General features: G+C 66.7%; 217 protein-coding genes, 7 tRNA genes, 1 other RNA gene and 1 pseudogene (1 of these 226 running past the window's edge). 154 read left to right on the top strand and 72 right to left on the bottom strand.

What is annotated here, in order from left to right; all coding sequences use genetic code 11:
* From atpA to GRI99_RS13210, 3 genes are all read right to left on the bottom strand, one after another.
* A protein-coding gene (gene atpA / locus GRI99_RS13220) for a F0F1 ATP synthase subunit alpha (RefSeq protein WP_160772515.1) crosses the window boundary here: on the bottom strand, nt 1-1,420 show its 5' portion. Its footprint begins 110 nt before the window's first position; only the first 1,420 of its 1,530 coding nucleotides appear in the window; the start codon lies at nt 1,418-1,420; the stop codon falls past the left edge of the window.
* Between the two features lie 22 nt (nt 1,421-1,442).
* Nucleotides 1,443-2,000, bottom strand: a complete 558-nt coding sequence (locus GRI99_RS13215) for a F0F1 ATP synthase subunit delta (RefSeq protein WP_160772624.1) — start codon at nt 1,998-2,000, stop codon at nt 1,443-1,445.
* A 146-nt stretch (nt 2,001-2,146) separates the two neighbouring features.
* Nucleotides 2,147-3,703: a S1 family peptidase gene (locus GRI99_RS13210; RefSeq protein WP_160772514.1), complete on the bottom strand. Its 1,557-nt coding sequence runs from the start codon at nt 3,701-3,703 to the stop codon at nt 2,147-2,149.
* Nucleotides 3,704-3,782: 79 nt separating this feature from the next.
* Here GRI99_RS13210 and GRI99_RS18885 point away from each other — a divergent pair, with 79 nt between their 5' ends.
* Nucleotides 3,783-4,595 carry a bifunctional transcriptional activator/DNA repair enzyme AdaA gene (locus tag GRI99_RS18885; protein ID WP_202393090.1) on the top strand — a complete coding sequence of 271 codons (813 nt, stop codon included), beginning with the start codon at nt 3,783-3,785 and terminating at the stop codon, nt 4,593-4,595.
* A gap of 1 nt (nt 4,596) precedes the next feature.
* Here the strand turns inward: GRI99_RS18885 and GRI99_RS13200 are convergent, their stop codons facing one another.
* Nucleotides 4,597-6,153, bottom strand: coding sequence for a cryptochrome/photolyase family protein (locus GRI99_RS13200; protein ID WP_160772512.1), 1,557 nt, complete (start codon nt 6,151-6,153; stop codon nt 4,597-4,599).
* 21 nt (nt 6,154-6,174) lie between these two features.
* Nucleotides 6,175-8,340, bottom strand: a complete 2,166-nt coding sequence (locus GRI99_RS13195) for a primosomal protein N' (RefSeq protein WP_160772511.1) — start codon at nt 8,338-8,340, stop codon at nt 6,175-6,177.
* Between the two features lie 76 nt (nt 8,341-8,416).
* Between GRI99_RS13195 and GRI99_RS13190 the strand changes: the two genes are divergently transcribed.
* Complete coding sequence (locus tag GRI99_RS13190) at nt 8,417-9,112, top strand: DUF4197 domain-containing protein (protein WP_160772510.1); 696 nt, start codon at nt 8,417-8,419, stop codon at nt 9,110-9,112.
* A gap of 7 nt (nt 9,113-9,119) precedes the next feature.
* Here the strand turns inward: GRI99_RS13190 and GRI99_RS13185 are convergent, their stop codons facing one another.
* Entirely contained in the window at nt 9,120-9,758 is a 639-nt protein-coding gene (locus GRI99_RS13185) for a DUF2490 domain-containing protein (protein WP_160772509.1), read from the bottom strand.
* 150 nt (nt 9,759-9,908) lie between these two features.
* Between GRI99_RS13185 and GRI99_RS13180 the strand changes: the two genes are divergently transcribed.
* From GRI99_RS13180 to GRI99_RS13160, 5 genes are all read left to right on the top strand, one after another.
* A complete protein-coding gene (locus tag GRI99_RS13180) occupies nt 9,909-10,493 on the top strand; it encodes an invasion associated locus B family protein (protein WP_160772508.1) in 585 nt (194 codons plus the stop codon).
* A 92-nt stretch (nt 10,494-10,585) separates the two neighbouring features.
* Nucleotides 10,586-12,403 carry a cobaltochelatase subunit CobT gene (cobT, locus tag GRI99_RS13175; protein ID WP_160772507.1) on the top strand — a complete coding sequence of 606 codons (1,818 nt, stop codon included), beginning with the start codon at nt 10,586-10,588 and terminating at the stop codon, nt 12,401-12,403.
* Nucleotides 12,404-12,425: 22 nt separating this feature from the next.
* Entirely contained in the window at nt 12,426-13,097 is a 672-nt protein-coding gene (locus tag GRI99_RS13170; protein ID WP_160772506.1) for a hypothetical protein, read from the top strand.
* On the top strand, nt 13,097-13,561 hold the full coding sequence (locus GRI99_RS13165) for a DUF2939 domain-containing protein (protein ID WP_160772505.1): 465 nt from the start codon (nt 13,097-13,099) through the stop codon (nt 13,559-13,561). The genes GRI99_RS13170 and GRI99_RS13165 overlap by 1 nt, the downstream gene beginning before the upstream one ends.
* Before the next feature lie 58 nt (nt 13,562-13,619).
* Nucleotides 13,620-14,954, top strand: coding sequence for an ABC1 kinase family protein (locus tag GRI99_RS13160; RefSeq protein WP_160772504.1), 1,335 nt, complete (start codon nt 13,620-13,622; stop codon nt 14,952-14,954).
* 9 nt (nt 14,955-14,963) lie between these two features.
* On the opposite strand, the gene GRI99_RS13155 is transcribed toward GRI99_RS13160, so the two are convergent.
* On the bottom strand, nt 14,964-15,830 hold the full coding sequence (locus GRI99_RS13155) for a hypothetical protein (protein ID WP_160772503.1): 867 nt from the start codon (nt 15,828-15,830) through the stop codon (nt 14,964-14,966).
* A gap of 121 nt (nt 15,831-15,951) precedes the next feature.
* Here GRI99_RS13155 and cysS point away from each other — a divergent pair, with 121 nt between their 5' ends.
* From cysS to GRI99_RS13135, 4 genes are all read left to right on the top strand, one after another.
* Nucleotides 15,952-17,442: a cysteine--tRNA ligase gene (cysS, locus tag GRI99_RS13150; protein ID WP_160772502.1), complete on the top strand. Its 1,491-nt coding sequence runs from the start codon at nt 15,952-15,954 to the stop codon at nt 17,440-17,442.
* Nucleotides 17,435-18,397, top strand: coding sequence for a D-2-hydroxyacid dehydrogenase (locus tag GRI99_RS13145; RefSeq protein WP_237438339.1), 963 nt, complete (start codon nt 17,435-17,437; stop codon nt 18,395-18,397). The genes cysS and GRI99_RS13145 overlap by 8 nt, the downstream gene beginning before the upstream one ends.
* Before the next feature lie 113 nt (nt 18,398-18,510).
* Nucleotides 18,511-20,184, top strand: coding sequence for an acetolactate synthase large subunit (locus GRI99_RS13140; RefSeq protein ID WP_160772501.1), 1,674 nt, complete (start codon nt 18,511-18,513; stop codon nt 20,182-20,184).
* A 79-nt stretch (nt 20,185-20,263) separates the two neighbouring features.
* Nucleotides 20,264-21,697, top strand: a complete 1,434-nt coding sequence (locus GRI99_RS13135) for an aldehyde dehydrogenase family protein (protein WP_160772500.1) — start codon at nt 20,264-20,266, stop codon at nt 21,695-21,697.
* Nucleotides 21,698-21,821: 124 nt separating this feature from the next.
* Here GRI99_RS13135 and GRI99_RS13130 read toward each other — a convergent pair whose 3' ends face one another.
* Both GRI99_RS13130 and GRI99_RS13125 read right to left on the bottom strand, forming a co-directional pair.
* Nucleotides 21,822-22,229: a hypothetical protein gene (locus GRI99_RS13130; RefSeq protein WP_237438338.1), complete on the bottom strand. Its 408-nt coding sequence runs from the start codon at nt 22,227-22,229 to the stop codon at nt 21,822-21,824.
* Nucleotides 22,219-22,407, bottom strand: a complete 189-nt coding sequence (locus GRI99_RS13125) for a hypothetical protein (protein WP_160772499.1) — start codon at nt 22,405-22,407, stop codon at nt 22,219-22,221. Before GRI99_RS13125 ends, GRI99_RS13130 begins: the two co-directional genes overlap by 11 nt.
* Nucleotides 22,408-22,561: 154 nt before the next feature.
* Here GRI99_RS13125 and GRI99_RS13120 point away from each other — a divergent pair, with 154 nt between their 5' ends.
* Together GRI99_RS13120 and GRI99_RS13115 are read left to right on the top strand one after the other, a co-directional pair.
* The gene (locus tag GRI99_RS13120) at nt 22,562-23,191 is read left to right on the top strand and encodes a S24 family peptidase (protein WP_160772498.1); all 630 of its coding nucleotides are present in this window, start codon (nt 22,562-22,564) and stop codon (nt 23,189-23,191) included.
* 29 nt (nt 23,192-23,220) lie between these two features.
* Nucleotides 23,221-23,892 carry an MBL fold metallo-hydrolase gene (locus tag GRI99_RS13115; RefSeq protein WP_272917410.1) on the top strand — a complete coding sequence of 224 codons (672 nt, stop codon included), beginning with the start codon at nt 23,221-23,223 and terminating at the stop codon, nt 23,890-23,892.
* Here GRI99_RS13115 and GRI99_RS13110 read toward each other — a convergent pair.
* Nucleotides 23,889-24,284, bottom strand: a complete 396-nt coding sequence (locus tag GRI99_RS13110) for an MAPEG family protein (protein WP_160772497.1) — start codon at nt 24,282-24,284, stop codon at nt 23,889-23,891. The two genes, GRI99_RS13115 and GRI99_RS13110, sit on opposite strands and share 4 nt — an antisense overlap.
* A 190-nt stretch (nt 24,285-24,474) precedes the next feature.
* Here GRI99_RS13110 and rpmF point away from each other — a divergent pair, with 190 nt between their 5' ends.
* The 5 genes from rpmF to GRI99_RS13085 all read left to right on the top strand — a co-directional run bounded on the left by rpmF (nt 24,475) and on the right by GRI99_RS13085 (nt 27,506).
* The gene (gene rpmF, locus GRI99_RS13105) at nt 24,475-24,657 is read left to right on the top strand and encodes a 50S ribosomal protein L32 (RefSeq protein ID WP_160772496.1); all 183 of its coding nucleotides are present in this window, start codon (nt 24,475-24,477) and stop codon (nt 24,655-24,657) included.
* Between the two features lie 27 nt (nt 24,658-24,684).
* Nucleotides 24,685-25,737, top strand: a complete 1,053-nt coding sequence (plsX, locus tag GRI99_RS13100) for a phosphate acyltransferase PlsX (RefSeq protein ID WP_160772495.1) — start codon at nt 24,685-24,687, stop codon at nt 25,735-25,737.
* Nucleotides 25,734-26,699: a beta-ketoacyl-ACP synthase 3 gene (locus GRI99_RS13095; RefSeq protein WP_160772494.1), complete on the top strand. Its 966-nt coding sequence runs from the start codon at nt 25,734-25,736 to the stop codon at nt 26,697-26,699. Before plsX ends, GRI99_RS13095 begins: the two co-directional genes overlap by 4 nt.
* Before the next feature lie 119 nt (nt 26,700-26,818).
* The gene (locus GRI99_RS13090; RefSeq protein ID WP_160772620.1) at nt 26,819-27,115 is read left to right on the top strand and encodes an integration host factor subunit alpha; all 297 of its coding nucleotides are present in this window, start codon (nt 26,819-26,821) and stop codon (nt 27,113-27,115) included.
* A gap of 4 nt (nt 27,116-27,119) precedes the next feature.
* Nucleotides 27,120-27,506 carry a MerR family transcriptional regulator gene (locus GRI99_RS13085; RefSeq protein ID WP_160772493.1) on the top strand — a complete coding sequence of 129 codons (387 nt, stop codon included), beginning with the start codon at nt 27,120-27,122 and terminating at the stop codon, nt 27,504-27,506.
* Nucleotides 27,507-28,004: 498 nt separating this feature from the next.
* Here the strand turns inward: GRI99_RS13085 and GRI99_RS13080 are convergent, their stop codons facing one another.
* Nucleotides 28,005-28,538, bottom strand: a complete 534-nt coding sequence (locus tag GRI99_RS13080) for a histidine phosphatase family protein (protein ID WP_160772492.1) — start codon at nt 28,536-28,538, stop codon at nt 28,005-28,007.
* Nucleotides 28,535-31,282, bottom strand: coding sequence for an ATP-dependent DNA helicase (locus GRI99_RS13075; protein WP_160772491.1), 2,748 nt, complete (start codon nt 31,280-31,282; stop codon nt 28,535-28,537). The genes GRI99_RS13080 and GRI99_RS13075 overlap by 4 nt, the downstream gene beginning before the upstream one ends.
* A gap of 213 nt (nt 31,283-31,495) precedes the next feature.
* On the opposite strand from GRI99_RS13075, the gene GRI99_RS18880 reads away from it, so the two are divergent.
* The gene (locus GRI99_RS18880) at nt 31,496-32,704 is read left to right on the top strand and encodes a hypothetical protein (protein WP_160772490.1); all 1,209 of its coding nucleotides are present in this window, start codon (nt 31,496-31,498) and stop codon (nt 32,702-32,704) included.
* A 93-nt stretch (nt 32,705-32,797) separates the two neighbouring features.
* Here GRI99_RS18880 and GRI99_RS13065 read toward each other — a convergent pair whose 3' ends face one another.
* Nucleotides 32,798-34,324 carry a tannase/feruloyl esterase family alpha/beta hydrolase gene (locus GRI99_RS13065; protein WP_160772489.1) on the bottom strand — a complete coding sequence of 509 codons (1,527 nt, stop codon included), beginning with the start codon at nt 34,322-34,324 and terminating at the stop codon, nt 32,798-32,800.
* Between the two features lie 76 nt (nt 34,325-34,400).
* Nucleotides 34,401-35,228 carry a mechanosensitive ion channel family protein gene (locus GRI99_RS13060; RefSeq protein ID WP_237438337.1) on the bottom strand — a complete coding sequence of 276 codons (828 nt, stop codon included), beginning with the start codon at nt 35,226-35,228 and terminating at the stop codon, nt 34,401-34,403.
* A gap of 106 nt (nt 35,229-35,334) precedes the next feature.
* Here GRI99_RS13060 and GRI99_RS13055 point away from each other — a divergent pair, with 106 nt between their 5' ends.
* Nucleotides 35,335-36,945, top strand: coding sequence for a lysine--tRNA ligase (locus GRI99_RS13055; protein ID WP_160772487.1), 1,611 nt, complete (start codon nt 35,335-35,337; stop codon nt 36,943-36,945).
* Between the two features lie 10 nt (nt 36,946-36,955).
* On the top strand, nt 36,956-37,486 hold the full coding sequence (locus GRI99_RS13050; RefSeq protein ID WP_160772486.1) for a DUF1003 domain-containing protein: 531 nt from the start codon (nt 36,956-36,958) through the stop codon (nt 37,484-37,486).
* Between the two features lie 15 nt (nt 37,487-37,501).
* Here the strand turns inward: GRI99_RS13050 and GRI99_RS13045 are convergent, their stop codons facing one another.
* The 3 genes from GRI99_RS13045 to ettA all read right to left on the bottom strand — a co-directional run bounded on the left by GRI99_RS13045 (nt 37,502) and on the right by ettA (nt 41,297).
* Nucleotides 37,502-38,179 (bottom strand): prolyl hydroxylase family protein, encoded by a 678-nt coding sequence (locus GRI99_RS13045; RefSeq protein WP_160772485.1) that lies wholly within the window; start codon nt 38,177-38,179, stop codon nt 37,502-37,504.
* A 130-nt stretch (nt 38,180-38,309) separates the two neighbouring features.
* Nucleotides 38,310-39,383, bottom strand: a complete 1,074-nt coding sequence (locus GRI99_RS13040; RefSeq protein ID WP_337192925.1) for an RcnB family protein — start codon at nt 39,381-39,383, stop codon at nt 38,310-38,312.
* A gap of 240 nt (nt 39,384-39,623) precedes the next feature.
* On the bottom strand, nt 39,624-41,297 hold the full coding sequence (gene ettA, locus GRI99_RS13035; protein WP_160772484.1) for an energy-dependent translational throttle protein EttA: 1,674 nt from the start codon (nt 41,295-41,297) through the stop codon (nt 39,624-39,626).
* A 113-nt stretch (nt 41,298-41,410) separates the two neighbouring features.
* Here ettA and GRI99_RS13030 point away from each other — a divergent pair, with 113 nt between their 5' ends.
* On the top strand, nt 41,411-42,046 hold the full coding sequence (locus GRI99_RS13030; RefSeq protein WP_160772483.1) for a DUF6198 family protein: 636 nt from the start codon (nt 41,411-41,413) through the stop codon (nt 42,044-42,046).
* A 92-nt stretch (nt 42,047-42,138) separates the two neighbouring features.
* Here GRI99_RS13030 and GRI99_RS13025 read toward each other — a convergent pair.
* The 4 genes from GRI99_RS13025 to GRI99_RS13010 all read right to left on the bottom strand — a co-directional run bounded on the left by GRI99_RS13025 (nt 42,139) and on the right by GRI99_RS13010 (nt 45,148).
* Nucleotides 42,139-42,215: transfer RNA gene (locus tag GRI99_RS13025), tRNA-Pro, on the bottom strand.
* A 30-nt stretch (nt 42,216-42,245) separates the two neighbouring features.
* Nucleotides 42,246-42,321: transfer RNA gene (locus GRI99_RS13020), tRNA-Ile, on the bottom strand.
* A gap of 61 nt (nt 42,322-42,382) precedes the next feature.
* Nucleotides 42,383-43,405 (bottom strand): polysaccharide deacetylase family protein, encoded by a 1,023-nt coding sequence (locus GRI99_RS13015; RefSeq protein ID WP_160772482.1) that lies wholly within the window; start codon nt 43,403-43,405, stop codon nt 42,383-42,385.
* Nucleotides 43,406-43,465: 60 nt separating this feature from the next.
* Entirely contained in the window at nt 43,466-45,148 is a 1,683-nt protein-coding gene (locus tag GRI99_RS13010; protein WP_337192924.1) for a histidine kinase dimerization/phospho-acceptor domain-containing protein, read from the bottom strand.
* 213 nt (nt 45,149-45,361) lie between these two features.
* Here GRI99_RS13010 and GRI99_RS13005 point away from each other — a divergent pair, with 213 nt between their 5' ends.
* From GRI99_RS13005 to GRI99_RS12995, 3 genes are all read left to right on the top strand, one after another.
* Nucleotides 45,362-45,826: an Lrp/AsnC family transcriptional regulator gene (locus GRI99_RS13005; protein ID WP_160772481.1), complete on the top strand. Its 465-nt coding sequence runs from the start codon at nt 45,362-45,364 to the stop codon at nt 45,824-45,826.
* Nucleotides 45,827-45,910: 84 nt separating this feature from the next.
* Entirely contained in the window at nt 45,911-46,312 is a 402-nt protein-coding gene (locus tag GRI99_RS13000; RefSeq protein WP_160772480.1) for a DUF6152 family protein, read from the top strand.
* A 1-nt stretch (nt 46,313) separates the two neighbouring features.
* Nucleotides 46,314-47,069: a hypothetical protein gene (locus GRI99_RS12995; RefSeq protein ID WP_160772479.1), complete on the top strand. Its 756-nt coding sequence runs from the start codon at nt 46,314-46,316 to the stop codon at nt 47,067-47,069.
* Nucleotides 47,070-47,247: 178 nt separating this feature from the next.
* Here the strand turns inward: GRI99_RS12995 and accC are convergent, their stop codons facing one another.
* From accC to GRI99_RS12980, 3 genes are all read right to left on the bottom strand, one after another.
* On the bottom strand, nt 47,248-48,600 hold the full coding sequence (gene accC / locus GRI99_RS12990) for an acetyl-CoA carboxylase biotin carboxylase subunit (protein WP_160772478.1): 1,353 nt from the start codon (nt 48,598-48,600) through the stop codon (nt 47,248-47,250).
* A gap of 15 nt (nt 48,601-48,615) precedes the next feature.
* Nucleotides 48,616-49,107, bottom strand: coding sequence for an acetyl-CoA carboxylase biotin carboxyl carrier protein (accB, locus tag GRI99_RS12985; protein ID WP_160772477.1), 492 nt, complete (start codon nt 49,105-49,107; stop codon nt 48,616-48,618).
* Between the two features lie 77 nt (nt 49,108-49,184).
* The gene (locus GRI99_RS12980) at nt 49,185-49,619 is read right to left on the bottom strand and encodes a type II 3-dehydroquinate dehydratase (RefSeq protein ID WP_160772476.1); all 435 of its coding nucleotides are present in this window, start codon (nt 49,617-49,619) and stop codon (nt 49,185-49,187) included.
* A 95-nt stretch (nt 49,620-49,714) separates the two neighbouring features.
* On the opposite strand from GRI99_RS12980, the gene GRI99_RS12975 reads away from it, so the two are divergent.
* Nucleotides 49,715-50,767, top strand: a complete 1,053-nt coding sequence (locus GRI99_RS12975; protein WP_160772475.1) for an alpha-1,2-fucosyltransferase — start codon at nt 49,715-49,717, stop codon at nt 50,765-50,767.
* On the opposite strand, the gene GRI99_RS12970 is transcribed toward GRI99_RS12975, so the two are convergent.
* Nucleotides 50,748-51,161, bottom strand: coding sequence for a holin family protein (locus GRI99_RS12970; RefSeq protein ID WP_160772474.1), 414 nt, complete (start codon nt 51,159-51,161; stop codon nt 50,748-50,750). The two genes, GRI99_RS12975 and GRI99_RS12970, sit on opposite strands and share 20 nt — an antisense overlap.
* A gap of 238 nt (nt 51,162-51,399) precedes the next feature.
* Between GRI99_RS12970 and GRI99_RS12965 the strand changes: the two genes are divergently transcribed.
* The 8 genes from GRI99_RS12965 to GRI99_RS12930 all read left to right on the top strand — a co-directional run bounded on the left by GRI99_RS12965 (nt 51,400) and on the right by GRI99_RS12930 (nt 59,939).
* The gene (locus GRI99_RS12965) at nt 51,400-53,898 is read left to right on the top strand and encodes a TonB-dependent receptor (protein ID WP_160772473.1); all 2,499 of its coding nucleotides are present in this window, start codon (nt 51,400-51,402) and stop codon (nt 53,896-53,898) included.
* A gap of 100 nt (nt 53,899-53,998) precedes the next feature.
* Nucleotides 53,999-54,931, top strand: a complete 933-nt coding sequence (locus tag GRI99_RS12960) for a hypothetical protein (RefSeq protein ID WP_160772472.1) — start codon at nt 53,999-54,001, stop codon at nt 54,929-54,931.
* Nucleotides 54,924-55,343, top strand: a complete 420-nt coding sequence (locus GRI99_RS12955) for a DUF6152 family protein (RefSeq protein WP_160772471.1) — start codon at nt 54,924-54,926, stop codon at nt 55,341-55,343. The genes GRI99_RS12960 and GRI99_RS12955 overlap by 8 nt, the downstream gene beginning before the upstream one ends.
* A gap of 17 nt (nt 55,344-55,360) precedes the next feature.
* Nucleotides 55,361-55,753 carry a DUF6152 family protein gene (locus GRI99_RS12950; RefSeq protein ID WP_160772470.1) on the top strand — a complete coding sequence of 131 codons (393 nt, stop codon included), beginning with the start codon at nt 55,361-55,363 and terminating at the stop codon, nt 55,751-55,753.
* 30 nt (nt 55,754-55,783) lie between these two features.
* Entirely contained in the window at nt 55,784-56,614 is an 831-nt protein-coding gene (locus GRI99_RS12945; RefSeq protein ID WP_160772469.1) for a hypothetical protein, read from the top strand.
* Between the two features lie 97 nt (nt 56,615-56,711).
* Nucleotides 56,712-58,052 carry an MFS transporter gene (locus GRI99_RS12940; protein ID WP_160772468.1) on the top strand — a complete coding sequence of 447 codons (1,341 nt, stop codon included), beginning with the start codon at nt 56,712-56,714 and terminating at the stop codon, nt 58,050-58,052.
* 59 nt (nt 58,053-58,111) lie between these two features.
* A complete protein-coding gene (locus GRI99_RS12935) occupies nt 58,112-58,666 on the top strand; it encodes a MarR family winged helix-turn-helix transcriptional regulator (RefSeq protein WP_160772467.1) in 555 nt (184 codons plus the stop codon).
* Between the two features lie 22 nt (nt 58,667-58,688).
* Nucleotides 58,689-59,939, top strand: a complete 1,251-nt coding sequence (locus GRI99_RS12930; protein WP_237438334.1) for a YceI family protein — start codon at nt 58,689-58,691, stop codon at nt 59,937-59,939.
* 42 nt (nt 59,940-59,981) lie between these two features.
* Here GRI99_RS12930 and GRI99_RS12925 read toward each other — a convergent pair.
* Nucleotides 59,982-60,058, bottom strand: a tRNA-Pro gene (locus tag GRI99_RS12925).
* 223 nt (nt 60,059-60,281) lie between these two features.
* Here GRI99_RS12925 and yajC point away from each other — a divergent pair.
* From yajC to secF, 3 genes are read left to right on the top strand one after another with little or no spacing between them, the layout of a single operon-like run.
* Complete coding sequence (gene yajC, locus GRI99_RS12920) at nt 60,282-60,599, top strand: preprotein translocase subunit YajC (protein WP_160772466.1); 318 nt, start codon at nt 60,282-60,284, stop codon at nt 60,597-60,599.
* Nucleotides 60,600-60,621: 22 nt separating this feature from the next.
* The gene (gene secD, locus GRI99_RS12915) at nt 60,622-62,226 is read left to right on the top strand and encodes a protein translocase subunit SecD (RefSeq protein WP_160772465.1); all 1,605 of its coding nucleotides are present in this window, start codon (nt 60,622-60,624) and stop codon (nt 62,224-62,226) included.
* A gap of 14 nt (nt 62,227-62,240) precedes the next feature.
* Complete coding sequence (secF, locus tag GRI99_RS12910; protein WP_160772464.1) at nt 62,241-63,218, top strand: protein translocase subunit SecF; 978 nt, start codon at nt 62,241-62,243, stop codon at nt 63,216-63,218.
* A gap of 3 nt (nt 63,219-63,221) precedes the next feature.
* On the opposite strand, the gene GRI99_RS12905 is transcribed toward secF, so the two are convergent.
* Nucleotides 63,222-64,397, bottom strand: coding sequence for a glycosyltransferase (locus GRI99_RS12905; protein ID WP_160772463.1), 1,176 nt, complete (start codon nt 64,395-64,397; stop codon nt 63,222-63,224).
* A 17-nt stretch (nt 64,398-64,414) separates the two neighbouring features.
* On the bottom strand, nt 64,415-64,999 hold the full coding sequence (locus GRI99_RS12900; protein ID WP_160772462.1) for a helix-turn-helix domain-containing protein: 585 nt from the start codon (nt 64,997-64,999) through the stop codon (nt 64,415-64,417).
* Nucleotides 65,000-65,097: 98 nt separating this feature from the next.
* On the opposite strand from GRI99_RS12900, the gene GRI99_RS12895 reads away from it, so the two are divergent.
* Nucleotides 65,098-65,568: a DUF6456 domain-containing protein gene (locus GRI99_RS12895; RefSeq protein WP_160772461.1), complete on the top strand. Its 471-nt coding sequence runs from the start codon at nt 65,098-65,100 to the stop codon at nt 65,566-65,568.
* A gap of 124 nt (nt 65,569-65,692) precedes the next feature.
* Nucleotides 65,693-67,513, top strand: coding sequence for a DUF885 domain-containing protein (locus tag GRI99_RS12890; RefSeq protein ID WP_202393088.1), 1,821 nt, complete (start codon nt 65,693-65,695; stop codon nt 67,511-67,513).
* Between the two features lie 34 nt (nt 67,514-67,547).
* Here GRI99_RS12890 and GRI99_RS12885 read toward each other — a convergent pair whose 3' ends face one another.
* Nucleotides 67,548-69,371: an ABC-F family ATP-binding cassette domain-containing protein gene (locus GRI99_RS12885; protein WP_160772460.1), complete on the bottom strand. Its 1,824-nt coding sequence runs from the start codon at nt 69,369-69,371 to the stop codon at nt 67,548-67,550.
* Between the two features lie 113 nt (nt 69,372-69,484).
* On the opposite strand from GRI99_RS12885, the gene GRI99_RS12880 reads away from it, so the two are divergent.
* The 8 genes from GRI99_RS12880 (at nt 69,485) to GRI99_RS12845 (ending at nt 75,918) form a co-directional block, all read left to right on the top strand.
* A complete protein-coding gene (locus GRI99_RS12880) occupies nt 69,485-70,207 on the top strand; it encodes an SIMPL domain-containing protein (protein WP_160772459.1) in 723 nt (240 codons plus the stop codon).
* A gap of 79 nt (nt 70,208-70,286) precedes the next feature.
* Nucleotides 70,287-70,613 carry a hypothetical protein gene (locus GRI99_RS12875; protein WP_160772458.1) on the top strand — a complete coding sequence of 109 codons (327 nt, stop codon included), beginning with the start codon at nt 70,287-70,289 and terminating at the stop codon, nt 70,611-70,613.
* Between the two features lie 92 nt (nt 70,614-70,705).
* Nucleotides 70,706-71,383 carry a response regulator transcription factor gene (locus GRI99_RS12870; RefSeq protein ID WP_160772457.1) on the top strand — a complete coding sequence of 226 codons (678 nt, stop codon included), beginning with the start codon at nt 70,706-70,708 and terminating at the stop codon, nt 71,381-71,383.
* Entirely contained in the window at nt 71,340-72,824 is a 1,485-nt protein-coding gene (locus GRI99_RS12865; protein WP_439098437.1) for a sensor histidine kinase, read from the top strand. The genes GRI99_RS12870 and GRI99_RS12865 overlap by 44 nt, the downstream gene beginning before the upstream one ends.
* A gap of 114 nt (nt 72,825-72,938) precedes the next feature.
* On the top strand, nt 72,939-73,766 hold the full coding sequence (locus tag GRI99_RS12860) for an outer membrane protein (protein ID WP_160772456.1): 828 nt from the start codon (nt 72,939-72,941) through the stop codon (nt 73,764-73,766).
* A 169-nt stretch (nt 73,767-73,935) separates the two neighbouring features.
* Entirely contained in the window at nt 73,936-74,523 is a 588-nt protein-coding gene (locus GRI99_RS12855) for a sigma-70 family RNA polymerase sigma factor (protein WP_160772455.1), read from the top strand.
* On the top strand, nt 74,520-75,344 hold the full coding sequence (locus GRI99_RS12850) for a hypothetical protein (protein WP_160772454.1): 825 nt from the start codon (nt 74,520-74,522) through the stop codon (nt 75,342-75,344). Before GRI99_RS12855 ends, GRI99_RS12850 begins: the two co-directional genes overlap by 4 nt.
* Nucleotides 75,345-75,423: 79 nt before the next feature.
* Nucleotides 75,424-75,918: a hypothetical protein gene (locus tag GRI99_RS12845; protein ID WP_160772453.1), complete on the top strand. Its 495-nt coding sequence runs from the start codon at nt 75,424-75,426 to the stop codon at nt 75,916-75,918.
* A gap of 8 nt (nt 75,919-75,926) precedes the next feature.
* On the opposite strand, the gene GRI99_RS12840 is transcribed toward GRI99_RS12845, so the two are convergent.
* Together GRI99_RS12840 and GRI99_RS12835 are read right to left on the bottom strand one after the other, a co-directional pair.
* On the bottom strand, nt 75,927-76,364 hold the full coding sequence (locus GRI99_RS12840; RefSeq protein ID WP_160772452.1) for a GFA family protein: 438 nt from the start codon (nt 76,362-76,364) through the stop codon (nt 75,927-75,929).
* A gap of 1 nt (nt 76,365) precedes the next feature.
* The gene (locus tag GRI99_RS12835) at nt 76,366-76,665 is read right to left on the bottom strand and encodes a chorismate mutase (protein WP_160772451.1); all 300 of its coding nucleotides are present in this window, start codon (nt 76,663-76,665) and stop codon (nt 76,366-76,368) included.
* A 67-nt stretch (nt 76,666-76,732) separates the two neighbouring features.
* Between GRI99_RS12835 and GRI99_RS12830 the strand changes: the two genes are divergently transcribed.
* From GRI99_RS12830 to GRI99_RS12820, 3 genes are all read left to right on the top strand, one after another.
* Entirely contained in the window at nt 76,733-77,755 is a 1,023-nt protein-coding gene (locus GRI99_RS12830; protein ID WP_160772450.1) for a polyprenyl synthetase family protein, read from the top strand.
* Between the two features lie 104 nt (nt 77,756-77,859).
* Nucleotides 77,860-80,298, top strand: coding sequence for an ATP-dependent helicase HrpB (gene hrpB / locus GRI99_RS12825; protein ID WP_160772449.1), 2,439 nt, complete (start codon nt 77,860-77,862; stop codon nt 80,296-80,298).
* Nucleotides 80,299-80,331: 33 nt separating this feature from the next.
* Nucleotides 80,332-80,610: an ETC complex I subunit gene (locus tag GRI99_RS12820; RefSeq protein ID WP_160772448.1), complete on the top strand. Its 279-nt coding sequence runs from the start codon at nt 80,332-80,334 to the stop codon at nt 80,608-80,610.
* A gap of 15 nt (nt 80,611-80,625) precedes the next feature.
* Here GRI99_RS12820 and GRI99_RS12815 read toward each other — a convergent pair whose 3' ends face one another.
* Nucleotides 80,626-81,150, bottom strand: a complete 525-nt coding sequence (locus GRI99_RS12815; protein ID WP_160772447.1) for a hypothetical protein — start codon at nt 81,148-81,150, stop codon at nt 80,626-80,628.
* 120 nt (nt 81,151-81,270) lie between these two features.
* Between GRI99_RS12815 and ffs the strand changes: the two genes are divergently transcribed.
* The 5 genes from ffs to GRI99_RS12790 all read left to right on the top strand — a co-directional run bounded on the left by ffs (nt 81,271) and on the right by GRI99_RS12790 (nt 86,774).
* Nucleotides 81,271-81,365, top strand: an RNA gene (gene ffs / locus GRI99_RS12810) — signal recognition particle sRNA small type.
* A gap of 51 nt (nt 81,366-81,416) precedes the next feature.
* Nucleotides 81,417-83,231 carry a DNA polymerase III subunit gamma/tau gene (locus GRI99_RS12805; RefSeq protein ID WP_160772446.1) on the top strand — a complete coding sequence of 605 codons (1,815 nt, stop codon included), beginning with the start codon at nt 81,417-81,419 and terminating at the stop codon, nt 83,229-83,231.
* A gap of 5 nt (nt 83,232-83,236) precedes the next feature.
* Nucleotides 83,237-83,575, top strand: a complete 339-nt coding sequence (locus GRI99_RS12800) for a YbaB/EbfC family nucleoid-associated protein (RefSeq protein WP_160772445.1) — start codon at nt 83,237-83,239, stop codon at nt 83,573-83,575.
* A 323-nt stretch (nt 83,576-83,898) separates the two neighbouring features.
* Nucleotides 83,899-86,295 (top strand): endopeptidase La, encoded by a 2,397-nt coding sequence (gene lon / locus GRI99_RS12795; protein ID WP_160772444.1) that lies wholly within the window; start codon nt 83,899-83,901, stop codon nt 86,293-86,295.
* Between the two features lie 206 nt (nt 86,296-86,501).
* Nucleotides 86,502-86,774, top strand: a complete 273-nt coding sequence (locus GRI99_RS12790; protein WP_160772443.1) for an HU family DNA-binding protein — start codon at nt 86,502-86,504, stop codon at nt 86,772-86,774.
* Between the two features lie 84 nt (nt 86,775-86,858).
* Here GRI99_RS12790 and rlmB read toward each other — a convergent pair whose 3' ends face one another.
* The gene (rlmB, locus tag GRI99_RS12785; RefSeq protein WP_160772442.1) at nt 86,859-87,656 is read right to left on the bottom strand and encodes a 23S rRNA (guanosine(2251)-2'-O)-methyltransferase RlmB; all 798 of its coding nucleotides are present in this window, start codon (nt 87,654-87,656) and stop codon (nt 86,859-86,861) included.
* A 144-nt stretch (nt 87,657-87,800) separates the two neighbouring features.
* Between rlmB and GRI99_RS12780 the strand changes: the two genes are divergently transcribed.
* The 6 genes from GRI99_RS12780 to tsf all read left to right on the top strand — a co-directional run bounded on the left by GRI99_RS12780 (nt 87,801) and on the right by tsf (nt 91,920).
* Nucleotides 87,801-87,885 (top strand) — tRNA-Tyr (locus tag GRI99_RS12780).
* A gap of 80 nt (nt 87,886-87,965) precedes the next feature.
* Nucleotides 87,966-88,715, top strand: a complete 750-nt coding sequence (locus GRI99_RS12775) for a phosphatidylserine decarboxylase (protein ID WP_160772441.1) — start codon at nt 87,966-87,968, stop codon at nt 88,713-88,715.
* Nucleotides 88,712-89,584: a CDP-alcohol phosphatidyltransferase family protein gene (locus GRI99_RS12770; RefSeq protein ID WP_160772440.1), complete on the top strand. Its 873-nt coding sequence runs from the start codon at nt 88,712-88,714 to the stop codon at nt 89,582-89,584. Before GRI99_RS12775 ends, GRI99_RS12770 begins: the two co-directional genes overlap by 4 nt.
* Nucleotides 89,585-89,630: 46 nt before the next feature.
* Nucleotides 89,631-90,017, top strand: coding sequence for a hypothetical protein (locus tag GRI99_RS12765; RefSeq protein WP_160772439.1), 387 nt, complete (start codon nt 89,631-89,633; stop codon nt 90,015-90,017).
* A gap of 100 nt (nt 90,018-90,117) precedes the next feature.
* Nucleotides 90,118-90,906, top strand: a complete 789-nt coding sequence (rpsB, locus tag GRI99_RS12760) for a 30S ribosomal protein S2 (RefSeq protein ID WP_160772438.1) — start codon at nt 90,118-90,120, stop codon at nt 90,904-90,906.
* A gap of 87 nt (nt 90,907-90,993) precedes the next feature.
* Entirely contained in the window at nt 90,994-91,920 is a 927-nt protein-coding gene (gene tsf, locus GRI99_RS12755; protein ID WP_160772437.1) for a translation elongation factor Ts, read from the top strand.
* A gap of 280 nt (nt 91,921-92,200) precedes the next feature.
* Here tsf and GRI99_RS12750 read toward each other — a convergent pair whose 3' ends face one another.
* A complete protein-coding gene (locus GRI99_RS12750) occupies nt 92,201-92,371 on the bottom strand; it encodes a hypothetical protein (RefSeq protein WP_160772436.1) in 171 nt (56 codons plus the stop codon).
* A 579-nt stretch (nt 92,372-92,950) separates the two neighbouring features.
* Between GRI99_RS12750 and GRI99_RS12745 the strand changes: the two genes are divergently transcribed.
* Nucleotides 92,951-94,516 (top strand): hypothetical protein, encoded by a 1,566-nt coding sequence (locus tag GRI99_RS12745; protein ID WP_160772435.1) that lies wholly within the window; start codon nt 92,951-92,953, stop codon nt 94,514-94,516.
* A gap of 15 nt (nt 94,517-94,531) precedes the next feature.
* On the opposite strand, the gene GRI99_RS12740 is transcribed toward GRI99_RS12745, so the two are convergent.
* Nucleotides 94,532-95,380, bottom strand: coding sequence for an FkbM family methyltransferase (locus GRI99_RS12740; protein ID WP_160772434.1), 849 nt, complete (start codon nt 95,378-95,380; stop codon nt 94,532-94,534).
* 177 nt (nt 95,381-95,557) lie between these two features.
* Between GRI99_RS12740 and pyrH the strand changes: the two genes are divergently transcribed.
* From pyrH to rpmE, 10 genes are all read left to right on the top strand, one after another.
* Nucleotides 95,558-96,277: a UMP kinase gene (gene pyrH, locus GRI99_RS12735; RefSeq protein WP_160772433.1), complete on the top strand. Its 720-nt coding sequence runs from the start codon at nt 95,558-95,560 to the stop codon at nt 96,275-96,277.
* Nucleotides 96,278-96,281: 4 nt separating this feature from the next.
* Nucleotides 96,282-96,839 (top strand): ribosome recycling factor, encoded by a 558-nt coding sequence (gene frr, locus GRI99_RS12730; protein ID WP_160772432.1) that lies wholly within the window; start codon nt 96,282-96,284, stop codon nt 96,837-96,839.
* 15 nt (nt 96,840-96,854) lie between these two features.
* On the top strand, nt 96,855-97,535 hold the full coding sequence (uppS, locus tag GRI99_RS12725) for a polyprenyl diphosphate synthase (protein ID WP_160772431.1): 681 nt from the start codon (nt 96,855-96,857) through the stop codon (nt 97,533-97,535).
* Nucleotides 97,522-98,223: a phosphatidate cytidylyltransferase gene (locus GRI99_RS12720; RefSeq protein WP_160772430.1), complete on the top strand. Its 702-nt coding sequence runs from the start codon at nt 97,522-97,524 to the stop codon at nt 98,221-98,223. Before uppS ends, GRI99_RS12720 begins: the two co-directional genes overlap by 14 nt.
* Entirely contained in the window at nt 98,220-99,374 is a 1,155-nt protein-coding gene (dxr, locus tag GRI99_RS12715) for a 1-deoxy-D-xylulose-5-phosphate reductoisomerase (protein ID WP_160772429.1), read from the top strand. The genes GRI99_RS12720 and dxr overlap by 4 nt, the downstream gene beginning before the upstream one ends.
* A gap of 22 nt (nt 99,375-99,396) precedes the next feature.
* Nucleotides 99,397-100,521, top strand: a complete 1,125-nt coding sequence (gene rseP, locus GRI99_RS12710) for an RIP metalloprotease RseP (RefSeq protein WP_160772428.1) — start codon at nt 99,397-99,399, stop codon at nt 100,519-100,521.
* Nucleotides 100,522-100,694: 173 nt separating this feature from the next.
* Nucleotides 100,695-103,436 carry an outer membrane protein assembly factor BamA gene (gene bamA / locus GRI99_RS12705; RefSeq protein ID WP_237438333.1) on the top strand — a complete coding sequence of 914 codons (2,742 nt, stop codon included), beginning with the start codon at nt 100,695-100,697 and terminating at the stop codon, nt 103,434-103,436.
* Entirely contained in the window at nt 103,436-104,125 is a 690-nt protein-coding gene (locus GRI99_RS12700) for an OmpH family outer membrane protein (protein WP_160772426.1), read from the top strand. Before bamA ends, GRI99_RS12700 begins: the two co-directional genes overlap by 1 nt.
* Nucleotides 104,122-104,583: a 3-hydroxyacyl-ACP dehydratase FabZ gene (gene fabZ / locus GRI99_RS12695; RefSeq protein ID WP_160772425.1), complete on the top strand. Its 462-nt coding sequence runs from the start codon at nt 104,122-104,124 to the stop codon at nt 104,581-104,583. The genes GRI99_RS12700 and fabZ overlap by 4 nt, the downstream gene beginning before the upstream one ends.
* A gap of 257 nt (nt 104,584-104,840) precedes the next feature.
* A complete protein-coding gene (gene rpmE / locus GRI99_RS12690; protein ID WP_160772424.1) occupies nt 104,841-105,065 on the top strand; it encodes a 50S ribosomal protein L31 in 225 nt (74 codons plus the stop codon).
* A 145-nt stretch (nt 105,066-105,210) separates the two neighbouring features.
* Here rpmE and GRI99_RS12685 read toward each other — a convergent pair whose 3' ends face one another.
* A complete protein-coding gene (locus GRI99_RS12685; RefSeq protein ID WP_202393086.1) occupies nt 105,211-105,654 on the bottom strand; it encodes a GFA family protein in 444 nt (147 codons plus the stop codon).
* Entirely contained in the window at nt 105,651-106,283 is a 633-nt protein-coding gene (locus GRI99_RS12680; RefSeq protein WP_160772423.1) for a prolyl hydroxylase family protein, read from the bottom strand. Before GRI99_RS12680 ends, GRI99_RS12685 begins: the two co-directional genes overlap by 4 nt.
* A 159-nt stretch (nt 106,284-106,442) precedes the next feature.
* Here GRI99_RS12680 and GRI99_RS12675 point away from each other — a divergent pair.
* The 9 genes from GRI99_RS12675 to GRI99_RS12640 all read left to right on the top strand — a co-directional run bounded on the left by GRI99_RS12675 (nt 106,443) and on the right by GRI99_RS12640 (nt 113,625).
* Nucleotides 106,443-106,519 (top strand) — tRNA-His (locus GRI99_RS12675).
* Nucleotides 106,520-106,644: 125 nt separating this feature from the next.
* A complete protein-coding gene (gene ccmC / locus GRI99_RS12670; protein ID WP_160772422.1) occupies nt 106,645-107,382 on the top strand; it encodes a heme ABC transporter permease CcmC in 738 nt (245 codons plus the stop codon).
* The gene (locus GRI99_RS18510) at nt 107,382-107,522 is read left to right on the top strand and encodes a hypothetical protein (protein ID WP_202393085.1); all 141 of its coding nucleotides are present in this window, start codon (nt 107,382-107,384) and stop codon (nt 107,520-107,522) included. Before ccmC ends, GRI99_RS18510 begins: the two co-directional genes overlap by 1 nt.
* The gene (gene ccmE, locus GRI99_RS12665) at nt 107,519-107,980 is read left to right on the top strand and encodes a cytochrome c maturation protein CcmE (protein ID WP_160772421.1); all 462 of its coding nucleotides are present in this window, start codon (nt 107,519-107,521) and stop codon (nt 107,978-107,980) included. The genes GRI99_RS18510 and ccmE overlap by 4 nt, the downstream gene beginning before the upstream one ends.
* Nucleotides 107,977-109,929: a heme lyase CcmF/NrfE family subunit gene (locus GRI99_RS12660; RefSeq protein WP_160772420.1), complete on the top strand. Its 1,953-nt coding sequence runs from the start codon at nt 107,977-107,979 to the stop codon at nt 109,927-109,929. Before ccmE ends, GRI99_RS12660 begins: the two co-directional genes overlap by 4 nt.
* Nucleotides 109,926-110,462 (top strand): redoxin family protein, encoded by a 537-nt coding sequence (locus GRI99_RS12655; RefSeq protein WP_160772419.1) that lies wholly within the window; start codon nt 109,926-109,928, stop codon nt 110,460-110,462. Before GRI99_RS12660 ends, GRI99_RS12655 begins: the two co-directional genes overlap by 4 nt.
* A complete protein-coding gene (locus tag GRI99_RS12650; RefSeq protein ID WP_160772418.1) occupies nt 110,459-110,902 on the top strand; it encodes a cytochrome c-type biogenesis protein in 444 nt (147 codons plus the stop codon). Before GRI99_RS12655 ends, GRI99_RS12650 begins: the two co-directional genes overlap by 4 nt.
* Nucleotides 110,899-111,627 carry a tetratricopeptide repeat protein gene (locus GRI99_RS12645; protein ID WP_160772417.1) on the top strand — a complete coding sequence of 243 codons (729 nt, stop codon included), beginning with the start codon at nt 110,899-110,901 and terminating at the stop codon, nt 111,625-111,627. The genes GRI99_RS12650 and GRI99_RS12645 overlap by 4 nt, the downstream gene beginning before the upstream one ends.
* 90 nt (nt 111,628-111,717) lie before the next feature.
* Nucleotides 111,718-113,625 (top strand): potassium transporter Kup, encoded by a 1,908-nt coding sequence (locus tag GRI99_RS12640; RefSeq protein WP_160772416.1) that lies wholly within the window; start codon nt 111,718-111,720, stop codon nt 113,623-113,625.
* Here the strand turns inward: GRI99_RS12640 and GRI99_RS12635 are convergent.
* The 7 genes from GRI99_RS12635 to GRI99_RS12605 all read right to left on the bottom strand — a co-directional run bounded on the left by GRI99_RS12635 (nt 113,622) and on the right by GRI99_RS12605 (nt 120,975).
* Entirely contained in the window at nt 113,622-114,908 is a 1,287-nt protein-coding gene (locus tag GRI99_RS12635; protein WP_160772415.1) for an MgtC/SapB family protein, read from the bottom strand. The two genes, GRI99_RS12640 and GRI99_RS12635, sit on opposite strands and share 4 nt — an antisense overlap.
* Before the next feature lie 104 nt (nt 114,909-115,012).
* Nucleotides 115,013-115,597 carry a urate hydroxylase PuuD gene (locus GRI99_RS12630; RefSeq protein ID WP_160772414.1) on the bottom strand — a complete coding sequence of 195 codons (585 nt, stop codon included), beginning with the start codon at nt 115,595-115,597 and terminating at the stop codon, nt 115,013-115,015.
* A gap of 81 nt (nt 115,598-115,678) precedes the next feature.
* The gene (locus GRI99_RS12625) at nt 115,679-116,338 is read right to left on the bottom strand and encodes an inner membrane-spanning protein YciB (protein ID WP_160772413.1); all 660 of its coding nucleotides are present in this window, start codon (nt 116,336-116,338) and stop codon (nt 115,679-115,681) included.
* Nucleotides 116,338-117,261, bottom strand: a complete 924-nt coding sequence (ftsY, locus tag GRI99_RS12620) for a signal recognition particle-docking protein FtsY (protein ID WP_160772412.1) — start codon at nt 117,259-117,261, stop codon at nt 116,338-116,340. The genes GRI99_RS12625 and ftsY overlap by 1 nt, the downstream gene beginning before the upstream one ends.
* Nucleotides 117,258-118,424, bottom strand: a complete 1,167-nt coding sequence (locus GRI99_RS12615; RefSeq protein ID WP_160772411.1) for a MiaB/RimO family radical SAM methylthiotransferase — start codon at nt 118,422-118,424, stop codon at nt 117,258-117,260. The genes ftsY and GRI99_RS12615 overlap by 4 nt, the downstream gene beginning before the upstream one ends.
* Entirely contained in the window at nt 118,421-119,239 is an 819-nt protein-coding gene (gene dapF / locus GRI99_RS12610; protein WP_160772410.1) for a diaminopimelate epimerase, read from the bottom strand. Before dapF ends, GRI99_RS12615 begins: the two co-directional genes overlap by 4 nt.
* Before the next feature lie 47 nt (nt 119,240-119,286).
* A complete protein-coding gene (locus GRI99_RS12605; RefSeq protein ID WP_337192923.1) occupies nt 119,287-120,975 on the bottom strand; it encodes a putative bifunctional diguanylate cyclase/phosphodiesterase in 1,689 nt (562 codons plus the stop codon).
* A gap of 118 nt (nt 120,976-121,093) precedes the next feature.
* Here GRI99_RS12605 and GRI99_RS12600 point away from each other — a divergent pair, with 118 nt between their 5' ends.
* Together GRI99_RS12600 and GRI99_RS12595 are read left to right on the top strand one after the other, a co-directional pair.
* Nucleotides 121,094-121,486: an EVE domain-containing protein gene (locus GRI99_RS12600; protein ID WP_439098436.1), complete on the top strand. Its 393-nt coding sequence runs from the start codon at nt 121,094-121,096 to the stop codon at nt 121,484-121,486.
* Between the two features lie 81 nt (nt 121,487-121,567).
* Nucleotides 121,568-121,738, top strand: coding sequence for a CsbD family protein (locus GRI99_RS12595; RefSeq protein ID WP_160772408.1), 171 nt, complete (start codon nt 121,568-121,570; stop codon nt 121,736-121,738).
* Nucleotides 121,739-121,797: 59 nt separating this feature from the next.
* Here the strand turns inward: GRI99_RS12595 and GRI99_RS12590 are convergent, their stop codons facing one another.
* Entirely contained in the window at nt 121,798-123,450 is a 1,653-nt protein-coding gene (locus GRI99_RS12590) for a thiamine pyrophosphate-binding protein (RefSeq protein ID WP_160772407.1), read from the bottom strand.
* Nucleotides 123,451-123,607: 157 nt separating this feature from the next.
* Between GRI99_RS12590 and GRI99_RS12585 the strand changes: the two genes are divergently transcribed.
* Nucleotides 123,608-123,808 (top strand): hypothetical protein, encoded by a 201-nt coding sequence (locus tag GRI99_RS12585; protein ID WP_160772406.1) that lies wholly within the window; start codon nt 123,608-123,610, stop codon nt 123,806-123,808.
* A gap of 1 nt (nt 123,809) precedes the next feature.
* Here the strand turns inward: GRI99_RS12585 and GRI99_RS12580 are convergent, their stop codons facing one another.
* Nucleotides 123,810-125,135 carry an MFS transporter gene (locus GRI99_RS12580; protein WP_160772405.1) on the bottom strand — a complete coding sequence of 442 codons (1,326 nt, stop codon included), beginning with the start codon at nt 125,133-125,135 and terminating at the stop codon, nt 123,810-123,812.
* Nucleotides 125,136-125,250: 115 nt separating this feature from the next.
* Here GRI99_RS12580 and pgsA point away from each other — a divergent pair, with 115 nt between their 5' ends.
* The gene (gene pgsA, locus GRI99_RS12575) at nt 125,251-125,844 is read left to right on the top strand and encodes a CDP-diacylglycerol--glycerol-3-phosphate 3-phosphatidyltransferase (protein WP_160772404.1); all 594 of its coding nucleotides are present in this window, start codon (nt 125,251-125,253) and stop codon (nt 125,842-125,844) included.
* Nucleotides 125,845-126,158: 314 nt separating this feature from the next.
* Here the strand turns inward: pgsA and GRI99_RS12570 are convergent, their stop codons facing one another.
* From GRI99_RS12570 to rnd, 3 genes are all read right to left on the bottom strand, one after another.
* Nucleotides 126,159-127,055 carry a hydrogen peroxide-inducible genes activator gene (locus GRI99_RS12570; RefSeq protein WP_160772403.1) on the bottom strand — a complete coding sequence of 299 codons (897 nt, stop codon included), beginning with the start codon at nt 127,053-127,055 and terminating at the stop codon, nt 126,159-126,161.
* Between the two features lie 56 nt (nt 127,056-127,111).
* Nucleotides 127,112-128,065: a hypothetical protein gene (locus GRI99_RS12565; RefSeq protein WP_160772402.1), complete on the bottom strand. Its 954-nt coding sequence runs from the start codon at nt 128,063-128,065 to the stop codon at nt 127,112-127,114.
* A 108-nt stretch (nt 128,066-128,173) separates the two neighbouring features.
* Entirely contained in the window at nt 128,174-129,391 is a 1,218-nt protein-coding gene (rnd, locus tag GRI99_RS12560; RefSeq protein WP_160772401.1) for a ribonuclease D, read from the bottom strand.
* Nucleotides 129,392-129,677: 286 nt separating this feature from the next.
* On the opposite strand from rnd, the gene aspS reads away from it, so the two are divergent.
* From aspS to GRI99_RS12515, 9 genes are all read left to right on the top strand, one after another.
* On the top strand, nt 129,678-131,459 hold the full coding sequence (gene aspS / locus GRI99_RS12555) for an aspartate--tRNA ligase (RefSeq protein WP_160772612.1): 1,782 nt from the start codon (nt 129,678-129,680) through the stop codon (nt 131,457-131,459).
* A gap of 103 nt (nt 131,460-131,562) precedes the next feature.
* A complete protein-coding gene (locus GRI99_RS12550; RefSeq protein ID WP_160772400.1) occupies nt 131,563-132,489 on the top strand; it encodes a hypothetical protein in 927 nt (308 codons plus the stop codon).
* 120 nt (nt 132,490-132,609) lie between these two features.
* On the top strand, nt 132,610-132,846 hold the full coding sequence (locus GRI99_RS12545) for an acyl carrier protein (protein ID WP_160772399.1): 237 nt from the start codon (nt 132,610-132,612) through the stop codon (nt 132,844-132,846).
* Nucleotides 132,847-132,966: 120 nt separating this feature from the next.
* A complete protein-coding gene (fabF, locus tag GRI99_RS12540) occupies nt 132,967-134,226 on the top strand; it encodes a beta-ketoacyl-ACP synthase II (protein WP_160772611.1) in 1,260 nt (419 codons plus the stop codon).
* A gap of 3 nt (nt 134,227-134,229) precedes the next feature.
* Nucleotides 134,230-135,201 (top strand): endolytic transglycosylase MltG, encoded by a 972-nt coding sequence (mltG, locus tag GRI99_RS12535; RefSeq protein WP_160772398.1) that lies wholly within the window; start codon nt 134,230-134,232, stop codon nt 135,199-135,201.
* Nucleotides 135,198-135,725, top strand: a complete 528-nt coding sequence (locus GRI99_RS12530; RefSeq protein ID WP_160772397.1) for a 2'-5' RNA ligase family protein — start codon at nt 135,198-135,200, stop codon at nt 135,723-135,725. The genes mltG and GRI99_RS12530 overlap by 4 nt, the downstream gene beginning before the upstream one ends.
* A gap of 3 nt (nt 135,726-135,728) precedes the next feature.
* Nucleotides 135,729-136,418 carry a Crp/Fnr family transcriptional regulator gene (locus GRI99_RS12525; RefSeq protein WP_160772396.1) on the top strand — a complete coding sequence of 230 codons (690 nt, stop codon included), beginning with the start codon at nt 135,729-135,731 and terminating at the stop codon, nt 136,416-136,418.
* Nucleotides 136,419-136,498: 80 nt separating this feature from the next.
* Nucleotides 136,499-136,575 (top strand) — tRNA-Met (locus GRI99_RS12520).
* Between the two features lie 74 nt (nt 136,576-136,649).
* Nucleotides 136,650-137,348 carry a Crp/Fnr family transcriptional regulator gene (locus GRI99_RS12515; protein ID WP_160772395.1) on the top strand — a complete coding sequence of 233 codons (699 nt, stop codon included), beginning with the start codon at nt 136,650-136,652 and terminating at the stop codon, nt 137,346-137,348.
* A gap of 32 nt (nt 137,349-137,380) precedes the next feature.
* Here the strand turns inward: GRI99_RS12515 and GRI99_RS12510 are convergent, their stop codons facing one another.
* Nucleotides 137,381-138,067, bottom strand: a complete 687-nt coding sequence (locus GRI99_RS12510; protein ID WP_160772394.1) for an OmpW/AlkL family protein — start codon at nt 138,065-138,067, stop codon at nt 137,381-137,383.
* Between the two features lie 214 nt (nt 138,068-138,281).
* Here GRI99_RS12510 and ccoN point away from each other — a divergent pair, with 214 nt between their 5' ends.
* From ccoN to GRI99_RS12460, 10 genes are read left to right on the top strand one after another with little or no spacing between them, the layout of a single operon-like run.
* Nucleotides 138,282-139,934: a cytochrome-c oxidase, cbb3-type subunit I gene (gene ccoN, locus GRI99_RS12505; protein WP_160772393.1), complete on the top strand. Its 1,653-nt coding sequence runs from the start codon at nt 138,282-138,284 to the stop codon at nt 139,932-139,934.
* Between the two features lie 14 nt (nt 139,935-139,948).
* Nucleotides 139,949-140,713, top strand: coding sequence for a cytochrome-c oxidase, cbb3-type subunit II (gene ccoO / locus GRI99_RS12500; protein ID WP_160772392.1), 765 nt, complete (start codon nt 139,949-139,951; stop codon nt 140,711-140,713).
* A complete protein-coding gene (locus GRI99_RS12495) occupies nt 140,710-140,883 on the top strand; it encodes a cbb3-type cytochrome c oxidase subunit 3 (protein ID WP_160772391.1) in 174 nt (57 codons plus the stop codon). The genes ccoO and GRI99_RS12495 overlap by 4 nt, the downstream gene beginning before the upstream one ends.
* Nucleotides 140,873-141,814, top strand: coding sequence for a cytochrome-c oxidase, cbb3-type subunit III (gene ccoP / locus GRI99_RS12490; RefSeq protein ID WP_160772390.1), 942 nt, complete (start codon nt 140,873-140,875; stop codon nt 141,812-141,814). Before GRI99_RS12495 ends, ccoP begins: the two co-directional genes overlap by 11 nt.
* On the top strand, nt 141,801-143,255 hold the full coding sequence (gene ccoG, locus GRI99_RS12485; RefSeq protein ID WP_160772389.1) for a cytochrome c oxidase accessory protein CcoG: 1,455 nt from the start codon (nt 141,801-141,803) through the stop codon (nt 143,253-143,255). The genes ccoP and ccoG overlap by 14 nt, the downstream gene beginning before the upstream one ends.
* Entirely contained in the window at nt 143,255-143,722 is a 468-nt protein-coding gene (locus GRI99_RS12480; RefSeq protein ID WP_160772388.1) for a FixH family protein, read from the top strand. Before ccoG ends, GRI99_RS12480 begins: the two co-directional genes overlap by 1 nt.
* Nucleotides 143,719-145,839: a heavy metal translocating P-type ATPase gene (locus tag GRI99_RS12475; RefSeq protein WP_160772387.1), complete on the top strand. Its 2,121-nt coding sequence runs from the start codon at nt 143,719-143,721 to the stop codon at nt 145,837-145,839. The genes GRI99_RS12480 and GRI99_RS12475 overlap by 4 nt, the downstream gene beginning before the upstream one ends.
* Nucleotides 145,836-145,991, top strand: a complete 156-nt coding sequence (ccoS, locus tag GRI99_RS12470; protein WP_160772386.1) for a cbb3-type cytochrome oxidase assembly protein CcoS — start codon at nt 145,836-145,838, stop codon at nt 145,989-145,991. The genes GRI99_RS12475 and ccoS overlap by 4 nt, the downstream gene beginning before the upstream one ends.
* Nucleotides 145,988-146,218: a hypothetical protein gene (locus tag GRI99_RS12465; protein WP_160772385.1), complete on the top strand. Its 231-nt coding sequence runs from the start codon at nt 145,988-145,990 to the stop codon at nt 146,216-146,218. Before ccoS ends, GRI99_RS12465 begins: the two co-directional genes overlap by 4 nt.
* A gap of 31 nt (nt 146,219-146,249) precedes the next feature.
* On the top strand, nt 146,250-147,566 hold the full coding sequence (locus tag GRI99_RS12460) for a radical SAM protein (protein ID WP_160772384.1): 1,317 nt from the start codon (nt 146,250-146,252) through the stop codon (nt 147,564-147,566).
* A 192-nt stretch (nt 147,567-147,758) separates the two neighbouring features.
* On the opposite strand, the gene GRI99_RS12455 is transcribed toward GRI99_RS12460, so the two are convergent.
* The 5 genes from GRI99_RS12455 to GRI99_RS12435 all read right to left on the bottom strand — a co-directional run bounded on the left by GRI99_RS12455 (nt 147,759) and on the right by GRI99_RS12435 (nt 152,194).
* A complete protein-coding gene (locus GRI99_RS12455) occupies nt 147,759-149,219 on the bottom strand; it encodes a carotenoid oxygenase family protein (protein WP_160772383.1) in 1,461 nt (486 codons plus the stop codon).
* A gap of 172 nt (nt 149,220-149,391) precedes the next feature.
* A complete protein-coding gene (locus GRI99_RS12450) occupies nt 149,392-150,246 on the bottom strand; it encodes a class III extradiol dioxygenase family protein (protein ID WP_160772382.1) in 855 nt (284 codons plus the stop codon).
* Nucleotides 150,243-150,650 carry a protocatechuate 4,5-dioxygenase subunit alpha gene (locus GRI99_RS12445; RefSeq protein ID WP_202393084.1) on the bottom strand — a complete coding sequence of 136 codons (408 nt, stop codon included), beginning with the start codon at nt 150,648-150,650 and terminating at the stop codon, nt 150,243-150,245. The genes GRI99_RS12450 and GRI99_RS12445 overlap by 4 nt, the downstream gene beginning before the upstream one ends.
* Nucleotides 150,651-150,740: 90 nt before the next feature.
* The gene (locus tag GRI99_RS12440) at nt 150,741-151,163 is read right to left on the bottom strand and encodes an MAPEG family protein (RefSeq protein ID WP_160772381.1); all 423 of its coding nucleotides are present in this window, start codon (nt 151,161-151,163) and stop codon (nt 150,741-150,743) included.
* A 68-nt stretch (nt 151,164-151,231) separates the two neighbouring features.
* A complete protein-coding gene (locus GRI99_RS12435) occupies nt 151,232-152,194 on the bottom strand; it encodes a threonine ammonia-lyase (RefSeq protein WP_160772380.1) in 963 nt (320 codons plus the stop codon).
* Nucleotides 152,195-152,313: 119 nt separating this feature from the next.
* On the opposite strand from GRI99_RS12435, the gene GRI99_RS12430 reads away from it, so the two are divergent.
* The gene (locus GRI99_RS12430) at nt 152,314-153,366 is read left to right on the top strand and encodes a 1,9-bis(guanidino)-5-aza-nonane synthase (RefSeq protein WP_160772379.1); all 1,053 of its coding nucleotides are present in this window, start codon (nt 152,314-152,316) and stop codon (nt 153,364-153,366) included.
* Nucleotides 153,367-153,559: 193 nt separating this feature from the next.
* Here the strand turns inward: GRI99_RS12430 and GRI99_RS12425 are convergent, their stop codons facing one another.
* Nucleotides 153,560-154,501: a DUF3137 domain-containing protein gene (locus GRI99_RS12425; protein WP_160772378.1), complete on the bottom strand. Its 942-nt coding sequence runs from the start codon at nt 154,499-154,501 to the stop codon at nt 153,560-153,562.
* A 79-nt stretch (nt 154,502-154,580) separates the two neighbouring features.
* Here GRI99_RS12425 and GRI99_RS12420 point away from each other — a divergent pair, with 79 nt between their 5' ends.
* The 3 genes from GRI99_RS12420 to GRI99_RS12410 all read left to right on the top strand — a co-directional run bounded on the left by GRI99_RS12420 (nt 154,581) and on the right by GRI99_RS12410 (nt 156,939).
* Nucleotides 154,581-155,129 (top strand): LemA family protein, encoded by a 549-nt coding sequence (locus GRI99_RS12420; RefSeq protein WP_160772377.1) that lies wholly within the window; start codon nt 154,581-154,583, stop codon nt 155,127-155,129.
* A gap of 185 nt (nt 155,130-155,314) precedes the next feature.
* Complete coding sequence (locus GRI99_RS12415; protein ID WP_160772376.1) at nt 155,315-156,520, top strand: type III PLP-dependent enzyme; 1,206 nt, start codon at nt 155,315-155,317, stop codon at nt 156,518-156,520.
* Between the two features lie 41 nt (nt 156,521-156,561).
* Entirely contained in the window at nt 156,562-156,939 is a 378-nt protein-coding gene (locus GRI99_RS12410) for a hypothetical protein (protein WP_160772375.1), read from the top strand.
* Nucleotides 156,940-156,954: 15 nt separating this feature from the next.
* Here the strand turns inward: GRI99_RS12410 and GRI99_RS12405 are convergent, their stop codons facing one another.
* From GRI99_RS12405 to murI, 3 genes are all read right to left on the bottom strand, one after another.
* On the bottom strand, nt 156,955-157,563 hold the full coding sequence (locus tag GRI99_RS12405) for an NAD(P)-dependent oxidoreductase (protein ID WP_160772374.1): 609 nt from the start codon (nt 157,561-157,563) through the stop codon (nt 156,955-156,957).
* A 59-nt stretch (nt 157,564-157,622) separates the two neighbouring features.
* Nucleotides 157,623-158,843: a 5-aminolevulinate synthase gene (gene hemA / locus GRI99_RS12400; protein ID WP_160772609.1), complete on the bottom strand. Its 1,221-nt coding sequence runs from the start codon at nt 158,841-158,843 to the stop codon at nt 157,623-157,625.
* Nucleotides 158,844-158,949: 106 nt separating this feature from the next.
* On the bottom strand, nt 158,950-159,744 hold the full coding sequence (gene murI / locus GRI99_RS12395) for a glutamate racemase (RefSeq protein WP_439098435.1): 795 nt from the start codon (nt 159,742-159,744) through the stop codon (nt 158,950-158,952).
* Between the two features lie 114 nt (nt 159,745-159,858).
* Here murI and plsY point away from each other — a divergent pair, with 114 nt between their 5' ends.
* From plsY to GRI99_RS12360, 7 genes are all read left to right on the top strand, one after another.
* Complete coding sequence (gene plsY / locus GRI99_RS12390; RefSeq protein ID WP_160772372.1) at nt 159,859-160,470, top strand: glycerol-3-phosphate 1-O-acyltransferase PlsY; 612 nt, start codon at nt 159,859-159,861, stop codon at nt 160,468-160,470.
* Nucleotides 160,471-161,589 (top strand): DNA-processing protein DprA, encoded by a 1,119-nt coding sequence (gene dprA / locus GRI99_RS12385; protein WP_160772371.1) that lies wholly within the window; start codon nt 160,471-160,473, stop codon nt 161,587-161,589.
* A gap of 92 nt (nt 161,590-161,681) precedes the next feature.
* Nucleotides 161,682-162,416 (top strand): hypothetical protein, encoded by a 735-nt coding sequence (locus GRI99_RS12380; RefSeq protein WP_160772370.1) that lies wholly within the window; start codon nt 161,682-161,684, stop codon nt 162,414-162,416.
* Nucleotides 162,417-162,510: 94 nt separating this feature from the next.
* Nucleotides 162,511-165,096 (top strand): type I DNA topoisomerase, encoded by a 2,586-nt coding sequence (topA, locus tag GRI99_RS12375; protein WP_160772369.1) that lies wholly within the window; start codon nt 162,511-162,513, stop codon nt 165,094-165,096.
* Nucleotides 165,096-165,275: a hypothetical protein gene (locus tag GRI99_RS12370; RefSeq protein ID WP_439098434.1), complete on the top strand. Its 180-nt coding sequence runs from the start codon at nt 165,096-165,098 to the stop codon at nt 165,273-165,275. The genes topA and GRI99_RS12370 overlap by 1 nt, the downstream gene beginning before the upstream one ends.
* Before the next feature lie 79 nt (nt 165,276-165,354).
* Nucleotides 165,355-165,495, top strand: coding sequence for a hypothetical protein (locus GRI99_RS12365; protein ID WP_160772368.1), 141 nt, complete (start codon nt 165,355-165,357; stop codon nt 165,493-165,495).
* A gap of 60 nt (nt 165,496-165,555) precedes the next feature.
* The gene (locus GRI99_RS12360; protein ID WP_160772367.1) at nt 165,556-166,953 is read left to right on the top strand and encodes an MFS transporter; all 1,398 of its coding nucleotides are present in this window, start codon (nt 165,556-165,558) and stop codon (nt 166,951-166,953) included.
* 194 nt (nt 166,954-167,147) lie between these two features.
* Here GRI99_RS12360 and GRI99_RS12355 read toward each other — a convergent pair whose 3' ends face one another.
* Genes GRI99_RS12355 through lepB form a run of 4 tightly spaced genes read right to left on the bottom strand, consistent with a single transcriptional unit; the run spans nt 167,148 to nt 170,416 of the window.
* Entirely contained in the window at nt 167,148-168,017 is an 870-nt protein-coding gene (locus GRI99_RS12355) for an SGNH/GDSL hydrolase family protein (protein WP_160772366.1), read from the bottom strand.
* Nucleotides 168,005-168,898 carry a GTPase Era gene (gene era, locus GRI99_RS12350; RefSeq protein ID WP_160772365.1) on the bottom strand — a complete coding sequence of 298 codons (894 nt, stop codon included), beginning with the start codon at nt 168,896-168,898 and terminating at the stop codon, nt 168,005-168,007. The genes GRI99_RS12355 and era overlap by 13 nt, the downstream gene beginning before the upstream one ends.
* Nucleotides 168,895-169,575, bottom strand: a complete 681-nt coding sequence (gene rnc / locus GRI99_RS12345) for a ribonuclease III (protein ID WP_337192922.1) — start codon at nt 169,573-169,575, stop codon at nt 168,895-168,897. Before rnc ends, era begins: the two co-directional genes overlap by 4 nt.
* A complete protein-coding gene (lepB, locus tag GRI99_RS12340; RefSeq protein WP_160772363.1) occupies nt 169,565-170,416 on the bottom strand; it encodes a signal peptidase I in 852 nt (283 codons plus the stop codon). Before lepB ends, rnc begins: the two co-directional genes overlap by 11 nt.
* 115 nt (nt 170,417-170,531) lie before the next feature.
* Between lepB and pgi the strand changes: the two genes are divergently transcribed.
* From pgi to GRI99_RS12320, 4 genes are all read left to right on the top strand, one after another.
* Nucleotides 170,532-172,064: a glucose-6-phosphate isomerase gene (gene pgi, locus GRI99_RS12335; protein WP_160772362.1), complete on the top strand. Its 1,533-nt coding sequence runs from the start codon at nt 170,532-170,534 to the stop codon at nt 172,062-172,064.
* Between the two features lie 87 nt (nt 172,065-172,151).
* Nucleotides 172,152-173,180, top strand: a complete 1,029-nt coding sequence (locus GRI99_RS12330) for a hypothetical protein (protein ID WP_160772361.1) — start codon at nt 172,152-172,154, stop codon at nt 173,178-173,180.
* 75 nt (nt 173,181-173,255) lie between these two features.
* Nucleotides 173,256-174,632, top strand: a complete 1,377-nt coding sequence (gene gorA / locus GRI99_RS12325; protein ID WP_160772360.1) for a glutathione-disulfide reductase — start codon at nt 173,256-173,258, stop codon at nt 174,630-174,632.
* 58 nt (nt 174,633-174,690) lie between these two features.
* Nucleotides 174,691-175,545, top strand: a complete 855-nt coding sequence (locus GRI99_RS12320) for a hypothetical protein (protein WP_160772359.1) — start codon at nt 174,691-174,693, stop codon at nt 175,543-175,545.
* A gap of 3 nt (nt 175,546-175,548) precedes the next feature.
* Here the strand turns inward: GRI99_RS12320 and GRI99_RS12315 are convergent, their stop codons facing one another.
* The 4 genes from GRI99_RS12315 to GRI99_RS12300 all read right to left on the bottom strand — a co-directional run bounded on the left by GRI99_RS12315 (nt 175,549) and on the right by GRI99_RS12300 (nt 181,406).
* Entirely contained in the window at nt 175,549-178,239 is a 2,691-nt protein-coding gene (locus GRI99_RS12315) for a pre-peptidase C-terminal domain-containing protein (protein WP_160772358.1), read from the bottom strand.
* 97 nt (nt 178,240-178,336) lie between these two features.
* Nucleotides 178,337-179,725, bottom strand: a complete 1,389-nt coding sequence (locus tag GRI99_RS12310; protein ID WP_160772357.1) for a peptide MFS transporter — start codon at nt 179,723-179,725, stop codon at nt 178,337-178,339.
* On the bottom strand, nt 179,722-180,825 hold the full coding sequence (gene aroB, locus GRI99_RS12305; protein ID WP_160772356.1) for a 3-dehydroquinate synthase: 1,104 nt from the start codon (nt 180,823-180,825) through the stop codon (nt 179,722-179,724). The genes GRI99_RS12310 and aroB overlap by 4 nt, the downstream gene beginning before the upstream one ends.
* On the bottom strand, nt 180,816-181,406 hold the full coding sequence (locus tag GRI99_RS12300; protein ID WP_160772355.1) for a shikimate kinase: 591 nt from the start codon (nt 181,404-181,406) through the stop codon (nt 180,816-180,818). Before GRI99_RS12300 ends, aroB begins: the two co-directional genes overlap by 10 nt.
* Nucleotides 181,407-181,466: 60 nt before the next feature.
* Between GRI99_RS12300 and GRI99_RS12295 the strand changes: the two genes are divergently transcribed.
* From GRI99_RS12295 to GRI99_RS12275, 5 genes are all read left to right on the top strand, one after another.
* The gene (locus tag GRI99_RS12295) at nt 181,467-181,619 is read left to right on the top strand and encodes a hypothetical protein (RefSeq protein ID WP_160772354.1); all 153 of its coding nucleotides are present in this window, start codon (nt 181,467-181,469) and stop codon (nt 181,617-181,619) included.
* Entirely contained in the window at nt 181,616-183,481 is a 1,866-nt protein-coding gene (locus tag GRI99_RS12290; protein ID WP_160772353.1) for a hypothetical protein, read from the top strand. The genes GRI99_RS12295 and GRI99_RS12290 overlap by 4 nt, the downstream gene beginning before the upstream one ends.
* 13 nt (nt 183,482-183,494) lie before the next feature.
* Nucleotides 183,495-184,379 (top strand): tyrosine recombinase, encoded by an 885-nt coding sequence (locus GRI99_RS12285; protein WP_160772352.1) that lies wholly within the window; start codon nt 183,495-183,497, stop codon nt 184,377-184,379.
* Between the two features lie 11 nt (nt 184,380-184,390).
* A complete protein-coding gene (locus GRI99_RS12280; protein ID WP_160772351.1) occupies nt 184,391-185,344 on the top strand; it encodes an acetyl-CoA carboxylase carboxyltransferase subunit alpha in 954 nt (317 codons plus the stop codon).
* A 98-nt stretch (nt 185,345-185,442) separates the two neighbouring features.
* A complete protein-coding gene (locus GRI99_RS12275) occupies nt 185,443-186,930 on the top strand; it encodes a M48 family metalloprotease (protein ID WP_237438332.1) in 1,488 nt (495 codons plus the stop codon).
* 79 nt (nt 186,931-187,009) lie between these two features.
* Here GRI99_RS12275 and GRI99_RS12270 read toward each other — a convergent pair whose 3' ends face one another.
* Nucleotides 187,010-187,198: a Flp family type IVb pilin gene (locus tag GRI99_RS12270; RefSeq protein WP_160772350.1), complete on the bottom strand. Its 189-nt coding sequence runs from the start codon at nt 187,196-187,198 to the stop codon at nt 187,010-187,012.
* An 80-nt stretch (nt 187,199-187,278) separates the two neighbouring features.
* Between GRI99_RS12270 and GRI99_RS12265 the strand changes: the two genes are divergently transcribed.
* From GRI99_RS12265 to GRI99_RS12240, 6 genes are all read left to right on the top strand, one after another.
* Nucleotides 187,279-187,680, top strand: a complete 402-nt coding sequence (locus tag GRI99_RS12265; protein ID WP_160772349.1) for a (deoxy)nucleoside triphosphate pyrophosphohydrolase — start codon at nt 187,279-187,281, stop codon at nt 187,678-187,680.
* A gap of 47 nt (nt 187,681-187,727) precedes the next feature.
* Nucleotides 187,728-187,804 (top strand) — tRNA-Arg (locus GRI99_RS12260).
* Nucleotides 187,805-188,010: 206 nt separating this feature from the next.
* Nucleotides 188,011-188,496, top strand: coding sequence for a hemerythrin domain-containing protein (locus GRI99_RS12255; protein WP_160772348.1), 486 nt, complete (start codon nt 188,011-188,013; stop codon nt 188,494-188,496).
* A 31-nt stretch (nt 188,497-188,527) separates the two neighbouring features.
* Nucleotides 188,528-190,111, top strand: coding sequence for a phospholipase D-like domain-containing protein (locus GRI99_RS12250; protein ID WP_160772347.1), 1,584 nt, complete (start codon nt 188,528-188,530; stop codon nt 190,109-190,111).
* On the top strand, nt 190,108-190,722 hold the full coding sequence (gene folE / locus GRI99_RS12245) for a GTP cyclohydrolase I FolE (RefSeq protein WP_160772346.1): 615 nt from the start codon (nt 190,108-190,110) through the stop codon (nt 190,720-190,722). The genes GRI99_RS12250 and folE overlap by 4 nt, the downstream gene beginning before the upstream one ends.
* Nucleotides 190,723-190,800: 78 nt before the next feature.
* Nucleotides 190,801-192,093 carry a UDP-N-acetylglucosamine 1-carboxyvinyltransferase gene (locus tag GRI99_RS12240; protein WP_160772345.1) on the top strand — a complete coding sequence of 431 codons (1,293 nt, stop codon included), beginning with the start codon at nt 190,801-190,803 and terminating at the stop codon, nt 192,091-192,093.
* A gap of 438 nt (nt 192,094-192,531) precedes the next feature.
* Here the strand turns inward: GRI99_RS12240 and GRI99_RS12235 are convergent, their stop codons facing one another.
* Nucleotides 192,532-193,011, bottom strand: a complete 480-nt coding sequence (locus GRI99_RS12235) for a peroxiredoxin (protein ID WP_160772344.1) — start codon at nt 193,009-193,011, stop codon at nt 192,532-192,534.
* A 186-nt stretch (nt 193,012-193,197) separates the two neighbouring features.
* On the opposite strand from GRI99_RS12235, the gene ahcY reads away from it, so the two are divergent.
* The 8 genes from ahcY (at nt 193,198) to trxA (ending at nt 206,027) form a co-directional block, all read left to right on the top strand.
* Nucleotides 193,198-194,604, top strand: coding sequence for an adenosylhomocysteinase (ahcY, locus tag GRI99_RS12230; protein ID WP_337192921.1), 1,407 nt, complete (start codon nt 193,198-193,200; stop codon nt 194,602-194,604).
* A gap of 110 nt (nt 194,605-194,714) precedes the next feature.
* Entirely contained in the window at nt 194,715-197,069 is a 2,355-nt protein-coding gene (locus GRI99_RS12225; protein ID WP_160772342.1) for a PAS domain-containing sensor histidine kinase, read from the top strand.
* Nucleotides 197,066-197,503, top strand: coding sequence for a tRNA (adenosine(37)-N6)-threonylcarbamoyltransferase complex ATPase subunit type 1 TsaE (tsaE, locus tag GRI99_RS12220; RefSeq protein ID WP_160772606.1), 438 nt, complete (start codon nt 197,066-197,068; stop codon nt 197,501-197,503). The genes GRI99_RS12225 and tsaE overlap by 4 nt, the downstream gene beginning before the upstream one ends.
* A complete protein-coding gene (locus tag GRI99_RS12215) occupies nt 197,500-198,486 on the top strand; it encodes an aminoglycoside phosphotransferase family protein (protein ID WP_160772341.1) in 987 nt (328 codons plus the stop codon). Before tsaE ends, GRI99_RS12215 begins: the two co-directional genes overlap by 4 nt.
* Nucleotides 198,483-199,202: a nucleotidyltransferase family protein gene (locus GRI99_RS12210; RefSeq protein WP_160772340.1), complete on the top strand. Its 720-nt coding sequence runs from the start codon at nt 198,483-198,485 to the stop codon at nt 199,200-199,202. Before GRI99_RS12215 ends, GRI99_RS12210 begins: the two co-directional genes overlap by 4 nt.
* A 1-nt stretch (nt 199,203) precedes the next feature.
* Complete coding sequence (locus tag GRI99_RS12205; RefSeq protein ID WP_337192920.1) at nt 199,204-202,170, top strand: PD-(D/E)XK nuclease family protein; 2,967 nt, start codon at nt 199,204-199,206, stop codon at nt 202,168-202,170.
* The gene (addA, locus tag GRI99_RS12200) at nt 202,140-205,637 is read left to right on the top strand and encodes a double-strand break repair helicase AddA (RefSeq protein WP_202393082.1); all 3,498 of its coding nucleotides are present in this window, start codon (nt 202,140-202,142) and stop codon (nt 205,635-205,637) included. The genes GRI99_RS12205 and addA overlap by 31 nt, the downstream gene beginning before the upstream one ends.
* 69 nt (nt 205,638-205,706) lie before the next feature.
* Nucleotides 205,707-206,027 carry a thioredoxin gene (gene trxA / locus GRI99_RS12195; protein ID WP_160772338.1) on the top strand — a complete coding sequence of 107 codons (321 nt, stop codon included), beginning with the start codon at nt 205,707-205,709 and terminating at the stop codon, nt 206,025-206,027.
* Here the strand turns inward: trxA and GRI99_RS12190 are convergent.
* Nucleotides 206,024-206,818, bottom strand: a complete 795-nt coding sequence (locus GRI99_RS12190) for an inositol monophosphatase family protein (RefSeq protein ID WP_160772604.1) — start codon at nt 206,816-206,818, stop codon at nt 206,024-206,026. The genes trxA and GRI99_RS12190 overlap by 4 nt on opposite strands.
* Before the next feature lie 8 nt (nt 206,819-206,826).
* Nucleotides 206,827-208,053: a bifunctional glutamate N-acetyltransferase/amino-acid acetyltransferase ArgJ gene (gene argJ / locus GRI99_RS12185; protein ID WP_160772337.1), complete on the bottom strand. Its 1,227-nt coding sequence runs from the start codon at nt 208,051-208,053 to the stop codon at nt 206,827-206,829.
* 109 nt (nt 208,054-208,162) lie between these two features.
* Between argJ and GRI99_RS12180 the strand changes: the two genes are divergently transcribed.
* The 6 genes from GRI99_RS12180 (at nt 208,163) to GRI99_RS12155 (ending at nt 215,335) form a co-directional block, all read left to right on the top strand.
* A complete protein-coding gene (locus GRI99_RS12180; protein WP_160772336.1) occupies nt 208,163-208,426 on the top strand; it encodes a hypothetical protein in 264 nt (87 codons plus the stop codon).
* Nucleotides 208,427-208,514: 88 nt separating this feature from the next.
* Nucleotides 208,515-211,253, top strand: coding sequence for a preprotein translocase subunit SecA (gene secA / locus GRI99_RS12175; protein WP_160772335.1), 2,739 nt, complete (start codon nt 208,515-208,517; stop codon nt 211,251-211,253).
* Between the two features lie 72 nt (nt 211,254-211,325).
* A complete protein-coding gene (locus GRI99_RS12170) occupies nt 211,326-212,189 on the top strand; it encodes an SMP-30/gluconolactonase/LRE family protein (protein WP_160772334.1) in 864 nt (287 codons plus the stop codon).
* Complete coding sequence (locus GRI99_RS12165) at nt 212,182-213,378, top strand: MFS transporter (protein WP_160772333.1); 1,197 nt, start codon at nt 212,182-212,184, stop codon at nt 213,376-213,378. The genes GRI99_RS12170 and GRI99_RS12165 overlap by 8 nt, the downstream gene beginning before the upstream one ends.
* Nucleotides 213,379-213,434: 56 nt before the next feature.
* On the top strand, nt 213,435-214,172 hold the full coding sequence (locus GRI99_RS12160; RefSeq protein ID WP_160772332.1) for a class I SAM-dependent methyltransferase: 738 nt from the start codon (nt 213,435-213,437) through the stop codon (nt 214,170-214,172).
* Complete coding sequence (locus tag GRI99_RS12155; RefSeq protein WP_160772331.1) at nt 214,169-215,335, top strand: M24 family metallopeptidase; 1,167 nt, start codon at nt 214,169-214,171, stop codon at nt 215,333-215,335. Before GRI99_RS12160 ends, GRI99_RS12155 begins: the two co-directional genes overlap by 4 nt.
* Here GRI99_RS12155 and GRI99_RS12150 read toward each other — a convergent pair.
* Complete coding sequence (locus GRI99_RS12150; RefSeq protein WP_160772330.1) at nt 215,332-215,862, bottom strand: YkgJ family cysteine cluster protein; 531 nt, start codon at nt 215,860-215,862, stop codon at nt 215,332-215,334. The two genes, GRI99_RS12155 and GRI99_RS12150, sit on opposite strands and share 4 nt — an antisense overlap.
* A gap of 184 nt (nt 215,863-216,046) precedes the next feature.
* Here GRI99_RS12150 and GRI99_RS12145 point away from each other — a divergent pair, with 184 nt between their 5' ends.
* From GRI99_RS12145 to GRI99_RS12100, 10 genes and pseudogenes are all read left to right on the top strand, one after another.
* Complete coding sequence (locus GRI99_RS12145) at nt 216,047-217,225, top strand: integrase arm-type DNA-binding domain-containing protein (RefSeq protein ID WP_160772329.1); 1,179 nt, start codon at nt 216,047-216,049, stop codon at nt 217,223-217,225.
* A gap of 96 nt (nt 217,226-217,321) precedes the next feature.
* Nucleotides 217,322-218,575: a hypothetical protein gene (locus tag GRI99_RS12140; RefSeq protein ID WP_160772328.1), complete on the top strand. Its 1,254-nt coding sequence runs from the start codon at nt 217,322-217,324 to the stop codon at nt 218,573-218,575.
* An 84-nt stretch (nt 218,576-218,659) separates the two neighbouring features.
* On the top strand, nt 218,660-218,872 hold the full coding sequence (locus tag GRI99_RS12135) for a helix-turn-helix domain-containing protein (RefSeq protein WP_160772327.1): 213 nt from the start codon (nt 218,660-218,662) through the stop codon (nt 218,870-218,872).
* Nucleotides 218,873-218,875: 3 nt separating this feature from the next.
* Nucleotides 218,876-219,202, top strand: a complete 327-nt coding sequence (locus tag GRI99_RS12130) for a hypothetical protein (protein ID WP_160772326.1) — start codon at nt 218,876-218,878, stop codon at nt 219,200-219,202.
* The gene (locus GRI99_RS12125) at nt 219,199-219,393 is read left to right on the top strand and encodes a hypothetical protein (RefSeq protein WP_160772325.1); all 195 of its coding nucleotides are present in this window, start codon (nt 219,199-219,201) and stop codon (nt 219,391-219,393) included. The genes GRI99_RS12130 and GRI99_RS12125 overlap by 4 nt, the downstream gene beginning before the upstream one ends.
* A gap of 3 nt (nt 219,394-219,396) precedes the next feature.
* Nucleotides 219,397-219,753 (top strand): hypothetical protein, encoded by a 357-nt coding sequence (locus GRI99_RS12120; protein WP_160772324.1) that lies wholly within the window; start codon nt 219,397-219,399, stop codon nt 219,751-219,753.
* Entirely contained in the window at nt 219,750-219,977 is a 228-nt protein-coding gene (locus GRI99_RS12115) for a hypothetical protein (protein WP_160772323.1), read from the top strand. Before GRI99_RS12120 ends, GRI99_RS12115 begins: the two co-directional genes overlap by 4 nt.
* Nucleotides 219,974-220,183 (top strand): hypothetical protein, encoded by a 210-nt coding sequence (locus GRI99_RS12110; RefSeq protein WP_160772322.1) that lies wholly within the window; start codon nt 219,974-219,976, stop codon nt 220,181-220,183. Before GRI99_RS12115 ends, GRI99_RS12110 begins: the two co-directional genes overlap by 4 nt.
* Entirely contained in the window at nt 220,180-222,195 is a 2,016-nt protein-coding gene (locus tag GRI99_RS12105; RefSeq protein ID WP_237438330.1) for a bifunctional DNA primase/polymerase, read from the top strand. The genes GRI99_RS12110 and GRI99_RS12105 overlap by 4 nt, the downstream gene beginning before the upstream one ends.
* A gap of 192 nt (nt 222,196-222,387) precedes the next feature.
* Nucleotides 222,388-223,118, top strand: a pseudogene (locus GRI99_RS12100) (hypothetical protein); the annotation flags it as partial.

Below are 223,118 nucleotides of genomic sequence, written 5' to 3'. Positions count from 1 at the left end.
TGCGCATGTAGCTGAGCATGGCCGCCTCGTACTCGTTCACCCGGTTGACCGGCACGGCGTCCAGGAAGCCGTTGGTGCCGGCATAGATCGACACGGTCTGTTCTTCGAACGGCATCGGGCTGAACTGCGGCTGCTTGAGCAGCTCGGTCAGGCGCGCGCCGCGATTGAGCAGCTTCTGCGTGGCGGCGTCGAGGTCCGAGCCGAACTGCGCGAATGCCGCCATTTCGCGGTACTGCGCCAGCTCCAGCTTGATCGAGCCGGACACCTTCTTCATCGCCTTGGTCTGCGCGGCACCGCCCACGCGGGACACCGAGAGGCCCACGTTGATGGCCGGGCGCACGCCCTGGTAGAACAGGCCGGTTTCGAGGAAGATCTGGCCGTCGGTGATCGAAATCACGTTGGTCGGGATGTAGGCCGACACGTCGCCCGCCTGGGTTTCGATAATCGGCAGCGCGGTGAGCGAGCCCGAGCCGTTCTCGTCGTTCAGCTTGGCGGCGCGCTCCAGCAGGCGGCTGTGCAGATAGAACACGTCACCCGGATAGGCTTCGCGGCCCGGCGGGCGGCGCAGCAGCAGCGACATCTGGCGATAGGCCACGGCCTGCTTGGAAAGGTCATCGTACACGATCACGGCGTGCATGCCGTTGTCGCGGAAGAACTCGCCCATCGCGGCGCCGGTGTAGGGCGCGAGATACTGCAGCGGAGCGGGCTCCGACGCGGTGGCGGCGACCACGATGGAATATTCCATCGCGCCGTTCTCTTCCAGCTGGCGCACGATCTGCGCCACGGTGGAGCGCTTCTGGCCCACGGCGACATAGATACAGTAGAGCTTCTTGCTCTCGTCGGTGCCGGCGTTGGCTTCCTTCTGGTTGATGAAGGTGTCGATCGCCACGGCGGTCTTGCCGGTCTGGCGGTCACCGATGATCAGTTCGCGCTGGCCACGGCCAACCGGCACCAGGGCGTCGATCGCCTTCAGGCCGGTCTGCACGGGCTCGGAGACCGACTGCCGCGGGATGATGCCCGGGGCCTTCTTTTCCACGCGGGTGCGGACCACGTCGGTCAGCGGGCCCTTGCCGTCGATCGGGTTGCCCAGCGCGTCGACCACGCGGCCCAGCAGGCCCTTGCCCACGGGCACGTCCACGATGGTGCCGGTGCGCTTTACGCTGTCGCCTTCCTTGATCTCGGCGTCGGAGCCGAAGATCACCACGCCGACGTTGTCGGCTTCCAGGTTCAGGGCCATGCCCTGCACACCGTTGGCGAATTCCACCATCTCGCCGGCCTGCACGCTGTCGAGGCCGTGGATACGGGCGATACCGTCACCCACCGACAGCACGGAGCCGACTTCGCTGACTTCGGCTTCGGTGCCGAAGTTGGCGATCTGGTCCTTGATGACCTTGGAGATTTCTGCGGCGCGGATTTCCATGTTCAGCCTTTCGGTTGCGCCCTCAGGCGCTCTTCATCGCTTGAGAGAGGGAATTGAGGCGGGTGCGGATCGAGCTGTCGATCCGCTTGGAGCCGATGGTGACGACCAGACCACCCAGCAGGGCGGGGTCCACCTTCGACTTGAGCTTGACGGTGCGGCCTTCGCGGGCGCGCAGGCGGGCTTCCAGATCGGTCATCTGCTGGGCGCTGAGCGGATGGGCGCTGGTCACCTCGGCAGCCACTTCACCGCGCTGGCCGGCGGCGATCATGGCGAATGCCCGGATGATCGCGGGCAGATCGCCCACGCGGCGGTTCTGCGCCAGCACGCCCAGGAAATTGCCGGTGAGCGGCGACAGCTTGAGGTGCGCGGCCAAGCCGGCCACCACGCGGCCCAGCTGGCTGCGCTTCACTTCCGGGTTGCGGATCAGCGCCCGCAGTTCAGCCGATTCGCGCAGCGCGGCTTCGAGATTCTCGAGATCGCCCTCCACGGCCGACACGGTGCCCGCCTCGCTTGCGAGGTCGAACAGGGCAGAGGCATAACGCCCTGCCAGACTTGCCTTGATACCGGCGGAAAGCTCCACGCGCGAAAGTCCCCTGGAAGGTTCGAAGACGATTGATGTCACTTGCCGACAATCGGACTCAAACGGGTTGGTCCGGGCAAGGTTGGCGCGCGCCTAGCAGGGTCATTCGCCGCTTGCAACCCGCCCGCAGGCCTTGAGCCGTGGACTCATTCGCCAGTGGCGGCAGAATCCTCGCTGCAGGTGTAGACCAGCCGTTCGTTGGGCCGGTCGGGCAGCATGGTCAGGATGGCCTGCTGCCGGTCACCCAGGTCGGTCGCGGCCGTGCCACCCGCATTGCAGGCCGGGGCCTGGAACTCGGCGCGCACTGAGCGCAATTCGTCCATTGCCGTGCGGTCCAGCAGGTAGCGCTCCACCACATATTCGCGCGCCTGCGGGTCATAGCGGTTAACCGAGACGGTATCCTCGTCTCCCGGCACGAACACCCGGCTCCATTCCCCGCCGGTGGCGCCATACTGGGTGCGGCCGTTGACGCAGCCGGCCTCGGTCCAGCGCAGGGGGAATTCCGCCACCGGTTCACCGATGATGCGGCTGCGGCCGGTATCGAGCGTGCAGGTGAGATTGCCCGCCGTGCTGGCGGGCTGGGGCAGCGGGCCGGTCTGCGGGCTGTCCATCTGTTCGCGCAGCCGTTCCTCCACCCGCTCCTGAATGTCGGCATAGGCGGGGCGGGTGAACCAGGCGATCAGCGCGGCGGCCAGCGCCATCAGGGCCACCGAACCGGCAAGCGCGCGGTGGCGCAGGTTCTGCTGGCGGTGGGCGTGGGCGGCATAGGCTCCGGCTGCCCCGGCGATCAGCAGCAGGATGAAAGCCGCGAACAGGCCGGCGGCCCGCTCGTCCAGCACCTCGAAGGCGACCTGCGCGCGGAGGTCGTCGCTCTGGCGGGCGGCTTCCTGCTCGGCCGCCTGCGCCTCGCGCTGGGCGGTGAGCATCTGCCGCTCGGCCCGCTGGCGCTCGGCTTCCTCCAGCTCGTCTAGGCTGCGGCAGGGGAGTGAATTCATCTGCGGGGTGATGCCGTTGGCGCGCAGGAAGGGCAGCAGTTCGCGCATGGTCACGGCAAAGAAGAACTCCGCCTCGGTCGCGTTGCTCTCTGCCCCGAACGAATTGACGCCCACCACCCGGCCGCACTGGTCCACCAGCGGGCCGCCGCTGTTGCCGCGCGCGATGGGGGCGGTGTGCAGCAGGGTGTCGAAATCGCGGCTGGGGCGGCGGCCGGACAGGAAGCCCTGGCTGGTCACCGGCGGTTGGGCGCGGAACAGGTCCTCCTCGCCCAGGCCCTGCGCCTGGTCCACGTTCATCGGATAGCCGATGGCGAGCACGGCGGTGGAGTTGGCCGGGGCATTGCCGGCAATGGTCAGCGGTGGCAGGCGCATGGGGTGCGTGGTGCGGACCAGCGCCAGGTCGTTACGCGGGGACACGGCGATTACCCGGCCATAGACCGCGTTGCCGCCGCTGGAGGGGACCAGGCCGATGGCAAGGTCAGGATCGTTCACGGCCTCGCTGACCACGTGGGCATTGGTGACGATGGTCTCGGCATCCACGGCAAAGCCCGATCCGTGGCTGACGGGATAGACCTCCTCGCCCTCGCCGCCGACCACGATCACCCGCACCACCCCGCGCGAGGCGGCGTCGATGTCACCCGGGTCGGCCAGGGCCGGGCCGCCGAGCAGGGCCAGCAGCAGGATTACAAGGCGCAGGAATGGCTTCATCGGGGGGCTTCTCCCAATTGCACCACGATTGTGCAAGATTCGAGAAGCAATCATGTTCCGCTTGCCTATGGATAAGGCCATGACCCAGGCATCTACCGATCTTGTCGCCCGCGCCGCCCGTCTGCTCGATGGCGAGGGCAAGGCCCCGTCCCTGGCCGAGCTGGCCGCCGCGCTCGGCTGTTCGCCCTTTCACCTGCAACGCCAGTTCACGCGCATAACGGGAATGTCGCCCGCCGCCTTTGCCCGCGCGCTGCGCGAGGAGCGGGCCGAGCGGGCGCTGGCCGGGGGCGGGCGGATCACCGATGCCATCTATGAGGCCGGCTATGAAAGCGCCGCGCGTTTCTATGCCGCCATGCGCAACCGCCTAGGCATGGCCCCGGCGGCCTGGCGCAAGGGCGGGGCAGGCGTCACCATCGGCTGGGACGTGGTGAGCAGTTCGCTGGGAAGTGTCCTGCTGGCGGCGACCGACAAGGGCCTGTGCCGCCTGGCTTTCAACGAGGACGAGGCCGGGCTGGCCGCCCGCTTCCCCCGGGCCCGGCTGGTGCGCGGCGGCCTGCCCGATGGCCTGGCGGACAAGGTGCTGGCGCGGATCGAGCAGGGGCCGGACGCGGCGGACATCCCGCTCGATACCGGCGGCACCCCGTTCCAGCATCGGGTGTGGGCGCAGCTCCGCGCCATCCCCCGGGGGGAGACCCGATCCTATGCCCAGATCGCCGCCGCCATCGGGCAGCCCACGGCCACGCGCGCGGTGGGCGGGGCCAACGGGGCCAACCCGGTGGCGGTAATCGTGCCCTGCCACCGCGTGATCGCGGCCGATGGCACGCTGGGCGGCTATGCCTGGGGCGAGGCGATCAAGCGCGAACTGCTGCGGCGCGAGGCGAATCCTTCCTGATTCATTCCCGCGCCCAGCCAGGCGCTGCAGGTTCCAGCCGGGCCAAGAGTGCTTCCGCGCTGGCGAGGTATTCGGCCTGCCTTTCCTCGCCCATCCGGTCCCAGGTGGCAAAGATCCGGCCGATCCGGGGATTGGCTTCCAGCAGGCGGCGGTTGGCCTGCATGAAGTGCCAGTAGAGCGCGTTAAAAGGGCAGGCATCCGGTCCTGTCTTCTGCGCCACGGAATAGCGGCACTTGCCGCAGTAATCGGACATGCGGTGGATATAGGCCCCGCTGGCGGCATAGGGCTTGGACGCCAGCGCGCCGCCATCGGCATAGAGCGCCATCGCCGCCACGTTGGGCAGTTCCACCCACTCGATGGCATCGGCATAGACGGTCAGGAACCAGTCCTGCACCGCGCGGGGGTCAATCCCGGCCAGCAGGGCGAAATTGCCCAGCACCATAAGCCGCTGGATGTGGTGGGCATGGGCATTGTCGCGGGTGGAGCGCACGCAATCGGCCAGGCAGCGCATGTCCGTATTGCCCGTCCACCAGAAGTCCGGCAGCGGGCGGGTGGCGTGCAGCTTGTTGGCATCGGCCAGGCCGGGCATGAAAGTCCAGTAGAAGCCGCGCACGTATTCGCGCCAGCCGATGATCTGGCGGATGAATCCCTCCACCGAGTTGAGCGGCGCGCGCCCGGCGTGGTATTCGGCCTGCGCCCGGCGGCACAGGTCCAGCGGGTCGAGCAGGCCAAGGTTCAGACTGGTGGACAGCAGCGAGTGGAACAGGTCGTCCTCGCCCGCCACCATGGCATCCTGATACTTGCCGAAATCGGGCAGGCGTTGTTCGAAGAAGGCGGCGGCGGCTGCCTCGGCCTCACCGCGCGTGACGGGCCAGGCAAAGCTGTCCAGCGTGCCGAAATGGCCGCCGAAGCGATCGCGAACCAGGGCGATCACCTCCTGCGTTACGGCATCGGGTGCAAAGTGCGGGCGGGGCGGGGCCTTCAGGCCCCTGGGCGGGCCGGCGCGGTTGTCATGGTCGAAGTTCCATTGCCCGCCGACCGGTTCGGCCCCGTCCATCAGCAGCCCGGTCTTGCGGCGCATTTCGCGATAGAAGAACTCCATCCGCAACTGCTTGCGCCCGTCCGCCCAGGCGCGGAATTCGGCCAGCGAGCAGACGAAGCGGTCGTCGGGCAGGATCTCCGCCGGGCAGGCGAGCTTGTCGCCCCATTCCTGCATCGCGGTGAGGACGCGCCACTCACCCGGCTCGACCACGCGGATCGCTCGCGGACAATGGCGCTCCACCGCGCGGGCCACCTCGCCGCTGAAGGTGCCGGCGTTGGCGGGATCGTCCAGCCGCACATAGTCGACCTGCCAGCCGTCCGCCGCCAGTTCTGCCGCGAAATGGCGCATGGCGGAGAAGAACAGCACCAGCTTCTGCTGATGATGGCGCACGTAGGTGGCTTCCTCAGCCACCTCCATCATCAGGACGATCGTGGTCCCCTTGTCGCACCCGCGCAGACTGGCGAGGGTGGGGGTGAGCTGGTCACCCAGTACAGGCACAAGGACAGGCGCGGTCATCCCCCGCTGTCCGCCTAACACTCAAACGAAGCTATACGGATCAATGTCCACCCCCACGCGCACGCCGCTGGGGAAGGTGAGGGGTTCCAGCCAGTCACGGATTACATCCTGCACCTTCGCGCTGCGCCGCGCGTTGAGCAGCAGGCGATAGCGATAGCGCCCGCGCAGCAGGCTCAGCGGGGCGGGGGCCGGGCCGATCACCTGCACATCGGCCAGCATCGGGCGGGTGGCGCCGATGCGGTTGGCTGCCTCGCGCGCCTCGGCATCGTCCTCGCTGGAGACGATGATCGCCGCCCACCGCCCGAACGGTGGCGCCCCGGCATCGCGGCGGGCTTCCGTCTCCGCAGTATAGAAGGCATCGCGATCCCCGGCGGCAAGTGCGGCGATTACCGGCTCTTGCGGATGGCGCGTCTGGATCAGCACCTCGCCCGGCTTGGCCCCGCGCCCGGCGCGCCCGGCCACCTGGGCCACCTGCTGGTAGGTCCGCTCCGCCGCGCGCAGGTCGCCGCCTTCCAGGCCAAGGTCCGCATCGACCACGCCCACCAGCGTCAGCTCCGGGAAATGGAAGCCCTTGGTGACCAGCTGGGTGCCCACGATCACGTCGATCGCGCCGCTTTCCGCCTCGGCAATGAACTGCGCCGCCTTGTCGGGCGAATTGACGGTGTCGGACGTGACCAGGGCCACCCGCGCATCGGGCATGATCGCCGCCACCTCGTCGGCAATCCGCTCCACCCCCGGGCCGCAGGCGACCAGGCAATCTTCCTCGTGGCATTCGGGGCAGGCACTGGGCGGCCGGGTTTCCAGCCCGCAGTGGTGGCAGGCGAGGCGCTGCGACAGGCGGTGCTCCACCAGCCAGGCGCTGCAATTGGGGCACTTGAAGCGATAGCCGCAGTGGCGGCACAGCGTCAGCGGGGCATAGCCGCGGCGGTTGAGGAACAGCAGGCTCTGCTCGCCCTTCGCCAGCCGGTCCTTCAGCGCGGCCACCAGTGGCGGGGCCAGCCAGTGCTGGCTGGGCGGCTTTTCCTGCGTCAGGTCCACGGTGCGGATGGCAGGCATCTGCGCGCCGCCGAAGCGGGCGGGCAGGTCCAGCTTGCGATAGACCCCCTGGTCGGCCATCGCCAGGCTTTCCAGCGCGGGTGTGGCGCTGGCCAGCACCACCGGGATGCCTTCGAACCGGGCGCGCATCACGGCCACGTCGCGCGCGTTGTAGCGCACCCCGTCGCCCTGCTTGAAACTCACCTCGTGCGCCTCGTCGACCACGATCAGGCCAAGGTTCGCATAGGGCAGGAACAGGGCGGAGCGCGCGCCCACCACCACCTGTGCCTCCCCGCTGGCAATGGCGCGAAAGGCGCGGCGGCGCTCGGTGCTTTTCAGGGCGGAATGCCACAGGATCGGGGCTGCGCCGAAGCGGTCGGCAAAGCGCTTCAGGAATGCCTCGGTCAGGGCGATTTCGGGCAGTAGCACCAGCACCTGGCGGCCCAGCCGCAACGCTTCGGCAATCGCCTCGCCGTAGACCTCGGTCTTGCCCGATCCGGTCACCCCGTCGAGCAGGAAGGGGGCATAGGCCGCCGCGCGCACCGCTGCCACCAGTTCGTCGACCACGGCGCGCTGCTCGGGGTTCAGGTTCGGAACGGCGAAATCGGGGCGGGCGGGGGGATAGGGCCGGTCGCAATCGACCTCAACCGGCTCCAGCACGCCCTGGTTCAAGAGGCCGCGCAGCACCCCTTCGGACACGCCGGCAATTCCCGCCAGTTCGCGGATCGTCGCCTGCTCGCCCTCCAGCGCCTCCATCGCGGCCTGGCGCTGCGCGGTCAAGCGTTCGGGCAGGCCGCCGGACAGGCGGTATTCGGTGATGGTGGAAGGACCACGCAGCGCGCCGCCGCTGGCGATCACCATGCGGGCAATGGCGGCCAGCGGGGCCACGTAATAGTCCGCCGTCCACTCAATCAACCGGCGCAGTTCGGCCTTCAGCGGCGGCACCGGCAGCACGCCCAGCAGCGGGCGCAACCGCTCATCGGGCACCGAAGTGCCGGGCAGGCGTTCCTCCTCCCAGACGATGCCGACCACCTGGCGCGGGCCCAGCGGGGCCAGCACCACGGAACCCGCGACCACTTCCATCCCTGCGGGGACGCGGTAGTCTAGCGGGCCGAGGGCGGCATTGAGGACAAGCAGGCGGACGCGGTTCATGGTCTGGCCAGATATGGGCGGCCACACCCCGTAGCTGCAACCCTGCCTGACGATTGATGTGGGGAAGGAGACGAGAATGACTGCTTTGCATGAGCGCGCACTTGATCGCCGCAAGCTGATTGGCACCATGCTGGTGGGCGGCGCGGTGCTGACCCTGCCGGCTTGCGCCACCACCGGGCGCTGGAGCCTGGTCGATGCCATCCGCGAACTGCTGTACCTGTCTTCCACTCGCGCCTTTGCCCGCCTGACCGCCGATGGCGGCTATTGGGACCAGAGTGTGGGCGTGCTGGGGCTGGAAGGCTTCCTGGGTAGCCGCGGCGGGGTGCTGGCCAATATCCTCACCTCGCAACTGATGAAGGGGCGGCTGGAACGGGCGTTCGCCGACGTGGCCGAGGACGCATCGGACCGCGCTGCGCCGCTGGTGGCCGATGCCGTACGGGTGATCGGCTTCCAGAACGCCATTGACCTGGTGCGCGGCGGACCCACGGCGGCCACCGCCTTCCTGCGCCAGGAAATGGGCAATGCCCTGGTCGAAGCCATGGTCCCCGAGGTGGGCGAGGCCATGCGGCTGGCGCAGGACCCGCTGATCGGCCAGCTCCTGTCGGCCCTGACCGGGGTGGACGTGGGTTTCGTGGCCAACAGCTTCTCCACCAGGGTCAACGACGTGATCTGGCAGGAGATCGGCTTCGAGGAAGCGGCCATCCGCCGCGATCCGCGCAGCACCAACGATCCGTTGCTGATCGGCGTGTTCGGAGCGGCGGCGCAGCTTTAGGCCGGCTTCACCGCAAGGTCAGGCGAATCTGCGGCACGTGGCTCAGCCGGTCACGCGCCCCGGCGCGCGGGCTGTAAATCGCCAGGTAGGCCAGGCCGATCTCGGCCCGGGGTGACAGGCGATAGTTCGCGCCTGCGGTGGCCCGCCAGCTATCGACGCGCACCGATCCGGTGCGGCTTTCGGCCCGGGCGATGTACAGCAATTCGCCGTTGGCGACGCCGTTCAGGCCTTGCGCCAGCGGCACGGTCAGCTGCACGCGCTGGCGCAGCCTGATCTGCGCGCGGTCGGCCCCGGCGAAGAAGCGTTCCTCAACCCGGCTGCGCAACTGCAGCGGTCCGTGGGAGAACTGGAGCTGCTGGTGCGGGCGAAACTCGTGCCCGCCGGCCTGTTCTACCCAGCTTGCCCCGCCGCCAAGCTGCACACCTTGGGCAACCTGCCAGTCGACCGATCCGCGCGCCAGCACCTGGTCCGCGCCCTCGCGCAGGCGCGGCGAAAGCTCCAGCGTGGCGGTAACGTCTTCTGCCATGGGGACCACGCCGTTGAGGAACAGCCAAACCTGCGTGTCCTCGGCCGCGGCGCGGGCCGGGGCAGGGAGCATAAGCAGGCTGGCCAGCGCGGCGAGGGCGCTCGGGAAATGCGGGTTCATCGGTTGTCCGGTAGAATTGCGGGGCCGCCCTAAAGGAATGCGCCTGGCGACGGAAGCCCGCGTGACAAATGCCGTCATCTGCGCCCGTCGGCTTTACGTCGGGGCGGCGGGTGGAATAGACAGTTCGCGATCCTTTGGGGTGATTTTGCCATGAAGCGCCTGCCAGCCACGATTGCCGTTGCCGCAACCCTGCTGGGCGCCACGCCTGCCCTGGCGCAGGACGCGACCGCCGCGCCCATTGCTGCCGACTTCAAGCTTGAGTCGGTTGAAGAAGATGACGGCGACTGGGGCATCACCGAATTCCTGGTGACACAGCAGGCGGCCCAGCAGGAGGCTTGCGGATCTGCCAGCGACCTGCTGGCTGCCCAATCGACGACGCAGCCCCGTTATGACGAGAACGGGGCGCTTGTCCGCCAGGAGCCCTCGGCAGCCTGCGCGCCCTCGGGCAGCCGCTATGGCAGCCTGGCCCGGTGGGCAGCGGCAGAGCAGGAGCGGCGGGCCGCGCAACAGCGCAATTCCGCCACCGGCTTCCTGCGCGAACCGGAGTGCACCGAAAGCGCCACTGGCTATACCTGCGCCTCGTCCGGCCAGTCAGGACGGACCACCTACCAGCGCGAGGTCCGCTGCGAGGAGACACCGACCGGCCGCACCTGTTCCAGCAGCGGCAGCATCGGCACCTCGTCCGGCGCTGCCAATGCCGCGCGCGAGGCGGTGGAGCGCATGTTGGACGACTGATTGTCGCCGGGCCTAAGGAAGGGGTTGGAAAAGCGGCGCGGCGCTCTCTATGGATCGCTGACCGGTCCCCCTGAAGTCTGCAAAGCCATTCCATGTCCGTTGAAAGCCCCCTCGACCGTTTCAAGCTGGCCCTGACCGGGGCCGCGCGCGCCATCGGCCGCGATGCCGAGAGCGAAGTGGTGTGGACGTCCGACGCGCCGGTGCTGGCGGGCAAGACCCTGCGCGTGCCCATGCCGCCGCGCACCCTTCCGGCCGACCAGGTGGCCGAAGCGCGCGGCTTTGCCGACAGCTTTGCCCTGCGCCAGCGGCATCACAACCTGGCGCTGCACACCCGCAATGCGCCTGCCGAACCCTCGGCCCGCGCCTGTTATGACGCGGTGGAGCAGGTCCGCTACGAGGCGCTGGGGGCCAACAGCTACGGCGGGATGCGCGCCAACCTGTCCGCTGCCCACAACGTGCGGGTGGCTTCCGATCCGATCACCCGCGCGGCCAATGCCGAGGACGTGCCGCTGCAATCGGCCCTGGCCCTGCTGTTGCGTGAAAAGCTGACCGGCCAGCCGATTCCCGCCAATGCCGCCGCCGGGGTGGACTTGGTGCGCGGCTGGATCGAGGACAAGGCGGCGGGCGACTTCGAGCGGCTGGCCCAGTCGCTGGATGACCAGAAGGCGTTCCAGTCCCTCAGCCTCGACATGCTGCGCCACCTGGAACTGGTCCAGGCCGAGGAAGCCCCCGACGACGAGCCTGAAAGCGGCGAGGACGAGGACGGCAAGGACGAGACGCCCGACGACGACAGCGACGACAAGACCGGCGACGACGGCAACCAGATGCAGGTGGCCGCCGACGCGCAGGACGGCGAGGGCGAGGACGGCGAGCAGCAGGAAATCGGCTCCGAACAGGAAGCTGCCGATGGCGAACCGGGCGACGAGGGCGAGGAGGGCATGATGCCCGTGCGCCCCAACCGCCCGTGGACCGACCTGCCCGATACCTTCGACTACAAGGTGTTCACCACCGCGTTCGACGAAGTGGTCGAAGCGCAGGACCTGTGCGACTACGAGGAACTGGACCGGCTGCGGGCCTATCTCGACAGCCAGCTGGCGGGGCTGGCCGGGATCGTCACCCGGCTGGCCAACCGCCTGCAACGCCGCCTGATGGCGCAGCAGAACCGCAGCTGGGACTTCGACCAGGAGGAAGGCCTGCTGGATGCCGCGCGCCTCGCCCGGGTGATCGTCAGCCCCGGCCACTCGCTGTCCTACAAGGTGGAGCACGAGCAGGAGTTCAAGGACACCGTCGTCACCCTGTTGATCGACAATTCCGGATCGATGCGGGGCCGCCCCATCTCCATCGCCGCAATCAGTGCCGATATCCTGGCACGCACGCTGGAGCGGTGCGGGGTGAAGGTGGAGATCCTGGGCTTCACCACCCGCGCGTGGAAGGGCGGGCAAAGCCGCGAACGGTGGCTGGCCGATGGCAAGCAGCCCAACCCCGGCCGACTGAACGACCTGCGCCACATCATCTACAAGAAGGCCGACGAGCCGATGCGCCGCGCGCGCAAGAACCTGGGCCTGATGATGCGCGAGGGGCTGCTGAAGGAGAACATCGACGGTGAGGCCCTGCTGTGGGCCCACGAACGCCTGCTGATGCGGCCAGAGGACCGGCGCATCCTGATGGTCATCTCAGACGGCGCGCCGGTGGACGATTCTACCCTGTCCGTGAACAATGCCGGCTACCTGGAAACGCACCTGAGGAAGGTGATCGACTGGATCGAGCGGCAGAGCCCAGTGCAACTCGTCGCCATCGGCATCGGCCATGACGTGACCCGTTACTATAAGCGCGCAGTAACGATTATGGACGTAGAGCAACTGGGCGGCACGATCATCGAGCAGCTTGCCGACCTGTTCGAGGTGGATTGACCGCTCCGAGGAGCTTTGGCCGATGAAGGTTGCGCGCAGAATACCCCAGGACGATCTCCTTCCCAGGGTGCTGGCCACCTACGGGATTCATGACCAGCCGTCGGACGATGCCCGCTCGCGCTTCATTTCGCGGCACATTGCCGATCTCGAAGCCTCCCCCAATGAGGCGATTTCCCGCCGCGGCTACGTGCTCAAGCGGGCCAACGAAGGGTTCGGACTGGGATACAAGGTGCCGCTGGGCGTTATCGCGGCCGGCCAAGTCATGCTTGGCATCGATCTGGCCGTGGCGGCACCATTCCTGGCCAGCAATCCGGCTGCCTTCACCACGGCGGCGATGGGGGCGATCTATTACGGCTACCAAGCGCTAGACGATCAAGAGCGCGAGGAGCTTCACCGCCAGATCGGCGCGGCGCTGGATTTCGGTGCCGAACTCGTCAAGACTCTGATCCGGTTCGTGATCGACATGATGTCTTCGCTGCTGGATTCGCAGGCGCTGGCGCAAGTGAAGGATTATCTGGCGCAAACGGCCGCCACGCTTGGGCTGACCCTGTATGACATTACCGGCAGGATGTATGATCGCATAACCGGCCTTGCCGCCGGAGTGGGTTCAGCGGCAGCAAGCGTCGGAGAGACGGCAGGTACGGCCCTGGCAAGGGGGAAAGAATTGCTTTGGCGCGCGGATCACAAGGACTGATGCGACTTCCATTTAAGCTGCTGCTGCCGGTTGCGATTGTGGCGGGTGGCTGGGCCTTTGCCAGCCCTTGGTACGCCATGTGGCGCGTGGTCACCGCTGCCGACGATGGCAACAGCGAAGAACTGCGCGAGCGGGTGGAGTTCGAGCGGGTGCGCGAAGGAATGCATGCCGATCTTCGCGCCAGCCGCGACGATGGTGATAGCGACCTGCTCGACCGGATCGGCGACGGCATCGTCACCGCAGTGGCCGGGGCGGCGATCGAAACAGCCGTGACGCCGCAGGGCCTGGCCGTGCTGCTGGACGCCAGCACCGTGATGCCGGGCGAGGACTGGTCATGGGATGTCAACCGCACCGGCCTTGACAGCTTTACCGCCGAAGCCAGCCTTCCCGATGGCCGCCCGGGGCCGCGCCTGGATTTCGAGCGTGATGGGCTGGGCTGGGTGATGGTGGGCGTGCGGCTCTGACCCACCCCGCCCAAGGTCCCTGTCGCAAGCGGCGGGTGGCCTTCCTATCTGCCATGGCATGACCGACAAGCCAGCCGCGCCCGTTACCCGAGCCATCCCGCGTGGCCGGGCGGCCCGCTTCGGCCAGTTCGGCCGGCTGGCGGGCGGCGTGGCGGGCGGGATGCTGGCCGAAGGCGCACGCCGGCTGGCCGCTGGCGAGCGCCCACAGATGCGCGACCTGATCCTGACCCCCGGCAATGTCGCGCGCGTGACCGAGCGCCTGTCGCACCTGCGCGGCGCGGCGATGAAGCTGGGGCAGATGGTTTCGATGGATGCGGGTGACGTGCTGCCGCCAGAACTGTCGCAGATCATGGCGCGCCTGCGCGACCAGGCCTACCACATGCCCCCGGCGCAGTTGCAGCAGGTGCTCAACGCCGAATGGGGCGAGGGCTGGCGCAGGCATTTCCTGCTGTTCAACCCGCGCCCCGTGGCGGCCGCCTCGATCGGGCAGGTGCACCGCGCGCAGACCCGCGACGGGCGCGACCTGGCGATCAAGGTGCAATACCCCGGCATCCGCGACAGTATCGCGGCCGATGTCGACAACGTGGCTACGCTGCTGAAGGTATCGGGCCTGCTGCCGCCAGCGCTGGACATCGCGCCGCTGCTGGAAGAGGCCAAGCGCCAGTTGGCCGAGGAGGCGGACTACCTGCGCGAGGCGGCCCAGTTGGACCACTACAGCACGCTGCTGGCAGGGGAGGAGGGCTACCTGGTCCCGGCGCTGGACCCGCAGTTCACCACCCTGAACGTGCTGGCGATGGAATTCGTGGAAGGCCGCCCGATCGAGACGCTGGCCGAAGCGCCGCAGGAGACGCGCGACGCCATGATGGCCAGCCTGTTCGCGCTGGTGCTGCGCGAACTGTTCGACCTGGGCGTGATGCAGACCGATCCCAACTTCGCGAACTATCGCTGGGATCCGGCGGGCCAGCGGCTGGTGCTGCTGGACTTCGGTGCCTGCCGCCCGGTGACGGACGAGGTGCGCGCGCGCTATCGTCGGCTGCTGGGCGCGGGGCTGGCGGAGGACCGTGATGCCATCCGCCAGGCGGCGGTGGCGGCAGGCTTCCTGTCACAGGCGGCGGCAGAGGCGCACCAGCCAGCGGTGGACCGGATGATCGATACCATCATCAATCACCTGGGCACGCCGGGGCCGCTGGATTTTGCTGACCGCAGCTTCGTGGCAGCCCTCCAGGCCGACGGGGCGACCATTGTGGCCGACCGTGCCGCCTGGCACCTGCCGCCAGCGGAGATGCTGCTGGCGCAGCGCAAGATCAGCGGCACGGCCCTGCTGGCGGCGCGGCTGAAGGCCCGGGTGGATATTCGCGCGATGGTAGCGGCGAAGCTCTCCACCATGGCGTAAACCGCCCGATCAGCGCCGCACGCGGGCGCGGGTTTCAAGGTCAGTCAAGCGCGCGTCCAGATAGGCCCGCTCCTCAGCCGTGGTGGTCAGGCGGGCATAGGCCGCCGCCAGCCGCGACAAATCGCCATGTTCCGTGCGGATCTGCGCCTGCGCCTGCGCGGTTACCGGCAGGTTGCGCAGCGCGCTCTCGATCGCGTCCAGCCGCTGCTGCGGGGTTTGCGGAGCGGGGGTGTAGGCCACATCGCCCACCCGCACGTCCAGCGCATCGAGCCGGGTGTCGAGATCCTCGCGCTCGGCATCGGTGATGACGCCATCGGCCAGATAGCCAGCCTCTACCCGCACCAGCGCGGTGTAATCGGTCTTCAGGCGGCTGCCCTGCGTGCGGCTGAGGCGGCGGGCGGAAACCTGCGCGTCCACCCGGCGGTTGAATTCGGCCTGCCCGTCGGCCACCACCGGGGTGGCCACCGCCTCGTCGGCATAGCGGCCAGCGGCAACCACGGCGGCCAGCGCGTTGTAGCGCTGCACCAGGTCGGCCCGCTCGGTAGTGTTGAAGCGGCGGTCGGCACCGTAGCGCGCCTCGAGCTGGACCAGCGCCAGGTAATCGGCCTTCAGCCGCGTGCCGGTGGCCTGGGTGATGCGCCGTTCGCGCACGGCGGTATCCACCTGCGTTTCGAACTGCACCCGGTCGGTCGCCAGCGGCGTCTGCCCGGCGGCCCACTGCGCGTCCACCGAAGCTGCGGCACCGGCCTCTACCGGCCGACCCAGCAACTGGCCCAGGATCTGGCCGATCCGGTCGCGGGTCGAGGTCTGCGCCTGCGCGGGAACGGCGGCAAGGGCAATGGCGCTGGCGGCCAGCAAGGTGGTAACAGTTCTCATGGGATATGCCCTTTATCGGGAAATTGATCGTACCCCAACAACGGACTGTCGGCACTTCCGGTTCCATGCCCATGTTGCCCGGCCTTGACCCGCGCCCCGCATCCGGCCCAAAGGCAGGCCCATGACCATGCCGCTTCGCCTGTTCAACTCGCTGACCCGCCAGATCGACGTGTTCCATCCTGTGCACCCGCACGAGGCGCGCGTCTATACCTGCGGACCCACGGTCTATAACTATCCGCACATCGGCAACATGCGCGCCTATGTCTTTGCCGACCTGCTGGGCCGCACGCTGAGCTGGAAGGGCTATCGGCTCACCCACGTGATCAACATCACCGACGTGGGCCACCTGACCGACGATGCCGACGCGGGCGAGGACAAGATGGAGAAGATGGCGGCGGAGCGCGCCCAGTCCATCTGGGATATCGCCCGCCATTATACCGAGGCCTACTGGGCCGATATCAAGGGGCTCAACATCCGCCAGCCCGCCCACTGGTCGATCGCCACCGACTATGTGCCGGACATGATCGCCTTTGCCGAGAGCATTGCAGAAAGGCATTGCTATCAACTGGATAGCGGCCTTTATTTCGACGTTTCCACGGTTGCGGACTATGGCAAGCTGGCCCGCGCGCGCACCGAGGAGGGCGAGAGCCGGATCGAGGCGGTGGCAGGCAAGCGCAACGCGGCAGACTTCGCCATCTGGCGCACCACTCCTCCGGGAGAGACGCGGCAGATGGAGTGGGACAGCCCCTGGGGCCGCGGCGCGCCGGGCTGGCACCTTGAATGCAGCGTGATGAGCGGCAAGCTGCTGGGCTTCCCCTTCGATATCCACACCGGCGGCATCGACCACCGCGAAATCCACCACCCCAACGAGATCGCCCAGAACCAGGCCTTCTGCGGCTGCGGGGGGCTCAACGAGCCCGCCAACAGCGGTGCGAACCTGTGGATGCATAACAACTTCCTGGTCGAACGTTCTGGCAAGATGAGTAAATCTTCCGGCGAGTTCCTGCGACTGCAACTGCTGATCGACAAGGGCTATGCCCCGCTGGCTTACCGCCTGATGTGCCTGCAGGCGCACTATCGCAGCGAGCTGGAGTTCAGTTGGGAAGGGCTGGAAGCCGCGCTCACCCGCCTGAAGCGCATCCTGATCGCGGTGGAACAGACCCGCGCCCGGGTGGAGGTAATGCCTCCCGCGCCCGAAGGCGGCTGGACGCTGGACGAGGCCCACGGGCATGTCGGCGGCGCGCTGCTGCCGCTGCTGGCGCGGTTCGACGAGGCGATGGCGGAAGACCTCAACAGCCCGCTGGCGCTGACCGTGTTCGAGGAAGTGCTGGGGCTGAAGAAGCTGGACCCGGAGCACAAGTTGCAGTTGATCGCGGCGATGGATGCCGTGTTGGGGCTTGGCGTGCTGCAAACCAGCCGCGCCGCGCTGCGCCTGCGACCCAGGGCGGCGACCATCACCGAACCCGAAGTGGAAGCGGTGATTGCCCAGCGCAAGCAAGCGCGGGCCGACAAGGACTTTGCCCGGTCCGACGCGCTGCGTGACGAGCTGGCCGCCAGGGGCGTGCTGGTGATGGACGGCGATCCGCTGGGCTGGGAATGGGCGCTTGGCTGAGGCAGGAATGGCGATGAAGGCCCTGCTCCCCACTTCGGTCCGCCCCATGCTGGAAGGCCGCCTGCCGGCCGGGATCGAGCCGTTGTGGTGGCGCGATGGCGACGAACTGGTGGCGCTATCCCCGCAGGCGGAAATCGGCTGGTTCGACATGTTCGACAAGACCGCGCCCAAGCAGGCTGTGGCCGGGGCCAAGGGCTTGAAGTGGCTCAACACGATCTTTTCCGGCGTGGACTGGATGCCGCTGCCTGACCTCCAGCAGCGGGGGGTGAAGCTGACCAACGGATCGGGGCTTACCGCCAACCTGGTGGCGGAATTTGCCCTCACCGCCATGCTGGGTTTCGCGCGCGGTTACCCGCAGATCGTGCGCGCCGCCGACCGTCATGAGTGGCTGCCCCCCACCCATCCGCTGGCCACCCGCGAACTGGCCGGATCGCGCGTGCTGATCCTGGGCTATGGCGCCATCGGGCAGGCGGTGGAGCGGATGCTGCACGGCTTCAGGGCGCAGGTGACCGTGGTCCGCCGCAAGGGCGGCGAGGGCGCGCTTGGGCCGGACGAGTGGCGCGAGCAGTTGCAAACGTTCGACTGGGTGGTGCTGGCCCTGCCGGGCACGCCGGAAACCAAGGGGCTGTTCGATGCCGCCACGCTGGCACGGCTGCGCAGCGATGCCGTGCTGATCAACGTGGCGCGAGCCGATGTGCTTGACCAGCAGGCCCTGATCGCCGCGCTGCATGCCGGCAAGCTGGGCGGGGCAGTGCTCGACCTGACCGACCCGGAGCCGTTGCCGGCCGATCACCCGCTATGGTCCGCTCCCAATTGCCTTGTCACCATGCACCAGGCCGGCCTGCCGACGCCGGCCACGCGGCAGGCGGCGGCGGACCGGTTCGTGGCCAACTGCACCCGCTTCCTGGCGGGCGAGGCGCTGGTATCCGAGGTCGATCTCGGCCTCGGCTATTAGGGCCTGACTCTCCCCATCCGCTCTGATAGCATCGCGCCAGGGCAACAGCCCGTGGTCGCATAATCCGGTTCGTGCCTGGCAACGGGCGCGGCCAAGCGGGGGGATTTGGGATCATGGCAGACAGTGCGGCCGCCAGCGGCAAACAGAAAGCATCGGACCTTTTCATTCAATGCCTTGAGGAAGAAGGCTGCGAATATATCTTCGGCGTGCCGGGCGAGGAGAACCTTGATTTCCTCGACTCGCTATCCCGCTCGAAAAAGATCAGGCTGATCCTCACCCGGCATGAGCAGGGCGCCGGCTTCATGGCCGCCACCTATGGCCGCCACACCGGCAAGACCGGGGTGTGCATCGCCACGCTGGGGCCGGGGGCCACCAACTTCGTTACCGCCGCTGCCTATGCCCAGTTGGGCGGGATGCCGATGATGATGATCACCGGCCAGAAGCCGATCAAGAAGAGCAAGCAGGGCCGCTTCCAGATCCTTGACGTGGTGGCCATGATGGGGCCGATCACCAAGTATACCCACCAGCTTGCAGCGGGGGACAACATCCCCAGCCGCGTGCGCGAGGCCTATCGTCTGGCCGAGGAGGAAAAGCCCGGCGCGGTCCACCTGGAGTTCCCCGAGGACATTGCCGAGGAACTGACCGACAGCCGCCCCATCCAGCGCTCGGTAGCGCGCCGCCCCTCGGCCGAGGAAAAGGCCGTGCGCCACGCGGTGAAGGAGATCGAGGCGGCCAAGGCCCCGGTGCTGGTGATCGGCGCGGGCGCCAACCGCAAGCTGTGCGGGCGGATGCTGCTGCAGTTCGTCGAGAAGACCGGCATCCCCTTCCTGACCACCCAGATGGGCAAGGGCGTGATTGACGAGCGGCACCCCAAGTTCCTGGGCTGCGCGGCGCTCTCCGCCGGGGATTTCGTCCACCGCGCGGTGGAGGATGCCGACCTGATCATCAACGTGGGCCACGACGTGATCGAGAAGCCGCCGTTCTTCATGCGTGCCGGCGGGCCCAAGGTGATCCACGTCTCCACCCGCACGGCGGAGGTGGACCCGGTCTATTTCCCGCAGATCGAGGTGATCGGCGATATCGCCAACGCCATCTGGCAGATGAAGGAGGATATCTCTCCCAACCTTAGCTGGAACTTCGATCACATGCTGGCCTATCACAGGGCCGAGCTGGAGCACACCAACCGCCTGGCGGCGGACACCCGCTTCCCGATCTTCCCGCCGCACCTGGTGCAGCAGATCCGCGATTGCCAGCCACACGACGGCATCATCTGCCTGGATAACGGGGTCTACAAGATCTGGTTCGCGCGCGGCTATTGCGCCTACCTGCCCAACACCGTGCTGCTGGATAACGCGCTGGCGACGATGGGGGCAGGGCTGCCATCCGCAATGATGAGCGCCATGCTCTATCCCGATCGCAACGTGATCGCGGTGTGCGGCGATGGCGGCTTCATGATGAACGACCAGGAGATGGAAACGGCGGTGCGCCTGGGCCTGCACCTGACCATCGTGATCCTGCGCGACGATGCCTATGGCATGATCCGCTGGAAGCAGGCCAACATGGGCTTTGCCGATTTCGGCCTCACCTATGGCAACCCGGACTTCGTCAAATTTGCGGAAAGCTTCGGGGCCAAGGGGCACCGGGTTGAGAGCAGCGATCACTTGCGCGAACTGCTGGCCCACTGCCGCGATACGCCGGGCGTGCACCTGATCGATTGCCCGGTCGATTACTCGGAGAACGACCAGATCCTGAACAAGGACATCAAGGAGCTGTCGAAGGCGTTGTGAAGCCCTTCGTCACCCCGGCGCAGGCCGGGGTCCAGATCAACGGTCGGGGCTGGATCCCGGCCTGCGCCGGGATGACGACATGCAGTTGAAGGACACCTACCCGCTCTACCTCAACAACAAGGCGGTGCAGCCGAACACCGATCTTGAGGTGACCGACAAGTACACCGGCAAGGTGGCCTTCCGCACGGCCCTCGCCACGCCCGACGTGATCGAGGAAGCCATCGCCGGGGCCGTCCGTGCGGCAGAACCGATGGCGCGACTGGCCAGCTATGAAAAGCAGGACGTGCTGATTCACTGCGTCGCCCGTTTCAGGGAGCGGTTCGACGAGCTGGCCTATGCCCTGTGCATCGAGGCGGGCAAGCCGATCAAGGATGCGGAAGGCGAGGTGGGCCGGCTGATCGATACCTTCCGCATCGGCGCGGAAGAGGCGGTGCGCAATTATGGCGAGGTCCAGCCGCTCGACATTTCGCCACGAGCCAAGGGCTATATGGGTATGTGGAAGCGGGTGCCGATCGGGCCGTGCAGCTTCATCTCGCCGTTCAACTTCCCGCTCAACCTGGCGGCGCACAAGATCGCGCCGGCCATAGCCATGGGTTGCCCCTTCGTGATGAAGCCCGCCAGCATGACCCCGCTGGGCGCGATCATCATGGGCGAGGTGCTGGCCGAGTGCGACGTGCTGCCGGAAGGCGCTTTCTCCATCTTGCCGGCCAGCCGCGCGGGTGCGGACCTGTTCACCACCGATGAGCGGCTGAAGCTGCTGTCCTTCACCGGCAGTCCCGGCGTGGGCTGGGACCTGAAGGCCAAGGCCGGCAAGAAAAAAGTGGTGCTGGAACTGGGCGGCAACGCGGCGGTGATCGTGGACCGGGATGCCGACCTGAACCACGCGCTGGAGCGGATCATCTTCGGTGCCTTTTACCAGAGCGGGCAAAGCTGCATCGGCGTGCAGCGCATCCTGATCCACGCCGACATCTATGACGAGTTCAAGGCCATGCTGGTGGCCAAGACTGCCACGCTGGTGGCGGGTGATCCCAAGGACCGTAACACCTTCATCGGGCCGATGATCTCGGCCAAGGAAGCCCAGCGGCTGAAAGGCTGGATCGACGAGGCGGTGTCTGCCGGGGCCACCCTGCTGTGCGGCGGCAAGCTGGACGGCGCGATGCTGGAGGCGACCCTGCTGGAGAATGTGCCGCAATTCTGCGCCGCAATGACCGAGGAAGCCTTCGGCCCGCTCGCCAACCTGCAGAAGTTCACCGACTGGGACGAGGCACTGGCCGAGGTCAACAACTCCAAGTTCGGCCTGCAGGCAGGCATTTTTACGCGCGACATCCACAAGGTGCTGGAAGCCTGGGACGTGCTGGACGTGGGCGGCGTGGTGGTGAACGATGTCTCCAGCTACCGCGTGGACAATATGCCTTATGGCGGGGTCAAGGATTCCGGTCTCGGCCGTGAAGGCGTGCGCTTTGCCATGGAGGACATGAGCGAGATCAGGAACCTGGTGATCCGGAGAATTTGAGGTTTGGTGAGGCCCATCCGGGCCTCACACACTCGGTGCAGTTCCCTCCGGCTGCGCCCGCGGGGCACCTGCGGGCGGACAGTCGCCTTGCGGGCTGCCTTCGCAGCCCGATGGCGTCTTCGATCTAGCCCTCTTCCAGCAGCAGCAGCTCGGTCGTCACCCGCAGTACGGGCGGCTCAAGCTGGTGATCAACCTCCACCACGGCGGCATCGGCCACAAGCTGGCCGGGCAGGGTAAATTCGTGCTCCGGCAGGAAGGCGATGAAGCATTCGCCCGCCTCCACGCCTTCCGCCCCGCGGAATTCCAGCACCACCCGGTGGCGCGTGCCGGCAAAGGTGACGCTGGCCCAGGCGCTCTCCGTGTGGGAGAGCACGGTCGCCTTGCCCTGCGCCAGGTCGGCCAGCGCTTCCAGCAGCCGCTCGCCGGGAGAGCGGCGACGGCGCAGGCCCAGCCGGGCGCGCGGGCGGGCCGGGGCCTGGCGCAGCAGCGGGGCAGTGGCACGGCTTTCGGCAGACTTGAATTCAATACGCATGAGTGCGCTCCGCAAAAGTGTTCATGAAATGTTCCACCCGTGCTTCCATTGCGGCACGGGGGGTGCGGCCCGACCTCAGGTCGAGCACCAGCCGGGGATCGCGCGCGGCCATGCGGCCGAACTTGGTGGCGGGCATGCCTGTGCGGCGCAGGAATACCTCGATCTTACGGATGAGCACGGGCTGTTCTCCTTTCCCCCATCGTTGTGGTCCGTCCCGGCGACTCCGGCTTTGCGGGAGAATCGCCGTTGCCCTGTTGGTGATCGGCGAAATCCTACTTGTCTAGGAAAAATACATCATGTATCCCGCAATCACGCGACGAAGGTGAATTGGCATGATGCAGGCACGGCTTAAACTGGGCGAACTGGCTCGTGAACGAGGTGCCAGCCTGGCATCACTGTCCCGCATGCTGGGTCGTAATACTACCTATTTACAGCAGTATATTTCCAAGGGCAGCCCGCGGAAGCTGGAGGAGGAAGATCGGCGCAAGCTGGCCCGCTATTTCGGCGTGGCCGAGACGGAACTCGGTGCATCGCAGGAAATTTCCTACGATGCGAATCGGGAGTGGGTCGATGTGCCGCGCCTGCCGGTGGAAGCCTCTGCCGGGCCGGGGGCAGCTCCGGAAGGTGACCAGCCGTTTGACAGCTTCCGCTTCTCGCAGCGCTGGCTGCGCGAGCAGGGGCTGGAACCGGGCAAGCTGTCCGCCGTGCGCGTAGTGGGCGATTCGATGGAGCCGCTGCTGCGCGAGGGAGATGACCTGCTGGTCGACATGGCCGAGCGCCCGTTCCGCGACGGGATCTACGTGCTGCGGCTGGACGAGAACCTGTTGGTGAAGCGCGTCACCAGCCAGGGCGGCGGGCGCTTCTCGCTGCTCAGCCAGAACCTGTCGTACCCCCCGCTGTCGGTGATGGCGGAAGACATGCAGCTTCTCGGCCGCGTGGTGTGGAAGAGCGGGCGGTTGTAATTGCCGCGCAGCAGCGCCACTAACCACGCATGACCGACAAGCCCGAGCCGCCTTTGCGCGCCGCGATCATTCCCGTTACCGCGTTCGAGCAGAACTGCACCCTGATCTGGTGTTCGGCCACGATGAAGGGCGCGCTGGTCGATCCCGGCGGCGACCTGGACAAGCTGAAGGCGGCGGTGGCCCATTATGGTGTGGAGCTGGAAAAGATCCTGCTGACCCACGGCCACGCCGACCATTGCGGCCAGTCCGGAATGCTGGCGAAGGAGCTGGGCCTGCCGATCGAGGGCCCACACGAGGCGGACCGGTTCTGGATCGCCCGGCTGGAAGACGATGGCCCGCGCTTCGGCATGCATTGCGAGATCTTCGAGCCCGACCGCTGGCTGGTGGATGGCGACACGGTGAGCGTGGGCAATCTCACGCTGGAGGTGATCCACTGCCCCGGCCACACCCCCGGTCACGTGGTCTTCTTTCATCGCCCCACCAACCTGGCGCTGGTGGGGGACGTGCTGTTTGCCGGCTCCATCGGCCGCACCGATTTTCCCATGGGCAACCACCAGGACCTGATCGACGCGATCACCGGCAAGCTGTGGCCGCTGGGCCATGACGTGGTCTTTGTGCCCGGCCACGGGGCACGCAGCACCTTTGGCCAGGAGCGGCTGACCAATTCCTTCGTGGCCGACCGGGTGCTGGTGGGCGGTTAAACCACGCGAAACGCCACCAGCGCCGCCCACACGGCCCACAGCAGCAGCAGGGGCAAGGTTAGCAGCATCCCGATCATGCGCGGCCTGGTGGGGCCTTCGCCGTCCATACCCAGCGCGTGCAGCACGCGGCCCAGCATGAAGGCGAGGGCAGAAAGGCCCAGCAGCCAGCCATCCTGGCCGGCCAGGTCCAGCAGCAGGATCAGCACCAGGGCGATGGGGGTGTATTCGGTGAAATTGCTCTGCGCCCGCATCCGGCGATAGAGCAGCCCGTTGCCGCCATCGCCGTGGAGGATCTTGTCCTTGACGCGGATCGATCCGCAGCGCCAGCCCAGCCAGCCGGTGATCAGCCCCGCCAATGCGGCTGCGAGCAGCGAAATATGCAGGTCTTCCATAGGTGATCCCCCCTTGTCCGGTGCCGCAGGTTAGGGCCGGACATCATGGGTTGCAACGCGGGACAATTGCTCTATAGCGCGCGCCTTCGTTGCTTCCCGGATCAGGTCGAACGCCGTGCTTGCGCGGTCCCGCTGCCTGCCCTAGGGGCGACTGCAACATATTCTGCAAATTCAAGGAACAGGTGCCGAGATGGCCGTCCCTAAGAGAAAAACTTCGCCGCACCGTCGTGGCAACCGCCGGTCCCACGATTCGCTGAAGGTGGAAGCCTTCCATGAATGCGGCAACTGCGGCGAACTGAAGCGCCCGCACAACCTGTGCCCGGCCTGCGGCCACTACAACGGCCGCCAGATTCTCGAGCCCAAGGGCCTCTAAGGCCTTATATTCGGGGGTATTGCGCACATGAGCCTTCCGCGTATCGCGATTGATGCGATGGGCGGCGATGAGGGCGTGCGCGTGATGGTTTCCGGCGCGGCCCTGGCCCGCCGGCGGCACGAGCAGTTCAAGTTCCTGCTGGTGGGGGACGAGGCGCGGATCAAGGCCGCGCTGGACAATCACCCCAACATGCGCGGGGCATCCGAAATCCTGCATTGCGACGATGTGGTGGCGGGCGACGAGAAGCCCACCGCCGCGCTGCGCCGTGCCAAGACCACCAGCATGGGCCTGGCTATCGCCGCCGTCAAAAGCGGGGATTGCGGGGCGGCGGTCAGCGGCGGGAACACCGGCGCACTGATGGCCATGAGCAAGCTGGCCCTGCGCACCATGCCGGGGATTGACCGGCCCGCGCTGGCCGGCCTGATGCCCACGCTTGGCGATGATGACGTGGTCATGCTGGACCTCGGCGCCAACACCGAGTGCGATGCCCGCAACCTGGTGCAGTTCGCCGTGATGGGCGCGGCCTATTCGCGCATCGTCACCGGCAAGTCTGCCCCCAGCGTGCGCCTGCTGAACATCGGTACCGAAGAGATCAAGGGCACCGACCGGTTGCAGGAAGCCGCCGCCATGCTGCGCGCGGCATCGGGGCTGTCGCTCGATTTCCAGGGCTTCATCGAAGCCGACAAGATCAACCGCGGCCTGGTGGACGTGGTGGTGACCGACGGCTTTTCCGGCAATATCGCCCTGAAGGCCATCGAAGGCTCCGCCCGCTTCGTGACCGACCTGCTGAAGACGGCGTTCCGTTCCTCGATCCGCTCGAAGTTCGGCTTCCTCGTCTCGCGCCCGGCGACAGAGCTACTGCGCCACCATCTCGATCCCAACAACCACAACGGCGGCGTCTTCCTGGGCCTCAATGGCGTGGTGGTGAAAAGCCACGGCAGCGCCAACGTGAACGGCGTGGCCAATGCGGTGAACGTCACCGCGCGACTGCTGGAGGAAAGCCTGACCGAGCGTATCCTGGCCGACCTGGCCGAACTGGGCGAAGCGCGCCTGCGCGACAACGGGAGCACAGCCAAGTGAGGCGGGCCGTTTTCCTGGGCTGCGGCTCGGCCCTGCCCAAGCGCGTGCTGACCAACGACGAACTGGCCAAGCAGGTCGACACCAGCGACGAGTGGATTCGCGAGCGGACCGGCATAACCCAGCGCTATGTCGCAGGCGAGGGCGAGACCACCGCCACGCTGGCCACTGAAGCCGCGCGCAAGGCGCTGGCCGATGCCGGCCTGACCATTGCCGATATCGACCTGATCGTGCTGGGGACGACCACGCCGGACTATACCTTCCCCTCCACCGCCACTGTGGTGCAGGCGGCGCTGGGCGGCCACGGCTTCCCGGCGTTTGACGTGGCGGCGGTGTGCACCGGCTTCATCTATGCGCTGGGCACGGCGGAAGCGATGATCCGCACGGGCCTGGCCAACAAGGCGCTGGTGATCGGCGCCGAGACGCTGACCCGGCTTATCGACTGGGAAGACCGCACCACCTGCGTGCTGTTCGGCGACGGGGCGGGGGCCTTCGTGATCGGTGCGGGCGCGGAGGGTGATGACACAACCGGCTTCCTGGCCACCCAGCTTCATGCCGATGGGGCGCAGCGCGAGCTGCTCTACACCGATGGCGGCCCCTCCACCACGGGCACCGTGGGCAAGATGCGGATGAAGGGGCGCGAGGTGTTCCGCCATGCCGTCACCAACCTGGCCCAGGTGCTGGAGGACGTGCTGGTAAAGGCCGGCTATACCGCGCAGGATATCGACTGGGTGGTGCCGCACCAGGCCAATGCCCGCATCCTCGATGCCACCGCGCGCAAGCTGGGCCTGCCGATGAGCCAGGTGGTGGTGACCGTGGACCAGCACGCCAACACCTCGGCCGCATCGGTGCCGCTGGCCTTCGATGCCGCGTGGCGCGATGGCCGCATCAAGCGCGGGCAACTGGTGATGCTGGAAGCGATGGGTGGCGGCTTCACCTGGGGTGCCAGCCTGCTGCGCGTCTGACCGCGACGTCCGGAGTCCAATCCGGGGACAGTTTGTGTGCTAACCTTGCCAAGCGGCGGGGATGTCTGCATTAATGTATGCGGTCGCGTTATTTCAGGGAGTTTCCATAGATGGATTCCATGCGCTCTGTCGGGACGCTGACCCGTGCCGATCTGGCTGAAACGATCAACCGCAAGATGGGCTTCTCGCGCGCCGAGAGCCTGGACCTGGTGGAATCGATCCTGGCCAAGATGTGCGGCGCCATGGCCGATGGCGAGAATGTGAAGATTTCCGGTTTCGGCACCTTCATCCTGCGCGACAAGAAGCAGCGCATCGGCCGCAATCCCAAGACGGGCGTGGAAGTGCCGATCACCCCGCGCCGCGTGCTCACCTTCCGTGCCAGCCAGAAGCTGAAGGACCGGGTCCTCAAGGGCTGAGCAGATGCCGGATACGCCTTTCCTCTTCAACGATGGCAAGGCCCCCGACGCCATGCGGACGATCGGGGAAGTGGCCGAAGGGCTGGGCATCCGGCAACACATCCTGCGCTATTGGGAACAGCAGTTCCCCATGCTCCAGCCACTGAAGCGCAGCGGCGGGCGGCGCCTCTATCGCCCGCAGGACGTGGCCCTGGTGGCCACGATCGACCGGCTGGTGAACCGGGAAGGCTATACCTTGAAAGGCGCGCGCGCCGTGCTGGCGGGCGGGGGCGTGGCGGCCCCGGCTGAGCGCTCTGCTGCCGCGCAGGCGGGCAGCGCCTCGCTGGCCGAAGTGCGCCAGCGGCTGGATGCCATCCGCCACCGGCTGGCAGGGGCCCTGCAGGCGGGGTAAGTGCTTGCTCCATCCCCCCTCTGGGCGGGGGGCGTTTGTGGACGGGTGAGAAGCAGCGAGCGCCGTTTGCGTTGGCACACCCTCACCCAACCCTCTGCCAAGGGGAGAGGGTTATTGCGCAGAAAACACTTTCCTACAGCACTCGGAATAGTGCAGCCCGATTCGCGTCCGATGCGTCTGGCCAGAGCAGCGGATGGGCCATCCTCCGGTTCTTCGGAACGCGGAGGAAATGACCGGCGCGGGCGTCCCGGTGTTCAGCCGAACGTTCGCACCAGGCATGGCCGCCACGCGAGTGCTGGCTCCCGTCGCATCTGAAGCTGGGGGTTGGCCGCGGGCCGGCGGCAACAAATCTCGACGCGATTACAAGTAACCTAGCTACCCAAAGCGTCGTCGAGTCCGGGCACAGAATGCGGCAACCCCGCGCCGGTCATTTGCTCTCCCCCATACTTTCTTGGGGTCCACCCCGGCAGCCCCAAGGCTGGCCGGGCCAGCGGCGCATCAGCCAACCCCCACGGGCCCCAGCGCGGGATCGAGGTCGCGCGGGCGGGCGAAGTGGGTCAGCCGGCCGCAGCCGGGCCGCGCGTCGCGCCAGTCGGCAATGTCCAGTTCCAGCACGGCGAAGGCGGCGGTGGGGAATTTCTCCAGCAGGTCCCCGAACTGGTCGTTTTCCGCCTCGGCCGGGACCAGTTGCAGCACCAGTTCCTGCAGGCCGGGGTTGTGGCCCGCCAGCAGCACGGCGCGCGCATCGCCGCCATGCTCGCGCAGCAGGCCCAGCAGCGTGGCCGCATCACCCAGGTAGGCCTCGTCCGCAAAGGTGATGGGCTGGGGCAGTTCGCTGGCGGCGAGGGTGGCCTTCACCCGCGCGGCCGGGCTGGCAATGATCTTGTCCCACTGTTCGCCGTGGGCGACGATGTGCGCGCCCATCAGCGCGGCGCCCTTCTTGCCCCGCTTGTTCAGCCCGCGATCGAAATCGCGCAGCGTCAGGTCATCCCAGTCCGACTTGGCGTGGCGCAGCAGGCCCAGCAGTTTCACCGCGCATCATCCTTTGCCGTCGCGTCCTGAGGGGGGGATCCTAGCAGGACAGGGCGCTGAAGGCGATGCAAAGTCTCCTCCAGCGTCAGCCGCAGCACCGGTGTGCCAGGTGGAAAGGCGCTGGCCAGGCGGCTGGGGAAGGCGGGCGAGAGGACGATGAAATGGCCCCTGTCGTCCTTGCTGCGGATCAGCCGCCCGAAGGCCTGCGCCAGCCGCGCGCGGATGATCCGGTCATCGTGGGCCGAGCCCCCTTGCGCGGCGCGGCGGGCGCGGTGGAGGATCGACGGCTTGGGCCAGGGCACCTGTTCCAGCACCACGCAGCGCAAGCTCTCGCCCGGCACGTCCACCCCGTCACGCAGGGCATCGGTGCCCAGCAGGCTGGCCTTGGGATCGTCGCGGAAGATGTCCACCAGCGTGCCGGTGTCGATCGGGTCGACATGCTGGGCATAGAGCGGCAGGCCGGCGCGGGCGAGCCGGTCGGCGATCCGGCCGTGGACCGCGCGCAGGCGTCGGATGGCGGTGAACAGGCCCAGCACACCGCCGCCGCTGGCCTCGATGATGCGGGCATAGGCCCCGGCCAGCGCCGCCAGGTCCCCCTTGGGCACATCGGTGATGATCAGCACCTCGGCGCGGCTTGCATAGTCGAACGGGCTTTCCGCCTCGGTCTGCATCGGCACCAGGTCCAGCCACGGCGCGCCGGAGCGAGCCACCGCGCTGGCCCAGCCATCGCCTTCGCCACCGCGATCGGTCAGGGTGGCGCTGGTCAGCATCACCCCGTGCGTGCCGGCCAGCACGGTGCGCGCGAAAGGGCGCATGGGATCGAGGTAGCGGCGGTGCAGGCCCACATCGTATTCGCGCGCGTCCGAGCGGTCGACCGCCAGCCAGTCCACGAAATCGGGGTCCGTGGGGCCGCCCAGCCGGTCCAGCATGGCTTCCCACGCCGCCAGCATGTCGATCCGCCAGGTGAGCGAATGGCGCGCCCCTTCGATCCGCGCGCGGCCCTGGCCGTCCAGCCAGTCGGGCGCTTCGGCCATGATCGCCTCCAGCCGCAGGCCCAGGCGGATCAGCGGCTGGCGAATGGCGGCCAGCGCCGCCGCGGCTTCCCCGGCAAGCTGGACCACCGGCCCATCAAGCTGCGCGGCCTCGGTCTCGATGCCATAACCGGCATCCTGGCCGCCACTCTCATCACGCGCGTATGTCGTGGCTCGCAGGGCCGCGAACAGGTGTTCCAGCGGGCCGCTGGGCTGGCCTTCCGCCAGCCGTTGCAGCCAGCCGGAGGCGGGCAGGGCCTCGGCCGCATCGCAGGCGGCGGCCACGGCGCGCCCGCCCGCCTCGTCATAGCTGGCAACGTCTGCCAGTCGCGCGGCAAGACCCCGGCGGCGGCCCTTCAATCCGCGCTCCGGCCCCAGCAGCCAGCGCTTCAGTTCCATCGTCTCCATGCCGGTCAGCGCGGCGGCGAAGGTGGAATCGGCGGCATCGAACACGTGATGCCCTTCATCGAACACGATGCGGGTGGGGCGCTGGGCATGGTCGCGCCCGCGCGCGGCGTTGACCATCACCAGGGCGTGGTTGGCGATCACCAGGTCCGCCTGGACGCTGGCCCGCGCGGCGCGCTCGATAAAGCACTTCCGGTAGTGCGGGCAGCCGGCATAGATGCACTCGCCGCGCTGGTCGGTGAGGCTGCGGATCGCGCGGTTGCGGAATAGCGTGCCCAGCCAGCCGGGCAGGTCACCGCCGATCATGTCGCCATCGCGGCTGTAGGCGGCCCAGCGCGCCACCAGTTGCGCCAGCACCGCTGCCCGCCCGCCGAAGCCGCCCTGCAGGGCATCTTCCAGGTTGAGCAGGCAGAGGTAGTTCTCGCGCCCCTTGCGGATCACCACCGGGCGGCTGCCATCGGCCCGCCGTTCCGGCCAGGCGCGGGCGCTTTCGGTGCGGAGCTGGCGCTGGAGGTTCTTGGTATAGGTGGACACCCAGACGGTGCCGCCCGTCTGTTCCGCCCACAGCGAGGCGGGGGCGAGGTAGCCCAGCGTCTTGCCGATGCCGGTGCCGGCCTGGGCCAGCAGCATGTGCGGGGCATCGGCGCGAGGGCGGGGGGCGAACACGCGCGCGGCCTCGCGGGTATAGGCGCGCTGCCCGGGGCGCTGTTCCGCGCCGCTACCGGTGAGGCTCTCCAGCCGCTGCTCGACCGCTGCGGGATCCAGCGTCACCTGCGCGGGCTGGGGCCGTTCGGGCGCTTCCTCCCACTCGGGCAGGCGGGCGAACAGCCAGCGCTCCGCCCGTTCCGGCTGGCGCAAGTGCGGGGCGATCACCGGGGCCCAGGGCCAGCGCAGGCGGGCGAGCGATTGCAGGCTGGACCAGGCGCCTTCGCGCTCGGCCCAGTCATCGCTCTCGCACCGGGCGAGCAGGGCACCGGCAGCCTGCTGCAACAGGCGCGACACATCGGCATCGTCCCCCGGTTGCGGCAGGCCCAGCGCATCGGCCAGGCCGTGCGGGGTGGGCACGCAGAAACGGGCCGGGTGGACGAAGGCGAACAGCTCCAGCAGGTCCAGCCCGGAAAGATCCGGATAGCCCAGCCGCGTGGCCACCAGCGGGGCGTTCAGCAGCAGCAGCGGGGTATCGGCGGCAGCCATCACCGCCTCCCCCTTGCCCAGGCCGCGGGTCTGCGCGCCCGTTGGCCCTGGGGCAGAGCGCAGCCAGCATCCGGCATGGCTGGCATGAAGCGCGGGGAGAGGCACGGAATCCATTGCCCCCGGTGCATGCCGCTGGCGGAACGAAAAGTAAACGCAAGGGTGCCCGGATTGGCGGGGATTTGTGCGTAATGGCCCTCCGGTCATCGTGCAGCAACGGCGGCCTGCCGCGCCACACTCCAGAAATTCGTAGGTATTTCAGAATTCTATCAGCTTGCTGAACGCCGGTTCACGGAACCCGGCGCGGGGACGGCGCATTGATTCCGTACTATGCAGACCAACCCTCACCTCGCTCGTTCGGCCTCGACAGCGATTGCCGCTGTTCTGGTCCTGGCTTCAACTTCCGCCCTGGCTCCCGCTGCCTTCGCACAGGTCGCCGATCCGGCTACCCCGATCGGGCAGGCCAGTCCGGCGACGGTGCCGGCCCCGGCCGCTCCGGTGGGGACGATCCCCATTCCGACAGTGCCGGTGATGCAATCGCCGGTCCAGGCTCCTGCCGGGACTACCGCTTCACCGACGACAGGCGCACCCACGGTAAGCCGTCCGGTGGTGCAGGCCGTGCCGGTTGCCCCGACTTCGGCTGCCGCCTCTGGTGCGGCCGATGCCGATGCCGCCCCGGCCAACACCGCCACGACCACCCGCCAGCCAGCCGCCGCGCGCCAGGCACCTGCGAACGAAGCCGCCCGCGCCGCCGCCCCGCTTACTGCCGCTCCCCTTGCTGCGCCCGCGGCCGATCCGGTCGCACCCGTGACTACGACGGTGGTTCCGGTCCCCGAACCTCTGCCGCTCCCCGCCGCCAGCCAGCCCGCCGCGCAGACCGATGGCGACGCGGGAGAGGCTGCAATGTGGATCGGCGCGCTGCTTTCCGCGCTGGCGCTGGCAGGTCTTGCCGGTGTGGCCGGCGTTGCCATCAGTCGCCGCCGCAAGGTGCATGACCTGCGCGACGTTCGCATCGAGAGGCCTACGGTCGATGCCGATGGTCGCCCGCTGAATACCGCACCCGTGCGCGCTGCCGCTCCGTTGACCGTGGTGACGCCCACCACGCCGCCCGCCCGCGACGTGTCGCTGACCGAAGCCAGGGGCACCTTCGCGCCGGCGCCGGTCCAGGCGCGGGTGGTCGATGCCACTCCGGTCGCAGCGGGCGCGGCACCGGCCATGGCGCGCAACTTCCCCGAGCCCACGACCACCCGTGGTCCCTCGCGTGCCGATGCCCTGCTGGCCAATTCCGGTGCCGCCGTGGCGTTGCCCCGTGAGCGCCTGGCCACGCCGCAGGAACGCCGCGCGCTGATCGAGCGGCTGGCTGCCGCCCGGCCGGACCGGGCGAACCCATTCCGCAGCCACAAGGCCCGCCTGCACCGCGCCAAGCTGATCGAGCAGTCGATCGGCCGCAGCTTCCCGGGTGGCAAGTCGCGGATCGACCTCAGCCAGTATCCGATGAATTGGCCGGAGCTCGCTCCGCGCCGTCCCGCCGCAGCCTAAAGGGTTATTGAACTTCCCCTTCAGGGTCGCACGGTGGGGAAGGGGCGGACCTCCGAAAGGAGGCCGCCCCTTCACTGTATCCAGGATCCGCCTTTACGCTCCCCGCGCAACGCAGGTCCAGTTGGCCGGATCGTTGGCGTCGCCGCTGCCGCTGAACCGCGCCACGCCGGGATAGGCGCAGTGCGGGCGCACTATGCCGCTTTGCCCGTTGCGCCCCACCAGCGTGGCGGGCGGGGTGTCGGTTTCCACCCAGGCATCCATCGCCGCCAGGTAATCGACCGCATCGGCCCCCGGGCCGCCGCGACAGTGGCCCACACCGGGCAGGGTGTAATAGCGCATCTGCTGCGCCGCGCGCGGGTTGCGCGCCTGCACCGCCTGCACATAGTCCAGCGTGGCCACCGGGCTGGGGCCGGGATCGCTTTCGCCATGCCACAGCATCAGCTTGCCGCCGCGCGCGAAGAAGGCGCTGAGGTCCGGGTTCTTCGCCTCGTACAGTGCCGCAAAGGGGCTGGAGCGGACGCGCAGGTAATCGGCATCCGTCATGCCCAGCATGTTCCATTCCACGCCGGGGTTGGCGATGGGGTAGACCCCGCCCAGGCCGCCGCCACGCGACGGATCGGCCCCGGAACCGTTGGTGCCCACGAAGAACGACCAGCTTGCCTCGCCCCCGCGGTGCATCGGCAGCATCATCCAGCTTCCATCGCTGGCCCGGCGGCCGGAATAGACGGCTTGCAGCGCGGTGACCTGTGCCGGGGCCAGGCAGGTGGCGGTCTTTCCCCCGGTGCACTGCAGGCTGCGGGGCTGGAAGTCGCACGAGGCGGGATCGTTCACGATGCCATCGGCCACCCCGTCCTTCGCATCGCAGCGGGCAAGCACCGCGCTCTGCACCAGTTGCAGGTCTTCGGGCGTGAAGGCCCCGGCCCCGTTCTGTGCGGCAAAGGCCTGATTGCGGAACACCGCGCTGGTCTGCGTCTGCAGGGTATAGACCGGCGCGCCCGCGATGATCGCGTCATAATCCGCCGGATAGCGCTGGGCTTCCATCAGCCCCATGCGCCCGCCGGTGGAACAGCCGTTGTAATAGGCGCGGCTGTGCGGGCGGCCATAGAATGATGCGGCCACCCGCTTGCCGCGATCGGTCATCAGGTGGATGGCGCGGTGGCTGAAGTCGATCGCGCTTTCGGGCCGCTCGGCCACCCAGGAATTGGCCCACACATCGGTGCCGGCATTGCCGCCGTCGGTCTGCATGGTGGCATAGCCCTTGGCCAGCCCCTCGCTGGCGGCGGCAAGGGTGACGTTGCCCGCCCAGCCGCCGCCGCCAATGCCCAGCACCTTGCCGTTCCACTGCGCCGGCAGGCGATAGACCACGCCGATGGTGGAGCCGGCCACCGGGGTCAGCGTGCCCGATACCTCGCAGAAGGCGGGCAGGTTGGCCGCGGCCGGCACCCAGCTGGTGGTGGCATTGGCCGCGCCCAGCACGGAGGCATCGAAGGCGGCGCACTGCTGCGCCGTGGCGGTGAGGCTGGCGGTCTCGCTGCCCTGCGTGGTGGAGCACGAGGCAAGCGCCAGCGCGCCAAGGCTGACCAGGCCCGCTTTCGCCAGGCCGGAACGGTGGACCATCATGCTATCTCTCCCCTTTTCTCGCCAGCTTGCTGCCACAGCGGGGGAAGGTCGCCAACCGGCTAAATGTCGCAGATTGTCATGCCGCCTCGGCCACGGTGCGCAGCGGCACGGCATCGGCAAAGGTCTGGGTGACGTGGGGATAGGGGATGCCGATACCGGCGGCGTCCAGTTCGCGCTTGATGCCCTTCATCACTTCGGTGCGGACCACGCGCATGTCATGGCTGCCGGACAGCACCCACCACTGGGCCAGGATGTCGATCGAACTGGCCCCGAATTCGCGCACATAGGCCGCCGGTTCGCGGGCCGGATCGAGCCCTTCCACCTTGGCCATGCCGCGCTTCACTGCGGCCAGCGCGGCATCGAAATCCGCCTCGTAATCGACCCCGACCAGCACCTCGTCGCGCCGCACGATGGCATCGGTCAGCACGGTCACGCGGTTCTTGAAAAGCTGGGAATTGGGCACGATCACCAGCTCGTTGGAAAACTGCCGCACGTGGGTTTCGCGCAGGGTTATCTTCTCCACCGTGCCCGATATGCCATCAGCCTCGATCGCATCGCCGATGTTCATCTTGTCGCGCACCATGATCAGCACGCCGGCCAGGAAGTTCTCGAAGATATCCTGGAAGGCAAAGCCGATTGCCAGCGCGCCGATGCCCAGGCCGGCGATCATGCTGCCGGGGGTAAAGCCGGGAATGGCCACGGTGGCGGCCAGCAGCAGGCCCACCACCCAGATGCCCACGCGCACCACGGTCTCGATCAGGTTCTGCAGGTCGGCCCTGAGGGTGGATTTGCCGGTCAGCCAGTCAGCAATGCGCACGGCATACCGGGCGACGAACCAGGTGAGCAGGACCACTACCAGCGCCATGGTGATATTGGGCAGGCTGGCCACGATTCCGCGGGTCATGGCAAGCCACTGGTTGTTCAGGGTATCGAGATAGGGCAATCGGCTACTCCGGGTGCTGCGGGCTTCTCGCTTGCGCAACGCGTGTCTTTGCGCAAAGGCGCTGGCCATGTTCGAAGAAGCGCTGATCTCCGCCGCCCGCGTGTCCAGGGCATGGCCATTCCAGGAAGCCATGAAACTCGCCAAGCGGTTCAATGGTTCCAAGCCGGGCGGCGCGCCGGTGCTGTTCGAGACCGGCTACGGTCCTTCTGGCCTGCCGCACATCGGCACCTTCCAGGAAGTGCTGCGCACCACGCTGGTCCGCCGTGCCTACGAGATCGTGGCGGCGGAGGGCGGAGCGCCCGCACCCACGCGGCTGGTGGCTTTCAGCGACGATATGGACGGCCTGCGCAAGGTGCCGGACAACGTGCCCAACCGGGACCTGCTGGCCAGCCACCTGGGCAAGCCGCTGACGCGCATTCCCGATCCCTTTGGCACGCACGAGAGCTTTGCCCACCACAACAACGCCCGCCTGCGCGCCTTCCTCGACAGTTTCGGCTTCGAGTACGAGTTCGTTTCCGCCAGTGACCGGTACAATTCCGGCGCCTTCGACGAGGCGCTCAAGCAGGTGCTGCGCAAGTACGATGCCATCATGGACATCATGCTGCCCACCCTGCGGGCGGAGCGGCAGGCGACCTATTCCCCCGTCCTGCCCGTCAGCCCCACCAGCGGCGTGGTGTTGCAGGTGCCGGTTGAGGTGGTCGATGCCGAAGCCGGTCTGGTCCGCTTTACCGATGAAACCGGCGAAGTGGTCGAACAGTCGATCCTGGGCGGCAATGCCAAACTGCAATGGAAGGTGGACTGGGCCATGCGCTGGTATGCGCTGGGCGTGGACTACGAGATGTGCGGCAAGGACCTGACCGACAGCGTCACCCAGTCGGGCCGCATCGTGCAGGTGCTGGGCGGCCGCAAGCCCGAAGGCATGATCTACGAGCTGTTCCTGGATGCCAACGGCGAGAAGATCTCCAAGTCCAAGGGCAACGGCCTCAGCATCGAGGAATGGCTGACCTATGGCAGCGAGGAGAGCCTGGGCCACTACATCTATGCCAATCCCAAGAGCGCCAAGTCGCTCCACGTCGGCGTGATCCCGCGCGCGGTGGACGAATACTGGCAGTTCCGCGCGGCGATCCCCGGGCAGGAGTGGGACAAGCGGCTGGGCAACCCCGCCTGGCACCTGCTGCACGCGATGGGCAACGATGATGGCGCGGGTGACAGCCTTCCGGTCAGCTTCGGCCTGCTGCTCAACCTGGTGGGCGTGCTGGGGGCGGGGGCAACGCACCAGCAGGTCTGGAACTATCTCGGCAACTACATCGGCGATGCCGTGCCCGACGATCACCCGGACCTGTTCCGGCTGGTGGAAAAGGCGCTGGCCTACAACCGCGATTTCGTGGCCCCGCACCTGAAGCGCCGCGCGCCCACGGCGGGCGAGGCGGCGGCCCTGCGTGCGCTCGACGCGCACCTCGCCACCGTGGCCGAGGACACCCCGGCGGAAGACCTGCAGAACGCGGTCTATGAAATCGGCAAGAATCCGGATTACGGCTTCGAGACGCTGCGCGACTGGTTCAAGGCGCTATACGAGACGCTGCTGGGCAGCGAGCAGGGCCCGCGCATGGGCAGCTTCATCGCGCTATACGGTGTAGCCAACAGCCGCCGCCTGATTGCCGAGGCGCTGGCCCAATGAGGAGTATGGCATGACGCAGGAGACCGACGCGCACCAGTTGGCGCTGGACCTGCTCGGCCGCGAATACGACGAGCTGGAGGCCGACGAGCAGCGCGTGCTGGAGCGGGTGGCCACCGGCACCTATACCCAGCCCGATGCCGACGAACTGGTGCAACTGCACAACACCTTCGGTGACCGGATGGCCGACCGGGTGGCGGCCGTGGGCGGTAGCTGGGCCTTCATCATCGCCTTTGCCGTGGTGCTGCTGGGCTGGATGCTGCTCAACAGCCGGGTGCTGGAGGCGGTGGGGCTGCGGCCCTTCGATGCCTATCCCTACATCTTCCTCAACCTGATGCTGTCCACGCTGGCGGCGGTGCAGGCACCGATCATCCTGATGAGCCAGAACCGCCAGGCCACGAAGGACCGCATCACCGCGCGCCACGATTACGAGGTGAACCTTCGCACCCAGCTGGAAATCCTGCGGCTGGCCCGCAAGATCGACCGGATGGCGGCTGAAGTGCGGATGGCGGCGAAGCAATTGCCATTCGAGGGGGAAAGTTAGGCTATATCCACGGCCCTATAGCCATGGTCTTGCGCGGTACCACTTGGTGGCGACGTATTTCACCCCGCTGACCACCGGCGTTCCCGCATGCAGCGTGGCCCGGTTGGGCAGCCCGTTTTCGTCCACGTTGTTCCACAGCAGCAGCACGCCCTGCTTGGGCTCGATCGACATGTTCAGCTCGTTGAAGTCGGTGGTGCCGCCGGCTTCAACGTTGTTGAGGTAGATCATCGCCGTCCAGGCCCGCTGGCCGCCCTTTTCGGTCTCGCGGTCCCAATAGCTGGTGTTGGGATGGAACCAGTCGTGATGGGCCTTGAACTGCTGGCCGGGGGCATAGCGCTGGCCCTGCACGGTCTCGCCCCAGCTCGGCTCCACGCCCAGCAGGTCATCCAGCCGCCGCTCGATCTTTTTCACGAAAGGGTCGTGCGGATCGACATCGCCCGAAAAGCTGGTGCGGTAGCCATCGGCATAGGTCATGTCGAACACGGTGGAGGGCTTCGCCACCTCGTCGATCATGGCGATCAGGCGGGCGCATTCATCCGCGCTGATGAAGTCGGCCACGGCGTAAAGTTCGGCCTTGTCGGTGGGCGCGCGCCACACGGCGGGGTTGGCCGCCAGCCGCTCGCGCACGCGCTGGCCCATGGCGCGCAGGATCGGCTGGTCCTTGCGGAATTCGGTGGCGACTTCGGGTGTCATGCGCGCGCACCATAAATGGCCGCGCGGGGCATAGGCAAGCCACAGACGCGGGAAAGCCCCCGCCCTCAGGGAAGGGCGGGGACTCCCAAGTTGCCGGCCACTCTTCCGGCAACCCGAGCCGAAAGGCTGGTTACCAGAAGAAGTCGTAGATCACGTCGACCACTTCGCCGCTGTACATGTCTACCAGCAGCACGTCGTCGTAGTAGCGGACCCAGCGATAGTCGCCGTAGACCGGGGGCAGGCGATACTGCCACGGGTCGTTGATCCAGTAGCGGCTGCCGAAGAACAGGTTGTCGAGGTAGAACCCGATGCTCAGGCGGCGATAGCTGTAGTTGCGATAGGGCGCGTAATACCGGCCCGGCGTATAGATGTGCCGGTTGGAATAGCGGTAGCTGTTCCAGTTGTACCGGTTGTTGTCGCGCCAGCGACGGTCCCACTGGCGATGGTCGCGGCGCGCATCACGATAGCCGTCGCGGTAGGAACCGTTGCGGTCCCGGTCGCGATAGTCGCGGTTGCGGTCGTTGTCGCGATAGTCGCGGTCGCGGTTGCCCTGCCAGTTGCGGTCACGGTTCCAGTCGCGGTTGTTGTTGCCGGACCAGTTGCGATCACGCCCGTCACGGTTCCAGTCGCGGCCATCGCGGTTGGTGTCGCGATTGCCATCGCGGTTCCAGTCGCGCTGCTGCGGCGGGTTGGTGCCGACCACGCGCTCGCCCGAACGGTCGCGGTTGCGGTCGATTTGGCGGTTGTAGACGCCTTCGGAGCGGTCCGGCCGGTTCTGTTGGGCGCGGTTCTGTTCGGCGCGGTTCTGGCCCTGCCAGCGCTGGCCGTTATTGTCGCCGCCGCGGTTCCAGTCACCCCGCCGGCCCTGGTCGCCGCCACGCTGCCAGCCACCCTGCGGGGCCTGCGCCTGCTGCGGAGCCTGCTGTTGCGGAGCGCGCTGCTGGGGCACCTGCCGCTGCTGCTGCTGGACCTGGCGTTGTTCCTGGCGCTGCTCCTGCCGCGCCTGACGCTGTTCCTGCCGGTGTTCGCGCATCGCCTGCCGGGCGCCGCCGCCCTGCTGCTGGGCCTGGGCATTATCGCCCCCGCGCCAGTTGCCGCGCTGCGGACGCTCCTGCGCCGCGACTTCGACGGAAAGGGCGGGAGCCGCCATGGCAATCGCCAGAGCAGCCAGTCCACCCGACTTGAGCAAAGATTTGAACGTCACTGTAGTCACCCTCCAAGTGCCCCGCCGAGTGGTGCGGTGCGTTGTGTGTGGAGTGCGTCTAGGCGATTCGGGCTGTCCGTTAACTGAATAGGCCTGCTGGCTTAACGTTCAGGTTTGGAACGGGCCGGGTGAATGGAACCACCTCATCCCGTGCCAAACCCGCAGTCCCGCAGGTTCCTTGCAATCTTGCGAAGGAAACTGGACCCCGGATCAAGTCCGGGGTGACGAGGATGTTCGATATTACCGCGTCAGCTTCTTGTAAGCCAACCGCGTCGGCCGGTCAGCCGCATCGCCCAGGCGGCGGCGCTTGTCTTCCTCGTAGGCCGCGAAGTTGCCTTCGAACCACTCCACGTGGCTGTCGCCCTCGAAGGCCAGGATGTGGGTGGCCAGGCGATCCAGGAAGAAGCGGTCGTGGCTGATGACCACGGCGCAGCCGGCGAAGTTCTCGATGGCGTCTTCCAGCGCGGCCAGGGTTTCCACGTCAAGGTCGTTGGTCGGTTCGTCCAGCAGCAGCACGTTGCCGCCCTGCTTCAGCATCTTGGCCATGTGCACGCGGTTGCGCTCACCGCCTGACAGCTTGCCCACGTTCTTCTGCTGGTCCTGGCCCTTGAAGTTGAACGCGCCGACGTAAGCGCGCGTGCTCATGTCCTGGCCGTTGACCTTCATGTAATCCAGCCCGTCGCTGATTTCCTGCCACACGTTGTTGGCGGGGTTCAGGTGGTCGCGGCTCTGGTCGACATAGCCCAGGTGGACTGTGGAGCCGATCTCGATGGTGCCGCTGTCGGGCTGCTCCTTGCCCGTAATGATCTTGAACAGGGTGGACTTGCCCGCGCCGTTCGGCCCGATCACGCCCACGATGCCGCCCGGCGGCAGCATGAACGAGAGGTTCTCGAACAGCAGCTTGTCGCCATAGGCCTTGGAGATGTTCTTGGCCTCGATCACCTTGCCGCCCAGCCGCTCGGGCACCTGGATGACGATCTGCGCCTTGCCCACCTGGCGGTTGTCCTGGCTGTTCTGCAGCTCCTCGAACTTGCGGATACGCGCCTTGCTCTTGGTCTGGCGGGCGGCCGGGGTCTGCCGGATCCATTCCAGCTCGCGCTGCAGGGCCTTCTGCTTGCCGCTCTCCTCGCGGCTTTCCTGCTCCAGCCGCTTGGCCTTCTTTTCCAGGTAGGTAGAGTAGTTGCCCTCATACGGATAGTAGGACCCGCGATCGAGCTCCAGGATCCATTCCACCACGTTATCCAGGAAATAGCGGTCGTGGGTGATCATCAGCACCGCGCCGGCATATTCCTTCAGGTGGTTCTCCAGCCACTGGACTGACTCGGCGTCAAGGTGGTTGGTCGGTTCGTCCAGCAGCAGGATGGAGGGCTTCTGGATCAGCAGGCGGGTGAGGGCCACGCGGCGCTTTTCACCGCCGGACAGGCTTTCCACGCCCATGTCGCCCGGCGGGCAGCGCAGGGCTTCCATCGCCACTTCCAGCTGGTTGTCCAGCGTCCAGCCATCAACCGCGTCGATCTTGTCCTGCAGTTCGCTCATCTCGGCGCCCAGCTTGTCGAAGTCGGCGTCTTCCTCGGCCATTTCCATGCCGATGGCGTTGAACCGGTCGACCATGTCGGCGATGTGGCGCGCGCCGTCCTTGACGTTTTCCAGCACGGTCTTGCTGGGGTCCAGTTCCGGCTCCTGCTCAAGGTAGCCCACGGTGATGTTCTCGCCCGGCCAGGCTTCACCGGTGAAGTCCTTGTCGATCCCGGCCATGATCTTGATCAGGGTGGACTTGCCCGCGCCGTTGGGGCCGACGATGCCGATCTTGGCGCCCTGGTAGAACTGCAGGTTGATGTTCGACAGCACCGGCTTGTTCGCGCCGGGGAAAGTCTTGGTCATGCCTTTCATGACATAGGCGTACTGGGCGGCCATGCTGCGTCCTTCGTGGGTATCTGGAGAGATTGGATTTGCCCGCGCAGATAGGGGAGCGGGCGGGGCAGGGCAAGGTTCTTGCGGGGCGGCGGGCTTGCGCCTACCCGTTACACATGAAACCTGTTGCGCCGTCCCCGCGCCATCCCTTGCGCGATCCGTCCGAGCATACGTTGCTGGAGGATGTCTACGCCATGCTGTCGGGCTGCACCCTGCTTGCGCTGGGCCTGCTGCTGATGAAGAGCGCGGGGATCGTGACGGCCGGTATTGCCGGGGTGGCGCTGCTCATCTCCTACCACGTGCCGCTGGGGGTGGGGCTGCTGTTCTTTGCGCTGAACGTGCCTTTCCTGCTGCTGGCTATGGCCACGCTGGGGCGGGGCTTTGCGATCAGGACCACGCTGGCGATCGGGCTGATCTTCGCGCTGACCGCGCTGGCGCAAGTGTCGGTGGCTATCACCTTCGTCCACCCCGCCTTTGCCGCACTGGCGGGGGGCACGGCCATGGGCGTGGGCATCCTGGCGCTGATCCGCCACAACACCGGGGTGGGCGGGGTCAACATCGTGGCCCTGTGGGTGGAAAAGCGCCGCGGCGGCAGCGTGGGCCGGCTGCACATGGTGCTGGACGGGGCCGTGCTGCTGGCCGCCTGGTTTACGCTGAGTTGGGCGCAATGGGGGTGGTCGGTGCTGAGCACGCTGGCGATCAACCTGGTGCTGGTCGCCTATCACAAGCCGGGGCGGTATATGGGGCATTGAAAGGGCGGGGTGCGTAAACCGGACCCCTCCCGCGCTCCGCTTGGGAGTTTTCCGGCCAGGACCATCCCCCGGATGGTGCTGTCACGGAAAACTGGTCGGGGAGACAGGATTCGAACCTGCGACCCTCTGCTCCCAAAGCAGATGCGCTACCAGGCTGCGCTACTCCCCGACCCTGATGGCCGAACCCTGGACCAGTGCGTGGTGGGCCCGGCAGGATTCGAACCCGCGACCTAGCCGTTATGAGCGGCCAGCTCTAACCGCTGAGCTACAGGCCCCGCCCCGCGCGGGCGGACCTAGCCGCCGCCGCCATTTCTGGCAAGGGAGGCCGCAGGAGTTTCAGGCGCGCACGACGTTGTTCATCACGCCGGAGACAGTGGTTGGCTGCACGCCGCGCCGTTCCAGGTAGGCGAAGACCCGCCGGAACCAGTCGTACAGGGCATCCAGGTCCCGCTCGTCGCGCACATAGGGGGTGTGTCCCGGGTGCAGCGAGGGCGAGTGGAACGAGAACATCAGCAGCGGCAGGCCATCGTCCAGCGCCATGTCGATCCCGCGGATCGCCTCGTCCACGCTGATCCCCTCGGGCGTCAGCGGGATGCGTTCCAGCAGGCCCAGCCGGGCCAGCACGCCGCGCATCATGGGCATCCGCCACAGGCGCGGGAAGATTGCATCGCCCTGCCGCCGCAACATGCCCCAGTAACTGGTCGTCAGCGGCAGTTCCAGCAGGGTCTGCGCATCATCCAGCCAATAGGGATGCAGCGGGAAGCCGCGATAGTCCGGCCCGCCGCCGCTGGCATAGTCGAACAGCGGACGCACCGAGGTGTCGATCGCCACCCCCTGTTCGTGCAGGATCCGGGCCGTGTTGGGCCCCAGGCCATAGCGGCCCGCGCGGTAGATCACCGGGTGGGTGCCGAAGGCAGTCTCGATCTGGGCGCTGAGCGCGGCCAGCTTGGCGGCTTCCAGCTCGGGCGGCAGGTTGCCGACGAACGAGTTGTGCGGTGTCACCTCCTCGTCGAACGGGGGGTTGACCCAGGGGTGCAGTTGCAGGCCGACCTCGGCCCTGCCGGCCGTAACCGCCGGGCGCAGGATTTCCGCCGCCAGGGTGGCCTTCGCGACCGGCCAGTCGACCAGCCACAGCGGCACCACGCCTTCGCCTTCGCAGAACTGTTGGAAGCGGGCGATGCTGGTCAGGTGCGCCAGCCCCTGGTTCTCGCGCGCAAGGGGAGCGGTCCAGTCGAACTCTTCCTCGGCGTCGATGGACACGATGAAGCGCGTGCCGAAACCATCGGCAAAACGCGCCCGTGCAGAAGACGGGGGAGGAGCAATCAGGCTGCGCAAGGGAGTGGATCCAGGCTCCGGCATGGCCGGCAGACACCCCCTGTCCTGCCGGCTTCATAACCAAGCCTCTTTGCTATGGTTGGCTTAACAACCGGTCAAGAGCGGCAGGCGCAAGGTCACCGTATCATCCGCGAAGGCCAGGGTGCCGCCAGCCGCCTCGGCCTCGGCGCGGGCCAGCCGGAAGGTGAAGCCGGGGCCGAACATGCCCGCAGACAGCACCGGGCGCTGCTCCGCCAGGGGCAGGGCAAAGGGGTCTGCCGCGCGGGCGATCGAGCCGGGCAGGTCCACCGCCAGCGAGGCCTGGCTATCGTCGATGGATAGCTCCGCGCCCAGCACTTCCGACGGGGCCAGCGCCCCTGCCAGGCTGGCCAGCACGCGCCATACCAGCACCATCAGCTCGGGGCGGTCGAGGGTCGTTGGCAGGCGCTCCTCCGCGCCCTGCACGGCAAAGCCCGCCCCGCGCGAGCGCAGCACGCCTTCCATCCGGCGCACGGTCAGCTCCACCACCTCGCGCAGGTCCGCCTCGCCCTGGTCCAGCTCGAGCGCGCCCGCTTCCAGCTTCGACAGACGGTCGATCTCGTCGAACCCTGCCAGCAGCTTGGCGGCATCCACCGCGATGGCGGCGGCGTGGGCACGGTATTCGTTGGGCGCGGGGCCGAACAGTTGCTGCTGGATGATCTCGGCAAAGCCCTGGATGGCGTTCACCGGCGTGCGCAACTCGTGCAGCACCTGGCGCATCCGGTCCTGCGGGGTATCGGTGGGAGCAGGGGGCGCTTCGGGGGCGGGCAGGAACACGGGCCGCCGCAAGCGCCCGCGCCATCCGGTGAAGGCACCGCCAGGGGCAAAGACGGGCTCGGCATCCACCCGCCAGTCACCCGTAATGGCCGGGGCGGCATCGATCGCCAGCGCGGCCCCATGCAGCGGCTGGCGGCCCTGCATGGCCCGCACGGCGCGGTCCTCTAGCGCTGCGACCGATCCGGGACCAGCGGGGCCGAGCCGCAGGCCGCACAGCAAGGGAGCCACGGCATCGTCCGTCCAGCCGATGCGGCCCGTTTCGTCGGCAGTAAAGGCGAATTGGGCGGGCGGCGCGGGGGCGGCCTCGTCCTCGGCCACGTCACCCAGCGGCAGGCGCGGATCGAGCGGACCGGCGGCGGCATCGGGGCGGCGGCCTTCGCGGAAGGCCTCGATCCGGCGCAGCAGCGCGCGGATGGAGTCGCGCTCGGGAACGGTGCCCGGCGGAGGCGGAGCCGGAGCGAGAGGGGAAGGGGCGGTCGCTCCCTCCGGCTGCGGCAGCAGCATGTCGCCCGCGCCAAGGTGGCGCAGCAATTCGCGCGTGCCTTGCGGCAGGTCGCGCCGGTGACGCAGGAAGCCGCGGGCCATCACCGGCAGGGTGGGGATCAGTGTGCGCCACTGCGCCTCGTCCAGCCGGGCGACCGCCATTGCCGCGGCGGCCGGCTTGGCATCGCCCGCCGCCAGCACGCCGATCAGGCGCGGATCGCGCAGCCGCAGACCGGGATCGCGCAGGATGCGGCTGCGCTCCTCGGCCGGGATCAGCTCGCCCAGTTCGGCCAGCCGTGCCCAGGCGCGCGCTTCCAGCGGACTATCGGTGTTGCGGCCCGGGGTGCCCAGCAGGTCGACCAACTGCCGGAACTGCGTGCGCGCCGCCGTCTCCCCGCCAACGGGGGATCCCAGCACAGTGGCAAGGCGGTCATCGAACATCATCGGCAGGCGGCGAATCCGGGTCCCCTGGGCGTGGCGCGCGGGCACAGCTGCCCGCCAGCATTCCATAGCCATTGCAGCCGCACGCGACATGGCCGGCGCAGGCGGCGCACCAAAGCGGGACAGTGGCGCGGCAAACCCATAATTCGCTGCCTGCGTGGATAACATTGTTGCGGAAAAAGCTTGCATTGTGTGCAAATCGTTTCACAAAATGCTGCATTGAACCACGGCGCATCCAAAGGGGCGTGCCAAGGGGGACTCATGGCGACGCTGGACCGGATTGACAGGCTGCTGCTGGCCGAATTGCAGAACGAGGGGCGCGTGACCAACGTGGACCTGGCCAAGCGCGTGGGCCTGACCGCGCCGCCCTGCCTGCGCCGCGTCCGCACGCTGGAGGAAGAGGGGGTGATCCGCGGCTATCACGCCGATCTCGACCCGTCCAAGCTGGGCTTCGCCATCACCGTCTTTGCCATGGTATCGCTGCGCAGCCAGGCGGAGGAAGACCTGCGGGCCTTCGAAAACCACATCAAGGGCCTGCCCGAAGTGCGCGAGTGCCACATGCTCAACGGCGAGATCGACTTCATCCTGAAGATCGTCAGCCGCGACTTGCAGAGTTTCCAGGAATTCCTGACCAGCAAGCTGACCCCGGCACCCAACGTTGCCAGCGTGAAAACCAGCCTGACGATCCGCACGGCCAAGCACGAACCCGGCGTGCCGCTCGATTGACGATTGATTGATCAACCATTCAGCTTGCAGTCATGGCAGCGGGTTGATAATTTGTCCGACAAACAGTCTCGGGAGAGAGTCGTCGTGAAAACCAAGGTTCTGGCCGCTGCGGCAGCCCTGTCGGCCATTGCTGCCGGTGGCGCGGCATGGGCGCACCATTCGTTCGCCGTGTTCTTCGATGAAACCCGCACCGTGCGGGTGGAAGGCACCGTCACCTCTTTCCGCTTCACCAACCCGCATGCGCTGGTGGTGATGAACGTGACCCAGCCTAACGGGCAGACCGTGGAATGGCGGGCCGAGACCAATGCCCCCGTGGTGCTGCAACGCCGCGGCTGGAACCGCAGCAGCCTGCACGCCGGCGATCGCATCATCATGGATGGCTGGCCCAGCCGCGACGGGCGCAACTACATGCGCCTGCGCAGCGCCCGCTCTGCGGCAGACAACCGCCTGATCGGTTCTGCTCCCTTCAGCACGGGTGACGAATAAGATGCGGCGCCTGCTGCTGGCGCCGCTGGCGCTGTTGATGGCCGTGCCTGCGCTTGCGCAGGATGCCGTGCCCGATTTCACCGGCTTCTGGGGCCCGGATTTCAACGCCGACACGACGATCCGCATACCCGACATGATCGAGGCCATCCCAGATGGCGCGGTGATGATCGAGGACGTGGGCGCGGCGGAATTCCCGCGCGGCGAATTCGGCGGCCTGGTGCTGACCCCGTCGATGGCGGAACACGCCGCCAACTGGGATGCCAGCCAGGAAATGACGATCAACCGCGTCTGCCTGCCGCCCTCCATCGTCTATGCCGTGCAGGGCCCGTTCCCGTTCGAGGTCTACCAGACTGACGAGTTGATCGTGTTCCGCTATGAATACTTCGACCAGGACCGGCTGATCTTCATGGATGGTCGTCCGGTGCCGGAGAATGCCCCGCACACCAAGATGGGCTTTTCGCGCGGGCACTGGGAAGGCCAGGACCTGGTGATCGAGACCACCAACATCGCCGCCAGCACGATTACCAACAACGGTCTCGACCATACCGACGAGATCGTGATGGTGGAACGCTATCGCCTGGCCGAGGACGGCGCGCGCCTGCACGCCACCCAGTGGTTCAGCGACCACAACGTGCTGGAAACCGATGGTTCGCGCTACATCACCTGGACCAAGCGGCCTGGGCAGTACGTTTATCCGTACGAGTGCGATCCCAGCTTTGCGCTGGAGTATGGGCAGATCAGCGGGGGCGGGCAGTAAGGTCGCAGACCTTTTCCCGTCATCCTGAACTTATTTCATGATCAATCGCGGAGCCTAAACCATTGCTTTCAAGGGAAGCCAACCGGGAGGTTGGCACCCGGCCTTCGCTCGCTGCTTCGAACGAGAAATGGATCCTGAAGCAAGTTCAGGATGACGAACAATGGCGAAATGACGAGCTCTACTCCGCGTTCCGCTTAGCCAGATAATCCTCCAGCCACTTGATCGAATAGTCGCCGCTGAGGATATCCGGCTGGCGGATCAGTTCCGCGTGCAGCGGGATCGAGGTTTTCACCCCCTCAACCACCATCTCCTCCAGCGCGCGCTTCAGGCGCATGATGCAGCCTTCGCGGGTGCGACCGTAGACGATCAGCTTGGCGATCATCGAATCGTAGTACGGCGGGATCGAGTAACCCGCGTATAGCCCGCTATCCACGCGCACGTGCATGCCGCCTGCCGGGTGATAGGCGGTGACCTTGCCGGGGCTGGGGGCGAAGGTGAACGGGTCTTCCGCGTTGATGCGGCATTCGATCGCGTGGCCGGTGAAGCGCAGGTCTTCCTGCGTCACGCTCAGCGGCTTGCCGTCGGCAATGCGGATCTGTTCGCGCACCAGGTCCATGCCGGTGATCGCTTCGGTAACGGGATGCTCCACCTGCAGGCGGGTGTTCATCTCGATGAAGTAGAACTTGCCGTCTTCCCACAGGAATTCGATCGTGCCCGCCCCGCGATAACCCATGTCGGCCATGGCCTTGGCCACGATGCCGCCCATCCGGTCACGCTCTTCGGGGGTGATGACGGGGCTGGGGGCTTCTTCCAGCACCTTCTGGTGGCGGCGTTGCAAGGAACAGTCACGCTCGCCCAGGTGGATGGCGTTGCCGTTGCCATCGCCGAATACCTGGAATTCGATGTGGCGCGGATTGCCGAGGTACTTTTCCAGGTACATCGTATCGTCGCCGAAGGCAGCCTTGGCTTCCGACATGGCCTGCTTCACCAGCGGTTCCATCTGGTCCTCGGATGGAATCACCTTCATCCCGCGCCCGCCCCCACCGGCAGCAGCCTTGGCCAGCACCGGATAGCCGATCTCGGCTGCCACGCGCTTCATCTCGTCGAAGTCGCTCACCGCGCCGTCGGAACCGGGCACCAGCGGCAGGCCCAGGGCACCGGCGGTCTTCTTGGCCTGCACCTTGTCACCCATGGTGCGGATGTGTTCGGGCTTGGGGCCGATCCAGGTGATGCCGTGGGCTTCCACGATCTCGGCGAACTGGGCGTTCTCCGACATGAAGCCATAGCCGGGGTGGATCGCATCCGCGCCGGTCACCTCGGCGGCGGAAATGATCGCGGCGGTGTTGAGGTAGCTGTCAGCCGCGGCCGGCGGGCCGATGCACACGGCATGGTCGGCCAGGCGCACATGCATGGCCTCGGCATCGGCGGTGGAATGAACCGCCACCGTCTCGATGCCCATTTCGTGCGCCGCGCGGTGGATGCGCAAGGCGATCTCGCCGCGATTGGCGATGAGGATGCGGTTGATGGCCATGAGTGGTAGCCCGCCTTAACCGATGACGACCAGCGGCTGGTCGTATTCGACCGGCTGGCCGTTCTCGATCAGCACCTGCTTGATCACGCCATCGCGCGGAGCGGTGATCGGGTTCATCACCTTCATCGCTTCCACGATCAGCAGGGTCTGGCCACTCTTCACGTTATCGCCAACCGAGACGAACGGCGCGGCGCCGGGTTCGGGCAGCAGGTAGGCGGTGCCGACCATCGGGCTCTTCACCGCATTGGCCAGGTCCACCGCCGGTTCGGCTGCGGGGGCCGGGGCGGCAGCAGCAGCAGCGGCAGGCGCGGCGGCCACCGGTGCGGCAAGCGCCACGGGAGCGGCAGCGGCGGCCACGGCCCCGCGCGAAACGCGGATCTTGCGATCCCCGTCCTCGACCTCAATCTCGGTCAGGCCGGTTTCGGCCAGCATGTCGGCCAGCTCGCGCACCAGCTTGGCATCGATGTTCATGGCGCTGCGACCGGCGGAACCCTTGGTATCGGCCATCAAACCCTCTTGGCTCGTTTATCTGTAATCGCCCCCGCTAGATGCATGGGGGGCGCAAGGCAAGTGTCACGCAAACGTCAAAGCGTAGCGGCGTGCTCCAGCGCCAGCACATAGCTTTGCGGACCGTGCCCGCGAAACTCCGCCACGCAGGCCATGCCGATGTACGACACATGGCGGAAGGGCTCGCGCGTCAGCGGGTCGGACAGGTGCACCTCGATGCACGGCACCGTGATCGCCTTGGCTGCGTCATGCAGGGCGATCGAGGTGTGGGTATAGGCTCCGGCGTTGATCAGCACTGCCCTGGCGCCAACGGCCTGGGCTTCGTGCATCCAGTCGATCAGGTGGCCTTCATGGTTCGACTGGCGCATGTCGATCACCAGGCCCAGCTCGCGCCCGCGATCTTCCAGCATACCGGCAATGTCGTCTAGCGTGGCCGAGCCGTAGATCGCCGGCTCGCGCGTGCCCAGGAGGTTCAGGTTAGGTCCGTTGAGGACGAATACAGTGGCTGTCATGGCGGCGGCGAATAGACCGCCGGGCCGCCCTTGCCAAGGCGGTGGGCATATTGCACTCGAGTTCCGCTCGGGCGGCGGAGCGGGGAAGTCGGGAATTGCGGTATCTGCTGTTCGTGCTGCGCATGGTGCTGGTGGTTGCCATCGACACGGAAGCAGGCGCGGTGCGCCGGGTGGCCGGCCGACAGGTATCGCACCACCGCTATCGCCGTCTGCTGGCGCAGCATTGGCCGCATCTGCTGCGCCTGCGTCCGGTTCGGCAGGTTACGGTGGGAGACTTCGCCCCGCGCGCGGGGGCCGGATCGCGCGCCCTGATGACGATCTACGCCATCGCCTGGTGCCGCCGCCATGGCTATCGCTATCGCCACACGCCCAAGACCCGCGTGGCCCATGCCGATCGCGCGGCGGGCGATTACGATGCGGCCTGGGAGCGTGAACTTGACCTGGGGGCGGGCGAGGTGCCGGTGGGGAGAAAGGCCGACCCCGCCGTGTTCGGCCTGTGGGAACTGCTGCTCGACGATGCGGCGCCCGGCCTTTCGCTGCTGGAAGTGGCGGGGTTACCGCTGGCAGGCGAATTCGCGCCCTACTATACCTTCATTGATCGAGCCGCGACCGAGGCCGAGCGGGACCGGCAGGCGGCAGCGTTTCTTGCCTTGATGAAGGACGTGTTGCCCGAGGTGCGCGCCCGCTATCGCTCACGCGAGGCAGCCACGGCCACTAGTGGCTTGACCGTTGCGGTCCATGTGCGGCGCGGAGACGTGTCGACCGACAGGCCCGACATGTGGACCGATGGGGAGGCTTTTGCCCGCGCGCTGGAGCAGGTGCTTGGCGAACTGGCGGCGCGCGGGATCAGGCCGCAAGTTCACGTCTATTCACAGGGTGAGCCGGAAGACCTGGCGGCGCTGGCCCCCCTGGCCGATGCGATCACCTGCGACGGGAACCCGATAGCCACGTTCCGCGCGCTGGTGCAGGCGGACGTGCTGGTGATGTCGAAAAGCTGCTTCAGCCACCTGGCGGCCCTGCTGTCCGAAGGGATCGTGATCTATGAACCCTGGCGCGTGCCGCCGCAGCCGGGATGGGTGGTGCGCGGCGCGGACGGCATGTTCGACCGCGCCGGGCTGGCCGCGCGGCTTACAGGTCCACGCCCCTGACCTTGCCCCACTGGCGCGCGGCCGTATAGCCGAGGTAGCCCGTGCCGAAGAGGGCATAGAGCGGCTCGGGCAGGCCATTGAGATAGCCGTTGATTCCCGCCGCAATGTCCAGCGCTGCCTGCGGGCGGAAGGCGGAGAGGATGCCCATGGGCAGCGCGAACAGCAGCATGGTGTACATCACATAGTGGAAACTGGGCCGTGCGCGGCTGGTCCATGGATCGCGGCTGTTGGCCTCGGCAATGATGGCGGACATCTGGGTCTGGATCTGTTCCAGTTCCTGGGTGCCCTGCAGTTGCAGCAGTTCCAGCTTGGCGCGGTCGCGTGCCTCGCGGTCGGGGATGACCTTGTCGATGATCGAGGTGAGGGGGCCGATAAGGGCTTCGAGAAGGGCCATGGCAACACTCCTTGGCAGTTGAGTCGCTGCGGGCATGGAGTGTTTGCGTCCCTGTAGGACAGCAGGAAATGCGCTCAACCGTTGCGAAATCAACACATGGGAGCGTTATCACCTATTTGTCGGACACAATTCGCTTGCGTTTGTGAAAGTCAAAAATATCATCGCCCCACCAAGACCGCCGACGAAGCTTGAGAGGGCTTTCGACAACAGGGGGCGGGAAGGGATGAGGGAGGATACAATGGCTGGAATCTGGAACCGCCGCCGGGCGGCATTCGTCACGTCATGCGCGATCATGGCGCTGTCGGCACCCGCGTTTGCCCAGGACACCGAAGAGGATAGCGAAGAGAGCCGCCTTGGCGGAACCATCGTGGTGACCGCAGAGCGCCGCGCCACCGACCTGCAGGAAACGCCGCTGTCGATCGTGGCCATGACCGGCGAGATGATCGAGGCCAAGGGCATCGAGGATCTCCAGGACTTGGCGCGCTATACTCCCAACCTGTCGATCACGCCCACGCGCGGTGGCGGCAACAACTCGTCCAACTTCGTGATCCGCGGCATCGGCGGCGGCGGCGGTGCCACCGGCGAGCGCGGCGTGGGCCTGTATATCGACGGCGTGTTCATGCCGCGTACGGCAGGCGCCGTGCTGCGGGTAATGGACGTGGAGCGGGTGGAAGTGCTGCGCGGGCCGCAGGGCACCCTGTTCGGCCGCAACTCCACCGGCGGCGCGATCCGCGTGTTCAGCCAGCAGCCGACCAACGAGTTCGAGGGCTATGCCAAGCTGACGCTGGGCAACAACGGTCGGCATGACCTGATCGGCATGCTCAACTTCCCGCTGACCGATACGCTGTCGGTGCGGATGCAGGGCGCTTACCTGAACCAGGAAGGTTATGTCACTCGCGGCACCGAGGACCTGGGGGCCAGCAGCGATACCATTGGCCGCTTCCAGGCGAAGTGGGAGCCGTCCGATGCCTTCACCGCCACGCTGGGCATGTTCTACAACGAATCGCGCGCCAACGGCACGCCCTACGTGATGACCGAGTTCGACATGCGCCCGGGCATCGAAGGCGTGATCCAGGGCAACTATGCCGACTGGATCAACGACGCCTTCAAGAAGGCCGGGCAGGCGCCACTGGCCGCTTATAACGATCCGCGCATCGTGACCGGCGATCCCTATACCGCCTCCAGCCTGTGTTTCATCGATGACTTCAACCCGGACTACGATGCGGCCTGTAACCAGTTCAGCAACGACGATTTCTTTCAGGCTGACCTGAACATGTCGTATGACCTGAGCGACACGCTTACGCTGTCCTCGGTCACCGGCTATTCGCACCTCAAGCACACCGGCCTGACCGACTTCCAGGTGCTGGGCACCGAGAGCCGGACCGACAACGTGAGTTCCGAGGTGCTGTACCAGGAAGTGCAGCTCAACGCCGAGTTGTTCGACGGCATGTTCGACCTCGTGACCGGCGGCAGCTATTTCTGGGAGGATTCCTTCTCGCCCGGTGAGAACCTCACCCGGCGCGGCACCAGCACCTTCACGCCGCAGAGCCCCGGCCCTGCGTCCAACCCCAACGGTGATGCCGGCCTGTTCCGCACCGCTGTTTCCGACATCGGCCAGGTCAGCAAGTCCTACGGCCTGTTTGCCAGCGGCACGCTGCACTTCGGTGACCTGGTGAATCTGACCGGCGGCGTGCGCCGGGCGTGGGACAGCAAGAGCTATGAGCAGGAGCGTTTCCCCGGCGGCAACCCCGGCACCCCGGACTTCACACCGGTACCGGGCACCGCCAGCACCCATGTCTCGAGCTCGGCCAACTTCTCGGCCTGGGACTGGCGCGGCACGGTCGACATTACCCCGGCTGACGGGATCATGGCCTACGCCACGGTGTCCAAGGCCTACAAGGCGGGGTCGTTCAGCTACTCGATCACTTCGTACAACGCTGCCAATGCCACAAGGCCGAACAATCCCATCGACTATAGCGGTGCGGCGCAAAGCCTGCTCATCAACCCGATCCCCAACGAAAAGGTGATCAATTACGAAGCGGGCCTGCGTCTCGAGCTGTTCGACGGCGTGCTGCGCCTGAACCCGACCATTTTCCGGATGGATTTCACCAATCGCCAGGCCGCCGTGCAGGTAACCTGCGGCACCGGTGCTCTGGCCAACATCCCGGCGGGCGGTGCCCAGTGTCCCGTGGGCTTCCTGATCCAGGTACAGAACCAGGGTGACGTGAAGCTGGAAGGCGTGGAACTGGACGCCCAGATCCAGATGTCGGACAACTTCCTGATCGATGGCAGCTTTGCCGCCTTCAAGCCCACACTGATCAACGCCCCGGCGGGCACGGTGAACCTGTTCCCGGATGCGCCTTCGCCCACCTTCAACGTTGGCGCGACCTATATTGCCGATACGCCGGACGGTGAGCTGACGCTGAACGCCAGCTATGCCTACCTGGGCAAGATGGAGACACATCCTTCGTTGGGTACCGATTCGTCTTACACCCTGCCGTCGTACGGGCTGCTCAACGCACGTATCCAGTATGCGCTGAACGACTATCCGGTCACCTTCACGCTGGCGGGCACCAACCTGGCGAACAAGGCCTATGCCACCTATGGCCAGCGGTTTGGTGGCGGGTTCTGGGACTCGGGTGCCGGCACGGGCCTGGCCGCCCCGCTGCGCAGCGCGCTGGCGGTGGTGCGGGGCCGTCCGCGGGAAGTCAGCCTGACCTTCCGCTACGACTTCTGATAATTTCCGGAACGGCGCGCCCGCTCGCGTGGCGGGCGCGCCGTTCAGGCTGGCTTCACCTTATTTGACATAATCAAAAAGGTATGGGATAGGAACGGCAATGGTCAATCGCTTGTGCTCTGGATCGATGGCGCGCTGTGGCGCAATGCTGGCAGGGGCGGCGCTTGTGGCGACCGTGGCCGGCGGCGCGGCAGCGCAGGATGAAACACCGCAGCAGCCCGAGGTCGTTCGCACATATACCCCGCTGAGCGCCGAGCGGCTCAACGACATGGTGCCCAAGCATCCAGGCTACCTTGGCGCGCTGGCTCCGGCCAACCTCAACGCCGCACGGCCCGAAGCGCCGTTCAGCGTGACCGGCACCTGGTTCATCGACCTGTCGCAGGGCTTCAACCACTACCTGTTCGGCCCGCCCTATCCGCGCTTCGGCCCGGAAGGCATCCAGGCGCTGATCGAGGCACCGCAGGCCCAGGCGCGGGGCGAGACCTATCGCGATGCGATCGGCCAGTGCTATCCGCCGGGCATGCCCATGCTGATGACGCGCGTGTGGCCGCACGCCTTCATCCAGTTGCCCACCGCGATCTACGTAATCAGCGGGTTCAACAACTCGGTCCGCACGATCTTCCTGGACGGGCGCGGCCATTCGGATTCGAACCTGATCGTTCCCAGCTACAACGGCGAGAGCATCGGCCGCTGGGAAGGCGATACGCTGGTGGTCCACACTACCTATTTCGAGGCCGACAACCACTGGATCGACCACGGCATCCCGATCAGCTTCGACACGGTGATCGAGGAGCGCATCCGGTTGCTGGAAAACGGCACCGTGATGGAGGTGGAATACACCATGACCGATCCCACGCTGTGGGAAGGGGAGTGGAAGTCCACCAAGCGGTTCAACCGGCAGGACTATACCGACATCAACGAAAGCAACTGCATCCTGGCCTACAACGCCAACCTGCCCGGCACCGATCTGGGCCGCGCGGAAGCGGAGGAGCGGGGGCAGAGCAATGTGGAAGGGATTCCCCAGCATGACTAGGATTTTGGCGGCGGCGCTGGCTGTGGCCGGTGCCGGCACGGCGGCCATACTGGCGGCACCCGTGGTGGCGCACCACAGTTTTGCGATGTTCAACCAGCGCGAGATCATGACGGTGGAAGGCACGGTTCGCGAGTTCCAGTGGACCAACCCCCACGCTTTCATCGAGCTGGAGGAGCGGCACGGCAACTCCACCCGTACCTGGAGCATCGAGCTCAACAGTCCCAACAACCTGACCCGCCAGGGCTGGCGCCGCACCTCGCTGCGCCCGGGTGACCGCATTTCGCTGCGCATGAACCCGTTGCGCAATGGCGAGCATGGCGGCCTGTTCCTGGACCTGCGCAAGGCCGATGGCACTGTGCTGGATTCGGGCCTGCCCAAGAACGGGCAGCCTATCAACGTTCCGAACTTCTAGGCTGAGGAGAGATGGCCATGACACTGATCGGCAAGGCGGCCCTGGCTGCACTGGCACTGTCCCCGCTGGCGATGACCGCTTCGGCTCCCGCCTCGGCACATCACAGCTATTCGATGTTCGACATGCAGCGCACCGTGCTGCTGCAGGCCACGGTCACCCAGTTCCGCTGGCAGAACCCGCACGCCTTCATCCGCGTGACGGTGCCGGCCGGCGGGCAGACCGAGGAATGGTCGATCGAGATGACCAGCCCCAACAACCTGACCCAGGAAGGCTGGACCCGCACCAGCCTGCGCCAGGGCGACCGGGTGCAGTTGTGGGTCCACCCCTTGCGCAGCGGTGCGCGCGGCGGCAGCTATGTCGGCGTCCGCAAGGCCGATGGCACCACGCTGGGCACCGTGCCGCAACAGTAAGCCGGTCACGGGTTGGGGAGAGGATCACAGATGACACGCATCAATCGCGCGCTGGCGGGTATCGTCGCGCTGGGCCTGGTCACGGTCGTGGGCGCAGCCCAGGCGCAGAACGCCCCGCCGGTGGGGGCGGCCACGCAATCGCCGCCGCCGGAGGGCATTGCCCCGGAACAGAGCGCCGGGTTCACCCGGGGCCGCTATCACGAATTGGACGCGCTGCCCGACTGGGGCGGCATCTGGTTCCTCAATCGCGGCGGCGATCCGGCCATGGGCGGACGGCCCAACCATCCGCCGCTGCAAGGCGAATACCTGCGGAACTGGGAAGCCTGGCGCGCCCAGGTACAGGCCAACGATGGCGTGGAACTGCGCAGCCGGTCCAATTGCTCGCCCCCCGGCCTGCCGCGCATCATGATGCTGGCGCAGTATCCGTACGAGTTCCTGTTCACCCCTGGCCGGATCACGATCAACCAGGAAGCCTGGATGCAGACCCGCACGATCTGGACCGACGGGCGCGGCCATCCGCCGCTGGAGGATATCACCCCCAGCTTCATGGGCCATTCCATCGGCCACTGGGAAGGCGATACGCTGGTGGTGGATACCATCGGCATTTCCGACCGGCTGGAAGTGGGCGAGGGCGGCAAGCATTCCGACCAGTTCCGGCTGGTCGAGCGAATCCGCCTGTCGCCCGACAACCCCGATGTGCTGCTGAACGAACTGACCATGACCGACCCGGTGGCCTTTTCCCGCCCCTATGTTGTCAACGTCAGCTATCGCCGTGACCGCCACGGCTCGCTGATCGAGTTCCAGTGCGCGGAGAATGACCGCAATCCGGTGGACGAGACAGGCAACACGCAGTTCCTGTAGGGCGATGCCAAGGGGCCCGGCTTGCCAAGCGGCGGCCGGTCCCTAAACCTTTTCCCGAACGCCGTGCGATCGACGTGGCGGGCGAACGGGGGTGGGAGTGCCGCAAGCAGACGCAGGACAGGGCGAGGCCGCACCGCCAGCGGCCTATCCGCCCGAGCGCGAGGGTTGGTACGCCGTAGGCGTTCTGGCGCTGACCACCACTTTTGCCATGCTGGACCAGGGCATCCTCAACCTGCTGATCCAGGATATCATCGTCGATTTCCAGCTTACCGACACCCAGGCCAGCCTGCTGCTGGGGCCGGCCTTTGCCGTGGCCTACCTGATCTTCGGCGTGCCGCTGTCCCCGCTGATCGACCGCTGGGTGAGGAAGCGCATGATCGCGGTCGCCATCATCGTATGGAGCCTGGCCACCGCCGCCTGCGGCCTGGCCAGCAGCTTTGCCCAGTTGTTCGCCGCGCGCATGGCTGTGGGAGCGGGGGAAGCCATCAACAGCCCGGCATCCTACTCGCTGGTATCGGACTTCTTCCCGCGCGAACGGCTGCCGCGCGCGATCTACACCCTGCAACTGGGATCGGTGGCGGGCAACGGCCTCTCGCTGCTGCTGGGCGGGGTTATCATCTACGTGATCGGGTTCGTCGGTTCGCCCACCCTGCCGCTGGTGGGTGAACTGCGGCCTTGGCAGGCCGTGCTGCTTGCTGTGGGCCTGCCCGGCCTGCTGATCGCAGCCCTGCTGCTGACCATCCGCGAGCCGCTGCGCAAGCCGCCCAGCACGCCGGTTTCCCCGGTCCCGTTCTGGGGGGCGCTGCAGTTCATGGGCCGGCACGCGGCGATTTACGGCCCACTGTTCCTGGCGCTGACGCTGGGCGCGCTCGACAACGGCAGCCGGGCCTGGGGCGCAGCCTTCTTCCAGCGCACCCACGGCTGGTCGCCAGCCACCTATGGCATGGTTGCCGGGATCGCGGCCATTGCGATCATGCTGCTGGGCCTGTGGCTGGGCGCGCGCTGGGTGGAGCGGATGCAGGCCCGCGGCCTGGTGGACGCGCCATACCGCGTGGTGGTCTATACTCGCGCTCTGAACATTCCCTTTGCCGTGGCCATGCCGCTGATGCCCACGCCCGAACTGGCGATGGCCTGCAACGCGGTTGCCTACCTGGTGCTGGGGCTGAGCGGACCGATGCTCAACGCGGTCATGCTGATCATCACCCCGGCGCAGGTGCGCGGGCAGGTGATGGCGCTGTACCTGTTCATCTTCACCGTGGTGGGGCAGGGCCTCTCGCCCGTGGTGACGGGCCTGACCACCGATTTCGTCTCGGGCGACCTGGGGCTGTCGATCATGCTGCTGCATGCGGTTTTCCTGCCGCTGGCGCTGCTGGTTACGCTGCTGGGCTGGCGGCCCTACCGGCGCGAGGTGGAACGCCAGGTCGCGGCCGGTTTTTGACAGGGGCAAGAGGGATGGCCAAAGAGAGTGAGACGGGGAATCGCAGGGAAGGGCGCGCCATGACCGAAGCAGAGGCAGAAGCGCGCAGGGCACGCGAGGAAGGGGGCGCCATGGCCAACCTGAGGCGCAACCCGGCCAGTCCTCTGGGCGGGCTGGTGTCGATGCGCATGGTCATCCTCAACACCCTGATGCGACGCAGCATGATCATTGCCCAGCGCCGCCTGTTCGGCCTATCGGAGATCGAATGGCGCATAATGACGCAGGTGAGCGAGGGCGTGTCGCTCTCTCTCAACAACCTCGCCGACGTGCTGGTGCAGGACCGGGGGCAGTTGAGCCGCGCGGTCAAGGCCATGGTGGAGCGCGGCCTGCTCACCCGCACCCGCAAGCCCGGCGGGCCGGAGATCGAGATCGGCCTGGCCCCCGAGGGACTTGAGCTGCGCGCCCGCATGACCACGCGGGCCAAGGAACGTGATGCCTTCCTCACGGCGGGCATCCCTGAAGAGGATCTGGCCGTGGTGCGCCGGGTGATCGAAACGATGATCGGCCGGGCAGAAGAGCTGCTGGACCAGGCGATGGCCCTGCCGGATGGCAGTGCCGCCGAGGGCCGGGACTGATAGTGCAAGCGGGGATAGCGAGATGACCATGACGCGAATGGATGCAACCAGGTACAGCACCGGGGCAATCTGGCTCCACTGGCTGATTGCCTTTGCCCTGGCGGCAGAACTGGCGCTGGGCTTCGGGATGCCGAAGGATGCCAGCGGCTTTACCCTCTACCAATTGCACAAGAGCCTGGGGATCACCATCCTGCTGCTCACCCTGGTGCGGATCGGCTGGCGCTTTGCCCGGCCTGCGCCGGAAACGCTGGTAGGCGGGTTCCAGGGCCTGCTGGTCAAGGCGGGCCACCTGGGACTCTACGCCTTCATGCTGGCCGCGCCGCTGACCGGCTGGGCGGTGGTCTCGACCGCGCCGATCGACGTGCCGACCCTGTTGTGGGGCGTGGTCCCCTGGCCGCACCTGCCGCTGGCAGATGGCCTCAACCACACGCTGGAGGAAGCGCACGAGCTGATCGCCTTTGCCGGCATGGCGCTGTTCGTGGGCCACGTGCTGGCGGCGCTCTATCACCACTTCCTGTTGAAGGACGCCACGATGGCGCGCATGTCGCCCAAGGGTGCGGCGGGCCTGGGCCTGGCCATGCTGGCGGGCGTGCTGGTGCTGCATTTCGGCCTGGTGGCCGCACTGCCGGGACATGAGGAAGGCGAAGCCGAGGAAGCCGCCGAAGACGCGGCTCCCGCTCCCGCAGCATCTGCCAGCGCCATGGCAGAAGACCCGCTGGCCGAGGAAAGCCCCGCACCCGAGGCCAGCGCCTCTGCCGCTGCCGAGGACGAAGCTGCCGGCCCGCCGCCAAGCTGGGCCATCCAGCCCGGCGGTACGCTGCGCTTCACCGCCGACAATGGCGGCACCGCGATCAGCGGCTCCTTCAGCCGCTGGCAGGGCACCATCGCCATGGATCCGGAGAATCCAGCCGGCGCTGACATTGCCATCCGCATCGACCTGGCCAGCGCCAGCATCGGCGATGCCACGCAGGACGAGATGCTGCAGGGCGGCGATTTCTTCAACACCGGGGCCAACCCCACGGCCACCTTCCGCTCCACCAGCGTGGAGAAGACCGGGTCCAATTCCTATCGCGCGCGCGGCACGCTGTCGTTGCGCGGGGCCAGCCGACCGCAGACCATCACCTTCACGCTGGGCGGCAGCGGCGCACGGCGGCAGGTGAGCGGCAGCGCCACGGTGGACCGTAACGCCTTTGGCGTGGGCACCGGAGAAAGCGCGGCGGGCATTGCGCCCAATGTGCGGGTGGAATTCAGCTTCGGCGCCACGTCGCAATGACGGGCGCGGGGCGTTGGGGGTGATGGGAAGGGGTAAGTCCACTGGTCGGGACGACAGGATTCGAACCTGCGACCCCCACACCCCCAGTGTGATGCGCTACCAGGCTGCGCTACGTCCCGAGGCCAGTGGAAGCGCGCCTATAGGCAGGACATGCGGGCATGGCAAGCGGCCAGTAGCGCCTTGTTCCACCCCTTGCGCGGTCCCCGCTTGATTGCCCTGCCGGTTTATTGCTGCTAGGCGCACCGCGCATCCCGCAATGGGGGTTGAATGCGTGGCCTGAGCGGCCATTTACGCCTTCGACAACCCGTGGGGAGCGGGATTTAACCATGATGGGCCAGAACTATGCTTGATTACCTCGCCGCCGCCGGCGCTTCCGGAACGGAGTCCCTGCTCGGCTTCGTGCCGATCATCGGCATGATCGCGATTTTCTGGTTCCTGATCATCCGCCCGCAGATGCGCCAGCAGAAGCAGCACCGCGAAAAGGTGGCATCCGTGAAGCCGCGGGATCAGGTTGTCACCACCAGCGGCATCGTGGGCAAGGTCACCAAGGTCGATGACGATTACATCGAAGTGGAAATTGCCAAGGGCGTGGTGGTCAAGGTCGTCAAGTCGATGATCGGTGATGTGACCAGCCCCACCGCCAAACCCGCCAACGACTGATCACGCGAAGGCGGTTTTCCCGATGCTCGATTTCCCCCGCTGGAAACGCTTCTTCCTTTGGGCCGTGACGGCGCTGTGCATTGTTGCCGCGATCCCGTCTCTGCTTTCGTTCACCACCATCCGCTGGCCCGATGGCGTCTACAAGCCGATGGTCAACCTGGGGCTGGACCTTGCGGGCGGCAGCCACATCCTGCTGGAGGCCGACCAGCGCCAGCTTGCGGTGCAGCGGCTGGAGAACATCGAGGAAGGCGTGCGGCAGGCGTTTGATGCCGCCAATCCGGAAATTGGCTATTCCGAAGTCTCCACCGCCAACAACCGTCTCACCATCACGCTGGAGAACCCCTCGCAGGTGGATGCCGCGCGCGAGGCGATCCTGCCGCTGGTCAACGGTACCGGCCTGACGCGGGAATGGGACCTCGACGTGCTCGATGGCGGCCAGCGCATGGTGCTGACCCCCACCAGCAGCGGCTTCCAGAACGCGGTCACCACCGCAATGGACAGCGCCACCGACGTTGTCCGCCGCCGCATCGACGCGCTGGGCACGCGCGAGCCGACCATCATCCGCCAGGGCGATGACCGGATCGTGGTGCAGGTGCCCGGCCTGCAGGATCCCGATGCCCTGAAGGAACTGCTGGGCCAGACCGCCCGGCTGGAGTTCAAGCTGTTGGATGACAGCCCCGATGCCGCTGCCCTGGTGCAGCAGGGCATTGCCCCGGCGGGCAGCCAGATCGTCCCCGGTGCGCGCGGCTCGGACTATGACGGTGCCGTGATTGCAGTACGCCGCCTGGGCGGTGTGCGCGGCGACTCGCTGACGGCCGCCGTTGCCACACGCGACCCCACTAACAACGAACCTGCCGTGTCGATTACCTTCGATTCCGCCGGGGCCGAACGCTTTGCGCGGCTTACCCGCGAGAACGTGGGTAAGCAGTTCGCCATCATCCTCGATGGCGAGGTGATCTCTGCCCCGGTGATCCGCGAGCCGATCCTGGGCGGCACCTCGCAGATTTCGGGCGGTTTCACCGTCGCCCAGTCCACCCAGCTGGCCATTGCGCTCGGCTCCGGCGCGCTGCCGGTGGAGCTGACCGTGGTGGAAGAGCGCACCGTGGGGCCTGACCTGGGCGCTGAATCGATCGAGGCCGGCGGCATCGCCATGGGCGTTGGCACGCTCGTGCTGATCGCCTTCATGCTGCTGACCTATGGCCGCTTCGGCATCTACACCAATGCCGCGCTGATCCTGAACGCGCTGATGATCCTGGGGATCATGGCGGTGATGGGGGCCACGCTGACCCTGCCGGGCATCGCCGGTTTCGTGCTGACGATCGGCGCGGCGGTGGACGCCAACGTGCTGATCAACGAGCGCATCCGGGAAGAGCGGGCACGCGGGCGCCGCGTGGTGCAGGCGGTTGAGGCAGGCTACCGCGAAGCGAGCCGCGCCATTTTCGATGCCAACATCACCAACGTGATCGCCGCGCTGCTGATGTTCTTCATCGGCTCCGGCCCGGTCAAGGGCTTCGCCGTCGTGCTGATCATCGGCATCGGCACCTCGGTCTTCACCGCCGTCTGGCTCACCCGCATGTGGGTCGCCATGTGGCTGCGCAGGGCGCGGCCGGCCGACATCGTGTTGTAAGGGACGCAGCGACAATGAAACTTCTCAAGCTGGTACCCGACAACACCAACATCCGCTTCCTGCGGTGGCGGGTGCCGTTCTATGTCGTCAGCCTGCTGCTGATGGCCGCATCAGTGGGCTTGGTGATGACCAAGGGCCTGAACTTGGGCGTGGACTTCGTGGGCGGGCAGATGATCCGCGCCACCTTCACCCAGAGCGCCACGGCGCCGGTGGAGGAGCTGCGCGAAAGCGTGGGCAGCCTGGGCTATGGTGAGCCGATCATCCAGCAGTTCGGCGCGGACAACGAGATTTCCATCCGCATGCGCCTGCCCGAAGGGGCGGACGAGGATCCGGGCTTGGCCGACCAGATGGCCCGCACCATCACCGACCGGATCGAGGCGGACCATCCCGATGTCCGCATCGATGGCGTGGATTCGGTATCCGGCAAAGTCTCTGGCGAGCTGTTCCAGGATGGCATGATGGCCCTCGGTCTGGCGATGCTGGCGATCTCGGTCTACATCTGGATCAGGTTCGAATGGCAGTTCGGCGTGGGCGCGCTGTTCGCGCTGCTGCATGACGTGACGCTGACGCTGGGCATGTTCGCGCTGACCCAGATGGAGTTCGACCTCAACATCGTAGCCGCCATCCTGACGCTGATCGGCTACTCGCTGAACGATACCATCGTGGTCTACGACCGCATCCGCGAGAACCTGAAGAAGTATCGCAAGATGCCGATTGCCGAGCTGCTCGACCTGTCGGTGAACGAAACGCTGAGCCGCACCGTCGTCACCTCGCTGTCGGTGCTGATCACTCTGCTTGCCCTGCTGCTGCTGGGCCCGCCGGTGATCTTCGGGTTTACCGCCGCAATCACGCTGGGCATCTTCGTGGGTACCTACAGCTCGGTCTACATGTCCGCGCCGATCCTGATCTGGCTGGGGGTAAGCGGCAACAGCTTCGTCCCCACCGAGACTGCGGTGGACGTGCAGGAACGCAAGGCCCGCGGCGAGGCGTAAGCCTCAGGTTTCGATGAAACCGGAGTAGAGCTCAGCCAGCCGGGCCGCGTTGGCTTCCCAGCTGAACGCGGCAGCGGCGCGGGCTACCGCGTCGCGCGGTGGCGGACTGGCCAGCAGGTCAGCCACGGCTGCGGCGATTGCGGCCGCATCGCGCGCCACGATCCGGCCTGCATCGGCATCCCGCACCAGCTCGCGCGCGCCTCCGGCATCGGTAATGACCAACGGGGCGCCGCAGGCGAGCGCCTCCACCCAGGCATTGGCCAGTCCCTCGCTGGCAGAAGGCAGGACCATCGCCGTGCTGGCTGACAGAACCAGCGGCAGGTCCGCATGGTCGAGCGAACCAAGGAAGTGCACCCGCCCGGCCACGCCCAGCCGGTCTGCCAGGGCGCGCAGCGTGGGCTCGTCCGGGCCCTTGCCGACCAGCGCCAGGCGCGCATCAGGCAGACCTGCCAGCGCCTCGATCACGTAGCTTTGCCCCTTGCGCGGGATCAGCGCGCCAACCGTGGCGAGCAGAGTGCCATCAGGCGGCACGCCCAGCCGCGTGGCGAGCGCGGCGCGACTTTCCTCGCGCGGTAGCGGGCGGAACAGCGCGTGATCGAGCCCGGTGTAGTGCACGGCGATCTTTTCACGCGGCAGCCCGATGGCGGCCATATCGTCCGCCAGCGCCTCGCTTACCGCCAGCAGGCCCGCCGCCTGTTCAGCCGCGGCTCGCATCATGCGGTTGGCATAGGGCTTGTGGCCCCACAGCGAGATATCCGCCCCGCGCGCCTTGATTGCCAGCGGCAGGCCCAGATCGCGCGCCACGGCGGCAGCGGCGGGGCCATCAGGATAGAAGAACTGCGCGTCCACCAGGTCGAACGGCTGCCCAGCGTGCAAACGCCGGGCCAGCGGCAGCACCGCGCGGCAGATCATGCGCGGGTTGAACGGCCCGCCCACCGCCGGGATGAGGGTGAAGCGCGGCCGCAGCACCTGCACGCCGCCTTCCATCCCGTTCACCGCCGCGCGCGCCACGGCAGCATAGCGGCCGGGTGCGAAGGGCGGGGTGCCCACCGGGTTGATTACCGTTACCTCCCAGTCCCCGCGCGCGGCCAGCGCCTCCATCTGCCGCGCCACGAAAGTGCCGAAGCGCGGGGCATGGGCGTTGGGATAGAGCGTGGCGATGGACAGCAGGCGCTTCATGGCATTGGCGATCCGGCCTAGAGCTTGCGCACCAGCATCTCTGCCACCGCCAGCCAGGAAGGCCGGTCGATCACGATCTGCCGCTGGCCCATGCCCGGGGGCAGCAGGCCGACCATCGTTCCTTGGCGGTCGATCAGGCGACCAAAGGCGAAGCGGCCACCGCTGCGCGGGGCCAGCACGTCGCGGTTGATGATCGATGCCGTCTGCTCCAACCCCACCTGGCGCATCCATAGCTGGTCACCGGCGCGATATTCGCCCTGCGGTGTCTCGATCACCAGGCAGACCAGCGGGCCGGTGTCCTTCTGCCCCTCGGTCAACTGCGTAGGCAGGATTGCATCGCGCGGGCGGGTGAGGGGTTCGGCACCCTGATCGGTGAGGCGCGCAATCACCTGGGGCACGGCCTCGTCCTCGCCCTTTACCAGCAGTTCCGGATCCACCCCAAGCGCGGTGCCGATGCGGTTCATCCATACGAGCGACAGGTTGCGCATGCCCGTTTCCAGCCGCCCGATGGTCTGCGCCGTGGTTGGCGGAGAGCAGGCGGCTGCCACTTCGGCCAGGGTCATGTTCTTCTGCTTACGGATATCGCGGATACGGTTGATCACGGTGCGGCTCCAGATAACCAGATTGGTTTTTTCTTTCCTACACAATGTTCCATGTGTCAACCGCGCCGCTTCACGCAGCAAAGGGGAGAATCGCCGCCATGAAGCAGCACCTGGTCGAACGGACGCTGACGCCCGAAGGTCCCCGCAGCAGGGGCGGGGCGCCGCGCCGGGGCCGCAGCGTCACGGTCAACATTGCCGAGAGTCCGCTCAGCTGGCTGCACGCCCACGGCCACATCGATGACCGGCTGCACGCCGCCGGCGAACTGCTGCGGCGGGACTACGAGCGGGCGCAACTGGGGCCCAACGTCACCATGAGGTGGGACCCGGTGCGGGTGCGCGGCGGCGAGCAGGGCCTGAATGCAACCGAACGCTGCCTGGCCGCGCGCGACCGGTTCCACGGCGCGCTGGACCGGGCTGGCAGCGGCCTGCAGGACATCCTCTGGCGGGTGGTCTGCGCGGGCGAAAGCCTGCCCACGGCGGAAAAGGGCCTGCAATGGCCCGCGCGCAGCGGCAAGCTGGTGCTGAAGCTGGCGCTGGACCGGGTGGCGGACTTCTACCGCATCGCCTGAACCAAGCCGCCGGTCGGGCGGGCAACCCCCTTGGTCGAAGGCACAAGGGAAATCCGGTTGCCCGCGCCGCACAATTCGGGGAATGACTGGTTCCGCACGCAACCATCTGCGTAAGGGACCGACCATGTATCTTGCCCCGATCGATCGCCGCGCCTTCATGGCCGGCACCAGCGCCGCCGCCTTGGGTGCGGCCTTCACGTCTGTCCCCGTATTGGCCCAGACTGCCGGAGATGCAGCAGTGGCGACCGAGATGGAGCAGGTGTTCAACTGGCAGATGCAGTTGAGCCCGCTGTCGATGACCTCGCTTGGCATCGACACCGGCCCCTTTGCCGACAAGCGCAGCCAACTCGACCAGACCGGCCCTGCGGTGGAGGAAGCCTCTGCCCGGCTGGCGCGCCAGTCGCTCGCCCGGCTGGCGGCCATTGACGAGGCCGGCCTCAGCGAGACCTGGCGCCTGCGCCGCGCGGTGACGCAATACATGCTGGACCAGTCGCTGGTGTCCGAACCGTTGCGGGTGCAACACGTGGGTGCGCCCTACCGCCTCAGCCAGCAGGGTGGGGCCTATTTCTCGATTCCCGATTTCCTCAACTCGCAGCACCCGGTGGATACGGCTGCCGATGCCGATGCCTATCTGGCGCGGCTGGCGGCTTTTCCCTTCCTGATCGATGACGAGAGCACCGCCCAGGCGGCCGATGCGGCGCGCGGTGTGGCGGCACCGGGCTGGTCGCTGGACCTGGTGGACGCGCAGATCGGGGCCCTGCTGGCTCCGGCACCCGGGGAGAGTGGCATGGTCACCTCGCTGGCCACCCGCGCGGGCGAGAAGGGCCTGGCGGGCGACTGGGCGGGCCGGGCGGAGCGGATCGTGCGCGATGGTGTCTATCCCGCACTGGAGCGGCAGCGGGCGCTGGTGCGCCGCATGCGCCGCACCACGCGAGCAGGTGACGGCGTGTGGCGCATTCCGCACGGGGACGAGATCTACGCCAAGGCGCTGGCCTACTACACCACCACCAGTATGAGCCCTGACGAAGTGCACCGCACCGGCCTGGCGCAGGTGGCGGAAATCAGCGCAGAGCTGGACACGATCCTGAAGGGTGCCGGCCTGACCCGGGGCAGCGTGGGCGAGCGGCTGAACGCACTCAACACGCGGCCAGACCAGCTTTACCCGAATACCGACGCAGGCCGCGCAGAACTGCTGGAAAGCCTCAACACCGGCATGGCCCGCATCACCGCGCTGCTGCCGCAGGCTTTCGACAGCCTGCCCACCCAGCCGTTGGAAATCCGCCGTGTGCCGGTGGACATCCAGGACGGCGCGCCAAACGGCTATTACAGCACCGCCACCCTCGATGGTTCGCGACCGGCGATCTACTGGATCAACCTGAAGAGCACGGGTGACTGGCCGAAGTATACCCTGCCGTCGCTGACCTATCACGAAGGCAATCCCGGCCATCACCTGCATCTGTCGCTGCTGCAGGAACAAGCGGACTTGCCGCTGCTGCTGAAGAACTACTGGCTGAGCGCCTATGGCGAGGGCTGGGCGCTCTATGCCGAGCAGGTGGCCGAGGAACTGGGGGCCTACAGCGGGCTGGAGAAGGCCGGCGCGCTGCAAAGCTGGCTGTTCCGCGCCGCGCGGCTTGTGGTCGATACCGGGGTCCACCACCAGCGCTGGAGCCGCGAGCGCGCGACGCAGTATTTCGTGGATACCGTGGCCTTCACCCGCGAGCGCAGCCAGCGCGAAATCGAGCGCTATTGCGTCTCGCCCGGGCAGGCGTGCAGCTACAAGGTGGGCCAGAACGTGTGGGTAGCGCTACGCGAGCGGGCCGAACGCGAGCTGGGTGACCGGTTCCGCCTGGGCGCTTTCCACGAGCTCATCAAGCTGGGCGTGATGCCGCTCGACATGCTGGGCGAGCAGGTGGATACGTGGATTGCGCGGGAAAAGGGGCGATAAGGCCCACCTCCGCTCGCAATGACGAGAGAGGACTTTAGCCCTCCACCAGCTCCGCCAGTTCCAGCCAGCGCAGTTCTGCCGCGTCCTTCTCCTCGCGCGCCAGTTCCAGCGATTTCATGATGCGGGCGAACTTGTCCGGATCGCGGGTGTACAGGTCGGGGTCGGCCAGCGCCGCCTCGCCGCGGGCGATCAGGCTTTCCAGTTCCTCGATCCGCGCAGGCAGCAGTTCGTAATCGCGCTGGTCCTTGTACGACAGCTTCTTGCTGGGCGGGGGCAGGGGAGCGGCTTGCGCGGCCTTGTCGGCAGCGGGGGCCGAAGCCGCCCTGGCCTTGCTGGCCCGCTCCTTGCGCTGCTTCTCCCAGTCCTCGTAGCCACCGGCGACGATATCCACGGTCCCGCTGCCGTCCAGGCCTAGGGTGATGGTAACCGTGCGATCCAGGAAGTCGCGGTCGTGGCTGACGATCAGTACCGTGCCTTCGTAATCGGCGATCACTTCCTGCAGCAGGTCGAGAGTTTCGAGGTCGAGATCGTTGGTCGGCTCGTCCAGCACCAGCAGGTTCGATGTGCGGGCAAATTCGCGCGCCAGCAGCAGGCGGCTGCGCTCGCCGCCGCTGAAGGTGCCGACCTTGGCATCGACCACCGAGGGATCGAACAGGAAGTCCTTCAGGTAGCCCTGCACGTGCTTGCGCACGCCGCGCACGTCGATCCAGTCGCCGCCCTCGGCCAGCACCTGGCGCACGGTCTTCTGCGGGTCCATCAGCTTGCGTTGTTGGTCGATGGTCACGCCGCTGAGGGTGCGGGCGTGGGTTACCGTGCCGCTATCGGGAGCCAGTTCGCCGGTGAGAAGCTTCAGCAGCGTGGTCTTGCCCGCGCCGTTGCCGCCCACCAGGCCGATCCGGTCGCCGCGCTGGATGCGCAGCGAGAATGGCTTGATGATCGTGCGGTCACCGAAGGACTTGGTGATGCTGTCGGCCACGATCACCGACTTGCTCTTGAAGTCGTCATCGCTCGACAGAGTCAGCTTGGCTGCACCTGCCGGGTTGATCATGGCCGCACGGACCGCGCGCATCTGGTGCAGCTTGTCCAGCCGGCCCATGTTGCGCTTGCGGCGAGCGGTGACGCCACGGGCCAGCCAGTGGGCCTCCAGCTTCAGCTTCGCGTCCAGCTTCTCGGCGGCGCGGGCTTCCTCGGCATAGACCTGTTCTTCCCACGCCTCGTAACCGCCGAAGCCCACGTCCTTGCGGCGCAGGTTGCCCCGGTCGAGCCACAGGGTGGCGTTGGTCAGCCGCTTCAGGAACGTGCGGTCATGGCTGATGACCATGAAAGCGCCCTTGAAGCGGCTCAGCCAGCCTTCCAGCCAGTCGATCGCCGCCAGGTCCAGGTGGTTGGTCGGCTCGTCCAGCAGCAACAGGTCAGGGTCCAGCGCCAGCGCGCGGGCAAGCGCGGCCCGGCGCCGCTCACCGCCTGAAGCACCCGCCGCGCCGGTGGCCATGTCGATGCCGAGTTGCCCGGCAATCGCCTCCACCTCGTGCCGCTGCGGAGCGTCGGTGCCGGCCAGGGCAAAGTCCATCAGCGTGGCGCAGCCGGCAAAGTCCGGGTCTTGTTCCAGCAGCACCACGTTCAACCCCGGCTTGACCTTCCTCAACCCCCGGTCGGCCTCGATCTGGCCGGCGACCAGGCGCAGCAACGTGGTCTTGCCTGCGCCGTTGCGGCCAATCAGCGCCAGCCGGTCGCGCGGGCCGATGTGCAGGTCAAGCCCGGCACCGCCGCCCAGCACTTGCGGGGGAGCGCCGAACAGCCAGCCGCTGCCCTGCTGCAGGCCAAGGCCTTCCCAGGAAAGGATGGGGGGTTCTGCCATATCGAGCGCGCACCTAGTGGCAGCAAACCTTGCTGGCAAGGAACCGGATGGTTCAGCGGCGCGTAATTGCGGCAACGGCACACGTGCCATCCCATACCAGGAGCATTCCATCGATGACCCGTACCACTTTGCCCGTCCTTGCCGCCGCCTCGTTCGCCGCGATGGTGCCCGCTGCCGCCTCTGCCGCCGAAGTGCAGATCCAGGCCAGCGGCCCGGTGGTCGAACTGACGGTAAGCGAAAGCATCCCGGGCGATCCGGATGTGGCCTCGCTCGACGCGGGCGTGACCACGGTTGCCCCCACCGCCGTGGCGGCGATGCAGCAGAACGCCACGCAGATGACCGCGGTGATCGACCGGATTCGCGCGCTGGGCGTGCGGCGCGAGGATATCGGCACCACCGGCATCAACCTGCAGGCCGAATACCAGTGGGACGAGCCGAGCCGGATGCAGCGCTTCCAGGGCTATCGCGTGATGAACCGCGTAACCGTGAAGCTGCGCGATATTGGCCGCACCGGCGAGGTGCTGGACGCGCTGGTTGCTGCCGGGGCGACCGACCTTGGCGGCGTGGGCTTCAGCGTTGACGATCCCAGCCAGGCACAAAGCCGGGCCCGCACCCAGGCCATGCGTACCGCCGAACAGCGTGCCACCGATTATGCTCGCATGGCCGGCTATTCCGGCGTGCGCCTGCTAGAGGTGAGCGAAGGCCAGCCGCAGTTCTACGGCCCCATGCCGGTGGCAGCGGTAACGCGCGACGCGGCGCAGGCTGCCACGCCTGTGGTGCCTGGCCAGGTCCAGTCCGGCGTGACCATCACGGTCAAGTACGAGATGACCCGTTAAGCTTGCTGCCTAGCTGTCTGAACGGCGAACCGGGCATTCACACCTTGTTCAATGCGCTGCAGCTAGGCATTACAGCATCATGAAGCGCATCATCGCCCCGCTTGCTGTCCTGGCTCTGCTGACCGGACCCGTCCTTGCCGATGTGGCACTGGCGCAGACCCGTGGGAATGGCGGGGCGGTGGCCAGCGAACAGCAACGGGCGCGTGAGCAGATGCAGGCCGGGCGCAACCTGTCCATCCGCGAGATCGAGCGGCGCATCCTGCCGCAGATGGCGGGCGACGAATATATCGGCTTCGAATACGATCCCTCGGCCAGCGCCTACCGCCTGAAATTTGTGCGGGATGGCCAGATGATCTGGGTCGATGTGGATGCCCGCACGGCGCGGGTGCTGCGGGTGTCGCGCTGATGGGGCATCGTGCACAGGGAAACCGCCACGCCGGTTGACGCGTTAATCTACAGCGACCACTTATCGGCTCGCACGTTTGCAGGGGAACACAGATGCGCATCCTGATTGTGGAGGATGAACCCACGCTGGGCCAGCAGCTCAAGAACACGCTGGAACAGAACGGCTATGCCGTTGACCTTTCCACCGATGGCGAGGACGGGCACTTCCTTGGCTCGACCGAGGAATACGATGCCGTGGTGCTCGACCTGGGCCTGCCAGAGATTGACGGGCTGACCGTGCTGGGCATGTGGCGCAAGGAAAAGCGCAACTTCCCGGTGCTGGTGCTGACCGCGCGCGATTCGTGGTCCGACAAGGTGGCGGGCCTCGATGCCGGGGCCGACGATTACCTGGCCAAGCCTTTCCAGACCGAGGAACTGATCGCCCGCCTGCGCGCGCTTATCCGGCGTGCTTCGGGCAATGCCAGCAGCGAGCTGATCGCCGGCGAAGTGCGGCTGGACACACGCTCTGGCCGCGTGACCCGCAATGGCGAGCCGGTGAAGCTGACCGCGCAGGAATACAAGCTGCTGTCCTACCTGATGCACCACAAGGGCAAGGTGGTCAGCCGCACCGAACTGATCGAGCATATCTACGATCAGGATTTCGATCGCGATTCCAACACCATCGAAGTCTTCGTCACCCGCATCCGCAAGAAGCTGGGTGCTGAGGTGATCACCACGATCCGCGGCCTTGGCTACAGCCTCGACGACCCCGGCCATTCGCGCGGCGAGTGATCCGGCGGGCGAGCGGCCTGCCGGCGGCACCGCGCCCTTGAGCGAAGTGCCGCAAGGCGCAGCCGCGCGCGGTGCGGACGTGGTTAGCGCAGCGCCGCACACCGGTTCCATCTCGCGCCGCATCCTGATGATTGCGGCCGGCTGGATCCTCGTCCTGCTGACGCTGGGCGGGGTGGCGCTGGACCGCACGCTGACCAGCATGGTTTCCAACCAGTTCGACGAGCAACTGGCGCAATCGCTGCGCGGCATGATGGCCAGTGCCGAGATCGACCCGCTGGGCGAGGTGTTCTTCAACCGCCCGCTGGGCGACCAGCGCTTCCTTGAGCCGAACAGCGGCTTTTACTGGCAGATCAACGGCGATGGCTTTGCGCCTTATCCGTCACGCTCGTTGTGGGACACTCCTTTGCCGATCCGCGACGATGTGCGCGCGGTGCAGCCGATCTTCTATGATCTCGTCAGCGAGAACGGTGAGGAGCTGCGCGTTGCCCAGCGCACGGTAACCTTGCCCGGCAGCGATGTGGAATGGCAGTTTGCCGTGGCCGGATCGCGCGCCGACCTGGAGGAGCAGCTTTCGCAGATCCGCGTGATCCTGGGCTGGTCCTTCGCCGTGCTGGGCATCGGCCTGTTCGTCATGGCCATGCTGCAAACCTGGTATGGCCTGGGACCGCTGCGCCGCATCCGCATGGCGATCCAGCGCATCCGTACCGCTGGGGCCAACCGCGTCACCGATCCGCTGCCGCTGGAAGTGCAGCCAATGGTGGAGGAACTGAACGCGCTGCTGGCCCATTCGGAACGCCAGGCCGAGGAAGCGCGGACCCATGCGGGCAACCTGGCCCACGCGCTGAAGACGCCGCTGACCGTGCTGACCAACGCCGCCAGCGCCCATGCGCCGGACCTCGACACCACGGTGCTGCGCGAAGTGATGACCATGCGCCGGCAGGTGGAGCACCACCTGGCCCGCGCCCGCGCCGTGGGCCGCCGCGCCGTGGGCCATGCCCGCACCGATGTGCGCGAGGCGGCGCAGGCGGTGGAGCGAGCCGTTTCGCGACTCTATCCGCAGGTTCGCTTCGACATTGACGGTGCCGCCCGCAGCGAAGTGGCGATCGAGCGGCAGGATCTGGAGGAGATGCTGGGCAACCTGATCGAGAACGCGGCCAAGTATGGCGGCGGCTCTGTCTTCGTCACCGTGGATGCCGATCCGGCGGCCGACCAATGCGCCGTCTGGATCGAGGATGATGGTGCCGGAATCCCCGAAGACCGGCGCGGCGAACTGTTCACCCGCGGGGCGCGGCTGGACACCGAAAAGCCCGGTACGGGCCTGGGCCTGGCCATCGTGCGCGACGTGGCGGAAATTTATGGCGGATCGATCGCGCTGGGCGAGAGCGAGGACCTGGGCGGCCTGCTGGTGATCCTGAACCTGCCGCGCGCCAAAGCGGGGTAATTTGGCAACACCTTGCGGTAAACCCTTGTTGCAGTGCGGAACCGCACGCGCGCCCAAGCCTTTTCTGATCCGGACGGGATAACTGCCGCAAGGCACCAGAAGGATCATTTTTTCATGCGTAAGACTTTGGCACTCTCGCTGGCCGTACTGGCCGCTGGCACCGCGACGCCGGCCCTGGCCCAGGACACTAACGGGTGGGGCGGCTTCTACGTAGGCGTCTCCGGTGGCTATGACATCCTCAACGATGACAGTATCGACACCGTCGATTTCGACAACGGCAACAACGGCACCTATGGCGACACTGTGGTCACCAGCACCGGGGCCAATGCCTTCTCGCCGGGCTTCTGCGGCGGCTCTCCCACCAGCACCGCGCCGGGCACCGGCTGCGATGGCGATGACAACGAGTTCAGCTATTCGGCGCGCCTGGGCTATGACATTCCCGTTGGCGACCGCATGATCGTGGGCCTGGTGGGCGAAGCCGGGATCACCGAAATCAAGGATCGGGTGACCGCCTTCAGCACCACGCCGGCCAGCTACACCTTCACGCGCGATATCGATTACACCGCCGCCATTCGTGGCCGCCTGGGCTGGGGACTCGATCGCGGGCTGGTCTACTTCACCGGTGGTTGGCTGCACGCCAAGATGGATAACCGCTTCGAAAGCACCAACACTGCCAACACCTTCACCCAGAACAACCCCAAGGGCTGGTCGGAAGGCTTCCAGGCCGGTGGCGGTGCGGAATACCGCATCAGTGAAGGCCTCTCGCTGGGCGTGGAATACCTTTACAACGACATCAGCAACGGCCGCTATTCGGTGACCGTGGGCCAGGGCACGGCCGGGGCCACCAATCCGTTCGTGCTGGCCGGCGGCGTGACCATGCACCCTTACGAGAAGGACTTCTCGTGGCACAGCCTGCGCGCGGTGGCCAACTTCCGGTTCTGATCCCGTCTGCCGTTTGACGGACGCGAAGGGCAGGGGCGGTTATCCGCTCCTGCCCTTTTTACATGCCTCGCCCGAAAGAATGTGGGCCTGCTGGCGAAGGGTTTTGCAAGCTGCTGCGTGATAGGGGCAAACAGGCCCTGTTTCACAAGCGAGGGAATGCTTGCCAGCCATGCCGGCGGTCCAGTCAGTCAGCGACTTCGCCTCTCCCGCGATGGAAGTGGGCGAGGCTGCCCTGCTGGCCCGCGTGGCCGCGCGCGATGCCGCCGCATTCCGCCAACTGGTGGAGCGGCACGCCGCCACGCTGCACCGCGTGGCCTGGCGCATGACGGGGGATGCGCACGAAGCCGAGGACATTGCCCAGGAGGCGTTGCTGCGGCTGTGGGACCATGCCCCGCGCTGGACCGAGGGGCGGCAGAGCGTGGCCGCCTGGTTGCGACGGATCGCGATCAACTTGGCGATCGACCGGCTGCGGCGCGGTCAGAGGATTGCAGGCGGGGAGGTGCCAGAGCGGGCCGACGAGGCTCCGCTGGCCGACGCCATGCTGGAGGCGAACCAGCAGGCCACCCGTGCCCGTGCGTTGATCGCCGCCCTGCCTGACCGGCAGCGTGCCGCCATCGTGCTGACCTATTACGAGGAGCTGTCCAATGCGGAAAGCGCAGCGGCGCTCGACATGCAGGTGAAGGCGTTCGAATCGCTGCTGTTCCGCGCCCGTGCGGCGCTGAAGGCTGCGTTTACCGCCGCAGGAGACGGGCGATGAGCCAGACCGATCCCTTCGATCCCGCGCTGAAGGCGCTGCTGGATGCCGACCGCGCGCCGTCGCTGTCTGGCGGGTTTGCCGACCGGGTGCTGGCCGCTACCGAGGGGCGCGCACCTGCGCTGCCGCCGCTGCGCCGTGCACCTGCCAGCCGCTGGCGTTCTGCCCGGCGGGTGGCGCTTGGCCTTGGTGCAGGGCTGTTGCTGTCGAGCGCGGCGGCGGCCACGGGCATGTTGCAGCAGGTTGGCATCGTGCTGCCGCAGCCGGTGCAGAAGATCGTCGATGACGTGGCGCAGAAAGTGACCGGGCGCGCGCCTGTCGCCGCACCAGCCGCCGCGCCGCCGCCTGCCACCCCCACTCTGCCGCCAGTGGTGGAAGGGCCGATCGACACGCCCGAGGAACTGGATACCGTGTTCTCCCGCGCCGATGCCCGCCGTCCCGAACGGGTCGCCCAGCGACGCGCTGTGGTGGACCAGCGGATCGATGCCGAACTCGACCGCCGCCGCGCCGCCGGCCTGCCGGTGCCCACGGCGCAGCAGGAGGCGGCACTGCGCCAGCGGCTGGCCGATGCCCGCGCACGCAGCGAAGCTGAGGGGGAAGAGCGCCGCGAGGCCCTGCGCGAGGAATTACGCCAGACCCTTGCCGAGGGCCAGCCGCTCACCCGCGAGACCTTGCGCCAGGCGCGCGAGGAGGCTGGCCTGGCCCCGGCACAGCGCCTGTCTCCCGAGCAGCGTTCCGCCCTGCGCCAGCGGCTGGCGGAACGGCGCGGCTTGGCCCTCCAGCCGGCCCCGACCCAAACGCCGGAAACAGAAATCGCACCCTAGGCGCGAAGGGCGGCGCGGGGCTCCTGCGTCAAGGGAATGAGGCCGCACCAAGCGCCTCGCCCCCTGAAGGAGAACGCCGATGCACAAGACCTTTCCAGCTCTCGTCGCCATTGCCCTGGGCGCGGCGCTGCTTGCCCCCACCGCATCCGCCGAAGCGCGCGAGCGTGTGACCAGCACCAGCCGCCAGCCCGGCCACCTTGCCCGTGATACCCAGGTCACCCGCCGCGACGGCGCCACGGCCAGCAGCCATTATGAAAGGACGCGGGGTGACGGCAGCGTGACCCGCTCGGTGCAGCAGAGCGATTTCCAGGGGCGCACCCGCTCCGCCCAGACCACCCGCACCCGCACCGAATCCGGCTCGGTGCTTTCCGGCAGCGCCACCGGGAGGGGCGGGCAGAGCTATGACATCTCCGGCGAACGGGTGCGGACCGGCAGCGGCTATACCGCCAGCCGTGCCGTCACCAACCAGGCGGGCGAAGTGGTCAGCAGCCGCGATGCATCGGCGGTGCGAGAAGATGGCAGCGTGACCCGTTCGGTCACCACCACCGGCCCGCAGCGCCCCCGCCGCCCGTAAACACTGTACTATACAGGGGGAGGAGGCAGTTCGGCATACTGGGGCAGGGTGTTATCCACCTTGTCCCAGTGTGGCTTGTCCTTCACGTAGATCACGTCCTGCGGGCTGACCTGCCCCGGATCGTCGAGACTGCCGGCCTGGACCATGATGTAATCCCCCGGCAGATCGCCCGAGGTATAGAGCCGCCCGCCGCAGCGCCCGCAGAAATGCCGCGTCACCCGCCCGCCCGTATCCCCGGTGTTGGTATAGGTGGCGGGCGTCCCGTCCATCGCCAGCTGGCTCTTGTGGATGCCGATGATCGTGGTGTGGCCGGTGCCGGTGGCCTTCTGGCAATCCCGGCAGCAGCACTGGCTGACGAACAGCGCCGGCGGCGTGATGGTATAGCGGATATCGCCGCACAGGCAGCCGCCCTCCATCGGCTGACTGGCCATCGCCTCGCCCGTCATGTCAGGCCCCGGCTGCGTGCTGCTGGTGATGGCGGATTACCTCGTCGATCACGAAGCGGATGAACTTCTCGCTGAACTCCGGGTCCAGCTCGGCCTCGATCGCCAGGGCGCGCAGCCGCTCGATCTGGCGCGCTTCGCGGCCCGGATCGCTGGGCGGCAGGTTGGAAAGCGCCTTGTACTGGCCCACCGCCTGGGTGATGCGGAAGCGTTCCGCCAGCATGTGGATCAGCGCGGCGTCGATGTTGTCGATGCTCTTGCGGTAGCCGGCCAGGACCGGATCGGGCTGCAGGTTGGTGTCCATCGCGCTCTGACTAGCACCAATTGCGCGCTTGCCAACACCCGCGTGGCCCTTCATGGGGACAGGCGAAATGTCGTCCAACGTGGTCCCCCTCAAGCGCGGTGCGGAACAGGGCAAGCCGTCGCTGGCCCCGATCCTGTCATTGACCGCCAGCGCCATGAATTCGGTCAACGCCGTCATCCTTGACCGGATGCAGAGCGAAATCCCGCTGATTCCGGCCCTCGCCGGCCACCTGATCACCGGCGGGGGCAAGCGGATGCGCCCCATGCTGACGATCGCCGGGGCCGAGGTGCTGGGTTACCAGGGCACGCGCCACCACAAGCTGGCCGCCGCCGTGGAATTCATCCATACCGCCACCCTGCTGCATGACGACGTGGTGGACGGCAGCGAGACGCGCCGCGGCAAGGACACGGCCAACATCGTCTTCGGCAACCCGGCCACCGTGCTGGTGGGCGATTTCCTGTTCAGCCGTGCGTTCGAGCTGATGGTGGAAGACGGCAGCCTGAAGGTGCTGAAGATCCTTTCCAGCGCCAGCGCGATCATCGCCCAGGGAGAGGTGGACCAGTTGGTCAGCCAGCGCCGGATCGAGACGAGCGAGGAACGCTACCTCCACATCATCGGCGCCAAGACCGCTGCCCTGTTCGCCGCGGCCAGCCGCATCGCCGCCGTGGTGGCCGAACGCAGCGAGGCCGAGGAAAAGGCACTGGACGACTATGGCCGCTATCTGGGCGTGGCCTTCCAGCTGGTCGACGATGCGATCGATTACGACAGCAACCGGGCCGAGATGGGCAAGGATGCCGGTGACGATTTCCGCGAAGGCAAGATGACCCTGCCGGTGATCCTGGCCTATGCCCGCGGGACTGAGGAGGAACGCCAGTTCTGGCGCGATGCCGTGGCGGGCTTTGCCAATTCGGACGAGGATCTGGCCCAGGCGGTCGAGATCATCCATCGGCACAACGCCGTGGCCGATACCCGCGAGCGCGCCCGCCTCTATGCCCAGCGCGCATGCGATGCCCTGGCCATCTTCCCCGACAGCGAAGCCCGTCGCGCTATGGTGGAAGCCGCCCAGTTCGCGGTGACGCGGGGCTATTAGGCCTCTCGCGCAGACATCTTCGTCACCCTGAACTTGTTTCAGGGTCCATTTCGCCGCACCAAAGGCGGATGAGGATCAGTAATGGATGCTGAAACAAGTTCAGCATGACGATTATGATTGAAGCGTCTCTCCCCATCCAAGCTGTCCTGCCGGACCTGCTGGCCGCCCTGCGCGCGCGCAGCAGCGCCGTGCTGATCGCCCCGCCGGGTGCGGGCAAGACCACGGCGGTTGCTCCGGCCTTGCTGGCCGAACCCTGGTGCACCGGGCAGATCCTGCTGCTCAGCCCGCGCCGCGTGGCCGCGCGGGCTGCGGCGGAGCGGATTGCGGAACAGATGGGTGAGCCGGTAGGCCAGACAGTCGGCTACCTCACCCGCCTCGACAGCAAGAGCAGCAAGGCCACCCGCCTGCTGGTGGTGACCGAGGCGATCTTCGTCGCCCGCATCCTGGCCGACCAGGAGCTGGCGGGCGTGTCCGCCGTGCTGTTCGACGAGGCGCACGAGCGGCATCTCGACAGTGACCTGGGCCTGGCGCTGGCGCTGGAATCGCAAAGCGTGCTGCGCGATGACCTGCGGGTGCTGGTGATGAGCGCCACGATCGATGGGGCGCGCTTTGCCGCGCTGCTTGGCGGGGACGCGCCGGTGATCGAGAGCGAGGGCAAGGCCCACCCGCTGGCAATCCGCTGGCTGGGCTCCAGCCCGGAAAAGCGACTCGAAGACAGCATGGCGTCGGCCATCCTGACCGCCTGGCGCGAGGAGGAGGGGGATATCCTCGCCTTCCTTCCTGGGGTGGGCGAGATCGAACGGGTGCGCGAGCGGCTGGTTGAGCGCCTTCCGGACAATCCCGTATTGCCGCTGCATGGCCAGGTCCTGCCGCAAGGCCAGCGCGAGGCGATCCGGCGCGATCCTTCAGGTCGGCGGCGCGTGGTTCTGGCCAGCAGTATTGCGGAAACCTCGATCACGCTGGACGGCGTGAGGGTGGTGGTGGACAGCGGCCTCTCGCGCCGGCCCGCCTATGATGTGGCGGCGGGAACCACCCATCTCGTGACGGTGTGTGCCAGCCAGGCCAGCGCCGCCCAGCGCGCAGGTCGCGCGGCGCGGCAGGGGCCGGGCGTGGCCTATCGCCTGTGGGAGGAGGGCGGCCATGCCGGGCGCGAGGCCTTCGATCCGCCGGAAATGCTCACCAGCGATCTTGCCCCGCTGACCCTGGCGCTGGCGCAATGGGGGGTGGACGATGCGGCCAGCCTGCCGTGGCTCGATCCGCCACCGGGGCCGGCCATGGCGGCGGCGCATGAGCGGTTGCAGGCGCTGGGTGCGCTGGACCGGGCAGGGCGGATCACCGATCACGGCCGCCGGATCGCTGCGCTGCCGATGGACCCGTGGCAAGCGGCCATGCTGCTGTTCGGCGCAGCGCACGGGGCGGGCGAGCAGACGGCCCGGTTGGCGCTGCTGCTGCAGGAGCGCGGACTTGGCGGCCGGGGCGAGGACCTGGCCTTGCGGTTGCAGCGGTGGGATGGCGACCGGTCGGGGCGGGCGGACGCGGCAAGGAAGCTGGCAGCCGGATGGGCGCGGCGGGCAAGCGGCATGGCCGAGCGCGCAAGGGCGGCCTGTCCCCCGCCTGGTGTGCTCCTGGCCCACGCCCTGCCGGACAATCTGGCCCGCCGTCGCGATGCTTCGGGGGAGAACTGGCTGTCTGCCGGCGGGCGCGGGTATGTGCTTGATCCCGCCAGTCCACTTGCCCGTGCGGAGTGGCTGGTGATCGGCGATGCGCAGGGCCGGGTCGGAGCTTCGCGCATTACCGCCGCGCTGGCGCTGGAGCCGGCCGAGGTCGAGCAATGGCTGGGCGCACGGATCGAACGCCGCCACACCGCGCGCTGGAACGCCGGCGAGGGCCGGGTGGAAGCGCGGCTTGAACGGCGGCTGGGGGCCATCACCCTGGCCAGCGGGCCGGACCCGCAGCCAGACCCGCAGGCGCTTGTGGATATCCTTCTGGAAAAGGCTGTGGAGCGGCTGGGGGAACTGCTGCCCCGCACCCTGCTGGCCCGCGCCCGGTTTGCCGGGCTGGACGCGCTTTCGCTGGATCGGCTGGCGGCGGAAGCGCGGGACTGGCTGGCACCGCTGCTTGCCGGGCGGCGCGATCTCGACCTGCCTAAGGGGGCGCTGACCGAAGCGCTCCTCAACCGCCTGACCTGGGACGAACGCCAGCAGCTCGACCGGCTGGCCCCGCGCGAGTTTGCCAGTCCCGCCGGCACGCACCATGCCATCGACTACGCGGCGGACGATGCCCCCAGCGTAGAGGTGCGGGTGCAGGCGGTGTTCGGGCTGGAACGGCATCCGATGATCGGCGCCACGCCGCTGCTGCTGAAGCTGACCGACCCGGGGGGCAAGCCGATGCAGGCCACGCGTGACCTGCCCGGCTTCTGGCAGGGAAGCTGGAAAGACGTGGCCAAGGACGGCAAGGGCCGCTACCCCAAGCACCGCTGGCCGGACGAACCCTGGGCCGAGAAGCCCAGCCTGAAGACGAAAAACGCCTTCAACCGCACTTGATTTGCGGCCCGCGAATCAGCAAAGGCTCGTTCCATGCAGGCACGCATCTTCCAACGCCCGAAAAACGCGATGCAGAGCGGCAAGGCTCTGGCTGAGCAGTGGATCCTCGAATTCGCCCCAGCGCAGGCCAGAAAGGCCGATCCGCTGATGGGCTGGGCCGGCAGCGGCGATACGCAGAGCCAGGTGCAGCTCAAGTTCGGCACTCAGGAAGCCGCGCAGGCCTATGCCGACAAATACGGCATCGATGCCGTGGTCCACGTGGTGCCGCCGCGGCGGTTGAAGCTGCAGGCCTACGCCGACAACTTCCGCTGAGGGCAGCGGGCGCGGCTATTTGGCGGGCGCAGCCCCGGCATCCCCGTCCGCCAGTTGCAGGCGACCAGCTTCGTAAGCGAGGCGACAATCGGTGGCATCGTGGCCGATGTCCTCGTCCAGCAGCGGCGTTTCGGTCATGCCGGGGCCGGTGAAGCGCTTGTCGTCACACTCGTTGTCATTGGCCCAGCGGCTGGTGTCGTCGCCGAAGTCCACCGTTCCATCTACCGGAGCAGACAGCGGGCGGGCGGGCACGGCCTGGCGCAGTTGCAGGTTGCCCGCCTCGTAGGCGGTGCGGCAATCGGTGGCGTCGTGGCCAATGTCCTCGTCCAGCAGCGGGGTGGCAGTCATCCCGGCGTCGATGAAGCGCTTGTCGTCACACTCGTTGTCGTTGGCCCAGCGGCTCGCATCGTCACCGAAGTCGATTGCGGCATTGCCGGCGGCGGCCAGGGCAGCGGGCTCCCCGGCGTCCTGGCTATCGGGCGAGGCCTGGCCACAGGCAGCCAGGGCCAGGGAAAGCGCGGCGGTGATGATGGTACGCATGGTTCAGGTTCCCCCCAGGTGCGATGCAGGCGATGACCCCTCTGCTACACCTCTCTCGATGCAGGGATACCCCTGCGCCCGAGGGGTTGCAATCGCCCAGCGCCAGGCCTAGATCGCGTTCCGGGAGTCGGGTGGACGTTCGCGTCTGCTCACCGGGTCAGGGCCGGAAGGCAGCAGCCCAGGTAGATGGCAGCGGGTCGCCCGGCTCCTTTTTTCCACACAGCCTTGGCATGACAAGCGCGCGCTCAGCGCCTACCTATCGCCGCATGGGTGATTCACCGGACGACGAACTCCCTCCCTGGGAAACGGGCGAGGACGAGGAGGAGGCGCAGCAGCCCTCTGCCGCCGAGCTTGAGGCGGCGGGGCAGAGCGCGCTGTTCGGCGAGCCGGCACCGGCACGACCGGAGCCGACGGCAGCCCCGGCACCCGCTCCCGCTGCGGCAGCCACCACGCAGCCCTATCGCGTGCTGGCCCGCAAGTACCGCCCGCAGACCTTCAGCCAGTTGATCGGGCAGGAGCCGATGGTCCGCACGCTGGCCAACGCCATTGCCCGCCAGCGGCTGGCCCATGCCTTCCTGATGACCGGGGTGCGCGGGGTGGGCAAGACCAGCACCGCCCGCCTGATCGCCAAGGCCCTCAACTGCGTGGGGGCTGACGGGCAGGGCGGCCCCACCATCGATCCGTGTGGGCAGTGCGAACCCTGCGTAGCTATTGCCGAGGGCCGCCACATCGACGTACTGGAAATGGACGCCGCCAGCCACACCGGCATCGATGACGTGCGCGAGATCATCGAGGCGGTCCGCTATGCGGCCGTCAGCGCGCGCTACAAGATGTACATCATCGACGAGGCGCACATGCTCTCCAAGCAGGCGTGGAACGGCCTGCTGAAGACGCTGGAGGAGCCGCCGCCGCACGTGAAGTTCCTGTTCGCCACGACCGAGGTGGACAAGGTGCCCGTCACCGTCCTGTCGCGCTGCCAGCGGTTCGACCTGCGGCGCATTTCGGCAGACCTGCTCCAGACGCATTTCGGCCACGTCTGCGATGCCGAGGGCGTGATGGTGGAAACCGAAGCGCTGGCAATGATCGCCGCCGCTGCCGAGGGCTCGGCACGCGATGGCCTGTCCATCCTTGACCAGGCGATTGCCCATGCGGACATGGAAGGCGGGGGCGAAGTCACCGCTGCCAAGGTGCGCGAGATGCTGGGCCTGGCCGACAAGGGCGCCCAGCGCGCCGTCTTTGCCAGCCTGCTGGGCGGCGATGCCCGCGCCATGCTGGCCGCGATGAACGACCAGTATTCGCTGGGCGTGGAGCCGCTGGCCCTGATGCGCGGCGCGCTGGACCTGGTGCACCGCATCACCGTGGCGCAGATCGCCGAGGGCGAGGCGGACGGCGGATCGGAGGAGGAGCGCGCCATCATCGCCGGCTGGGCCGCGCGCCTATCCGCCGGGCAGGTCCACCGCCTGTGGCAACTGCTGCTGAAGGGGCACGACGAGGTAAAGACGGCGCCCGATCCGCTGGTGGCCGCGCAGATGGCGCTGCTGCGGGTGATGCACGCGGTCGACATGCCCGATCCCGGCAAGCTGGAAAAGCTGCTGAAGGAAGCGGCAGAGCGCGGCGTGGGGATGGCCGGCGCTGCCGCTGCTCCCTCCGGGCCTGCCGCCGCCGCCGGACATCCCGCCACCGCCTCGATGCCCGCGCCGGAGATCGAATGGTCGATCCTGTGCGACCGGGTGGAGCAGGAAGGCCTGCTGCGCGTGGGCCAGATCATGCGCGACTGGGTGCGGGTGATCGAACTGCGCCCCGGCCACCTGCGTTATACCACCCCCGCCACTTTCACCGACGAGATCGGGCCCGACCTGAAAGATGCCCTGCTGCGCGCCACCGGTGAGCGGTGGGACGTGGCCCGGGGAACGGGCGAGGGTGCCCCTTCGTTGCGTGAGCGCGAGGAGGAAGCCGCCCGCGCCGAGGAGCAGCGCGTGAAAAGCCACCCGCTGGTGCAGGCAGCGCTGGCCGCCTTCCCGCAAGCCGAACTGATCGATGCGGTCGCCACCGGCCGCGAGACCTGGAGCAAGAGAGCGTAAATCCTATGCAGTCGATGGAAGAAATGCTGAAGGCCGCACAGGCCGCCGCCGAGAACATCCAGAAGCAGATGAACGAGGCGCAGGTAAAGCTGGACAGCGTGGAAGTGGAAGGCCGCTCGGGCGGCGGCCTGGTCACCATCCGCGCCACGGCCAAGGGCCGCATCCTGGGCGTGGCGATCGACGACAGCCTGATGCAGCCCAGCGAGAAGCAGATCCTGGAAGACCTGATCACCGCCGCCTTCAACGACGCCCGCGACAAGGCCGACCGCGCCAGCAACGAGGAAATGCAGAAGATGCAGAGCGGGCTGGGCCTGCCGCCGGGGTTCAAGCTGCCGGGGATGTGAGGGCCTCGCGGGCGACCGGGCGCCGCTCGATGCTTTCCTACAGGCAAGGCGTTGTGCAAGCCTGGCGTCATGCCGTTGCCAGCTCTGCATTTGCCTGCATCCACCGCCGGGCAAGATTGCACCTTGCCGTCCAAGGTGACACTTTGGCCCGCAAGGTTACATTTCACCTCTGAACCTTGTTCCATGTGTTCCAGGTTCCAAGCGAATCAAGCATTTGGCGGCTAATGCTCGGGCATCCACAGGTGCGCCCCGTGCTTCGGTTGCATGGCTCGCAAGGCCTCCCCATATGAGGTGCCAAGCAACCCCTCCCGGATACCCCGCACATGATCACCAAGTCCCTTCCGCTCCTGCCCCTGCGCGACATAGTCGTGTTCCCGGGCCTGCTCGTCCCACTGTTCGTGGGGCGCGAGAAGTCGGTTGCCGCGCTGGAAGCGGCGATGGCGGAGGACCAGGGCATCGTGCTGGTCACCCAGCGCGACGAGAAGTGCGACGATCCCGCGCAGGCGGACCTCTACGAGGTGGGCGTGATCGCGCAGGTGCTGCAGATGCTGAAGCTGCCCGATGGCACCGTGCGGGTGATGGTGCAGGGCCAGGTGCGCGCCTCGCTCGATGCGCTGGAAGAGGCTGACGGGCTGGTCCGCGCCACCGTTACCGAGCTGGCGGAGACCGGCGAGGGCACCGGGACCGTGGAAGCCAGCGCGCTGATGCGCACCGCGCTCGACCATTTTGCCGACTATGCCCGCAACTCCAAGAAGCTGCCGGAAGAGCTGGAAGGCGAACTGGCGCAGATCGAGGACCCGGGCCAGTTGGCCGATACCATCGCCGGCAACCTGACCGCGCGCGTCGCCACCAAGCAGGAGCTGCTGGCCCAAACCAACCCGCTCACGCGGCTGGAAATGGTCGTCTCAGCCATGGATGGCGAACTGTCGGTGATGCAGGTGGAGCGCAAGATCCGCGGCCGCGTGAAGCGACAGATGGAGAAGACCCAGCGCGAGTACTACCTGAACGAGCAGTTGAAGGCGATCCAGAGCGAACTGGGAGGCGGGGATGACGGCGAGGGCGACGAGATTGCCGAGCTGCAGAAGCGCATCGACAAGCTGAAGCTGTCCAAGGAAGCCAAGGCCAAGGCCGAAGGCGAGCTGAAGAAGCTGAAGCACATGCAGCCGATGAGTGCCGAGGCAACGGTCATTCGCAACTACCTCGACGTGCTGCTGGGCCTGCCCTGGGGCAAGAAGAGCAAGCTGAAGAAGGACATCGCCACTGCGCAGGCCGTGCTCGATGCCGATCACTACGCGCTCGACAAGGTGAAGGACCGCATCGTCGAGTACCTGGCAGTGCAGGCGCGCACCAACAAGTTGAAGGGGCCGATCCTGTGCCTGGTCGGTCCGCCGGGCGTGGGCAAGACGTCGCTCGGCCAGTCGATCGCCAAGGCCTGCGGGCGCGAGTTCATCCGCCAGAGCCTGGGCGGGGTGCGTGACGAGGCCGAGATTCGCGGCCACCGGCGCACCTACATCGGCTCGATGCCGGGCAAGATCGTGTCGAACCTGAGGAAGGCCGGCACCAGCAACCCGCTGTTCCTGCTGGATGAGATCGATAAGCTGGGCCAGGATTTCCGGGGCGATCCGGCTTCGGCGCTGCTTGAGGTGCTTGATCCGGAACAGAACGCCAAGTTCCAGGATCACTACCTGGAGCTGGACATCGATCTGTCCGACATCATGTTCGTGTGCACCGCGAACAGCCTCAACCTGCCGCAGCCGTTGCTCGACCGGATGGAGATCATCCGGCTGGAAGGCTACACCGAGGACGAGAAGGTCGAGATCGCCCAGCGCCACCTGATCGAGAAGCAGGTGAAGGCCCACGGCCTGAAGAAGGGCGAGTTCTACCTTGAGGAAGCGGCCCTGCGCGACCTGATCCGCTACTACACCCGGGAAGCCGGCGTGCGGACGCTGGAGCGCGAGATCGCGCGGCTGGCCCGCAAGAGTCTGCGCCAGATCCTGGAAGGCAAGGTTCAGAGCGTGCGGGTGACGCCCGACAACCTCGGTGACTTTGCCGGGGTGCGCAAGTTTAAGCATGGCGAGAGCGAGGCCGAAGCCCAGGTGGGTGCCGTTACCGGCCTGGCCTGGACCAGCGTGGGCGGCGAGTTGCTGACCATCGAAAGCGTCACCGTGCCCGGCAAGGGCGAGGTCAAGACCACCGGCAAGCTGGGCGAGGTGATGACCGAGAGCGTGGCGGCAGCCTTCAGCTTCGTGAAGGCGCGGGCGCCCGCCTATGGCATCAATCCGTCGATCTTCAACCGCAAGAACGTGCACATCCATCTGCCCGAAGGCGCGGTGCCTAAGGACGGTCCGTCTGCCGGTATCGGCATGGTCACCTCTATCGTCTCGACCCTGACCGGCGTTGCCGTGCGGCCCGATGTGGCGATGACCGGCGAGGTCACCCTGCGCGGGCGGGTGCTGGCGATCGGCGGGCTGAAGGAGAAGCTGCTGGCGGCTCTGCGCGGCGGCATCACCAAGGTGCTGATCCCGGCCGAGAACGAGAAGGACCTGGCCGAACTGCCCGACAACGTGAAGCAGGGGCTGGAGATCGTTTGCGTGTCCCACGTCGACGAAGTGCTGGCCCATGCCTTGGTGCACATGCCCGCGGCCATCGAATGGACCGAGGCGGATGACCTTGCCAGCCAGCCGCAGCCGGGCGGCGCTTCCGGCGCAACCACACACTGATTCGGCCCTGTTGGCCCCCGCAGCGGCCCCTTGCGCAGCGATTGCGTCAGGGGTTGGCACCGTTTGTCCATGAAATTGCCACAATCGGGCGGGCGGGAGCCGCTAAGGCCTAGACAGCGCCGTGAAAACTCGCTCAATTCCCGCCCCAATCGCGATGCGATTTTGAACTTCGAGAATAACAACAATACCGAGGGGGCAACCGGACAATGAACAAGAACGAGCTGATCGGCGCGGTCGCCGAAGCAAGCGGCCTGTCGCGCAGTGATGCAACCAAGGCGGTGGAAAGCGTGTTCGACACGATCACTGCCACCCTGTCGAAGGGCGGCGAAGTGCGCCTGGTGGGGTTCGGCACCTTCTCGGTCGCGCGCCGCAAGGCCTCGACCGGTCGCAATCCGCGCACCGGCGCGCCGATGCCGATCGCCGCTTCCACCCAACCCAAGTTCAAGGCTGGCAAGGTGCTCAAGGATTCGGTGAACTGATCCTGCCGCCTTGCCGGTAACACGAAGGGCCGCTGTCCGGACGGGGACGGCGGCCCTTGTCGTGTGGCGGTTCGTGTGCGGCGATCAGTCCGATTCGCGGGTCGCCACGGCGTAGAGCGCGATGGCGGCGGCATTGGAGACGTTGAGGCTCTCCATCGCTTCGCTGATCGGCAGGCGGGCAAGGGCATCGCAATGGGCAGCGATGTTGTGCCGCATCCCTTCACCCTCGGCGCCGAGCACGATGGCCACGGGACCTGAAGGCAGGGCCTGGGAGAAGGTGGCCTCGGCTTCCCCGGCCAGGCCGATGCGCCAGTAACCGGCCTCGGCCATCTCCTCCAGCGCGCGGGCCAGGTTGACCACCCGCACCCAGGGGACGATCTCCAGCGCCCCTGAAGCGGATTTGGCCAGCACGCCGCCCTCTGGCGGGGCATGGCGGTCCTGCGTCACGATGGCCGCAGCATCGAAGGCCGCGGCGGAGCGCAGGATGGCGCCCACGTTGTGCGGGTCTGTCACCTGGTCCAGCACCACGATGGGCCGGTCAGGATCGCCGTCCAGGACTTCTTCCAGATGCAGGTCTTCCAGCGGATCGCATTCCAGGACCAGCCCCTGGTGCGGGGCGTCCCGGGATACCAGGCGGGCGAGATCCTCTGGCCCGGCATACTCCAGGGGGAAGCCGGGCGGCAGCTCGCCATCCAGCGAGGCGACGCCCTCGTGCGTGGCCCAGAGCTTGCGATGCCGGCGCTCGGGGTTCTTCAGCGCGGCTTCCACCGCGTGCCGGCCCCACAGGCGCACCGCTCCCGAGCTTGCCCGGCCCGATCCGCGCCCGCCCTGCATGCGCCCCGCGCGTCCGCGCAGGTTGGACCTGCCATCCCGTTTTGCCATGTTCGCGTCCTTTCGAGCGGCCTCCTGCCAGCACGGCCATTGACAGGCAAGCACGGCTTCGCCATTGGGGCGCCTCTCGGCTGGACCGGCCCCCTTGCGGGGGCCTGCAAGACTGGCGGGCTTGCCCGCTTTCCGGCATCCGGTGGACAGGTGGCCGAGTGGTTAAAGGCAGCAGACTGTAAATCTGCCCGCATTGCGTACGCTGGTTCGAATCCAGCCCTGTCCACCACCGCCGCCCTTTCCATCATTCGCCGGCGTCCGGTGCCTTCGCGGGTTGTGCGCCTTGGCCGCAGCCCCTAGATGCGAGGGATGGCAGGTGAACTGAAAGACAATCGCGGTCGCGGCGAAGCAGAGTGGCGTTGGCCTTCGGTGCATCCCGAAGGGCGCAAGTTCGGGCTGATCGCCCTGGTTGCGGCGCTCGCGGTACTGTTCGGACTGGACTGGGAGTACCTCGGCTGGCCGATGCTGGCGTTGACGGTGTTCGTGTTCGCCTTCTTCCGCGATCCCGAGCGGGTGGTGCCGCAGGGTGAACACCTGATCGTCTCACCGGCGGACGGGCTGGTGTCACTTATCACCCAGGTGCCGCCGCCGCCGGAACTGCAGGGCGATGATGGCAGCGGGCGTGGCCTGGGAACCGAACCGGTCACCCGCATTTCCATCTTCATGTCGGTATTCGATGTCCACATCAACCGGGCGCCCGTGTCGGGCACCCTGCAGCGGGTGGTCTACATCCCCGGCAAGTTCCTCAACGCCGATCTCGACAAGGCAAGCGAGGAGAACGAGCGCCAGCACATGCTGATAGAGCGTGCGGACGGCGTACCGATCGGTTTCACCCAGATTGCCGGTCTGGTGGCGCGCCGGATCATCCCCTTTGTCAAACCGGGTGACCTGCTGGCTGCCGGGCAGCGCATTGGCCTGATCCGCTTTGGTAGCCGGGTGGATGTCTATCTGCCGGCCGGAACCGATTCGCGCGTGCTGCTGGGCCAGAAGGTGGTTGCTGGCGAGACCGTACTCGCAGAGACCGGTAAGCAGGGTCTCATCGAGGGCGTCAGCCTGTGACGGCCGCGGGCGATGGTCCGGAAGGCGTCCGCGTCGGCCCCAGCGCCAGCGAGCACGAGCAGCTTTCTCCCCTGCGCGGGCGCCGCATCGGGGGTCTCTCGGTCAGGGCCGTAATCCCCAATGCAATTACGGCGGCCGCGCTCTGTTCCGGCCTTACGGGCATCCGCTTTGCCATCGATGGCAACTGGAAGATGGCTTTGCTGGCGATCGTCTTTGCCGGTGTGTTGGACGGGATAGACGGGCGCATTGCCCGCCTCCTCAAGGCGCAGAGCCGCTTCGGCGCAGAGCTGGACAGCCTCGCCGATTCGCTCAGCTTCGGCATGGCTCCGGCGTTGATCCTGTTCCTGTGGTCGTTGAACGACCTGCCGCGGCTTGGCTGGTTTGCAGCGCTCGGCTTTGCCATCAGCTGCGCGTTGCGTTTGGCGCGGTTCAATGCGCAGATCGATGCGGACGAGCAACCACACAAGTCGGCCGGCTTTCTTACCGGCATCCCTGCGCCTGTGGGCGCGGGACTGGCTTTCCTGCCAGTCTACCTGTGGATGGAAACGGGCGAGCCGCTGCTGCGCAATCCGTGGTTGGTGGCGGGCTGGCTGGTGCTTATTGCGTTCCTGATGATCTCGAGCATTGCCACGCTGAGCTGGAAGTCGCTGCGCCCCAGCAAGGACCTGCGGCTGGTGATGATCGCCCTTTTCGGCCTGACCTTTGCCGCCCTGCTGAGCGAACCCTGGTGGACGCTCTCAGTGATCTGCGCGGTTTACCTGGGGCTGATGCCGCTGGGCATAGTGCGCTATGCCCGGGTCAAGCGGCAGCGCAAGGGCGGCGCAGCGGACGCAGGCGGACTGCCTGACGCGTATAGGCCTGCTGACTGACAGCCGGACGCCCGCGAAGGGGCCGGAAAGTCGGAGACGAACTGACTTGCGCCTTATCCAGGGCGGCGAGTTCCGCCAAGATTTCGCGACCGATCACCATGCCCCGCTTCAGCGACGAAGCAATGGTCCAGGCGGCGAGGGCGGCCAGGCCGCCGAACAGCAGGGAAATGGCAATGGCGACCATGGCGCTTACTCCAACCTGGGCCGGCTGACCGGCCGGCAGTCTGACAACTCAACGGAATCGTGGTTTGTTCCTCAGTTCCGCATTTGTTCTCATGTTCCATTTCCGTTCCGCGATGTCAACGGCAATGTTTGCGCTTTGTTCTTGCCGGCTCGCCGGACCACGATTGCACGATTGGGGTGGCAATCTGCCCCGAGTGCCGCTAAGGGCGGCCACGTCGACCAGGGCTGCGGCAATTCCGTGGCGGCCTAACGGGCGGCAAATCCACATGGAAGACACACATCACCGGTGCCCTTCGCAGCTTGCGAGCGGTTCCCCGTCTTCCAGAGGTTGAACCGGAAAGGAATTACTTATGGCGGTCCCTACCGTCACCATGCACCAATTGATCGAGGCCGGCGCGCACTTCGGCCACCAGACCCACCGCTGGAACCCGCGGATGAAGCCGTATATCTTCGGCGCCCGCAACGGTGTGCACATCATCGACCTGTCGCAGACCGTGCCGCTGTTCGCCCGCGCGCTGGACTTCGTGGCCGCCACCGTGCGCCAGGGCGGCAAGGTGCTGTTCGTGGGCACCAAGCGCCAGGCGCAGGAGCCGATCGCCCAGGTCGCCCGCCAGTGCGGCCAGCACTTCGTCAACCACCGCTGGCTGGGCGGCATGCTCACCAACTGGAAGACCATCAGCCAGTCGATCAAGCGCCTCAAGGCTCTTGAGGAGCAGCTGAGCGGCACCATGCACGGTCTCACCAAGAAGGAAGTGCTGCAGCTCACCCGCGAGCGTGACAAGCTGGAGCTGTCGCTGGGCGGCATTCGCGACATGGGCGGCATTCCGGACGTGATGTTCGTGATCGACGCCAACAAGGAAGAGCTGGCGATCAAGGAAGCCAACGTGCTCGGCATCCCGGTGATCGCGATCCTGGATACCAACGTGGATCCCAGCGGCATCGCCTTCCCGATCCCGGGCAACGATGACGCGGCCCGCGCCGTGCGTCTCTATTGCGAAGCCATCGGCCAGGCTGCCAGCCAGGGCCGCCAGGGTGCCGTGGCCGACAGCGGTGCCGACGTCGGCGCGCTGGAAGCCCCGCTGGACGAGCCGGCGCTGGTGGAAGAGCCTGCCGCCGAGGAAACCGCCACCGCCGAGTAACACGGCCCCGGTACCGTATTTTCGCGCGCCGGGCCTCTCCATCGGGAGGTTCCGGCGCGCCCCATTTTACCAAGAAGGACCAGACAGATGGCTGCTTTTACTGCCGCTGATGTGAAGAACCTGCGCGAGAAGACCGGCGCGGGCATGATGGATGCCAAGAAGGCGCTCGAGGAAGCCAACGGCGACATCGAGGCCGCGGTCGACCTGCTGCGCGCCAAGGGCCTGGCCGCCGTGCAGAAGAAGTCCAGCCGTACCGCCGCCGAAGGGCTGGTGGGCGTGGCAGTGGAAGGCACCCGCGGCGTGGCCGTGGAAGTGAACTCCGAGACCGACTTCGTGGCCAAGAACGACCAGTTCCAGGACTTCGTGCGCAAGACCACCCAGGTTGCCCTGGGCCAGTCGGACGATGATGTCGAAGCGCTGAAGGCGGCTGCCTATCCCGATGGTGGCACCGTGTCCGACAAGCTGACCAACAACGTGGCCACCATCGGCGAGAACCAGCAGGTGCGCCGCATGAAGACCGTGCAGGTCGAGCAGGGCCTGGTGGTCCCCTACATGCACAACGCCGCCGCTCCCAACCTGGGCAAGATCGGCGTTCTCGTGGCGCTGGAATCGGCCGCGGGTGCCGACGTCCTCGAGCCGCTGGGCAAGCAGCTGGCCATGCACATTGCCGCCGCCTTCCCAATGGCGCTGGACGCCTCGGGCCTGGATGCCGACGTGATCGAGCGCGAGCGCAAGATCGCCGCCGAAAAGGCTGCCGAAAGCGGCAAGCCGGCCGAGGTGCAGGCCAAGATGGTCGATGGCGCGATTGCCAAGTTCGCCAAGGAAAACGCGCTGCTCAGCCAGGTCTTCGTGATGGACAACAAGACGCCCATCGCGGAAGTGGTGGCCAAGGCTGGCAAGGAAGCAGGCACGCCGATCGTGCTGAAGGACTATGTCCGCTTCCAGCTGGGCGAGGGCATCGAGAAGGAAGTGACCGACTTCGCCGCCGAAGTGGCTGCGGCGGTCAAGGGCTGAGCCCGGCCTTCAACGCGACATTCGCGACATTAGGACGGGCGGGGCGGCACTGGTCGCTCCGCCCGTTTCGTTTGGCGCCCGGCAGGTTTAGGCCGGGGCTTGTTGATGAAATACAGACCGCACGGGGCCGTTCCAAAGGGGCGCGCGGGCCCTTCGCGGTCGGCCGGGGCCGTGGCGGTGAAGGCGCTGGCGGATTACAGGGTCAAAGAGCGGCACGGCCCTGGCACGATTGCCGATCTGTAGGACAGCACAATCTGTGTCTGGCCGGGGCCTTGGAAGGCTAGCCCTGCTGGTCGTCCGCCAGGGGCTTCCTGCGGCGCGCTGCCGCCTCGATGCCCATTTCGACACAGGCGGCCTTCAGCGCGGGCGAGGCCTGCGAATTGAGCACCTCTTCCAGCGTCCCCAGCCTGACAAGCTCGGCACTCGGCCTGGGCGTGACTGCCGCCATCATTTTGAAACTTTTCAAATCACGGCCCTTCCGATGTGTGGTGCGCTGGCGGGGCCGCCACACCGCATGGGAGATGGGAATGAATGCGTCATCGATCCCCCGCGATGGCCGCAAGCAACAACGGCAGGATCGATCCAGCCTGACCCCGCGACAGCGCCGCGCGGTCCAGCCATGGGGCGACCCTCCCAGTCCGCATTGTCGGGCCTGAGGCGAGCCAGCGGAAGTATGTCACGGTGTCTGCCTTTAACCATTTCACCATGATACAGTATCGAGCACATCCGTAATTAACCACGTTCAGGACTGACAAAGCGCGATAATCCCGTTGCCCCCGGTGATTGTGGCCGCCGTTCCAAATCAAGTGCTTGGCTTGACGTGCTGGCCCCTTTATCCGCATTGGCCTGCTGACGGACAGCCTTCGCTTGCACCCCAGGGGTGCGGCAGCGGATGCTGACAGTACGGCGCGAGAACACAATCGGGAGGGCACTCGTGGCTCAAGTCGCTCCCCTTTCCGAGAAGGCTGCCGAATTGCGTGCAGCCGCCGAAAGGGTCCTGCAAGACAAGGCGTTCCGGCGGGCGCCGGTAATGTCGCGCCTGCTGCGATATCTGATCGAGCGGTCGCTGGAAGGCGTGCCGGTCAAATCCTATCGTATCGCCACCGAAGCGCTGGGCCGCGCCGAGGATGACGGTGCCGATGCCGATACCTATGCGCGCGTTGCGGTGGCCCGGCTGCGCAGGGCCCTGGCCAGCTACTACGCCGACCATCCGGATCAGGACGAGATCTACGTCGATACCCGGTCCTACACGGTGCAGATCCGCGAGAAGGGCGAGGCCGGCGAAGCGCCGGAAGGTGAGCCCGAAGGAGCCCCTCCCGCGCCTGCGCCGCTCCAGGCGGAAGCACCCGGGCGCAAGCGTGTGCTGCGTCTGGCGCTGGCCGGGCTGGTCCTTGCCGCGCTGGCTGCCGGCGCGGCCTATTACATGGATTGGCGAGACAAGGGCCGCTGGACCCAGACCGATTTTCCCACGCTGGTCGTCATCGGCACCGACAAGAAGGGCGGTGTGGCTCCGCCAGAGAGGCCCGAACTGGACGCCTTCGGCAACGTGCTGCGGACAACCTTGGCAGAATACTTCGGCTTCCGGCAGATGGAGCCGGGCAGGGTGCGCGCGGACTACGAAATCAGGCTGGATGCCGATCGTTCCGGCGAAGCCGGGTTCGACACCCTGTCGCTGATCGAAACCGCCAGCCAGCGGGTCGTGTGGACGCGGCAATATCCGGCTGCCGCACCGGGCGATCCGTTCCGCAACGCCCGCATGGCCGCAGCGGCCATTGCCGCGCCCGGCGGGGCCCTGGCCAGGTTCGGGCGGCGCAAGGGGCTGGAACCGTGGACACCCTATGGCTGCTGGCTGCGCTTCACCGGGTCGGTCATGTCCTACTCCTCGCGGTCGGACAGCGATCTGCAGCGTTGCGCGCGCGACTGGTATGCAGCGGACGAGGACAGCCGGGTGGCGGGTTTCCTGCGCAACTGGACGATGGTCGATGCCTCGCTGACGACGCTGGGCGATGACCGTCGGCAGGCCGAATTGCAGGAGGCGCTGGACGTGATCCATCACGCCCTGGCCCGCAACCCCGAAAGCGCGATGCTCTACGTGGGCGAGATGCGGACCTATTCGTTCCTGGGGATGGACGCCGAGGTGCGGCAATCGGCACGCGCAGCGCTGGATGCCGCACCCGGCAACCGGGTGATCGCCGGCATGGCCGGAACCTGGCTGGCATTCTGGAACGATCCGCAGGGCAAGGAAGTGCTGGCCGGGCTGGAGCAGGATCCGGAAGTCAACCTGCCATGGGAGCACGCCGGCTTTTTCGTGGCCGCCATGATGGATGACGATGTGGCTGAGGCCGGCCGGCATCTGTCCAACCTGCGCTTCTACCTGGATGACCAGCCCGCACTGGCCCTGCTCGAGGCAGCCCATGCACGGCGGACGGGCAGGCGGCGGGCGGCCGAAGTGGCGCTCGACAGGATTCGCAATCGTGCCGGCGGCTGGATCGCGGGACCGGACGAGGTGCTGGAGCGGATGCCATTGGCGCCGGTGGTAAAGGCACGAATGGAGCAGTGGCTGGCCTATGGCGGGACGGCAGCAGCCGCCAACTGATGACCGACTTTGCGGCTAGCCGACGCTTGCCAGCCGTTCTTCCGGCCGGGCCACAAGATTGGCAGTTTCGCCGAACTTCAGCCGCAGGTCCGCCGGGTCCAGCGGCTGCATGTGCTCATCGAGTACGGCATAGCCATGCCCGCGCAGCAGGGCGATCAGGGCCTCCGGCTCGGCCCGCGAATAGCGGCGCAGGTGATCGGGACCGTATTCGAACACGATGTCCGGCCGGATCGTGGAGAGCACGGTCTGCGCCCCGCGGAACACGTCCATCTCGAACCCGTCGGTATCGACCTTCAGCAGGGACAAGTTGGTGATCCCGCGCTCGGCCACAAGCTGGTCCACGGTCACGCAGGTCACCGTCTCGGTGCGGCGCGAGCGGGTGTTGTCGAGGTTGTAGCCGTTGATCACGTCCAGCACGGCCTCGCCCGGCCGGTCGGCCACAGCGGCGCGGATCGTCTCGATCATGGTCACGCCGGACAGGGCGGCATTGTCGGCCAGCCGCTCGCAGGCCCAGGCGGATGGCTCTACCGCGATCACCCGCCCAGCCGGCCCCACGCAGCGCGTAAGCCATAATGAAACAAGGCCCACGTTCGCGCCCACGTCGATCGCCGTGCTGCCGGGGTACGCCAGCCGCTTGATGGCGGCGAGGGTGGCTGGCTCGTAATCGCCGGTGAAATGCAGCCGCATGTCGATCGCCTGGCCGGGATCGATCTGTACGCGAAAGCCGCGCCAGTCCATCACGAACGGCCGGCGCGGGCCGCCCATCACGGCCAGCAGCGCCTTGCGCACGCGGCGGCGGCCTTCGTGCCCCAGCGGCAGCCAGCGGAAAATGGCGACGCCTGCGCGCCGCATCATCTGTTTCATCAAGACCGCCCCTGTCCGTGCTGCTGGCATCAGCTTAAGAATCCCCGAACGGCAAGTCCAGCGGGGCGCCGCAGCCCGCTTTGCCCCTGCCGACAACCTGCCTCAACCCCTTGGCACATCGGGCGGGGTCACTATAAGGGCGGCCACACCAGCCCCAGCCGAAAGAGCCCGCGCCAGATGTCCCTGCCGAAACCCAAGCGTATTCTCCTGAAATTGTCGGGCGAGGTGCTGATGGGTGACCAGCAGTTCGGGATCGATCCCGCCTTTGTGGCGGAGCTGGCGGCAGAGGTGAAGGCGGCCAAGGATACGGGCCTGGAACTGTGCCTGGTTATCGGCGGCGGCAATATCTTCCGCGGCATGGCCGGGGCAGCCAAGGGCATGGACCGGGCGCAAGCCGATTACATGGGCATGCTGGCGACGGTGATGAATGCTCTCGCCATGCAGAACGCGCTGGAGCAGCTTGGCGTGCCCACCCGCGTGCAGAGCGCGATCGAGATGGACAAGGTGTGTGAGCCGGTGATCCGCCGCCGGGCCGAACGGCACCTGGAAAAGGGCCGCGTGGTGATCTTTGCCGCCGGCGTGGGCGCGCCCTATTTCACCACCGATTCCGGCGCAGCGCTGCGGGCGGCCGAGATGAAATGCGATGCCCTGTACAAGGGCACCAGCGTGGACGGGGTCTATGACAGCGATCCCAAGAAAAACGCTGCCGCAAAGCGTTTTGAAACGGTCAGCTATGACAGGGTGCTGGCAGACAATCTGAAGGTTATGGACGCGTCCGCCGTGGCCCTGTGCCGCGATAACGCCATCCCCATCGTGGTCTTCTCGATCCGCGAAAAGGGCAATCTGGCGCGCGTGCTGGCGGGCGAGGGCGTGCAGACCGTGGTACAGAAGGACTGAGACTATGCCGAAGTATGACAAGGCCGATGTGGAACGCCGCATGGCAGGCGCGGTGGAAAGCCTGAAGGGTGACCTGGGCGGCCTGCGCACGGGCCGCGCCAACACCGCGCTGCTCGATCCGGTGATGGTCGAGGTCTATGGCGCGATGATGCCGCTCAACCAGGTGGCCACCGTTTCCGCGCCGGAGCCGCGGATGCTCAGCGTGCAGGTGTGGGACCGCAGCAACCTGATCGCGGTGGAAAAGGGCATTGCCCACGCCAACCTGGGCCTCAACCCCATGATCGATGGCCAGACCCTGCGCCTGCCGCTGCCCGACCTGACGCAGGAACGCCGCAAGGAACTGGCGAAGCTCGCCGGCAAGTATGCCGAAGGGGCCAAGATCGCCATCCGCAACGTGCGCCGCGACGCGATGGAGGCGCTGAAGGAAGACGAGAAGAAGAAGGAAATCAGCGAGGACGACCGCAAGCGCAAGGAAGAGGAAGTCCAGAAGCTGACCGACAAGTACGTGGCCGAAACCGATGCCGCGGCCGCGGCCAAGGAAAAGGAAATCCTCACCCAGTAAGGGTGGATTTTCCGCATGACCGATCCTGCCGTCCCCCGCCACATTGCCATCATCATGGATGGCAACGGTCGCTGGGCCAAGAAGCGCCACCTGCCCCGCGCCCTGGGGCATCGCGAGGGCGGCGAGGCCGTGCGCCGCACGGTGGACGCCTGCGGCAAGCTGGGGATCGAGTGCCTGACGATCTACGCCTTCTCGTCCGAGAACTGGAAGCGCGAGGAGGAGGAGATTGCCGACCTGATGAAGCTGATGCGCCACTTCATCGATGCGAACCTGGATCGCATGGTGGCCGAAGGCATCCGGCTGAAGCTGATCGGTGACTGGCGCAAGTTCGAGCCTGACATTGTCGCTAAGCTGGACCTGGCGCTGGAGCGCACCGCTGGCGGCACCCGCACGCTGGCCGTGGCGCTGAACTATGGCGCGCAGCAGGAAATCGCCCGCGCGGCGGCGGCTGCCGCGGCGGAGGGCGAGGTGACGATGGCCACCATCGAAGCGCACCTCGACACCGCCGACCTGCCGCCGCTCGACCTGCTGATCCGCACTTCGGGTGAGGTGCGGCTGAGCAACTTCCTGCTGTGGCAGGCCGCCTATGCCGAGATGCTGTTCACGGATGTGCTGTGGCCCGATTTCGGCGAAGAGCACCTCACCGCAGCTTGCGAAGAATTTGCCCGAAGGGAACGGCGTTATGGCGGACGGTAAGAACAGCGACCTGCCGGTGCGTACGGCCAGTGCCGTGGTCATGCTGGCCGTGGCCGGCGGGGCGCTGTGGGCGGGAGGCGTCTGGCTCGACCTGTTCATCATCCTCGTGGCGTTGGCCGCCCTGTGGGAATTTGTCAGGCTGATCTCGCGGGCAACGCCATCCGGCGCTGTGCGAGTAGCCGGTTCGCTGGCGGCGCTGGCCTATGTCGGCCTCGCCGTCTGGGTGCTGTTGCGGATCAATAATGTCGCCCTGATGCTGCTGCTAGTTGGCACGGTGGTGCTGGTGGACATTGGTGCCTATGCCGCCGGGCGCACCTTCGGCGGACCCAAGATTGCCCCTTCGATCAGCCCGTCCAAGACCTGGAGCGGTCTGCTGGGCGGGGTGATCGGGGCAACAATCGCCCTGCTGGCCTACTTCGGTTGGGGCGGCGCGGCCGCCGGGTATCGCAACTTTTCCGGGCTGCCGATGGTTTTCGAACTGCTGCCCTTTGGCGCCGCGGTGGCGGTAGTGGCGCAGGTGGGCGATTTCCTCGAAAGCTGGCTGAAGCGCCGGGCGGGCGTGAAGGACAGTTCAAACCTGATCCCGGGGCATGGCGGTGTGCTTGACCGGATCGATGGCCTGTTGGCGGTCGCCTGCGTCTTCGGTGCGCCGCTGCTGGTGATATTCCCCCACTGGCTGGCGCGATGACCCGCAGCCTTACCATCCTCGGCGCCACCGGCTCGATCGGCTCGTCCACGCTGGACCTGATCCGGGGCGAACGTGACAAGTGGCGCGTCAAGGCGCTCACCGCCAACTGCTCGGCCAGGGAACTGGCGGCGCTAGCCATCGAATTCGGCGCGGACATGGCGGTGGTAGGGGACGAGACCTGCCTGGCGGACTTGCGCGATGCCCTGTCCGGCACCTCCATCAAGGCGATGGGCGGCCCGCAGGCCCTGTGCGAAGCCGCCGCCGCCGGGGCTGACGTCACTGTGGCCGCCATCGTCGGCTGTGCCGGTCTTGCCCCCGTCATGGCGGCGGTGGAGCAGGGCAGCACCATTGCGCTCGCCAACAAGGAAACCCTCGTATCCGCAGGCGACATCCTGATGCAGGCGGTCGAGCGCCACGGCGCAACCCTGCTGCCCACCGACAGCGAGCACAACGCCATCTTCCAGTGCCTCCACGGCCAGAACATGGCCGATGTGCGCTGGATCACGCTGACCGCCAGCGGCGGCCCGTTCCGCGAATGGAGCGCCGAGCAACTGGCGAAAGCCACCCGCGAACAGGCGCTGAAGCATCCCAACTGGGACATGGGCGCCAAGATCACCATCGATAGCGCCACCATGTTCAACAAGGGGCTGGAACTGATCGAGGCCTGGCACCTGTTCCCCGTGGGGCTGGATCGCCTCAGGATCGTGGTCCACCCGCAAAGCGTGATCCACTCGATGGTAGAATACCGCGATGGCTCCACGCTGGCCCAGCTTGGCCCCAGCGACATGCGCGTGCCCATCGCCTCATGCCTCGCCTGGCCGAGCCGCATGGATACAGCCTGCAAGCCGCTGGACCTGCCGGCCATCGGCCATCTCAACTTCTTCCACCCGGACGAGGAGCGTTTCCCCGCCACGAAACTGGCGCGCGAGGCGGCCGAGGCGGGCGGGGCAGCCCCGGCAGTGCTCAATGCCGCCAACGAGGTGGCCGTGGCCGCTTTCCTTGCCGGTCAGATCGCGTTCACGCAAATTTCGGCATTGGTGGCCGATACGCTTGCCAAGCCGCTGCCGCCTGCGCCCACCAGCCTTGCGGAAGTGCTTGCGGTGGACGCTGAAGCACGCCAGCTTGCGCTGCGTATCCTGGAGCCTGCCTGACTTGCCTACCGAATTTGAATCCGTGCCCATCTGGCTCACCGTGGTCGGCTTCCTGCTGCTGCTTGGCCCGCTGGTGACCCTGCACGAACTGGGGCATTACCTGGTCGCCCGCTGGTGCGGGGTGAAGGCCGAGGTGTTCTCGGTCGGCTTCGGCAAGGAACTGGTGGGCCGGACCGACAGGCACGGCACCCGCTGGCGCCTGTCGCTGCTGCCGCTGGGGGGCTACGTCCAGTTCAAGGGTGACATGAGCCCGTCCAGCCAGCCCAGCGAGGAATACCTGGCCCTGCCGGAGCATGAGCGCCGCCAGTGTTTCCAGTCCGCCAAACTGGGCCACAAGGCGCTGATCGTGGCCGCGGGGCCGGTGACCAACATCCTGATCGCCATTGCCATCTTCGCCGCCTTCTTCATGGCCTATGGCAAGCCCGTGGCGGCCGATCCGGCGCAGGAAAACTATGTGGCGGCCTTTGCCGAGAACTCGGCTGCCCAGGATGCCGGGATCCGCGTGGGTGACCGGATCGTGGAGCTGGATGGCGAGCGGCTGGCCAGTTTCACCGAACTGCAGCAGGCGGTGTTCCTCTATCCCAACCGCACCTTCGCGGTAACGGTGGAACGGGGCGGGGACGAACTGACGATCCCCGTCACCACCCGCGCGCAGGAACTGACCGACCGGTTCGGCAACAAGACCACCATCGGCCTGCTGGGTGTGCAGACCCGCCCGACCGAGCGCCGGTTCGAGCGGGTTGGGCCAATCGAGGCGACCGGCCTGGCGCTGGTCCAGTGCGTGGAAGCCACCAAGATGATGGTCACCGGGATCGTGCAGATCTTTTCCGGCGACCGCAGCGTGAAGGAACTGGGTGGGCCGATCACCATGGCCCAGCTTTCCGGCCAGCAACTGAGCCTGGGCTGGCCGGAGTTCACCAGTTTCCTGGCCTTCATCTCGCTTAATTTGGCATTCATCAACCTGCTGCCAATTCCGGTCCTCGACGGTGGGCACCTGGCATTCTACGCGGCCGAAGCGGTCCGCCGGAAACCCGCCAGCCCCCGCAGTCAGGAACTGGCGTTCCGCACCGGTCTTGCCCTTGTGCTTGGCCTCATGCTGTTCGTCACCATCGTGGACATCGCCAAGCTACCGTTCTTTGGTGGCTAGGCAGGGGAAAAGGATCGAACTGACGCTACCAAGCCGGTGTCATCGCTTGATTGAGCGGTTAGCATCGGGCAAGGGGCGGCTTTCTTCTCGCAACCGCGATGATCCCGGCACATTCCGCTGCCGCATCGTCTCGTGAGGGCAAGGCCGCATACGGCGTTGGGAATGGACGGATGATGAGTTCCACGGCGAACACCAAGACAACCTCGCAGTTTGCCGCAGCCCTGCTGGGTTGCACCATCCTTGCCGGCCTGCCTGCCGCCGCGCTGGCGCAGGATGCGGCCGCTCCCGCAGCGACACCCGCCGAAGCGCCAGCCGCGCCGGCCCCGGCGGTGACCAGCGGCGAGCAGGGCGACGTGATCCGTTCCATCGCGGTGGCCGGTGCCCAGCGGCTGGAGCCGGAGACGATCCTCAGCTACATCCAGTTGCGCGTGGGGCAGGTCTATACCGCCGCGCGGGCCGACCAGGCGCTGGTCGACCTGGCAGCGACCGAGCTGTTTGCCGACTATTCGATTGCCAACAGTGGCGGCAACGTGGTCATCACGATCGCCGAGAACCCGATCATCAACCGCATCATCCTGGAGGGCAACCGCCGCCTGGATGACGAGAAGATCATGGACGAGGTGAACCTTGCCCCGCGCCAGATCTTTACCCGCAGCCGTGTGCGTGCCGACGTGGCCCGCATCATCGAGCTGTACAAGCGCCAGGGCCGCTATGCCGCCGTGGTCGAGCCGCAGATGGTGCAGCTGGAACAGAACCGCGTGGACGTGGTGTTCCAGATCACCGAAGGGCCCAAGTCCAAGGTTCGCCAGATCAACATCATCGGCAACGAGGCGTTCTCGGACGGTGAGTTGAAGGGCGAGATGGTGACGCAGGAAGCGGGCCTGCTGAAGATCTTCAGCAGCAACACCAGCTATGACCCCGACCGCCTGCAGTACGACCAGCAGAAGCTGCGCCAGTTCTACCTGACCAACGGTTATGCCGATTTCCGCGTCGTTTCCGCCGTGGCCGAACTGACGCCGGACAAGCGCGACTTCATCATCACCTATGTGGTGGAAGAGGGTGAGCGCTATCGCTTCGGCAATGTCGAGGCGGTCAGCCAGTTGCGCGATTTCGACAGCGAGTTCCTGACTGCCGCCATCGGCATCCAGGAAGGCGACTGGTACAATGCGGAACTGGTCGACAACACCATCGAGCAGTTGACCGAGACCGCCGGCGCCTTCGGCTATGCCTTCGCCCAGGTGCGCCCCGAGTTCGTGCCCAACCGCGAGACGCGCACGATGGACGTGCGCTTCACCTTGCGCGATGCGCCGCGCGTCTATGTCGAATCGATCGACATCAACGGCAACACCATCACCCAGGACAAGGTGATCCGCCGCGAATTCCGCGTGGTGGAGGGCGATGCCTTCAGTAGCCTGCAGGTTCAGCGCACCACGGCGCGCATCAACTCGCTGGGCTACTTCCAGGAGAACTTCGAGGTCGAGCAGGTGGAGGGCAGCGCGCCCGACCGCATCATCCTGCAGGCCAACGTGCAGGAAGAGCCGACCGGCGAACTGTCGCTGTCGGCCGGCTTCTCGTCGCTGGAAAGCTTCATCTTCCAGGGCTCGATCCGGCAGAACAACTTCCGCGGCCGCGGGCAGACGGTGGGCCTGTCGGTCAACTACTCGCGCTATTCCAAGTCGGCCAGCGTCAGCTTTACCGAACCCTACCTGTTCGACCGCAACATCTCCGCCGGCATCGACATCTACCGGCAGGATTACAGCAACAGCTATTACAAGAACCAGACGGCCACCTACCAGCAGTCCACCACCGGCCTCAGCGCCCGGGTGGGCGTGCCGCTGACCGAATACATGTCGGTGATCGGCCGCTACACGCTGAACCTGGAAAACATCACGGTCGACGAGAATACCTATTTCGCCGACTATGACGGCGACGGGGTCTCGCAGTGCGAACCGCTCCGTGCCGGACGGTACCTGTGCGATGCCATCGGTAACCGCGTCAATTCGATCCTGGGTGTCTCGCTGGTCCACAATTCGCTGGATTCGCGGCTGCGGCCCACGCGTGGCGAGAACGCCAGCATCAATCTCGACGTCGCGGGCCTTGGCGGTAACACCCGCTACGTCCGCGCGACGATCAACGCTGCAAAGTACTGGAACCTGGGCAGCAACTTCATCTTCTCGCTGCGTGGGGAGGGTGGCCACATCCTTGGCCTCAACGCCCGCGGGGTAACCGGCGACCGGGTGCTGCTGACCAACCGCTTCTTCCTGGGCGAGCCGGATATCCGCGGGTTCGACATTCGCGGCATCGGTCCCCGCGTGATCCGCCGCTTCTACAGCGACATTGACGGCGACGGCACGGTGGAAGCCGACGAGCTGACCGACATCAACAGCCGCAACAACGCCGACGATGCCCTGGGTGGCCACACCTATTACTTCGGTCGTGCCGAGCTGGAGATTCCGCTGGGCAGCGGCGCACGCGAAATGGGCATCCGCCCCTCGCTGTTTGCCGATATCGGCTCGGTTTTCGGCGGGCGGGCCCCCACGCTGGTGCAGAGCCCCTATCCGGATGGCCTGTTCATCCCGCAGCTCGACGGTAACGGCAACCGGACCTACTTCCAGTTCCAGTACGGCAACGACGGCCAGCTGCTGAAGGATTCGGCCGGTCAGCCGCTGCCGCCGACGGTTGTCACTGTTCCGATCGCACCCAACGGCGCGTTGAACACGCCCCGTGGCGACCAGCTTCCCGCCTTCGTGGAAGAATACGTCGGCAACTCTGCCAGCCCGCGCCTTTCGGTGGGCTTCGGCATCAACTGGAATTCGCCATTCGGTCCGTTCCGGATCGATATCGCCAAGGTGCTCATGCAGGAGCGCGGCGACGAGACAAAGACCATTTCGTTTAACGTAGGAACCGCGTTCTGATGATGAAGACTTTCCTTAAGCCGGCGCTGGCCGCCGGTATCGCTCTTGCTGCGCTGTCCGCGCCTGCTGCCGCGCAGGTCAACGGCATGGCGATGATGCGCGCCCCCGTTGCCATCGCCCAGTCGCAGGCGCTGCTCAACGCCTTCCAGGCGATCGACACGGCCAATGCCGCGCAGATCACGCAGATCGGCCAGCTGGCCCAGCAGCGCGCGCAGTTGCTGCAGGCAATCGACACCAACGGCAACGGCCAGCTGGAAGAGCTCGACACCAACGGTGACGGCAACCTCGACCAGGCCGAGCAGACCGCCAACCCCTCGGTCACCCAGGCCGCCGGTCTGGAGCAGCAGATCAACACGCTGCAGCAGCCGATCCAGCTTGCCCAGCTCTACGTCGTCACCCAGGTGGCCGAACAGGCCGGCCCGGCTGCCCAGCAGGTGGTGACCGAGCGCAACGTGTCCGTGCTCATCGAGCCGGAAGCCGTGCGCTATGCCGCACAGGGCTTCGACATCACCCCGCTGGTGGTGACCGCGCTCAACACCCGCTTCCCCACCGCGCAGACCACCGTGCCGGCCGGCTGGCAGCCGACCGATGAAGGCGCGATCAACCTGTACCAGCAGGTGCTGCAGGTGCTGCAGGCACTGGCCGCCCGCCAGCAGGCTGCCGCTGCGCCGGCAGCCGAGGGCCGATGAGCGAGAACGGCACCGCCGAGGGCAGCGCGGTCTATGACATTCCGCGCATCCTGCAGGCGCTGCCCCATCGCTATCCGATGCTGCTGGTCGACCGGGTGGTGGACCTGAGGAAGGGCGAGGAGATCACCGCGATCAAGGCGGTGACCTTCAACGAAGGCTTCTTCCAGGGCCACTTTCCCGGTCGTCCGATCATGCCCGGCGTCTTGCAGGTGGAGGCGCTGGCCCAGGCTGCGGGCATCCTCGCGGTGGAAACGCTGGACCTCGCCGGCAGCGGCAAGCTGGTCTACTTCATGGCGATCGAGGAAGCCAAGTTCCGCGCCCCCGTGGAACCCGGCGTCCTGCTCCAACTCAAGACCGGCTTCGTCCAGCAGCGTGCCCGCGTGTGCAAGTTCTGGGGCGAGGCCAGTGTTGACGGCAAGATCACCTGCAACGTCAACTTCACGGCCATGATCGCTTAGCAGAATGCGCCGGCCCATCCGGGCCGGCGTCCTCGGTGCTGTTCCTTCCGCTTCGCTTCAGGGCACCTGCGGGCGGGCGTTCGCCCTTGCGGACTCTGGGGGTCCGTTCGTGCCACGCTCCGCTCATCCTGAGCTTGTCGAAGGATGTTTGCGCTAGCACTTGAATTGTGCGGCTCCCCCCTGTAGGGGCCGCGCTTTCCAAGATTTGCCAACTGCACGGCCGGTCGGAACCGGTCACACGCAAAAGGACTACCGCCATGAAGGCCGATACGCATCCCGATTACCACTTCATCACCGTCAAGATGACCGACGGCACCACCTTCCAGACCCGCACCACCTGGGGCAAGGAAGGCGATACGATGAACCTCGATATCGACCCCACCAGCCACCCGGCCTGGACCGGCGGCCCGCAGCGCCTGCAGGATGGCGGCCGCGTGGCCAAGTTCAACCAGCGTTTCGGCGGCATCAGCCTCAAGAAGTAAGCTGGCGCTCCGGCACAGACACACGAAGGGCGGTCCTGCGGGGCCGCCCTTTCTCGTTCAGCGTCCATGTCCGTTTTGCATCGGCCGGAATCGCGTTGCGGCGCGCGGTGTCTCGACTACGCTCGACACGAGCGGGTAGCACGGGTCAGATTACCCCTTCGGGCCACGGTTCGCCGGGGGTCGGTTCGAACCGCAGCCAGCCTGCCTGCCGCCGTACGCCGCCATTATCGCTGGCATGGTGCTGGCCGTCGAACACGGCCACTTCCGGGAAATCCTCATAGGGTCGCACGCCTTCCAGCGTGGCGGCGTTGACGGCGTACTTGTCCGGGTCCGAGCGGGTCTGGTGGAAGCAATGGATGCCGCAGCGCGCGCAGAAGTAATGCTTCGCCGCCATGGTGTTGAACCGGTAACAGGCAAGGGCATCGGCTTCGCCGGCAGTCACCGCCACCGCCTCCATCGGCAGGTAAACCATCACCGCGCCCTTCATCGCGCAGATCGTGCAGTTGCAGCGCGAGCCGACCAATGCCTCACCGACAAATTCCGCGGTGAACTGCACGCTGCCGCAATGGCACGAACCCTTTCTGATCATCTCCACGGCCTTTCGCGGTACCACTTGGTGATGACGTATTTCACGCCTTTGCGGACCTTCATCCCGTGGTGCAGGGTGCTGGGGTTGGGCCGTCCGTCCAGCCGCTTGTTGTTCCAGCACACCAGCTTGCCGGCTTCGGGCTGGAAGGTCTTGTTGATCACCTTGAACCGCGTGCCGCCGCCGGCCTCCACGTCGTTCAGGTAGATCATGCAGGTCCAGGTGCGGTTGCCGGTCAGACCGCAATAGCGCTCGAAGTCCACGCCGCCCGGCTCGAAGTAGTCGGTGTGGGCCTTGAATTCCTGCCCCACGGCATAGCGCTGGCCCTGCACTGGTTCGCCATGCGCCGGATCGATCCCGTTGAGGGCAAACAGCCGCGCCTCCAGGTCCTGCACGGCGGGTTCGTCGGCCGAAAGGTCGCAGGTTTCGCTGGTGCGGAAATAGTGATCGCCGTTGGCATCGGCGATGGTGGAGGGGCGGCGGTCGCGTTCGATCAGCGCCAGCAGTTCGGCACACAGGGCGGGCGGCAGGAAGTGTGGGCAATCGAACAGCTCCAGCCGATCGGTCGGCACCTGGCGCACGCCCGGGCGGGCGAGCAGGAACGCGGCGCTGGTCTCTCCGGGATTCGTCATCCCTCGCGTGATATCGCTGCCGCCGCAGCGGACAAACCGGCAATTCGCGGGCTGGGAGGGGGTGGGCTGCAAAATTTGCTTTGCAAGCGCGGGCCGCTTGTGCAAATGGCCGCTGCCTTGGCGCTGAGGCGGTTTGTCCGCCCCGCAGCGCAGGATATGGCGATCGTAGCTCAGTTGGTTAGAGCGCCGGTTTGTGGTACCGGAGGTCGCGGGTTCGGATCCCGTCGATCGCCCCATTTCCTGCCCCTTCGTGTTACAAATTTATGCAATACGGCCTTGAGGTCGCGCTTGAGGTTATGGGCGGCAACTGCCAAAGGGTCGGCCAGGCAATTTCGCCCCGGATGACCCGCCAGTTTCTTCGATGCACGGCTTTGCCAATCCAGCACGTTTCCTGCGGCTCGCCCGCTGGCTGACCCCGCTGCTGCTGGTCGTGGGGCTGGTGCTCGTCGCGGTGTCGCTGGCCTACAGCTATACCTCGATGCCGCCGGACCGGCTGATGGGGGATTCGGTCAAGATCCTGCCGATTCACGTGGCCGTTTCCTGGCTGGGCATGGGGGGCTGGACCACCATTGCCATCGCCAGCCTGGTCGAGCTCGTCTGGCGCCACCCGCTGGCGGCCATCGCCGCGCGCGCTGCTGCCGTGCCGGGTGCGGTGTTCGCTTTCCTGTGCCTCGCCACCGGTTCGATCTGGGGTCGGCCCACTTGGGGCACCTGGTGGGTGTGGGACGGGCGGCTGACCTCCATGCTGGTGCTGCTGTTCCTCTATTTCGGCTATATCGCGCTGTCGGGCGCGCTGGCGCGTGAAGGTTCGTCCAGCCGCATCGCCGCGATCTTCGGGCTGGTGGGGGCGATCAACGTGCCGATCATCAACCGCAGCGTGGTGTGGTGGAACAGCCTGCACCAGCCGCCCAGCCTGACGATGGGCAATTCCGCGATCGATCCGGTCTATCTCTATCCGCTGGGGGCCAGCACGCTGGGCTTTTCCTGCCTGTTCGGGGCCCTGGTGCTGATGCGGATGCGCACGCTGCTGGCCGACATGCAGGCCGAAGCGCGCCTGCGCCGCAAGGCCATGATGGCCGCCGAGGAGGAGTTTGCCTGATGCGCGAAGCGTGGGACATGATGCTGTTCGTCAACGGCGCCTATGCGCTGACGATCGTGGTGACGCTGGTGGTGATCGGCTGGTCATGGCGCGCGATGCGCCGGGCCGAGGCGCGGCGGGAAAAGGTGCGCGGCGAATGACAAGTGCCATCAAGCCCAAGCACCAGCGGCTGGTGCTGCTGGTCATCGCCCTGGTGGCGCTGGTGGGCGCGGGCCTGCTGGCCGCCTGGGCGCTGCGCAACCAGGCGAGTTATTTCTACCTGCCCAGCGAAATCGTGGAGCAGGCCCCTGCGCCGGACGAGGACCTGCGCCTTGGCGGCATGGTGGAGCCGGGATCGATCCAGCCGCAGCCCGATGGCGTGACGATCCGTTTCGCGGTGGGCGATGGCACCACCACCGTGCCGGTCAGCTTCACCGGCATTGCCCCGGCGCTGTTCCAGGAGAACTCCGGCGTGGTGGCGGAAGGCTACATGGGCCAGGACGGCACGTTCGTGGCCACCAACCTCCTCGCCAAGCACGACGAGAACTACATGCCCCGCGAGTTGGAAGGGATGAGCCGCGAGCAGGCCCGCCAGCGGATCGAGGCGACGCTGGAATGATCGCCGAATTCGGCCTTGTCTGCCTGTGGCTGGCCGCTGCCCTGGCCGGGCTGCAACTGGTGGCGGGCCTGCTGGGCCTGAAGTCCGGCTGGGAAGGGCTGGCCGTGCTGACTCGTCCTGCCGCGCTGGTGCAGGCGCTGCTTTGCCTTGTGTCCTTCCTGACGCTGGTGGTGCTGTTTGCCCGCACCGACCTGTCGGTGGCGCTGGTGGCGGCCAATTCGCACTCTGCCAAGCCGATGGTGTTCAAGCTGTCGGGCACCTGGGGCAACCACGAAGGCTCGATGCTGCTGTGGGTCACGGTGATGAGCGTGGCCGGCGGCCTGATCGCCTCGGTCGAGCGGCGCCTGCCGGAGCGGACCATGCTGGCCACGCTGGGCGCGCAGGCCTTCGTGGCGCTGGGTTTCTATGCCTTCCTGCTGTTTGCCTCCAACCCGTTCGAGCGGCTGCCCAGTCCGCCGCCGGAAGGCAACGGCCTCAACCCGCTGCTGCAGGACATCGGCCTCGCCTTCCATCCACCCACGCTCTACGTCGGCTATGTCGGCCTGTCGGTGGCCTTCAGCTTCGTGGTCGGTGCGCTGTTGACCCGTCAGGTGACGCCCGATTTCGCCAAGGCCATGCGCCCCTGGGTGCTGGGGGCGTGGCTGTTCCTGACGCTGGGGATCACCGCCGGTTCCTATTGGGCCTATTACGAACTGGGCTGGGGCGGCTGGTGGTTCTGGGACCCGACCGAGAACGCCAGCCTGATGCCGTGGCTGGCGGCGACCGCGCTGCTCCACTCCGCCAGCGTGCTGGCCGCGCGCGATGCGCTGCGGGCATGGACGGTGATGCTGGGCGTCATCGCCTTTTCCATGAGCATGGTGGGCACCTTCCTTGTCCGCTCGGGCATCCTCACCAGCGTCCACGCCTTTGCCGTGGACCCTGAGCGTGGCGGCTTCATCCTGGCGCTGCTGGCAATCAACATCGGCATGGCGCTGGCCCTGTTCGCCACCCGTGCCGGCACCGTGGCGGAAGGCGAGCGTTTCAGCGTGCTGAGCCGCGAGGGCGCGCTGGTGATCAACAACGTGGCGCTCTCCGCCATCCTGGGCGTCGTGCTGCTGGGCACGCTCTATCCGCTGCTGACCGAGGCGTTCGATGTGCGCGTTTCGGTGGGGCCGCCCTACTTCAACCCGGTGACCGCGATCTTCGCGCTGCCGATGCTGCTGGTTCTGGCCGTGGGGCCGCTGCTGCGCTGGCGGGGGGACAAGCTGGCCCGCGTGCGCTGGCCGATGGTGGCCCTGGCCGTTCTGGGGCTGGTGGTGCTGGCCGGTGTAGCCCTGCTGAGCGACGTGGGGCTGCTGCCGCTGCTGGGCTTTGCCGTGGCTGCCGTGGTGCTGGTGGGCAGCCTGCTGCCGCTGAAGGGGCGCAACCTGCTGCGCCTGCCGCTCGCCACCTGGGGCATGGTGGTGGCGCACTTCGGCGTGGGCATTGCCCTGTTCGGCATGGCGGCCGACACCGCCTTCCAGACCGAGCGGCTGGTGGCAGCCAACGTGGGTGACGTGATCGAGGTGGGGCCGTGGTCCGCGCGGCTCGAATCGGTCGCCCCGGTCGCCGGGCCCAACTGGACAGCGCTGGAAGCCGCCATCGCCGTGCGCCACGGTGACGGGGCCGAGACATTGACCCATCCGCAGGCCCGCAGCTTCTGGTCCCCGCCGACCGAGACGAGCGAGGTATCGCTGGTCACCCGCTGGAATGGCCAGCTTTACGTGGCCCTGGGTGACCAGGCGCAAGATGGCCGCTGGCAGCTCCGTTTGTGGTGGAAGCCCTTCGTCACCTGGATCTGGTACGGTGGCCTGCTGATCGCGCTGGGCGGCGTGCTGGCCCTGCTGGGCCGCGTGCTGACCGACGTGCGCCGCCGCCGCGCCTCCACGCTGATCGCCGCGCGCCGGGGCGACGCCGAGGTGGCGGCATGAACCGCCTGCGCCTGTTCCTGTGGGGCCTGGTGGCTGCGTGCCTCGCCCTGTTCGGCCTGTTCGCCTACCAGCTGAGCCAGCCGAAGGACGAATTCATCCAGAGCGCGATGGTGGGCAAGACCATCCCGCAGTTCGACCTCAGGCCCGCTATCGAGGGCCTGCCGGGCCTGTCCAGCGCCGACCTGGCCGATGGCCGGCCCAAGCTGGTCAACGTCTTCGCCAGCTGGTGCATTCCGTGCCGGGTGGAGGCCCCGCAACTGGACGCCCTCCAGCGCGGCGGGGCGGAGATCGTCGCCATCGCCATCCGCGACCGGCCGGAAGACCTGGCGCAGTTCTTTGCCACTTATGGCAATCCGTTTAGTGCGGTGGGGGCCGATGATGTTTCCGCCGTGCAACTCTCCATCGGCTCCAGCGGGGTGCCGGAAACCTTCGTGGTCGATGGTCAGGGCGTGATCCGCTACCAGCATATCGGCGAAATCAGGCCCGAGCACGTGCCGCTGCTGCAGGCCAAGCTGCAGGAGGCGGGGGCATGAGGCGCGTGGCCATCCTCGCCCTGGCCTTGGCCGTGGCGGCCCCGCTGGCCATGCCTGTTCTTGGGCAGGACTCGCTCCCGCCCGCTCCCTATGCCTACACGGAACTGCCCGATCCGGCGCAGGAGGCCCAGGCATTGCACCTGATGCAGACGATCCGCTGCCTCACCTGCCAGAGCCAGTCAGTGGCCGACAGTGACGCGCAGATGGCGGGCGACATGCGCCACCTGATCCGCACCCGCATTGCCGCCGGGGAAACGCCCGACCAGGTGCGCGACTGGCTGGTGGAGCGCTATGGCGACTACATCAGCTATGAACCCACCGTTTCGGCTATCACCTGGCCACTGTTCGCCGGCCCTGTCGTGCTGGTGCTGCTGGGCGCGGTGATTCTCTATGGACGGCTGGGCCGTCGCCGCCGGCAGGCCGGGGAGGGCGGGCAATGACCTGGGTGATCGCCGTGCTCGCGGCCCTGGCCGCCTTTGCCGTGGCCGTGGTGGTGTTCCGCCTGCCGCGCGCCACCTGGACCAGCCTGGCCGCTGCACTGGTCTTCGGCCTGGCGGGCTATACCCTGCAGGCCAGCCCCGCGCTGCCCGGCGCACCAAAGGATGCCGTGGCGGAGAGCTACACCGACGAGTGGGAAATGATCCCCTCCCGGCAACTGCTGGTGACGGGGGCCGACAAGTCCACCGATGCCACGCTGATCACCGCCGATGCCTTCGCCCGCCAGGGGCAGTTCGAGGATGCGGCGGCGTTCTATCGCAACATCGTCACCCGCAACCCGCGCGATTTCGAGGCGTGGCTGGCGCTGGGGAACGCCCTGGTGGAGCAGGCGGACGGCAACCTGACGCAGGCAGCCGTCTATGCCTATACCCAGGCCAACCGGCTGCGCCCGGACAGCGCTGCGCCGGGCTATTTCCTGGGGCTGTCGCTGATCCGCCAGGGCCGCATGATGGAAGCGCGCGGCGTGTGGCGCGAGGCGCTGGACGGCATGGTCGATGCGCCCGTGGCCGAACTGGCACCCGGCAATGCGCCCGTTGCCCCGCCGGCCAGCCCGCGCGCCTTCATGACCGACCGGGTGGAGCGGCTGGATTCGATGTTGCAGCAGATGGGTGCCCTGCCGCCGGAAGAGGCTGGCGAAGCGCCCGGTGCGATGGCGGAGCAGGACTGAGCGGAACGCATTGCTGTAAGGGTAAGGGGCTGCTAAGCGCGCCGCCTTACGGCGGAGCGGGGCGCCGGGGAACTGGGGCAAGTACAGCCGATGAGTGCACAGGCCACTTCCGACAAGACTGCCGCTGCCAAGCTGAAGCTGGCCGTGGGCGCCGTGGGCGTGGTGTTCGGCGATATCGGCACCAGCCCGCTCTATGCCTTCCGCGAAACCTTCGCCTCGCACGATGGCGCGCCCGGCATCCTGGTCGATCCCGATCACATCCACGGCGTGCTGAGCCTGGTGTTCTGGTCAATGATGGCGGTGGTGACGTTCAAGTACGTGCTCACCATCATGAAGGCCGACAACAAGGGCGAGGGCGGCAGCCTGGCGCTGCTGGCGCTGCTTAACCGCAAGACCGACAACGTGCGCCTTACCGCCGTGCTGGTGCTGCTGGGCGTATTCGCCACGGCACTGTTCTATGGCGATTCGATGATCACGCCGGCCATGTCGGTGCTGTCCGCCACCGAGGGCCTGCAATATATCGTGCCGGGGTTCGAGCCGTACATCGTACCCACGGCCATTGCCCTGCTGCTGGGCCTGTTCGCCATCCAGGCGCGCGGAACGGAGCGGGTGGGTGGCCTTTTCGGCCCGATCATGTGTGCCTATTTCCTGGCTCTGGCCGTGTTGGGCATCTACCACCTCAGCGGCAATCCGGGGATCATCCTGGAAACGCTGAACCCGCTCAATGCGGTCAACTTCTTCTACATCGACGGCTGGCGCGCTTTCGTGGCCATGGGCAGCGTGGTGCTGGCAGTGACAGGTGCGGAAGCGCTCTATGCCGATATGGGCCACTTCGGCCGCGCGCCGATCGGCATCTCGTGGATGGCCTTCGTGCTGCCCGCCCTGATGCTCAACTACATGGGGCAGGGGGCCTTCGTCCTTTCGCCGAACACGAACGCGGCGGAGGTGATCCAGGACCCGTTCTTCCTGATGATCCCCGACCTGGTGCGGATACCGGTAATCATCCTGGCCATATGCGCCACCATGATTGCCAGCCAGGCAGTGATCAGCGGGGCTTTCAGCCTTACCCAGCAGGCGATCCAGCTAGGCTTCATGCCGCGCATGGTGATCAAGCACACCAGCGCCAGCGCCGCCGGCCAGATCTACATCCCTGCGATCAACTGGGGCCTGATGGTCGCCGTGATCCTGCTCGTCCTGTTCTTCCGTTCATCCAGCAACCTGGCGGCGGCCTATGGCATCGCCGTGACCGGCGCGATGTTCATCGATACGCTGCTGCTGGCTGCCGTGCTGATTACGCTGTGGAAGTGGCCGCTGTGGAAGGCCCTGCCGCTGGTGATTGGCTTTGCAGTGGTGGACATGGCCTATCTGGGGGCCAACCTGATCAAGGTACCGCAGGGCGGATGGGTGCCGCTGGTGATCGGTTTCTTCATCTTCACGCTGCTGACCACCTGGTCGCGCGGACGGGCGCTGATGCGGTCCAGCATGGCCGAGTTCGGCCTTCCGCTGGAGATCTTCGCCAAGAGCGCGCACAATTCCGCCAAGCGCGTGCCCGGCACGGCCATCTTCATGAACTCCGGCGCCAGCGGCACGCCTTCCGCGCTGCTGCACAACATCAAGCATAACAAGGTTCTGCACGAGCGGGTGATCGTGCTGACCGTGGCCATTGCCGATGTGCCCTATGTCGATCCAGCCACCCGCTTCGAGATGAGCGAGATCGGCGAGGGCTTCTACCGCGTGATCATGCACTATGGCTTCATGGAAGAAACCAACGTGGCGGCAGAGCTGGAAAACATGACGCTGTGCGGCGGCAAGTTCGAGATGATGCAGACCAGCTTCTTCCTCAGCCGCCAGACCCTGCTGCCCAGCGAACGCCCAGGTATGGCGATCTGGCGCGAGAAGCTGTTCAGCTGGATGATGCGCAACGCGGCCACGCCGATGGAGTTCTTCCACCTGCCCACCAACCGCGTGGTGGAACTGGGCAGCCAGGTGGAAATCTAGCCGAACAGGCTGACCGCGCGCAGGCCGATCGTCAGCACCAGCACCAGCAGGCTGGCCAGCAGCGCCAGCAGAGCAGGGCGGCCCGCACGGGCGCCGGCGTTGACGAACACGATCCCCGCCTTGAAGGCCATGTTGATGGCCACGGTTCCGGCCAGCGCCAGCGCGGCAATGGCCGTGGATACGGCATCCACAGGCAGGGCCGAATAGGCAACGATCGCCGCGTCGACATCGAAACTGCCCGCAATGAACAGCGACAGTGCCACTCCCTGCTGACCGAACTGGTCCTGCGCCCAGCGTACCAGCAGCGCTGCCAGGGCCACGGCCATCAGGAAGCCGAGGGCCGGCAACAGTTCGAACGGTTTGGACGTAAGCCTGGTCGCGGCCGCCTCATCGGCCCTTTCGTGCCGCCAGATGAGGGCCGCGGCCAGGGCGATGACCAGGGAAGCGGGGGCCAGGAGAGCGGTTAGCGGCAGGACCAGGCCTGGCGCCAGCACTGCCGCCAGCGCCACCACACGGCAGTACATCACCGCAGAAGCCAGCGCGATGCCGGTGGCATAGTGGCCGTGTTCGCCGGCCTTGATCTGGCTGGCCAGCGCGGCAGTGACCGCTGTGGATGAATAGGCGCCGCCGATCACCGCCGTCGTCAGCGTGCCGCGCTGCTGGCCGAACAGCCGGTTGGCGATGTAGCCGGCAACCGAAAACCCGGTCACCAGCACGACGACCAGCCACAACTGGAACGGGTTCCAGGCACCATAGGGGCCGTAATCGGCATCGGGCAGGAACGGCAGGACTGCCCCCGCAATAACCGCGAAGCGGGCGATGGCGCGCAGTTCCTCTTCGGTCAGATTACGAAGCGCCCCGTGGATCGGCTGGCGCATGGCCAGGATCAGGGTGGCTACTGCCGCCCCTGCCAGGGCCAGGGCGGCCATTCCGCCACCCGCCAGCAGGCCAAGGCACAGCGTGGTGAAGCCTGCCACCATGGTCGTCGCATCGCGGCTGACCGGCCCGACGCGAGGGCGGATAAAGGCTCCGATCAGCATGATTGTCAGGCAAGCCAGCAGGATTGCCGCCAGCACCGGAGACAGGTTCAGCGAGACGATCCCGATAAGGCCCCCGCAAGTGCCGATAAGGGTAAAGGTGCGCACCCCGGCAACCCGTGCGCCTTCCACTTCGCTGCGCTGGCGCCAGCCCCGTTCGATACCGATCAGCAGGCCGGCAGCCAGCGCAGCCAGCAAATGCAGTGCCAGGTTGGCCTGTGCTGCCCATTCCGCGCCGTCGAACATGGCCTATGCATAACCCAGCCGGGCGTGGGGCGATACGGAAACCGGATAGTAAAAAGGGCGCCCCGGTCTAGCCAGGAGCGCCCTTTTCAAACCTTGCGGCCCGGTCAGCCCAGGTTGGCGCTGACCATGCAGTAGAGCATCGGCAGGCTCAGCAGCAGGTTGGTGCGGCTGGCGGCCAGCGCGCGCGGTGCGGCGGCGGCCTTCGCCTCGTCGGTCGCTTCCACCAGGCCAAGGATCTTCTGCTGCGCAGGCCAAATGATGAACCACACGTTGAAGGCCATGATCAGCGCCAGCCACATGCCGATGCCGATCAACACCACGCCGCCGGTGCCGGCGAAGGTGAGGGCAGGGACCAGGTAGCCGTTGTGCGCCGCCACCACCAGGCCGGTGACCACCGTCAGCAGCGCGGCCCAGCGGAAGAAGAAGAACACCTTGGGCGCGATGTAGCCGGTCACGCCCTTCTTCAGTTCGGCCGGAACGCTGGGCATGGTCGGCACCTGGACGAAGTTCAGATAATAGAGCAGACCGATCCACAGGATGCCGAAGAACGCGTGCAGCCAGCGGAACACGTCATCCGTGATCGCCTTGGCCCCTTCACCGGTCCAGCCGGTAAACGAAACGATGACCGCGATCGCCGCGATCAGCCCCCCCGCCAGCACGGCGTGCAGATTGCCGAAGAACTTTGCCATATCGAGACCCCCTTTGTCCGACCATTATTGCGCGTGTTGTAAGCGCAAGGCGGGGGCGATGCCAAGTGGGCTGTTGATAGCCTACTCGTGGGGCGGGTTCTCGATCACCTCGGCATCGGCATCCTTGTCCAGCGACAGGCCGTGTTTCAGCAGCATGGGGATCTGGGTGAATGTGAACAGGAACGAGAGGGGCATGAACAGCCACAGTTTGGCAGCCAGCCAGCTTTCAAAGCTGAGGGTGTAGAGCAGCACCGTGTTGAGGACGGCCAGGGCCAGGAAAAACACCCCCCAGTTGCGGCTCAGCAGCAGCCAGCCGCGCTCGGTCAGGCCTTCGAAGGCGGCTTCCAGCAGATACTTCAGCAGCGGCTTGCCGCGCATGTAACCACCCAGCAGCAGCACGCCGAAGGCGACGTAGATCACCGTGGGCTTCCATTCGATGAACCGCTCGTCCTGGAAATAGATCGTCAGCGCGCCGAAGCCCACGATCAGCAGGGTACTGAGCCACAGCATCGGGCTGACCTTGCCCAGCAGCCACTTGGATGCAGCCAGGGCCACCACGGCAGCCACGATAAAGGCCCCGGTACCGCGGATCACGGCCAGGATTTCGCCCGCCGCATCGGCCTCGTCCGGCGCGAAGTATTTATAGGTGAGGAAGAACACCAGCAGCGGGCCATAGTCGATGACCACGTTGAGCCAGCCGGTCTTGGCCTTCTTCGCCGGAGCCTGTGCCGGGTCTGCCATCACGCCACTCCTGCAATTACGCGCGCCACGAGGTCCGGATCGAAGGGGCGCAGGTCGTCAATCTTCTCGCCCACGCCGATGGCATGGATCGGCAGGCCGTACTGCTCGGCTGCCGCCACCAGCACGCCGCCGCGTGCGGTGCCGTCCAGCTTGGTCATGATCAGCCCGGTCACGCCGGCCACTTCCTTGAACACGTCGATCTGGGCCAGAGCATTCTGGCCATTGGTGGCATCCAGCACCAGCACCACATCGTGCGGGGCATCAGGGTTGAGGCGGCCCAGCACGCGGCGGATCTTGGCCAGCTCGTCCATCAGTTCGCGTTTGTTCTGCAGGCGGCCGGCGGTGTCGACCACCAGCACGTCGGTGCCCGTGGCGGTCGCCTGCTTCACCGCGTCGAACACGATGGAGGCCGGATCGCCGCCTTCGGGGCCGGTGACGATGGGCACGCCCAGCCGGTCGGCCCAGACCTTGAGCTGGCCGATGGCGGCTGCTCGGAAGGTGTCACCCGCCGCCAGCAGCACGCCATAGTCGTCCTCCTGGAACAGGTGGGCCAGCTTGGCGATGGTGGTGGTCTTGCCCGATCCGTTGACGCCGATCACCAGCAGCACCTGTGGGCGCGGGAAGGCGGTGATCTCCAGCGGCCTGGCCACCGGGCGCAGGATCTCGGCAATCTCCTCGGCCACGGCTTCCTTCAGCTCCTGCGCGGTCATCGCCAGGCCAAAGCGCTTTTCGGCCAGCCGCGTGCGGATGCGGCGGGCGGCGCGCGGGCCGAGGTCGGACATGATCAGCGCGTCCTCGACCTCGTCCAGCGTGGCATCGTCCAGCTTGGCCGTGGCGACCACGGCGGTCAGGTTCTCGGCCAGCCGTTCGGAGGTCTTGCGGAAGCCGCCGAACAGCCGCTCGGTCCAGCTTTTCTCGCTCATTGCAGCAGGCCTTCCTTGCATTCGCTGGGCACCACGCGGACCAGGGTGCCGCGCGGCGTTCCCGTGGGCACTGCCACGCGGGCGAAGTGCGGGCAATAGCCGGTGCCATCGCTTTCGGTGAGGACATCAAGCGGCCGGCCCACCAGCGATGTCATCCAGCCCTGCCGCACCCGCGCGCCTGCCGTCCGCAGTTCTGCGGCCCGCCGGCGGACAACAACGGGATCGACCTGCGGCATCCGCGCGGCCGGAGTGCCGGGGCGGGGGGAATAGGGAAACACGTGCAGGTGGGCCAGTTGCAGCTGCTCGATCAGCGACAGATTGGCTGCGTGGTGCTCCTCACTCTCGGTCGGGAAACCGGCGATCAGGTCCGCGCCAAGCGCCACATCGGGGCGCAGCGCCTGCAGCCGTCCCACCAGGTCCACCACATCGGCACGGCTATGGCGGCGTTTCATGCGCTTGAGGATCAGGTCATGCCCGTGCTGCAAGGACAGGTGGACATGCGGCATCACGCGCGGCTCACAAGCCAGCAGGTCGAACAGCAGAGGATCGATCTCCACCCCGTCCAGCGAGGAGAGCCGCAGGCGGGGGAGATCGGGGAAGGCGCGCAGCACGGCGGCTACCAGGTCACCCAGTCGCGGCGCGCCCGGCAGGTCGTGCCCCCAGCTTGTCAGGTCCACCCCGGTCAGCACCACCTCCGGGGCAGGGCAGCGGGCGATCTCGGCGAGCACCTGCGCCACCGGCAGCGAGCGGCTGGGGCCGCGCCCCTGCGGGATCACGCAGAACGTGCAGGCATGATCGCACCCGGTCTGCACGGCGATGAAGGCACGGGTGTGCTGGCGTGGGGCGGGGTCCGCGGGCTCTGCCACGTTCCAGGCCCGCGCATCCAGCTTGGCGGCATTGGCCACCAGGCCGTCAACCTCGGACATGGCGGACAGGGCATCGCGCTCCACCTCGGCGGCGCAGCCGGTGACCAGCAGGCGCGCGTCCGGTCGCTCGCGGCGGGCACGGCGGATGGCCTGGCGGGTCTGGCGCACAGCTTCGCTGGTGACCGCGCAGGAATTGATGACCACCACATCCTCCCCCCCCAGCAGGGCGCGGATGCGCTCGCCTTCGGACAGGTTCAGGCGGCATCCCAGCGAGATCACCTCGGGCTGGGCGCTCAACCGTAATCCTCCCAGGCAAAAGTGCCACGAAAGCTCTCGGTGGCGGGGCCGGTCATGGTGATGCGGTTGTCCGCGCCCCAGCCGATCAGCAGCGCGCCGCCGGGCAGGTGCACGGTCACTTCGCGCTCCACCAGGCCCCGGCGCATGGCGGCAACTGCGGTGGCGCAGGCCCCGGTGCCACAGGCGCGGGTGAGGCCGGCGCCGCGTTCCCACACGCGCAGGCGGATCGTCTGGCGGTCCACCACCGTGGCAATGTTGACGTTCACGCGGGCGGGGAACAGCGGATCATGCTCGATCTGCGGCCCCAGCACGTCCAGCGGCACGGCATTGCAATCGGGGACGAAGAACACCGCGTGGGGGTTGCCCACGTTCACTGCCACCGGCTGCTCCAGCCCGTCCCAGCCCACCGGCATGGCGAGGGTATCCATCGCGTAGGCCAGCGGGATCTGCTCCCACCCCAGGCGCGGCTCACCCATGTCCACGGCAATGCCCTGGGCGTTGCCCGTGGTCACCAGCACGCCCGCCGCCGTGGCGATGCGGGCATTGCCGCCGGCCAGCAAGCCCACTGCACGGGTGGCATTGCCGCAGGCTTCCACTTCGCCGCCATCCTGGTTGTAGATGCGCATGGCAAGGTCTGCGCCGGCATCCCCGGCGGGGGCAAGCACGATCAGCTGGTCACAGCCGATGCCGGTATGCCGGTCCGCCAGGGCTGCGGCGCGGGCGGCGGTCATGGCTGCGGGCAGCGGGTCGTTACGCGCATCGAGCACGACGAAATCGTTGCCCAGGCCGTGCATCTTGATGAAGGGAACGCGCATGCCCGCCAGTTAGGGCTTGTGCGCGGCACTGGCAAGGATGGCAGGGTTCAGCCGGCCTGGCGGGAAGCGGTCATGGCGCGCTCTTCGACAGCTGTGCCGGCACCTGCAACAGCCACCGGGAGCGGCGGCGCGGCTTCCGCCAGCAGCTTCATCTCGGCCAGGCGCTGGCGCGTGGCCTCGGCGTCTTCGGGGCGACCATACAGGTAGCCCTGGCCTTTCAGGTGACCCATTTCCTGCAGGGCCTCCAGGATCTCCATGTCCTCGATCCCTTCGGCGGTGACCGGCATCGACAGGCCCCGGCCAAGCGAGATGATCGCCCGCACCAGTTCGCTGTTGCCGCCATCGCGGGTCATCTCCGTCACGAAGCTGCGGTCGATCTTCAGCCGGTCGAATGGCAGGCTGCGCAGTTGCGCAAGGCTGGAATAGCCGGTGCCGAAATCGTCGAGGCTCACGCGGATGCCCTGGTTCCTGAGGCTGCTGATCATCGTGCGCACCGCGCCGATATTGTCGTGCAGGCAGCTTTCGGTGATCTCGATTTCCAGCCGACGGGAGGGGAAGCCGCTTTCCACCAGCAGCCGCAGCAGCCGCTGGGCAAACCACGGGTCGCGCAACTGGATCGGCGAGATGTTGACCGACAAGGTCAGGCTGGGATGCCAGTCGCGCGCGTCGACCAGCGCCTGCCTGATAAGGGCCTCCGACAGGTCGGAAATCAGTTCGATGTCTTCCGCGATGGGAATGAACACCTCGGGCGAAACTAGTCCGAAGCGCGGCGAATTCCAGCGCGCCAGCATTTCGAAGCCGGTCAGTTGCCCGGTCCTCAGGTCAATTTGCTGTTCGTAATAGGGCACGAACTCGCCCGCCGGGATGCCCTGGCGGATGGCGTTTTCCAGCTGGTTGCGGAAGCGCAGCTCGTCCTCGAAGTGCAGTTCGAACCAGCAGTGGCGGTTGCGGCCGGTTTTCTTGGCCTGGTACATCGCTATGTCGGCGCGATGCAGCATGGTTTCCGCGTCGAGGGTGATCTCCTCGGTGGCCAGTTCCTGCCCGGTGGAGGCAAGGCCGATTGACACGGTTGCCTCGATCTTCACGGGGTCCAGCGGGATGGGTGCGCCGATCGCCTCGATCAGGCTGGTGCCCAGGGCATCCATCTTCATCGCCTGATCGTGCTTGTGGGGCAGCGCGCAGGCGAATTCGTCGCCGCCGATGCGCGCCAGCAAGGCATCGGTCGGAAGGTTGGCCCGCAGCCGCTCCGAAATCGTCTTGAGCACGCGGTCACCGGTCTGATGGCCATTCATGTCATTGATCTGCTTGAAGTTGTCCAGGTCGATCATGAACACGCAGACCTGTTGCCCGGACTCGCGAGCGCGGTTCAGCATGGCATCCAGCGCCTTGGTGCTGCTGCGCCGGTTAAGGCATCCTGTCAGGGCATCGGTTTCGGCCAGGTGCCGCGCCAGTTGCTCGGCCCGCCGGCGCTCGGCCACTTCCTGCTGCAATTCGCGATAGCGCCGCCAGCCGAAAATCAGCAGGGCGATGTTGAGCAGGACGGCATTGCTCAGGGCGTCGCCCGGGGCATCGCCGCCGTTGAACCACGAGTTGACCACCTGGCGCAAGGCCGTGCCGCCGGTGCCGACAAACAGGATGATGGCGGCGAAGACGATCGAAAGCATGAGGATATCGCGCTCGGCATTGCCCAGCTTGCGATCCGTCTCGCCCGTGGCCCCCTCGGCCTTATCGTCCACAATTTTCGGCAATGCGCCTTGTCCTTCGAACTCCTGCCTCCTTATGCAAAACCATGTTCAATTTTTGGTTAAGCGGGTTTTAGAGGGACAGGGGACGGCGATGGCGCGCTTTTGGTTGATGAAATCGGAGCCGGAAAAGTACGGCTGGGAGCAACTGGTTCGCGATGGCGAGACGGTGTGGGACGGGGTGCGCAACCATTTGGCGGCGATGAACCTGCGGGCGATGGAGGTGGGCGACCAGGCATTCCTCTATCACTCGGTCAGCGAGAAGCAGATCACGGGGATAATGGACGTGACCCGGGCCGGGCTGACCGATCCGACCGACCCCGAGGGCAAGTGGGCTACGGTTTACGTCAAGCCGGTTCGCGCGCTGGAGCGGCCTGTGACCCTGGCCGAGATAAAGGCCGATCCGGCGCTGGCAGGCATCCAGCTTGTCCGCCTGTCCCGCCTGTCGGTGGCGGAGATCACCCCGGCAGAGTGGGCACATATCTGTGCAATTGCGGCAGCTTAAAGGCGGGAACCGGCCACTCTCCCGGCCATTGATCGGGGGAAGGGCCGGTTATCCCGCCGGTCCCGAAGCAGGAGAAAAACGATGGGTGAGCTGACCGACAAGGCCAAGGGCCTGGCCAACGAAGCAATCGGCAACGTCAAGCAGGCGTCGAGCAATCCGCAGACCCGTGCCGCCGGTGAAGCGCAGGAGCACAAGGGCGAAGCCCAGCAGCTGAAGGGCTCGGTCAAGGGCGCTTTTGGCGACAAGATCTGATCGCCGGACCCCTAACAGAAAACGCAAAGGGCCATCCGCGCGGGTGGCCCTTTTCGTATTCAGCGCTGACGCAGGCCGCTGACCGTGGCCCCGCCCGCGCTCAACTGCTCGATGTCGGTGATGCAATGAATCAGGCGCACGCCCTTCTGTGGGAGGGCCTCGTCCAGTGCAGCCGCGAAATCGGCCGTGCTTTCAACGCGCCATCCCTGGCCGCCCATGCTCCGCACCATGGCGGCGAAGTCCGGATTGAGCAGATCAGTGGAGGCGATGCGGGCGGGAAACTCCCGCTCCTGGTGCATGCGAATCGTGCCGTAGGCGGCATTGTCGAACAGGATCACCAGCACGCTGGCGCCGAATTGCACGGCCGTGGCCAGTTCCTGCGCGTTCATCATGAAATCGCCGTCACCCGCCGCCGCGATCACGCAGCGGTCCGGGAAGCGCAGCGCCGCGGCCACGGCGGCGGGCACGCCATAGCCCATGGCCCCGCAGGTGGGGGCAAGTTGGCCGGGGCTGCCGTGGTAATGCCAGAAGCGGTGCCACCAGCCGGCAAAGTTGCCCGCGCCGTTGCAGATGATGGCATCGGGCGGGACGACCTCGCGCACCCGGGCCATCGCCTGGCCCAGGTCCAGCGTGAAATCCGCCGCGCGCGGGGTTGACCAGGCCAGCCACTGGGCATGGGCCTGCGCCCCCGCATCGAACGAGATGATGCCGTGATCGTCCCATAGCGCGGCGCTTTCCGCAAACTCGTCCGGATCGGCGCAGATCGCCAGGTCGGCGCGATAGACGCTGTTCAACTCGTCGGCATCGGGGTGGACGTGGATCAACACCTGGCCGGGATGATCGGGGGTGATCAGGGTGTAGCCGTCGGTAGTAGCCTCGCCCAGCCGCGCGCCCACCACCAGCAGCACGTCGGCCGCCTTGACCCGCTCCACCAGTTGCGGATTAGGGCCATAGCCAAGGTTGCCCGCATAGACGGGGCTTGACGGGGGTATGGCATCCTGGCGCCGGAAAGCCGTGGCCACGGGAATGCCCAGCCGCTCGGCAAACTGGGTGAACCAGGTGCGTGCCTTCTCGTGCCAGCCGGCACCGCCGATGATCGCCACGGGCGCGGCAGCATCGGCCAGCAGGGCCATCATGGCTTCCAGCGCATCGGGGCAGGGGGGCTGGGCCGGGCGGTGGACCATCGGGCGGACCGCCGCCTCGATCCCGTCCTCGTGCAGCATGTCCTCGGGCAGGGCGAGGACCACGGGGCCTGGCCGCCCGCTCATCGCCACGGCAAAGGCGCGGGCAATATATTCAGGAATGCGATCGGCCCGGTCGATCCGCGCGGCCCACTTGCAGATGGGGCCGAAGAAGGCCGGAAAGTCGATTTCCTGGAAACCCTCGCGGTCGCGCATTTCGCGGCCCACGTCACCGATGAACAGCACCAAGGGCTGCGAATCCTGGTGCGCCACGTGCACGCCGATGCTGGCATTGGTGGCGCCGGGGCCGCGGGTGACGAAAGCCACGCCGGGCCGCCCGGTCATCGCCCCATCCGCACAGGCCATGAAGGTGACCCCGCCTTCCTGCCGGCAGGTCACGGTCTGGATCGCCGTGCGGTCGCGCAGGGCATCCAGCACGGGCAGGAAGCTTTCCCCCGGCACGGTGAAGATGCGGTCACACCCCTGGGCTTCCAGGCAATCGACCAGCAGAGCGGCAGCTTGGTTACTCATGCAACCGTTCCTAGCCGCACCCGGAGCGGGCGGCAATGGCCCGACTTGGGACGATAACTGTTTCGTCCGGGGACAGCGGGAACGGCCCCCCTTCGCAATGGTTACTTTTCCGTTAACGAGGCTTTCAAGCGAAGAACAACCGTTCGCAGAGGGGTCCATGAGAAGAGCACTTGTCCTGACCGATGAATCGGCCCGCCATCCCTTCCGGGCCATGCTGCCCATGTCGTCGCGCGTGCTGGACGAGGTGGAGAACAAGCGTTCTTGGCGGTTGAACTTCGGGCTGGATGCAACGGACCTGAAGCAGCTTGCCTGCAGCTACAGCGCGGGTTTCCTGGCCACCACGCTGTTCTTCGCCTGATCTAGGCGGCGGCTGCCTGGGCGGCGGCATGCCGCTCGGCCCGCACCAGCAGGTGGCCCAGCCAGGCCGAAATGCCGCACATCGCGGCGCTCAGCAGCAGTTGCTCCACCAGCGGCACGCCTGCCGCGCTGAGGCCCAGTGCCAGCAGCGAGCCGAAGACCATCGCGCCCGAGTTGACGATGTTGTTGGCCGCCACCGCGCGGCTTGCCTCGCTGGGGTCCACCTTGGTAGTAAGGAAGGCATAGAGCGGCACCACGAACATGCCGCCCGCAATCGCGATCAGCAACAGAGTGCCCATCACCAGCGGGGCCAGCGGCTCTGCCAGGAACCCGGCCACGTCCAGCAGCTCGCCTTCGGGCACGTGGTTGGTCCAGTTGTGACAGACGACATAGAAGGCCGCCACGAACACGCCCATGAAGATCACCGACACGGGCGAATAGCGGGCCGATACGGTGCCCTTCAGCAGCATGTTGACCGCCACCGAGCCGATGGCGACACCGATGGAGAACACCACCAGGAACAGGCTGGCCACTTCCTTCGATGCCATCAGCACGTTCTTGGCCAGCGGCGGGAACTGGATGAACAGCACCGCGCCGATGGTCCAGAAGAAGCTGATCGCCAGGATGGCGTAGAACACCTCGCGGTTGTGGACCGTGTTGCCGATCAGCCGGATGGACGAACGGATCACGTTGCGATCGATCACCTGGTTGGCGTGATAGGGCGGGGCGGTGGGCACGTAGCGGCTGGTGAAATAGCCGACCAGCGCCACCAGGATGATCAGCACCGCGGCCACCTCCTCGTCCAGGAATCCCGCCAGGATCGTGCCGCCCATGATGGCCAGATAGGTGCCTGCCTCCACCAGCCCGGTGCCGGCCAGCACCTCGTCCTTCTTCAGGTGCTGCGGCAGGATGGCGTACTTGATCGGGCCGAAAAAGGTGGAGTGGACGCCCATCGCCAGCAGCGCCAGCATCATCAGCGGGATGGCCAGCACTTCGGTCAACATGCCCAGCCAGGCGAGCGTGAGGCCCACGGCACCCACGCTCATGATGGCGATTTCCGCCGCCTTCACGGTGCGGATGATCACCGCCTTGTCGCGCATGTCGGCCAATTGCCCCGCCAGCGCCGAGAACAGGAAGAAGGGCAGGATGAACACCGCGCTGGCCACGCCGCTGAACACGGTTTCCGCCGCCGGCGAGTTGTACACCTGGTACACCACGAACAGCACCATGGCGTTCTTGTACAGGTTGTCGTTGAAGGCGTTGAGCAACTGGGTGGCGAACAGCGGCGCAAAGCGCCGGTCGCGCAGCAGGTGGGTGGACGTGAACATGTGGCTTTCTGCGGACCCTCTGCCTGCTCCGGTGCGGCTGCCTTAGCCGCAAAACCATGACAAACAAACAACAGGTGCTTTTTCCTGCGGCGAGTTGCGGCTAAGCCGGTCGCCGATGCTGTCCCTGCCCAACATCCTGACGCTGTCGCGCATTGCGATGATCCCCCTGCTGGCCGCGCTGCTGTGGTGGCCCGGGTGGCAAACCGGATACCTGTGGGCCTTCGTGCTCTACTGCCTGATGGGCTTTACCGACTATTTTGACGGCTACCTGGCGCGGTCCAGCGGGGCAGTGAGCAAGCTGGGCCAGTTCCTTGACCCGATTGCCGACAAGATCATGGTGGTCAGTGTGATTCTGGTGCTGGCCGCCATGGGCGTGCTGCGCGGGCCCTATGTGGGCGATGCCCACGTGATCGCCGGCATGATCATCGTGATCCGCGAGATTGCCGTATCGGGCCTGCGCGAATTCCTGGGTCCGCTGCAGGTGAGCGTGCCGGTGAGCAAGCTCGCCAAGTGGAAGACCACGTTCCAGCTCGTCTCTCTCGGCGCGCTGATCCTGGGGCAGGGGCTGCCGGGCTGGGTGGTCGAGGTTGGCGGTCAATTGATCAACCTGCCGCACACCGTGGGCCTGACCACGCTGTGGGCGGCGGCGGTGCTGACGGTGATTACCGGGTGGGATTACCTGCGGGTTGGATTGAAGCACATGGATTGAGGACTTTGCGGACAAGCGTCAGGTTTACTTGCGCGTCTCCTCGCAAATGTTGCCCCCATAGCCGGACGGCTCACACTTGTATCCGCACTCGTAATCACCACCGCCGTCGGGGCGTTCGGACCGAAGGCGATCAATCGCAGCTTGCTGGCACAGTTCGAATGTCTTGAAGCCGCGTATCGTCTCATTAGTTAGGAGATCTTCGCCTGTATAAATGAAAGCGTCCCATTGAGCGGGGCGACTGTCACAAGCTGCAAGCGCAAAGAGTGTTAGCGCTGCGATTCTCATTACTGCGTGCTCCTAGCGATACCTATCACTTAACCCGCCTTCAACTCCTCCGCCAACAACCGGAACTCCTCCGCCCGCGGCGAGTTCGCCCGCCAGATCAGCGCAATCTCGCGGCTGGCGTTGCGCGCTTTCAGGGGTCGGGCAACCACCTGCGTTTCGTGCAGAATCCCCGCCTCGATGGCCATTTCGGGCAGCATGGTCAGGCCGAGGCCGTTATCGACCATCTGCACCAGCGTGTGCAGCGAAGTGCCGATCATCGTGGCACTGGCGCGCATTTCCGGGCGGTTGCAGGCGGCGAGGGCGTGTTCCTTCAGGCAGTGCCCGTCTTCCAGCAGCAGCAGGCGCGCCTCGTCGATCATCATGGCGCTGACTTCGGCCGGCGGATCGCGCGGGTCATCCTTGGGGAAGGCGACATAGAGCCGGTCATGGCAGATCGTCTCCTTCTCCACGTCTCCTGTGGCGAAGGGCAGGGCCAGCAGCACGCAATCGGCGCGGCCGTGGTGGAGCGATTCGACCGCGTGCTCGCTCGTCTCCTCGCGCAGGAACAGCTTCAGTTGCGGGCGCTCCGCACGCAGGCGCGGCAGGATGCGGGGGAGGAAGAATGGCGCGATGGTGGGGATCACGCTCATGCGCAATTCGCCCGATAGCGGCTTGCCGGCGGCCTGCACCAGGTCGGCCAGCTCCTCCGCCTCGCGCAGCAGGCGATGGGCCTTGGCCACCACCTGGTTGCCCAGCGGGGTAAAGCGCACCACGCGGCGGCTGCGTTCCACCAGCGTCACGCCCAACAGGCTCTCCAACTCGCGAATCCCGGCGGAAAGGGTGCTTTGCGACACGTTGCTGGCATCGGCGGCGCGGCCGAAGTGGCCCTGTTCGTGCAGGGCCACAAGATACTGCAACTGCTTGATGGTGGGCAGGTAGATGCTCATTGCCCGCAAGCTATCGCATGGCCGCGCCGCTTGGCCAATACCGCTGTCGCGCCTGCCTAACCGGATCGGGCCTCGGCAATTTCGGCGGTCAGGGCGGTGTTGTAGCCGCGATAGGCGGCCCGCATCCATTCGCGCCAGGCCCCCATGTCCACCGCGAATTCGTCAATCCGCGCGCGGCCCAGCCGCTCGGTCATGTCTGCCGAAGGCGCGCCCACGCTGTTGTTGATCGTGCCGGGCAGCGGCTGGGCCGAGATCAGGCCGCGCCCGCGCGGGCTGACGGTGCCACCCAGCATCTCGATGCTGCGCTGGCCGCCGGCCATGTAATAGGTCCACGAGAACGGCTTGAAACCGAACGAGATATCGCCGCCCACCCAGCTTGTGGAACCCTGGCTGCCAGAGCGGCTGTCGCCCGAAAGGGTCGAGAACTCCAGGAACATGCTGGGAATGATGATGACCGCATCCAGCGCGCGGCTGGGCGCGGCCATGCGGTTGTTGATGCCCATTTCCGCGCTGCCATTGGTGGAGCCCCAGCGATTGATCACCCGCTCCCCCGGCCCGGCGGTGTTGTACCAGATGCGCCGGCCCATGGGATCGGGCGTGCCTTCGTCCCAATGCGGCTGGCCCCAGTCCAGGCCCGCGACGGCAGGGTTGGCCAGCATGTCGGCCTGGGGCATCACCGGCAGGCCGATGGCTTCCAGCCGCTGGGCCAGGTCGGCGCGGGCTTCCCCGGCCATTTGCGCCATGTCCGCCTCGGTCGGGCCGCGCAGGGTGAGGAAAATGCCCACCCGGCCGCCGCCGTTGCCCTCTGCCGCCATGATGTAACGGATCGGATAGGACAGGATGGCCGCCTTGGGGTGCTTGGTGAAGGCGCGCTTGGCGCCGGACATGTTCAGTTCGATCCGCACATCGGGCATCGGATTCTGCGCCAGCAGGCGGGCAGCAGGTGTCAGCAGCAGGCCACCGGCCCCGGCCAGCTTGAACAGGTCACGGCGATGCAAGGCATAGGTCATTTAGGCGTACCCCACCAGTTACGCGCGACCCAGGCGGGGAATGCGGCGCAAACCGGGCGGCCGTCAAGCGGCGGTCGCAATGGTAACAGGATTTGTCAGCCCGCGGGGCTATTCCGCCGCCGGTTCGATCTCCGCCGGGGCTTCGGCAGGTGCGGGGGTATCGCGCTCAAGCCGGGTCATCTTCAGCCGTCCGCGTTCCACTGCAAAGGCCAGCCGGCCCTCCACCAGTTCCAGCGCATCCTTGCCGAAGGTCTCGTAGCGCCAGCTTTCCAGCATCGGCATGTCGCGCGATCCGGCGGCCAGTTCCTCCAGCTCTTCCGAGCGGGCGAGCAGGCGCGAGGCGACATCCAGTTCGCGGCTGCGGATCTTCAGCAGCAGCTTGAGGAGGTCTGCCACCAGCGCCCCCTCCTTGCCCAGCGGGGCGCCGCGCTTGGGCCGGTCGGGCATTTCGTCTTCCGGCAGCGGTTCGGCCTTGGTCAGCACCTTCATCAGGCGGCGGCCAATGTCATTATCCTTCCACGCCTGGCTGAGGCCGCGCACCTTGGCAAGGTCGGCCTGCGTCTTGGGCGGGTGGCTGGCGATGTCAGCCAGCGTCTCGTCGCGGATGATGCGGCCGCGCGGAATGTCCTTGTCCTGCGCCTCGGTCTCGCGCCAGGCGGCCAGTGCCTTCATGCGCCCCAGCACGGCCGGGTTGCGGCCCGGCGCGCGGATGCGGTGCCAGGCGGTCTCCAGGTCGTTGGCATAGTTGGCGGGGTCTGCCAGCTTCTCCATCTCGGCATCCAGCCAGATCCCGCGGCCGGTCTTGATCAGCTTCTTCAGGATGCGCGGGAAGATCTTGGCCAGGTAGGTCACGTCACCGATGGCATATTCGATCTGCCGTTCGGTCAGCGGGCGGCGGCTCCAGTCGGTGAAGCGGGCGCCCTTGTCGATCGTCTTGCCCAGCCAGCTTTCCACCAGGTTGGCATAGCCGATCTGCTCGCTCTGGCTGATGGCCATCATGGCGATCTGCGTGTCGAAGATGGGGTGCGGGGTCTTGCCGGTGAGGTTGTAGATGATCTCCACATCCTGCCCGCCGGCGTGGAAGACCTTCAGCACGTCCTCGTTCTCGCACATCAGGTTGAGCAGCGGGGTCATGTCCAGGCCATCGGCGAGCGGATCGATCGCCGCGGCCTCTTCCTCGTTGCCGATCTGGATCAGGCAGAGAAGGGGGTAGTAGGTGTTCTCGCGCATGAATTCGGTGTCCACGCACACGAATTCGCTTTTCGCCAGCCGCTCGCACAGTTCGGCAAGGTCGGCGGTCTTGGTAATCAGGGGATGGATCTGCATCGTGTCTTCATCATGCTGGTGGGCGGTTCACCGTCCGCGGCCGCGCTGTGCCCTTCCGCTCCGCCTGCGGCCAGTGCGGCGGTAGCCATATGCGCGGCCCTGTAACCGCTTGCCGCCCTCACGCCAACGGCCTGTTACCGCTTTCCCACGATTGCGGGCCAAGTGTGGCCAAGCTGCCGCGCAAAAGGGGTGACGGGCGCGCGGCAAACGGCTAGAGCGCGCCGCTTGCAGCGGGCCTGTGCCCGCGCTTCATCCATACCTACCAGAACGAAAAGCCGCCATGACCATGCACGCCTACCGCACCCACACCTGCGCAGCCCTCAGCAAGGCGAACGTGGGCGATACCATCCGCCTCTCGGGCTGGGTTCACCGCAAGCGCGACCACGGCGGGGTGCTGTTCGTGGACCTGCGCGACCATTACGGACTGACCCAGATCGTGGCCGACAGTGACAGCGTGGCGCTACCGGTGCTGGAAGGGCTGCGGCTGGAAAGTGTCGTGACCATCGATGGCGTGGTGAAGGCGCGGGCCGAGAGCACGATCAACCCCAACCTGCCGACCGGCGAGATCGAAGTCTTCGCCCGCGAGGTGAAGGTGCTGAGCCGCGCAGACGAACTGCCCCTGCCGGTGGCGGGCGAGCAGGAATACCCCGAGGATATCCGCCTGCGCTATCGCTTCCTGGACCTGCGGCGCGAGACGCTGCACGCCAACATCGTCAAGCGCACGCAGATCATCAGCGACATGCGCCGCCGCATGGAAGCTGCCGGGTTCACCGAATATTCCACCCCGATCCTCACCGCCAGCAGCCCCGAAGGCGCGCGTGACTTCCTGGTGCCCAGCCGCATCCATCCGGGCAAGTTCTATGCGCTGCCGCAGGCCCCGCAGCAGTACAAGCAGTTGCTGATGGTGGCGGGCTTCGACCGCTATTTCCAGATCGCCCCCTGCTTCCGCGACGAAGACCCGCGCGCCGACCGGCTGCCGGGCGAATTCTACCAGCTTGACCTGGAAATGAGCTTCGTCACGCAAGAGGAAGTGTGGGACACGATGGAGCCGGTGATGGCCGGCGTGTTCGAGGCCTTTGCCGATGGCAAGCCGGTAACCCCGGCGGGCAGCTTCCGGCGCATTCCCTATGCCCAGTCGATGCTGGACTATGGTTCGGACAAGCCCGACCTGCGCAACCCGATCATCATCAAGGACGTGACCAGCCACTTCGAAGGCAGCGGCTTCGGCATCTTTGCCGGGATCGTGGCCAGCGGCGGCACCATCCGCGCCATTCCGGCGCCGGGTGCGGGCGCGGGCAGCCGCAAGTTCTTCGATGACATGAACAACTGGGCGCGCGCAGAAGGGCATTCGGGCCTGGGCTACATCAACATCAAGGACGGCGTGCCCGGCGGCCCCATCGCCAAGAACCACGGCGAGGAGCGCACGGCCGAGCTGATCGCCGCGCTGGGCCTGGGCGAGAACGACGGCGTGTTCTTCGCCGCCGGCAAGGAAGAGCAGGCCGCCAAGCTGGCAGGCCTTGCCCGCACCCGCGTGGCCGAACAGCTTGACCTGATCGACAAGGACCGCTTCGAGCTGTGCTGGATCGTCGATTTCCCGTTCTATGAATGGGACGAGGACCTGAAGAAAGTGGAATTCAGCCACAACCCGTTCTCGATGCCACAGGGCGGGATGGAGGCGCTGCAGACGCAGGACCCGCTGACCATCAAGGCTTACCAGTACGACCTGGTCTGCAACGGCTACGAGATCGCCAGCGGATCGATCCGCAACGAGAGCCCGGAAACCATGGTCAAGGCGTTCGAGATCACCGGCTTGACTCAGGCCGACGTGGAGGAGCGCTTTGGCGGCATGTACCGCGCGTTCCACTATGGCGCTCCGCCGCACGGCGGCATGGCGGCGGGTGTGGACCGGGTGGTGATGTTGCTGTGCGGCGCGCAGAACCTGCGCGAAATCACCCTGTTCCCGATGAACCAGAAGGCCGAAGACCTGCTGATGAACGCGCCGTCCCCGGCCGAGCCGAAGCAGTTGCGCGAACTGAGCATCCGGGTGGTGGAAGCGCCCAAGTCCTGACAAGTCCCGTCATCGAACTGAACGGCGCAAAACCCTGCTGTTCAGCCACGGTAGATTGGTGCAGGCCTATGCCCCGGCCATCGCTTGCTTTGGGGGAAGTGTGATGCACAGGAATTGGGGTTTCAGCGCTCTCGCAATCGTCGCCACGCTGGTTACGGCTTTGCCCGCGAGCGCCGAGCAGATGCGGGTGGACGGCTATTTCCCTGCCGGGAATGACGAGGCGGCTACCTTGCGCTCCCTCGCGGTGGAAAATTTCTCTGGCGAAGACGGGCCGCGCCTTTCGCTGCAGGTGGCTGATGCCCTGCGCGATGTACGGATCGATGGCCGGCCTTGGCTGTCCGTGCTGGTCGGCCGTTTCGGGCGCGATGCCGATGGCGTGCTGCAGGGTGACGTGCGGACCCGCGTTGACGAGAACGTGACCATGCTGCGGCGCGATGTCTGCGTCAGCTATGACCAGTACGACAACTGCCAGGCGCGCGAGAACCGGGAAGTGGAATGCCTGCGGGCCACCACGGTGGTGCGCCCGGAGCTGCGGCTGGTGCGGCGCGGCGGGCAACTGGTCTGGCGCTATTCGCAGGAAAGCAGCCGTGGCGCCGAATTCTGCCCGGGATTCGACGATGAGCCTGATTTCGACGCCCAGGTCGATTCAATGCTGGCCGATTTCACCACGCAGATCCGCTATGCCCTGGCCCCGGCGCACGAAAGCCGCTCGATCCGGGTGATGGGCGGCAGGGACGAATTGCCGCGCCCGCTGCGCGACACCTATCGCCAGGCCATGCGCCAGACCGAGCGCGATCCGGCGGCAGCCTGTGCCATCTTTGCCTCGTTGCTGCCGCAGGCTCCCGGACACGTGCAACTGGTGCACAACAACGCATTGTGTGCCGAGCAGGCGGGTGATTACGCTGCGGCAGAGCAGGGCTACCAGCAGCTTACCACCAGCCGCGGTGCCCAGCGCGAAGGGCGCGAAGGGCTGGCGCGGATGGCGCAATATCGCCGTGGACGGGCGCAGATCGAGCAGCGCGGGCTTTAGCGGACAATAGATTTTCCCCGGCTGGCGCGCTCCACCGGGCGGTTCTGCCCTTGCGCGGGCGGCACGCCTTCTTTAGGGCGTGGTGCAAATCCAACCCTGAATTTTCGAGAGGGAAGTTACATGAGCGATACCGCCGACCGCGTGAAGAAGATCGTTGTCGAGCACCTCGGCGTCGAGGAAGACAAGGTCAATCCGGAAGCAAGCTTCATCGATGATCTGGGCGCCGACAGCCTCGACATCGTGGAACTGGTGATGGCCTTCGAGGAAGAGTTCGGCGTGGAAATCCCCGACGATGCGGCCGAGAAGATCAACACCGTTGGTGACGCGATCAAGTACATCGACGAAAACGCGGGCTAAGCGCCCGACACCCTGTTCGCATATCGCCCGCACCGTACCCGCAGGGGATGGGCGGACGGGGATGAGGGGCCCGGCCATGCGTGGCTGGGCCTTTCGTGGTTTTGAGGAGAGAGAGTGCCTATGCGTCGCGTGGTCGTAACCGGACTTGGCCTCGTCACCCCGCTGGGTGGCGATGTGGAAACCACCTGGGCCAACCTGCTGGCCGGGGAAAGTGGCATCGGGCCGATCACCCATTTCGACGCGAGCAACCAGAAGTGCACCATCGCCGGCGAGGTGAAGGGCAAGGACCATCCCTGGGGTTTTGACGCTGACAAGCGGGTGGACCACAAGATCCAGCGCCAGGTCGATCCGTTCATTGTCTTCGGCATCGATGCCGCCGGCCAGGCGCTGGAAGACGCTGGCCTCACCGAAATGACGCATGAGCAGAAGCTGCGCGCCGGGTGCAGCATCGGTTCGGGCATCGGCGGCCTGCCGGGGATCGAGCTGGAATCGGTCAACCTGCACGAGCGTGGCCCCGGCCGCGTCAGCCCCCACTTCGTCCACGGCCGCCTGATCAACCTGATCAGCGGGCAGGTGAGCATCAAGTACGGCCTGATGGGCCCCAACCACGCAGTGGTCACCGCCTGCTCCACCGGCGCGCACTCGATCGGTGATGCGGCGCGGATGATCCGCGATGACGATGCCGACATCATGCTGGCGGGCGGCGCGGAAGCGACAATCTGCCCCATCGGCATTGCCGGCTTTGCCCAGGCCCGCGCGCTCAATTGCAGCTTCAACGACCGGCCGACCGAAGCCAGCCGCCCTTATGACAAGGACCGTGACGGCTTCGTCATGGGCGAGGGCGCGGGCGTGGTGGTGCTGGAGGAATACGAACACGCCAAGGCTCGCGGCGCGAAGATCTATGCCGAAGTGGTCGGCTATGGCCTGTCGGGCGATGCCTATCACGTCACCGCTCCGCATCCTGATGGCGCGGGCGCGGAAAATGCCATGCGCATGGCGCTGAAGAAAGCCGGCCTTTCGGCGGGCGACATCGATTACGTCAACGCCCACGGCACCAGCACTATGGCCGACACCATCGAACTGGCGGCGGTGAAGCGCGTGCTGGGCAATGACCTGTCCGGCGCATCGATGAGCAGCACCAAGAGCGCGATTGGCCACCTTCTGGGCGGCGCAGGCGCCGTTGAGAGCATCTTCTGCATCCTCGCCATCCGTGACCAGATCGTGCCGCCCACGCTCAACCTCACCAACCCGGATGAAGGCACTGAAGGCGTGGATCTGGTGCCGCTGAAGGCCAGGAAGCGCCCCGTGCGCGCCGCGCTGAACAACAGCTTCGGCTTCGGCGGGACCAACGCCAGCCTGGTGGTCAAGGCGCTCGACTAGGCCATGCGCAAGCTCGGCTGTCTGCTTTTCGGCCTGCTCGTCGCCGGGCTGCTGGCGCTGGGCGTGTGGCTGGCGGGCGGCTGGTACCTGACCGACCAGGTCGAGGCTGACACCGCCTTCATCGTGCCCGATGGCGCGACGCTCACTTCCACCGCCGGCAAGCTGGAGGAGGAGGGACTGATCGGTTCGGCCGAAGGTTTCCTGCTGCGCGCCAAGATCCTGGGCAGCGGCGATCCGATCAAGGCGGGCGAATTCATGCTTCCCGCCGGGTCTAGCGCGGCCGGTATCCTCGACATCCTGCAGCATGGGGTGGCCCTGCGCCGCATGGTCACCGTGCCCGAAGGCATGCCCAGCATCCTCGTCTACGAAAAGCTGATGGCAGAGCCGCTGCTGACCGGCAGTATCGAAGTGCCGGCTGAAGGCTCGATCCTGCCCGATACTTATGATTTCGAGCGGGGCGAAAGCCGCCAGGCCGTGCTTGACCGGATGCAGGCGGCGATGACCCGGACGCTGGCCGAGCTGTGGCCGACCAAGGGGCCGCGCAGCGTGGTGAACAGCCCGCGCGAGGCGGTGATCCTGGCCTCCATCGTGGAGAAGGAAACCGGCGTGCCGGGAGAACGCGGCATGGTTGCCGGCCTCTATTCCAACCGCCTGCGTATCGGCATGAGGCTGCAGGCCGATCCCACGATCATCTACCCGATCACTCGAGGCAAGCCGCTGGGCCGCCGCATCCGCCAATCCGAGATCCGCGCGGTCAACGGCTACAACACCTACTCGATGGACGGCCTGCCGGAAGGGCCGATCACCAATCCCGGCCGCGAATCGATTGCTGCCGTGCTGAACCCCGATCAGACCGATGCGCTGTTCATGGTGGCGGATGGCAGCGGCGGCCATGCCTTCGCCCGCACGGGTGAGGAGCACCAGGCCAACGTGGAGCGCTGGTATGCGCTGCGCCGCAGCCGCGGGGAAATGTGAGCGCCAACCCGGGCCATCCGCTGATCGTCACGGCGGAACTGCCGCCCGATCTCTATTCCTGGGCGACCCAACTGCGCACCAACCACTTCCCGCCTGAACGCAACTACCTGAAGGCCCATGTCACCCTGTTCCATGCCCTGCCGCCGATGGTGGAAGGCGAACTGCGCGACTTGCTGGCGCGACTGGCCAACCGCCCGCCTGTGCCCGCGCGGCTGGAAGGCGTGACCAGCCTGGGGCGGGGTACGGCGCTGAAGCTGGCGAGCCCGGCCATGCTTGACCTGCGTGACGAGATTGCCGCCCATTTCAAGGGCATGCTGACCGCGCAGGACCAGGCCCGGCCGAGGCTGCACATTACCGTACAGAACAAGGTGACGCTGGCAGAGGCCATCGCCCTGCAGCAGGACCTCGCCATGCGCGTCGAACCGCGCGAATTTGCCTTCCGCGGGTTGGAATTGCATTCTTATCTGGGTGGACCGTGGGATCTGCTGGGCCGCTGGCGGTTTCGGGGGAGCAGGAGGGACTGACACATGGCATTGACGGCTTGGGCCTTGCCGCTGGCGGTGCTGGGGGGACTGCTCCTGCTGGCCGCCTTCCTGGTGCGGGCGCGGCGCTGGCTGCACCTGCTGGCCGCAATGGGGTTCGCATCCCTCCTTTGTGCCGGCGCTGCAGCCGATGCCGGGGTGACAACGGTTGGCGCGGCAGTTCTTCTCACCGTCAACTTGATCCAGTTCGCCCGGCTTTCGCGCCGTCTGCGCCAGGGTGCACTGACCGCCGAGGAACGCGCTCTCATCGCCGAAGTGCTGGCCATCGAGGAGCCCGCCAAGCAGCGCCGCCTGCGCGATGTAATCACTTGGCGCGATGCCGATACCGGCGAGGTGTTGATGCGCCAGGGCCAGAAAGCCCCGCCGCTGATCTATGTCGCCACCGGCCAGATCGCCATCGAACACGAAGGCCTGCCGGTGGGCACTTGCGGCCCGGACGACTTCCTGGGCGAGATGAGCCTGGTGACGGGCGAGGGGGCCTCGGCCACCGTCAAGGTGGCGCTGCCCGCGCGGATCGCGGTGTTCGACCGCGAGGCGCTGGCCAACCTGATGGCCGCGATGCCCGAACTTGGCCGCGCTTTCGAACGGCGGCTCAACAAGGGCCTGGCCGACAAGATCCAGCGCATGAACCGGGCCAGTTCCGGGGCCAGTTCTGGGGCGGGCGCCACCCGCTGATTTTCCCGGTTGACCCCTGCCAGACTGCGCCCTACATGGCGCGCCTTGCCGGGCACCAAGTGCCCGCCGCAGGCCTGGATGGCGGAGTAGCTCAGCCGGTTAGAGCAGCGGAATCATAATCCGCGTGTCGGGGGTTCGAGTCCCTCCTCCGCTACCATCCCCCTTTTCATTCCATCGCATAGAACTGCCGTCACAATTGCCGCGCGGGCGGGGGAGTGCTAAGCGGTCTTCATGAGCTATTGCGACACCTGCGTGGTCCGCAACCGGGCAATCTGCGCGGCACTGGACAACAACGAGATCAACGCGCTGAACGGCATCGGTCGGCGCAAGACGCTGGCCGCCGGTGATCCGCTGATCTGGGAGGGGGATGATTCCACCTTGGTCGCCAACGTGATCGACGGGATCCTCAAGCTGACAAATTCCACCGAGGACGGGCGCGAGCAGATCGTGGGCGTGGTCTATCCGGCGGATTTCATCGGCCGGCCTTTCGGCAAGACCACCAGCCATTCGGTCACCGCGCTGACCGATGCCAAGGTGTGCCTGTTCGCGCGCTCGGACTTCGACCGTTTCGCCCACGAGCATCCGCAGCTTGAGCACAAGCTGCTGAAGCGCACGCTCGACGAGCTGGACCGGACACGCAGCTGGATGCTGCTGCTGGCCCGCAAGAGTGCGGAAGAAAAGGTGGCCACCTTCCTGCTCGACATGTCCGAAAGGCTGGTGGATGCGACCTGCGCCGCGCCGCACGACGGGCCGCTGGACGAATTCGACCTGCCGTTCTCGCGCCAGCAGATCGGCGATATCCTGGGGGTGACGATCGAGACGGTCAGCCGCCAGATGACGCGCCTGAAGCGCGATGGCATCCTTGACCTGCCGACGCGCCGCACGGTTCGCATCCTGGACCGGCAGGCGCTGGTGGATATGGCGGGCTAAGCCTCAACGGCCCGCCCGCCACATCATTTTCATCAGAAGCGGAAGCCCACCCCGGCGCTGAGCACCCAGGGGTCAATCGCATGGGTGGTCTCGATCACCCGGGTATTGCCGGCGAACCAGCGGGCCGTGGTGTTGACCCAGTACTTCTTGGCATCGAGCGAAACGATGAAGTTGTTGCCCGCCGGCACGTCGATACCGGCCTGCACGGCCACGCCCAGCTCGTTGCTGAGCGACTGGCGGGTCACGCCCAGCGGGATAGTCTGCGCGCCGGGCGCATCGTTGATCCACAGGAAGTAGGTCGGGCCGGCGCCCACATAGGGCGACACGCCACCCGGGTTCAGGTGATACTTCAGCGTGAAGGTTGCCGGGATCACCCGGGCGTTGGACACCGCCTCGGCGCCCGCCAGCGGGCCGGCCACCACGTCCACGTCATGCTGCGTCATGCAGCAGATCGTTTCCAGCGAGATGTTGGGCGTGAAGAAGTATTCGATCGCCACCGTGGGCACCACGTTGTCGTTCGCGGCGGTCTGGGTGGTGGCGGGCAGGGGTCCCAGCAACGCCACGTCGGTGATTTTGCCATCGGGCAGCACCGCAGTGGCGAGCACCTTGACCTGGATGTCTCCGGCTTCCTGCGCCTGGACGGGGCTGGCACCCGCAGCGGCCATCATGGCGACAGCGCTGGCGAGCGAGGCGAAAGTGGTGCGCGAAAACTGGCGCATGTCTGTTCTCCGTACTTGCCGCAGTGGCTGCCCCATGCAGCCAAGGGTGTTTGCGGCACGCCGGGCAAATGCGCCGATTGGTGCGCGGCAACATTGATCAACCGCAAACCGCACGCATGAAAATTTCACGCAGCCGAAATTTTCAATTTGATGCCAGTCAATGCCGATAGCGCTCCCAATGGGCAGGGCGGGCCATCTCTTAGGGGAATGGTCAATGGAATCTCTGACGACTCGCGCAGGCATGTGGTTTGCCCTGCTGGTGATCGCCCTGGTTGCTGCGGCACTGGGGCACGACTTTGGATTTTCTGCCCAGATGACGATCGTGGCCGTGGCCGCAGTCGTCGGCCTGTGGTGGACGCTCACCGGATCGAAGATCGATGCGCTGGGCAACTGGCGGCGGCCGGTGGGCAGCGAGACGGACTATGATGACGATCCGGTCCGCTGGGGCGTGATCGCCACGCTGTTCTGGGGCATTGCGGGCTTGGCGGCCGGGCTGTTCATCGCCCTGCAACTGGCCTTCCCGCAGCTCAACTTCGAGCCTTACCTGAACTTTGGCCGGGTCCGTCCGCTGCACACCAGCGCGGTGATCTTTGCCTTTGGCGGCAATGCGCTGATCGCGTCGAGCTTCTACGTTGTGCAGCGCACCTGCCGCGCACGGCTGGCCCTCCCGGGCCTCGCCCGCTTCGTGTTCTGGGGCTACCAGCTGTTCATCGTGCTGGCCGCCGTCGGCTACCTGCTCGGTGTCACCCAGAGCAAGGAATATGCCGAGCCCGAATGGCACGTTGACTGGTGGCTGACGATCGTCTGGGTCGCCTACCTCGTCGTGTTCGTGGCCACGATCATCAAGCGCAAAGAGCCGCACATCTATGTGGCCAACTGGTTCTACCTGGCTTTCATCCTGACCGTGGCCATGCTGCACGTGGTCAACAACCTGGACATGCCGGTGAGTGTGCTGGGCAGCCGCAGCTATCCGCTGTTCGGCGGCGTGCAGGGCGCGCTGGTGCAATGGTGGTACGGCCACAACGCGGTGGGCTTCTTCCTGACCGCCGGCTTCCTGGCCATGATGTATTACTTCGTGCCCAAGCAGGCGGAACGGCCGATCTTCAGCTATCGCCTGTCGATCATCCACTTCTGGTCGCTGATCTTCCTCTACATCTGGGCCGGTCCGCACCACCTGCATTACACCGCGCTGCCCGACTGGGCGCAGACGCTGGGCATGGTGTTTTCCATCATGCTTTGGATGCCCAGCTGGGGCGGCATGATCAACGGCCTGCTGACGCTGAACGGCGCCTGGGACAAGATCCGCACAGATCCGATCATCCGCATGATGGTGTGGGCGCTGGCCTTCTACGGCATGAGCACCTTCGAAGGCCCGATGCTGTCGATCAAGTGGGTCAATTCCATGTCGCACTATACCGACTGGACCATCGGCCACGTCCACTCCGGCGCACTGGGCTGGAACGGCATGATCACCTTCGCCGTCCTGTATTACCTGGCGCCGCGCCTGTGGGGCAGGGAACGGCTCTACAGCCTGCGCATGGTCAACTGGCACTTCTGGCTGGCGACCATCGGCATCGTTTTCTACGCCGCCAGCCTGTGGGTCGCGGGCATGATGCAGGGCTACATGTGGCGCGAATACGGTGCTGACGGCTACCTGGTGAACAGCTTCGCCGAGACGGTTGCCGCGATGTGGCCGATGTATGTGGCCCGCGCCTTCGGTGGCCTGCTGTACCTGGCCGGCGCGATCATCATGGTGGTCAACATCTGGCTGACCATCGCCGGCAAGCAGCGCGACGAAAAGCCGCTTACGAGCCCCGCCTACAACCCTGCCGCCGACCGTCCGCTGGTCAGCCAGCCGGCCGCCTGAGGGGAGCACACAAGATGACCGACAATACACCCAAGGATCTCCTCAGCGGCCACGCCCGGCTTGAGCGCAACGTCACCCTGTTGGGCGCGGTGGCGCTGGTCGTGGTAGCCATCGGCGGCATCGTGGAGATCGCCCCGCTGTTCTGGATCGATAATACGATCGAGAAAGTGGAAGGCATGCGTCCTTACACCCCGCTGGAACAGGCCGGGCGCGACATCTACGTGCGCGAGGGCTGCTACACCTGTCACAGTCAGATGATCCGCCCGTTCCGCGACGAGGTGGAGCGCTATGGCCACTACTCGCTGGCGGCCGAGTCCATGTACGATCACCCCTTCCAGTGGGGCTCCAAGCGCACCGGGCCTGACCTGGCGCGCGTGGGCGGGCGCTATTCCGATGCCTGGCACGTGCAGCATCTGGCTAATCCGCAGAGCGTGGTGCCCGAAAGCGTGATGCCGCAATACGGCTTCCTGTCGGAAACGCCGCTGGAGTTCGAGTATGTGGGTGATCACCTGACGGCGCTGAGCCGGGTGGGTGTACCCTATACCGACGAGCAGATCGAACAGGCCCGGCAGGACGTGCTGGGGCAGGCCGATCCCGGCACCCCGGCAGGTGATCTCGCCACGCGCTATCCCGGCGCCCAGGCGCGCGATTTCGACGGCAATCCCGATCTGATCTCGGAGATGGATGCCCTGGTCGCCTACCTGCAGGTGCTGGGCACGATGGTCGATGTCGATGCGGCTGCCGCGCAGGAAGACCTTGCCCGGGAGACCGGCCGATGAGCTGGCATTCCACATATGAATTCCTGCGCCACATGGCTGACAGCTGGGGTCTGCTGGCAATGACGCTGGTGTTCCTCACCCTGGCCTTGTGGCCGTTCCGCCCCGGTGCGCGCGAGCACAACAACCGGGCTGCCACCATGATCTTCGAGGACCGCGAAAATGGGCAATAAGCGAGTTGACGAACCGACCGGCGTCGAAACCGTTGGTCACGAATGGGATGGCATCGAGGAACTGAACAACCCGCTGCCGCGCTGGTGGCTGTGGACGCTGTATGCCACGGTCATCTGGTCGCTGGTCTACGTCATCCTCTATCCCGCCTGGCCGCTGCTCGAGAAGGGCACCGAAGGCGTGCTGGGCTGGACCAGCCGGGGCCAGCTGGCGGACGAGATGTCCGCCGAAGAGGCGCGCCGCGCGCCGATCCTGCAGGCCATTGCCGCCACCCCGATCGCGGACCTGCCGGCCAATGCCGAACTGATGCAGGAAGCCGTGGCGGGCGGGGCTGCAGCTTTCCGCGTCCACTGCGTGCAGTGCCACGGGGCCAATGCCGCGGGCAGTGAGGGCTATCCCAACCTGACCGACGACGAGTGGATCTGGGGCGGCGACCTGCCGACCATCGAGGCGACCATCGTCCATGGCATCCGCCACCCGGGTGACAGTGCCACGCGCATGTCGCTGATGCCGGCCTTCGGCCAGATGGGGATCCTGACCCCGGCGCAGGTGTCGCAGGTGACGGATCACGTGCTGTCGCTGTCCGGCCAGAGTGCAGGCAACGCTGCCGGTGCGGCGGTCTATGCCGCCAACTGCGCGGTCTGCCATGGTCCTGCGGGAGGCGGTCTGCGCCAGTTCGGTGCGCCCAGCCTGAACGATGCGGTCTGGCTCTATGGCGGCAGCCGCGCGGCAGTTGCGCAGCAGGTCAACAGCGCGCGGCATGGCGTGATGCCCGCGTGGGAAGACAAGCTGGATCCGGCCACCATTCGCATGCTGGCGGCCTATGTCCACTCGCTGGGCGGCGGCGAAGCCTTTGCCGCCCCCGTTGCCGCAACCCCCACCACCGCTCCGGAGGTCACACCGGAAAGCGAAGGAACCAATGGCCAACAATGATCCGGTAATTCACCATAGCCCCCTGGGGGACTATCAGGCCCGTCGCACTGTCCATCCCAGGCGGATCGACGGGCCCTTCCGCCGCCTCAAGTGGCTGATCATGGGCGTGACCCTGGCGATCTACTACCTCACGCCGTGGATCCGCTGGGACCGGGGCCCCTATGCCCCGGACCAGGCCGTGCTGATCGACCTGGCGCACCGCCGGTTCTACATGTTCGACATCGAGATCTGGCCGCACGAATTCTACTTCGTGGCCGGCCTGCTGATCATGGCGGGCATCGGCCTGTTCCTGGTGACCAGCGCCGTGGGCCGCGCCTGGTGCGGCTATGCCTGCCCGCAGACGGTGTGGACCGACCTGTTCCAGCACGTCGACCGGTTCGTTGACGGAGATCGCAATGCCCGCATGAAACTGGACGCCGCGCCCTTCACCTGGGGCAAGGTGGTGCGCCGGGCGATCAAGTGGACGATCTACCTCGCCATTGCCTTCTGGACCGGTGGCGCGTGGATCATGTATTTTGCCGATGCCCCCACGCTCACGCGTGACTTCTGGGCCGGCGATGCCGCCCCGGTGGCCTACATCAGCGTGGCCGTGCTGACCGCGACCACCTTCACCCTGGGCGGCTTCATGCGAGAGCAGGTGTGCATCTACATGTGCCCCTGGCCGCGCATCCAGAGCGCGCTGATGGACGAGCATTCGCTGCTGGTGACCTACAAGGATTGGCGCGGCGAGAAGCGCGGCAGCCTGAAGAAGGCCGAGAAGAACCCCGGCGAATATGGCGACTGCGTGGATTGTGGCATGTGTACCGCCGTGTGCCCCACCGGATGGGACATCCGCAAGGGTCCGGATATCTCCTGCATTACCTGCGGCCTGTGCATCGATGCCTGCGACCGGGTGATGGGCGAGGTGGGCCGCCCGCGCGGGCTGATCGACTACGTCACGCTGGACGATGCCGAGGTCGAGGCGAAGACCGGCGTTGTCCGCCCGGCCTGGCGTAACCTGCTGCGTCCGCGCACGATCGCCTATTTCCTGATATGGGGCAGCATCGGCGCGGGCCTGCTGTTCCTGCTGGGAACGCGCACGCACACCCAGATCACCGCCGCGCCGGACCGGAACCCGGCTTTCACGGTGATGCGCGATGGCTCGGTCCGCAACAATTACACGGTCAAGCTGCGCAACATGGAAAGCCGTCCGCGCGACATGCTGGTAAAGCTGGAAGGCCTGCCCGGTGGGCGCATGTGGACCGATGCCATGCCCGCCGAAGCGGCTGCGCGCGAGCTGCTGCTGCGCGTGCCGGCCGACCAGACGCAGACTGTGCGGGTCTACATCGTGGCCCCGCGCGCTACCGCCAGCCAGCCGTTCGAGCTGGAAGCCATCGCCACCGAGCCCGGCGGCGAGCGGGCCGAAGTGGAAACCCAGTTCCAGGGTGCAGGAGGATCATGATGACGCAGCGTACCGAGGCCCCGCGCGGGCCCTTCACCGGCTGGCACATGCTGGCCATCATGATCGCCTTCTTCGGGGTGGTGATCGCCGTCAACGTGACCATGATGACGATCGCGCGTGGCAGCTTCGGCGGCATCGTGGTCGAGAACTCCTATGTCGCCAGCCAGGAATTCAACGGCTGGCTGCGTGCGGCCCGGGCGCAGGAGGCGCTGGGCTGGCAGGTGGCAAGCGACGTGGCGGCTGATCGCAGCGTTACCATCAGCGTCAACGGTGCGCCCGATCCGCTGGCGGTGACTGCCATGGCCCGCCATCCGCTGGGCCGGCAGCCCGACCAGGCGCTGACTTTCCGGCGTGCGACCGACGGGCGCTATGTCTCCACTGCTCCGCTGCCGGAAGGCCGCTGGACCCTGCGGCTGCAGCTTGCCAGTGGCAGCGATGTCTGGCGGCAGGAAGTGAGCGTGCAATGAGCGCCGCGACTGCCCGCCAGCAAAGCCAGCTCGAAACCAGCGTGCTCGCCGTGCCGGGCGCCCATTGCGCCGGCTGCATGAGCAAGATCGAGCGCGGCCTTGGCCAGTTGCCGCAGGTGGCCAGCGCACGGCTGAACCTCACCTCGCGCCTGCTGACCGTGGTCCACGATGCCACGCTGGATGACCGGCAACTGGTGGACGAGCTGGAGCGGATCGGCTTTGCCGCAAAGCGCCAGCCCAGGGCGTTGGAGAAGCCGTTTTCCGCGGTCAAGCCGCTGCTGGGGCCGCTGGCCGTGGCCGGTTTTGCCGGCATGAACGTGATGCTGCTGTCGGTCAGCGTCTGGTCGGGTGCAGACGGCTCTACCAGGGACCTGTTCCACTGGATTTCGGCGCTGATCGGGGTGCCGGCGGTGGCCTATGCCGGGCGGCCGTTCTTCCAGTCTGCCTGGAGCGCGCTGAAGCACGGGCGCACCAACATGGACGTGCCGATCTCCATCGGTGTCACCATCGCCTGCTTGCTGAGCCTGTATGAGACGGCCACGCACGGCGAACACGCCTGGTTCGACGGTGCCCTGATGCTGCTGGCCTTCCTGCTGGCGGGCCGCGTGCTGGATGCGATGATGCGCGACCGGGCGCGCGGGGCGGTGGACGCGCTGCTCAGCCAGGCAGCACAGGGGGCCCTGGTGGTGCGTGATGGCGGGGCGCTGGAATGGCTGCCCGCCGAAGCGCTGGAACCGGGCATGATAATGCGCGTGGCCGCCGGTGAGCGGCTGGCCGCAGACGGTGAGATCCTCGCCGGGGCCAGCCGGTTCGACCAGTCGCTGCTCACCGGGGAGACCGCTCCGGTGGCCATCGCGCGCGGCGGAACGGCGCTGGCCGGAACGCTCAACCTCGATGCCCCAGTGGACGTGGTTGTCAGCCACGCGGGCCGCGATACCACGCTGGCCGAGATTGCCCGCCTGATGGAGGCGAGCACCCAGAACCGCAGCAAGTACGTGCGCCTGGCCGACCGCGCCGCGCGCTGGTACGCGCCGGCCGTACACACGCTGGCGGCCAGCGCAGTGGTGGGCTGGCTGATCGCCGGGGCCAGCCTTTACCAGTCATTGGTGATCGGGGTGGCCGTGCTGATCATCACCTGTCCCTGCGCGCTTGGTCTGGCCGTGCCGGTGGCCCAGGTGGTGGCCAGCGGATCGCTGCTGCGCGCCGGGATCATGGTCAAGGACGGCTCCGCGCTGGAGCGGCTGGCGACTATTGACCGGGCGCTGCTGGACAAGACCGGAACGCTCACCGTGGGGCGCCCGCAGCCCGATCCGGCCGCGCTGGATGCCCTGCCGGCCGATGCTGCCACCGTGGCTCTCGCGCTCGCCTCGCACAGCCGCCACCCCGTGTCGCGCGCCCTGTGCGACGAACTGGCGCGGCGCGGCGTCAAGCCGGCTGCAGTAACGAACGTGGTCGAGGAGCCGGGGCAGGGGATGCGCGGCCTGCTCGATGGCCAGCCGGTGGCCCTGCGCCGCCCGGAAGGGGCCAGCAGCACCGCCGTGGCCATCGACCTTCCCGGCAAGCCGCTGCGGCTGGTGCCTTTTGCCGACCGTCTGCGCGATGATGCGTGCGAGGCGCTGGGCAGGCTTGAAGGGCAGGGCATCACCTGTTCGATCCTCTCGGGCGATGCCGCGCCCGCCGTGGCCGAGGTTGCCCGCCAGACAGGCCTGACCGGGCAGGCCAGTGCCACCCCGGCAGACAAGCAACACGCCATCGCCCTGTTGCAAGGGGCCGGGCACAAGGTGCTGATGGTGGGCGATGGGCTGAACGATGGCCCGGCACTGGCCGCAGCCGATGTCTCCATGGCCCCCGGCAGCGCCAGCGATGTGGGGATGCAGGCGGCAGACCTGGTGTTCGTGCAGGGCAGTCTGACCGCCATCCCCAAGGCGCTGAAGGCAGCGCGCTTCACCATGCAGGTGGTGCGGCAGAACTTTGCCCTGGCCATCGGCTACAACGCGCTGGCCGTGCCGCTGGCGCTGGCGGGCATGGTCACCCCGCTGATCGCGGCGGCGGCCATGTCGCTCAGCTCGCTGCTGGTGGTGGCCAACTCCCTGCGTCTGGTGAGGGCTGCAAAATGAACGGTGTGCTGATCCTGCTCCCCATCGCGCTGGGGCTGGGCCTGATGGGCCTCGCCAGCTTCTTCTGGGCCATGCGCAGCGGCCAGTTCGAAGACCCGGACGGGGCCGCCTCGCGCATCCTGATCGACGATGACGGAGGGCCGGAGGCATGAACCTCGCATCCGTGGCGGGCGTCATGGCCCTGCTGCCGGCCATGGTCGGCCCGCTGCCGCAGGACCAGGGCCACCCCTCGCTGATGCTGGCGCTGTGCGGTGGCGGTGCCATGCAGGTGCAATTGCGCGATCGCTCGGGTGCGCCGCTGCCCGCCGCTCCGGTCCCGTGCTGCGCCAAGGGCTGCCACACCGGCCAGCGCCGCAAGCTTCTTGACCGAGGGCAATGAAGCCTTGCCCGATTCCTGCGAGAGAAACGGCATGTGGCCTTATCATCCAGATCTGCTCGCGACCCCTGTGCCGCGCTACACGAGCTTCCCCACGGCGGCGGAATTCGGGCCGGACATAACGCCGGAACGCCAAGCCGCCGCGATCAGCACCGCCACGGGCGATGTGTCGCTCTATGTGCACATCCCCTTCTGCGAGAAGATCTGCTGGTATTGCGGCTGCAACACGTCCGCCGCCAACCGCAGCCAGCGGCTGGCCAGTTACCTTGATTCGCTGCACCGCGAGATTGCCTTGGTTGGCCAGTTGCTGCCCGCCGGCACGCGCGTGGCGCGGATCGCTTTTGGTGGCGGCAGCCCCAACGCCATTTCGCCGGTCGATTTCGTGCGCCTGTTCCAGCAACTGGTGCTGCACCTGCCGCTGAACAATCCGCTGGTTTCGGTGGAGCTCGATCCGCGCAGCCTGGGGGCGGAGTGGGAAGGCGTCTTCGGCGCGGTGGGAGCCACTCACGCCAGCCTGGGCGTGCAGACCTTTGCCCCGCACCTGCAGGAGGCCATCGGCCGGGTGCAGCCGCGCGAGACGATTGACGCTGCCGTGGCGATGCTTCGCCGCGCCGGGATCACCTCGTTGAATTTCGACTTGATGTACGGCCTGCCCGGGCAAACCATGGCCGATCTGGACGAGACGCTGGACCTGGCGGCACAGTATGGGGCGGACCGCATCGCCCTGTTCGGCTATGCCCACGTGCCGCACTTGCTGCCCCGCCAGCGGCGGATCGACGGCAGCAACCTGCCCGATGGCCAGATGCGCTTTGCCATGGCGCGCGACGGGCACAAACACCTGCTGGGCAAGGGCTACAAGCCCGTTGGCTTCGACCATTTTGCCCTGCCGGGCGACCCGATGGCGCGGGCGGTGAAGGATGGCACCCTGCGGCGCAACTTCCAGGGGTTTACCGACGATCAGGCGCAGGTGCTGATCGGGCTCGGGGCCTCGTCCATCTCCTCCTTCCCGGACCTGCTGGTGCAGAACGAGAAGAATTCCGGCCGCTACCGCATGATCCTGTCGCAGTCGCAGCTTCCCACCGGCCACGGCAAGGAACGCAGCGTGGACGACCGGCGGCGCGGCGCGGTGATTGAGGAACTTCTGTGCCGCGGACGGGCCCGCGTGGCAGCCGACCTGCTGGCCGATGCCATGCCGCGCCTGGTTCCCTACCTGGAGCCGGGCCTGGCGCTGATCGAGGGGCAATGCATGCTGGTGATCCCGCCGCACGCGCTGCCCTATGCCCGCAGCATTGCCGCGGCCTTCGATCCTTACCGGCAGCAGAGCCCGCGCCGGTTCAGTTCGGCGATCTGATCTTCAATTCGTCATTGCGGGCGAAGCGAAGCAATCCAGGGCGGTTTACGCGACCCCGGATTGGCTGGTCTGCGGGCTGCTGTGCAGCCGCTACTCTCGCACTTTCAAGGTTTGGCTGCCCACAAAAAAACGGGGCAGCGGGCCGAAGCACGCCGCCCCAGGATGGGATGGGAATCTGGCGCGTCTGAGTGATCAGGCCGCCAGGAGATCCGCTGCGGCCCAGTTGCCGTGAAGCCCCTGGCGCAGACGAATGGGGAGTTGGGCGCGGGCGATCGGGCCCTTGGCCACGTCGCACGCGTCGAAAATGCACAGATCGGTGTAGTTGCGGACATGATCGTCCACCAGGGCCACCAGCCAGCCGTCGCCTTCCGGCGCGGTCTTGCTTCGCGGCACGAAGCAGGGTTCCTGCAGCGACCCGTCAGGCCCGCACCACCAGCTTTCCTCCTTGCCGGTGACCAGGTTGTAATGGGTGAGAGTGTTGATCACGCCCGCAAAGGGACCGGGTGGGCCATTGTAGGGCTTGGCCAGGTCATAGGTGATCATCCAGCCCTGGGTGTATGGCTTGCCGGCCATGCGATCGTCGATGCGCGGGAATTCGCCCGGCAGGTTACCGATCTTGACCACGCTTTCGACCACGTCCTCGTTGCTGGTCAGGTCCACGGTGATGCGGACCAGTTCGGTCATCGCCAGTTCGGGATCGAACGGCGCGCCGTCCTTGTCGGGGAAGAAGGGCAGGCTGCCGATCTTGCTGGCCGGGGTGTCGAGGTGAACTTTCGTCCCTTCGGCAAAGGCGTTCATCACGTGGCACGAACACAGGCCCGCCTCGTGCTTGAACCAGCGCATGTCGCTCCCATCGCCGTTGCGGCGCATCACGCCCAGGTAAGTCGGCAGGCTGCGGTCATAGTAGAAGTGGGGCCGGTCCTGCTCCAGCACGCTCGGGTCGCTGCTGTAGGGGGAAACCGGGATCACCACATAGTCGCCCGCGATGCAGAAATCGTGGAGCATGGTGTAGTAGGGCACCTCGAATTCGGCACGGGCCACGATGTTGCCCTCGCTATCGATCTCGAAATAGGTGCCGTCCTTCGACAGCTCGCCCTTGGCGGCATAGCTGATGTTGCAGAAATGGCCGGTGACCGGATCGATCTTGGGATGGGCACCGAAGGTCTTCAGCGTCAGCTCGCCATCCCAGTCGGTATAGCCATCGGTGTCCAGCGTCAGCTTGTCCATCACCAGGCAGGGGCTGTCTTCCTTCATCGCCAGCAGGTCACCGCCGAACACCAGCACATTGGTGTTGGCCGTGCCGCGATGCTGCCCGATCACGCTGGGGTCATCGGTGCGCGGGTTGCGATAGGATCCGAACAGCGCCTTGCCGGCAGCGTTCTCCAGCTTCCACTTGTCGGTCTTGGCGTAGCGTTGCTTGAAGCTGACCTTGCCGTCCTTCACGCGGAACATGGACACCATGCCGTCGCCGTTGAAGAACTGGTCGCCCGGACCCATCTTCGGCGCGAACTGGGGATCGGGATGCACACGGTAGAACGCGCCGTCCATCTCGACCGGCACTTCGCCTTCCACGATCAGGTCACCGATGTCGCCTTCCAGCCGCACCAGGCGCAGCACGTCCTGATAGACCGGGTCTTTCGGAAAATGGACCATCCAGCTTCTCCCTCGAATCATTCTAACGAGCGTTAGAATAGACGACCCGGGCCCCGGCGCTTTGACCGCGATCAAGTGACCTGGCGGGACATGGCGCCCATAAAGAAACGGGCCGGGCAGACATGGCATCTACCCGGCCCAGCAAGGCCCGAACCCGGATGGGAGGGAAGGTTCAGGCCAGCACCCGTTCCGAATGGCTGAGCAGCACTGTGGCTGCCGCCGTATTCGAAATGGGCACATGGTAGTTGCTCGCCAACTCGCGGACCGATCCGGTCAGCGCGCCGCGCGCGGCAATCCAGTTGAGGATCTCGACACCCTGGCTGCCGGCCAGTTCGACGATGTCCAGCGTATCGTGCTGCAGCAGGGCCTCGGGATCGGGTGCCAGGTTGCGCAGGCAGAACTTGTCGTAGTCCACGTTGATGTGGCCTGCGCGTTCGCCCTCAAGCTGGTGCGAGAGGCCGCCGGTGCCGAAGATGACCACCTTTTCATTGCCGCCCCAGCTTTCGATGGCGCGGCCCACCGCCTTGCCAAGGTCATGGCAGCGCTTGGGGCTGGGCAGGGGATGCTGTACGGTATTGATGGCGATCGGGATCAGCTTCGTGGGGAAGGCATCCTTGCCCGGCCAGCACAGCTCGAACGGGACGGCCACGGCATGGTCCACCGTCATCGCCTGGCACATGACCGGATCAAATTCGCTGGCCACCACATGCTCGATGATATGCCAGGACAGGTCCGCATGGCCCTGGAACGGGCGGGCAAAGGCGATGCCCCAGCCTTCGTCCTCGTGGCGATACTCGTTGGCAGCGCCGATGGCGAAAGTGGGCATCTTGTCGAGGAAGAAATTGAGGCCGTGGTCGTTGTAGAACACCACCGCTACATCGGGCTTCTCAGCCGCCAGCCACCGGTGGATCGGATCAAACCCGTCGAAGAACGGCTTCCAGTAGGGATCGTTCTGTAGGTTCTGTGCGATCGCCTTGCCGATTCCCGGCACGTGGCTGGTGAAGATGCCGCCGCAGATCTTGCTCATGCTGCCAGCCTCCCGTCCTGCGCCACGCGGGTTTCGGTGACCGAATGCTCCAGCAGCGCGGCCTTGAACTCTTCCAGGCTCATGCCCGTTTGCAGCGCACCCAGGTCTTGCACGTTGAGGCCGAAAATCCCGGCCAGCTTGGCCAGGTAATAGACGTTGCCGCCCGCCGCCAGCATGCCCAGCACGTTGCGCTGGCGCACCGCGTCCTTCTGCTCCGGCGTCAGATGGAAGCGCTCCATGTAGCCTTCCTCGTCAGCCGCGAAGGCCTGGCGGTTGGCGAGGGAGTTGAACGAATAGCACATGGCGTTGAGCGCATAGCCGGCCTGCGCGGCATCGCCGTCAAACACCAGCGTGCCGGGAATGGCGCGCTTGCCTTGGGCCATCAGGCGGGAAGATGGTAACATGATCCGTCTCCAGAGAATCGTGATGGTTCTCTTTGGAGCGGAGCGCGCAAGCGGTCCTTGCGCTGGATCAAGCGGCTGTTCTGTCCGCCGTCAGAAGGTCGCCTGCAGCGCGCTAATGGTCAGCGCCACCAGCACCAGCGAGCCCAGCGAGAACAGCGCCAGCCGCACCGGAATGGTGTTCACCACCGCCTGCCAGATCGAGTGGACTACCCGCAAGCCCACATAGGTCCAGGCCAGCAGCACGTCGGTCTCGCTGGCTCCGGCAATCGCCAGGATCGCCACCAGCGCATAGAAGATGGTCGGCTGCTCCATCAGGTGGTTATAGTTGTGCGCCTTCCACTGCAATTCGGGCGGCAGCACGCCGTCAAGATCGCTGCCACGCCCGCCGCGCGCCCGTTCCGGCGGCAGCTTCAGCTTGGCCAGGGCCGGCAGGCGCAGCGCTGCCATCCAGAACAGCATGACGAGCGACCAGGCGACCAGCACGGCGGCCGGCGCAAGAATGGCTGTTTGCACGGGTGATCCTCCCCCTGATAATCCCGGGGGAGAGGCTGCGCGCGGGTAACTAGATTGTCAATTGAAACCTAATTGCCCGCAAGCACCCTGGCAAAGCTGGCCGCATCGGTGTTGCCGCCGCTAGCAATCACCACGGTATCCTCGTCCGCCGCCACCTTGCCGGCCAGAACGGCGGCCAGCGCCACCGCGCCGCCGGGCTCCAGCACCAACCGCAGGCGGCTGAAGGCGAAGCGCTGGGCATCTTCCACCTCAGCAGGTGTGACCGACAGGCCATAGGAGCAGCGCCGCCGGATCACGTTGAAGTTCACCGGCTGGGTGGCCAGTGTCTGCAAGGCATCGCAGGCCGTGGGCGGGGGATTGTCGATCACCCGCTGGATGGTGCCCGAGGCTATAGATCGGGCGACATCGTCCCACCCTTCGGGCTCCACCGGCACCACCTCGGCATCGGGGCAGGCGAGGGCGAGGCCCGCGGTCAGCCCGCCACCGCCGCAACACACCACGATCCGGCCCGGCTGGCGGCCCAGCTGCTGCGCGATCTCGATGCCGGCGCTGCCTTGCCCCTCGATCACCCAGGGATCGGCAAAGGCATGGACGTAGGCCGCGCCGCGCTCCTCGGACAAGGCGCGGCCGATCGCCTCGCGGTCCTCGGTCATGCGGTCATACAGCACCACTTCGGCCCCCAGCTCGCGGGTCCGCTCCAGCTTGATGGCCGGGGCATCGCGCGGCATCACGATGGCAGCGGGCAGGCCCAGCCGTTTCGCCGCCCAGGCCACACCCTGCGCATGGTTGCCGCTGGACACGGCCACCACCCCGCCGGGATAGTCGGCCGCGTCGACATCGGTCAGACGGTGCCAGGCACCCCTGATCTTGAACGCGCCCACCGGTTGCAGGCATTCGGCCTTCAGCCAGAAGATTTGCCCCGCGTGTTCGACCGGCAAAAGCGGCGTCATCGGCAGGATTTCCGCCACTTTTGTCGCGGCCCGGAACACCCCTGCCGCATCGGGGTTTCGCATCTGCCCTATGCTCGTCATATTCCCCCGCGAAATACCTGTTTACCTAACCCCCAAGTGCCTCTATCGGGCGCGCCCTTCAACCGGGAACCTCCGCAGTACGGAGGCGACTGCCCGGCCTTGAACCTGGAGTACCGTTCATGAGTGACTCGCCGATCAACAGCAACCGCAAGGCAGAGCTGCTGTCCACCCTGGTGGAACATATCGACATCACCAGCTTCGATGCCCGTCCGATCATCGACGGCATGAGCAAGATGAGCTTCACCAGCCGCGATCTGGCGCGCGCCACCGGCATCTACAACCAGATGCTGGCCGACCCTGATTGCACGATTTTCCTGGTCATCGCCGGCAGCACCAGCGCGGGCGGCTGCATGGACCTGTATGCGGAACTGATCCGCAGCAACATGGTCGACTGCGTGGTCGCCACCGGGGCCACCATCGTCGACATGGATTTCTTCGAGGGCCTTGGCCACAAGCACTATCAGGCGCTGGAAATCCCCGACGATGACACCCTGCGTTCGCTCTACATCGACCGCATCTACGACACCTACATCGACGAGGAGCAGCTGCAGGACTGCGACTTCACGATCAACAAGATCGCCAACGAGCTGGAGCCCAAGGCCTACTCGTCGCGCGCCTTCATCCGCGAGATGGGCAAGTACCTGGTAGAGCACGGCAAGAAGGACAACAGCCTCGTCAAGCTGGCCTACGAGCATGACGTGCCGATCTTCTGCCCGGCCTTCGTGGACTCCTCGGCCGGTTTCGGCCTTGTGAAGCACCAGGTTGACCGGATGAAGGAAGGCAAGCCCTACATGATAATCGACGCCATCGCGGACTTCCGCGAGCTGACCGACATCAAGATCAAGAGCGGCGATTCGGGCCTGCTGATGGTGGGCGGCGGCGTGCCCAAGAACTTCATCCAGGACACCGTGGTCTGCGCCGAGATCCTGGGCCACGAGGACGTGGCCGTGCACAAGTACGCCGTGCAAATCACCGTGGCCGACGTGCGAGACGGGGCCTGCTCGTCCTCCACGCTGCAGGAAGCGGCCAGCTGGGGCAAGGTCAACACCGGCATCGAGCAGATGGTCTTTGCCGAAGCCGGTTCGGTGATGCCGCTGCTGGCATCGGATGCCTACCACCGCGAGCACTGGAAGGCCCGCACCCCGCGCCGCTGGGCCAAGCTGTTCGATTGAGTAATGGGCGGGGGAGGGGGCTGAGGCCTCCTTCCCCGCCTTCGTCACCCTGAACTGGTTTCAGGGTCAATCGTGCAGAAGGCGCTGACTGACAATCCGCGTGGCGATGTTGCACGTTCAGCCGCATGCTCCGCTCAATCGGCGGAATGAATCCTGAAACAGTTCAGGATGACGGGGTGGGCCTTCAGCCTGCCTAACCCCGTGCCTCGTTCAACGACCCGGCCAGCTCGGCCATCGACATGAACTGGCTGACGCAGGTTTCCACCAGTTCCCGGTCGCGCGCGGCATCCATGTTGCCGCTTTCGAACATGTTGGCGGCCTCCAGCACCACGGTCAGTTCGCCCTCGGCAAACAGGGTGCGGATCTTCTGGCCGGCGAAGGCGCTTTCCAGCGCGATCAGCTTTTCCACATAGGTCGGGTGGACCAGGTAGCGGGCCTCCACCTGGTCGCTGGAATAGACGGTGAACTCGTCCTCGAACTGGGGATGGACCATGTCCACCCGGTCCAGCCGCACGCCGCCAACCTCCAGGTCTTCCTTCTCGCCGAAAAAGCCGAACCGCTTGTGCCTGCCCGAGCGTTCCACCAGCGTCACCCCGGTAAACCGGCGGCCTGCGGCAATGGTCATGATGGGGCCGCGAAACACGGTGACATAGTGGCTGTTCTTGCCGCTCTGCCGCTTCTGTTCCAGGTGCGCCTCGTGCAGTGCAAAGGCGCGGCCGCCAATCTCGCCGCTCCACAGGTCCTCGAAGCTCTTGCGGCTGTAGCCGGGCAGCATACGGAACGTGGTGGCGCGCAGGAAGCCTGGGGTTTCGCCAGTGGCGCTGCTGAATGACAGGCCTAGCGCGCGGGCCAGAGCGCTATTGATCCCCTCCTTGGTCTCCTTGATCGCCTGCCCGCGCGGGTTGTAGGCCCAGATGCCCAGGCCCACGGCGGCGAAGAACAGGATGAACATGGTCACCTGGACATTCCAGCCCAGCATGGCGAGGCCGATGGCCAGCGGAAAGAAGATCACCGCCGCCTTCACGAAGCGCCCGTTGCTCTTGTGCCGGGCATCCTCGCGTACGGTGGCCTGGTGCTGCAGCCACTCGCCCAGCTCCCCCGCCATCAGCGCGTCCACATCGGGCCGCTCGATCATGCCCCCGGCACTCCCCCTAGGAATTCGCTGCCATTGATGGCACAACCTGCCGCGGATGGAATAGGGAAAGGGCGGGGCTATGGGTTGGATCGTGGCGGGTCTGCTGCTGCTGCTGGCGGTGGTGGTCATCGGTATCTACAACCGGCTGGTGGGCCTGCGGCAAACTGTCAGCCAGGGCGTGGCCGATATCGACGCCGGGCTGCGCCAGCGGCACGACCTGATCCCCAACCTGGTCAACACCGTCAAAGGCTATGCCGTGCACGAGCAGGATACGCTGGACGCGGTGATCAGCGCCCGTAACGCTGCCGCGCAAGGGTCGCCCAATTCGGCCAGCGAAGGCCAGTTGCGCGTGGCGCTGGACAAACTGCTGGCGCTTGGCGAGGCCTATCCCGACCTCAAGGCCAGCGCCAACTTCCAGCAGCTTCAGGTGGAACTGGGCGACGTGGAGGACAAGCTGGCCGCAGCCCGCCGTGCGCTCAACGCTGCCGTGTCGCGCTACAACACCGGGCGGGAGAGTTTCCCCGCCGTGCTGTTTGCCGGGATGCTCGGCTTCCAGCCGGCCGATTTCAACCGGCTGGACGACAGCGAGAAGGGCGTGGTTGACCAGGTGCCGCAGATCAAATTCTGATCCGCGCCGCCCGGCGGTCACACGCCTGACTTTTCGGGCATCCTGACGGCAAAATCGCTGCTTTGTTATTGCATCGTTCACCCGTCGCTCTATATGCGCACCTCCTGCTGCCCCATGGGGACTTCCAAACCGCAAGGCAGCTTTGTGTGTTACCTGGCCGCAAGGCCTATTGGGGGTCCCTTGAATTGCACCATTATCCTGACGCACGGGCTGTAGTCCGCGCCATTTCTCCGGACGAAGCCGTGATCCTGAACCGCCCGCACGCTGCGGCGCGGGCAGCGCGTTTCTTTGCCGAGAAGTTTCCCGGCACCAGCATGTACGCGGTGAAGGCCAACCCTTCACCCGACCTGATTCGCGTGCTGTGGGACAACGGCATCAGCCATTATGACGTTGCCAGCATCGGCGAGGTGCGGCTGGTGCGCGAGACGCTGGGCGATGCGCCCAAGCTGTGCTTCATGCACCCGGTCAAGACCGCCAGCGCCATCCGCGAGGCCTATTTCCAGCATGGGGTGAAGACCTTCAGCCTCGATACCCTGGGCGAGCTGGAGAAGATCGTTGCCGCCACCACCACGCCGGAAGGCGCGGCGGCGGCCGACCTGCAATTGCTGGTGCGCCTGCGTGTCTCGTCCGAGCATTCGGAGCTGAGCCTGGCCGCCAAGTTCGGCGTCGACCTGGTCGATGCGGCGGAACTGCTGCAAGCCACTCGCCAGCATTGCGACGCGCTGGGCATCTGCTTCCACGTGGGCAGCCAGGCGATGACGCCGTTCGCCTATGTCCAGGCGCTGGAGCGCGTGCGCGCTGCCATTGCCGAGGCGGCGGTAACCGTGGACATCATCGATGTCGGCGGCGGCTTTCCCTCGCAGTATCCGGGCATGGAACCGCCCCCGCTGGAGGACTATTTCGCGCAGATCCACCGCCACTTCGAGATGCTGCCCATCTCGTATTCGGCGGAGCTGTGGGCCGAACCGGGCCGTGCGCTGTGTGCCGAATACAGCTCCATCGTGGTCAAGGTGGAAAAGCGCCGTTCTGACGAGCTGTACATCAACGACGGTGCCTATGGCGCGCTGTTCGATGCCGCGCACGTTGACTGGCGCTTCCCGGTGGTAGCGCTGGAGGACGACCTGACCCAGCCGCTGGCCGATTTCGCCTTCTTCGGCCCCACTTGCGACGACATGGACTACATGAAGGGTCCGTTCCAGTTGCCCGAGGATATCCAGTCCGGCGATTTCATCGAGATCGGCATGCTGGGGGCCTATGGCGCGGCCATGAGCACGCGGTTCAACGGCTTTGGCGCCACCCGCTGCTTCGTGGTGGAGGATGAGCCGATGGTCAGCCTCTACACCGGCCGCAAGGACACCCGCGTCAGCGACAACGTGGTGAGCCTGCGCTGATCGGGCGCCTGTCCCCCCGCCATGATACGGGGACGCGGATCGTGGTCCGCGTCCTCGCCTTCTCCGCCTCGCTGTATCTGACCGCGCTACTCACACGCGGCATTATCTGGGGTGCCGGTGCCCTGCCGCATCCTTCGGGCTTCGTGCGGTTGGCGGGCTTCGCCTGGGACGATGCGATGGTCGTCGCCGGGTTTGCCCTTTGTGCCCTGGCCGCCTTGCTCTTGGCTGACCGGCTGCCGCGCTGCGGGCTGGTCCGGCTGGCCTACCTGTCGCTGGTGGTCAATGTCTTTGCCATCCGGCACACCGGCCAGCCGATCAGCGCGCAGCTCCTGTCGCAGCCAGACTGGTTTCGCGGGCCCACACCGCGCGCGGCGGTGGCCGGCCCGCCTGGTGCGCGATGCGGATGCCGTGCGCCCTGACCTGGGCGGAGCAGCTCAGTAGCCGATGGTGAACCGCTCGCGGCTGTGCGCCTTGTTCTCCACCTCGTCCACCATGGCGATGGCATAGTCGGCAAAGCTGATCCGGCTGTCGCCACTGGCGTCCTTGATCAGGTGTTCCTTGCCCAGCCGGAACCGGCCGGTGCGCGGCCCTTCGACGAAGTTGAACGCCGGGCTGAAGAACACCCAGTCCAGTGTGGGGTCTTCCTTCAGGGCGTAGAAGAAATCGATCCCGCCCTGGGCGCCCTTGCGCCAGATCTCCGGAAAATCGTCCCGGTCGATATAGCGCACGTCGTTCTCGTCCTTCAGGCTGGCCGCGCCGCCGGTCACCAGCAGCCGCTCCACGCCCGCCTCGTGCATGGCGGCAACCACCTTGTCGGCGGTGACGGTGAAGGGCAGGGCGCTGACCACGACATCGTGTCCGGCAACCGACTTAGCGATGGCAGCGGGCGTCTCGGCGTCGGCGCCCACGGCGGTGACGCCGGGCAGGTCGGCCACGGCCTCGGGCTTGCGGGCCACGGCGGTAACCGTGTGGCCGCGCGCCGACAGTTCTTTGACGATCTCCTTGCCCGCGCGCCCGCTGGCACCCAACACGGCTACTTTCATGCGCTTGTCTCCCTTGCTGGCCAAGGGATAGCGGCTGTGGCGAGGTGTGCAAGCTGCCGTCAGGCGGCCTGGCGCAGTTCCAGTTCCATCCGATCCCAGATTTCCACCAGCGCCTGGGTCAGTTCCACCATCATCTCCTCGCTGTGGGCGGGGCCGGGGGTGAAGCGCAGGCGCTCGGTGCCGCGGGGCACGGTGGGGAAGTTGATGGGCTGCACGTAGACGCCGTATTCCGCCAGCAGGATATCGCTGATCTTCTTGGCGCGAACCGGATCGCCCACCATCAGCGGCACGATATGGGTGGTGCTGTCCATCACCGGCAGGCCGGCTTCGGCAAACAGGCGCTTGAGGGTGGCGGCAGCGGCCTGCTGGCCATCACGCTCCACGCTGCTCGCCTTCAGGTGCCGGACACTGGCCAGCACGCCGGCCACAAGCACGGGGCTGAGCGAGGTGGTGAAGATGAAGCCGGGGGCATAGGAGCGGATGCAGTCGATCACCTTACGGCTGGCGGCCACATAGCCGCCCATCACGCCGAAAGCCTTGCCCAGCGTGCCCTCGATCAGGTCGATGCGGTGGGCTGCCTCGTCCCGCTCGGAAATGCCGCCGCCGCGCGCGCCGTACATGCCCACGGCGTGCACTTCGTCGATGTAGGTGAGGGCGTTGTACTTCTCGGCCAGGTCGCAAATGGCGTGAATCGGGGCCACGTCACCATCCATCGAATAGACGCTTTCGAAGGCGATGAGCTTGGGAACGTTGGGGTCTTCCGACGCCAGCAGTTCTTCCAGGTGGGCAACATCGTTGTGCCGCCAGATGCGCTTTTCGCAGCCGGAATTGCGGATGCCGGCGATCATGCTGGCATGGTTCAGCTCGTCAGAGAAGATCACGCAGCCCGGCAGCAGGCGGGCCAACGTGCTGAGGGTGGCATCGTTCGAGACATAGCCGCTGGTGAACAGCAGCGCGGCTTCCTTGCCGTGCAGGTCGGCCAGCTCTTCCTCTAGCTGGATATGATAGTGCGTGTTGCCGCCGATGTTGCGCGTGCCGCCCGAACCGGCGCCGACATCGTGCAGCGCCTCTTCCATCGCGGCGATCACCTTGGGGTGCTGGCCCATGGCCAGGTAATCGTTGCTGCACCATACGGTGATGGGCTTGGGGCCGTTGTGGCCGTGGAAACAGCGCGCGTTGGGATAGGCACCCTTGTTGCGCAGGATGTCGATGAACACGCGATAGCGCCCTTCGGCATGCAGCCGGTCAATCGCCTGGTCGAAGATGTGCTCGTAGTTCAGCGTCTCTGTCCGCTTGGCACCGCGCACGGAATCGCGGGCCTCTGTCGCGGCGGATTTAGTCAAATCGACAGCGCGGGGAAAGCTTTGTCTTTGCGAACGATTCGCATCAAAGCGGCTGGATTCGATGGATTCCGTAGGGCCGCAGGGCCGCAAGTAGGGCGGGGTTATCTCGTTCATCGCCGGTCGCTATCGCCTGATCCTGATCCGTGCCACCGAATGGCTGGCCCTGCGTGAGATAGGCTATCCGGCGGGCAATACCTTGCGCTCCGTCAATGAACTGCACGTTAGCGCCGAACTCCGCAGAAAGCTCGGGGGTCAGCAGCGGGAAATGGGTGCAGGCGAGCACGACCACGTCGATCTTGTCGCCGTCCTGCTGCTCGCGCAGGCCGGCTACGGCGCGAGCGAACACGGCGGGGTCCGGGGTGCCACCACGCAGTTTCAGTTCTGCCGCCGCCACCAGTTCGGGAGCGGCGTGGCGGATCAGGCGCTTGCCGGCCGCAAACTCGGCCTCCAGCTTGTCGACATAGGCCTGGCGGATGGTCGCCTTGGTGCCCAGCAGGCCGATCACCCCGGTTTTCGTCATCGCAGCGGCAGGCTTGATGGCGGGGACGGTGCCCACCACCGGCACTTCCAGCACTTCACGCACCATGCCCAGCGCGATCGTGCTGGCGGTGTTGCAGGCGATGCAGATCAGGCGCGGATGATAGCGTTCGGCCAGCCGCCCCAGCAGGCCGCAGACGCGCGCGGCAATCTCTGCCTCGGTCTTGTCGCCATAGGGCAGGGCAGCGCGATCGGCGACGTAAATCACTGGGGCTTCCGGCAGGAGTTTGCGCACCTCGGCCAGCACGGTGAGGCCACCCACGCCGCTATCGAAGATCAGGATTGGGGCATTCGGGTCCAAAGCGGTTCCAGTCTTGTGGGCAGTGCTTGCGGGCGAGGCGCAATGTCCTCTAGACATGCGATTAATGCGATTGCCCATACGGGGGCAAGCGGGGCGGAGGTTTCAGGCACAGTCATGGATGGTTTGCTGGCCCTGGTGCTGGGTTACGCGCTCGGTTCGGTGCCGTTCGGCCTGCTGCTGGCCAAGGCGGCGGGGCTGGGCGATATCCGTCAGATCGGCAGCGGCAATATCGGCGCCACCAACGTGCTGCGCACCGGCAACAAGAAGGTGGCCGCTGCCACCCTGCTGCTCGACGGGTTGAAGGGTTTTGTGGCCGTGGTGCTGGCCCGCCACCTGTGGGGGGATGATCTCACCTGGGCTTCCCCCGTGGCCGCCGCCGCGTTGGGGGCGGTGCTCGGGCACTGTTTCCCGGTCTGGCTACGCTTCAGGGGCGGCAAGGGTGTTGCTACCAACCTCGGCGTGGCTTTCGGCATCGGCTGGCCGCTGGGCGTGGCCTATGCCGTGGTCTGGCTGGCGCTGCTGGCGGCCCTGCGGATCAGCTCGGTCGCGGGGATGAGCGCGGTGGTGGGCGCGCTGGTGGCGGCCTGGGGGCTGGGCTTCACTCACTTCGTGCCGGTGCTGGCTGTGATCGCCGCGCTGGTCATCTGGCTGCACCGCGCCAACATCGCCCGTCTTCGTGCTGGCACTGAACCGCGCGTGGGCAGCAAGAAGGCCAAAGACGCTTAAATGACCGCTGCCCTCAGCCAGCAGGAAGCGTTCGACCGCATCCGCCTGCTGCGCAGTCCCAACATCGGCCCCGTCAGCTACCGCCAGCTCCTCAGGCGCTTCGGCACGGCGGGCGCGGCGCTGGAGGCCCTGCCCGATCTCGCCGCCCGGGGCACCCGCACCTATCGGGCCGCTGCCGCATCGGTGGTGGAGGCAGAGGCGCAGGCGGTGCGCGCGGCGGGTGCGCGCTATGTGTTTCACGACATGGCGGACTATCCCGCTCTCCTGGCGCAGATGGACAGCCCGCCGCCGATCCTCACCCTGCGGGGCGATCTGGCCTTGGCCGCGCAGCCGTGCGTGGCACTGGTCGGCGCGCGCAATGCCAGCGCGGCGGCGGTCAAGCTGGCCCGCGATTTCTCTGCTGCCCTGGCGCAGCAGGGCTTCACCGTGGTCTCGGGCCTGGCCAAAGGGATCGACGGTGCCGCGCATGAGGGCGCGCTGGGGGTTAAGGGCGGCACCGTGGGGGTGATTGCCAGCGGGATCGACGTGACCTATCCGCCGGGGCACGAGAAGTTGCAGGAACGGGTTGCGCAAGAGGGCCTGCTGCTGGCCGAGGAGCCGCCCGGCACCCAGCCACGCGGGCAACTCTTCCCCAAGCGCAACCGCATCATCGCCGGCCTGTCGCTGGGCACGCTGGTGGTAGAGGCCGCGCCGAAGAGTGGCAGCCTCATCACCGCACGGCTGGCGGGGGAGGCGGGGCGCGAAGTCATGGCCATTCCCGGCAGCCCGCTGGAACCGCGCAGCGAGGGGTGCAACAAGCTGATCCGTGAAGGGGCCGTGCTGGTGCAATCGCCCGACGACGTGGCCGAACTCCTCAGCAGCTTCGACGGCACCCCGCGCTCCACCTTCCGTGACAGCGGAGGTTTTTTTGGGGGGGGCGGCTACGACGCGTGGGACGAGGAACTGGCCGACAATCCCGCCGATATCGCCGCGCTGCTGACCACCGCTCCCGTGCCGGTGGACGAACTCGTCCGCCAGAGCGGCGAGAGTGCCGGCGCGGTGCAGATGGCCCTGCTGGAGCTGGAGCTGGGTGGGCGACTGGTGCGCCACGCCGGGGGGCGGGTCAGCCTGGCGGGTTAGGCGGCGCATCACAACGGGCTTGCGGAAAGGCGGATTGCCCATAGTCTGCCTTCAGGACGCGTCGTTGGGGCAGGGCGCGGCAAGGGGGCATCATGGACGAGAAAGTGCGGGTTGGCGAACTGATCGAGGGGACCATCGCGACGGTTCGCGAGAACGCCTCGGCCGCCGGAATATACATCGTGGTCCTGAGCGTGTTGGCCACCGCGCTGGAATGGGGCCTCGGTGCCGCGCTTGAAGGCTCCGATCCGCTGGTCGACCTGTCCGGCCCGGTGATGGCCTATCTGGGCGTGGGCGCAGGGATCGGCGGGTTGCTGGTGCTGATCGTCGCGGTCGTCTCGCAGTATCTGTTGTGGGAAGCCATGCTGGAAAACGGCGCGCTGATGGTCCGCGGCCGTGCCCCGCGGCGCTACCTGGCTTTCGTGGGCCTGGCGATTCTCTCCGGCCTGGGAACGGGGCTCGCCTTCCTGGCGCTGGTCGTGCCCGGCCTGATCGTGCTGGCGCGCTGGGTGGCGGCGCCTGCCTACCTGATCCGCCAGCGCATGGGGGTGATCGAGGCCATGCGGCAGAGCTGGTATGCAGTGAAAGGGATTACGACGCCCATCGTGTTCACCTTCCTGATCGGCGTGTTCGCCGTATCGGTGCTTGGCGGGCTGGTGGGGGTGGGGGCCTTTGTCACCATGGCCGATGGCGGGCAGCCCGGCTTCCTGGCCGTGCTGGGCAACCAGCTCCTGTCGAATGCCAGCTCGGTGCTGCAGGTCGCCTTCGGAGTCTTCGTGTTCCGCCGCCTGACCGGTGACGTGAACGAGTTGGGCGCGGTGTTCGAATAGCCGATTTCGCCGCGACAGGCGCTTGACGGGGGGCAAGGAGGCGCGCCACCCTCGCGCGTACGTATACGTGTGAGGGATCGTTTAAGTAACCGCCATGCAGCTTGTCATCGTTGAATCCCCCGCCAAGGCCAAGACCATCGAGAAGTACCTGGGAGGGGACTACAAGGTTCTCGCCTCCTACGGCCACATCCGCGACCTGCCGCCCAAGGATGGCAGCGTGCGTCCGGACGAGGACTTCGCGATGGACTGGGAAGTCCCCGCCGAGCGGCGCAACCGCGACCAGGTGAAGGCCATCGCCGATGCCGCCAAGAAGGCCGACCGCCTGATCCTGGCGACCGACCCCGACCGCGAGGGCGAGGCGATTTCGTGGCACGTACAGGACATGCTGGCGAAGAAGAAGGCCCTGCCCAAGGAGGTCGAGCGCGTTACCTTCAACGCCATCACCAAGCAGGCGGTGACCGAGGCGATGAAGGCCCCGCGCGCCCTCGATACCGACCTGATCGATGCCTACCTGGCGCGCCGCGCGCTGGATTACCTGTTCGGCTTTACGCTCAGCCCGGTCCTGTGGCGCAAGTTGCCAGGGGCCAAGAGCGCCGGCCGCGTGCAGAGCGTGGCACTGCGCCTGATCGTTGAGCGCGAGCGCGAGATCGAAGCCTTCGTGGCGCAGGAATACTGGTCGGTCACCGCGCAGATGGAGCATGACGGCACCCGCTTCGAAAGCCGCCTGGTGCGCTATAACGGCGAGAAGCTGGATCGCCTGTCCATCGGTGATGGCAAGACCGCCGAGGCCGCCCGCGCGGCGGTGGAAGCGGGGCGCTTCACCGTGGCGGATGTGGAGACCAAGCCGTTCAAGCGCAATCCAGCCCCGCCGTTCACCACCTCGACCCTGCAACAGGAAGCCGCGCGCAAGCTGGGCTTTTCGGCCAGCCACACCATGCGTTGCGCCCAGAACCTGTATGAGGCGGGGGCAATCACCTATATGCGGACCGACGGCGTGCAGATGGACGGCAGCGCCATCGCCGCCTGCCGCCGCGCCATTACCGACCGCTTCGACGGGCACTACCTGCCCGAAAAGCCGCGCATGTACCAGGCCAAGGCCAAGAACGCGCAGGAAGCCCACGAAGCGATCCGCCCCACAGATTTCGCCCGCGACCGGGCCGGTTCGGGGGATGAGGCGCGCCTTTATGACCTGATCTTCAAGCGCGCGATGGCCAGCCAGATGGCCGCCGCGCAGCTAGAACGCACGACGATTGCCCTGCGCGACGGCACCGGCCAGCACGAACTGCGCGCCAGCGGCCAGGTGGTGCTGTTCCCCGGCTTCCTGGCGGTCTACGAGGAAGGCCGCGACCTCAAGGCCGATGACGACGAGGATGGCGGCCTGCTGCCCATGCTCAAGTCCGGCGATTGTCCGGCCAAGACTGCGGTGGACGCGGTGCAGCACTTCACCCAGCCGCCGCCGCGCTTTGCGGAGGCAAGCCTGGTCAAGCGGCTGGAGGAACTGGGCATCGGCCGTCCGTCCACCTATGCCTCCACCATCCAGACCCTGCGCGACCGTGAATATGTGCGGATGGAAAAAAACCGTTTCTTTGCCGAGGATTCGGGCCGGTTGCTGACGGCGTTTCTGGAACGCTTCTTCCCGGTCTACGTGGCCTATGACTTCACGGCGGGCATGGAGGACGAGCTGGACGAGGTCTCCGCGGGACAGGCCCGCTGGAAGGCGGTGCTGGAGAAGTTCTGGCGCGACTTCAAGCCCAAGAGCGACGAGGTGATGGAGCGCAAGCCCTCGGAAGTTACCGAGGCGCTGGACCTGTTCCTGTCCGACTACCTGTTCCCGCCGCAGGCCGACGGCCACGACCCGCGCCAGTGCGCCAAGTGCCTGGCCGAAGGGCGCGAGCCGGGGCGGCTGGCGCTGCGCGGCGGGCGCTTCGGGGCCTTCATCGGCTGCTCGAACTATCCGGAATGCACCTTCCGCCGCAAGTTCGGCCAGCCGGGCGATGGCGACGGCTCGCAGGATAGCGGGATGGGCAAGGATCCCGTCACCGGGCTGGAAGTGGAGCGCAAGGCGGGCCGCTTCGGGCCTTACGTGCAACTGGGCGAGGGCAAGGATGCCAAGCGCGCCTCCATCCCCAAGGACATTCCCGATTTCGACCTGGAATGGGCGCTGAAGCTGCTCAATCTGCCGCGAGTGATCGGCGACCATCCGGAGACCGGCCTGCCGATCGAGGCCAACATCGGTCGCTATGGCCCTTACCTGAAGCACGATGGCAAATACGCCAAGCTGTCCGGCACGCGCGACGTGTTTGAGACCGGCATGAACGCCGCCGTCAGCCTGCTGGCCGAAGCGGCCAATCGCGGCCCCGGCGGGCGCACCGGTGGCAAGGCGGAAGCCATCGCCACGCTGGGCGAACACCCCACCAGCGGCGGCGAGATCAAGGTGATGCCGGGACGCTATGGCCCTTATGTCACCGATGGCACCACCAACGCCACGCTGCCCAAGGACGTGAAGCCGGAAGAAGTGACTGCCGAACAGGCGATCGCCCTGATCGATGCGCGCGCCGCCAAGGGGCCGCCGGCCAAGAAGAAGGGCGCGCGCAAGGGTGCCGCCAAGAAACCTGTCGCCAAGAAGCCCGCAGCAAAGAAGGCGGCGGCGAAGAAGCCTGCGGCAAAGAAGGCAACCTGATGGCCGAGCGCTTCGAACGCCACCGCCAGCCCTGGAACGGTGAGGAAGCAGGCAAGCTGCGCACCCTTGCCGCCAAGGGCAAGGGCCTGAAGGAGATCGCCAAGGCGCTGGGCCGGACCGAGGAATCGACCCGGGATTTCGCCAAGGCCAATTCCATCACGATTGCCAAGAAGCGCTGATCGGGCCAGATAAGAATGCAGGGGGCGCTCTGCATGGTCTTTGCCGGTTCACCACTGTGGCTTGATTTCCTGCTGCTCCTTGGCCCCGCTGGCGGTTGCCTTCATCACCGTTCTGGACCTGGACCGGCCGCGCGGGGGAACGATCACCGTGCCGCAACTGGCGATGGAGCGGCAGGTGGCTGCGCTGGCAGCGCAGGCGGCCACCCCGGACGCGCAATAGCAGGTTGTTATCTGGCCTAACGGGCTTGAAGCGCAATCGATTCCCGCGCATGGCTGCGGCATGAGCGACAGTCCGGCGGCACCGGCCTCCCCCAGCATTGCCCGTGAAGAAGAGCCTGGCCTGCCCATGCCGCGCCGGTGGTGGGCGATTGCCGCGATCAGCTTCGGCACCGCGCTGCTGGTGCTGGATGGCTCGATTGCCAACGTGGCGCTGCCCACGATCGCCCGGGACCTTGGCGTCAGCAATTCGGTGATCACCAACGTGGTGACGATCTACCAGCTGGTGCTGGTGATGCTGCTGCTGCCCTTTTCCAGCCTGGGTGACCGCGTGGGCCACCGCCGCCTGTACCAGTACGGGCAGGGCCTGTTCATGGCCGCGAGCGCGCTGTGCGTGCTGGCTGACAGCCTGTGGCTGCTGCTGGTGCTGCGTGCCCTGCAGGCTACGGGTGCGGCGATGGCGCTGTCGGTCTCCTCGGCCATGCTGCGCAAGATATATCCTGCGGCCAGGCTGGGCACCGGTCTGGGGGTGAACAGCGTAATCGTCGCCTCGTCCAGCGCCCTGGCGCCCACGCTGGGCGGCTACATCGCGGGGCACTTCCACTGGCACTGGGTCTTCGTTGCCGCCGCCCCGCTGGCCGTGGTCAGCCTGCTATTGGGCCAGGCGCTGCCCGATCCGGAACCGATGGACCGCAAGACCGACTGGACCAGCGCCATCTGGAGCGCGCTGACCATGCTGTTGCTGATCGGCGGCATCCAGCTCGGCACCCATGGCACCGGGGTGCTGGGCGGTGCTACCTTTGTGCTGGGCGTGATTTCGCTGGTGCTGCTGGTGCGCCGTGAGCGGGCCAGTGTTGCGCCGGTGCTGCCGGTTGACCTGCTGGCCATGCCCTCGATCGGCCTGTCTGCCCTGGCCGGGATGGCCAGCTTCATCGCCGCGGGCACCCTGATGCTGAGCCTACCGTTCCGCCTGCAGGAAGGCATGGGCTATGATCCACAGATGACCGGGCTGCTGCTGCTGCCGTTCCCGCTGACCATGCTGGTGGTGGCCCCGGCAGCCGGCTGGCTGAGCGACCACGTGGCCCCCACCAAGCTGGGCGTGGCTGGGATGGTCATTGCGATCACCAGCCTTGTGCTGCTGGCGATCATGCCGCCGGAGCCGGACGGGGCCGGCGTTGCCCTGCGGCTGGGCTTCGCCGCGCTGGGCTTCGGCATGTTCTTTGCTCCCAACACGCGCCTGATCATCAGCCGCGCCCCGCCGGAGCGCGCGGCAGCGGCGGGTGGGCTGCTCAGCACCTCGCGCCTGTTCGGGCAGACGCTGGCCGCTGTGGTGGTGGGCATCCTGCTGGCAGGCGGCATGGGGCTGGGCCCCAGCCCGATGGTGCTGGCCTGCGGCTTGTGTGTGCTGGCGGCGTTGTGCAGCCTGCAACGCTATCGCCTGCGCCAGCCAGCAGCGGGCTGAGGCACCGGGGAGAAAACCATACTCTTCACCGAGTTCCGGGCGGACACGAATGAGCGGCTGTGCAACCAGCTACGCCAGAACAGCGTCAGCGTGCCGGGCATGGATGATGCCGGTCAGCCGGTCCACGCAGCGGCGACCTACACTTTCCGCTCCGGGTCAGGCGGTCCGCTACCTCACCGACTTGAACGTGGTTTTCATCCCTGGCTGAGCATTTGCGCCAGCATCTCCGCAATCGCCGCGTGGCCGGCGGCCGTGGGGTGCCAGGGTGCGCCTTCCGCGCCGGTGTAGCCGGGCGCGAGACCGCGCGACCAGGGCTGGCCCGAGCAGGCGGTGTGGCCCAGCGAGGCTCGTTCCACCGGCAGCACGTCGGCTCCGCCACGCTCGCCCGCGCGGGCCGTGGCCGCGGCCAGGGCGGCGGCCACCCGGCGGGCAACCAGCGCATCGTCTTCGGACAGCGGCGCTGCGGCGCACGGCTCGTCTCCCACCAGCGCGACATATTGCACCAGGACCACGCGGGCCTGCGGGGCGCGGGCGCGGACTTGCTGGACCACCTCGGCGATCTGGTTCTCAACGCGAGCATAGTCCGCAGCGGAGGGTTCGGACACGGTGGGGCAGGGCGCACCGGCCGGCAGGCGCGGATCGCGCAGGCCCGCGCGGCACGATCCGGCGAACATCAGGCCCATGTAATTGAGATCATTGCCGCCCACGGTGATGGTGACCAGGCGCGTTTCCGCCGTCACCGCCTCCACCTGCGCGGGCAGTTCGTTCCACGCGCCCAGCAGGTGCGCGGTAGTCGCCCCGCCGCAGGAGGCATCGGTCAGGTCCAGGTCAAGGCGCTGGGCCAGCAGCCGCGAATAGCTGATTGCCGAGGCCCCGCACCGCGTCGGACGGCCTTCTGCCAGCGGCGGGATATTGGCCCCCGCGGCATAGGAACTGCCCAGCGCCACATAGCGCGACCCGGCGGGCAGGCTACCGCCTGCATCGGGCACCGTGGCGCAGCTTGCCAGCGCAAGCGCGGCCAGCAGCGAAAGACTTGCCGCGGCGAGCGGCTTCAGCGTACCCAATCGAGGCCCATTTCTTCGTACATCTCGCGGCTCTCCGCCCAGTTCTCGTCCACCTTGACGTGCAGGTAGAGGTGAACCTCAACACCAAGGATTGCGGCAAGCTCCTTGCGCGCCGCCTCGCCGATGGCTTTCAGGCGGCTGCCCTGCTTGCCCAGCACGATGCCCTTCTGGCTGTCGCGGGCGATCACGATCTGCTGGTGGATCTCCACGCTGCCGTCCTTGCGCTGCTCGTACTTCTCGTGCCGCACGGCGCTGTCATAGGGCAGTTCGTCATGGAGCTGGCGATAGAGCTGTTCGCGCGTTACCTCGGCGGCCAGCAGCCGTTCGCTGGCGTCGCTCACTTGGTCTTCCGGGTAATGCCAGGGGCCTTCTGGCATCAGGCCGGCCAGGTGGGCCTTCAGTTCGGGCACGCCATCGCCGGTCAGCGCTGAGACGAAGAATACTTCCGCCCAGTCGACCAGCCCGGAAAACTCCTGCGCCAGTTGCAGCAGCTTTTCCTTGGGGCTGGCATCCACCTTGTTGAGTACCAGGATCTTGCGCTCGGGCCGGTCCTTCAGCGCTTCCAGCAGCGGCATCAGTTCGTGGCGGCGCTGCTTGATGGGGTCCACCACCAGCAGCACGGCATCGGCGGCCTGGGTGCCTTCCCACGCGGCATTGACCATCGCCCGGTCCAGCCGCCGCTTGGGCTCGAAGATGCCGGGGGTGTCCACCAGGATGATCTGCGCCGCGTCATGCAGGGCAATGCCCATCAGCTTGGCGCGGGTGGTCTGCGCCTTGGCGCTGGTGATCGCCACCTTCTGGCCCACCAACTGGTTCACCAGAGTGGACTTGCCCGCGTTGGGCGCGCCGATCACGGCGACAACACCGCAGGAACTGGTCATCCGAATTTCTCCATGAATAGTCTGGCGGCCTCAGTCTCGGCCTCGCGCTTGCTGGTGGCGGTGGCTTCCACCGCGCCGACGTTGTGAACGGAAACGCGCACGGTGAAGCGCGCCGCGTGATCGGGGCCGCTGCGGTCGGTCACTTCATAGACCGGGGCGCGGCGCTGATTGCCGGCGGCCCATTCCTGCAGCGCGCTCTTGGGATGCTTGGAGCGGCCGGTATGGCCTTCCACTGCCTCGGCCCAGAACCGGCGGACCAGCGCCCGGGTGGGTTCGAACCCCATGTCGATGAAGGCCGCGCCCAGCAGCGATTCCATGATGTCACCCAGCACGTTGTCGCTTTCGCTGGCCCCATCGTCGCGCGCCTGCTTGCCCAGCCGCACGTGGGCGGGCACCCCCAGGCTGCGGGCGACAGCCGCGCACGACTGGCCGGAGACGAGCGCGTTCAGCCGCTGCGCCAGCGTGCCTTCCTGCGCGTCAATGTGGTGATACAGCCAGTCGGCAATCGACAGGCCCAGCACCCGGTCACCCAGGAATTCCAGCCGGTCATAATTGCGCGCATCGCCAGTGCTGCCGTGCGTCAGCGCCTCGAACCACAGGGCGGGTGTAGTGATTGTGAAGCCCACGCTCTCCAGCCAGGCGCGGGTGGCGGCAGGTAGCCTGGGATCAGATGCCACGGAACATCCGGCTCCAGCGGGCGGCGGTGAACCAGGTCCAGGGCTTGATCCACTCGGCCGTGCCATCGGTGGAGAAGTACATGAAACTGGCTTGCGCCTTCACGTTCTCCTCCGGCACCAGGCCAATGCCCTGGCCGGCTACCGGCGGGAAGCGGCTGTCCATCGAGTTGTCACGGTTGTCACCCATCATGAACAGGCGGCCTTCGGGTACCACCACGGCCTGGGTGTTGTCCTGCGGCTCCAGCCCGAAATCGAGCACGTTGAAGGTGACGCCGTTGGGCAGCGTCTCGCGGTATTGCGGATAGCGGCAGGCATAGGTGCCATCGGCCTGCTCTTCCACGAAACGGGCGCGGGCGCAGTTGTCGTCAGGCCGCACGGGGATCACCAGGTCCTGCACCTTTTCCTGCCGCACGGGCACGCCGTTGATGACCGGCACACCGTTGACCACCTGCACGGTATCGCCAGGCAGGGCGATCACCCGCTTGATGTAATCGGTTCCGTCCACCGGATGCTCGAAGATCACGATGTCGCCCCGCTCGGGCGTGGAGGCGAAGATGCGGCCGGGGATCAGCGGCACGTCCAGCGGCAGGCTGCGCTTGGAATAGCCATAGGGCCACTTGGCAGCGAACAGGTAATCGCCCACCACCAGCCGCGGCATCATGCTCTCGCTGGGGATGTTGAAGCTGGTGAACACAAAGCTGCGGAAGGCCAGCACGATCACGACCAGCTTGATCAGGAACCACAGGAAGCTGCCTTCCTCCTTCTCCGGCTTCTTCGCCGGAGTGGCAGATGCGGCAGGCAGGGGCTGGGCGGGGTCCAGTTCGCGGATGTTCGGGTCCATGGGCGCCGGTCTTGTTGTCACCCCGTGCCAAGGTCAAGAAAAATGGCGACGGAACCCTTGCTTTGATCGACCAAGGGCCTAGCGATATTGCACTTGCACAGTAGGGAATCAGACCGTGAGCGATCCGCGAGCAGCCGCCTGGGCCGCACTGGAACAGGTGCCGCAGCACACCCTGGCACAGCTTTTCGCTGCCGACCCGGGGCGCGTGGGCCGCCTCTCCGCCAGCCTGGTGGTGGGCGAGGGCAGCGTGCTGTTCGACTGGTCGAAGACCCACCTGTCGGAAGACCTGCTGGACGGGTTCGAGGTGCTGGCCGAGGCGAGCAATTTCACCGAAATGCGCCGCCGCCTGTTCGCCGGCGAGGTGGTCAACCCCACCGAGAACCGCGCGGCCGAACACACGGCCCTGCGCGGCGTCGGCAACGGGGCCAGCGTAGAGGAGGCGATGGCCCTACTGCACCGCATGAAGCTGCTGGTGGAAGCGATCCATGATGGCGTGCTGGGCAATGTGAAGCACCTGATCCACGTGGGCATCGGCGGTTCTGCCCTGGGGCCGGCGCTGGCGGTGGATGCCCTCACGCGCGATTTCGCCAAGGTGGACGTGCACGTGGTGTCAAATATCGATGGCGTGGCGCTGGAAGCCGCCTTTGCCAAATGCGATCCAGCCACCACTCTGGTGGCTGTGGCCAGCAAGACCTTCACCACCATCGAGACCATGACCAACGCCGCCAGCGCCCTGCAATGGCTGGCCGATAACGGCGTGGCCGATCCGCATGGCCGGGTGATCGCCCTGACCGCCGCGCCTGCTAAGGCGGTGGAATGGGGCGTGGACGAAACCCGCATCCTGCCGTTCGCGGAGAGCGTGGGCGGGCGTTATTCGCTGTGGTCCAGCATCGGTTTTCCGATTGCCCTGGCCATCGGCTGGGATGAATTCACCGCCTTCCTGGAAGGTGCGGCAGCCATGGACGAGCATTTCCGCGACGCCGACGGCCGCGCCAACCTGGCTCTGCGCGCGGCCTTTGCCGACCAGTTCTATACCCGCCTGAAAGGCTGCCAGACGCGCGCGGTGTTCTGTTATGACGAGCGGCTGCGCCTGCTGCCCAGCTATCTGCAACAGTTGGAGATGGAATCGAACGGCAAGCGGGTTACGGCCGAGGGTGATCCCGTGGACTTCCCCACTGCGCCGATCACCTGGGGCGGGGTGGGCACCGATGCCCAGCACGCGGTGTTCCAGCTTCTCCACCAGGGGACCAACCTGGTGCCGGTGGATTTCATCGCCAGCATCGCGCCGGGGGATGACCTTGACCCGGCGCATCACCGCATCCTGCTGACCAACTGCTTTGCCCAAGGGGCCGCCCTGATGGCCGGCGGCAACATGAGCGCCGACGGGCAGGACCCGGCGCGCGCCTTCCCGGGGGACCGTCCCAGTGCCACCATCCTGTGCGACGACCTGGACCCGGCCACGCTGGGCGCGCTGATTGCCTTCCACGAACACCGCACTTTCGCCAACGCCGTGCTGATGGGCATCAACGCTTTCGACCAGTTCGGGGTGGAGCTGGGCAAGAAGATGGCGAATGACATCGAGAAGGGCGCGGCGGACTTCGATCCCGGCACCCGGGCACTGCTGGCGGCGGCGGGCCTGGCTGGCTGAGGGTTAACGCCCCGCTAGGTATATCTTAACCATCCCGCAGTAACCCCGTCCTGTCGACATGACCGGGGACGGGACCGCTTTTTCAGCATGATACGCAGCAAGACCACCCTGGTCATCGGACCCGGTGCCGGGCTCGAGATAGAGCTGCCGGACAAGCGCGAACTGCTGGCCAAGATGGCCGCCGGGTTCGATTTCGCGCGCCTGGGATCCGAATTGCAGACGCGCGACATGGTGCTGCTGGCGCGGCATTTCGAGAAAGTGGCCCGCCGCATCGGCACCACTGACGACAAGCTGCGCGAAGGCGGGCAGGCCATCCGCACGTCTGCCCGCGTGGGCCATTCGGTTGATGCCGTGCTGGAACAGCACAGCCACGATCCGTCGGTGATGGCGGCGGGCAAGCTGGCGCTGATCTACTACATCCTCCAGGCCGAGGCGCGCAGTCCGCTGATGCTGGAGCCGCGCGATCCGGGTGACCTGCCCTTGCGCGGCAGCGAAAACTGGCTGTTCCAGCTTGGCCGCCTGATCACTGCCGGGGTGCCGCGCAATCAGGCAGACAAGGCGTTCGACAACGTCAACATCATCAACTTCAACTATGACCGCTCGGTCCAGCACTACCTCCCGTGGGTGGTCTCGATGGCCTTCGGGATGACGCTGGGCGAGGCGCGCCAGCTTGTGGGGGCCAAGCTCAACATCACCCATCCCTTCGGCAATGTCGGCCGCCTGCCGTGGGAACCGGGCGAGAGGCCCGATGTGGAGTGGGGAAACGAAGACCCGTGGAACCTGCAGAACCTGATCAAGGAAGTGCAGACCGGCAGCGAGCGGATGCGCAACCGCCAGTATGTCACCGGGGTACAATCGGCGCTGGCCGGTTCCAAGAAGATCGTCTTCCTGGGGTTCGACTTCGATCCGCAGACGATCGATTTCTTGTTCGACTATACCTACAGCCACGATCCTGACGTGATCGCCTCGGTGCAGGGCATGAACGAGCCGACGATGAAGGCCGTCCTGCGCCTCCTGCGCCGCCGCACCGGGATCGAGGACGAAAGCCTGGTCTCCGTGCTGGATATGCGCTGCTTCCAGTTCATGCGCGATTACGCCCTGTTCCTGGAAAGCTGAATTGCGCCGGGCGGCTGTTGGCAAGCGCCGGCTTAGCCGCCATATGCCGCGCTCCAATCCTGCCGGAGCGTGACGATGGCCGATACCGATACCCCCGCAGATGCCGGGACCGAGTTTGACTACGACCTGTTCGTGATCGGCGCCGGATCGGGTGGGGTGCGCGCCAGCCGCATCGCCGCCGCGCACGGGGCGCGGGTGGCCGTGGCCGAGGAATACCGCGTGGGCGGCACCTGCGTGATCCGCGGCTGCGTGCCCAAGAAGATGCTGGTCTATGGCGCGATGTTCGCCGAGGAGCTGGGCCACCCGGAGAATTACGGCTGGACCATCGAGGGCAAGACCTTCGACTGGCCGACCTTGCGCGACTTCGTGAAAAAGGATGTCGACCGGCTGGAAGGCCTCTATGGCAACACGCTGGCCAACAACAAGGTGGAGGTGTTCGCCGAACGCGCCACCATCGCGGGCCCCAACGCGGTCAAGCTGGCCAGCGGGCGCGAGGTGACGGCGGGCAAGATCCTGGTCGCCACCGGCTGCTGGCCCGCTATGCCCGATTTTCCGGGCGTGGAGCACTGCATCACCTCCAACGAGATGTTCCACCTGGCCGAGCAGCCCAGGCGGCTGATGGTGGTTGGTGGCGGCTATATCGCCATGGAATTCGCCGGCGTGTTCAACGCGCTGGGCAGCGAGGTGACGCTGGTCAACCGCACCGACCGGATCCTGCGCAGCTATGACGAGCAGATCGTTGACCGGATGCTGGCCATCGCCATGGGCCGCGGCATCCAGATGCGGATGCACAGCCTGATCCAGTCGGTGGAGAAGGATGCCGACGGCTGCCTGCACGTGGACCTTGGCGAAACCGACAAGGTGGTGGTGGACCAGGTGCTGATCGCCATCGGCCGCCAGCCCAACACCGCCGGGCTGGGGCTGGAGAATGCCGGCATCCAGCCTGGTCCCAAGGGCGAGATCCCGGTCGACGAATACAACCGCACCACCTGCGAGAGCATTTTCGCAGTCGGTGACGTGACGGACCGGGTGCAGCTTACCCCCGTGGCCATCCGCGAAGGCCATGCCTTTGCCGATACCCAGTTCGGCAATAAGCCGCGCACGGTGGACTATTCCAGCATCCCCAGCGCCGTGTTCAGCCAGCCGCCGATCGCCGGTGTCGGCCTGACCGAGAAGCAGGCGCGCGAGCAGTATGGCGCGGTGAAGGTCTATTCCAGCGACTTCCGGCCGATGAAAAACATCTTCAGCCCCCACGCGGAGCGGGGCCTGTACAAGATGATCGTGGAGGAAACCTCGGAGAAGATCCTGGGCATCCACATGATCGGCCCGGAAGCGCCAGAAATCCTGCAGGTGGCGGCCGTGGCGCTGAAGGCGGGCCTCACCAAGCAGGCGTTCGACGATACCGTGGCGCTGCACCCCAGCATGGCCGAGGAACTGGTGCTGCTGCGCTGAACCTGCGCCAACGGCGGCGTTCAGCCCTGCCTCAGCGCCATGCGCGTAGGGGCGGGGAATGCGCCACATTGCCGCCCTTCTTGCTGCCCTCCTGGCCTCGTGCGGACCATCCACGCCGGTGCCCGAGGCCGTAGGGCTGGCCACGCAGGAAATTGCTCCCGCACCGGACTACGCGCCGCTGATCCTGTCGCCCCGGCAGTTGCACAGCACCGACGAGATCGTGCGCCACGCCAGCGGCCCGCCGCCGGCCGATGCCGCAGCCGTGGGCGACCTGTGGGTGCGGCGGCTGGAGCAGCGCGGTGCGCTGATGGGTTCGGGCAGGTCAGGGAAGGGTGAGGGCGATCCCGTGTCGATGATCGACACGCTGCTGACCGCCCGCCAGTTCGATGCCTGGGCGCAAGAGAACGGCTGGACCGTGCCGCGCCACATAATCTGGCGGTTCCAGCAGGAATTGCACCATCCCGCGCTGCCGCCGCAGCTTGCCGGGGCGGTTCACCTGTGGCCTGCCAGCACGCGCCGCACCGGCTGGCAACTTGAAGCTGCCTTTACCGGGCGCGTGTTCCTGCGGAACGGCTGCGTCTATGTCAGCAGCCCGGGGCAGCAGGGCGAGGCCTTGGCCTGGTTCCATGCCGAAACCGGGCTGGGCCGCGACGGGGATGGTTATTTCACCCTGGTCAACCGCGTGACCGGCGAGACAATGGCGCGGCTGGGCGAGGAAATGCAGTGGGCCGGGCCCAATGCCATCGACCAGGAGCAGCCACAGGTGCAGGCGCTGCAGGCGGCCTGTGGGGACTTGCCGGTGGTGAGCGTGGGCAATCCCGAAGCGCTGGAGCGGATCTTTGTCCGCTATCCGCACCTCAGGACGCTGCAAATCCCGCCGCCGCCACCGCCTGCGCCGTTACCGGCAAGCTGAGGGTCAGCCCCCGTTGCCCAGGTTCACCAGCACTTCCTCGTAGGGCATCCCGTCACCCCCGCGGTTGACCACGATGTGCTGGTAGCCGCTGCCCGAGTGGCCGCGCGCGGTATCGTACCAGTCGCTCTGGAGCGGTTCGCTCAGGGCAATGCGGTAGAAGGTGGTGCGCATGTACTCGCTCAGTTCGCCCGCGGTGATGGTGGTATCGCCGTTGGCATCGGCCTGGCCTTCCATCGCCATCTGCAGGATGTGGCTGATATAGCCGCCGGCCTCGAACTTGTCGGCCACCAGGCTTGTCAGGTCGCTGTCCGAGCTGAAAATGCCCATCCGGCCCACGCGGTTGTTGATCACATCGTCGAACCCGCCGGAGAAGCACGAATCCAGCACCAGCAGGGTGCGCGACTGGATCGGCTCCAGCAGCGCTGCCAGCTCGTAATCTGCGATGGCGGCATCGAACAGCTCGATCGTCTCACTGGCCCCGTCGGCCTCGATCGAGCGGTCGACCTCGTTCTTGGCCCCGTGGCCGCTGAAGAACACCAGGAACAGGTCATCCGGGCCGATCTGCCGGCCGATATCGGCCACGGCCTGTTCGAAGTTGGCGCGGGTGGCCTGGGCGTTGACCAGGGTTACGCTGCCGCTCCCCAGCATTCCGGTGCGTTGCATCGTTTCGGCCAGCTTGCTGGCATCCTGGTCGGTATTGGGCAGTTCGTTCATCCGCTCGTAGTCGGACACGCCCACGCTCAGCAGGAACACCCGGCTGTTGCCCACGCGCGGGTCAAGCGTGCCATCGGCCACCGACGGGGCAGACATGGCGATGGTATAGGCCCCGCTTTCGCCCGGCTGGTAGCTGGTAGCCATCAGGCGGTAGGTGCCATCCTCCGGCAGGGTGACCACAAGGCGGCTGTCGGTCGTCTCGCCGCCGGCGCGGTCGTCGTTATCCTCCTGCCCGCCGCTGGGATATTGCAGCGAGAGGTAGGTATCGAACTCCGCACTGGTCATGTCGAACACCAGCCGTTCACCGCGCCGGCCTTCGAAGTTGTAGAAATCGGTGAATTCGCCGCTCGAAATGGTCTCGTCGCCGTCGGCCAGGGTGGCGTCGAGCGACTGGCCCAGGACAATGTCGCCCGCAGCCCCCGCCGCCACCTGCGCCCCGCCGGTGCTGGCGCGGCCGGTGCCGGTGCCCGATTCCAGGCGATAGGCACCCAGGCCATCGGCGGCATAGCTGCCCACCACCACGCGGTAGGTGCCGCTGGCGGGCAGGGTGGTATCAAGCAGGGCGTTGAGCGTGCCGCCGGCGGGATCGTCGTCGTTCTCGGCCACGAAGCCATCCGGCCCTTCCACCCGCACCAGCGGGTCGAAATCGTCGGACGACAGGGCCAGGCGCAGCGCCTGCCCGGCCTCGGCCTCGATGGTGTAGACATCGGTGCGGCTGCGGTCGCTGCGCGGGTCGCTGTTCTCCAGCCGCCCGCTGATCGTGCCGCTCCACGCCATCGCCTGAGACGGGGCGGCCTGCTGCTGGCGGGCGCTGCTGCCGGCATAGCTGGCGGTAAGGCGATAGGGCCCGGTCTCGCCCCCGGCATAGCTTGTGGCGGCGACCGTCAGCGTGCCGCTGCCGGGCACGGTCACGTCCAGCCGGCTGTTGGTGCCGTTGCGGCCTGACGGGTCATCGTCGTTCGACACCTGGTAATCGCCCGCCCCGAAGGCGGCGAGGTAGGTGTCCACGGCGGTGGAGGTCATCTCGATCACCAGTTGCGTGCCGGGATCGGCTTCCAGCGTCCAGGTATCGAAGAACTCGCCCTCGGCCAGCGTGGGATCGCCCTGGCGCAGTTCGCCGCTGACGATGCCGCCCGGGCGCAGGGTGCCCGCCGCGGTGGCCCCGCCGATGGCCGAATTGCTGCCGCGGCCCCCGCTGCTGAGCGCGATCTGCGCGCCGTTGGTGGTGAGGTTGTAGCTACCCGTCTCGCCCGAGCGGTACGAGGTGACGATCAGCCGATAGGTGCCGTTGGCGGGCAGGGTGACATCCAGCGCGGAATTGGTCCCGTCGCTGTCGTCGTTGTCGAAGGTGGAGCCGTCCGGCCCGCGCAGCATCAGGTAGGTATCGAAGGCGGTGGAGCTGAGATTCACCCGCAACTGCTGCCCAGCGCGCCCATCGATCTCATAGGCGTCGTAGTACTCGCCGGAATTGAGCTGCTCGTCACCCGCTGCCAGCGTGCCTTGCTGTGCGCCGCGCAGGCCGTTGCTGCCGCCGCCGCCAGTGCGCACGACCGGCTGGGTGCCACCACCTGTGGCGCGCCCGGCCTGCCGGTCCGGCCCGCCGGTCACCTGGTAACGCCCGCTTTCGCCCGGCTGGTAACTGGTCACGATCACGCGATAGCGGCCGGTGACCGGGGCGGTTTCGGTGACGCGCGACTGGACCGAGCCATCGCCCTCGTCATCGTTCTCCCAGCGGATGTCATCAGTCGGGCCGCGCACGATCAGGTAGGGATCGAATTCGGTGGAAGTGGCGCGCACGTCGATGCGCTCCCCGGCGCGCACGTCCAGCGTGTAGCTGTCGTAGAACTCGCCCGAATCGAGCGTGCCGTCGCCCCGTTGCAGGGTGCCGGAGGTGTCGATCCGCTCCTGCGCGGCAGAGCCTTGCGAGAGCGCCGCGGCAAGCGCCAGCGAAGCGGTGGTCAGAAACAGCAAGCGGCGCATAGAATCCCCCAAACAGCACCAGTGCGGCGATCCCTCCCGCACCGCGGCTTAATTCTGCCTGAAAGGCCCTTCGCGCAAGTGACAAACCTTGCGAAAATCAGGCGGCCCTTGCTGCCCCGAACAGGCGCGGGGCCAGCAGCCACTTGAAGCCGGCGAAGGCCACCAGGCCCACCACGGCGGTGGCCACGTGGAGCAGCCAGAACTGCACCGTGTCCATCGTGGAATACCAGCCGCCCACCTGGCCCACGATCTGGTTGGCCAGGAAGAAGGCCAGGTAATAGATGCCGATCACCGTGGCATTGATCTGGCGCGGGGCCAGGCGAGTGAACAGCGCCAGGCTGACCGGCAGGATGTGCGAAAAACCGATCGAGTTCAGCAGGTGGAACAGCACCGGCCAGAACAGCCCGATCTGGCCATCGCCTTGCGTAGCTGCGGCCATCACCAGGCACAGCCCCCCGGCGATGGTGAAGAAGCTGCCGATCACCATCTTGCCCAGCTCGTCCGGCTCGCTGCCGGTCCTGTCGGCGCGCCACTTCCAGAACCAGGCGACCGCAACCAGCATGGCAAAGCTCAAGGTGGCGTCGATGGTGATCATCCAGGTGGTCGGCACCGTCTGCCCGAAGAAGGTGAGCTGGAACTGCTCGTCCGCCCACACGAGGTAGGCGTTGAAGATCTGCTGGTTGGTCAGCAACGCCACGGCCATCACCGGCACCATGATCGCCACGGCAAGCACGCGCAGCCCATCGGCGCGGGTCAGCTTTTCGGCCGCCGCCTTTTCGCCTTTCGCGGGCCGGTTGTCTTGCGGCAGCCAGCGCCCGGCGGCAAGATAGACCAGCAGGCCCGCCACCATCACCACGCCCGCGCAGCCGAAGCCCCAGTGCCAGCCCACTTTCTCGCCCAGCGTGCCGGACACCAGCGGCGCGGCAATGACGCTTACGTTGATCGCGATGTAGAAGATCTGGAAGGCCATGGCACGGCGCAGGTCGCCGTCCTTGTACAGCTCGCCCACCTGGCTGGCGATGTTGCCCTTGAACAGGCCCACGCCCACGATCAGGGTGATCAGGGCCAGCAGGAAGGTGCTTTCGAAGGCCATCAGGAAATGGCCCAGCGCCATCACCGCGCCGCCCGCCACCAGCGTGGCACGGCGGCCCAGCCACTTGTCGGCCAGCAGCCCGCCCAGAATGGGGGTGAGGTAGACCAGCGAGGAATAGTCGCCATAGATGGCCGAGGCGAGCGGCTGGCCTTCCGCCCCGCCATAGCGGTTTTCCTGCAACCACCCCAGGCCCGCCACGGCATCAAACCGCTCGGGCAGCAGGTAGTTGACCATGTAGAGCACCAGCAGCGTCTGCATGGAGTAGTACGAGAACCGCTCGCACCCTTCCACCAGCGACAGGTAGCCCAGGCCCTTGGGGTGGCCGATGAAGGCGGTGTCGGCTTTTGCGGCGGCTTCGTCGATATGCTCGGGGGTGGCTTCGGCCACGGTCATGCCAGTTGCTCCGCCAGGAAAGCGGCAATGTCGTCCAGCGCCACCTGCTTGTCGAGGAAGGCGTCGCCAATCCCGCGCAGCAGCACGAAAGGCAGGGTGCCCGCGTCCATCTTCTTGTCGTGCAGCATGTGCTGGGCAAGCTGCTGGCCCGAGCAGTTGAGGCCCAGTCCGGCAATTTCGGTGGCGAGGCCCGCACCGGCGATGGCGGCGGTAACGCGGGCGGCGTCGGGCTGCGTGGTATAGCCGCGCCGGGCGGAGTAGCGGGCCGCCAGCACCATGCCCAGCGCCACCGCCTCGCCATGCAGCAGCCGGTCGCCGAACCCGGTCTGCGCCTCCAGCGCATGGCCGAAGGTGTGGCCCAGGTTGAGGAGGGCGCGGGTGCCGGTGGTCTCGCGTTCGTCCTCGGCCACGATGCGCGCCTTGGCGGCCACGCTTTCGCTCACCGCATAGTCCAGCGCTTGCGCGTCGCCCGCCATCACCTTGGCGCCGTTCGCCTCGCACCAGGCGAAGAAATCGATGTCGCCCAGGATGCCGTACTTGATCACTTCGGCATAACCGGCACCCATCTCGCGGCGCGGCAGGGTGGCCAGCACGCCAAGGTCCGCCAGCACCAGCGATGGCTGGTGAAAGGCACCGACCAGGTTCTTGCCGGCGGCCGTGTTGATCGCCGTCTTGCCGCCCACGCTGCTGTCCACCTGTGCTAGTAGGGTGGTGGGCAACTGGATGAAGCCGCAGCCGCGCTTAACCACGCTGGCGGCAAAGCCGGTTAGATCGCCGATCACCCCGCCGCCCAGCGCGATGATGTGGTCGTTCCGCTCCACCTCTTCGGCCAGCAGCCAGTCAACCAGCTTTTCAAGGCTGGCCCAGCTCTTCGTGCTCTCGCCTGCGGGGAGGACGAACCAGCGGGCGGCAAAGCCCCCTGCGGCCAGCGCCTGTTCCACCGTCTCGCCCCACAGGCCCTTTACCGTTTCGTCGGTCACCACGGGCACCGCGGCTTTCCGCAGCAGCTTGCCGCACTGGGCAGGCAGGTCGGCCAGCAGGCCCGTGCCCACGCGCACCTCGTAGGAACGGCCGGCGAGGGAAACGGGGATCACAGGCATTGGTCGAGCGCCTCCAGGATGCGGTTGACGGTAACGGGATGGGGGGCGCTGATGCTCTGCACCCGGATCGGGGCCTGGGCATAGGCGGGTTCGCGCTCGGCCTTCATGCGGGTAACGATCTCGCGCACGTTGCCGCCGCGCAGCAATGGCCGCTTGTCATTGCGGCTGACGCGTTCGACCAGCGTGTTGACATCGCAGTCCAGCCATACCGGCAGGCCGCGCTGCTGGATCAGGGCGCGGGTTTCCGGCTGCACGAAGGCCCCGCCGCCCGTGGCAATCACGCCGGGACCGGCATCGAGCAGGCGGGCAATCACCCGCCGCTCCCCATCGCGGAAAGCCGCTTCGCCATGCCGGTCGAACATCTCGGTGATCGACATCTTGGCTGCTTCCACGATGGCATCGTCGGCATCCACGAAAGGCAGGCGCAGCATCTGCGCCAGCTTGCGGCCCACCGTGCTCTTGCCCACGCCCATCATGCCCACCAGCACGATCGGCCGGTCCACCCGCGCCGCCAGCGCCGCCAGCCACGCCGGGTCGGGCATGGTGTCGGCCGCGTTGCGGGAAGGCTTCCTCTTGTTCATTGCCCCCCGGCCTATAATTGCGCTAACCGCCCTTGCAAGCAGCATGGGCAGAAGAGAACTATGGCGGAACACCGCACAAAGGTGGCATGGGCCGGGTTCGCGCTGCTTCTCGGCCTGCTGGCGTTGGCCTGGCTGGATGGCGGGCGCGAGGAGCAGCGAATGATCGTTCAACCGGTTGAATTGCCATTGGAACAGACGGAGCAAGGTGCATGAGGCGGGCGGGTTTGCTGTTGGGCGGCGTGATGCTGGCGCTCACCTCGTCGCTGGCGTTCGCCCAGCCGGAAGACCTGCTGCCCGATGTATTCAACGATCCGCCGCCGCAGCCCGCCCCAGCGCCGGGGCCGCGTGCCACCCAGGCACCGCAACCGCGCCAGACCGTCGCCCCGCGCCCCGCAGCGCCTGCTGCCGGGGCCGCGCCGTCCGTCTCCGCCCCCGTGGTCCAGCCTCTGCCGGGCGAGGGGGGCGCACCTGCCAGTGATGCCGTGCTGGCCGGCCTGCCCGCCGATTTCCCCAGCCTCGCCGAACTGGAGGCGATGGAGGAGGACGAGCTGAACGAGGTCTTGGGCCTGAAGCCCAAGTTCGACGTGCCGCCCGGTGCCCGCCGCGCGCTTGAGCGGATCGGGGTGATTTCCAGCGGCGAAGGGGGCTTTGCCTACAACTCGCTGGCCGGGCAGCCAGCCGCGCTGGTCCGGGCAGCGCTTGCCGGAACGCGCGGACCGATGGTGTCGCGCTGGGGCCATATCCTGGTTCGCCGCGCGCTGGCCAGCCGCCTCAATGCCCCTGCCGGCATGAGCCCGGTGGAATTCGCCGCCATGCGCGCCAAGGTGCTGAACGGCATGGGCGAGATGGCCGTGGCCCGCAGCCTGGTGCAGGATGTGGAAGGCAGCAACTATGACCGCGCGCTGACCGATGCGGCCTTCGATGCCTACGTCGGCACCGGCGATTTCCTGGGCATCTGCCCCATCGGTGAACTGCAGCCGACCATTCGCGAGGATGGCGAGTGGACCATGGCCAAGGCCATGTGCGATGCCTACGAAGGCGATACCCGCGATGCCTATCGCCGCCTGCAGCGGGTGCTGGGTGCAGAAGGCACGCTTGAGATCGACGTGCGCCTGGCGCAGCGCTTCGCCGGTGCGGCGGGCGAGGGGGACCGGGCAGTCAATATCGAGTGGGACGGGGTGGATGACCTGACGCCCTGGCGCTTTGCCCTGGCCAATGCGCTGGGCGAGCCGGTGCCCGATAGCCTGGGCAATTCGCTCTCTCCGCCGCTGGCGATTTCGGCGGCGCTGACGCCAGCCGTGCCGTTGCTCACCCGCCTGACCGCCGCCGATGTGGCCGGCGCGCGCGGGGTCTTCTCCACCAGCGCGATGGTCGATCTCTACGGCCAGCTCTATGCCAGCGATACGGTGGATGACGCGGCCAAGCAGCCCGCGATCCTGCTGCGCAACGCCTATGTCGCCGCCGATCCGGCCGGCCGCATGGGGGCCATGCGCCGCCTGTGGGAAGGCGACAGCTATGGCCGCCGCGTGCTGACCGCCTATGCCGCCGCGCGCGTGCCGGTGGATGCCGCGCTGGCCGACGATGCGGGTGACCTGATAGCCTCGATGCTGGCGGCAGGGCTTGATCGCAACGCGGCGCGCTGGGCCAATGTGGTGGAGGAAGGCTCGCTCGGCTGGGCGCTGATCGCGCTCAGCAACCCGCAGGGCGGGGCCGTGGACGCGGGGGCCGTGTCCGGCTTCTACAACGATGACGACAGCGAGGATTCGCGCAAGTCCGCCTTCCTGGTGGCAGGCCTGGCGGGCCTGGGCCGGCTGGACGAGGGCGCGGCCAATGACCTGGCGGGCGATATCGGCTTCAGCCTGGGCGGATCGACCGCCTGGAGCGAGCGGATCGACCGCGCGGGTCAACTGCGCAATCCCGCGCTGGTCGCGCTGCTGGCGGGCGTGGGGATGCAGGGCGATGGCTGGCAGCGGATGACCCCGCGCCACCTGTTCCATATCGTGCGCGCGCTCAATGCTTCCGGATTGCAGGCCGAAGCCAGGATGATCGCGGCGGAGGCCGTGGCGCGCGGCTGATGTGAGCGCGGCCATGAGCGCAATCGGGGCCTTCCTCGCCATGCTGGCCGCAGAACGCGGGGCGGCGGCCAATACTCTTGCTGCCTATCGCCGCGACCTTGAGGGGGCCGAGGAACTGGTGGGCGACCTGGTCTCCGCTGACCGCGCTGCACTGGCTTCGCTCGCGGGCAAGTGGGCCATGCTCGCCCCCAGCAGCGTGGCGCGCAAAGCATCTGCCCTGCGGCAATTCTACGGCTTCCTGCTGGATGAAGGCCTGCGCGAGGATGATCCCAGTCCCGCCCTGCCGCGCCCGGCCACGCGGCGCCCGCTGCCCAAGGTGCTGGGCCACGAGGATGTCGCCCGCCTGTTCGCGCAGGCGGAGGATGAGGCCGCGGGGGAATCGCCTGATGCCGTGCGCCTGCTGGTGCTGCTGGAACTGCTCTATGGCTCGGGCCTGCGGGCGACCGAGCTGGTCAGCCTGCCGCTGAATGCCGTACCGCGCGATGCGCCGTTCCTGACCGTGACCGGCAAGGGTTCCGCCCAGCGGATGGTGCCGGTATCGCGCCGGGCGCAGGCGGCCCTCTCGCGCTGGCTGGCGCTGCGGCCCGATCCCGGAACCACGCCGGCCTGGCTGTTCCCCTCGGCCGGCAAGCACCTTTCGCGCGTGCGGCTGTTCCAGTTGCTGAAAGCGTTGGCGGCACGGGCGGGGCTGGACCCGGCGCGCCTCTCACCCCACGTTCTGCGCCACGCCTTTGCCACCCACCTGCTGGAGGGCGGGGCAGATCTGCGCGTGCTGCAAACCTTGCTGGGCCATGCCGATATCGCCACCACGCAGATCTACACCCATGTCGATGCCGCAAGGCTGGTGGCGCTGGTGAATGAGCGACATCCCCTTGCAGGCCGCGCCCCTTCCGGTTAGCGCAGCCGCCCATGATCACCTATCTCGAATTCGAAAAGCCCGTCGCCGCCATCGAGGCGAAGATTGCCGAGCTGCGCGCTGCCGCGGGCGATGATGGCGCGGTGGACATCACGAAGGAGCTGGTGCGGCTGGAGAAGAAGAGCGCCGACCTGCTGGCCAGCACCTATGCCTCGCTGACCCCGTGGCAGAAGACGCAGGTGGCCCGCCACCCGGCGCGCCCGCACTTCAAGGATTACGTGGCCCACTGCTTCAGCGATTTCCTGCCGCTGGGGGGCGATCGCAACTATGGCGATGACGAGGCGATCATGGGCGGCCTGGCCACGCTGGACGGGCGCAAGGTGGTGCTGATCGGGCATGAGAAAGGCTCCGACACCGAAAGCCGCATCCGCCACAATTTCGGCATGGGCAAGCCCGAAGGCTATCGCAAGGCGATCCGCCTGATGGAACTGGCCGACCGCTTCGGCCTGCCGGTGGTGACACTGGTGGATACCAGCGGGGCCTTCCCCGGCATCGAGGCGGAGGAGCGCGGCCAGGCCGAAGCCATCGCCCGCAGCACCGAGGCCTGCCTGGCGCTGGGGGTGCCGATGGTGGCAGCGATCGTGGGCGAGGGCGGCAGTGGCGGCGCGGTGGCGCTGGCCAGTGCCGAGCGGGTGCTGATGTTCGAACACGCGGTTTATTCGGTGATCAGCCCCGAAGGCTGCGCCTCCATCCTGTGGCGCACGGCCGAAAAGGCCCCGCAGGCGGCAGAGGCCATGCGGATGACCGCGCAGGAGCTGCTCTCGCTGGGCGTGATCGATCGCATCGTGCCCGAACCCAAGGGCGGGGCGCAGCGCGATCCCGTGGCTGCCGCGACGGCCCTGGGCCAGGCCATCGGCGAGGAACTGGATGCTCTCGCCGGCCACAAGCCCGAGGTGCTGCGCCGGCGGCGCGAGGAACGCTTCCTCGCCATCGGCAGCAACCTCTGATCCTTCACCCTTGCGGGAACCTGCCCGCAAGCTGGCGGTTGCCTTGCCATGTCGAACGCGCCAACACTGCGCGCGAGAACTTTGGGGAGCCGCAAGAAATGTCTGCACGAACCTTTACCCAGTCCATGCGCGTGGCGCTGGCAGGCAGCGCCGCCCTGGCGCTTGGTGCCTGTGCCACCGTGCCCGGTGCCGGTGTTGCCGCCGGTTCGCCGATCACCCAGGCCGAAGCCCAGCAGGGCGCCCAGTACCACCAGCAACTGGTGGGCGAATTCGGCGGCGCGATGACCGGGCCACAGGCAGACTATGTAGAGCGGGTGACGCAGAACGTGGCCGTGCAGTCTGGCCTGGCCACCCGGCCCGACGCCTTCGAGGTGACGCTGCTCAACTCCTCGGTCAACAACGCCTTCGCCGTGCCCGGTGGCTATGTCTACATCACCCGCCAGCTCGTCGGCCTGATGAACAACGAGGCCGAGCTGGCCGCCGTGATGGGGCACGAGGTGGGCCACGTGGCCGCCCGCCACTCCGCCCGGCGCGAGGCGGCGGCGCAGCGCAACCAGCTTGGCGGGCTGGGCATTGCCATCCTGTCGCAGGTGCTGCTGGGCGGTAACAACCCGCTGGGCCAGCAAATCAGCCAGGCGGCGGTGCAGGGCTCGCAGCTTCTCACGCTGAAGTTCTCGCGCACGCAGGAATTGGAGGCCGACCAGCTTGGCGTTCAGTACCTCAACGGCGCCGGCTATGATCCGCGCGCGATGGCCACGCTGCTGCAAAGCCTGGCGGCGCAGAACACGCTGGATGCCAGCCTGATGGGCCGTGGCAATGCGACGATCCCTGCCTGGGCCTCAACTCACCCCGATCCCGCCAGCCGCGTGCAAAACGCCCTGCAGCTTGCCGGGGCCGGCACCGGGGTGACCAACCGCGAGACCTTCCTGCAGCGGATCGACGGGCTGATGTATGGTGACGATCCCGCACAGGGCGTGATCGAAGGGCAGCAGTTCATCCACCCCGAACTGCGGCTCAGCTTCACCGCGCCGACCGGCTTCTACATGATCAACTCCACCACGGCCGTCTCGGTCAACGGCGATGCGGGCCGGGCGCAGTTCAGCACGGGGCCCTACAACGGCAATCTTGAGGCCTATGTCCGCAGCGTCTTCCAGGCGCTGGGCGGGCAACAACAGCAGTTGGCTCCGCAGACCCTGCAGCGCAGCACCGTCAACGGCCTGGCCACGGTGATCGGCGGCGCGCGGGTGAACAACGGCCAGCAGGAGGTTGACGTCACGGTGGTCGCCTATGACTTCGGCGGCGGCAAGGCCTATCACTTCGCGGCGATCACCCCGGCGGGGCAGGCGGCGGTGTTCAACCCCATGTTCAACTCGGTGCGCCAGATTACCTCGCAGGAGGCCGCCCAGGTGGTCCCCCGGGCGATCGACGTGGTGACGGCGGCGCGCAGCGATACCGTGGCCACCCTGGCGCGGCGCATGGCCTATACCGACGGGCAGGAGGCGCGCTTCCGCGTGCTCAACGGCCTTTCGGGGACCGATACGGTAGTGCCGGGCCAGCAATACAAGATCGTCGTCCGCTCGCGCTGAGCAGGCTGGCACAGGCGCGAAAAGGGGCGGCGGGTCATCCCCGTCGCCCCTTTTTCATGCTGTTGTGGCACGCTGGCCCCTAGTGGTTGCCCAGGTTCTCGGACGCGGCCGTTTCCACTTTGCCATACATGTCGGTGATGCCGCCGTTCAGCGCATCGAGCGAACCCACGATGGCGATCCCGATCAGCGCCGCGATCAGGCCATATTCGATGGCGGTGGCGGCGCGTTCGTCGGTCAGCAATTTCAGCAATCGTCGCGGCACTTGCATTGGCCTGGCTTTCTTGCAGGAGCACTAGCGTGGCAAACTGCCAGCAAAGTCCTAATGAATGGTTTAAATGGAGTAAGCGCTTGGCAAGTAATCCGACAGCCGTGCTGGTGGTGGCGCTGGGCCTGGCGGGGCCGGACGGACGCTGGCTGTTGCAGCAGAGGCCCCCCGGCAAGCACCATGCGGGCCTGTGGGAGTTCCCCGGCGGCAAGGTGGAAAGCGCTGAGAATCAGCGGCTTGCCCTGTGCCGCGAGGTGGCGGAGGAGCTGGCGATCACGCTGGATCCGGCCGCCCTTTCACCCGCCTGGGTGGCGGATGACTGGCCGCAGGGAAACATCGTCCTGATTCTTTACACCGCTACCCGGTGGCAGGGTGAAATCGTCGGCCTGGAAGGGCAGCAGTGGGGCTGGTTCACCCTGGGGGAGATGGCTGCGCTGCCGCTGGCGCCCATGGATCGCTCTTTTGCCGCGCGACTGGCGCAATAGGGCCTTGCCAAGCGGAAAAGTCCCCCCTAATTGGCGCCCTCCAATGCGCGCCCGTAGCTCAGCTGGATAGAGCACCAGACTACGAATCTGGGGGTCGGAGGTTCGAATCCTTCCGGGCGCGCCACCACAACAGCCCGTCCCCACCAGGGGGCGGGCTGTTGTGGTGTTGGGCCCATGAAGTTCGCACATCGTTCGGATCGCAGGCGCAAAGCGCCGGAGATGGCCGCAGCGCAGCGAAGGCCTATCCTTCCGGGCACTACGGACCAAAGCCCCAAGGAACCCGCTTCCCGCTCGTATGTTTCCCCTGCAACGCAGCAACAGGGAACCCCCATGGCCAAAGCAATCTTCGCCCGCCTAATCGAGGACCACGACAAGCACCGCGCCCTGCTGGCGCAGATTGAGAAGACCCAGGGTGCCAGCGACGAGCGCTCCGAACTGTTCGAGGAACTGACCATCGAGCTGAAGGCCCACGCCTCGGCCGAGGAGCAGGCGCTCTATTCCACCATGATGCGCAAGCCCCCGACCACCGACGAGACGCGCCATTCGGTGGCCGAGCACCATGAGATCGAGGAAATGCTGAACGACCTGGCCGCCACCGACATGGCCAGCGGCGCCTGGCTGACCAAGTTCCGTGAACTGGCCCACCGCTACACGCACCATATCGACGAGGAGGAGGAAGAGCACTTCCCCGACTTCGCCAGTCACCTGACCAGGGAAGACGAGGCGCACATGGAAAGCGTCTTCGAGCGCCGCAAGCAGGCCGAGAAAGCCTTGGCGGAAGTGACGCCGGAAAAGATGGAAGACGCCAAGGAATAGCCTACATTCCGCAATCGGAAGGGGGAGAAGCTTGGCGTCACCCGAAAAGCAATTGCCGGAAACCACGGCCGGGCTCGACGATGACGCGTCGGTCGAGCTCGGGGTGTGGCGCTATGCCCGGGCTAGGCGGGCCAGCCTGGTGGTGGACTGCGCGGACTATTTCGCGCTGATCCAGCAGGCGATGCTGCTGGCCCGCCAGCGGATATTCCTGATCGGGTGGGATTTCGACACCCGCATCCACCTGGCCGTGGGCCGCCGCTGGTGGGAGAAAGGCTGGCGGCGCGAGGCACCCCGGCGGCTGGGCAGCTTCATCCCCTGGCTGGTGCGCAACCGGCCCGGGCTTGAGGTGCGCATCCTCAAGTGGAGCTTCGGGGTGCTGTCGTTCTTCACCCGCGGCTCGATGCTGCTCGATATCATGCGCTGGTGGCCGAAGAAGCGGATCGATTTCAAGTTCGATACCGCGCACCCGATCGGTTGTAGCCATCACCAGAAGATCGTGGTGATAGACGAGCGGTTTGCCGTGTGCGGCGGGATTGACATGACCGGTGCCCGCTGGGACACCCGCGAACACCTGCCGCATGACCGGCGGCGGCGCGGGGCGGGGCGGCGCTCCTATGGCCCGTGGCACGACATGTCGCTGATGATGGAGGGTGACGTTGCTGTAACCCTGGCGGACCTCGGCCATGCGCGGTGGGACCACGCCGGGGGCAAGTCGATGGAGCGGTGCCGCCCGCAGGCCGAAAGCGCCTGGCCGGAGATGCTCGAAGCCCAGTTCACCGACGTCGAGATCGGCATTTCGCGCACCCGCGCCGAGCACGGCGACTGTCCCGCCATCAATGAGGTGGAGGAGCTCTACGCCCGCCAGATCGCCGGGGCGCAGAAGTTCATCTATATCGAGAACCAGTACTTCGCCTCGCGCGCCGTTTGCGAGGCGCTGGCGAACCGGCTGGCCGAGCCCGACCCGCCCGAGGTGATCGTGGTCCACCCGGCCAATGCCGACGGCTTCATCGAGTGCCTGGCGATGGACACCGCGCGCGCCGAACTGGTCGCTGCTATCGAGGCGCTGGACGAAGACGACCGCTTCCGCCTCTATGCCCTGTATGCGGCGGACGACGTGCCGATCTATGTCCACGCCAAGATGATGGTGGTGGACGACCAGTTGCTGCGCGTCGGCTCGGCCAACATCAACAACCGCTCGATGGGGCTGGACAGCGAGTGTGACGTGTTCATCGACTGCGCGCGGCCCGGCAATGCCCATGCCGCTGATGCCATCCGCACTATCCGGCTGGACCTGCTGGCCGAGCATACCGGCCTGTCGGCGGACGAGGTGGAAGCAGGGATCGAGCAGCACGGCTCGATGGCGGCGCTGATCGAGGCGTTGGAAGGCCAGCCCGGCTGCCGCCTGCGTCGTTTCCACCCGCCGGAGAACACCGAGATCGAGCGGCTTATCGCTCTGCGAAAGACGCTGGATCCCGAACGGCCCGACGAGTTATTCGCGCCCGGCAGCGAGAAGCGTGGCCTTTTCCGTCCGGGCAGCCTATTGGCGAGGGCGAGGGCCATGGCGCGCCGCCGCGCCGAACGTCGGGCCGAGAGGAAAGCTGCGAAAACGCAATGAGTTGCGACCAAGATGATCACGACCACCCCGTTGGTCTCCCCGCCAAGCCACCTGTTCCGGACGATGTGCAGGATGCGATCCGCACGCTGATCCGCTGGGCGGGAGACGATCCCGCGCGTGAAGGCCTGCTGGATACGCCCGCCCGCGTGGCGCGCGCGTGGAAGGAATACTGCCAGGGCTATGGCGAGGATCCTTCGGTCCACCTGTCGCGAGTGTTCGAGGAAGTGGGCGGCTATGACGAGATCGTGCTGCTGAAGGACATCCCATTCCAGAGCCATTGCGAGCACCACATGGCCCCGATCATCGGCAAGGCGGCGATTGCCTACCTGCCCACCAACCGGGTGGTCGGCATTTCGAAGCTGGCCCGCGTGCTGCACGGTTATGCCCGCCGGCTGCAGATCCAGGAACGCCTGACGGCCGAGGTGGCAGAGTGCATCTGGACCCACCTGGAGCCGCGCGGCGTGGCCGTGGTGATCGAGGCCAGCCACGCCTGCATGACGGCGCGCGGCGTACGCACGCCGGGCGTCAACATGGTCACATCCCGCGTGATGGGCCTGTTCCGGCGTGACGAGCGCAGCCGCGCCGAAGTGCTCAAGCTGATGGGGTATTGACCTGTTGGGTAGTTGACGGGGCGGGCCAACAGGGGTCTGACTGGGTCGCACGAGATTTAAGGACTGGAAGGTTTACGCATGACGGCACTCTATGTGCGTGGCGGGCAACCGCTGCGGGGCAGGATCGAGCCCTCGGCCAACAAGAACGCGGTGCTGCCGGTGCTGTGCGCCACGCTGCTGACCGATGCGCCGATCACGCTGCGCAACGTGCCCGAGATTACCGACGTCACCCGCATCCACAGCTTCTTTGCCGAGCTTGGCAGCACGGTGCGCTGGGACAAGGCGGCCAAGACGCTGGAGATCGACCACTCGACGATCTCGCCCGGGGCCCGCGCCACCCTGCCGCAGGCGATGCGCGCCAGCATCATGATGATCCCCGGCCTGCTCGCCCGGCTGGGCGAGGCTCGGCTGGAGAACGAGGTCAAGGGCTGCACCCTGGGTGCGCGCGAGATTGATCCGCACGTGGCCGTGTTCCGCGCCTTCGGGGCCGAAGTGACCTTCGAGAGCAAGAACATCGTCTTCCGCAACAAGGGCAAGGTGGAAGGCACGCGCATGTGGCTGGAATATGCCAGCGTCACCACCACCGAGAACTTCATCATCTCCGCGCTGACCGCCACGGGCACCAGCCAGATCGTCAACGCCGCGTGCGAGCCGCACGTGCAGGAGATGTGTGCCTTCCTTGAGCTGATGGGCGCGCGGATCAAGGGCAAGGGGACCAGCATGGTCTCGGTCGAGGGCGGGGTGGAGCTGCACGGCTGCGACTACACCTTCGTCGAGGATTTCCACGAGGTGGCCACCTTCCTGGCGCTGGCGGCGGTGACCGGCGGTGACATTGCCGTGAGGAACAGCCAGCCCGAAAACTTCATGCTGATCGACCGCACGTTCGAGAAGTTCGGTGCCCACGTGGAGCACAAGGACGGCTGGTCGCGCCTCCAGGCCCCGGCCGAACTGGTGGTGCAGAGCAACTTCACCAGCCACCTGATCACCAAGGTGGAAGCGGCTCCCTGGCCCTATATCCCGGCCGACCTGCTGCCGATCTTCATCGCGCTGGGTGTGAAGGCCAAGGGCCAGACGATGTTCTGGAACAAGGTATATGAGGGCGGCCTCACCTGGCACACCGAACTCAGCCTGTTCGGCGCACACACCCTGCTGTGCGATCCGCACCGCCTGATCACCTTTGGTGGGGACCGGCTGGTGCCGGCAACGGTTACTAGCCCCTACATCATCCGCGTGGCCATTGCCCTGCTGATGGTGGCCGCCAGCATCGATGGCGAAAGCAAAATCCTGGATGCCGACCCGATCAAGCGGGCGCACCCCAACTTCGTGCCCAATATCGACAGCCTGGGCGTGCAGGTGGAATGGGAAAGCTGAACGGCTGACGCGCCTATAGCCCGGCCAGCCTGCGGCTGCCGGGGTGGACGGGAAGAGCAAATGACCGGCGCGGGGTTGCCGCATTCTGTGCCCGGACTCGACGACGCTTCTTGTATTTGAGGTACGGTAATCGCGTCGAGATTTGTTGCCGCCGGCCCGCGGCCATCCTCCAGCTATTGACGCGACGGAGGGCAGCACTCGCGTGGCGGCCATGCCTGGTGCGAACGTTCGACATAATGCCGGGACGCCCGCGCCGGTCATTTCCTCCGCACGCCTAAACGCCGGAGGATGGCCCATCCGCTGCTCTGGCCAGACGCATCGGACGAGAGTCGGGCTGCACCATTTCCGGTGCTGTAGGAAAGTGATTTTTTGCTGACCGCACGAAAAAGGGCGGCCCGAACCGGACCGCCCCTCTTTGTTCCGTAACGGACAACAGTCTCAGAGCTGGCCCAGCATGTGCTCGGCGCTGGAGACCTTGAACTCGCCCGGGCCTTCCACGTTCACTTCTTCCACCACGCCGTCGTTCACGATCAGCGAATAGCGCTGCGAACGCTTGCCCATGCCGAAGCCGGAAAAGTCCGCATCCAGGCCCAGAGCGCTGGCGAAATCGCCGTTGCCGTCGGCCAGCATGGTCACGTCGTCCGAACCGCTGGCCTTGCCCCAGGCGCCCATTACGAAGGCATCGTTGACCGAGACGCAGGCAATCTCGTCCACGCCCTTGGCCTTCAGGTCGGCTGCCTTCTCGACATAGCCCGGCAGGTGCTTGGCCGAGCAGGTGGGGGTGAAAGCCCCCGGCACGGCGAACAGGGCGACCTTTTTGCCGGCGAAGTAATCGGCGCTCTGCACCTTGTCCGGCCCGTCGGCGGTGACCTTCACCAGTTGCACGTCGGGCAGCTTGTCGCCTTTGGAAATCGTCATCAGAGTGATCCTTGCTGTGAATGGCTGCCTAGAGATAGGCGCATGGCGGGCCGTTGCAAGCACGCCCGCGCCATGCAGCGAAGGGCTTGTGAGCCGGGGCGGCTCCCTCTATGTGCACCTGCGAACAACGCGTTGCATGGAGCCCCGGCGACGCTTCACCCCAGACCACTGACCGGAGAAGTGACCGTGGCCACCATTGCTGCTGCCAACGACTATATCATCAAGGACATCGCCCTGGCCGAATTCGGCCGTGACGAGATCAACATCGCCGAAACCGAGATGCCGGGCCTGATGGCCCTGCGCGACGAATTCGGCGCGGCCAAGCCGCTGCGCGGTGCGCGGATCACCGGCTCGCTGCACATGACCATCCAGACCGCCGTGCTGATCGAGACGCTGGTGGAACTGGGCGCCGATGTGCGCTGGGCCACCTGCAACATCTTCTCCACCCAGGATCACGCCGCCGCCGCCATCGCCGCTGCCGGCATTCCGGTGTTCGCGGTGAAGGGCGAGAGCCTGGCCGAATACTGGGACTATGTCGGCCGCATCTTCGACTGGGGCGATGATGAAACCTGCAACATGATCCTGGACGATGGCGGCGATGCCACCATGTTCGCCCTGTGGGGCGCACGCGTGGAAGCGGGCGAGGAGCTGTTCGAGCCGTCGAACGCCGAGGAGATCGAGTTCGTCCGCGCGCTGAAGGAATTCCTGGCCCGCAAGCCCGGCTACCTGACCCAGAGCGTCAAGAACATCCGCGGCGTGTCCGAGGAAACTACCACCGGCGTCCACCGGCTGTACCAGATCGCCAAGAACGGCAAGCTGCCGTTCCCGGCCATCAACGTGAACGACAGCGTGACCAAGTCGAAGTTCGACAACCTGTATGGCTGCAAGGAATCGCTGGTCGACGCGATCCGCCGCGCGACCGACGTGATGCTGGCCGGCAAGGTGGCCTGCGTGGCCGGGTTCGGTGACGTGGGCAAGGGCAGCGCCGATTCGCTGCGCCAGGGCGGCGCGCGCGTGATGGTGACCGAGATCGACCCGATCTGCGCCCTGCAGGCGGCCATGGAAGGCTACGAAGTGGTCACCATGGAAGAGGCCGTGAAGCGCTGCGACATCTTCGTCACCGCCACCGGCAACGAGGACGTGATCACCGCCGAACACATGATGGCGATGAAGCCGATGAGCATCGTGTGCAACATCGGCCACTTCGACTCCGAGATCCAGATCGCCGCCCTGAGCAACTATACCTGGAAGGAAATCAAGCCGGGCACCGACCTGGTGACCTTCCCCGATGGCAAGAGCATCATCGTGCTGGCCCAGGGCCGCCTGGTAAACCTGGGCTGCGCCACCGGCCACCCCAGCTTTGTAATGAGCTGTTCCTTCACCAACCAGGTGCTGGCCCAGATCGAGCTGTGGCAGCGCGGGCATGACTACACCAAGGAAGTCCACATCCTGCCCAAGCACCTGGACGAGAAGGTGGCCGCGCTGCACCTGGAGAAGCTGGGCGTGCAGCTCACCAAGCTTTCCAAGAAGCAGGCCGACTATATCGGCGTGCCACTGTCCGGCCCGTTCAAGCCGGAGCATTATCGCTACTAAGCGTCTTTTCGGGTGATGAAATCGCGGGCGGTTCTTTCTTCGGGAAGAACCGCCCGTTTTCCTGTGTGTGGGTCATTGCCATTGCGCCCTTGTGGCCATAGCTGATTGGGATGGAATTCAGCCCCACAGCGCTGGCACTGCTCGGCCTGCTTCTGGCAGGCTGGACGCTGGGCGCGGTGTGGATGGTGCTGGCGGCGCAGAAGCGCCAGCGGCAGGCCAAGGCCGCGCGGCTGGCCAGCCGCCGCCTGGCGCGCATGATCGACGATTCGCCGGCCATTCCGCTGGTGGTGCGGGGTGACGGGCGGCTGGAAGGGCCGGACCGGCTGGCGGGCTGGCTGGGCCTGGCAAAGATGCCCGCCTTCCTGTCCGAACTCGACGGTGGCCCCGGCGGCAGCGCGGGCCTGATGCCCGACGATGTGGAGCACCTGCGCGAAGCCGTGCGCCGCACGCAGAAGACCGCCGCGCCGTTCCGCATGGTCCTGACCCCGCGCGGTTCCGGCAAGAGCCTGGCGGTGCGCGGCCAGCAGGCCGATCCGGCCGTGGCTGCCCCCGGCAGCGCGCTGCTGTGGTGGTTCGATTTCTCCGAAAGCCAGGGTGAACTGGCCCGCCTGCGGACCGAAGCGGCGCGGGCGCGCAATGATTTCCATGCGCTGGTGGGCCTGATCGAGGCCGCCCCCATGCCGATGTGGTTCCGCGGGCCGGACCTGAAGCTGACCCTGGTCAACAGCGCCTATGTGAAGGCGGTGGAGGCCAGCGATGCCAGCGCCGTGGTGCGTGAGCAGATCGAGCTGATCGAGCCGGTGGACGGCCTCACCGCCGCGCAGATCGCCGGCCAGTCGCGTGACCGGCACCTGCCGATCGAGCGGATCGTGCAGGCCACCATCGCCAACCAGCGCCGCAGCATGCGGGTCAGCGACCTGCCGCTGGGGGATGACGGGATTGCCGGCTATGCCGTCGATATCGAGGAAATGGAGGAGCAGGGCCGCGCCTTCCGCGCCTTCCAGGACGCCCAGCGATCGATGCTGGACCTGTTCTCGATGGGCGTGGCCCAGTTCGACCAGGACCGGCGGCTTGCCTTTGCCAACCAGCCCTTCCTGCGCCTGTTCAGCCTGCCGGCAGCGGTGCAGATCGACCAGCCCGATTTCGACCGCGTGCTGGATATCGCGCGGGATCGGGCGCGCCTGCCCGAGGTGCGCGATTTTCCCGCCTGGCGGCGCGAGCTGGCTTCGTGGTTCCGCAAGGATTCTCCCACCGAGGATAGCTGGACCCTGCCCGATGGCATGCACCTGCGCATCCTGGCCCAGCCGATGCCCGATGGCGGGCTGGTGCTGGTGGCCGAAGACCGCAGCGAGCAGCTTGCCCTGTCCGCCACGCGCGACACCCTGCTGCGCACCCGCACTGCCACCTTCGACAGCCTGTTCGAATCGCTGGCCGTATTTGCGCCCGATGGCCGGGTGCAGTTGTGGAACCGCCGCTTTCCCGAGATCTGGGGAATCGAGCCCGAATTCCTCGACGATCACCCGCATATCGATGCCCTGCTGGACAAGATCACCCAGGTGCTCGCCCGTCCCGGCCAGCGTGCCGCCATCGGCGAAGTCGTCCGCCTGGCCACGCTGGAGCGCAAGCAGCGCGGCGGGCGCGTTTTGCTGAGCGACGGGCGCACGCTGGAATTCGCCGGAGTACCGCTGCCCGATGGCAACAGCCTGCTGACCGTGCTGGACGTGACCGACAGCACCAAGGCCGAGGCCGCCCTGCGCGAACGCAATACCGCGCTGGAGGAAGCGGACGCGGTGAAGACGCGGTTCCTGGCCAACATGAGCTACGAATTCCGCACCCCGCTCACCTCTATCGGCGGCTTTGCCGAGCTGCTGCAATCGGGCGTGGCGGGGGAGCTGAGCGAGCAGGGCAAGGATTACGTCAACGCCATCCTCACCAGCGTACAGCGGCTGACCGCGCAGATCGAAAGCGTGCTGGACCTGACGCAGAGCGAGGCCGGCCTGCTGCCGATGGCGACCGAGGCCATCGACCTGCTGCCTTTCGTCACCCGCATCGTGCGCGAGCGCGAGGACGCGATCGAGTCGAAGAAGGCCCAGCTTGACCTGCGCGGCGACAAGGGGGCAGGGCAGGTGATGGCCGACCGGCGCCAGCTTGGCCGCGCCATCGGCAATATCCTGGATAACGCCATCGCCGCCGTGCCCGCCAAGAACGGCCGCATCCTGATGGCGCTGTCCCGCCGCAAGAATTCCGTGCGGATCGTCATTTCCGACAACGGCCCCGGCATGCGCCCAGGCGATCTGGCGCGGGCGCTGGAAGGCTATGCCCTGTCCAAGGATGGCAGCGGCAAGGAACAGCGCGGGCTGGGCCTGCCGCTGGCCCGGCAACTGGTCGAGGCCCATGGCGGGCGGCTGGATATCCAGAGCGAGCGGGGCGCCGGCACCACCGCCACCATCACCCTGCCGTGCTGACCGTCGACCTGCACGATCTCGCTGCGGTCGATGCCTTTGGCGCGCGCATTGCCGCGCGGCTGCGGGCGGGGGACGTGGTGGAACTGCGCGGTGATCTGGGCGCAGGCAAGACCACGCTGGCGCGCGCGATCATCGCCGCCCTGGGCCATGCGGGCGAGGTGCCAAGCCCCACTTTCACCATCGTCGAGACCTACGACCACCTCTCGCCCCCCCTGGTCCATGCCGACTTCTACCGGCTGGAGCACCCGCGCGAGGCGGCGGAGCTGGGACTGGACGATTACCGCGAAGGGGCCGTGCTGCTGGCCGAATGGCCCGACCATGCCGGCGGCTTCGGGCATGAGGCGGGGGGCCTGTCGATCACGCTGGAATCCACCGCAAATGGCCGCCGGGCGGTTGCCCTTGGCGGGCCCGATTGGCTAGGGCGCATGCCATGAGTGCAGACCTGCCCGCCGGGCTCGAATCGTTCATCGCCAGCGCTGGCTGGAGCGGGGCACAGGTGCAGCCGCTGCCGGGTGACGCCAGCTTCCGCCGCTATTTCCGGCTGGTGCGCGATGGTGAAACCGCGATGCTGATGCACGCGCCGCCGCCGCACGAAGACCCTGCGCCGTTCCTGCACGTGGGCCACTGGCTGCTGGACCAGGGCCTGCGCGCGCCCGCCATCCTGGCCGAGGATGCCGCGCAGGGCTGGGTGCTGATCGAGGACTTCGGCAACGACCGGATGCGCGACTGGCTGGACCTGAACCCGGCTGCGGAGGATGCCACCTATCGCAAGGCGGTGGATGCGCTGGTCACGCTTCACAAGTGCCCGCCGGGGCCGTTCGAACCCTATGACATGACAGTATACCTGCGCGAGGTGCGGCTGTTTACCGAATGGTTCTGCCCCGCTGCGGGCATCACGGTAGACACGGCGGCGCACGATGCCGCGTGGAAGGAGGTGCTTGCGCCCCTGCTCGCCCGCCAGCAACCCGGCGTAACCGTGCTGCGCGATTACCACGCCGAGAACATCATGCTGCTGCCGGATGGCGAACAGGGGATCATCGATTTCCAGGACGCGCTGGTGGGCCACGTGGCCTATGACCTTGTCAGCCTGCTGCAGGATGCACGGCGCGACGTGAGCGAGGAGCTGGAGCAGGACATGATCGACCGCTACGTCACCAAGGCTGGCGTAGATGCCGATTTTCACGCCGACTACGCGGTGCTGGGCGCGCAGCGCAACGCCAAGATCGTCGGCATCTTCACCCGCCTGTGGCAGCGTGACGGCAAGCCGCGCTACCTGCCGATGATCCCGCGGGTGTGGGCGGCGATGGAGCGTGACCTGGCGCATCCCGCCCTGGCACCCGTGGCGCGCTGGTTCGATGCCAATGTTCCGGCCGAATGGCGCGAACGCCAGGGGGCGGGACTGGGCGAAGCCGCATGACTGCACTCGCCTCCGACACGGCAATGGTCATGGCCGCGGGCCTGGGCAAGCGGATGCGCCCGCTCACCGCCACCCAGCCCAAGCCGATGGTGCGCGTGGCCGGCAAGCCGCTGATCGACCACGCGCTGGACAGGCTGGCCGAGGCCGGGGTGGCCCGCGCCGTGGTCAACGTGCACTATCTGGCCGACCTGCTGCAGGACCACCTGAAGCGGCGCACCGTGCCCGCCGTCACCATCTCCGATGAGCGCGACCTGCTGCTGGAAACCGGCGGCGGCATGGTGAAGGCGCAAGGGCTGCTGCCCGATCCGTTCTTCTGCGTGAACAGCGACAACCTGTGGCTGGATGGCCCGCGCAACGCCCTGCTGGACCTGTCCGAGCGCTGGAACCCGGCGGAGATGGACGCCCTGCTGCTGCTGGTGCCGCACAAGGGGGCGATGAATTTTCCCGGCAAGGGCGATTTCCACATGGGGCCGCTGGGGCAACTGACCCGCCGCCGATCCGGCCGCATCGCGCCCTATATATACACCGGCATCCAGCTTGTAAGCCACCGGCTGCTGCGCGATGCGCCCACCGGCCCGTTCTCCACCAACCTGCTGTGGGACAGGGCGATTGCCGAAGGGCGGCTGTTCGGCGTGGCCTTTACCGGGCGCTGGTTCGAAGTGGGCACTCCGCAGGCGATCAAACCCACCGAGGCCGCGCTGGCCGAGGGAAGCTGACGTGGCCGGGGAACGGCCTGCCGTCTATTCCATCGCCGCCCACCGGGGCTTTGCCGATGCGCTGGTGGCCGGGCTGGTGCCCCGGTATGCCGAGCCGGGCTTCGGCCTTGCCCGGCTGACCCTGCTGCTGCCCAGCACCCGCGCGGCGCGCACCATGCAGGAGGCTTTCGTGCGCCACTATGGCGCGGCGGGGCAGCAGGGCCTGCTGCTGCCGCGCATGGTGGTGGTGGGCGACCTTGACCTGGACGAGACGCTGGGCCCGCTGATCGACAGCATGGGTGCCGGGCTGGACGTGCCGCCGGCGGTGGATCCGGTCTTTCGCTGGCTGCGCCTGGCCGAACTGGTGCGCGATGCGCGGGGCGACAAGGCGCCCAAAGGCAGCGCCCTGCTCAACCTGGCCTTTGCCACCGGGCAGGTGATGGACCGCCTGCTGGCCGAGGAAGTGCGGCCTGAGGCCTTGTGGGAGCCGGAGGTGCTCGATCTGGTGCCCGATATGGCAGAGCACTGGGTGGGCGCGCTCAAGACCTTCATCGCCGTGCAGCAGGCCTGGCTGGGCGAGCTGGAGGAGCGCGGGCAGGTGGATGCCGCCACCCGGCGCAACCTGCTGTTCCGGGCAGCGGCGGCGCGGCTGCGGGAAAGCCCGCCGCCGGGGCCGATCGTGGCCGCCGGGGTTACCAGCGCCGCGCCAGCGCTGGCCCACCTGCTGCGCACCATAGCCGATTTGCCCAATGGCGCGGTGATCCTGCCCGACCTGGACCTGACGCTTCCCGAAGCCGTGTGGGACGAGCTCGGCGCAGCGGGAGCCCCGGGTGAGGAAGGGCCCTTTGCCAAGGGCGATGCCGTTACCCACCCGCAGTATCACCTGAAGGTTCTCTTGAACCGCATGGGCATTGCGCGGGGCGAGGTGCGGGCCTGGCACCGCGCCGGGATGGCCGCCGCTCCGCCCGAACGCAGCCACGCCATCGCCAGCCTGTTCCTGCCGCCGCTGGCCAGTCGCGCCTGGGCGGACCTGAAGCCCGAGAGGCGCAGCCTTGCGGGCGTGCGGCTGATGGAAAGCGCCCACCCAGAGGAGGAAGCGCAGGCCATCGCCCTGCTGGTGCGGCAGGCCCTGGCCGAGCCTGAAAAGCGGGTGGCCGTGGTTACCCCTGATCGCGGGCTGGCCGGCCGGGTGGTGCAGCACCTGCGGCGCTGGAACGTGGTGGTGGACGATTCAGCCGGTCGCCCCCTGGCGCAGACTGCGGCGGGCCGCCTGCTGTTGCTGCTGGCAGAAGTTGCCGCCGAACAGGCCGCGCCGGTGCCGCTGATGGCGCTGCTGGGCCACCCGCTGGTCAAGCGCGAGGGGGACCGCGAAGGCTGGCTACGCGCCGCCCGGGCGCTGGACCTGAAACTGCGCGGACCGCGACCGCAGGCGGGGCTCGCGGCCCTTGCCGACAAGGCGCACGAGGCGGGCGTGGCCGAGTGGTGGGTGGGGGTTGTGCCGGTCCTGGAGCCGCTGCTGGACAGCGTGGACGAATTGCCGCTGGCCCAGGCGCTGGACCTGCTGGTGCGCGCGGGGGAGACGCTGTGCGGCCTGTCGCTGTGGGCCGAGGCAGACGGGCGCGCGCTGGCCCGCTTCGTGGAGACGCTGCGCGAAAATGCCCGCCTCACCGGCCTTACGCTGGGTCGTGAAGATCTGCCGGCTGCCCTGCGCGATGCGATGGACCGCGAGGCGGTGCGCCCGCCCTATGGCGGCCATCCGCGCGTGGCGATCTATGGCCTGCTGGAGGCGCGCATGACCCGGGCCGACCTGGTCATCTGCGGCGGCCTGAACGAAGGCACCTGGCCTGCTGCCCCTGCCAGCGATCCGGTGCTGGCCCCGGCCATCCTGCGGGTGCTGGGCGTACCGGGGGCTGATTTCCGCATTGGCCTTGCCGCGCATGACCTGGCCGGCGCGCTGGGGGCGCCGCAAGTGGTGCTCAGCCGCGCGCGGCGCGAAGCGGGCGGCCCGGCCATCGCCAGCCGCTTCTGGCTGCGCGTACGGGCGCTGCTGGGTGATGACCTCTACAAGCGACATGAGGACGCGGAGTCGGTTGCCCTGGCCCGTTCCATCGACCGTCGCCTTACCGTGCCCTGGCATCCGCGTCCGTCTCCCCGCCCGGCACCGCACCAGCGGCGGGGCAAGGAGCTATCGGTCACCACGCTCGACCGGCTGCGGTCGGACCCCTACCAGTTCTATGCCCAGAAGGTGCTGGGCCTGAAGCAGCTCGACCTGCTGGACGCGCAGCCCACCGCCGCCTGGCAGGGGACACTGGCCCACGCGATCCTGCAGGACTGGCACGAGGGCCGGGGCAGCATGGAGGCCCTGGCCGACCGGCACCTGGTCGAGATGGACGCCCACCCGGTGATGCGCGCCCTGTGGCGGCCGCGCCTGTTGCGCGCGTTGGCCTGGGTGCAAGCCGAGGTGGAGGGGGCAGAAGGCCGCCGGCCGATCGCGTGGGAGAAGGCCGGGCGGCTGGACTATCGCGGGCTGGTGCTGACCGGCAAGGCGGATCGGATCGACCGGCTGGCCGACGGCACGCTGGCCATTGTCGACTACAAGACGGGCAAGGCCCCCGGCGATGCCCAGGTAGAGCAGGGCTTCGCCATGCAGCTTGGCACCCTGGCCCTGCTGGCGCAGCGCGGCGCGTTCGAGAACATCGCGGGGCGGCCCGCGGCGTTCGAATACTGGAGCCTTGGTCGCAATGCCGAGAGCGAGACCGGCTTCGGCAAGATCACCACCCCGCTGAAAGTGGGCCGCAAGCGCGGCGGGATCGAGCCGGAGCAGTTCCTGCCGCAGGCCCAGCACCATCTGGACGAGGCGCTCGACAAGTGGATCCTGGGTGACGAGGGCTTCACCGCCCGCCTCAACCCCGATGCCGTGGTCTATACCGAATTCGACCACCTGATGCGGCTGGAGGAATGGCTAGGCCGCGAGGGGGACGGGCAGTGAGCGGCAAGGTCTATCCCCTGCTGGGCAACCAGAGGGCGGCGGTGGACCCGCGCGACAGCGTGTGGCTGTCGGCCAGCGCTGGCACCGGCAAGACGCAGGTGCTTTCCGCCCGCGTGTTGCGCCTGCTGCTGGAACCCGGCGTGCGGCCGGAAAACATCCTGTGCCTCACCTTCACCAAGGCCGGCGCGGCGGAGATGGCCGATCGGGTCAACCAGGTGCTGGCAAGCTGGGTGCGGCTGAGCGATGCCGAACTGTGGGGCCAGCTCGATGCCATCGGCGCGCCGACGGATGATGCTGCCAAGGCCCACGCTCGCACCCTGTTCGCCAGCGTGCTCGATTGCCCCGGCGGCGGCCTGCGCATCGATACCATCCACGCCTTCTCGCAATGGCTGCTGGGCGCCTTCCCGGAGGAAGCGGGGCTGGAACCCGGCACCCGCCCGATGGAAGACCGCGACCGCGTGCTGCTGGGCCAGCGGGTGCTGGTGGACCTGCTGGCGGAGTGGGATGAACTGGGCGACAAGGCCGCTCTCGCCCGGCTTGAGGGCCTCTCCCTGCGCCTTGGCCCCGATGGCACCCGTGCCTGGCTGGACCGCTGCGCCAGCGCCCGCGCCGCCTGGTTCGGCCCCGGATCGTGGCAGCCGCCAATGGCGGAGCGGGTCAAGCGCCTGATCGGATTGGCTGCGGAGGCCACGCGCGAGGAACTGGCCGAATGGTGCAGCGACAACACCTTCGATTGCGCCGCCCTGAAGCAGGTGGCCGATGCCTATCACGCCTGGGGTGCCGCATCGGGCCGCAGCTATATCGAGGCGATCGATCGCTGGCTGGCGCAGGATGCCGCCGCCCGGCTGGGCGAGGCGGGCAAGCTGGCGGACGCCCTGTTCAACAAGGAGGGCGAGCTCAAGTATTTCAAGAACATCGCCAAGGTTGCGCCCGGTATCGACGCCACCGGAGCGGACCTGCTGGCCTCGCTCCAGGCAATCGTGAGCCAGCAGGCCCTGTGCGACCTTGCCGATTTTCTCACCCCCGCGCTGGAGGTGGGCCGCCGCTATGCGCTGGCGTGGGACGAGGCCAAGGCGCGCGAGGGGCTGGTCGATTTCGATGACCTGATCCGCCAGGCCGCCGCGCTGCTGGGCACGCCGGGCCTGGGCGAATGGATCCGCTACAAGCTGGACCGCCAGTTCGACCACGTGCTGATCGACGAGGCGCAGGATACCAATGCCGCGCAGTGGGATATCGTCACCGCGCTGACCGAGGAGTTCTTTACCGGCCTTGGCCAGCGGGGCCAGCGCCTGCGCACGCTGTTCGTGGTGGGCGATTACAAGCAGGCGATCTTCCGCTTCCAGGGCACCAGCCCGGAGAACTTTGCCCAGGCCAAGGCCCGCTATGCCGAACTGCTGGATGTGCGGGCGCAGAACGTGGCCCGGGCGCGCCTGCCGCTGGATGCGCGGCGGCTGGTGGACGTGGGGCTGGACCAGTCGTTCCGCACCGCGCAGGACGTGCTCAACGTGGTCAACGATGCGATCACCGCCATAGGCCCCGAAACCTTCGGCCTGCGCGAAGTGCCGCCGCCCCACGTGGGTGACGCGAACCGTCCCGGCCTCGTCACCCTGTGGCGGCCCGTTCTCGCGGTGGAGGAGGATGAGGAGGCCGCCGAAGACGGTGGCGAGGAGGGCACCGAGACCTGGCTCTCCGCCCCCGAGCGGCGCATGGCCGACCGGATCGCCGCGCAGGTGCGCAGGTGGATGGATCACGGCTTCCCGCTAGTTAAGGGCAGGCACCGCAACGCGGGGCCGGGCGATGTGATGGTGCTGGTGCGGAAACGCCGCGAGCTGGCCGGGCTGATCGTCGCGCGCCTCTATGCCGCCGGAGTGCCCGTGGCGGGGGTTGACCGGCTGCGGCTGGGCGCGCCGCTGGCGGTGAAGGACCTGATGGCGGCCTTACGCTTTGCCGCCCAGCCGGGAGACAGCCTCAGCCTTGCCGCGCTGCTGGTTTCCCCCGTGTTCGGCTGGAGCCAGCAGGACCTGCTCGATCTTGGCTGGCGCGAGAAAGGCAGCCTGTGGGATCACCTGCGCGGCTCTGCCCACCCGCAGGCGGCAGCGGCGGTGGCCATGCTGGGCGACCTGCTGGCGATCGCCGATTTCGAGCCGCCGCAGGCCCTGCTTCACTGGATGCTGGTGGGGCCGTGGCAGGCGCGCGCGAAGCTGACCGCGCGGCTGGGGCAGGAGGCGAACGACCCGATCGATGAACTGCTCAACGCCGCGCTGGCCTTTTCGGCGGGCTACACCCCGTCGCTGGCGGGTTTCCTTCACTGGTTCGACGCGGGCGAGGGCGAGCTGAAGCGCGAGGCGGGCGAGGGCGGCGGGCTGGTGCGGGTGATGACCGTGCACGGCTCCAAGGGCCTGCAAGCCCCCATCGTGATCCTGGCCGATGCCACCGGCGATCCCGCGAAAGGGCGCGGGGTTTCGCTGGAACTGGCCGAGGAACTGCCCGGTGGTGGCGGCGTTCCCGTGCCGCTGCCTCCCTTGCGCAAGGAGGAGAAGCAAGGCCGCATTGCCGAGGAGGAAGAGAAGGCCAGGGCGGCGGAACTGGAAGAGCACTGGCGCCTGCTCTACGTGGCGATGACCCGGGCCGAGGAAGCACTCTTTATCGGCGGCGCGCTGGGCAAGCGCGAGAAGGAGCCGGCAGCCGATAGCTGGTATGCGCGCCTCGCTCCGCTGTTCCCGCCCGATGCGCTGCATGACGACCTGTGGGGCGCACGGCAGGAACGCGGCCACCGCGCCCCGCCGCTGTCGCGCACCGGCACCGCAGCGAGAGACCAGTTGCCGCCGCTGCCCGCCTGGGCCACCGCCCCCATCGGCCCCGAACCGCGCCCGCCGCGCCCGCTTGCCCCTTCGTCCGCTGGCGAGGAGCGGGGTGCCGACCCCCCGCTGCCGCCCGAGATTGCCGCCGTGGCCGCCCGCCGGGGCGTGCTGCTGCACAGCCTGCTGGAACGCCTGCCCGATGTGGCGGCGGGGCGGCGCGAGGAAGCAGCGCGCGCCTGGCTGGCACGGCAGGCCGGCGATCTCGACCAGGCGGAGCGGGACGATATGCTCACCCGTGCGCTCGCCGTACTGGCCCACCCGGACTGGGCCGCGCTGTTCGGCCCCGATGCCCTGGCCGAAGTGCCGCTGGCCGCCACGGTGGACGGGCAGGTGATCGCCGGCACGGCGGACCGGCTGCTGGTGCAGGAAGGCCGCGTTCTCGTCGCCGATTTCAAGACCGCTCGCCGTCCGCCGGCATCGCTGGCGGAGATGCCCGAATCGGTACTGAAACAGATGGGCGCCTATGCCGCCGCGCTGGCGGTGATCTTCCCCGGCAAGCGGGTGGAGGCGGCAGTGCTCTACACCCAGACCCCGCAACTGATCGCGATTCCGGGGGATATCCTGGCGGCCAACAAGCCGCGCTTGGCCGATCCGCAGGATTCCTAAGCCGCCGGGGCATTGCCGATTGCGCCATGCTGCCTAGATTGGCCGCAACAAAGCAGGAGTTATGCCGTTATGGCCACCAAGTCCGTCACCGATGCCAGCTTCGCCGCAGATGTGCTGCAGTCCGACAAGCCCGTGCTGGTCGATTTCTGGGCCGACTGGTGCGGCCCCTGCAAGATGATCGCCCCCGCGCTGGAGGAGATCAGCGAGGAGCTGGCCGACAAGCTGACCATCGCCAAGATGGACATCATGGAAAGCACCGAAGTGCCGGCCCAGATCGGCGTGCAGTCGATCCCGCTGCTGGTGCTGTTCAAAGGTGGCAAGCCCGTGGCCCACAAGCTGGGCGCCGCGCCCAAGAGCCAGCTCAAGGGCTGGATCGAAAGCGTCCTCTAAAGAGCCGCCATCCGCGCCGCCATCTCGTCCCACAGGGCGGGGCTGGCGGCGCCGATCAGGCCGCCGTGGGTTGCCCCGTCCACGCGATAGGGTGAGCCGTCGGGTCGCGCAGCCTTGCCGCCGGCCTCGTTCAGCCACAGCACGCCAGCCGCATGGTCCCAGGCCAGCGTCTTTTCGAATAGTGACACGTCGTTTTCGCCCAGCGCCAGCCGGGGATACTGTTCCGCCGCGCAATAGGGCACGTCGACCAGCCGGTAGTGCGGGTTGACGTGGTCCATCACCGCCGCGCGCTTGGCCGGGTCCATGAACAGCAGGCTGATCGCCGCCACCGGCCGGTCCCCGCCGGTGCTGCGCGCCTGCACCTTCTCGCCATTCACAAACGCCCCCTGGCCCTTGTGCGCCACGCAGAAGCGGCCGGTGAGACAGTCGAGGATCCACCCGGTGTGCGCTACGCCCCCGCTGGCCATGGCCACCAGGATGCCGAACGGCGGCTTGCCGGTGGCGAAATTGCGGGTGCCGTCCAGCGGATCGACGATCCAGCAATCGCCCGCCAGGCGCGCCATGATCGACGGGTCGGCGTGGGCGGCTTCCTCGCCCACGAATGGCAGGTCGGGGATGATCCTTGCCAGCCCTTCGGCCAGCATGGCCTCGGCCTCGCGGTCGGCCACGGTGACGGGATCATTGCCGCCCTTGTCCTCCACCTCGCCGGCCTTCAGTTGCTGGTAGCGCGGCAGGATTGCCTTCTGGCTGACCTCGCGCATCAGGCCTTCGACGGCGGCGTGGAAGGCCATGATGTCGGTCACGAGCGATAGTCCGCGTTGATGGCGATGTAGCCATGCGTCAGGTCGCAGGTCCATACCGTGGCGCGGCCTTCGCCCAGGCCCAGATCAACGGTGATCTCCACTTCCTGCCCGGCCAGGTGCGCGGCCACGGGGGCCTCGTCGTAATCGGCCAGCGGCAGGCCATCCTTGGCCGCCCACACGCCGCCGAAAGCGATCGACAGCCGGTCACGGTCCGCCGGTTGCCCGGCCTTGCCCACGGCCATGACGACGCGGCCCCAGTTGGCATCGCCCCCGGCAATCGCGGTCTTGACCAGCGGCGAGTTGGCGATGGCCAGGCCCACGATCCGCGCGCTCTCGTCACTCACCGCGCCGGTCACGGTGATGGCGATGAACTTCTGCGCCCCTTCGCCGTCGCGCACCACCAGGTGGGCAAGTTGGCGGCAGATATCCTGCATCGCGGCCATGAAGGCATCTGCGCCGGGGCTGTCCTGCCCTTCCAGCACGGCATTGCCCGCCGCACCCGTGGCGAAGGCCAGCACCGTGTCGCTGGTGGAGGTATCGCTGTCCACGGTAATGCAGTTGAAGGTGCCGGCATTGGCGGCAGGCAGGCAGGCCTGCAGGAAAGCGGGCGAAACCGCCGCATCGGTGAAGATATAGCCCAGCATGGTCGCCATGTCGGGGGCGATCATGCCGCTGCCCTTGATGATACCGTTCAGCGTCACTTTCACATCGCCGATCATGGCGGAGACGGTGGCACCCTTGGCAAAGGTATCGGTGGTGCCGATGGTGCGCGCGGCATCTTCCCAGCCGCATGGCTCGGCCGTCAGTGCCGCTGCCACGCCCTCGCGCGCCTTGTCCTTGGGCAGGGGCACGCCGATCACGCCGGTGGAGCTGACCAGCACCTCGGCGGGCGAGCAGCCCAGGTGTGCTGCCACCTGCGCGGTGATCTGCTCCACCGCCTCGCGCCCGCGATAGCCGGTGAAGGCGTTGGAATTGCCCGCATTGACCACCAGCGCCCGCGCCGCGCCGCCAGCCACGCTCTCGCGCCCCATTTCCACCTCGGTGGAGCAGCACACGTTACGGGTGAACACGCCCGCCAGCGCGGTGCCGGGGGCCAGTTCGGCATAGGTCAGGTCGGCCCGGTCCCACGCCTTGTAGCGCGCCCGCGCCACGCGCAGCGTCACGCCGCCGATGGCGGGCATTGCGGGGAAGGGCAGGGCGAGCGGCGAAGTGGCGATATCCATGGTCCGGCCCGATAATCGGGTTGCTGCCGTGCGACAATCACTCAATGTTCAGCGCAAAGTAACGCACCCCACGTAGACATGTGCGAATAGTTCGCTATCTGGGACCCCGATGCTTCGCCAGTTGCTCACCCTGCTTGCCGTTCTCACGGGGCTGACCGCCACGGTCGCGCCGGTGCAGGCGCTCGACCTGGGTGCGCGCGCGGTCCAGGTGGCCGAGCAGGGCGGGCTGGTTTCGGTCGAGGCCGATGCCTCGGTTGCCGCGCAGGCCACTGCGCCGCGCCGGGCCGAACGTCGCGATACAGTGCGTCAGCGCCCGGTGATCCTGATCCAGACCCCCGCGGTGATGCTGCAGGCCGATCGCGCCCACGAATAGCCCGCCGGGCTCCATTTCCAGCTTCCCGCGTTTACCGGGCCGCCTGCTTGCGCGGCCCCCACTCCATATCACGACAGGATTCGCCCCCATGTGGCAGAAAATCGCCAAGACCATCCTCGGTTCGTCCAACGACCGTTACGTCCGCAGCCTCGACAAGATCATCGCCCGCATCAATGCGATGGAAAGCCAGCTCGAGGATTTCTCGGATGCCGAGCTGCAGGCGCAGACCGCCAAGTTCCGCATGAAGCTGGCCGAAGGGCAGACGCTGGATGACCTGCTGCCCGAAGCCTTCGCCACCGTGCGCGAGGCATCGAAGCGCGTGCTGGGGATGCGCCACTTCGACGTGCAGATGGTGGGCGGCATCGTGCTCCACCGCGGCGAGATTGCCGAAATGCGCACGGGCGAGGGCAAGACGCTGGTGGCAACGCTGGCCACCTATCTCAACGCCATCGAGGGCAAGGGCGTCCACGTGGTGACGGTGAACGACTACCTGGCGCGGCGCGACGCCGAATGGATGGGCCAGTTGCACCAGTGGCTGGGCCTGACCGTGGGCGTGGTTGTGCCAAACATGCAGGAACATGAGCGGCGCGATGCTTATGCTGCGGACATCACCTACGGCACGAACAGCGAATTCGGCTTCGATTACCTGCGCGACAACATGAAGAGCGAGCGCGACCGCATGGTCCAGCGCCCCTTCAACTATGCCATCGTCGACGAGGTGGACTCGATCCTGGTGGACGAGGCGCGCACCCCGCTGATTATCTCTGGCCCGACCGACGACAAGAGCGACCTGTACCTCGCCCTCGATGCCGTGGTGAAGGCGCTGGAGGAAGAATACTACGAGGTCGACGAGAAGGCCCGCAACGTCCAGTTGACCGAGGAAGGCAACGAGGAGATCGAGCGCCGCCTCTATGCCGCCGGCCTGCTCCAGTCGGAGAACCTCTACGACGTGGAGAACACCCTGGTGGTCCACCACCTCGACCAGGCGCTGAAGGCGGTGAAGCTGTTCAAGCTGGATACCGACTACATCGTCAAGGACGACAAGGTCATCATCATCGACGAGTTCACCGGCCGCATGATGGACGGGCGGCGCTGGTCCAACGGCCTGCACCAGGCGGTCGAGGCGAAGGAAGGCGTGGCCATTCAGCCCGAGAACCAGACGATGGCCTCGATCACCTACCAGAACTATTTCCGCATGTACCCCAAACTGTCCGGCATGACCGGCACAGCGGCCACCGAGGCGGCTGAATTCTGGGACATCTACAAGCTGAACGTGGTGGAAATCCCCACCAACAAGCCTGTCGCCCGCATCGACGAGGAGGACGAGTTCTACAAGAACACGATGGACAAGTTCCAGGCCATCGCCAAGGCGATTGCCGAGAAGAACGCAATCGGCCAGCCGGTGCTGGTGGGCACCGTCTCCATCGAGAAGAGCGAACTGCTGAGCAAGTTCCTGCACCAGGAAGGCGTCAAGCACGCGGTGCTGAATGCCCGTTTCCACGAACAGGAAGCCCACATCGTGGCCCAGGCGGGCCGCATCGGTGCGGTGACAATCGCCACCAACATGGCCGGTCGTGGTACCGATATCCAGTTGGGCGGCAACGTGGAATTCCGCATCGAGGACGAACTGCGCGACGTGCCCGAGGGGCCCGAGCGCGAGGCCGGAATCGAGCGGATCAAGGCTGAAGTGGCCGAGGAACGCGAGCGCGTTAAGCAGGCCGGCGGCCTGTTCGTGCTGGGCACCGAACGGCATGAAAGCCGCCGCATCGACAACCAGCTTCGTGGCCGCTCGGGCCGCCAGGGCGATCCGGGCCTGAGCCGGTTCTACCTGTGCCTGGAGGATGACCTGCTTCGCATCTTCGGGCCGGACACGCTGTTCGCCAAGATGATGAACAGCAACCTGGCCGACGGCGAGGCGATCGGCTCCAAGTGGCTCAGCAAGGCCATCGAGACCGCGCAGAAGAAGGTGGAGGCGCGCAACTACGAAATGCGTAAGCAGGTCGTGCAGTATGATGACGTGATGAACGACCAGCGCAAGGTGATCTACGAGCAGCGCGCCGAGATCATGGATGCCGACAAGGTGGACGACGTGGTGGCCGACATGCGGACCGACACGATCAACGCCATTGTCGCCAGCACGTGCCCGCCCGATTCCTATCCCGAACAGTGGGACGTGGAAGGCCTGAAGGCCCGCGTGCGCGATGTGCTGGGCATGGAGCCGCCGATCGACGACTGGCTGCAGGAAGACGCGGTGGAACCCGACCTGATCGACGAGCGGCTGCAGGCCCTCGCCGAGGAGAAGATGCAGGCCAAGCTGGCCGGGGTGGACATGTCCGGCTGGCACATGATCGAGAAGAACATCCTGCTGCAGCAGCTCGACCATCACTGGAAGGACCACCTGGCCACGCTGGATGCCCTGCGCCAGGTGGTGTTCCTGCGCGCCTATGCCCAGAAGCAGCCGCTGAACGAATACAAGCAGGAAGCCTTCGGCCTGTTCGAGGTGATGCTTGAGTCCATCCGCGAGGCGGTGACGCGCATCCTGATGAACGTGGAACTGCGCATTACCCCGCCGCCCCCGCCGATTGGCGAGCTGCCGCAACTGCCCGAGTTCCTGACCGGGCACATAGATCCGTTCACCGGCGAGGACAATTCGGGTGACCGCGACGGGTCCGAAGCCAACCCCGCGCTGTTCGGCGCGCTGGGCGGCACGGCCATGCCTAGCGGCGCACCGGGCGGCAATCCGTGGGAAGGCCAGGCGATCAACCGCAACGATCCGTGCCCCTGCGGTTCCGGCAGCAAGTACAAGCACTGCCACGGGGCGGTCTGACAAGCGGCTGACGTCCCCTCCTTGCCATAACCGTAACGCTCGTTATGGTTGGGGCCGGAGAGGGGACACGTCATGCGCATCACGAAGGCAGACCTGCCGCGCCGTTCGGTGGGCGAGGGGCCGGTGTGGGACGTGGCCGAGCAGGCCATGTATTACATCGATATCCTGGAGAAGAAGGTCTTCCGCTGGGCCCCGGAAACGGGTGACCACCGCGAATGGGCCGTGCCGGACATGATCGGTTCGATGGCCCTGCGGAAGCAGGGCGGGGCGATCGTGGCGCTGGTCGATGGCATCCATGCGCTCGATTTCGCCAGCGGCGCTGTCACCCCCGTAGCGCTGATGGAACCGGCCAATCCGGCGCTGCAACTGGCCGATGGCAAGGTGGACCGGGCGGGTCGCTTCGTGTTCGGCACCAGCCACCGCAAGGCGGCCGAACCGCTCGGCGGGCTGTTCGTGCTCGACCAGGGGCAAATCCGCCAGCTCGACAGCGGGCTGACGCTAGGTAACGGGCCGTGCTGGTCGCCCGACAATGCCACGCTGTACCACGCCGACAGCATGGCCCACGTGATCTACGCTTACGACTATGACCTGGCCACGGGCGCTGCGGCCAACCGGCGCGAGTTCTTCAACACCAGCGCCTGGGGCCCGATCCCCGATGGCGCGACGGTGGACAGCGCAGGCAACCTGTGGGTGGCCGTGTGCGAGGGCGGGGTGGTGCTGTGCATCGCGCCGGATGGCTCGCTGGTGCGCGAGATCGCCATGCCCACGAAGCTGCCGGCAAGCTGCATGTTCTTCGGCCCGCAGCTGGACCGGCTGTTCGTGCCCAGTATCGACCCCAGCTTCCTGGGCCGCGAACCGGCCGAGGGCGATGGCTGGAACTACATCATCGACGATCTTGGCGTCACCGGCCTACCGGAGCCGCGCTACCGTGGATAGGCGCCTTCCTCCGCTGCTCGTCGCGGTGTTCATCAACATCGGCGGGTTCAGCCTGATCCTGCCGCTGCTGCCGTTCTATGGCCAGGTGTTCAGCGCCGGCCCTTTCGAAGTGGCGCTGCTGTTTGCCGCCTATTCCTTCGGCAACGTGTTCGGCGAGATCTACTGGGGCCGCCAGTCGGACATCTGGGGCCGGCGCAAGGTGCTGCTGGTGACCACGCTCGTGGCGGGTCTCAGCTATTTCGCCTTCGCCTGGGCGCCCACATTGCTGGTGGCAATCCTGATCCGCATTGTCAGCGGCTTCTTCTCGGGCACGCTGGGCGTGTGCACCGGCTTCATCGCCGATGTCTCCCCGCCGGAAACGCGGGCCAAGACGATGGGCTATTTCGGCGCGGCGTTCAGCCTGGGCTTTGCCTTCGGCCCCGTGCTGGGCGGCCTCCTGGCGGGCGAGACAGCGGTGGCCGAGAGTTTCCGCCTGCCGATCTATGTTGCGGGCGGCCTGTCGCTGGCCGCGTCGGCCTGGTGCTGGGCGGTGCTGAAGGATGCCGTGCCGCCGCTGGGCAAGGGGCGTGACCTGCCGAAGTATTCTGAAGGGCTGGCCTTCGTGCGCCGCCAGCCGCTGCTGCTGCGCCTGTTCGTCATCAGCTTCTGCGGCATTGCCACCTTTGCCAGCATGGAGGCGATCTATGGCCTTTGGAGCGAGGAGAACTTCGGCTGGTCTGCCCATGACCTGGGCCTGGCTTTCCTGGCCCTGGGCACAGGTGGCCTGCTGGCACAACTGGTGCTGATCGGGCCGCTGGTGGCCCGTTTTGGCGAGGCGCGCGTGATCGTGATCGGGCTGGCGCTGCTGGCCGTGTCGATGGTGCTGCAACCGGTGATCCGCCTGCCGATCTCGGGTGTGCTGCTGATGGGCCTGCTGATGACCGGGCACAGCCTGGCCTTCCCGGCCTCGGGCGCGCTGCTCAGCCGCAATACCCCGCCGGAACGGCAGGGCAGCACCATGGGGCTGATGATGGCCAGCAACGCCGTGGGCCGCATCGTGGTGCCGCCGGCGTTCGGCCTGATCTATGACCGGCTGGGCCACGATGCCCCTTGGTATGTGGGGGCGGGGTTGATTTCGCTGGTGATGCTGGTGGCGTGGCAGGCGGTGACGCTGCTTGACCGGCAGAAGGCCGCAGCGGTTACAAATTGATCCTTGCCTTTGGTGGGGCGGGCAATAGCCTCCGCACCATACTTGGGAGGATCACCATGAAGCGCGCCCTGTTCACCGCCATATCTGCCGCACTGCTCGCCTCGGGCGGCGTGGCCTATGCCAACCACCACGAAGGGGCGGGCACGGCGATTGCCGCTGCCGTGGCCGACAGTCGCCGGCCCGAAGCCGACACCGCGCGCGATGCGCTGCGCAAACCGGCGGAGATCGTGGCCTTCGCCGGGGTCCATCCCGGCATGACCATTGCCGAGATTGCGCCGGGCGGCGGCTATTTCACCCGCCTGCTGGCCGCTGCGGTGGGGCCGCAGGGCAGGGTCTATGCGCTGGTCCCCGCCTTCTTCGCCAGCCGCCCCGGCGGGCTTGACGGCATTAACGCGCTCGCTGCCGAATACGGCAATGTCGAAGTGGTCGTCGTCGAAGGCTACAACAGCCTGACCCTGCCGCAGCCGGTGGACCTGGTGTGGACAACCGAGAACTATCACGACCTGGCCAATGGTGACATGGCGGCGGTAAACGGCGCCATGCTGAATGCGTTGAAGCCGGGCGGGATCTATTTCGTTGAGGATCATGCGGCCCCCGGCACCGGCCTGACCGCCACCCGCACGCTGCACCGGATCGATCCGATGGCGGTGATCGGCCAGGTAACCACCGCCGGCTTCGTGCTGGAAGCCACCAGCGACCTGCTGCACAACCCTGCTGATCCGCACACCGCCAATCCGGGGGATGTGGAACCCACCAGCGACAAGTTCGCCCTGCGCTTCCGCCGCCCGCAATGACCGAGCTGGTCGAGGAGCGCGACCGGCGCTGGGCTCTGGTCCGCGCCGGGATGGCAAGCCGGGGCATCGATTGCCTGATCGTGGTGGGGGATACCGGCCTCAACCTCTATCGCCTGGCTGACCTGCAATACCTGACCAACCTGCCGCGCGAAGGCGTGCTGCTGTTCCCGCTGGAAGGCGAGCCGGTGATGTTCTCGTTTGGCGGCAGCCATGACGGCGAGGCCTGGGTCACCGACCACCGCAACGGCTATCCGCTGTTCGCCACCCGTGTGACCGAGGCGATTGCCGAGCGCGGCTGGCAAAGCGCCACGTTGGGCGCGGTCCTGTCGGGCTATGATGGCGACCTGACCTTTCCGGACAAGATGGCCCGCGCGATTGCCGCCGACCATCCGCAGGCGCGGATCGTCGATGCCACGGCCATCCTGGTTGCCGCGCGCCGGATCAAGAGCGCCTACGAGATTGCCTGCTTCCGCGAAGGGTGCGCCGCCGGACAGGCCGCCATCGCCGCGGTGGCCGCGCTGGCCCGTCCCGGCGTGTCCGACCTTGACGTGAAGGCCGAGCTGATGGCCACGCTGTTTCGCCAGGGCTGTTCCACCCACACGCTGTTGCTGTTCCATTCCGGCCACTTCAGCGTCCACGGTGCAATGGGCGGGGCGATCCCGTCTCCTGCCGGGCGGGTGCTGGCAGACGGCGACGTGATCAATGCCGAGTTCGACGCCAAGAAGCATGGCTACAACGCGCAGTTCAACCAGCCGTTCTACATCGGCGCGGTCGACCCCGTGTGGCATGACATTGCCAGGGTGGGGGCGGAGAGCTTCCATACCGGGGTGGATGCCATCAAACCGGGCCTGACCGCGCGCGAGTTGCAGGACATCATGCGCGCGCCGGTAAAAGCCGGCGGCTTCCAGTCGCTGGGGCCGATGTTCCACGGCCTGGGTCATTCCTTCGAGCCGCCGGTGGCCCAGACGGGCCTCGATACCAGCCTTCCTGAGGATCTGGAGATCGCACTGGAACCCGGCATGGTGCTGGAGCTTGAACCGCACGTGGTGGCGATGGATTTCCGCCGGGGCGCCTCGTTCGGCTGCCCCGTGCTGGTCACCGAAAGCGGTTGCGAGCCGCTGGCGGAAGGCTGGCAGCCGGGGCCGGTGCTGATCGAAGCCTAGCCTTCCGGCGGCCAGCCTGGCACACGCTTGGCGTAATCTTCTGTCCGGAACCACTGGTTCAGCAGCATTTCCAGCGCGATCAGCTCGTCTGTGCAGCCGGGAATCGTATCCGCCGGCTCGCCCCGTTCCAGCAGGTCGGTGATGCGGGTGCGATAGTCGAACGGATCAGCCTCGCCCACCTGCGCCGCCACCGCCGCGCGCGCTGCCTTTACCGCATCGATCCGCCGCTGCGCTTCGCCCGCGTCGATCGCCCCGGCGCGCAATTCCTTCAGCATCTCGCACACATAGGCGCGGCAGGTGTGCGGGCGGCTCTTGTAGATGCCGCAGCAGCCGTTCTCGAACCGCGGGCAGGGCTGGTTGAAGCTGCGCTCGCCATCGTCATAGGTGGTGACCGCAATGCCGCGCGCCTTTAGCTTCAGCGCTTCCCACTGGCTGACGATCACACGACCGAACATGCCGTTGTCGCAGCACAGGCCGCAAGACACGCACAAAGCGCCTTCGGCGGGGTGGCTGGCGGATCGGCTCATGGGTGGAAAGTGGCTCCCCGAGTAGGATTGGACCTAGTAAATCCGCTGCGGTTCGCAGCCAGCCGCGACAGCCCGTGTTTCCCGTGTGCCACATCCGTAAATGATCTGTGCATTGGTTCGGGCCGTTCCGTTGCGGTTCGCCACAAGCCGCCCTATAATGTGGGAGCGTTTGTGGGAGTGCTGAGTGTCCAAGCTATCCGCCTTGAAAGTGAAGCACGCCAAACCGGGGCGGCATGGCGACGGTGCAGGGCTGTATCTACTGGTGGCCCCCACTGGCGGCAAGTCATGGGTGCTGCGGGTCATGGTCAACGGCAAGCGCCGCGACATTGGCTTAGGCTCTGCGTCTGACCTGACTTTAGAGGAAGCGCGGGACAGGGCGCGAGAACTCCGCAAGGTCGCCCGCACGGGTGGCAATCCGGTGGCTGTGCGCGATCACCGCGAAGTCGCGCCCCCTACGTTCAAAGAGGCTGCTATCGCCTGTCACGCTGCCAAGGAACGCGGCTGGTCTGAACGCAATGCCGCGTCGTTCCTGTCCAGCCTTGAACTGCATGTGTTCCCCTCGCTGGGGGCGGTGCGGGTCGATAGCCTGTCGGATCGTGACGTTGCGGCCATCCTGTCGCCGCTGTGGGTGGATAAGCCCGCCATCGCCAAGAAACTGCGCGCCCGTGTCGGGCTGGTGCTGAACTATGCCAAGGCTTCGGGCTGGCGAACGGAAGGCGCGCCCCGTGAGGCTCTGTCAACGCTGCTGCCTAAGCAACCGGACGAGGGCAACCTTGCGTCTATGCCCTACGGGGCTGTGCCTGCTTTCGTGGCCGATCTGTGGGACAAAACGGACGCTGCCGCCCGTCTGGCGTTGCTGCTGCAAATCCTGACTGCTGCCCGCCATGGTGAAGTCCGCTCGGCCATGTGGTCGCATTTCGACCTGGCGGCGAAGGAATGGCACCGGCCCGCCGCCCTGATGAAAAGCGGTGAGGCCCACACTGTCACGCTGTCCCCGCAAGCGCTGGACCTGCTGGAACGCGCCAAGGCCTTGCGCGGTGACGACAAGGATTGCCTCGTCTTTGCCAATCGTAAGGGCGAGCAGCTGAGTGACAATGCCCTAAGCAAAATCGTGCGACCCTATGGCTTCACGGCTCACGGGTTCCGGTCCACGTTCCGCACTTGGGCGGCTGAGCGTATGCCTAATATCCCCGATGCCGTGGCTGAAGCCGCGCTTGCGCACAAGATCCCCGACAAGGTGGTGAGGGCCTACAATCGGGCAAAGTTCATGGAATTGCGCCGCACCCTGCTGGATGGCTGGGGCGCGTATGTCAGGGGTGGCTCTGGCAAGGTTGTTCAATTCCCGTCCGGTGTGGCGGGATGAATGGAGCGGGTGGGCTAGGGTAGCTCCCGAACGGCTGGTTATCCGCCCAGCCTGCCCCCCGCTTTCTCTGTGCGGTGGCCCTACGGAGGGGCAGAAATGGACACGTTCGATCTAGATATTGCCATCAATGATCACATGGCTGAGGCTTTTTGGCCGTGGTGGTTAGCTGTAGCCTATTCGCAGGATCGGCCCTTGCGGCTGGAAGCGCTGCGGTCCGGGGTGCAAGGTGCCCTGTTGATGGCGGACAGTAAGTTGGCCGCAGCATCTGCCATTGGCTGCGTGCTCCAGGTTGTCACGGGCCACCCCCTAACCTCTGAGGACTTGGCCAAACGCCTACCTGAAGTTGAAGGTCTTATCTGGCGGGCCGTATGTAACCAGCAAATCGCCGCCTATGGCAGGCGCACACCGGACGATGAACTTGCAGAAATCCCCGTAACGGCGTTTCCGGGCAGCGAGATTGATTATGCGGAAACCTGCGATCTCATTAAAGCTGGGTGGCGCGCGGCAAGCATATTCCATCAAGAGTTTTCCGCCGAACGGGTGGCGCGCTATTATGATATACACCTCAACGCAAAAGCGGTCAGGGCATTTATCGGCGCAATGGAAGCGGAACAGGCGCGCGCCGCAATGGATGATGCGCTGTCGGGTGATTATGCTGCCTTCGCTGCGGTGGAGGCTTCCGCGCCGACGCTTGAGGCCGGATATTGGGAGCCTTTTACAGCGTGCGCTTGGGTCGGGTCAGGCTCCCCGTCTTTTACCGCAGCCGTCCAAGCATACGCGCGCAAATATCACACAGAACGCGGTGGCCTTCACTCCGCTTCCGCTTGGCTGGTAATTGGTAACGTAATGGGCAGCCGTTATGGGGTCACGCTCACCCAAGCGCTGGCCCGCATACAATCTGCAATCGGCGCGAACAGGCTTGTCGGAGGCACAGCTTTTGATTTGTCCACCGGACTGCCTGTCGCGCTAACCGATACCGAGTGGCACGCATTCGAGCATTCAGACAAATCAGACGGCCTGAGCCTTGTGCGGGGATATGTAAAACACAGATGGTCCTCCACTGCGATAGAAGCCGCCTTCCCTCCTTCGGACGTTGCGCAACGGGCCGCAACGAATGCGCCGGGGCGAGGGCGGCAAGCTGGGGTTGGCGGCTACTCAATTGACGACGCCGAACTGCTCAAAGAGATGGCCAGTTTGATCACGGCGAGGGAGGCCAGCAGCGATTGGGATGCGGCGGGTCAAGTTGTCGCGAGAGCAAAGGGCGGTGGCACAGATGACAGCAAGAAGAAGAGGCTGGTCGCAAAATATAAGGCATCCGCGCTCAGTTTAAGTCAGTCCACTCAGAACTGATTTTAACGGAAATGCGGTGCCGCAGCGCGCCGCTTAAGTCCTTGGTTGTCCGCTGGTTCGCCAGCACAACACGAGGACAGGAAGATGCAAAAGTTTATCGACGTTGGCGGCAACATACAGCCGCTCGCCATGCGCCCCAAAGAGGCGTGGGAAATGCTCAAGATCGGCAAAACCAAGGGCTGGGAACTTGTGGCCCGTGGCGACTTGGAGGCGTTCAAGATCGACGGGGCAACCCGAATCACAACCGCCAGCATTCATGCGTTGGTGCAGCGCCAGCTTATGCAGGCTGCGGCGTGACCCGTGCTTGCACAGCAGGATGGTCTTTCGTCCAGCCGTAAAGGACGAAGGGACCGCGCAATCCTTTTCCCCAAGGATCGGCGGCCCCCTGAAAACTCGCAGCGTGGCAGCATCGAGTGTCAGCAACATAGCGAAACCGGCTCTGACTTGCAACGGTTTGAAGCCGCCTTGTGGCAGGCCCGCAACCTGTGGAGCATTGAACAGCACCGCAACGGTCTGGCCGATGGTCGGCGTTTGTCGCGTGACGCTGCTGACCGTGCCTTGCGTGCCGGTCTGGCTGCATTGGAGGGCAACAGCTTGGCGAAGTATCGCCGGGGCGGTGGCGAATGACCTACCACCTCGAAAGCTGGGAACAGCGCAAGCGGGCGGCGTTGCAGATCCTCGCCAACGATCATCGGCTGACCCGCAAGAGCGGTTCGTTCCTTGGTCAATGCGTGGCTGATCCTACGCCGCTCTCTGACAAGCAGATTGATTGGTTCCTGACCCTCGCAGAGCGGTCGGGCGTGGCCGTGGAGGCTTAACGCATGAATGATATGAGCAACACACCCACCCACTACCGCGACGGCACCGCTGCGGGGTTCAAGGGCAATTCCACTGCGGCCCGTGAAAACAGCCGGGAAGCCGCTGAAGGGGTCCAAAAGACCCTCGGCCATAGGCAGGCACAGGTCCTTGATGCCTTCGCGCTCTACGGGGCTGCTGGGGCGATCCCTGAAGACCTTGTGAATGTTCTCGGCCTTGCGGTCCACCTGTTGCGCCCGCGTGCCGGTGAACTGGTCAAGCGCGGTCTGCTGTTTGAGGTGGGCAAGCGCCAGGGTGATTATGGCAAGCCGGTGATGGCTTACAGCGTTGTGCGCCCGGAAGCGCAGGCGGTGGCCGCATGACGGTGCTGCGCTTCACTCAACCGCCGACGCGCAAGGTTGAACTCGTCCGCAACCCTGATGGTAGCTGGTTCGCCACCTACGCGGGCGATCCGTGGGAAGAGGGGTGGCGCACCGAGTCCGGTTCGCTGGCGTTGGTGCGTGCTGCCCTGTCGTTCGACCTGACGCGGGGCCTTCCCGTGGTCAAGCGCCTGCCTGACCCAAAGCCGGGGAGGCGCGCCGCATGACCGTTGCAACCGTCACCCATGAAGCGGGCTGGTCTTGGCTCGACCACGATAACAAGCGCCGCCCCTTCGCTTACCTGATGCCGCTCGGCCAGCCGCGTGATGTGCTGGCCATTGAATGCCGCAACTGGTGGTCGGCCCTCGCCGTCTCGCTGGAACTGGCGCGCGGGCAAGATGCCTGTGAATATGTGGGAGGCCCCACCGCATGACAAACGAACTGCTGAACGCGGCGCTTGGCTATGCCAGCGAAGGAAAGCCGGTGTTCCCGTGCGATCCGCGCAACAAGACCCCGCTCGTTAGTAACGGGTTCAAGAATGCCAGTACGGACGAAAGCACGATCCGCAACTGGTGGACGTGCTGGCCCAATGCCATGATCGGCGTGCCCACTGGCGGCGCGTCGGGCGTGTGGGTTCTCGATGTGGACAGCCCTGCCGAATTTGAAGCGGCTTGCCCCGTGTCGATCCCGGCAACCCAGCGCTGCGACACGCACAAGGGGTATCACCTGTATTTCAGGTATGACCCGGCGCAACCCGTCCGCAATGCCCAGCGATCAACAAAGGGCTGGCCCATCAAGACCATGCCGGGGGCGGAAGTGCGGGGCGAGGGTGGCTATGTCATCGCCCCTCCCAGCCTGCACCCGGAAGGCACGTTCTACCATTGGGCGAACGACCTGCAACCTGCTCCGTCGCCCGCTGACCTTTTGGCCGCAATCGACCGGGGCAAGGCTAAGTCAGGGATCGAGCCTGTCACGGCTGTGCCGCCTGCTGCGGGTTGCTCGTCCTATGGTCTGGCTGCGCTCAATGCCGAATGCGAGGCAGTGCGGCGGGCTGGCAATGGTGAACAGGAAAGCGCGCTCAACCAAGCTGCCCTCAAGCTTGGCGCGCTGGTGGCAGGTGGTGAACTCGACCGCGAAACCGCCAGGGCGGAATTGCTGGCCGCTGGCATGGCCATGCCTTCCTACAATTCTGGCGATCCGTGGACGCTGGAAGCGGTGGAAGGTAAGGTTGAGCGCGGCTTGAATGACGGGGCGCGCCAGCCGCGCAAGGCACCCGATCCCGTGGCTGGGCTTCGGGGTGTGGCTGCGGCTGCGCCGGTCGATGTGGAAGCAAACGACAATGACCTTGCGCCTCTGGGTGGGCTGGATTTGCAAACCCTCGCCACAAGGCGCGCTAAGCCTAAACAGTTTGCGATAGAGCAACTGGTCCCTGTCGGAGAGGTAACCTTGTTCACGGGCGCGGGTTCGGCTGGCAAGAGCCTGCTCGCCCAGCAGTTTGCGACCGCTGCCGCTGGATCGCTCCACAAGTGTCTTGGGCTGGATCTGCGGGAAGGCCCTGCAATTTATCTGACCTGTGAGGATGACGCGGAGCAACTGCACTGGCGGCAACAGCATCTCTGCGAAGCGCTGGGGGTGCCTATGGCGGGCTTGGCTGGGCGGTTGCACCTAATCAGTCGGCGGGGTGAACTTGATAACCCGCTCGGTTCCTATGATGCCCAAGGCCATCTCATTCCAAGCCCGTTCTTCCATCGGTTGCGGGCGACGGTATGGGCAACGGGCGCAAAGCTGGTGCTGCTCGACAACGTGGCGCACCTGTTTACCGGCAACGAGAACGACCGGGGCGAAGTCACGCAGTTTGTGAACCTGCTCAACCGGCTGGCCGGTGACACGGGCACGGCAATCGTGCTGCTGGCGCACCCGAACAAGGCGGGGGCAGACTATTCCGGTTCGACGGCATGGCAAACGGCTGTGCGGTCGCATTTCGTGGTGCATCACGATCTGGAAACGGACTTGCGGACGTTGACCATCCCCAAGGCGAACCTCGCCCGCAAGGGTGGATCAATCCGGTTCGTCTGGCAGGATTGGGCATTCGTTTGCGAAAGCGACCTCCCGCCCGATGTGGCTCGCTCGCTGCAATCGACGGCACAGGCGGTAAACGACAACGATTTGTTCCTGGCCTGCCTGCGCCAGCGCACGGATGAACAGCGCGCGGTCTCGGATAAACCTAGCGCCACGTTCGCCCCCAAGGTCTTTGCCGGGATGCCAGAGAGCAAGGGCATCGGCAGGCCACGGCTGGAAAAGGCAATGGATCGGCTGTTCCGGTTGAGGAAAATCGAGCGCGCCGAACTCTGGAAAGGCCCGGATCGCAAGCCCGTGTTTGGCCTGCGGGAAGTGCGGGAGATACACTATGCGGGAGACGCGGGAGACTATGCTGCAACTGCTTGAAAACATTGCGGGTAACTGCGGGAGATACTCTCTCTATACTACGTATAGGTTGGCGCGGCCCATTGGCCCGCCGCGCCTGCCAAATACAGAGTCCCCGTGCTCAACCGATCATGCGGTTGCCCGAATATACGGGCGGATACGGGCGGCGGGTCGCCTGATAATACAGGCGGAAAACAGGCAAAGGATTTGACAATGGCGGGAACAGCAAAGGCACCGGCCCGTAAGCGGGCTGCGAAACCTGCGGCTGAGGCGGCGGCGGTCATAACATACACGATCCCGGTTCTGATCGGTCGCCCGATTGAAGAGGTAAAGGCGATATTGGCGGAACGGTTCTCGGGCTGGTCGGATATGACTGCCAACGAACAGGACGAGTTTGCACAACTGGCGATGGAACAGCAACGCCGGAGCAAGCCGGTAAAAACCAAGGTCGTGAAGTCGGAGAACGGCAACACCACTATCGACATTGACGGGGGGCCAGCGGCGCTCGGGCTGCTCAAGCTGCAACAGGCGTTCGGCGCTACCACCATGGAACCGGTCAACGCCCGTGGCGCGGAACTGATGAAATACTTGAAGTCGGTCGGGCGGAATGATGCAGACCGATATAACGCGGCGCTGGCGTTCCTAAGCAGTATGGGGCCGCGCGATCAGGCGGAGGCGCTGTTGCTTGTGCAGATGTATTGCACCCATGACGCGGCGATGCGGGCGCTGTCACAGTTGGGCAATGCCGAATGGATCCCGCACTTGCAGACGTTCGGCAACCTGGCGGCGAAGCTGCTGCGGACATCACAAGGGCAGATGGAAACCCTAGCCAAGATGCGCCGGGGTGGTGTGCAGGAAGTCCGCCATACTCACTACTACGTGGACAATCGCGGCGGACAGGCCGTGTTTACCGATAACGTTACGACAGGGGGCAGGAACCCGAA

The organism is Alteraurantiacibacter buctensis (assembly GCF_009827655.1).
In the GTDB taxonomy this organism is placed as follows: Bacteria; Pseudomonadota; Alphaproteobacteria; order Sphingomonadales; family Sphingomonadaceae; genus Alteraurantiacibacter; species Alteraurantiacibacter buctensis.
The sequence above is the reverse complement of the archived record's forward strand: the minus strand, read 5'-3'. Positions and strand labels throughout refer to the sequence as shown.

Excerpts from the sequence above, each read along its gene's own strand:
- GRI99_RS12460 (WP_160772384.1), top strand. The coding sequence starts at position 146,250 with ATGTGGCCTTATCATCCAGATCTGCTCGCGACCCCTGTGCCGCGCTAC.
- GRI99_RS13055 (WP_160772487.1), top strand. The coding sequence starts at position 35,335 with ATGTTCGAAGAAGCGCTGATCTCCGCCGCCCGCGTGTCCAGGGCATGG.
- GRI99_RS13165 (WP_160772505.1), top strand. The coding sequence starts at position 13,097 with ATGCGACTTCCATTTAAGCTGCTGCTGCCGGTTGCGATTGTGGCGGGT.
- GRI99_RS12630 (WP_160772414.1), bottom strand. The coding sequence starts at position 115,597 with ATGGCAAAGTTCTTCGGCAATCTGCACGCCGTGCTGGCGGGGGGGCTG.
- GRI99_RS18510 (WP_202393085.1), top strand. The coding sequence starts at position 107,382 with ATGCGCGAAGCGTGGGACATGATGCTGTTCGTCAACGGCGCCTATGCG.
- GRI99_RS12580 (WP_160772405.1), bottom strand. The coding sequence starts at position 125,135 with ATGTTCACGTCCACCCACCTGCTGCGCGACCGGCGCTTTGCGCCGCTG.
- GRI99_RS12125 (WP_160772325.1), top strand. The coding sequence starts at position 219,199 with ATGACCTACCACCTCGAAAGCTGGGAACAGCGCAAGCGGGCGGCGTTG.
- GRI99_RS12870 (WP_160772457.1), top strand. The coding sequence starts at position 70,706 with ATGCGCATCCTGATTGTGGAGGATGAACCCACGCTGGGCCAGCAGCTC.
- mltG (WP_160772398.1), top strand. The coding sequence starts at position 134,230 with ATGCGCAAGCTCGGCTGTCTGCTTTTCGGCCTGCTCGTCGCCGGGCTG.
- dapF (WP_160772410.1), bottom strand. The coding sequence starts at position 119,239 with ATGCGCGTTCCCTTCATCAAGATGCACGGCCTGGGCAACGATTTCGTC.
- GRI99_RS12370 (WP_439098434.1), top strand. The coding sequence starts at position 165,096 with ATGGCCGAGCGCTTCGAACGCCACCGCCAGCCCTGGAACGGTGAGGAA.
- rpmF (WP_160772496.1), top strand. The coding sequence starts at position 24,475 with ATGGCCGTCCCTAAGAGAAAAACTTCGCCGCACCGTCGTGGCAACCGC.
- GRI99_RS13115 (WP_272917410.1), top strand. The coding sequence starts at position 23,221 with ATGACCGACAAGCCCGAGCCGCCTTTGCGCGCCGCGATCATTCCCGTT.
- GRI99_RS12525 (WP_160772396.1), top strand. The coding sequence starts at position 135,729 with ATGGCATTGACGGCTTGGGCCTTGCCGCTGGCGGTGCTGGGGGGACTG.
- GRI99_RS12105 (WP_237438330.1), top strand. The coding sequence starts at position 220,180 with ATGACAAACGAACTGCTGAACGCGGCGCTTGGCTATGCCAGCGAAGGA.
- GRI99_RS13110 (WP_160772497.1), bottom strand. The coding sequence starts at position 24,284 with ATGGAAGACCTGCATATTTCGCTGCTCGCAGCCGCATTGGCGGGGCTG.
- GRI99_RS12455 (WP_160772383.1), bottom strand. The coding sequence starts at position 149,219 with ATGGTCCATTTTCCGAAAGACCCGGTCTATCAGGACGTGCTGCGCCTG.
- folE (WP_160772346.1), top strand. The coding sequence starts at position 190,108 with ATGAGTTGCGACCAAGATGATCACGACCACCCCGTTGGTCTCCCCGCC.
- GRI99_RS12235 (WP_160772344.1), bottom strand. The coding sequence starts at position 193,011 with ATGACGATTTCCAAAGGCGACAAGCTGCCCGACGTGCAACTGGTGAAG.
- GRI99_RS13160 (WP_160772504.1), top strand. The coding sequence starts at position 13,620 with ATGACCGACAAGCCAGCCGCGCCCGTTACCCGAGCCATCCCGCGTGGC.
- GRI99_RS13005 (WP_160772481.1), top strand. The coding sequence starts at position 45,362 with ATGGCGACGCTGGACCGGATTGACAGGCTGCTGCTGGCCGAATTGCAG.
- GRI99_RS12170 (WP_160772334.1), top strand. The coding sequence starts at position 211,326 with ATGCGCATCACGAAGGCAGACCTGCCGCGCCGTTCGGTGGGCGAGGGG.
- rpsB (WP_160772438.1), top strand. The coding sequence starts at position 90,118 with ATGGCGGTCCCTACCGTCACCATGCACCAATTGATCGAGGCCGGCGCG.
- GRI99_RS12595 (WP_160772408.1), top strand. The coding sequence starts at position 121,568 with ATGGGTGAGCTGACCGACAAGGCCAAGGGCCTGGCCAACGAAGCAATC.
- aspS (WP_160772612.1), top strand. The coding sequence starts at position 129,678 with ATGCACGCCTACCGCACCCACACCTGCGCAGCCCTCAGCAAGGCGAAC.
- uppS (WP_160772431.1), top strand. The coding sequence starts at position 96,855 with ATGACCGATCCTGCCGTCCCCCGCCACATTGCCATCATCATGGATGGC.
- gorA (WP_160772360.1), top strand. The coding sequence starts at position 173,256 with ATGGCCGATACCGATACCCCCGCAGATGCCGGGACCGAGTTTGACTAC.
- GRI99_RS12430 (WP_160772379.1), top strand. The coding sequence starts at position 152,314 with ATGAGTGACTCGCCGATCAACAGCAACCGCAAGGCAGAGCTGCTGTCC.
- GRI99_RS12550 (WP_160772400.1), top strand. The coding sequence starts at position 131,563 with ATGCACAGGAATTGGGGTTTCAGCGCTCTCGCAATCGTCGCCACGCTG.
- GRI99_RS13195 (WP_160772511.1), bottom strand. The coding sequence starts at position 8,340 with ATGAACCGCGTCCGCCTGCTTGTCCTCAATGCCGCCCTCGGCCCGCTA.
- GRI99_RS18885 (WP_202393090.1), top strand. The coding sequence starts at position 3,783 with ATGACCCAGGCATCTACCGATCTTGTCGCCCGCGCCGCCCGTCTGCTC.
- GRI99_RS12930 (WP_237438334.1), top strand. The coding sequence starts at position 58,689 with ATGACCATGACGCGAATGGATGCAACCAGGTACAGCACCGGGGCAATC.
- ccoS (WP_160772386.1), top strand. The coding sequence starts at position 145,836 with ATGAACGGTGTGCTGATCCTGCTCCCCATCGCGCTGGGGCTGGGCCTG.
- GRI99_RS12745 (WP_160772435.1), top strand. The coding sequence starts at position 92,951 with ATGTCGCGCCTGCTGCGATATCTGATCGAGCGGTCGCTGGAAGGCGTG.
- GRI99_RS12965 (WP_160772473.1), top strand. The coding sequence starts at position 51,400 with ATGGCTGGAATCTGGAACCGCCGCCGGGCGGCATTCGTCACGTCATGC.
- GRI99_RS12950 (WP_160772470.1), top strand. The coding sequence starts at position 55,361 with ATGACACTGATCGGCAAGGCGGCCCTGGCTGCACTGGCACTGTCCCCG.
- GRI99_RS12590 (WP_160772407.1), bottom strand. The coding sequence starts at position 123,450 with ATGAGTAACCAAGCTGCCGCTCTGCTGGTCGATTGCCTGGAAGCCCAG.
- GRI99_RS12905 (WP_160772463.1), bottom strand. The coding sequence starts at position 64,397 with ATGAAGCGCCTGCTGTCCATCGCCACGCTCTATCCCAACGCCCATGCC.
- GRI99_RS13060 (WP_237438337.1), bottom strand. The coding sequence starts at position 35,228 with ATGACCCGCGGAATCGTGGCCAGCCTGCCCAATATCACCATGGCGCTG.
- GRI99_RS12495 (WP_160772391.1), top strand. The coding sequence starts at position 140,710 with ATGAGCTGGCATTCCACATATGAATTCCTGCGCCACATGGCTGACAGC.
- GRI99_RS13130 (WP_237438338.1), bottom strand. The coding sequence starts at position 22,229 with ATGCGTATTGAATTCAAGTCTGCCGAAAGCCGTGCCACTGCCCCGCTG.
- GRI99_RS12445 (WP_202393084.1), bottom strand. The coding sequence starts at position 150,650 with ATGTTACCATCTTCCCGCCTGATGGCCCAAGGCAAGCGCGCCATTCCC.
- GRI99_RS12655 (WP_160772419.1), top strand. The coding sequence starts at position 109,926 with ATGAACCGCCTGCGCCTGTTCCTGTGGGGCCTGGTGGCTGCGTGCCTC.
- GRI99_RS13050 (WP_160772486.1), top strand. The coding sequence starts at position 36,956 with ATGACGCAGGAGACCGACGCGCACCAGTTGGCGCTGGACCTGCTCGGC.
- ccmC (WP_160772422.1), top strand. The coding sequence starts at position 106,645 with ATGCACGGCTTTGCCAATCCAGCACGTTTCCTGCGGCTCGCCCGCTGG.
- GRI99_RS12850 (WP_160772454.1), top strand. The coding sequence starts at position 74,520 with ATGAGCCAGACCGATCCCTTCGATCCCGCGCTGAAGGCGCTGCTGGAT.
- GRI99_RS12635 (WP_160772415.1), bottom strand. The coding sequence starts at position 114,908 with ATGTTCGACGGCGCGGAATGGGCAGCACAGGCCAACCTGGCACTGCAT.
- GRI99_RS13185 (WP_160772509.1), bottom strand. The coding sequence starts at position 9,758 with ATGAACCCGCATTTCCCGAGCGCCCTCGCCGCGCTGGCCAGCCTGCTT.
- GRI99_RS13065 (WP_160772489.1), bottom strand. The coding sequence starts at position 34,324 with ATGATGGTCCACCGTTCCGGCCTGGCGAAAGCGGGCCTGGTCAGCCTT.
- GRI99_RS13190 (WP_160772510.1), top strand. The coding sequence starts at position 8,417 with ATGACTGCTTTGCATGAGCGCGCACTTGATCGCCGCAAGCTGATTGGC.
- era (WP_160772365.1), bottom strand. The coding sequence starts at position 168,898 with ATGACCAGTTCCTGCGGTGTTGTCGCCGTGATCGGCGCGCCCAACGCG.
- GRI99_RS12790 (WP_160772443.1), top strand. The coding sequence starts at position 86,502 with ATGAACAAGAACGAGCTGATCGGCGCGGTCGCCGAAGCAAGCGGCCTG.
- GRI99_RS12545 (WP_160772399.1), top strand. The coding sequence starts at position 132,610 with ATGAGCGATACCGCCGACCGCGTGAAGAAGATCGTTGTCGAGCACCTC.
- GRI99_RS12255 (WP_160772348.1), top strand. The coding sequence starts at position 188,011 with ATGGCCAAAGCAATCTTCGCCCGCCTAATCGAGGACCACGACAAGCAC.
- GRI99_RS12565 (WP_160772402.1), bottom strand. The coding sequence starts at position 128,065 with ATGACCTATGCCTTGCATCGCCGTGACCTGTTCAAGCTGGCCGGGGCC.
- GRI99_RS12480 (WP_160772388.1), top strand. The coding sequence starts at position 143,255 with ATGACGCAGCGTACCGAGGCCCCGCGCGGGCCCTTCACCGGCTGGCAC.
- GRI99_RS12600 (WP_439098436.1), top strand. The coding sequence starts at position 121,094 with ATGAAATCGGAGCCGGAAAAGTACGGCTGGGAGCAACTGGTTCGCGAT.
- GRI99_RS12210 (WP_160772340.1), top strand. The coding sequence starts at position 198,483 with ATGACTGCACTCGCCTCCGACACGGCAATGGTCATGGCCGCGGGCCTG.
- cobT (WP_160772507.1), top strand. The coding sequence starts at position 10,586 with ATGTCCGTTGAAAGCCCCCTCGACCGTTTCAAGCTGGCCCTGACCGGG.
- accB (WP_160772477.1), bottom strand. The coding sequence starts at position 49,107 with ATGGCCGATACCAAGGGTTCCGCCGGTCGCAGCGCCATGAACATCGAT.
- ftsY (WP_160772412.1), bottom strand. The coding sequence starts at position 117,261 with ATGAGCGAGAAAAGCTGGACCGAGCGGCTGTTCGGCGGCTTCCGCAAG.
- GRI99_RS12640 (WP_160772416.1), top strand. The coding sequence starts at position 111,718 with ATGAGTGCACAGGCCACTTCCGACAAGACTGCCGCTGCCAAGCTGAAG.
- GRI99_RS12315 (WP_160772358.1), bottom strand. The coding sequence starts at position 178,239 with ATGCGCCGCTTGCTGTTTCTGACCACCGCTTCGCTGGCGCTTGCCGCG.
- GRI99_RS12645 (WP_160772417.1), top strand. The coding sequence starts at position 110,899 with ATGACCTGGGTGATCGCCGTGCTCGCGGCCCTGGCCGCCTTTGCCGTG.
- addA (WP_202393082.1), top strand. The coding sequence starts at position 202,140 with ATGGCTAGGCCGCGAGGGGGACGGGCAGTGAGCGGCAAGGTCTATCCC.
- yajC (WP_160772466.1), top strand. The coding sequence starts at position 60,282 with ATGCTTGATTACCTCGCCGCCGCCGGCGCTTCCGGAACGGAGTCCCTG.
- dxr (WP_160772429.1), top strand. The coding sequence starts at position 98,220 with ATGACCCGCAGCCTTACCATCCTCGGCGCCACCGGCTCGATCGGCTCG.
- plsY (WP_160772372.1), top strand. The coding sequence starts at position 159,859 with ATGGATGGTTTGCTGGCCCTGGTGCTGGGTTACGCGCTCGGTTCGGTG.
- rnd (WP_160772401.1), bottom strand. The coding sequence starts at position 129,391 with ATGCAGATCCATCCCCTGATTACCAAGACCGCCGACCTTGCCGAACTG.
- GRI99_RS12475 (WP_160772387.1), top strand. The coding sequence starts at position 143,719 with ATGAGCGCCGCGACTGCCCGCCAGCAAAGCCAGCTCGAAACCAGCGTG.
- GRI99_RS12835 (WP_160772451.1), bottom strand. The coding sequence starts at position 76,665 with ATGGACACCAACCTGCAGCCCGATCCGGTCCTGGCCGGCTACCGCAAG.
- GRI99_RS12150 (WP_160772330.1), bottom strand. The coding sequence starts at position 215,862 with ATGAGCCGATCCGCCAGCCACCCCGCCGAAGGCGCTTTGTGCGTGTCT.
- GRI99_RS13210 (WP_160772514.1), bottom strand. The coding sequence starts at position 3,703 with ATGAAGCCATTCCTGCGCCTTGTAATCCTGCTGCTGGCCCTGCTCGGC.
- GRI99_RS12420 (WP_160772377.1), top strand. The coding sequence starts at position 154,581 with ATGGGTTGGATCGTGGCGGGTCTGCTGCTGCTGCTGGCGGTGGTGGTC.
- GRI99_RS12885 (WP_160772460.1), bottom strand. The coding sequence starts at position 69,371 with ATGGCAGAACCCCCCATCCTTTCCTGGGAAGGCCTTGGCCTGCAGCAG.
- GRI99_RS12935 (WP_160772467.1), top strand. The coding sequence starts at position 58,112 with ATGACCGAAGCAGAGGCAGAAGCGCGCAGGGCACGCGAGGAAGGGGGC.
- secA (WP_160772335.1), top strand. The coding sequence starts at position 208,515 with ATGTGGCAGAAAATCGCCAAGACCATCCTCGGTTCGTCCAACGACCGT.
- GRI99_RS12155 (WP_160772331.1), top strand. The coding sequence starts at position 214,169 with ATGACCGAGCTGGTCGAGGAGCGCGACCGGCGCTGGGCTCTGGTCCGC.
- ccoO (WP_160772392.1), top strand. The coding sequence starts at position 139,949 with ATGACCGACAATACACCCAAGGATCTCCTCAGCGGCCACGCCCGGCTT.
- ccoG (WP_160772389.1), top strand. The coding sequence starts at position 141,801 with ATGGCCAACAATGATCCGGTAATTCACCATAGCCCCCTGGGGGACTAT.
- GRI99_RS12225 (WP_160772342.1), top strand. The coding sequence starts at position 194,715 with ATGGAATTCAGCCCCACAGCGCTGGCACTGCTCGGCCTGCTTCTGGCA.
- cysS (WP_160772502.1), top strand. The coding sequence starts at position 15,952 with ATGACCATGCCGCTTCGCCTGTTCAACTCGCTGACCCGCCAGATCGAC.
- GRI99_RS13015 (WP_160772482.1), bottom strand. The coding sequence starts at position 43,405 with ATGCCGGAGCCTGGATCCACTCCCTTGCGCAGCCTGATTGCTCCTCCC.
- GRI99_RS12680 (WP_160772423.1), bottom strand. The coding sequence starts at position 106,283 with ATGACGAATCCCGGAGAGACCAGCGCCGCGTTCCTGCTCGCCCGCCCG.
- tsf (WP_160772437.1), top strand. The coding sequence starts at position 90,994 with ATGGCTGCTTTTACTGCCGCTGATGTGAAGAACCTGCGCGAGAAGACC.
- GRI99_RS12700 (WP_160772426.1), top strand. The coding sequence starts at position 103,436 with ATGATGAAGACTTTCCTTAAGCCGGCGCTGGCCGCCGGTATCGCTCTT.
- GRI99_RS12115 (WP_160772323.1), top strand. The coding sequence starts at position 219,750 with ATGACGGTGCTGCGCTTCACTCAACCGCCGACGCGCAAGGTTGAACTC.
- bamA (WP_237438333.1), top strand. The coding sequence starts at position 100,695 with ATGAGTTCCACGGCGAACACCAAGACAACCTCGCAGTTTGCCGCAGCC.
- GRI99_RS13090 (WP_160772620.1), top strand. The coding sequence starts at position 26,819 with ATGCGCTCTGTCGGGACGCTGACCCGTGCCGATCTGGCTGAAACGATC.
- GRI99_RS12945 (WP_160772469.1), top strand. The coding sequence starts at position 55,784 with ATGACACGCATCAATCGCGCGCTGGCGGGTATCGTCGCGCTGGGCCTG.
- GRI99_RS13170 (WP_160772506.1), top strand. The coding sequence starts at position 12,426 with ATGAAGGTTGCGCGCAGAATACCCCAGGACGATCTCCTTCCCAGGGTG.
- GRI99_RS12110 (WP_160772322.1), top strand. The coding sequence starts at position 219,974 with ATGACCGTTGCAACCGTCACCCATGAAGCGGGCTGGTCTTGGCTCGAC.
- GRI99_RS13180 (WP_160772508.1), top strand. The coding sequence starts at position 9,909 with ATGAAGCGCCTGCCAGCCACGATTGCCGTTGCCGCAACCCTGCTGGGC.
- GRI99_RS12750 (WP_160772436.1), bottom strand. The coding sequence starts at position 92,371 with ATGATGGCGGCAGTCACGCCCAGGCCGAGTGCCGAGCTTGTCAGGCTG.
- GRI99_RS12285 (WP_160772352.1), top strand. The coding sequence starts at position 183,495 with ATGAGCGCAATCGGGGCCTTCCTCGCCATGCTGGCCGCAGAACGCGGG.
- GRI99_RS13140 (WP_160772501.1), top strand. The coding sequence starts at position 18,511 with ATGGCAGACAGTGCGGCCGCCAGCGGCAAACAGAAAGCATCGGACCTT.
- GRI99_RS12380 (WP_160772370.1), top strand. The coding sequence starts at position 161,682 with ATGGACGAGAAAGTGCGGGTTGGCGAACTGATCGAGGGGACCATCGCG.
- GRI99_RS12570 (WP_160772403.1), bottom strand. The coding sequence starts at position 127,055 with ATGAGCATCTACCTGCCCACCATCAAGCAGTTGCAGTATCTTGTGGCC.
- GRI99_RS12840 (WP_160772452.1), bottom strand. The coding sequence starts at position 76,364 with ATGACGGGCGAGGCGATGGCCAGTCAGCCGATGGAGGGCGGCTGCCTG.
- GRI99_RS12360 (WP_160772367.1), top strand. The coding sequence starts at position 165,556 with ATGAGCGACAGTCCGGCGGCACCGGCCTCCCCCAGCATTGCCCGTGAA.
- GRI99_RS12895 (WP_160772461.1), top strand. The coding sequence starts at position 65,098 with ATGAAGCAGCACCTGGTCGAACGGACGCTGACGCCCGAAGGTCCCCGC.
- lepB (WP_160772363.1), bottom strand. The coding sequence starts at position 170,416 with ATGGACCCGAACATCCGCGAACTGGACCCCGCCCAGCCCCTGCCTGCC.
- GRI99_RS12405 (WP_160772374.1), bottom strand. The coding sequence starts at position 157,563 with ATGAAAGTAGCCGTGTTGGGTGCCAGCGGGCGCGCGGGCAAGGAGATC.
- GRI99_RS12120 (WP_160772324.1), top strand. The coding sequence starts at position 219,397 with ATGAATGATATGAGCAACACACCCACCCACTACCGCGACGGCACCGCT.
- GRI99_RS12435 (WP_160772380.1), bottom strand. The coding sequence starts at position 152,194 with ATGACGAGCATAGGGCAGATGCGAAACCCCGATGCGGCAGGGGTGTTC.
- GRI99_RS12465 (WP_160772385.1), top strand. The coding sequence starts at position 145,988 with ATGAACCTCGCATCCGTGGCGGGCGTCATGGCCCTGCTGCCGGCCATG.
- GRI99_RS12800 (WP_160772445.1), top strand. The coding sequence starts at position 83,237 with ATGCAGTCGATGGAAGAAATGCTGAAGGCCGCACAGGCCGCCGCCGAG.
- dprA (WP_160772371.1), top strand. The coding sequence starts at position 160,471 with ATGACCGCTGCCCTCAGCCAGCAGGAAGCGTTCGACCGCATCCGCCTG.
- GRI99_RS12280 (WP_160772351.1), top strand. The coding sequence starts at position 184,391 with ATGATCACCTATCTCGAATTCGAAAAGCCCGTCGCCGCCATCGAGGCG.
- trxA (WP_160772338.1), top strand. The coding sequence starts at position 205,707 with ATGGCCACCAAGTCCGTCACCGATGCCAGCTTCGCCGCAGATGTGCTG.
- GRI99_RS12890 (WP_202393088.1), top strand. The coding sequence starts at position 65,693 with ATGTATCTTGCCCCGATCGATCGCCGCGCCTTCATGGCCGGCACCAGC.
- GRI99_RS12425 (WP_160772378.1), bottom strand. The coding sequence starts at position 154,501 with ATGATCGAGCGGCCCGATGTGGACGCGCTGATGGCGGGGGAGCTGGGC.
- lon (WP_160772444.1), top strand. The coding sequence starts at position 83,899 with ATGATCACCAAGTCCCTTCCGCTCCTGCCCCTGCGCGACATAGTCGTG.
- GRI99_RS12775 (WP_160772441.1), top strand. The coding sequence starts at position 87,966 with ATGGCAGGTGAACTGAAAGACAATCGCGGTCGCGGCGAAGCAGAGTGG.
- GRI99_RS13075 (WP_160772491.1), bottom strand. The coding sequence starts at position 31,282 with ATGGATTCCGTGCCTCTCCCCGCGCTTCATGCCAGCCATGCCGGATGC.
- GRI99_RS13045 (WP_160772485.1), bottom strand. The coding sequence starts at position 38,179 with ATGACACCCGAAGTCGCCACCGAATTCCGCAAGGACCAGCCGATCCTG.
- GRI99_RS12720 (WP_160772430.1), top strand. The coding sequence starts at position 97,522 with ATGGCGGACGGTAAGAACAGCGACCTGCCGGTGCGTACGGCCAGTGCC.
- GRI99_RS12625 (WP_160772413.1), bottom strand. The coding sequence starts at position 116,338 with ATGGCAGACCCGGCACAGGCTCCGGCGAAGAAGGCCAAGACCGGCTGG.
- GRI99_RS12450 (WP_160772382.1), bottom strand. The coding sequence starts at position 150,246 with ATGAGCAAGATCTGCGGCGGCATCTTCACCAGCCACGTGCCGGGAATC.
- ettA (WP_160772484.1), bottom strand. The coding sequence starts at position 41,297 with ATGGCCGCCCAGTACGCCTATGTCATGAAAGGCATGACCAAGACTTTC.
- GRI99_RS13030 (WP_160772483.1), top strand. The coding sequence starts at position 41,411 with ATGAAACCTGTTGCGCCGTCCCCGCGCCATCCCTTGCGCGATCCGTCC.
- GRI99_RS12295 (WP_160772354.1), top strand. The coding sequence starts at position 181,467 with ATGGCGGAACACCGCACAAAGGTGGCATGGGCCGGGTTCGCGCTGCTT.
- hrpB (WP_160772449.1), top strand. The coding sequence starts at position 77,860 with ATGACGATTATGATTGAAGCGTCTCTCCCCATCCAAGCTGTCCTGCCG.
- rpmE (WP_160772424.1), top strand. The coding sequence starts at position 104,841 with ATGAAGGCCGATACGCATCCCGATTACCACTTCATCACCGTCAAGATG.
- GRI99_RS12860 (WP_160772456.1), top strand. The coding sequence starts at position 72,939 with ATGCGTAAGACTTTGGCACTCTCGCTGGCCGTACTGGCCGCTGGCACC.
- GRI99_RS12510 (WP_160772394.1), bottom strand. The coding sequence starts at position 138,067 with ATGCGCCAGTTTTCGCGCACCACTTTCGCCTCGCTCGCCAGCGCTGTC.
- GRI99_RS12960 (WP_160772472.1), top strand. The coding sequence starts at position 53,999 with ATGGTCAATCGCTTGTGCTCTGGATCGATGGCGCGCTGTGGCGCAATG.
- argJ (WP_160772337.1), bottom strand. The coding sequence starts at position 208,053 with ATGGATATCGCCACTTCGCCGCTCGCCCTGCCCTTCCCCGCAATGCCC.
- GRI99_RS12980 (WP_160772476.1), bottom strand. The coding sequence starts at position 49,619 with ATGACAGCCACTGTATTCGTCCTCAACGGACCTAACCTGAACCTCCTG.
- GRI99_RS12830 (WP_160772450.1), top strand. The coding sequence starts at position 76,733 with ATGTCGTCCAACGTGGTCCCCCTCAAGCGCGGTGCGGAACAGGGCAAG.
- GRI99_RS12275 (WP_237438332.1), top strand. The coding sequence starts at position 185,443 with ATGTCTGCACGAACCTTTACCCAGTCCATGCGCGTGGCGCTGGCAGGC.
- pyrH (WP_160772433.1), top strand. The coding sequence starts at position 95,558 with ATGTCCCTGCCGAAACCCAAGCGTATTCTCCTGAAATTGTCGGGCGAG.
- GRI99_RS12660 (WP_160772420.1), top strand. The coding sequence starts at position 107,977 with ATGATCGCCGAATTCGGCCTTGTCTGCCTGTGGCTGGCCGCTGCCCTG.
- frr (WP_160772432.1), top strand. The coding sequence starts at position 96,282 with ATGCCGAAGTATGACAAGGCCGATGTGGAACGCCGCATGGCAGGCGCG.
- GRI99_RS12650 (WP_160772418.1), top strand. The coding sequence starts at position 110,459 with ATGAGGCGCGTGGCCATCCTCGCCCTGGCCTTGGCCGTGGCGGCCCCG.
- GRI99_RS12320 (WP_160772359.1), top strand. The coding sequence starts at position 174,691 with ATGCGCCACATTGCCGCCCTTCTTGCTGCCCTCCTGGCCTCGTGCGGA.
- ccoP (WP_160772390.1), top strand. The coding sequence starts at position 140,873 with ATGGGCAATAAGCGAGTTGACGAACCGACCGGCGTCGAAACCGTTGGT.
- GRI99_RS12995 (WP_160772479.1), top strand. The coding sequence starts at position 46,314 with ATGCGGCGCCTGCTGCTGGCGCCGCTGGCGCTGTTGATGGCCGTGCCT.
- GRI99_RS12875 (WP_160772458.1), top strand. The coding sequence starts at position 70,287 with ATGAAGCGCATCATCGCCCCGCTTGCTGTCCTGGCTCTGCTGACCGGA.
- secD (WP_160772465.1), top strand. The coding sequence starts at position 60,622 with ATGCTCGATTTCCCCCGCTGGAAACGCTTCTTCCTTTGGGCCGTGACG.
- ccmE (WP_160772421.1), top strand. The coding sequence starts at position 107,519 with ATGACAAGTGCCATCAAGCCCAAGCACCAGCGGCTGGTGCTGCTGGTC.
- GRI99_RS12855 (WP_160772455.1), top strand. The coding sequence starts at position 73,936 with ATGCCGGCGGTCCAGTCAGTCAGCGACTTCGCCTCTCCCGCGATGGAA.
- GRI99_RS12805 (WP_160772446.1), top strand. The coding sequence starts at position 81,417 with ATGGGTGATTCACCGGACGACGAACTCCCTCCCTGGGAAACGGGCGAG.
- fabF (WP_160772611.1), top strand. The coding sequence starts at position 132,967 with ATGCGTCGCGTGGTCGTAACCGGACTTGGCCTCGTCACCCCGCTGGGT.
- GRI99_RS12880 (WP_160772459.1), top strand. The coding sequence starts at position 69,485 with ATGACCCGTACCACTTTGCCCGTCCTTGCCGCCGCCTCGTTCGCCGCG.
- GRI99_RS13200 (WP_160772512.1), bottom strand. The coding sequence starts at position 6,153 with ATGACCGCGCCTGTCCTTGTGCCTGTACTGGGTGACCAGCTCACCCCC.
- GRI99_RS12215 (WP_160772341.1), top strand. The coding sequence starts at position 197,500 with ATGAGTGCAGACCTGCCCGCCGGGCTCGAATCGTTCATCGCCAGCGCT.
- GRI99_RS13155 (WP_160772503.1), bottom strand. The coding sequence starts at position 15,830 with ATGAGAACTGTTACCACCTTGCTGGCCGCCAGCGCCATTGCCCTTGCC.
- GRI99_RS13085 (WP_160772493.1), top strand. The coding sequence starts at position 27,120 with ATGCCGGATACGCCTTTCCTCTTCAACGATGGCAAGGCCCCCGACGCC.
- GRI99_RS12160 (WP_160772332.1), top strand. The coding sequence starts at position 213,435 with ATGAAGCGCGCCCTGTTCACCGCCATATCTGCCGCACTGCTCGCCTCG.
- ccoN (WP_160772393.1), top strand. The coding sequence starts at position 138,282 with ATGGAATCTCTGACGACTCGCGCAGGCATGTGGTTTGCCCTGCTGGTG.
- GRI99_RS12190 (WP_160772604.1), bottom strand. The coding sequence starts at position 206,818 with ATGGCCTTCCACGCCGCCGTCGAAGGCCTGATGCGCGAGGTCAGCCAG.
- GRI99_RS12240 (WP_160772345.1), top strand. The coding sequence starts at position 190,801 with ATGACGGCACTCTATGTGCGTGGCGGGCAACCGCTGCGGGGCAGGATC.
- GRI99_RS12515 (WP_160772395.1), top strand. The coding sequence starts at position 136,650 with ATGAGCTATTGCGACACCTGCGTGGTCCGCAACCGGGCAATCTGCGCG.
- GRI99_RS12140 (WP_160772328.1), top strand. The coding sequence starts at position 217,322 with ATGGACACGTTCGATCTAGATATTGCCATCAATGATCACATGGCTGAG.
- GRI99_RS12270 (WP_160772350.1), bottom strand. The coding sequence starts at position 187,198 with ATGCAAGTGCCGCGACGATTGCTGAAATTGCTGACCGACGAACGCGCC.
- GRI99_RS12135 (WP_160772327.1), top strand. The coding sequence starts at position 218,660 with ATGCAAAAGTTTATCGACGTTGGCGGCAACATACAGCCGCTCGCCATG.
- accC (WP_160772478.1), bottom strand. The coding sequence starts at position 48,600 with ATGGCCATCAACCGCATCCTCATCGCCAATCGCGGCGAGATCGCCTTG.
- GRI99_RS12330 (WP_160772361.1), top strand. The coding sequence starts at position 172,152 with ATGATACGCAGCAAGACCACCCTGGTCATCGGACCCGGTGCCGGGCTC.
- GRI99_RS12820 (WP_160772448.1), top strand. The coding sequence starts at position 80,332 with ATGCAGGCACGCATCTTCCAACGCCCGAAAAACGCGATGCAGAGCGGC.
- pgsA (WP_160772404.1), top strand. The coding sequence starts at position 125,251 with ATGCTGTCCCTGCCCAACATCCTGACGCTGTCGCGCATTGCGATGATC.
- GRI99_RS12290 (WP_160772353.1), top strand. The coding sequence starts at position 181,616 with ATGAGGCGGGCGGGTTTGCTGTTGGGCGGCGTGATGCTGGCGCTCACC.
- GRI99_RS12740 (WP_160772434.1), bottom strand. The coding sequence starts at position 95,380 with ATGAAACAGATGATGCGGCGCGCAGGCGTCGCCATTTTCCGCTGGCTG.
- GRI99_RS12180 (WP_160772336.1), top strand. The coding sequence starts at position 208,163 with ATGCTTCGCCAGTTGCTCACCCTGCTTGCCGTTCTCACGGGGCTGACC.
- GRI99_RS12970 (WP_160772474.1), bottom strand. The coding sequence starts at position 51,161 with ATGGCCCTTCTCGAAGCCCTTATCGGCCCCCTCACCTCGATCATCGAC.
- GRI99_RS12845 (WP_160772453.1), top strand. The coding sequence starts at position 75,424 with ATGCACAAGACCTTTCCAGCTCTCGTCGCCATTGCCCTGGGCGCGGCG.
- rlmB (WP_160772442.1), bottom strand. The coding sequence starts at position 87,656 with ATGGCAAAACGGGATGGCAGGTCCAACCTGCGCGGACGCGCGGGGCGC.
- GRI99_RS13120 (WP_160772498.1), top strand. The coding sequence starts at position 22,562 with ATGATGCAGGCACGGCTTAAACTGGGCGAACTGGCTCGTGAACGAGGT.
- GRI99_RS12815 (WP_160772447.1), bottom strand. The coding sequence starts at position 81,150 with ATGCGTACCATCATCACCGCCGCGCTTTCCCTGGCCCTGGCTGCCTGT.
- GRI99_RS12585 (WP_160772406.1), top strand. The coding sequence starts at position 123,608 with ATGAGAAGAGCACTTGTCCTGACCGATGAATCGGCCCGCCATCCCTTC.
- GRI99_RS12310 (WP_160772357.1), bottom strand. The coding sequence starts at position 179,725 with ATGACCGTGGCCGAAGCCACCCCCGAGCATATCGACGAAGCCGCCGCA.
- GRI99_RS18880 (WP_160772490.1), top strand. The coding sequence starts at position 31,496 with ATGCAGACCAACCCTCACCTCGCTCGTTCGGCCTCGACAGCGATTGCC.
- GRI99_RS12685 (WP_202393086.1), bottom strand. The coding sequence starts at position 105,654 with ATGATCAGAAAGGGTTCGTGCCATTGCGGCAGCGTGCAGTTCACCGCG.
- fabZ (WP_160772425.1), top strand. The coding sequence starts at position 104,122 with ATGAGCGAGAACGGCACCGCCGAGGGCAGCGCGGTCTATGACATTCCG.
- topA (WP_160772369.1), top strand. The coding sequence starts at position 162,511 with ATGCAGCTTGTCATCGTTGAATCCCCCGCCAAGGCCAAGACCATCGAG.
- GRI99_RS12955 (WP_160772471.1), top strand. The coding sequence starts at position 54,924 with ATGACTAGGATTTTGGCGGCGGCGCTGGCTGTGGCCGGTGCCGGCACG.
- aroB (WP_160772356.1), bottom strand. The coding sequence starts at position 180,825 with ATGCCTGTGATCCCCGTTTCCCTCGCCGGCCGTTCCTACGAGGTGCGC.
- plsX (WP_160772495.1), top strand. The coding sequence starts at position 24,685 with ATGAGCCTTCCGCGTATCGCGATTGATGCGATGGGCGGCGATGAGGGC.
- secF (WP_160772464.1), top strand. The coding sequence starts at position 62,241 with ATGAAACTTCTCAAGCTGGTACCCGACAACACCAACATCCGCTTCCTG.
- GRI99_RS12300 (WP_160772355.1), bottom strand. The coding sequence starts at position 181,406 with ATGAACAAGAGGAAGCCTTCCCGCAACGCGGCCGACACCATGCCCGAC.
- GRI99_RS13135 (WP_160772500.1), top strand. The coding sequence starts at position 20,264 with ATGCAGTTGAAGGACACCTACCCGCTCTACCTCAACAACAAGGCGGTG.